Annotated in this window: 180 protein-coding genes, 6 tRNA genes, 1 other RNA gene, 2 pseudogenes and 1 riboswitch (1 of these 190 cut by a window edge); of the genes and pseudogenes, 65 read left to right on the top strand and 124 right to left on the bottom strand. The window is 62.7% G+C overall.

All coding sequences use genetic code 11. The features are described from left to right. Together HGEM_RS08055 and HGEM_RS08050 are read right to left on the bottom strand one after the other, a co-directional pair. Positions 1 to 117, bottom strand: partial view of a PTS sugar transporter subunit IIA gene (locus tag HGEM_RS08055; RefSeq protein WP_019128919.1) — the 5' end (the start) only. Its footprint begins 423 nt before the window's first position; 117 of the gene's 540 nt are visible here — the first part of the coding sequence; the start codon lies at positions 115 to 117; its stop codon lies beyond the left edge, outside the window. Between the two features lie 330 nt (positions 118 to 447). Further along, complete coding sequence (locus HGEM_RS08050; RefSeq protein WP_019128918.1) at positions 448 to 1,296, bottom strand: aldo/keto reductase; 849 nt, start codon at positions 1,294 to 1,296, stop codon at positions 448 to 450. 400 nt (positions 1,297 to 1,696) lie between these two features. Between HGEM_RS08050 and HGEM_RS08045 the strand changes: the two genes are divergently transcribed. After that, on the top strand, positions 1,697 to 2,341 hold the full coding sequence (locus tag HGEM_RS08045) for a tRNA (cytidine(34)-2'-O)-methyltransferase (RefSeq protein ID WP_019128917.1): 645 nt from the start codon (positions 1,697 to 1,699) through the stop codon (positions 2,339 to 2,341). 29 nt (positions 2,342 to 2,370) lie between these two features. Here HGEM_RS08045 and HGEM_RS08040 read toward each other — a convergent pair whose 3' ends face one another. The 4 genes from HGEM_RS08040 to HGEM_RS08025 form a co-directional block, all read right to left on the bottom strand. Next, entirely contained in the window at positions 2,371 to 2,709 is a 339-nt protein-coding gene (locus HGEM_RS08040; RefSeq protein WP_019128916.1) for a P-II family nitrogen regulator, read from the bottom strand. A 200-nt stretch (positions 2,710 to 2,909) separates the two neighbouring features. Further along, positions 2,910 to 4,187 carry an ammonium transporter gene (locus HGEM_RS08035; RefSeq protein WP_035101612.1) on the bottom strand — a complete coding sequence of 426 codons (1,278 nt, stop codon included), beginning with the start codon at positions 4,185 to 4,187 and terminating at the stop codon, positions 2,910 to 2,912. A gap of 645 nt (positions 4,188 to 4,832) precedes the next feature. Beyond that, on the bottom strand, positions 4,833 to 6,446 hold the full coding sequence (locus HGEM_RS08030) for a peptide chain release factor 3 (protein WP_019128914.1): 1,614 nt from the start codon (positions 6,444 to 6,446) through the stop codon (positions 4,833 to 4,835). 618 nt (positions 6,447 to 7,064) lie between these two features. Then, complete coding sequence (locus HGEM_RS08025) at positions 7,065 to 8,717, bottom strand: MFS transporter (RefSeq protein ID WP_019128913.1); 1,653 nt, start codon at positions 8,715 to 8,717, stop codon at positions 7,065 to 7,067. Between the two features lie 303 nt (positions 8,718 to 9,020). On the opposite strand from HGEM_RS08025, the gene HGEM_RS08020 reads away from it, so the two are divergent. Beyond that, positions 9,021 to 9,494, top strand: coding sequence for a universal stress protein (locus HGEM_RS08020; RefSeq protein WP_019128912.1), 474 nt, complete (start codon positions 9,021 to 9,023; stop codon positions 9,492 to 9,494). Between the two features lie 20 nt (positions 9,495 to 9,514). On the opposite strand, the gene nudC is transcribed toward HGEM_RS08020, so the two are convergent. Further along, on the bottom strand, positions 9,515 to 10,606 hold the full coding sequence (gene nudC, locus HGEM_RS08015; RefSeq protein WP_019128911.1) for an NAD(+) diphosphatase: 1,092 nt from the start codon (positions 10,604 to 10,606) through the stop codon (positions 9,515 to 9,517). 146 nt (positions 10,607 to 10,752) lie between these two features. Here nudC and HGEM_RS08010 point away from each other — a divergent pair. After that, positions 10,753 to 10,829 (top strand) — tRNA-Glu (locus HGEM_RS08010). 380 nt (positions 10,830 to 11,209) lie between these two features. Here the strand turns inward: HGEM_RS08010 and HGEM_RS08005 are convergent. Then, the gene (locus HGEM_RS08005) at positions 11,210 to 13,300 is read right to left on the bottom strand and encodes a glutamine synthetase III family protein (RefSeq protein ID WP_019128910.1); all 2,091 of its coding nucleotides are present in this window, start codon (positions 13,298 to 13,300) and stop codon (positions 11,210 to 11,212) included. Between the two features lie 489 nt (positions 13,301 to 13,789). Here HGEM_RS08005 and HGEM_RS08000 point away from each other — a divergent pair, with 489 nt between their 5' ends. From HGEM_RS08000 to HGEM_RS07975, 6 genes are all read left to right on the top strand, one after another. Continuing rightward, positions 13,790 to 14,665, top strand: coding sequence for a methylenetetrahydrofolate reductase (locus HGEM_RS08000; protein ID WP_019128909.1), 876 nt, complete (start codon positions 13,790 to 13,792; stop codon positions 14,663 to 14,665). A gap of 109 nt (positions 14,666 to 14,774) precedes the next feature. Further along, positions 14,775 to 15,503, top strand: coding sequence for a hypothetical protein (locus HGEM_RS07995; protein ID WP_019128908.1), 729 nt, complete (start codon positions 14,775 to 14,777; stop codon positions 15,501 to 15,503). 263 nt (positions 15,504 to 15,766) lie between these two features. Then, positions 15,767 to 18,403: a homocysteine S-methyltransferase family protein gene (locus tag HGEM_RS07990; RefSeq protein ID WP_019128907.1), complete on the top strand. Its 2,637-nt coding sequence runs from the start codon at positions 15,767 to 15,769 to the stop codon at positions 18,401 to 18,403. 310 nt (positions 18,404 to 18,713) lie between these two features. Continuing rightward, the gene (locus HGEM_RS07985; protein WP_035101607.1) at positions 18,714 to 19,529 is read left to right on the top strand and encodes a DNA/RNA non-specific endonuclease; all 816 of its coding nucleotides are present in this window, start codon (positions 18,714 to 18,716) and stop codon (positions 19,527 to 19,529) included. 313 nt (positions 19,530 to 19,842) lie between these two features. Further along, positions 19,843 to 21,207 (top strand): PFL family protein, encoded by a 1,365-nt coding sequence (locus HGEM_RS07980; RefSeq protein WP_019128905.1) that lies wholly within the window; start codon positions 19,843 to 19,845, stop codon positions 21,205 to 21,207. 283 nt (positions 21,208 to 21,490) lie between these two features. Next, positions 21,491 to 21,952 (top strand): hypothetical protein, encoded by a 462-nt coding sequence (locus HGEM_RS07975; protein ID WP_019128904.1) that lies wholly within the window; start codon positions 21,491 to 21,493, stop codon positions 21,950 to 21,952. 93 nt (positions 21,953 to 22,045) lie between these two features. Here the strand turns inward: HGEM_RS07975 and HGEM_RS07970 are convergent, their stop codons facing one another. Both HGEM_RS07970 and HGEM_RS07965 read right to left on the bottom strand, forming a co-directional pair. Beyond that, complete coding sequence (locus HGEM_RS07970) at positions 22,046 to 22,783, bottom strand: hypothetical protein (RefSeq protein WP_019128903.1); 738 nt, start codon at positions 22,781 to 22,783, stop codon at positions 22,046 to 22,048. Between the two features lie 447 nt (positions 22,784 to 23,230). Beyond that, on the bottom strand, positions 23,231 to 26,365 hold the full coding sequence (locus HGEM_RS07965; RefSeq protein ID WP_019128902.1) for a vitamin B12-dependent ribonucleotide reductase: 3,135 nt from the start codon (positions 26,363 to 26,365) through the stop codon (positions 23,231 to 23,233). A 514-nt stretch (positions 26,366 to 26,879) separates the two neighbouring features. On the opposite strand from HGEM_RS07965, the gene yhbY reads away from it, so the two are divergent. Beyond that, positions 26,880 to 27,179 (top strand): ribosome assembly RNA-binding protein YhbY, encoded by a 300-nt coding sequence (yhbY, locus tag HGEM_RS07960; protein ID WP_019128901.1) that lies wholly within the window; start codon positions 26,880 to 26,882, stop codon positions 27,177 to 27,179. 102 nt (positions 27,180 to 27,281) lie between these two features. Here yhbY and HGEM_RS07955 read toward each other — a convergent pair whose 3' ends face one another. From HGEM_RS07955 to rplM, 5 genes are all read right to left on the bottom strand, one after another. Next, positions 27,282 to 30,089, bottom strand: a complete 2,808-nt coding sequence (locus tag HGEM_RS07955; RefSeq protein ID WP_019128900.1) for an AfsR/SARP family transcriptional regulator — start codon at positions 30,087 to 30,089, stop codon at positions 27,282 to 27,284. Between the two features lie 989 nt (positions 30,090 to 31,078). Then, positions 31,079 to 31,810 (bottom strand): glucosamine-6-phosphate deaminase, encoded by a 732-nt coding sequence (nagB, locus tag HGEM_RS07950; RefSeq protein WP_019128899.1) that lies wholly within the window; start codon positions 31,808 to 31,810, stop codon positions 31,079 to 31,081. A 66-nt stretch (positions 31,811 to 31,876) separates the two neighbouring features. Next, a complete protein-coding gene (locus HGEM_RS07945) occupies positions 31,877 to 32,374 on the bottom strand; it encodes a PTS sugar transporter subunit IIA (protein WP_019128898.1) in 498 nt (165 codons plus the stop codon). 393 nt (positions 32,375 to 32,767) lie between these two features. Further along, a complete protein-coding gene (rpsI, locus tag HGEM_RS07940) occupies positions 32,768 to 33,163 on the bottom strand; it encodes a 30S ribosomal protein S9 (RefSeq protein WP_019128897.1) in 396 nt (131 codons plus the stop codon). A gap of 3 nt (positions 33,164 to 33,166) precedes the next feature. After that, the gene (gene rplM / locus HGEM_RS07935) at positions 33,167 to 33,610 is read right to left on the bottom strand and encodes a 50S ribosomal protein L13 (protein WP_019128896.1); all 444 of its coding nucleotides are present in this window, start codon (positions 33,608 to 33,610) and stop codon (positions 33,167 to 33,169) included. A 340-nt stretch (positions 33,611 to 33,950) separates the two neighbouring features. On the opposite strand from rplM, the gene HGEM_RS07930 reads away from it, so the two are divergent. Both HGEM_RS07930 and HGEM_RS09805 read left to right on the top strand, forming a co-directional pair. Beyond that, complete coding sequence (locus HGEM_RS07930) at positions 33,951 to 35,021, top strand: type IV toxin-antitoxin system AbiEi family antitoxin domain-containing protein (protein ID WP_019128895.1); 1,071 nt, start codon at positions 33,951 to 33,953, stop codon at positions 35,019 to 35,021. Between the two features lie 358 nt (positions 35,022 to 35,379). Continuing rightward, entirely contained in the window at positions 35,380 to 36,540 is a 1,161-nt protein-coding gene (locus HGEM_RS09805; protein ID WP_019128894.1) for a helix-turn-helix domain-containing protein, read from the top strand. Positions 36,541 to 36,942: 402 nt separating this feature from the next. Here HGEM_RS09805 and HGEM_RS07920 read toward each other — a convergent pair whose 3' ends face one another. Together HGEM_RS07920 and hisS are read right to left on the bottom strand one after the other, a co-directional pair. After that, on the bottom strand, positions 36,943 to 39,657 hold the full coding sequence (locus HGEM_RS07920; RefSeq protein WP_420834433.1) for a phosphoenolpyruvate carboxylase: 2,715 nt from the start codon (positions 39,655 to 39,657) through the stop codon (positions 36,943 to 36,945). Between the two features lie 247 nt (positions 39,658 to 39,904). Then, the gene (gene hisS, locus HGEM_RS07915; protein WP_019128892.1) at positions 39,905 to 41,218 is read right to left on the bottom strand and encodes a histidine--tRNA ligase; all 1,314 of its coding nucleotides are present in this window, start codon (positions 41,216 to 41,218) and stop codon (positions 39,905 to 39,907) included. 317 nt (positions 41,219 to 41,535) lie between these two features. Here hisS and HGEM_RS07910 point away from each other — a divergent pair, with 317 nt between their 5' ends. Continuing rightward, positions 41,536 to 42,618: a threonine aldolase family protein gene (locus HGEM_RS07910; protein ID WP_019128891.1), complete on the top strand. Its 1,083-nt coding sequence runs from the start codon at positions 41,536 to 41,538 to the stop codon at positions 42,616 to 42,618. 154 nt (positions 42,619 to 42,772) lie between these two features. On the opposite strand, the gene pyk is transcribed toward HGEM_RS07910, so the two are convergent. Both pyk and HGEM_RS07900 read right to left on the bottom strand, forming a co-directional pair. After that, positions 42,773 to 44,233 (bottom strand): pyruvate kinase, encoded by a 1,461-nt coding sequence (pyk, locus tag HGEM_RS07905; RefSeq protein ID WP_022349959.1) that lies wholly within the window; start codon positions 44,231 to 44,233, stop codon positions 42,773 to 42,775. A gap of 742 nt (positions 44,234 to 44,975) precedes the next feature. Then, positions 44,976 to 45,827, bottom strand: coding sequence for a class II fructose-bisphosphate aldolase (locus tag HGEM_RS07900; protein ID WP_019128889.1), 852 nt, complete (start codon positions 45,825 to 45,827; stop codon positions 44,976 to 44,978). Between the two features lie 940 nt (positions 45,828 to 46,767). Here HGEM_RS07900 and HGEM_RS07895 point away from each other — a divergent pair. The 4 genes from HGEM_RS07895 (at position 46,768) to HGEM_RS07880 (ending at position 51,616) form a co-directional block, all read left to right on the top strand. Further along, positions 46,768 to 48,729, top strand: a complete 1,962-nt coding sequence (locus HGEM_RS07895; protein ID WP_420834432.1) for a fructose-specific PTS transporter subunit EIIC — start codon at positions 46,768 to 46,770, stop codon at positions 48,727 to 48,729. Between the two features lie 72 nt (positions 48,730 to 48,801). Next, a complete protein-coding gene (locus HGEM_RS07890) occupies positions 48,802 to 49,722 on the top strand; it encodes a 1-phosphofructokinase family hexose kinase (RefSeq protein ID WP_019128887.1) in 921 nt (306 codons plus the stop codon). A 126-nt stretch (positions 49,723 to 49,848) separates the two neighbouring features. Then, positions 49,849 to 50,787: a DeoR/GlpR family DNA-binding transcription regulator gene (locus HGEM_RS07885; RefSeq protein ID WP_019128886.1), complete on the top strand. Its 939-nt coding sequence runs from the start codon at positions 49,849 to 49,851 to the stop codon at positions 50,785 to 50,787. Between the two features lie 22 nt (positions 50,788 to 50,809). Continuing rightward, positions 50,810 to 51,616, top strand: coding sequence for a DeoR/GlpR family DNA-binding transcription regulator (locus HGEM_RS07880; RefSeq protein ID WP_019128885.1), 807 nt, complete (start codon positions 50,810 to 50,812; stop codon positions 51,614 to 51,616). Positions 51,617 to 51,918: 302 nt separating this feature from the next. Here HGEM_RS07880 and HGEM_RS07875 read toward each other — a convergent pair whose 3' ends face one another. The 3 genes from HGEM_RS07875 to lacA all read right to left on the bottom strand — a co-directional run bounded on the left by HGEM_RS07875 (position 51,919) and on the right by lacA (position 54,111). After that, entirely contained in the window at positions 51,919 to 52,854 is a 936-nt protein-coding gene (locus HGEM_RS07875; RefSeq protein ID WP_019128884.1) for a hexose kinase, read from the bottom strand. Between the two features lie 260 nt (positions 52,855 to 53,114). Further along, the gene (gene lacB / locus HGEM_RS07870; RefSeq protein ID WP_019128883.1) at positions 53,115 to 53,633 is read right to left on the bottom strand and encodes a galactose-6-phosphate isomerase subunit LacB; all 519 of its coding nucleotides are present in this window, start codon (positions 53,631 to 53,633) and stop codon (positions 53,115 to 53,117) included. Positions 53,634 to 53,682: 49 nt separating this feature from the next. Then, complete coding sequence (gene lacA, locus HGEM_RS07865) at positions 53,683 to 54,111, bottom strand: galactose-6-phosphate isomerase subunit LacA (protein ID WP_019128882.1); 429 nt, start codon at positions 54,109 to 54,111, stop codon at positions 53,683 to 53,685. Between the two features lie 231 nt (positions 54,112 to 54,342). On the opposite strand from lacA, the gene HGEM_RS07860 reads away from it, so the two are divergent. Next, positions 54,343 to 55,656: a lactose/cellobiose PTS transporter subunit IIB gene (locus HGEM_RS07860; RefSeq protein ID WP_019128881.1), complete on the top strand. Its 1,314-nt coding sequence runs from the start codon at positions 54,343 to 54,345 to the stop codon at positions 55,654 to 55,656. Positions 55,657 to 55,732: 76 nt separating this feature from the next. Continuing rightward, the gene (gene lacG, locus HGEM_RS07855; RefSeq protein WP_019128880.1) at positions 55,733 to 57,169 is read left to right on the top strand and encodes a 6-phospho-beta-galactosidase; all 1,437 of its coding nucleotides are present in this window, start codon (positions 55,733 to 55,735) and stop codon (positions 57,167 to 57,169) included. A 129-nt stretch (positions 57,170 to 57,298) separates the two neighbouring features. Here the strand turns inward: lacG and HGEM_RS07850 are convergent, their stop codons facing one another. The 11 genes from HGEM_RS07850 to HGEM_RS07800 all read right to left on the bottom strand — a co-directional run bounded on the left by HGEM_RS07850 (position 57,299) and on the right by HGEM_RS07800 (position 68,313). Continuing rightward, a complete protein-coding gene (locus HGEM_RS07850; RefSeq protein ID WP_019128879.1) occupies positions 57,299 to 58,063 on the bottom strand; it encodes a DeoR/GlpR family DNA-binding transcription regulator in 765 nt (254 codons plus the stop codon). A gap of 422 nt (positions 58,064 to 58,485) precedes the next feature. Beyond that, positions 58,486 to 59,199, bottom strand: a complete 714-nt coding sequence (locus HGEM_RS07845; protein WP_019128878.1) for an SIS domain-containing protein — start codon at positions 59,197 to 59,199, stop codon at positions 58,486 to 58,488. 171 nt (positions 59,200 to 59,370) lie between these two features. After that, positions 59,371 to 60,537, bottom strand: a complete 1,167-nt coding sequence (gene nagA, locus HGEM_RS07840) for an N-acetylglucosamine-6-phosphate deacetylase (RefSeq protein ID WP_019128877.1) — start codon at positions 60,535 to 60,537, stop codon at positions 59,371 to 59,373. Positions 60,538 to 60,658: 121 nt separating this feature from the next. Beyond that, positions 60,659 to 61,825 (bottom strand): AgaS family sugar isomerase, encoded by a 1,167-nt coding sequence (locus HGEM_RS07835; protein WP_019128876.1) that lies wholly within the window; start codon positions 61,823 to 61,825, stop codon positions 60,659 to 60,661. Between the two features lie 66 nt (positions 61,826 to 61,891). Next, positions 61,892 to 62,611 (bottom strand): GntR family transcriptional regulator, encoded by a 720-nt coding sequence (locus HGEM_RS07830; protein WP_420834431.1) that lies wholly within the window; start codon positions 62,609 to 62,611, stop codon positions 61,892 to 61,894. Positions 62,612 to 62,706: 95 nt separating this feature from the next. Further along, the gene (locus HGEM_RS07825; protein ID WP_019128874.1) at positions 62,707 to 63,135 is read right to left on the bottom strand and encodes a PTS sugar transporter subunit IIA domain-containing protein; all 429 of its coding nucleotides are present in this window, start codon (positions 63,133 to 63,135) and stop codon (positions 62,707 to 62,709) included. 185 nt (positions 63,136 to 63,320) lie between these two features. After that, positions 63,321 to 63,983 (bottom strand): hypothetical protein, encoded by a 663-nt coding sequence (locus tag HGEM_RS07820; RefSeq protein WP_019128873.1) that lies wholly within the window; start codon positions 63,981 to 63,983, stop codon positions 63,321 to 63,323. Positions 63,984 to 64,220: 237 nt separating this feature from the next. Beyond that, complete coding sequence (locus HGEM_RS07815) at positions 64,221 to 65,072, bottom strand: PTS system mannose/fructose/sorbose family transporter subunit IID (RefSeq protein WP_035101601.1); 852 nt, start codon at positions 65,070 to 65,072, stop codon at positions 64,221 to 64,223. Continuing rightward, the gene (locus tag HGEM_RS07810; protein ID WP_019128871.1) at positions 65,053 to 65,943 is read right to left on the bottom strand and encodes a PTS mannose/fructose/sorbose/N-acetylgalactosamine transporter subunit IIC; all 891 of its coding nucleotides are present in this window, start codon (positions 65,941 to 65,943) and stop codon (positions 65,053 to 65,055) included. The genes HGEM_RS07815 and HGEM_RS07810 overlap by 20 nt, the downstream gene beginning before the upstream one ends. 101 nt (positions 65,944 to 66,044) lie before the next feature. Beyond that, positions 66,045 to 66,509, bottom strand: a complete 465-nt coding sequence (locus HGEM_RS07805) for a PTS sugar transporter subunit IIB (RefSeq protein ID WP_019128870.1) — start codon at positions 66,507 to 66,509, stop codon at positions 66,045 to 66,047. A gap of 1 nt (position 66,510) precedes the next feature. Further along, positions 66,511 to 68,313: a glycoside hydrolase family 35 protein gene (locus HGEM_RS07800; RefSeq protein ID WP_019128869.1), complete on the bottom strand. Its 1,803-nt coding sequence runs from the start codon at positions 68,311 to 68,313 to the stop codon at positions 66,511 to 66,513. 592 nt (positions 68,314 to 68,905) lie between these two features. Here HGEM_RS07800 and HGEM_RS07790 point away from each other — a divergent pair. The 4 genes from HGEM_RS07790 to HGEM_RS07775 all read left to right on the top strand — a co-directional run bounded on the left by HGEM_RS07790 (position 68,906) and on the right by HGEM_RS07775 (position 73,365). Then, complete coding sequence (locus tag HGEM_RS07790; protein ID WP_019128868.1) at positions 68,906 to 69,970, top strand: aldose epimerase family protein; 1,065 nt, start codon at positions 68,906 to 68,908, stop codon at positions 69,968 to 69,970. Positions 69,971 to 70,166: 196 nt separating this feature from the next. Next, positions 70,167 to 71,357, top strand: coding sequence for a galactokinase (locus tag HGEM_RS07785; protein ID WP_019128867.1), 1,191 nt, complete (start codon positions 70,167 to 70,169; stop codon positions 71,355 to 71,357). Beyond that, positions 71,348 to 73,030 carry a UDP-glucose--hexose-1-phosphate uridylyltransferase gene (locus HGEM_RS07780; protein WP_019128866.1) on the top strand — a complete coding sequence of 561 codons (1,683 nt, stop codon included), beginning with the start codon at positions 71,348 to 71,350 and terminating at the stop codon, positions 73,028 to 73,030. Before HGEM_RS07785 ends, HGEM_RS07780 begins: the two co-directional genes overlap by 10 nt. Before the next feature lie 259 nt (positions 73,031 to 73,289). Continuing rightward, positions 73,290 to 73,365, top strand: a tRNA-Thr gene (locus HGEM_RS07775). 313 nt (positions 73,366 to 73,678) lie between these two features. On the opposite strand, the gene HGEM_RS07770 is transcribed toward HGEM_RS07775, so the two are convergent. From HGEM_RS07770 to HGEM_RS07665, 22 genes are all read right to left on the bottom strand, one after another. Further along, entirely contained in the window at positions 73,679 to 74,851 is a 1,173-nt protein-coding gene (locus tag HGEM_RS07770; protein ID WP_019128865.1) for a hypothetical protein, read from the bottom strand. A 219-nt stretch (positions 74,852 to 75,070) separates the two neighbouring features. Beyond that, positions 75,071 to 76,153: an isocitrate/isopropylmalate dehydrogenase family protein gene (locus HGEM_RS07765; RefSeq protein WP_019128864.1), complete on the bottom strand. Its 1,083-nt coding sequence runs from the start codon at positions 76,151 to 76,153 to the stop codon at positions 75,071 to 75,073. Between the two features lie 3 nt (positions 76,154 to 76,156). Further along, entirely contained in the window at positions 76,157 to 76,849 is a 693-nt protein-coding gene (locus tag HGEM_RS07760) for a hypothetical protein (RefSeq protein ID WP_019128863.1), read from the bottom strand. A gap of 6 nt (positions 76,850 to 76,855) precedes the next feature. Next, positions 76,856 to 77,323 (bottom strand): hypothetical protein, encoded by a 468-nt coding sequence (locus tag HGEM_RS07755; RefSeq protein ID WP_019128862.1) that lies wholly within the window; start codon positions 77,321 to 77,323, stop codon positions 76,856 to 76,858. Positions 77,324 to 77,329: 6 nt separating this feature from the next. Next, positions 77,330 to 78,460 (bottom strand): NAD(P)-dependent oxidoreductase, encoded by a 1,131-nt coding sequence (locus HGEM_RS07750; RefSeq protein ID WP_019128861.1) that lies wholly within the window; start codon positions 78,458 to 78,460, stop codon positions 77,330 to 77,332. 91 nt (positions 78,461 to 78,551) lie between these two features. Continuing rightward, positions 78,552 to 79,502, bottom strand: a complete 951-nt coding sequence (locus HGEM_RS07745; RefSeq protein ID WP_019128860.1) for a DegV family protein — start codon at positions 79,500 to 79,502, stop codon at positions 78,552 to 78,554. Positions 79,503 to 79,577: 75 nt separating this feature from the next. Continuing rightward, positions 79,578 to 80,162, bottom strand: a complete 585-nt coding sequence (hpf, locus tag HGEM_RS07740; protein ID WP_019128859.1) for a ribosome hibernation-promoting factor, HPF/YfiA family — start codon at positions 80,160 to 80,162, stop codon at positions 79,578 to 79,580. 168 nt (positions 80,163 to 80,330) lie between these two features. Beyond that, positions 80,331 to 81,287 carry a substrate-binding periplasmic protein gene (locus HGEM_RS07735; RefSeq protein WP_019128858.1) on the bottom strand — a complete coding sequence of 319 codons (957 nt, stop codon included), beginning with the start codon at positions 81,285 to 81,287 and terminating at the stop codon, positions 80,331 to 80,333. 649 nt (positions 81,288 to 81,936) lie between these two features. Further along, positions 81,937 to 82,740 carry a ComF family protein gene (locus HGEM_RS07730; protein ID WP_035101594.1) on the bottom strand — a complete coding sequence of 268 codons (804 nt, stop codon included), beginning with the start codon at positions 82,738 to 82,740 and terminating at the stop codon, positions 81,937 to 81,939. An 89-nt stretch (positions 82,741 to 82,829) separates the two neighbouring features. Then, entirely contained in the window at positions 82,830 to 84,437 is a 1,608-nt protein-coding gene (locus HGEM_RS07725; protein WP_019128856.1) for a regulatory iron-sulfur-containing complex subunit RicT, read from the bottom strand. Continuing rightward, complete coding sequence (locus HGEM_RS07720; protein ID WP_035101592.1) at positions 84,425 to 85,567, bottom strand: DNA polymerase III subunit; 1,143 nt, start codon at positions 85,565 to 85,567, stop codon at positions 84,425 to 84,427. The genes HGEM_RS07725 and HGEM_RS07720 overlap by 13 nt, the downstream gene beginning before the upstream one ends. Positions 85,568 to 85,853: 286 nt before the next feature. Further along, the gene (gene tmk, locus HGEM_RS07715) at positions 85,854 to 86,711 is read right to left on the bottom strand and encodes a dTMP kinase (protein ID WP_019128854.1); all 858 of its coding nucleotides are present in this window, start codon (positions 86,709 to 86,711) and stop codon (positions 85,854 to 85,856) included. After that, positions 86,711 to 89,545, bottom strand: a complete 2,835-nt coding sequence (locus HGEM_RS07710; RefSeq protein ID WP_019128853.1) for a zinc ribbon domain-containing protein — start codon at positions 89,543 to 89,545, stop codon at positions 86,711 to 86,713. Before HGEM_RS07710 ends, tmk begins: the two co-directional genes overlap by 1 nt. Before the next feature lie 127 nt (positions 89,546 to 89,672). After that, positions 89,673 to 92,237: a DNA topoisomerase I gene (locus HGEM_RS07705; protein ID WP_019128852.1), complete on the bottom strand. Its 2,565-nt coding sequence runs from the start codon at positions 92,235 to 92,237 to the stop codon at positions 89,673 to 89,675. A gap of 582 nt (positions 92,238 to 92,819) precedes the next feature. Then, entirely contained in the window at positions 92,820 to 93,209 is a 390-nt protein-coding gene (locus tag HGEM_RS07700) for a DUF4097 family beta strand repeat-containing protein (protein WP_019128851.1), read from the bottom strand. A 2-nt stretch (positions 93,210 to 93,211) separates the two neighbouring features. Beyond that, the gene (locus HGEM_RS07695; RefSeq protein ID WP_019128850.1) at positions 93,212 to 93,826 is read right to left on the bottom strand and encodes a helix-turn-helix transcriptional regulator; all 615 of its coding nucleotides are present in this window, start codon (positions 93,824 to 93,826) and stop codon (positions 93,212 to 93,214) included. Positions 93,827 to 94,048: 222 nt separating this feature from the next. Continuing rightward, a complete protein-coding gene (hypB, locus tag HGEM_RS07690; RefSeq protein ID WP_019128849.1) occupies positions 94,049 to 94,738 on the bottom strand; it encodes a hydrogenase nickel incorporation protein HypB in 690 nt (229 codons plus the stop codon). Positions 94,739 to 94,793: 55 nt separating this feature from the next. Then, the gene (hypA, locus tag HGEM_RS07685; protein WP_019128848.1) at positions 94,794 to 95,141 is read right to left on the bottom strand and encodes a hydrogenase maturation nickel metallochaperone HypA; all 348 of its coding nucleotides are present in this window, start codon (positions 95,139 to 95,141) and stop codon (positions 94,794 to 94,796) included. 9 nt (positions 95,142 to 95,150) lie between these two features. Further along, a complete protein-coding gene (gene tatC / locus HGEM_RS07680) occupies positions 95,151 to 95,936 on the bottom strand; it encodes a twin-arginine translocase subunit TatC (protein WP_019128847.1) in 786 nt (261 codons plus the stop codon). Beyond that, positions 95,936 to 96,655, bottom strand: a complete 720-nt coding sequence (locus HGEM_RS07675; RefSeq protein ID WP_019128846.1) for a Sec-independent protein translocase subunit TatA/TatB — start codon at positions 96,653 to 96,655, stop codon at positions 95,936 to 95,938. Before HGEM_RS07675 ends, tatC begins: the two co-directional genes overlap by 1 nt. Before the next feature lie 129 nt (positions 96,656 to 96,784). Beyond that, complete coding sequence (locus tag HGEM_RS07670) at positions 96,785 to 97,099, bottom strand: STAS domain-containing protein (RefSeq protein WP_019128845.1); 315 nt, start codon at positions 97,097 to 97,099, stop codon at positions 96,785 to 96,787. Between the two features lie 184 nt (positions 97,100 to 97,283). Further along, positions 97,284 to 98,564 (bottom strand): aspartate aminotransferase type Ic, encoded by a 1,281-nt coding sequence (locus tag HGEM_RS07665; RefSeq protein WP_035101794.1) that lies wholly within the window; start codon positions 98,562 to 98,564, stop codon positions 97,284 to 97,286. Between the two features lie 291 nt (positions 98,565 to 98,855). Between HGEM_RS07665 and HGEM_RS07660 the strand changes: the two genes are divergently transcribed. Then, positions 98,856 to 99,110: a hypothetical protein gene (locus HGEM_RS07660; protein WP_019128843.1), complete on the top strand. Its 255-nt coding sequence runs from the start codon at positions 98,856 to 98,858 to the stop codon at positions 99,108 to 99,110. Positions 99,111 to 99,202: 92 nt separating this feature from the next. Continuing rightward, positions 99,203 to 99,619 (top strand): hypothetical protein, encoded by a 417-nt coding sequence (locus HGEM_RS07655; protein WP_019128842.1) that lies wholly within the window; start codon positions 99,203 to 99,205, stop codon positions 99,617 to 99,619. 123 nt (positions 99,620 to 99,742) lie between these two features. Here HGEM_RS07655 and nhaA read toward each other — a convergent pair whose 3' ends face one another. From nhaA to HGEM_RS07630, 4 genes are all read right to left on the bottom strand, one after another. Further along, on the bottom strand, positions 99,743 to 101,119 hold the full coding sequence (gene nhaA / locus HGEM_RS07650; RefSeq protein ID WP_019128841.1) for a Na+/H+ antiporter NhaA: 1,377 nt from the start codon (positions 101,117 to 101,119) through the stop codon (positions 99,743 to 99,745). 38 nt (positions 101,120 to 101,157) lie between these two features. Continuing rightward, the gene (locus tag HGEM_RS09800; RefSeq protein ID WP_019128840.1) at positions 101,158 to 102,270 is read right to left on the bottom strand and encodes a calcium/sodium antiporter; all 1,113 of its coding nucleotides are present in this window, start codon (positions 102,268 to 102,270) and stop codon (positions 101,158 to 101,160) included. 508 nt (positions 102,271 to 102,778) lie between these two features. Then, positions 102,779 to 103,720: a DHH family phosphoesterase gene (locus HGEM_RS07635; RefSeq protein WP_019128839.1), complete on the bottom strand. Its 942-nt coding sequence runs from the start codon at positions 103,718 to 103,720 to the stop codon at positions 102,779 to 102,781. Between the two features lie 110 nt (positions 103,721 to 103,830). After that, complete coding sequence (locus tag HGEM_RS07630) at positions 103,831 to 104,787, bottom strand: ROK family protein (RefSeq protein WP_019128838.1); 957 nt, start codon at positions 104,785 to 104,787, stop codon at positions 103,831 to 103,833. A gap of 309 nt (positions 104,788 to 105,096) precedes the next feature. Here HGEM_RS07630 and HGEM_RS07625 point away from each other — a divergent pair, with 309 nt between their 5' ends. After that, the gene (locus HGEM_RS07625; RefSeq protein ID WP_019128837.1) at positions 105,097 to 105,306 is read left to right on the top strand and encodes a hypothetical protein; all 210 of its coding nucleotides are present in this window, start codon (positions 105,097 to 105,099) and stop codon (positions 105,304 to 105,306) included. A gap of 187 nt (positions 105,307 to 105,493) precedes the next feature. Here the strand turns inward: HGEM_RS07625 and HGEM_RS07620 are convergent, their stop codons facing one another. The 3 genes from HGEM_RS07620 to HGEM_RS07610 all read right to left on the bottom strand — a co-directional run bounded on the left by HGEM_RS07620 (position 105,494) and on the right by HGEM_RS07610 (position 111,416). Continuing rightward, the gene (locus HGEM_RS07620) at positions 105,494 to 108,004 is read right to left on the bottom strand and encodes an ATP-dependent helicase (protein ID WP_019128836.1); all 2,511 of its coding nucleotides are present in this window, start codon (positions 108,002 to 108,004) and stop codon (positions 105,494 to 105,496) included. Positions 108,005 to 108,455: 451 nt separating this feature from the next. Further along, complete coding sequence (locus tag HGEM_RS07615) at positions 108,456 to 109,796, bottom strand: MFS transporter (protein WP_019128835.1); 1,341 nt, start codon at positions 109,794 to 109,796, stop codon at positions 108,456 to 108,458. A gap of 105 nt (positions 109,797 to 109,901) precedes the next feature. Further along, entirely contained in the window at positions 109,902 to 111,416 is a 1,515-nt protein-coding gene (locus HGEM_RS07610; protein WP_019128834.1) for a M20/M25/M40 family metallo-hydrolase, read from the bottom strand. Between the two features lie 690 nt (positions 111,417 to 112,106). Between HGEM_RS07610 and deoD the strand changes: the two genes are divergently transcribed. The 5 genes from deoD to HGEM_RS07585 all read left to right on the top strand — a co-directional run bounded on the left by deoD (position 112,107) and on the right by HGEM_RS07585 (position 116,627). Continuing rightward, the gene (deoD, locus tag HGEM_RS07605) at positions 112,107 to 112,829 is read left to right on the top strand and encodes a purine-nucleoside phosphorylase (RefSeq protein WP_019128833.1); all 723 of its coding nucleotides are present in this window, start codon (positions 112,107 to 112,109) and stop codon (positions 112,827 to 112,829) included. A gap of 66 nt (positions 112,830 to 112,895) precedes the next feature. Continuing rightward, positions 112,896 to 113,327 carry a cytidine deaminase gene (gene cdd / locus HGEM_RS07600; RefSeq protein ID WP_019128832.1) on the top strand — a complete coding sequence of 144 codons (432 nt, stop codon included), beginning with the start codon at positions 112,896 to 112,898 and terminating at the stop codon, positions 113,325 to 113,327. 41 nt (positions 113,328 to 113,368) lie between these two features. After that, entirely contained in the window at positions 113,369 to 114,697 is a 1,329-nt protein-coding gene (locus HGEM_RS07595) for a pyrimidine-nucleoside phosphorylase (protein ID WP_019128831.1), read from the top strand. Positions 114,698 to 114,756: 59 nt separating this feature from the next. Then, positions 114,757 to 115,428: a deoxyribose-phosphate aldolase gene (gene deoC, locus HGEM_RS07590; RefSeq protein ID WP_019128830.1), complete on the top strand. Its 672-nt coding sequence runs from the start codon at positions 114,757 to 114,759 to the stop codon at positions 115,426 to 115,428. Continuing rightward, the gene (locus tag HGEM_RS07585; RefSeq protein WP_019128829.1) at positions 115,425 to 116,627 is read left to right on the top strand and encodes a phosphopentomutase; all 1,203 of its coding nucleotides are present in this window, start codon (positions 115,425 to 115,427) and stop codon (positions 116,625 to 116,627) included. The genes deoC and HGEM_RS07585 overlap by 4 nt, the downstream gene beginning before the upstream one ends. A 153-nt stretch (positions 116,628 to 116,780) precedes the next feature. Here the strand turns inward: HGEM_RS07585 and HGEM_RS07580 are convergent, their stop codons facing one another. Further along, positions 116,781 to 117,740: an undecaprenyl-diphosphate phosphatase gene (locus tag HGEM_RS07580; protein WP_019128828.1), complete on the bottom strand. Its 960-nt coding sequence runs from the start codon at positions 117,738 to 117,740 to the stop codon at positions 116,781 to 116,783. A gap of 220 nt (positions 117,741 to 117,960) precedes the next feature. On the opposite strand from HGEM_RS07580, the gene HGEM_RS07575 reads away from it, so the two are divergent. Then, positions 117,961 to 118,401 carry a universal stress protein gene (locus tag HGEM_RS07575; protein WP_019128827.1) on the top strand — a complete coding sequence of 147 codons (441 nt, stop codon included), beginning with the start codon at positions 117,961 to 117,963 and terminating at the stop codon, positions 118,399 to 118,401. A 649-nt stretch (positions 118,402 to 119,050) separates the two neighbouring features. On the opposite strand, the gene HGEM_RS07570 is transcribed toward HGEM_RS07575, so the two are convergent. The 4 genes from HGEM_RS07570 to purH all read right to left on the bottom strand — a co-directional run bounded on the left by HGEM_RS07570 (position 119,051) and on the right by purH (position 123,589). Then, on the bottom strand, positions 119,051 to 120,136 hold the full coding sequence (locus HGEM_RS07570; RefSeq protein WP_019128826.1) for a sensor histidine kinase: 1,086 nt from the start codon (positions 120,134 to 120,136) through the stop codon (positions 119,051 to 119,053). A gap of 9 nt (positions 120,137 to 120,145) precedes the next feature. After that, positions 120,146 to 120,811, bottom strand: coding sequence for a response regulator transcription factor (locus HGEM_RS07565; protein ID WP_019128825.1), 666 nt, complete (start codon positions 120,809 to 120,811; stop codon positions 120,146 to 120,148). Positions 120,812 to 120,966: 155 nt separating this feature from the next. After that, the gene (locus HGEM_RS07560; protein ID WP_019128824.1) at positions 120,967 to 121,737 is read right to left on the bottom strand and encodes a hypothetical protein; all 771 of its coding nucleotides are present in this window, start codon (positions 121,735 to 121,737) and stop codon (positions 120,967 to 120,969) included. Positions 121,738 to 121,954: 217 nt separating this feature from the next. Continuing rightward, on the bottom strand, positions 121,955 to 123,589 hold the full coding sequence (purH, locus tag HGEM_RS07555; protein ID WP_019128823.1) for a bifunctional phosphoribosylaminoimidazolecarboxamide formyltransferase/IMP cyclohydrolase: 1,635 nt from the start codon (positions 123,587 to 123,589) through the stop codon (positions 121,955 to 121,957). A 235-nt stretch (positions 123,590 to 123,824) separates the two neighbouring features. Here purH and HGEM_RS07550 point away from each other — a divergent pair, with 235 nt between their 5' ends. Continuing rightward, complete coding sequence (locus tag HGEM_RS07550) at positions 123,825 to 124,475, top strand: GNAT family N-acetyltransferase (RefSeq protein ID WP_019128822.1); 651 nt, start codon at positions 123,825 to 123,827, stop codon at positions 124,473 to 124,475. 208 nt (positions 124,476 to 124,683) lie between these two features. Here the strand turns inward: HGEM_RS07550 and HGEM_RS07545 are convergent, their stop codons facing one another. Next, complete coding sequence (locus HGEM_RS07545; RefSeq protein ID WP_051008501.1) at positions 124,684 to 126,735, bottom strand: DUF2207 domain-containing protein; 2,052 nt, start codon at positions 126,733 to 126,735, stop codon at positions 124,684 to 124,686. A 298-nt stretch (positions 126,736 to 127,033) separates the two neighbouring features. Here HGEM_RS07545 and HGEM_RS07540 point away from each other — a divergent pair, with 298 nt between their 5' ends. The 3 genes from HGEM_RS07540 to HGEM_RS07530 all read left to right on the top strand — a co-directional run bounded on the left by HGEM_RS07540 (position 127,034) and on the right by HGEM_RS07530 (position 129,078). Further along, the gene (locus tag HGEM_RS07540) at positions 127,034 to 127,552 is read left to right on the top strand and encodes a ferritin (RefSeq protein WP_019128820.1); all 519 of its coding nucleotides are present in this window, start codon (positions 127,034 to 127,036) and stop codon (positions 127,550 to 127,552) included. 363 nt (positions 127,553 to 127,915) lie between these two features. Continuing rightward, entirely contained in the window at positions 127,916 to 128,878 is a 963-nt protein-coding gene (gene gluQRS, locus HGEM_RS07535; RefSeq protein WP_051008521.1) for a tRNA glutamyl-Q(34) synthetase GluQRS, read from the top strand. A gap of 109 nt (positions 128,879 to 128,987) precedes the next feature. After that, a tRNA-Ser gene (locus HGEM_RS07530) sits at positions 128,988 to 129,078 on the top strand. Between the two features lie 277 nt (positions 129,079 to 129,355). On the opposite strand, the gene HGEM_RS07525 is transcribed toward HGEM_RS07530, so the two are convergent. The 6 genes from HGEM_RS07525 to serS all read right to left on the bottom strand — a co-directional run bounded on the left by HGEM_RS07525 (position 129,356) and on the right by serS (position 137,026). After that, positions 129,356 to 131,767: a tetratricopeptide repeat protein gene (locus tag HGEM_RS07525; protein WP_019128818.1), complete on the bottom strand. Its 2,412-nt coding sequence runs from the start codon at positions 131,765 to 131,767 to the stop codon at positions 129,356 to 129,358. Between the two features lie 188 nt (positions 131,768 to 131,955). Then, positions 131,956 to 132,032 (bottom strand) — tRNA-Arg (locus HGEM_RS07520). 172 nt (positions 132,033 to 132,204) lie between these two features. Beyond that, positions 132,205 to 132,555: a hypothetical protein gene (locus HGEM_RS07515; protein WP_035101586.1), complete on the bottom strand. Its 351-nt coding sequence runs from the start codon at positions 132,553 to 132,555 to the stop codon at positions 132,205 to 132,207. A 333-nt stretch (positions 132,556 to 132,888) separates the two neighbouring features. Then, positions 132,889 to 134,433, bottom strand: coding sequence for a hypothetical protein (locus HGEM_RS07510; RefSeq protein WP_019128816.1), 1,545 nt, complete (start codon positions 134,431 to 134,433; stop codon positions 132,889 to 132,891). After that, positions 134,426 to 135,382 (bottom strand): ABC transporter ATP-binding protein, encoded by a 957-nt coding sequence (locus HGEM_RS07505; RefSeq protein WP_019128815.1) that lies wholly within the window; start codon positions 135,380 to 135,382, stop codon positions 134,426 to 134,428. The genes HGEM_RS07510 and HGEM_RS07505 overlap by 8 nt, the downstream gene beginning before the upstream one ends. A gap of 360 nt (positions 135,383 to 135,742) precedes the next feature. Next, positions 135,743 to 137,026 carry a serine--tRNA ligase gene (gene serS / locus HGEM_RS07500; RefSeq protein ID WP_019128814.1) on the bottom strand — a complete coding sequence of 428 codons (1,284 nt, stop codon included), beginning with the start codon at positions 137,024 to 137,026 and terminating at the stop codon, positions 135,743 to 135,745. Between the two features lie 203 nt (positions 137,027 to 137,229). Here serS and HGEM_RS10375 point away from each other — a divergent pair, with 203 nt between their 5' ends. From HGEM_RS10375 to HGEM_RS07490, 3 genes are all read left to right on the top strand, one after another. After that, complete coding sequence (locus HGEM_RS10375; RefSeq protein ID WP_019128813.1) at positions 137,230 to 137,397, top strand: DUF6724 family protein; 168 nt, start codon at positions 137,230 to 137,232, stop codon at positions 137,395 to 137,397. 197 nt (positions 137,398 to 137,594) lie between these two features. Continuing rightward, on the top strand, positions 137,595 to 138,812 hold the full coding sequence (locus tag HGEM_RS07495; protein ID WP_019128812.1) for a hypothetical protein: 1,218 nt from the start codon (positions 137,595 to 137,597) through the stop codon (positions 138,810 to 138,812). Between the two features lie 20 nt (positions 138,813 to 138,832). Continuing rightward, positions 138,833 to 139,372, top strand: coding sequence for a biotin transporter BioY (locus HGEM_RS07490; RefSeq protein WP_019128811.1), 540 nt, complete (start codon positions 138,833 to 138,835; stop codon positions 139,370 to 139,372). Positions 139,373 to 139,826: 454 nt separating this feature from the next. Here the strand turns inward: HGEM_RS07490 and HGEM_RS07485 are convergent, their stop codons facing one another. The 4 genes from HGEM_RS07485 to murB form a co-directional block, all read right to left on the bottom strand. Next, entirely contained in the window at positions 139,827 to 140,786 is a 960-nt protein-coding gene (locus HGEM_RS07485) for an SPFH domain-containing protein (protein WP_019128810.1), read from the bottom strand. A 241-nt stretch (positions 140,787 to 141,027) separates the two neighbouring features. Next, positions 141,028 to 141,819 carry a pyrroline-5-carboxylate reductase gene (gene proC, locus HGEM_RS07480; protein ID WP_035101766.1) on the bottom strand — a complete coding sequence of 264 codons (792 nt, stop codon included), beginning with the start codon at positions 141,817 to 141,819 and terminating at the stop codon, positions 141,028 to 141,030. 137 nt (positions 141,820 to 141,956) lie between these two features. Then, positions 141,957 to 143,216, bottom strand: coding sequence for a serine hydroxymethyltransferase (gene glyA, locus HGEM_RS07475; protein WP_019128808.1), 1,260 nt, complete (start codon positions 143,214 to 143,216; stop codon positions 141,957 to 141,959). A 558-nt stretch (positions 143,217 to 143,774) separates the two neighbouring features. Next, the gene (gene murB / locus HGEM_RS07470; protein WP_035101764.1) at positions 143,775 to 144,734 is read right to left on the bottom strand and encodes a UDP-N-acetylmuramate dehydrogenase; all 960 of its coding nucleotides are present in this window, start codon (positions 144,732 to 144,734) and stop codon (positions 143,775 to 143,777) included. 146 nt (positions 144,735 to 144,880) lie between these two features. Further along, a riboswitch (FMN riboswitch) is annotated at positions 144,881 to 145,058 on the top strand. Between the two features lie 8 nt (positions 145,059 to 145,066). Between murB and HGEM_RS07465 the strand changes: the two genes are divergently transcribed. The 3 genes from HGEM_RS07465 (at position 145,067) to HGEM_RS07455 (ending at position 148,568) form a co-directional block, all read left to right on the top strand. Then, a complete protein-coding gene (locus HGEM_RS07465; RefSeq protein ID WP_019128806.1) occupies positions 145,067 to 145,651 on the top strand; it encodes an ECF transporter S component in 585 nt (194 codons plus the stop codon). Positions 145,652 to 145,762: 111 nt separating this feature from the next. Beyond that, positions 145,763 to 147,781 carry an ABC transporter ATP-binding protein gene (locus HGEM_RS10255; protein WP_230197248.1) on the top strand — a complete coding sequence of 673 codons (2,019 nt, stop codon included), beginning with the start codon at positions 145,763 to 145,765 and terminating at the stop codon, positions 147,779 to 147,781. Further along, positions 147,765 to 148,568 (top strand): energy-coupling factor transporter transmembrane component T family protein, encoded by an 804-nt coding sequence (locus tag HGEM_RS07455; RefSeq protein WP_019128804.1) that lies wholly within the window; start codon positions 147,765 to 147,767, stop codon positions 148,566 to 148,568. The genes HGEM_RS10255 and HGEM_RS07455 overlap by 17 nt, the downstream gene beginning before the upstream one ends. Before the next feature lie 428 nt (positions 148,569 to 148,996). Here the strand turns inward: HGEM_RS07455 and HGEM_RS07450 are convergent, their stop codons facing one another. After that, positions 148,997 to 149,557: a cysteine hydrolase family protein gene (locus tag HGEM_RS07450; RefSeq protein WP_019128803.1), complete on the bottom strand. Its 561-nt coding sequence runs from the start codon at positions 149,555 to 149,557 to the stop codon at positions 148,997 to 148,999. Between the two features lie 142 nt (positions 149,558 to 149,699). Next, entirely contained in the window at positions 149,700 to 150,980 is a 1,281-nt protein-coding gene (locus tag HGEM_RS07445) for a 6-phospho-beta-glucosidase (protein ID WP_019128802.1), read from the bottom strand. Here HGEM_RS07445 and HGEM_RS10370 point away from each other — a divergent pair. Beyond that, entirely contained in the window at positions 150,891 to 151,361 is a 471-nt protein-coding gene (locus HGEM_RS10370; RefSeq protein WP_081580900.1) for a GntR family transcriptional regulator, read from the top strand. The two genes, HGEM_RS07445 and HGEM_RS10370, sit on opposite strands and share 90 nt — an antisense overlap. On the opposite strand, the gene HGEM_RS07435 is transcribed toward HGEM_RS10370, so the two are convergent. The 4 genes from HGEM_RS07435 to dnaK form a co-directional block, all read right to left on the bottom strand. Beyond that, positions 151,338 to 151,751: a heat shock protein transcriptional repressor HspR gene (locus HGEM_RS07435; protein ID WP_022348573.1), complete on the bottom strand. Its 414-nt coding sequence runs from the start codon at positions 151,749 to 151,751 to the stop codon at positions 151,338 to 151,340. The two genes, HGEM_RS10370 and HGEM_RS07435, sit on opposite strands and share 24 nt — an antisense overlap. 84 nt (positions 151,752 to 151,835) lie before the next feature. After that, positions 151,836 to 152,783, bottom strand: coding sequence for a DnaJ C-terminal domain-containing protein (locus HGEM_RS07430; protein ID WP_019128799.1), 948 nt, complete (start codon positions 152,781 to 152,783; stop codon positions 151,836 to 151,838). Between the two features lie 127 nt (positions 152,784 to 152,910). Beyond that, on the bottom strand, positions 152,911 to 153,780 hold the full coding sequence (locus HGEM_RS07425) for a nucleotide exchange factor GrpE (RefSeq protein ID WP_019128798.1): 870 nt from the start codon (positions 153,778 to 153,780) through the stop codon (positions 152,911 to 152,913). Then, on the bottom strand, positions 153,780 to 155,675 hold the full coding sequence (dnaK, locus tag HGEM_RS07420; protein WP_019128797.1) for a molecular chaperone DnaK: 1,896 nt from the start codon (positions 155,673 to 155,675) through the stop codon (positions 153,780 to 153,782). Before dnaK ends, HGEM_RS07425 begins: the two co-directional genes overlap by 1 nt. A 732-nt stretch (positions 155,676 to 156,407) precedes the next feature. On the opposite strand from dnaK, the gene HGEM_RS07415 reads away from it, so the two are divergent. After that, positions 156,408 to 156,593 carry a DUF362 domain-containing protein gene (locus HGEM_RS07415; protein ID WP_019128795.1) on the top strand — a complete coding sequence of 62 codons (186 nt, stop codon included), beginning with the start codon at positions 156,408 to 156,410 and terminating at the stop codon, positions 156,591 to 156,593. Positions 156,594 to 157,011: 418 nt separating this feature from the next. Here the strand turns inward: HGEM_RS07415 and HGEM_RS07410 are convergent, their stop codons facing one another. Next, positions 157,012 to 157,599 carry a hypothetical protein gene (locus tag HGEM_RS07410; protein ID WP_019128794.1) on the bottom strand — a complete coding sequence of 196 codons (588 nt, stop codon included), beginning with the start codon at positions 157,597 to 157,599 and terminating at the stop codon, positions 157,012 to 157,014. A gap of 365 nt (positions 157,600 to 157,964) precedes the next feature. Here HGEM_RS07410 and trxA point away from each other — a divergent pair, with 365 nt between their 5' ends. The 10 genes from trxA to HGEM_RS07360 all read left to right on the top strand — a co-directional run bounded on the left by trxA (position 157,965) and on the right by HGEM_RS07360 (position 168,015). Further along, on the top strand, positions 157,965 to 158,285 hold the full coding sequence (gene trxA / locus HGEM_RS07405; RefSeq protein ID WP_019128793.1) for a thioredoxin: 321 nt from the start codon (positions 157,965 to 157,967) through the stop codon (positions 158,283 to 158,285). A gap of 178 nt (positions 158,286 to 158,463) precedes the next feature. Then, the gene (locus tag HGEM_RS07400; protein ID WP_019128792.1) at positions 158,464 to 158,712 is read left to right on the top strand and encodes a hypothetical protein; all 249 of its coding nucleotides are present in this window, start codon (positions 158,464 to 158,466) and stop codon (positions 158,710 to 158,712) included. Positions 158,713 to 158,714: 2 nt separating this feature from the next. Next, on the top strand, positions 158,715 to 159,281 hold the full coding sequence (nikR, locus tag HGEM_RS07395; RefSeq protein ID WP_019128791.1) for a nickel-responsive transcriptional regulator NikR: 567 nt from the start codon (positions 158,715 to 158,717) through the stop codon (positions 159,279 to 159,281). Between the two features lie 12 nt (positions 159,282 to 159,293). Then, entirely contained in the window at positions 159,294 to 161,981 is a 2,688-nt protein-coding gene (locus HGEM_RS07390) for a carbamoyltransferase HypF (protein ID WP_019128790.1), read from the top strand. Between the two features lie 246 nt (positions 161,982 to 162,227). Then, on the top strand, positions 162,228 to 162,722 hold the full coding sequence (locus HGEM_RS07385) for a helix-turn-helix domain-containing protein (RefSeq protein WP_019128789.1): 495 nt from the start codon (positions 162,228 to 162,230) through the stop codon (positions 162,720 to 162,722). A gap of 26 nt (positions 162,723 to 162,748) precedes the next feature. After that, positions 162,749 to 164,020 carry a HipA domain-containing protein gene (locus HGEM_RS07380; protein WP_019128788.1) on the top strand — a complete coding sequence of 424 codons (1,272 nt, stop codon included), beginning with the start codon at positions 162,749 to 162,751 and terminating at the stop codon, positions 164,018 to 164,020. 220 nt (positions 164,021 to 164,240) lie between these two features. Next, on the top strand, positions 164,241 to 164,492 hold the full coding sequence (locus HGEM_RS07375) for a HypC/HybG/HupF family hydrogenase formation chaperone (RefSeq protein WP_019128787.1): 252 nt from the start codon (positions 164,241 to 164,243) through the stop codon (positions 164,490 to 164,492). After that, positions 164,489 to 165,682 carry a hydrogenase formation protein HypD gene (gene hypD, locus HGEM_RS07370; RefSeq protein WP_019128786.1) on the top strand — a complete coding sequence of 398 codons (1,194 nt, stop codon included), beginning with the start codon at positions 164,489 to 164,491 and terminating at the stop codon, positions 165,680 to 165,682. The genes HGEM_RS07375 and hypD overlap by 4 nt, the downstream gene beginning before the upstream one ends. 170 nt (positions 165,683 to 165,852) lie before the next feature. Further along, entirely contained in the window at positions 165,853 to 166,875 is a 1,023-nt protein-coding gene (gene hypE / locus HGEM_RS07365) for a hydrogenase expression/formation protein HypE (protein ID WP_019128785.1), read from the top strand. Between the two features lie 471 nt (positions 166,876 to 167,346). Further along, positions 167,347 to 168,015, top strand: a complete 669-nt coding sequence (locus HGEM_RS07360; RefSeq protein ID WP_035101747.1) for an HAD family hydrolase — start codon at positions 167,347 to 167,349, stop codon at positions 168,013 to 168,015. A 580-nt stretch (positions 168,016 to 168,595) separates the two neighbouring features. On the opposite strand, the gene HGEM_RS09795 is transcribed toward HGEM_RS07360, so the two are convergent. The 4 genes and pseudogenes from HGEM_RS09795 to pyrE all read right to left on the bottom strand — a co-directional run bounded on the left by HGEM_RS09795 (position 168,596) and on the right by pyrE (position 171,833). Beyond that, positions 168,596 to 170,110, bottom strand: a complete 1,515-nt coding sequence (locus tag HGEM_RS09795; RefSeq protein ID WP_230197247.1) for a DUF5105 domain-containing protein — start codon at positions 170,108 to 170,110, stop codon at positions 168,596 to 168,598. Positions 170,111 to 170,236: 126 nt separating this feature from the next. After that, positions 170,237 to 170,302 (bottom strand): annotated as a pseudogene (locus tag HGEM_RS10690) (zinc-ribbon domain-containing protein); the annotation flags it as partial. Positions 170,303 to 170,382: 80 nt separating this feature from the next. Further along, complete coding sequence (locus tag HGEM_RS07345; protein WP_019128781.1) at positions 170,383 to 170,937, bottom strand: DUF5105 domain-containing protein; 555 nt, start codon at positions 170,935 to 170,937, stop codon at positions 170,383 to 170,385. A 212-nt stretch (positions 170,938 to 171,149) separates the two neighbouring features. After that, positions 171,150 to 171,833 (bottom strand): orotate phosphoribosyltransferase, encoded by a 684-nt coding sequence (pyrE, locus tag HGEM_RS07340; RefSeq protein ID WP_019128780.1) that lies wholly within the window; start codon positions 171,831 to 171,833, stop codon positions 171,150 to 171,152. 227 nt (positions 171,834 to 172,060) lie between these two features. Between pyrE and HGEM_RS09790 the strand changes: the two genes are divergently transcribed. Beyond that, a complete protein-coding gene (locus HGEM_RS09790) occupies positions 172,061 to 174,319 on the top strand; it encodes an acyltransferase family protein (RefSeq protein ID WP_019128779.1) in 2,259 nt (752 codons plus the stop codon). 342 nt (positions 174,320 to 174,661) lie between these two features. On the opposite strand, the pseudogene HGEM_RS10065 reads toward HGEM_RS09790, so the two are convergent. The 16 genes and pseudogenes from HGEM_RS10065 to HGEM_RS07245 all read right to left on the bottom strand — a co-directional run. After that, positions 174,662 to 175,327: pseudogene (locus tag HGEM_RS10065) on the bottom strand (DeoR/GlpR family DNA-binding transcription regulator); the annotation flags it as partial. Positions 175,328 to 175,337: 10 nt separating this feature from the next. Then, positions 175,338 to 175,463 (bottom strand): hypothetical protein, encoded by a 126-nt coding sequence (locus tag HGEM_RS10610; RefSeq protein WP_019128777.1) that lies wholly within the window; start codon positions 175,461 to 175,463, stop codon positions 175,338 to 175,340. Between the two features lie 146 nt (positions 175,464 to 175,609). Continuing rightward, positions 175,610 to 177,316 carry a nucleoside/nucleotide kinase family protein gene (locus HGEM_RS10060; RefSeq protein WP_019128776.1) on the bottom strand — a complete coding sequence of 569 codons (1,707 nt, stop codon included), beginning with the start codon at positions 177,314 to 177,316 and terminating at the stop codon, positions 175,610 to 175,612. A gap of 517 nt (positions 177,317 to 177,833) precedes the next feature. Then, positions 177,834 to 179,078: an NRAMP family divalent metal transporter gene (locus tag HGEM_RS07305; RefSeq protein WP_035101577.1), complete on the bottom strand. Its 1,245-nt coding sequence runs from the start codon at positions 179,076 to 179,078 to the stop codon at positions 177,834 to 177,836. Between the two features lie 7 nt (positions 179,079 to 179,085). Then, positions 179,086 to 180,999: a magnesium transporter gene (locus tag HGEM_RS07300; protein ID WP_019128774.1), complete on the bottom strand. Its 1,914-nt coding sequence runs from the start codon at positions 180,997 to 180,999 to the stop codon at positions 179,086 to 179,088. Between the two features lie 320 nt (positions 181,000 to 181,319). Then, a complete protein-coding gene (locus HGEM_RS07295; protein WP_019128773.1) occupies positions 181,320 to 182,735 on the bottom strand; it encodes a polysaccharide deacetylase family protein in 1,416 nt (471 codons plus the stop codon). A gap of 371 nt (positions 182,736 to 183,106) precedes the next feature. Next, positions 183,107 to 184,114, bottom strand: coding sequence for a polysaccharide deacetylase family protein (locus tag HGEM_RS07290; protein WP_230197246.1), 1,008 nt, complete (start codon positions 184,112 to 184,114; stop codon positions 183,107 to 183,109). Positions 184,115 to 184,602: 488 nt separating this feature from the next. Continuing rightward, positions 184,603 to 185,376 (bottom strand): hypothetical protein, encoded by a 774-nt coding sequence (locus HGEM_RS07285; protein WP_019128770.1) that lies wholly within the window; start codon positions 185,374 to 185,376, stop codon positions 184,603 to 184,605. Beyond that, positions 185,376 to 185,759 (bottom strand): YtxH domain-containing protein, encoded by a 384-nt coding sequence (locus HGEM_RS07280; RefSeq protein ID WP_019128769.1) that lies wholly within the window; start codon positions 185,757 to 185,759, stop codon positions 185,376 to 185,378. The genes HGEM_RS07285 and HGEM_RS07280 overlap by 1 nt, the downstream gene beginning before the upstream one ends. 94 nt (positions 185,760 to 185,853) lie before the next feature. Continuing rightward, on the bottom strand, positions 185,854 to 186,510 hold the full coding sequence (locus HGEM_RS07275; RefSeq protein ID WP_019128768.1) for a cyanophycin synthetase family protein: 657 nt from the start codon (positions 186,508 to 186,510) through the stop codon (positions 185,854 to 185,856). A gap of 120 nt (positions 186,511 to 186,630) precedes the next feature. Then, complete coding sequence (locus HGEM_RS07270) at positions 186,631 to 187,989, bottom strand: hemolysin family protein (protein ID WP_019128767.1); 1,359 nt, start codon at positions 187,987 to 187,989, stop codon at positions 186,631 to 186,633. A 141-nt stretch (positions 187,990 to 188,130) separates the two neighbouring features. Next, positions 188,131 to 188,988: a PAQR family membrane homeostasis protein TrhA gene (trhA, locus tag HGEM_RS07265; protein WP_230197245.1), complete on the bottom strand. Its 858-nt coding sequence runs from the start codon at positions 188,986 to 188,988 to the stop codon at positions 188,131 to 188,133. Between the two features lie 278 nt (positions 188,989 to 189,266). After that, the gene (locus tag HGEM_RS07260; RefSeq protein WP_019128765.1) at positions 189,267 to 190,295 is read right to left on the bottom strand and encodes a hypothetical protein; all 1,029 of its coding nucleotides are present in this window, start codon (positions 190,293 to 190,295) and stop codon (positions 189,267 to 189,269) included. Positions 190,296 to 190,639: 344 nt separating this feature from the next. Next, complete coding sequence (locus tag HGEM_RS07255) at positions 190,640 to 191,833, bottom strand: DUF362 domain-containing protein (RefSeq protein ID WP_019128764.1); 1,194 nt, start codon at positions 191,831 to 191,833, stop codon at positions 190,640 to 190,642. 253 nt (positions 191,834 to 192,086) lie between these two features. After that, positions 192,087 to 192,611 (bottom strand): flavodoxin family protein BilS, encoded by a 525-nt coding sequence (bilS, locus tag HGEM_RS07250; protein WP_035101732.1) that lies wholly within the window; start codon positions 192,609 to 192,611, stop codon positions 192,087 to 192,089. 210 nt (positions 192,612 to 192,821) lie between these two features. Then, positions 192,822 to 193,577: a hypothetical protein gene (locus tag HGEM_RS07245; protein WP_154646831.1), complete on the bottom strand. Its 756-nt coding sequence runs from the start codon at positions 193,575 to 193,577 to the stop codon at positions 192,822 to 192,824. Between the two features lie 809 nt (positions 193,578 to 194,386). On the opposite strand from HGEM_RS07245, the gene HGEM_RS07240 reads away from it, so the two are divergent. Next, complete coding sequence (locus HGEM_RS07240) at positions 194,387 to 194,944, top strand: hypothetical protein (protein ID WP_019128761.1); 558 nt, start codon at positions 194,387 to 194,389, stop codon at positions 194,942 to 194,944. A gap of 445 nt (positions 194,945 to 195,389) precedes the next feature. Next, complete coding sequence (locus tag HGEM_RS09785) at positions 195,390 to 197,480, top strand: LuxR C-terminal-related transcriptional regulator (RefSeq protein ID WP_195891252.1); 2,091 nt, start codon at positions 195,390 to 195,392, stop codon at positions 197,478 to 197,480. Here HGEM_RS09785 and HGEM_RS07230 read toward each other — a convergent pair. From HGEM_RS07230 to tadA, 7 genes are all read right to left on the bottom strand, one after another. After that, a complete protein-coding gene (locus tag HGEM_RS07230; protein ID WP_019128758.1) occupies positions 197,459 to 198,184 on the bottom strand; it encodes an ABC-2 transporter permease in 726 nt (241 codons plus the stop codon). The two genes, HGEM_RS09785 and HGEM_RS07230, sit on opposite strands and share 22 nt — an antisense overlap. Beyond that, complete coding sequence (locus tag HGEM_RS07225) at positions 198,185 to 199,117, bottom strand: ABC transporter ATP-binding protein (RefSeq protein WP_019128757.1); 933 nt, start codon at positions 199,115 to 199,117, stop codon at positions 198,185 to 198,187. A 100-nt stretch (positions 199,118 to 199,217) separates the two neighbouring features. After that, complete coding sequence (locus tag HGEM_RS07220) at positions 199,218 to 199,595, bottom strand: GntR family transcriptional regulator (RefSeq protein ID WP_019128756.1); 378 nt, start codon at positions 199,593 to 199,595, stop codon at positions 199,218 to 199,220. Positions 199,596 to 199,953: 358 nt separating this feature from the next. After that, entirely contained in the window at positions 199,954 to 201,828 is a 1,875-nt protein-coding gene (locus tag HGEM_RS07215; protein WP_019128755.1) for an ABC transporter ATP-binding protein, read from the bottom strand. Beyond that, positions 201,821 to 203,755, bottom strand: a complete 1,935-nt coding sequence (locus tag HGEM_RS07210) for an ABC transporter ATP-binding protein (protein ID WP_019128754.1) — start codon at positions 203,753 to 203,755, stop codon at positions 201,821 to 201,823. The genes HGEM_RS07215 and HGEM_RS07210 overlap by 8 nt, the downstream gene beginning before the upstream one ends. Before the next feature lie 324 nt (positions 203,756 to 204,079). After that, positions 204,080 to 204,175, bottom strand: an RNA gene (gene ffs, locus HGEM_RS10055) — signal recognition particle sRNA small type. 194 nt (positions 204,176 to 204,369) lie between these two features. Then, positions 204,370 to 206,445, bottom strand: coding sequence for a tRNA adenosine(34) deaminase TadA (gene tadA, locus HGEM_RS07205; protein ID WP_019128753.1), 2,076 nt, complete (start codon positions 206,443 to 206,445; stop codon positions 204,370 to 204,372). A 54-nt stretch (positions 206,446 to 206,499) separates the two neighbouring features. On the opposite strand from tadA, the gene HGEM_RS07200 reads away from it, so the two are divergent. Further along, a tRNA-Ser gene (locus tag HGEM_RS07200) sits at positions 206,500 to 206,589 on the top strand. Positions 206,590 to 207,224: 635 nt separating this feature from the next. Here the strand turns inward: HGEM_RS07200 and HGEM_RS07195 are convergent. Further along, positions 207,225 to 208,271 carry a branched-chain amino acid aminotransferase gene (locus tag HGEM_RS07195; protein ID WP_019128752.1) on the bottom strand — a complete coding sequence of 349 codons (1,047 nt, stop codon included), beginning with the start codon at positions 208,269 to 208,271 and terminating at the stop codon, positions 207,225 to 207,227. Positions 208,272 to 208,741: 470 nt separating this feature from the next. Between HGEM_RS07195 and cysE the strand changes: the two genes are divergently transcribed. Beyond that, positions 208,742 to 209,476, top strand: a complete 735-nt coding sequence (cysE, locus tag HGEM_RS07190; RefSeq protein ID WP_019128751.1) for a serine O-acetyltransferase — start codon at positions 208,742 to 208,744, stop codon at positions 209,474 to 209,476. Positions 209,477 to 209,767: 291 nt separating this feature from the next. Here cysE and HGEM_RS07185 read toward each other — a convergent pair whose 3' ends face one another. Continuing rightward, on the bottom strand, positions 209,768 to 211,072 hold the full coding sequence (locus HGEM_RS07185; protein ID WP_230197244.1) for a coiled-coil domain-containing protein: 1,305 nt from the start codon (positions 211,070 to 211,072) through the stop codon (positions 209,768 to 209,770). Between the two features lie 204 nt (positions 211,073 to 211,276). On the opposite strand from HGEM_RS07185, the gene galE reads away from it, so the two are divergent. Together galE and HGEM_RS07175 are read left to right on the top strand one after the other, a co-directional pair. Continuing rightward, on the top strand, positions 211,277 to 212,338 hold the full coding sequence (gene galE / locus HGEM_RS07180) for a UDP-glucose 4-epimerase GalE (RefSeq protein ID WP_019128749.1): 1,062 nt from the start codon (positions 211,277 to 211,279) through the stop codon (positions 212,336 to 212,338). An 82-nt stretch (positions 212,339 to 212,420) separates the two neighbouring features. Beyond that, positions 212,421 to 213,434, top strand: coding sequence for a polyprenyl synthetase family protein (locus HGEM_RS07175; RefSeq protein WP_019128748.1), 1,014 nt, complete (start codon positions 212,421 to 212,423; stop codon positions 213,432 to 213,434). An 89-nt stretch (positions 213,435 to 213,523) separates the two neighbouring features. On the opposite strand, the gene HGEM_RS07170 is transcribed toward HGEM_RS07175, so the two are convergent. The 3 genes from HGEM_RS07170 to HGEM_RS07160 are packed head-to-tail and all read right to left on the bottom strand — an operon-like array spanning position 213,524 to position 216,857. Then, complete coding sequence (locus HGEM_RS07170; RefSeq protein WP_019128747.1) at positions 213,524 to 214,276, bottom strand: TVP38/TMEM64 family protein; 753 nt, start codon at positions 214,274 to 214,276, stop codon at positions 213,524 to 213,526. After that, on the bottom strand, positions 214,273 to 216,135 hold the full coding sequence (locus tag HGEM_RS07165) for a HAMP domain-containing sensor histidine kinase (protein WP_019128746.1): 1,863 nt from the start codon (positions 216,133 to 216,135) through the stop codon (positions 214,273 to 214,275). The genes HGEM_RS07170 and HGEM_RS07165 overlap by 4 nt, the downstream gene beginning before the upstream one ends. Beyond that, positions 216,132 to 216,857, bottom strand: a complete 726-nt coding sequence (locus HGEM_RS07160; RefSeq protein WP_019128745.1) for a response regulator transcription factor — start codon at positions 216,855 to 216,857, stop codon at positions 216,132 to 216,134. Before HGEM_RS07160 ends, HGEM_RS07165 begins: the two co-directional genes overlap by 4 nt. Positions 216,858 to 217,093: 236 nt before the next feature. On the opposite strand from HGEM_RS07160, the gene HGEM_RS07155 reads away from it, so the two are divergent. Beyond that, positions 217,094 to 217,996, top strand: coding sequence for a peptidoglycan-binding domain-containing protein (locus HGEM_RS07155; RefSeq protein WP_019128744.1), 903 nt, complete (start codon positions 217,094 to 217,096; stop codon positions 217,994 to 217,996). Between the two features lie 46 nt (positions 217,997 to 218,042). Further along, positions 218,043 to 218,116: transfer RNA gene (locus HGEM_RS07150), tRNA-Gln, on the top strand. A gap of 502 nt (positions 218,117 to 218,618) precedes the next feature. Here the strand turns inward: HGEM_RS07150 and larE are convergent. Next, entirely contained in the window at positions 218,619 to 219,533 is a 915-nt protein-coding gene (larE, locus tag HGEM_RS07145; RefSeq protein WP_019128743.1) for an ATP-dependent sacrificial sulfur transferase LarE, read from the bottom strand. Positions 219,534 to 219,764: 231 nt separating this feature from the next. Between larE and HGEM_RS07140 the strand changes: the two genes are divergently transcribed. Continuing rightward, positions 219,765 to 220,430 (top strand): HAD family hydrolase, encoded by a 666-nt coding sequence (locus tag HGEM_RS07140; protein ID WP_019128742.1) that lies wholly within the window; start codon positions 219,765 to 219,767, stop codon positions 220,428 to 220,430. A 20-nt stretch (positions 220,431 to 220,450) separates the two neighbouring features. On the opposite strand, the gene HGEM_RS07135 is transcribed toward HGEM_RS07140, so the two are convergent. Then, a complete protein-coding gene (locus HGEM_RS07135) occupies positions 220,451 to 221,788 on the bottom strand; it encodes a LacI family DNA-binding transcriptional regulator (protein WP_019128741.1) in 1,338 nt (445 codons plus the stop codon). Between the two features lie 170 nt (positions 221,789 to 221,958). Here HGEM_RS07135 and HGEM_RS07130 point away from each other — a divergent pair, with 170 nt between their 5' ends. Then, positions 221,959 to 222,744, top strand: a complete 786-nt coding sequence (locus tag HGEM_RS07130) for a type III pantothenate kinase (protein WP_019128740.1) — start codon at positions 221,959 to 221,961, stop codon at positions 222,742 to 222,744. 187 nt (positions 222,745 to 222,931) lie between these two features. On the opposite strand, the gene HGEM_RS07125 is transcribed toward HGEM_RS07130, so the two are convergent. The 5 genes from HGEM_RS07125 to HGEM_RS07105 form a co-directional block, all read right to left on the bottom strand. Next, positions 222,932 to 223,654 carry an NUDIX domain-containing protein gene (locus HGEM_RS07125; protein ID WP_019128739.1) on the bottom strand — a complete coding sequence of 241 codons (723 nt, stop codon included), beginning with the start codon at positions 223,652 to 223,654 and terminating at the stop codon, positions 222,932 to 222,934. Between the two features lie 244 nt (positions 223,655 to 223,898). Further along, positions 223,899 to 227,435, bottom strand: a complete 3,537-nt coding sequence (gene nifJ / locus HGEM_RS07120) for a pyruvate:ferredoxin (flavodoxin) oxidoreductase (RefSeq protein ID WP_019128738.1) — start codon at positions 227,433 to 227,435, stop codon at positions 223,899 to 223,901. A 676-nt stretch (positions 227,436 to 228,111) separates the two neighbouring features. After that, positions 228,112 to 228,708 (bottom strand): recombination mediator RecR, encoded by a 597-nt coding sequence (recR, locus tag HGEM_RS07115; RefSeq protein WP_019128737.1) that lies wholly within the window; start codon positions 228,706 to 228,708, stop codon positions 228,112 to 228,114. Between the two features lie 216 nt (positions 228,709 to 228,924). Then, complete coding sequence (locus HGEM_RS07110; RefSeq protein ID WP_019128736.1) at positions 228,925 to 229,245, bottom strand: YbaB/EbfC family nucleoid-associated protein; 321 nt, start codon at positions 229,243 to 229,245, stop codon at positions 228,925 to 228,927. Between the two features lie 89 nt (positions 229,246 to 229,334). Next, the coding region (locus HGEM_RS07105; RefSeq protein ID WP_035101567.1) for a hypothetical protein at positions 229,335 to 230,686 on the bottom strand (1,352 nt) is incomplete at its 5' end.

Here is a 230,686-nt window from a genome sequence, read left to right as displayed (position 1 = left end):
CCCCGAAACCGGGGCGCACAGCGCGAAGTCGGAAGCCTGCGCGGTGATCGCAGCGGGCGTGGCCGGGGCGGAAGGCTCAGCCGAAACGGCCTTCTTGAACTTATCGAAGAGTCCCATACAGTTCGCTCCTTTACAAAGGCTGGTCATTACCACCAGTTTACGAGCCTTCTACCCCGTCTTCCGCGAGGATTATCAGTTACGCCACCCGTGCGTCGTCTTTGCACGTCACCGTGGTCGCTACGGCAGAACCTCGGCACGACGCAGCTCAAATACCGCAACCATTTCTTAGAATGCAATGATACGGTTGCAGGTTCATACCGGATGAGGCAAAGCACGGGGGCGCGCTTCGGAACAAAATACGAAGCGCATCCGAACGGGATGCGGAGCAAACCGAAAGCGAGCGTGGGGCAACAATCTCACTGCCATCTCATGCAGCGCCGGAGCCCGCTACTCCTGCGCGTCGAAGTCGGGCTTGATAGCGAGGTAACCAGCAAGCGCTTCCTCGGTGGCCTCGTAGAATTTCTTCGTGCCGTCGAGCTTGGCGACCTCTGCCATCTCTTCGTCAGTGAGCTCGAAATCGAAGATGTCAGCGTTATCTGCGATGTGGGCGGGATTCTTGGAGCCCGGAATGATCGACGTACCCATCTGCACATGCCAGCGTAGAATGACCTGAGCCGGCGTCTTGCCGTACTTCTCAGCAAGCTTGGTGAAGAACGGCTCCTCCTGCAGGCCCTTGTCGCCATGGCCGAGCGGATACCAAGCCTCAATCACGATACCGTACTGGCTCAGGTACTCACGGAGGTCCGACTGGGCGAAGTACGGGTGGCACTCCACCGTCACGAGCTGCGGCTTAATCTCCGCATGATCGATGACCTCGGCAATCTTCCCCTGCGGGAAGTTGGAAAGGCCGAGCGCGCGAACCTTGCCCTCCTTATAGGCCTTCTCCATGGTCTTCCATGCAGCGAGGTAGTTGCCCACCGGCTGGTGGAGGATGAGCATGTCAACGTAATCCAAGCCCAGGCGATTGAGCGTGCCCTCGATGGCAGCGTCGCCGGCCTCGTAGACCGAGGGCCAAAGCTTGGTAGAAACGAAAAGCTTATCGCGCACAACACCGCTCTTGGCAATGGCGCGGCCCACAGCCTTCTCGTTCATGTAGGCGTTCGCAGTATCGATATGCTCGTAGCCGGCCTCAAGTGCCGCGAGCGACGCAGCCTCGGCCTCGGCCGGGCTCATAAGAAAGGTGCCCAGGCCCTCGACCGGCATTTTGACATCGTTGTTAAGCTTCAGATACTCCATGGTAGCCTCGCTTTCCGCCGTGCTCGCACGGCATCGTTGTGCTTCGCCACCATTGTGTCCGCAGCAGGCCGGCACACCGCCGTCTACCCCGATATGCCGCTATGCGCGCGACGCATACTCGCCCGGAAAACAAGCCTCAAGACATCCAATGCGGCCCCGCGACGCAAAACTCTCGCCAAAGGATCGAATTTTTGGCCACCATCCGAGTACAGCCGCAATTGCGCTCGAAAGAATGCCAGCTAGAGGGCCTGCGCACTTTCGTGATACTTGGACGTACGCGTAAAATTCGATCCTTTGGCGAGAGTTTTGCTTTGAAGCCTGAAGTGGGACACAATATCCTGGCGCCTTTGTTCCATCCTTGTCCCAACTCAGCACCTTTGTCCCCTGCGAGGAGGCCGCGATGTTCAACCTTGTGCTGTTCGAGCCGGAGATACCAGCCAATACGGGCAATATCGGCCGAACCTGCGTGGTCACGGGCACAAGGCTGCATCTCATCGAACCGCTCGGCTTCTCGCTCGACGAGCGCGCGCTCAAGCGGGCGGGCTTGGGATACTGGGGCAATCTCGACCTTGCGGTGTACCCGGACTGGAACGACTTCTGTCTCCGCAATGGACTGGCCGCGCGCGGTCCCGAACCCCGGCTGCACCTTCTAACCAAGAAAGCGCGCCGAACCCATGCGGAGTCCACGTACCGCGACGGAGATTATCTCGTTCTCGGAAAGGAGAGCTCAGGCATCCCCGAGGAGCTGCTCGCGCGCTATGCCGAGAGCTGCGAACGCATTCCGATGCTGCCTGACAAGGCGACGCTCGCCAACCGCGCCGCCTGGGAGCACCGCACCGGCGAGCTCGCCGAAGAGGGGTACGCTCCGGCGGAGCAAGCCGAACGCGGCCAAGCGGGCGGGCATGAGGCGCTTCGACGGCAAGACATCTGCGGCAACTTCATCGATCCCGCGGATTACCGCATCAGCGCGCTCAACCTTTCCAATGCAGCCGCCGTTGTCCTCTATGAGGCGCTCCGCCAAACTGACTTCCCCGGCATGGAATGATAAAACGAACCCGGTTCGTTTTATCATTTTTACAGGGCGTCCTCACCGCGCTCGCCGGTGCGAATACGAACAGCCTCCTCGACCGGGGTCACGAAAATCTTGCCGTCGCCGACCTCGCCCGTCTTAGCAACCGCGCAAATGATATCGATAAGCTCCTCGACTTCCCCATCTGCCACCACGAGGCACATCTTGACCTTGGGCACCATGTTGAGCAGCACCTCGGTACCGCGATAGAACTCCTTCCAGCCACGCTGGTTGCCGAAACCCTGCACCTCCGAAACCGCCATGCCATGCACGCCCGCGCTGGTGAGCGCATCCTTGAGCGGCTCGAGCATCTCGGGTCGAACGATTGCCGTTATTTGCTTCATGGAATCCTCCTGTTGAATACCTTCGCTCTCGCAGGATAGGTGGCGGTTGCCGAGGCTACGGCACCGGGCCGTCGTCCGCGTGGCAACGCCAGCCGCCCGGGCATTGCCCCCTTGCCTGCGCAACATTCCCGCCGCCGGCTCGAACGGGCGAGTCGTCTGTCCATGCGGCGCTGCCCGCTGCCCACTCTACCAGTGCGCCGCTACACATCCAGCCCCGTGTACGCCGGGTACGCGCTCTCACCGTGCTGAGCCACGTCAAGGCCGAGCGCCTCCTCGCCGCCGTCCACACGCAACCGCCCATGGAACACGGCTTTCACCACGATCGCGATGGCCACATCGAGCACGAGAACGGCCGCCACCGTAACGAGAATGCCCAGCACCTGGTCAGCAAGAAGCTCCGCATTGCCCGTGTAGATGAGCCCGCCGATTCCCGTCGGCGAAAGCTCCGGAACGCAAAAGATTCCGGTTAGAACACCGCCCAGGATACCGCCGATGCCATGACAACCAAACGCATCGAGCGCGTCATCGTAACCAAGCCGCGCCTTAAGATGCGAGATCGCAAAGAAGCACACCGGCGAAACGACGATCCCCATGACCACCGCAGCCCATGGCTCCACGTAGCCTGCCGCCGGCGTGACCACCACGAGGCCGGCGACGAGGCCCGTGCATGCGCCAACGAGCGTGCACTTTCCCGTTGCCAATCGGTCCACGACCATCCATGAGGCCATACCTGCCGCACTTGAGACCACGGTATTCAGCACTGCGAGCACCGCGATGTGATCCGCCGCGAACGCCGACCCGCCGTTGAAGCCGAACCATCCGAACCAGAGCAACCCCGCGCCGAGCGCAACGAACGGAACATTATGCGCGCGGTACGTCTTGAGACCGAAGCCCTTGCGGCCGCCGAGAAACAGGCAAAGGACAAGCCCCGTGAGGCCCGAGCTGATGTGAACCACGTCGCCTCCGGCAAAATCGAGCGCGCCGATGATACCCCCGATGAGGCTTTCCTCACCGCCCCACACCATGTGCGCGAGCGGCGCATAGACCACGACCGACCAGATGCCGATGAACAGCGCGATCGCTCCGAAGCGCATGCGCCCGGCCACTGACCCCGTCACGATGCCAGCCGTGATGAGCGCAAACGCCATCTGGAAAACGATGTCGAGAACCGTTGGGTAGAGGGTGCCGTCGGGCACGCTCTGGGCCTCCGCAAGGAGCAGCTCAACTGTTCCAGCGAGTCCTACCTGGTCGAAACCACCGATGATAGGATTGTCGCCGCTCCCGCCGTAGGCGAGCGACCAACCCACAAACACCCAGGTGAGCCCCGCGATGCCAATCACCATGAATGACATGAACATGGTGTTGATGACGTTCTTGCGCCGCGAGAGACCACCGTAGAAAAAGGCGAGCCCCGGCGTCATCAGGAGCACGAGCATCGTGCAGACGAGCATGAACGCGGTAGAGCCAGTGTCATACATGCGCATTCCCCCTTCGTATCGAGCGGGTCATGCACGGCTTCGTGGCTACACGGCCGCACGGCTACGTGGCTACACGGCCGTACGGCTACGTTGCTGCACGGCGCGCTCCACACGCCGCATGGCAACTCGCCACCTGATGGCACGCCGCGAATCCGATGGCCCGAACTCGCGATGAGCCACCACGCCGGCACGCAGGCCCGCTTCCGATGGAATGCGACTATGGTAAAAAGCTAAACGGTCGCCGCCCGGCAGATTCGCCTCGTTTACCGAGCTACAACGAGCCTGAAACATCGGCAACCGAACGGCAACGGGGCGGAAAGCACACGTACACGCAAGAGAAACCAGCCCGCAACGCGCCGGAAACGCGCGTGTACATAGCTATGAACGCCATGGAAAGTCTCTCCTGGCCCCGTCACGCCGCGCTCGCAAGAGGGAAAGTCGACAGTCCCCTGCTCGCCGTCCATGATCATGAGCTGGTGGCCTCCGGCGCGGGCGCCGGCTCCAGCAGACCGGACGCCCTGGGCGCGGGCCCCGGCTCCAGCAGACCGGACGCCCTGGGCGCGGGCACCGGCACTTGCGGATCAGACGCCTCCGGCGCGGGCGCCTGCAGACCAGACGCCCCCAACGCCGTCACAGGCGCAGGCGCTAGAACGAAACGTTGCCGAACTCGGAAAGCTCGAGCTCAGGGTTGTGATCGTGCGCCCAGTCAACGTTCCAGGGGCTCGTGAACAGCAGCAGCTTGCTGCCGCGCATGTCTTCCACGCGCAGGGTGTCGCGCGTAAGGTCGAGCGCCTTCACGTCCACCGAGCCAGGTTCGTTGGCTATCCAGCGAATATCGGTGTAGCCGAGCGGCTGGCGGCGCACCTCAACGTGGTACTCGCTCTTGAGCCGCTGCTCCAGCACGTCGAACTGAAGCACGCCCACCACACCCACGATTACGCTTTCCATGCCGGCGCCAATCTCACGGAATATCTGGACCGCACCCTCCTGTGCAAGCTCCTCCATTCCCTTCACGAACTGCTTGCGCTTCATGGTGTCCACCTGGCTGATGCGCGCAAAATGCTCCGGCGCGAAGGTAGGGATGCCCGCATACTGCACGCGGCGCTTACCGGCGCAGAGCGTGTCGCCAATAGAGAAGATGCCCGGATCGAAGAGGCCCACGATGTCGCCCGCGTACGCCTCGTCCACGATGGCGCGGTCGTCGGCCATCATGGCCGTGCCCGTGGCGAGCTTGAGCTTGCGCCCGCCCTGCATATGGAAAGCGTCCATACCGCGTTCGAACTTGCCCGAGCAGATGCGCAGGAAGGCGATGCGGTCGCGGTGGTTCTTGTCCATGTTGGCCTGGATCTTGAACACGAAGCCGGAGAACTCGTCCGACGCCGGGTCGACCAGCTCGCCCGTGAGCGCGTCCTTATGCGGGCTCGGTGCCGGCGCAAGCCTCAAGAAGTCTTTGAGGAACGGCTCTACGCCGAAGTTAGTGAGCGCCGAACCAAAGAAGACGGGGCTGAGCTTGCCCGCACGAACGGCCTCGAGGTCGAATTCGTCCGCCGCTCCATCAAGAAGCTCGATGTCGTCCATGAGATTACGGTGATTCTCGGCCCCGATGAGCTCATCGAGCGCTGGATCGCCCAGCTCGGCCTCAATCTCATCCACCTTCTTGGTGGCATTCGCGCGGCCGTCGCCCTCGAAAGCGAGCACATGGCGGCTCGCGCGCTCGAAGACGCCGCGGAAATTCTGGCCGCAGCCGATGGGCCAGTTCATGGGGTAGGTCGAGATGCCGAGCACCGTCTCGATCTCGTCCAGAAGATCGAACGGGTCGCGCGTCTCGCGGTCGAGCTTGTTCACGAACGTGAAGATGGGAATACCGCGCAGCGCGCAGACGCGAAAGAGCTTAACGGTCTGCGCCTCCACGCCCTTCGCGCCATCGATCACCATGACGGCGGCGTCGGCGGCCATGAGCGTACGGTACGTATCTTCCGAAAAGTCCTGGTGGCCGGGGGTGTCCAAGATATTCACGCAGCAGCCGTCGTAGGTGAACTGCAGCACCGACGAAGTCACCGAGATGCCGCGCTGCTTCTCGATCTCCATCCAGTCGGAGACCGCGTGCTTGGCACTGCTCTTCCCCTTTACCGAACCTGCCGCCTGGATGGTGCCGGTATAGAGGAGGAGCTTCTCGGTAAGTGTGGTCTTGCCCGCGTCCGGGTGCGAGATGATGGCGAAGGTGCGTCGCGAAGCGACCTCTTCGGCGATGCTTGGCATGGGTCTCCTCTGCGCAACGCGCCGGTCTGCCATGCGCTGACATGTGGCCGCCGACGCGCGAGGCGACGAGCGGCAGGTGCAAGCGCGAGCATGGCAAGCAGGACGTGCGTCTGTGCTCCGATGATGTGCGATTTCAACCGGACGTATTGTAACGCACTTCGCCCGCGCCCACGCCGTCTGCGCACCCCCTCCGATGCCGAAAGCGTACGCGTCCGAACCGCCGACTCCTCATCGATCTTCATTCTTGGGCAAGATTGTGTCGAAACTCGGCTTCTAGAGCCATCTTTTCGACACATTCTTGCCCGAGAATGAATTGCGCGCATGGGACCCCGACACACGGGACTACTTCGCCCGCGTCCGCTCGACACGGGTCGGATCGCGCATGCGGCTTGCGAGAGGGTGCGAGGGCCGGCGCACGCGCGAAGGCCGGCATGGACATGTGGCTCACGTGCGGGTGCGCGGGCCGGCGCACGCGCGACGACCGGCAGGGGCGTGCCGGCGCGGGCGCAGGGGCGGGCGAGCGCAAACGAACGAACCATCACGGGCGCTCGAACCGATGCGAGCACTCAAGCCGGATCGGTATGCGAGCGGCGGCTGCCAAACGGCAACCGTCGCGCATCAACGCCCGCGCTTCAAGACCGCGCCCACCACGAGCAGGGCCGCGCCCAACAGGACGAGCACGGCGAGCACGTCGAACGTAAACGAGAAGCCCGCAAGGAAGAGCTCCGGGCGCCCCTCCACATAGCCGGTCACCGCATGGCCTGCCAGGGAACTCATCTGCCCGTACAGCAGCACCGTGCCACCCGTCACGCCAGCCGACATACCCATGTAGCGCACGAGCGAGACGAGACTCCCCGCAAAGCCGAGGTCCTCTGTCTCAACCGACCCCATGACGAGCGCGTTGTTCGGCGACTGGAACAGTCCGGTGCCCGCCGCCATGGCCGCCATAAGCAACACGATAACGACGACGCCCGCATCGTCCGAAAGCCCGCCGACGAACCAGACGCCCGCTGCGTAGATCACAAGCCCCACGAGGCACGGCCAGAAGCTGCCGATACGGTCCGAGAGCGCACCGCCCAGCGGGCCCATGATGGCCATGCCGAGCGGAATCGCCGTGAGGATGAAGCCGGCAACATTCGACTCGTACCCACAGGCGTCCTGCAAAAAGAAGGGAAGCAGGTATTCGGTTGCGCCCACCGCAAGGAAGCAGAGGAACATCGCGGCAAGGTTGGCCGAAAAGACCGCGTTGCCGAAGAGGTCGAGGCGGACAAGCGGAGCCTCCACGCGGCGCTCTACCAACACGAACACCACGAGCAACGCAAGGCCCGCCGCAAGCAAGCCCATGAGGAGCGGCGTGGCGCCGTTCGCGAGGCTGGTAAGTGAGAAGAAGGTGAAGGTAATCGCCGGAGCGAGCAGTAGAGAACCCGCGGTATCGAAGCCCGTGCGCGCGGACCGGCCGGCCTCGGTGCGCGGCGCGTCGCGCGGCAAGGTCTTCAGGCCCACCAGAAATGCCACGATGCCCACCGGCACGTTGATGAGGAAAATCGATTCCCACGGATACACCGCCACAAGCATGCCGCCGATCGTGGGGCCGCACATGAGGCCGAGCGACACGAACGTCGAGGTTATACCGAGCGCGCGGCCTCGCTGGCTCGCAGGGAACACCTCGGTCACGATGCCCATGTTGTTCGCCGTCGCGCTCGCGGCGCCAAGCGCCTGCACCACGCGGGCGCCAATGAGCACGGGCAGCGTCGTTGCAAGGCCGCAGAGCGCCGAGCCCGCTGTAAAGAGCGCGACGCCAACCTGGAAGAAGCGCACCTTGCCGTAACGGTCGCCCAAGCGGCCGAACACGAGCACGGTTACGCAGCATGCGAGCAGGTAGATGCTCGAAACCCATTGGATATCGGCTGCCCCCACGCCGAGCTCGCGCTGCATCGCGGGCAGAGCAACGTTCACGATGCTGCTGTCGAGCGTAGACATGAAGGTCATGGCTACGACGGTGAAGAGCACGACCCATTTGCCAGCGGTCGGACGGGGCGCAGGCACGGCATGCGGCGTCGGCGCGGACTGCGACGCCTGTGCAGGGCGCGGTACACGCTCACCGCCCTGCTCCTGCGCGGAACGTGGCGACTCTGCAGGGTGCGACGCCTGCGCGGCACACGGCACCTGCACAGCGTCCGGTGCCTGCACAGCGCAGGGTGCCTGCGCGGCACACGTCTCCCGCCCGCTGCGGGCCACTTCGACAGATTGCCTGTTCTCAGCATGATTCATGCGCAAACCTCCCCAGGCAGACGCGGACACATCCACGCGCCTTGGAGCGCGCCTCCCCGGGGCATACAGCCCCAGGCGCTTATCGCGTGCGGGTGGCCGCCATTGACCGGCGACCGCACCGCGATCGGCCGCAGCATCATAGCACGGCAGCGCCAGCGAACAGCCTGCCTCACAGTAAAATCAACCGCCTGCGCGCTCGCCCCGCCCCACCCGCCGCTTGCGCAGCCCGCCGCCCTTCCACAGGGAAAACGCCCGCTGCCCGGGTATAACCAAGGAAAGGTCGTCATGCGGGAAGGAGCCGCCATGTTCTTCAAAAACGTCCTGGTGCCCTACGACGAATCTGAACACGCCCTGAGCGCGCTGCACATCGCGTTCGGCATGGTGGGAGGAGATCCCGAAGCTACGATTCACGTTGTCACGGTCGTAGCGGCAGGGCCGCTCGCCTCGCCCACGCTCAGCAGCGACGCCTTCGATGCGCCCGATAACCTAAGCGAGGAGCTCGAATCCGACGGCGTCATGGGGCCCGCGCTCCACCGCATGCGCACCGAAATCCAGCACGTGGTCGATGACGCGCGCGACGACGCCTCGTGCCAGATCGTGACGAGCGCGGCACTTTCAGGCTCTCCTGTGGAAGGCATCGCGGAATACGTGGACAACCACAACATCGACCTCGTGGTCATGGGGCGCCGTGGCCTTGGAGCCCTCCGCGGCATGCTCGGCAGCGTGAGCTTCGGCGTACTGCGCTCGGTCGACGTGCCGGTGCTTACGGTGAAGTAAGCAGCGTGCGCTCGCTCCGCTTACCCGATTTCCCCGCCGTACCAGTTCTCAATCATGTGCCGGGCGATGGACGCGCGGCCAGGCAGCTCGACCTCACCCGACGCGACGGCACGGGCAAGGTCCTCGCGCGTGAACCAGCGCGCCGCCGCAACCTCCTCATGGTCGACGGCGACCTCTGCGGTTCGAGCGTGGGCCCGGAAGCCCAACATGATTGACGCCGGGAAGGGCCAGGGCTGCGAACCGAGGTAGCACACCTCGTCGAGCCCCACGCCCACCTCTTCGTGCGCCTCGCGGCGCACCGCGTGCTCGAGGCTCTCGCCCGCCTCCACGAATCCGGCAGACACCGAGTAGAACCGCTCGCGCCACGCCGTGTTGTGCTGCAAGAGGATACGCTCCTCGTCATCGACGATGGCCGTGATCACCGCGGGCTCGATGCGCGGGAAGAGCAGGCGGTCCGCATCTGAGGGATTCGTGCAGGCCTGCGCCCAGCCGGCGAGCACGGGCCGCACTGGAGCGCCGCATGCTGGGCAGAACCGCTGCTGGCTATGCCATGCGCAGATCGCAACGGCACTCGTGGCCAGCCCAGCATCGCGCGTCGACGCGCAAGGCGCGAACGAGCGTAGCTCCACCCAATCAAAGTCGCGAAGCGCTCGCTGCGAAAAGGTGACAGCCGAGCGGCCGAGCTCGTGATCGGCACCGACGGCAGCATTACGAGGCTCATCGACCGCGCGCGTGATGTCGAGGGCGAGATACGGAACGGGCTGTGCAGATGGCCCCACCTCTCGATCGAGCCCAAGATATACAAAGAGCGCTCCCGGCCGATGCTCCTCGGATCGCACATCGGCGGCGCTAACCGTAGCTAGCCGCACCGTCCCAACGGGGGCCTCGGCATCCGGGCGGGGCGCAGCGGGATCGGCCGTGCAATCAAGCGCCGCCGGCGTCACCGACCCAAAGCGCTTGGGCACGGCGACGAGCCCGTTATCGACAATGACCACCCGCGTGCGGTCGCTTGCAAGCAACCGCCCGATGAGCCCCTCCTCGCTGCGCCGGTCGACATCGTAGTCAATGGTCGTCTGTGCAAGTAGCAACCGGTCCATAAATCCCGTCTCCATGTCTGCGCCTCCCCGTGGCGAGCCAGCTACATCTATGATACGCGCCTGCCGAATGCGCAGCTCGGCGCGATGAACGCGCGCGCCACGAAACCATCGTCAATCGACCTTGGCGGACGCGCAGCGCTCTGCTATACTCTACCGATGCTGTCCCCATCGTCTAGCGGCCTAGGACGTCGCCCTTTCAAGGCGAAGATCGCGGGTTCGAATCCCGCTGGGGGCACCATATGCAAGAAGTACGAACCCGCGAGGCCTTGAGCCCTGCGGGTTCGTTCGTTTGCGGAGCGTAGCTCATGGCCAGAAAGCGGATGCCGACGAGCCCTTTTCAACTTTTGGGCACTTGACCGAAGACTCGCCGAGTATACCCGGTCTAAGCGTTATCAAAACAGCAGGTCATCGGCTTGCCATGGTTCCGGCTACTCTGCCCATCGGCGTCCGAGTGCCCAAAAGTTGCAAGTGCCCCGCAACAGCGTCCCTTTTAGCCTTTCGGGCAGGGTAAACGCAGGAAGCCCCCGCTTCCTCCTGAGCGATTCCGCAGGAGCTCGGCAAAGCCGAGCTCCGAGGACCAGCGAAGGAGGAAGCGGGGGCTTCTTCCGGGAGTGCGCCCTACACGTAGAACAGGATGTCGTCGTAGGTCGGTACCGGCCAGTAATCGGCGGCAACGATCTCTTCCATGGCATCCACCGCGGCACGCAGCGTCTCCATGGCGGGATTCACCTCATGCGCGTAGCAATTCGCTTGCCCCTGCGCGTCGAGAAGCGCCTCGGCCTTCTGATGCACCGCGTCGAGCGCCTTGATGGACTCGTTGATCTCGGTGATGCCGTTGCACAGCTTGTTGAGCGTGTTCTGCTCGCACTGCATGGCTGCATCGGCGCCGGCAGCGCGAATGGTCTCCAGACCCTTGGCGACCTTGGTGGCGTAGGCGGTAATCGCCGGGCGGTACGTGCGGCGCGCCTCGCGAATCATCGTCGTGGCCTCGATGTTCATGAGCTTGTTGTACTTCTCGAGCTTCACCTCGTAGCGGCTGAACGCCTCGGTCTCGGAAAGCACGCCCATGCTCTGCCAAAGCGCAAGGTTCTTGGGAGCCACCATCGCGGACAGCGCGTCGGCCGTGGTGCGAAGATTCGCCAAGCCGCGGCGCTCGGCCTCGGCCTGCCATTCGTCGGAGTAGCCGTCGCCCGAGAAGAGGATGCGACGGTGCTCGATCAGCTTCTGCTTGCAGTACTCGAGTGCCTTCTCGGCGAAGTCGTCCTCAGGTGTGCCCTCGAGCGCGTCGGCGAATTCCTTCAGGGCCTCGGCAACGGCGGTATCGAGCACGAGGTTCGGGTCGGAGGGGTTAGCCTCGGAACCCACCGCACGGAACTCGAACTTGTTGCCCGTGAAGGCGAACGGCGAGGTGCGGTTGCGGTCGGTGTTGTCCTGCTGCAGGTTGGGCAGCACGTCGGCACCCAGGTCGAGCACGCCATGCGTGGCGTGGACGCTCGCCTTGCCGTCCATGATCTTCTGCACGACCTCGGTGAGCTGGTCGCCCAGGAAGATGGAGATAATCGCCGGCGGCGCCTCGTTCGCACCAAGGCGATGGTCGTTGCCGCAGCTCGCCACCGACATGCGCAGCAGGTCCTGGTACTTGTCGACCGCCTCGATGACCGCCGTGAGGAACACCACGAACTGCAGGTTCTCGAGCGGGGTGTCGCCCGGGTCGAGCAGGTTCTCGTCACCGGCGCTAATCGACCAGTTGTTGTGCTTGCCGGACCCGTTGATACCCTCGAACGGCTTCTCGTGCAACAGGCACGTGAGGTCGAAATTCGTGGCCACGAGCTTCATCTTCTCCATCACGAGCATGTTGTTGTCGATGCCCTCGTTGAGCTCGGTATACACGGGCGCGAGCTCGTGCTGGCACGGCGCGACCTCGTTGTGCTTGGTCTTCGCCGGGATGCCGAGCGCCCACAGCTCGTCATCGAGCGCCTTCATGTATTTGGAAACAGAGGGGCGGATAGCGCCGAAGTAATGCTCCTCGAGCTCCTGGCCCTTGCACGGCGGCGCACCGAAAAGCGTGCGGCCCGTAATAACGAGGTCGCGGCGCTTGCGGTAGGCGTCCTTCTTGATAAGGAAGTACTCCTGCTCGAGGCCCACGCTCGGCACCACGCGCTTCGGCGTCTTGCCGAAAAGCGCGAGCACGCGCTTGGCCTGCGTGTCGAGCACCTTCATGGAGCGCAGAAGCGGAGTCTTCTTGTCGAGCGCCTCACCGTTATAGCCGCAGAAAGCCGTGGGGATGCAGAGCACCTCGTCCTTGATGAAGGCAGGGCTCGTGGGATCCCATGCGGTGTAGCCGCGTGCCTCGAACGTAGCGCGGAGGCCGCCATTGGGGAAGCTCGACGCATCGGGCTCGCCCTGGATGAGCGCCTTGCCCGTGAATTTGGTGATGGCTGTGCCGTTGCCCGCCGGCTCGAGGAAGCTATCGTGCTTCTCGCTCGTGATGCCGGAAAGCGGCTGGAACCAGTGCGCGTAATGCGTCGCGCCGTGCTCGAGCGCCCACGTCTTCATGGCGTGCGCGACGGCATTCGCAACGTCCAGGTTGAGCGGCTCACCTTCCTCGATGGTTGCAAGGAGGGTCTTGTACACGTCTTTGGGGAGGTAATCCTGCATGACGCTTTCCGAGAACACCATGGTCCCGAAGCGATCGGTTAGGTCTGCCATCGAGGCTCCCTTCGTTCACGCGCCGCGCGCACATACCGCGGCAACAACTGCCTGCTGAACACAAAGCAGGGTAGTCGCGCCATGTTTCCGCGGCATTTCGGACGCGTTGCGGGCGCGATACCATTCCGAGAAGCTAGTGTAACAGCATGAGCGCCGCGGAGGCTCGTTACGGCACGCTACCGGGACGCGATAAAAATAATTTCTAAAATCAGCCTCACAGCAGTGCGCTCAGCTTCCATAATGCTAACAGTGCCCGTCGTCTCGGCGGCATGCCGGAAGCGCCGTCGTTGGCATGCCGGGCGCGCTGCCTGGGCGGCATGCCGGGTGCGCTGCTCCGGCGTTGTTTCGGCGGTACCGCGCAGCGCGCCAGCTTGGCAGCGCCACCTCGGCGGCGGCACCGTGCACCGGGGCCCGCTGACCTCGCGGCACCACACGGCGCATGACATTGTACAGGGCAACGATTCGAGCACCTCGACCGAAAGGCGAACCATGCACGTCGACGACATCTTTACCAAAGCCCACGCAGCAGGCAAGATCCCCGTTTCGTTCGAGATGTTCCCGCCCAAGGGGGAGCTCACCCTCGACAAGGCCCACGACGCGGCAAAGAAGCTGAGCGCCTACGGGCCAGACTTCATCAGTGTCACCTGCTCTGCCGGCGGGGGCGGTAATTTCGCCCAGACCGCCGCCATCGCCTCGATGCTCGAAAGCGAATTCAACGTCAACTCTGTGGCGCACCTTACCTGCATTTCGCTCACGCAGGAAGGGCTCAAGGAGCGCATCGCCCAGTACAAGGCCGCTGGTGTGGAGAACGTGCTCGCCCTTCGCGGCGATCGCCCCACGAAAGACAGCCCGCTCTACGGCGCCCCAAGCGACTTCTCGTTCGCGGCCCAGATCATCCCCGCGCTCATCGAGGCCGGATTCTGCGTGGGCGGCGCAGCGTATCCCGAAGGACATATTGAATGCGAGAGCCTCGAGACGAGCATCGAGCATCTTAAGCTCAAACAGGATGCAGGGGCGAGCTTCTTCGTTACCCAGCTCTTCTTTGATAACGAATACTGCTACCGGTTCCTGGACCTTGCCGAAAAGTCCGGCATCACGGTGCCCATCACCTGCGGAATCATGCCCTTTGTAAGCAAGCAGCAGATCACGCGCATGGTGCTCATGTGCGGGGCGTCGCTCCCCTCGCCCGTCATCAAGCTCCTGGCCAAATATGACGATGACCCGGCGAGCCTCGCGCAGGCGGGCATCGACTACGCATGCCGCCAGCTCCAAGACCTCAAGGAGCACGGCGTGGACGGCCTGCACGTCTATACCATGAACCGCCCCTCGGTCGCGTCCGCTGCGATGCAGGCGCTCGGCCGATAGCGCCGGAGCTATCGTGGCCGAACGCGAAACGGGGACAGGGCAAAGCGAAGCCGGACGGGCGCCCTTGCCGCTGGGCGTTCCACGCGTATGGCGGCCAGGGGCGAAAACGGTGCCGCTCGACCGCGACGAGATGCTCCGCTACCTTGGATATCACGGGCAAAAGATCGAGCCAGAGCTCGCCGAGCGCATCGATGCCGTCGCGGCCGATGCCGTGACCCGCATAGCTCCCGCTGGCATCTGGGCAGTCTTCCCCCGCGGAATGGCATACGACACCCCGGTGAAACGCGAACACCCGGTGTCTGCGAACCAAACCCCAGTTGCTGCGGGCCATATCGCGCTCGAGGGCACAGCGTTGGCGCTCACAGGGCGCGACATCTTCCGCCATCTCAAGGACGCACGATATGTCGCCGTTCTCGCCGTCACACTCGGCATGGCCTCCGAGCAGCGCCTACGCGTGTTGAGCAGCCAGAACCCACTCGAGGGAGCCGTCTTTGATGCAGCCTGCTCCGCCTTGGTGGAAAGCGCAGCCGATGCGCTCAACTGCGAGATTGAAGCCGCCGCCCAAGCCGCGGGCCTTTCCTGCAACACACGGTTTAGCCCCGGATACGGCGACCTTCCGCTCGCCGCTCAGCCCACGGTGCTCGCCACGCTCAACGCCACGCGACTCTGTGGCATCACCGCCACGCCAACCAACCTACTCATGCCCACCAAGAGCATCACGGCTTTCATCGGGCTCTTCGAAGGCGATCCGCACTCGTCGGATGCAGTGCGCTCTTGCGCGGGTTGTCGCGTGGCATCGGGATGTCCGTTCCGCGCTCGCGGCGCTCACTGCTGGTAGGCGCGGCACGCGCGCCAACACGCAAGGCGCTCACTGCTGGTAGGCGCTCACTGCCGGCAGGTGCGATGCCCGCTTCCAGCAGGCAAGGCGCTCACCGCTGGCAGGCGCGTTGCTTGCCGCCAGCACGCAAGGCGACACCCAGCAGCCTGGCACTCGTGGTTCGCAGCCTCCCCACGCCGCCACCAGATACCCGACACGCCTTCGCAGCCCTCGGCAGCGTGCAAGGTAGCGTACAATCTCGTGCATCTATCGAAAGGATTCGCATGACCGTCACCCCCGCCGCCCCGGCTACCCCTGCCTCCCCAGGCACCTCAACCACCCCCGCGCCGAGCGCATCCCTCGCCCCACTCACCGAGCGACTTGCCGCCGGCGAGACCTATCGCCCGCGCACGCTCGACACACTTCGCATCGCCGACAAGGACCTGCGCCTCGTCCTCGAGGGCCGGCGTCACCTGCTCTTCGACGGCGGTATGGGCACCATGCTGCAAGCTGCGGGCATGGCAGCGGGCGAGGTCCCCGAGCTCCTCAACCTCATGAACCCGGAGGTCATCACTCGCGTGCACGCCGCCTATGTTGAAGCAGGCAGCGAGGTGGTCACCACTAATACCTTCGGTGCCAACGCGCTCAAGCTCGGCGACGCAGCGTCGGTTGAGGAGGTCTTCACAGCTGCGGTGCAGGCGGCACGCGCCGCGCATCCGCGCTATGTCGCGGCAGACATCGGGCCCATCGGCGCGCTGCTGCGCCCCCTTGGAACGCTCTCGTTCGATGAGGCGTACGCGCTCTTCGCCCAACAGGCACGTGTAGCCGAGCAGGCAGGCGCCGACCTAATCGTCATCGAGACCATGACCGATCTCCTCGAGGTCAAAGCAGCCGTGCTCGCCGCCAAGGAGTGTACGAACCTGCCCATCATCGCCACGATGACCTTTGAGGCCGACGGCCGAACGTTCCTCGGCACCTCGCCAGAGATCGCCGCCGCATCGCTCGACGCGCTCGGGGTGGACGCCCTCGGCATTAATTGCTCGCTCGGACCGAAGGAAATCCGCCCGTTCGCGCAGCGCATGCTCGCTGTGACCAACAAGCCTCTAATCGTTCAGGCGAACGCCGGGCTCCCCCGCGTTGAAAATGGCCAGACCGTCTACGACATCACGCCTGAAGACTATGCAGAAGCAGTGGGCGACATAATCGCCGACGGTGCGGGCATCGTTGGAGGCTGCTGCGGCACCACCCCCGCCTACATCCGCCTTCTCGCCCAGAAGCTTGGCGGCCATAAGCCCGAGCCGCGACAGGCGACACACCCCTTCACCTGCACGAGCGCCCAAAAGCTCACCACGCTCGACGGCCGTCGCATCGCCGTCATCGGCGAGCGCATCAACCCGACGGGCAAGAAGAAGCTCCAGGCAGCGCTCCGCACCGGCGACCTCGCCTACATCGTCGGCCAGGGCATCAGCCAGCAGGAACAGGGCGCCGACGTGCTCGATGTGAACGTGGGCCTGCCCGAGATCGACGAGCCCGCCATGATGGTGCGCGCCTGCGAGGAGTTGCAGGGCTCGACCCTCCTCCCCCTCCAAATCGACTCGACCAGCCCCGTCGCCATCGAGGCTGCGGTGCGACGCTACCCAGGGAAACCCATCATCAACTCGGTAAACGGAAAGCGTGAGAGCATGGATGCGGTGCTTCCCATCGCGGCGCACTACGGCTGCGACATCGTAGCCCTCACGCTCGACGAGGCCGGCATCCCCGCGACGGCGGAAGCGCGCCTGCAAATTGCCGAGCGCATCGTGAAGGAAGCCGCCCGCTATGGAATCGGCCGCGAGCGGATTCTCGTAGATTGCCTCGTCATGACCGCCTCGACGAACCAGCACCAAGTGCTCGACATCCTTCGTGCCGTCGAGCTCTGCCGAGAGCATCTGGGCGTGCGCACCTCGCTTGGCGTCTCAAACGTGAGCTTCGGTCTGCCCGCGCGCGAGCTCCTGAACGCGACCTTCCTCGCCGCCGCGCTCGGCGCGGGGCTCGACGCCGCCATCATGAACCCCGGCTCGGATCGTTATATGGATGTGGTGCGCAGCTTCCGCGTGCTGAACTCCGAAGACGAGGGCTCGGCCGCATTCATCGAGCGCTACGCGGGCGCCCCCGACCCCTATAAGGTTGCCGATGGGCGCACCGAGGCTCCCCGCACTGGAGGTAGCGTCAACGCCATGGCGGCACCTGCCACGATGAACGCTGCCGCAGCGAGCACCACGGGCGGTAGCGCCGCTGAGCCCGGCGCCTCTTCAGCCGACGCGAACGACACCATTCGCCATCTCATCATCACTGGACGCAAGGGCGATATGCCAGCCGCCACGCGTACGGCACTTCAAAAATGTGACCCCATGAAGCTCATCAACGAATGTTTTATCCCTGCGCTCGATGAGGTTGGCGACCGATTCGACCGCGGAGCCTTCTTCCTTCCCCAGCTCATGGCCTCGGCGGAAGCGGCGCGTGCGGGCTTTGACACCATCCGCGCGGTCATGCCGGCCAGCGAGCTCGGCGACAAAGGCGGCATTGCGCTCGCCACCGTAAAGGGCGACATCCACGATATCGGCAAGAATATCGTTCGCATGTTGCTTGAAAACTATGGCTACGTGGTCTTCGACCTGGGACGCGATGTGGACCCACACGCGATACTCGATGCCGTGCGCGAGCGCGACCTCAAGCTCGTGGGGCTTTCCGCCCTCATGACCACCACAGTCGCCAATATGGAAAAGACGATCGAGCTTCTGCACCGCGAGGCGCCGGAAGTCAAGATCATCGTCGGAGGGGCCGTGCTCACCCCAGAATACGCCGAGCAGATTGGCGCGGACTTCTACGCCAAGGATGCCGCCGCGACGGCGCGCATCGTCGAAGACGTGCTCAAGGAGTGATGCCGGCTGCGCGCATTCTCGACGGCGCCCAAGGTCGATGCCAGCCTCACGCGCCGTTGAGAATGCGCGCAATGGGCGAAGCATGGCCCAAGCGCGGCAATAACGCGCGCAAGCAGGACCATGCTTCGCCCGTTTTTGCAAAACTCCTGTCAAAGGATCGTTTTTTCGCGGACAGCCTGAGTACACTGCCTACTCAGTGGCAAGAAACACCAGCTCACGAGGGCGCCCGATTTTCTGCTACTTGACCCTCAGCCCAAAATTCAATCCTTTGAGGCAAGTTTTGCTCCCACCCACTACCGAAGGAGAGATGATGCCCCGCTTGCCCAGCCGTTTTGCCCGATGGCTCGCCGCTATCGTCGCCGCGCTCGCCGCGCTGGGCGGCTACGCCGCCGTCGATGGGCCAAATCCGCTCGACGCGCTGCTCGCAGCATCGGGTTTTAGCGAGGCTACCGACACCAGGTCGCTTGAACAGGCCAATAATGGAATCGCGCAGCTAGGCGAAGCAGATCTCTCCTGGTCGGCTAACGACTACCCCGACTATTATCGCGTGCTCGGCACGGCGCAAGATGTTGATGAAGGCGCCGATCCGGGCATTGCCTACGGTGACCTCGACGCTCTTGGGCGAGCCACCTGGGCGGGCGGCTGGATCACGGGCGAGATGCGCGCCGCCGTGAGGGCTCAGGACCGCAATAACGCACCCGACCCTGCAGACCCTGTTGGCTGGCCGCGCATAAACCCCGAGGTCTCAATCGAGGGAATTGACGGAAGACGCACCTACCACGGACGCTTGTGGAACCGCAGCCATCTCGTCGCCTGGAGCCTGGGCGGTTCCATGGAAGCAGCGAATATCGTGCCCGGCACCCGCACTCAAAACATCGGTGACAATGTTTCGCCCGGTGGTATGGGCTACACCGAAGACCTCGCACGCACGTGGCTCGACCAAAACCCGCAAGGCATGCTCTGGTACGCTGCGACCCCCATCTATCAAGGTGACGAGACCATCCCCCGCGCCGTGGTCGTGGACATCAGGACCGACGACGGGAGCATCGATGAACGGGTGCTTGTCTACAACACCGCCAATGGTTGGGATATCGACTACGCCACTGGTGACGTGCAGGCTGCATAACCACAGGGCCCGCGGACCTCGTTCGCGCAAGGATGCCCCGCTCTCGCCCGCACGCCCTGCTCGCGGCCGTGCACGCCGCGCGAACGCACGCCCGTCCTTGCCTTCGCATGCCGCTCGCACCCGCGCCCCCGCTCTCGCCCGCACGCCCTGCTCGCGCGCCGCAGGCGCCCGCCCTCGCCTTCGCACGCCGATCGCCTGCGTGCCACGTTCGTACCATTCTCATGTTAACGTGCGGGTAACGCCGCGCTTCGACGCAGCCTAGCACTCGCCCACGGTAGAATAGACGGACGTGAAACGGCAGACAGGAGCTCCTATGGCTATCACCCCGGCAGAAATCGCCGAAACCCGCGGCATGGTCGCGGAGCAGCATCTGGACATTCGCACCGTGACCATGGGCATCTCGCTCATGGGCTGCGCCGATGAGGATCTGGGCCGCATGTGCACCAAGGTCTACGACCACGTGACGTCGACCGCCGAGCATCTGGTGGAAACGGCCGAGAGCCTCGAGCGCGAATACGGCATTCCCATCGTGAACAAGCGCGTCTCGGTTACCCCTGTGGCGCAAATCGCTGCGTGCTGCGCCGAAGAGGACCTCACCCCGCTCGCGCACGCGCTCGACCGCGCTGCCGAGACCCTCGGCATCGATTACCTTGGCGGATTCTCGGCTCTCGTGCAAAAGGGCATTGGCGACGCCGACCGACGGCTCATCCAAAGCATTCCCGAGGCCCTTGCCAACACGAGCCGCGTGTGCTCGAGCGTGAACGTGGCGAGTCTGCGCGCGGGCATCAACATGGACGCCGTGCTCATGGTGGCGCAGACGGTCCTCGATGCAGCGCGCCTCACCGCAGACGAGGATTCCGTGGGCGCCTCGAAGTTCGTGGTTTTCGCCAACATGGTCGAGGACTCCCCCTTCATGGCCGGCGCCGTGCACGGCTCCGGCGAGGCCGACGCCGTCATCAACGTGGGCGTCTCCGGCCCCGGCGTGATGGCCGCCGCGCTCGAGCAACTGCCCGAGACCGCCAACATGATGGAAGTGGCTGAAGAAATCAAGAAGACTGCATTTAAGATCACGCGCGCCGGCGAGCTTATGAGCCGCGAGGCTGCGCGGCGCCTGGGCGTGGAGAAGGGCATCGTAGACCTCTCGCTCGCCCCGACGCCCGCTATCGGCGACTCGGTGGCGCGCATTCTCGAGATCATCGGCGTGGGCACCTGCGGCGGCCCCGGCACCACCGCGGCGCTGGCGCTCCTCAACGACTGCGTGAAGAAGGGCGGCGTCATGGCCACCTCGAGCGTGGGCGGCCTTTCGGGCGCGTTCATCCCCGTGTCGGAAGATGCTGGCATGATCGAAGCAGTCGAGGCGGGCGCCCTGTCACTCGAAAAGCTCGAGGCTATGACCTGCGTGTGCTCGGTGGGCCTGGACATGATCGCCATCCCCGGAGACACGCCGATCGAGGCGATTGCGGGCATCATCGCCGACGAGATGGCTATCGGCGTGATCAACAACAAGACGACGGCCGTGCGCGTGATCCCTGCCATCGGCAAGGGCGTGGGTGACACGGTCGAGTACGGCGGTCTTTTTGGACGCGCTCCGGTCATGCAGGTGAACCCGCACGCCGGTACGGTCTTTGCGCACCGCGGCGGACGATTCCCGGCACCACTCAATTCGCTCAAGAACTAGGTTCCCGGCGGCCCCTCCGCCTTTTCTCCCGGGCTCGAGCAGTCCTCGCGTCTCGCAGCGCAGCTACGAGACGCTGCGGAACTCGCCCCGGAGAAAAGGCGGAGGGGCCTGCGCTGCGTACTTGCAGAGCAAAGGTCAGGTACGAGCGCATGGGGCGATGGGCGCTGCCGCGGGCTTGACCGGTGTGGGCTTTTTGGGAGCCTCGCACTAGATAGAGATCGATGCAGGCTGTTTGGGCATACGGAAATGCAAGACGTAAACGGGGCTGAGGAGGCGGAAGAATTTGAGAACGGTTACGCGGGCCATTGCCGGAACCTTATTGGGAATTGTGATCGTGCTGGGCGTGCTCTCAGCCGCGTGGAACTTTGCGCTCAAAGGCACGCCGCTCGAAGACATGATCGGCACCGGCGTTGCCAACGCCGCCCTCGACGCATCGGGCATCAAGGGTCAGATCGACAGCACGCTGCGCGAGAACGTTTCGGCTATCGCCTCGGCAACCGGCATGAGCGAGAGCCAGGTTACCTCCGCCATCGACCAGCTCAACATCGAATCGTGGAGCGTGACGACACTTCCCTCGAATGCATCCGCAACCGGAACGTTCAACACCACCTACCAAGGAGCCAGCGCAACGGTCACCACCTATGCCGACCCCTCATACGTCACAGTTGATGCCTTGGGCCAAGAGCTTACGCTCTCCGTTCCCGAAAGCGCCCAATCTTACGTCTCGCTCCTTGCCTACCTGTAGCTGCGAGTGATATTCGGCAGAGCAGATCGGTGACCGCTTCCACATACCCAACTTCCCTGCCGCCTGCCTCGCGAGCCAACCCCAGGGCACAGCCTACCCCTGCGGCAAATCGATAGCGTGCTGCTCGCCCGCGTCATCGGTGAGAATGAGCTGTGCATTCTTGATATCGATGGTCGAAATCGTGCCTGCGCCGCTGTAGTAATCCGTAGGGATCGACCCGTCGCTCGGAACGAAAGACTGCACGTAACATGAGCCGTCCGCATTTGACACCACATAAAACGTGCCGCGATGAATCGCGAAGCCGACCGGCTCTCCCGTGACCTCAAAAAGCGCCATGGGCTCATCCGTCGAGCCCACTCGCTGGCTGGCAAAGGAATACCCATCACCGGACGAGACGAGCGAGTAGGCCGAGCCATCGAGCTCTATCGTCCCGCCGTCCGTGGCGAGCACGAACACGTCCTCGGGCGTTGTACTCGCCGCGCTATCGTTTGCCGCAACCTCAGTACGAGGCTGCTCGTCCTGCAGCAAGGCGCCGACCACCGCGCTTCCCACCACAACGAGCAACGCCACCGCGAGCGCAATGCCAACGAACGCCGAGACGACTACGAGTGCGCGGCCCGATCTGCCCGCCCCAGGCGATGCTTTTGTGGCAACCGCATGCCCGGCCGCCTCTCGACGGAACCGCTCAGCCTGCCCGGCGTCGGATCGGGCGGCCCGGTGAGCCGCGTCAACGGCGTTGATAGGCGCCTGAGCAGCGCCGCTCGCATGGGCTCCAGCGGTGCGGCCGACAGACGCCGCAGACCGAGGAACCTCGCGCTCGGGCGCGCGCATATGGGCGCCTGCAGCGGATGCGGAACGGTGGATGCCTCCAGTTCGCACGGGGCGATGGGCACCGCGAGCGGCGGGTATGGAACGATAAGCGGCCTCAGAGCGCTGGACACCGCGAGCGGGAGGCACGGAGTGATGGGCTGCCTGGGACTGGGAGCCGCCCGCGGCAGGCGCGGAGCGATGAGCAGGCCGCCGAGAAGATGGTGCCTGATGAGGCTGAGAGGGCTTGGATTCTCGTGACATGGGAACTCCCTTGTCTCGCGTAACGAGCCCTCAGCTTACCATCGCGCGCCTCGAAGCCCCGGCTCCCCACCAAAAAGGTACGGATTGCAGCCAGACACCCTTGATCTCGGTGAACGACACCTCGCAGGCAGACGATACCGCGCGGACAGGCATCCGAATGGCAAGACGCACCCGGATGCCAAGACGCGTATGGGTTATCGAGCGGTATCAGCTGCACCCCGTCGTAGTACCGCAGTCCATGCACACCTTGCACGTTCCGTTCTGCACCATGCGGGAGCTACCGCAGGTCGGACAGGTGCTTCCGTCATACAGGCGCTCTCCGTGAAGGGCGGCGTCATGCACGGCTTCGTTCACAAAAGCCGCCGTATAGACATCGCCGGTATCGACAGCGCCCGTCTCCTCGGCAAGCTCCTGCTCCTTCACCGCCGTAAGACGCGAAAGCTCTTCCTCGGTAGCTACTGGCTCCTCGTCGGGATCGGGCTCGGCCACGCGCGGCACGGCCGCCGGCGGCGCGGGCGTGGCGCCAGCAATCTGGCTCCAGCCCTCAGGCTTCACCTGCACGCGCGTGTAGTCCCCCAACTCGATATCGATCACCTTGGAAATAAGGTCCGAGATGCTCGTCACGTACTTGATGTTCGGATGGCTCTGAACAAAGCCATAGGGCTCGTACATCTGACCGCGCAGCATCTTGGAGATGCTCTCCGGCGGAATGCCGTACTGCAGCATGACCGAGATGGTCTTCGAAAGCGAGTTCAGAAGGCCCATGATGGTCGTGCCCTCACGGTCGGTCGTTACGAAGAGCTCGGAGATCTTGCCCGCATCGTTTCGGTTCACCGTCGTGTAGATTTTCACACCGTCGATCTGCGCCAGATGCGTGCGCCCGTCGCGGATGCCCACGATGCGCTTACGCTGGGCAGGCTTCTGGGCGGTGGCGAGGAGCCCCTGTGCGTCGCGCGCATATGCGAGCAACGCCTCGTACGAGAGCTCGGCCAAATCCTTCTCGTCGGTGTCGTCGGCAAGCGTCGTGTTGAGCGGCTGCGCGTTCTTGGAGCCATCGCGATAGAGCGTGATGCCCTTGCAACCTGTCTGCCAGGCGAGCATGATGACGTCTTTGAAATCCTGCACCGTAGCCTCGCGCGGCAAGTTCACCGTCTTGGAAATGGCACCGGAGACGAGCGGCGTGAGCGCCGCCACCATGAGCACGTGCCCGCGCGGAGCGATGAAGCGCTCGCCCGAGCCGCAAACATTCGCCGTGTCGAACACGGGCAGGTGCTCGCGCTTGAGATGCGGCGCACCCTCAATCTTACCGTCAACGATCATGCCATTCTCATCCGTTGCCTGCACGTAGGCGAGAATGTCCTCCACCTCGTCTTCGGTGTAGCCCAGATGGCGCAGGGCATCGCCGATCACCGGGTTCGCGATGGTCATGAACCCGCCGCCCGAGAGCTTCTTGTACGCCATGTGGCTAAAGAACGGCTCGATGGAGGTGGCCCCGCAGTCCATAGCGAACGAGATGGTGCCCGTCGGTGCCATGACGCTCACCTGCGCGTTGCGATACCCGTAGCGCTCGCCGAGTTCCTCGGCAAACGTCCAGCTCTCGATGAGCGCCGAGGCGAGTTCCTCCTCGCCCGCAGCGGTGAGCAGGTCGAAGTCTACGATGGGCGGCTCGACGGTGAGGCCCTCGAAGGCATCGTTGCGGGCGCCCGCCACACGCGCGTGGTTTCGAATCACGCGCATCATATGGCGCTTGTTGATATCGAAGCAATCGAACGGCCCCACCTTGCGCGCCATGATGGCGGAAGCGGTGTAGCTGCGCCCGGTCAGCGTGCCCACAAGTGCCGAAGCAAGGGCGCGGGCGGCAGCAGAATCATAGGGCAGGCCCTTCGCCATGAGCAGGCTCGCGAGATTAGAGATGCCGAGGCCCGTGGCGCGGAAACGATAGGTTTTGCGCGCGATGTCCTTCGTGGGGAACTGGCCCCATGCGATGGACGCCTCGAGCGCGAGCTGGATCAAGTCGATTGCATGCTCGTACCCTTCGACATCGAAGCGGTCCGTCGCGGGATCGTAGAAACGGTAGACGTTGATCGATGCGAGATTGCAGCTCGAATCGTCAAGAAATGCGTACTCGCCGCACGGGTTCGTGGAGTTCAGGCGGTTGTAGCTCGCGCCCACCACACCGTCCTCGCCGCCCGGGCAGGTGTGCCATTCATTGAACGTATCGCTGAACTGCGGGGCCGGGTCGGCGCAACGCCACGCGCTCTCGTTAAACGTGTCCCAGATGTGCTTGACGGAAACCTCGTGATCGAACGATGGGTCCACGCGCCCCTTGAGCTCGTAGGTCACCTCAGGATTCTCCGGCAGCTCCATAACCTTCGCCATGAACTCGTTGTCGATGCGCAGCGAGTTATTGGAGTTCTGGCCCGAGACGGTGGAATAGGCCTCGCCGTTGATATCGCCGTCGTAACCCATCTTCATGAGGGCGAGGGCCTTGTCCTCCTCTTTCGCCTTCCACGTGATGAACTGCTCGATATCCGGGTGGTCGATGTCAAGGCAAACCATCTTTGCGGCCCGGCGCGTGGTACCGCCGCTCTTGATGGCGTCGGCATTGCGGTCGAGGCCGCGCAAGAAGCTCATGACGCCGCTCGAAACACCGCCTCCCGAGAGCCTCTCGCCCTCGGCGCGAAGCGCGCTGAAGTTGGAGCCGGTGCCCGACCCGCCCTTGAAGAGCTTGGTCTCCGTCACATATTCATCCGAGATTGAGTGCTCGCCCAACAGCTTGTCCTCGACGCTCACGATGAAGCACGCGCTCGCCTGGCTTCGGGTGTACTGGTCGATCGATTCGACGACCTCGCCGCTCTGAGGGTCTACGTAATACATCTCCTGAGGTTCGCCGGCTATGCCGTACGAGCGCTTGAGCCCGGTGTTGAACCACTGCGGGGAATTCGGGGCGAACCGCTGGTCCAAGATGAGGTAAACGAGCTCGTCGTACAGTATCTGCGATTGCTCGCCTTCCTCGATCATGCCTTCCTCTATGAGCGCGGCGACCCAGAAATCGACCATGCGATGCGCCACCTGGCGGAGCGACACCTCATGCTCGGTGCCGGGAACGCCGGCCCGGCGAAAATACTTGGACGCGATGATGTCCACCGCATTTTGGGAATAGCTCGCGGGAAACTCAAGATCGTGCATCTCGCAGAGCGTCTTGCCCGTTTTATAGTCCGTAAGAAGCACGTCGCGCTTCGACCAATCAAACAGGTCGTAGACGGTTTTCCCGACATTTTCGGGCCGCTCGAGATCGCATGTGAACCGGCGGCTTACGAGCTCGTCAATCGTGGTCGCCATGGATATGCCTCGCTTTCTTGAGGGCGCTTCGCGTTGCATGGAGTATTGCGCCGCGTGCGGACAGAATAGGAGCGACTCCGGCCCAAGAGCCGAAGCCGCGACAGCTGTATTCGATTCTATCAACATCCCGTCAACACGCATCCAATATCTTGTGTCATTCCGCGAACGGTATCACAATATATAGTTGCTGCCCTTGAGTGCATCCTGCGCAAACGACGGCGCAGGCAAATACGCACCGCGCACGCACCGAAAAGACGCAGGCAGAGACCGCGCCCTCCTTGTTCTCCGCACGTGCTCCTTCACACAAGATACGCGCTGCACCCCCGACGCCACACGGCGCCGGCCGGGAGATAGCTGCCGCCGGGCGAGGGCCCGCCCACGCGAAACGTGAAGGCCTCCCTGCTCAGAAGCTGTGAAGTCTCACATGCATCCTTGCCGTTGACTAGCTCTTTACGGTATCGTGTTCGGACTTATAGAACATGCATGCGAGCACACCCGGAAAGCGAGCAAAACCATGGCATTGACCGGCAAGAACATCAGGCAGCTGCGTAGCTTGGCGCACCATCTCAACCCCACCATCATCATCGGCAAGGGAGACGTGAACGACGGCACGGTCGAGCAGGCGAACGCCGCGCTCGAGGCACACGAGCTCATCAAATGCTCAGTGCTCGACACCTCGAGCCTCGACGTCCGCGAAGCCGCCAGCGAGCTCGCTGAGCGCTGCAGCGCTGAAGTCGTCCAGGTTATCGGCAGGAAGTTCTCGATCTACCGCGAAACTTCCCGAGATGACATCGAAAAGATCAAGCTCGACTAGCTCCACCGGCTAGACCTCGAGGCCCAGCCGGATTATGTTCGCCCAGACCCCGAGGCTAGGCCCCAAGGCCCAGCTGAACCGCGTGGACGAGTGTTATCGCCACTACATGATGCTGCGCAATCGATACCGCTCGATGATTTCACGGTAGAGCCGCTTCGTCTCCGGCTCCGGGCCTCCCTTCCCCTGCATCTCCAAGCTCTGCATGCGCGCGCCGTAGAGCTCCACGATATCCTTTCGCCGTCCCAGCTCGTCGTAAACGTGCATTGCGCTGCGCATCAAGTCTTCTCTCGTTGCGTCCTGTTGAAGACCAGCCTCCGCCATCCAAAGTGCCGATGTCAGGTCCTCCTCGGCGAGGGCAACATCTATTCCGCGAACCATGCAGTCGATGAACTTCGACTGCAACACGTGCTTCATCCTTTGGAAGTACGTCGTGACGCCGTCCGTGGGAACAAATAGCGGCCCTGTATAGAGTTGCTCGATGCGCAGGCAGAGCTCTATGGTCTTTGGAGCGCTGAGCTGCACATGGCCGAGCAGCACGATGCGCGCGAGCTTTTCGAAGAACTGCACATCTGAAGAAATGAACTCCGGATTGACGCCAATGCTTCCCCCTTGAAGCACGATGTACTGCGGCCCATCTTTCCCGTTCTCGCCGAGCGAATGCCGAAGCATCGATACCGTTGCGTAGAGGTTTTCGCGAGCGTGCTTGTAATCCATCTCGGGCCAGAACTCGTCATACAGCACCTGACGATCAACAAGCCCACCCTGTGCCAAGGCAAGGCGGGCCGCGAGCATGCCCGTCTTCTTGCGTTTCCAGATGTTTGACGTGATGATGTGCCCGTTGCGCTCAATCGAAAACCCTCCGAGCATGCGGAAGGTAATGTGCCCCACCGCCTCCTCCTGCTTGGCCGCGCGATCGGGCTCGTCGAACAATGGGGCGGACACCACGCCGACATCCAAGATGTAGTACGGAAGCATGGGGCGGGGCAGCATCCTTCGAAGCGCGTCCGCCTTCTCGCCCATCACCGAAAGCGCCAAACGTGCGAACAGCCTGAACGAGGGGGTGAACAGCGTGTCCTTCTGCAGCGAGCACCACGCTGTCAGCTCTGCATCGCAATGGGCTGCAGACAGGTAGAGCGCGCAAGCCCACGCATCCTCGGCATCCACGTCGCGCCGGTTAAGATCGATTGCGCCCGCTTCCTCGCGAATGGCGAGCTGCGATATGCTGCGCAGGCTCGCTACTCGCTCGAGAAAGAACGCTCCGCGTGCTAGAAACGGATGGCGGGCATCGGCCAGCCTTGCCGCCTGCTGCCCGCGGAACCGCGCGCTGCCCGCCTGATTGACCGTGAGATCCTGCCATCCCTCCATAATCGCGCTGAACAGCTGCAGTGACAGGTCGGACGTCCTCACCGCCAGCGTGTTGGCATCTACCACCGCTTGCTCGTCGACCAGCGGGGTGCCCGAAAGAAGCCTTCGGACCGAACACACGAGCCGCACGTGGTTCAAGATTGGCAGCAGGCGCTGCTCACGGAGCGGCTCGACGAGCGCCGCAAGTGCGACATCTCGCTCATCGATGCGACCGAGCACTCCAGTGAGCGCTTCCGCAAGCAGCACATCGCAGGTGAGCAGAAGATTCGGGATGTCAATCCCGCAGGCAACCGAATCCGAGGCGAGCGGAAAGGGCTTTCCAACTCGACGCTCCAGGAAGCGCTCGACCTCGCCCGTCCATGTTCCCTGCTCGATGAGGCCGCGAAAACAGCGCTCATGAAGGGCAAGCGCCTCTGCATCTTGGCAGGAACCCGGAGAAAGCGCTGCAAACCCCGATACCTCCGGAAGCCCGACGCCACGACAGGAGGACCAAAGAGACCCCAATGCGCGGGCCACTTCCCAATCATGCTGATCAATGCGCGAAGCAAGGCCCTCCGCCTGTATCGCAAACGTACCCGCCAGGGTGCGAGCAAGGCGCATATCGCCCGAGATGAGCGCCGCGCCATACACGGCAAGCTCGAGGTTGGGATCGGCATTCGTTTGCTCCTCCAAACCTTTCGACCCGCCGACAATCCTATTGATGAAGGGGGCCTGCCCTGAAAGCACAAATCGCATAGGATCGTGCGACAACACATGGAGAGCGTCGGTGGGCGATAGAAATCGGTCCAGAAGCTCAACCGCCCGGCCCGCTCTCCCTGCTCTCACTTGGATGCGCACGGCACGGCGCACAATCTGCGGCATGCCCTTCGCGATACGCTCTCCTATTGGCTGCAAAACGCCCTCGTCTGCCCCCATGCACGCGAAGCTGTTCGTTGTGGCATCGTATCCGAAAACCGGATAATCATGCACGAGCCGCTGCAGACACGACATATCCACCGGCGTTCCCGCCGCCGCAAAATCCCTCAGGGACCCACTTCCCACGAGGAGGAGCGTTTCCGCAAGTATTCTGATCGCGTCATCGGATCGCTCCAGCTCGTCGAGGACCGAACTGTACAGATTGCAGGTCGCTGTGGCAAGCGGTTGCCGCTCCTCCCCCATCGTATCGACCGTCGCCTGCAAGGCCGCCACCAGCGCCGGTACGCCCTGGGTGAGCTTATATACATCGAGCTTGCTGGAAATGGCGAGCACGCGCGACCACTCAGCGAACTCGCGCGGGCGCACCGCGAGCTGTTTGGCCGTGAGCTTCGCCGAATCTGAGAGCAACCGCACCGTTTCTCCAGCCAATGGCGTGCAGGCGATGGCAAACTCCACACCTTGCTCGCGCATGCCGCGCACATGGGCGACAAACTCCTTTGCCGCATCGCCCTCGAAAGCGGGAAGGTCGTCGATGGCAATGACCGGGTGCGGTACCTGCGCGCATTCACGTTCAATCGCATCGAGTTGAACAATCAACTCGTCGAGCATCGCCTCTCGCGCATCGACCACGCGAGCCGTTCCCCTACCGGGATCTCTGCGTACCTCGTCGGCAAACTGCAGCAGCAAGGCAGTCTTGCCGAATCCACTCGGGGCGCATAGCACGACGACCCCCGATCGTCGCACTGACCGGACCATCTCTCGAATGAACTGCGTCCTCGCAACCGTGAAACTCGGCCCCATGGGCAACGGCCACTGCGCGTCGTGAACGCGCCCGACCTCCGTCTCGCGCACGCGCCTACGACCCGTCTTGCTTGCTTTCGTTGAAGGCGCTGAACTCTTGCGTTTCTTTACCGTCGTGTTCATCCCCAACTCCTCATCCTTCCCTACAACACACGGTACCGGGACATGCGGCCACATACCGCGACGTGTCCCTGCAAACATCGCACCGATTTAGAATAGGATCAGATTTTGTTTAGGTGGGGGTACATTACTGTGTCAATAAATGGTTTTCGCGTTATAGCAGTTAATGGGCCGTGTAATGGTCCACCCGACATCTCGTACAACACAAATGACACATTCTAGGTCTCACACAAAACCGTCTACGTATTATGCGACCCCTCTCACAGAATTTTGATTGCACACTTGAACCAACTAGGAACACCTCTCTACATGCCGTGAGAACCCGTTCTTACCAGTATTTGTTCAGATTGCAGCCCGCTCTGGCGCGTCTCGGTTGAAAACCTAGAAGCTCTGTTGAAAACTGCATAGGATAGAGAATCATGCGCCGGCACTCATCCAACAGCAAAAGGCGCGGCCGCCATCCACGATGGAACAGCTAACCCTCGTGTCAAGCGGCTGCGCCTTGAATGAACCTACGCGACGTCCAAAAGCCTTTATCGAGCACGATCTCTTCTATGCTCTCTCATAAACCGTGCCCTGAATGAACTTTGGTGGTATCGAAAGCGGGACCCTCCATGCAAAGAAGGGGCGCTCCCCAGCGAAGAGAGCGCCCCTTTCCAATCAGGCGGAATGACCCCTATGAGCTTCTTTATTTCACCCTACTCGCAGAGCGAAAGCGCTTCCTTGTCGGCAACGAGGACCACGTTCGGATGCAGCTGCAGAATCGAGGCAGGGCACTGCGGCGTAACCGGGCCAAAGCACATATCGTGAACAGCCTGAGCCTTGGCCGCGCCGTTGGCGACCACGAGAATCATGCGGGCGTACATGATGGTCTGCACGCCCATGGTGTACGCCTGACGCGGCACGTCCTCCTCGCGCTCGAAGAGACGGCTGTTCGCCTTAATCGTGGACTCGGTGAGGTCGACGCAATGCGTGCCCTTAGAGAAGTGGTCATCGGGCTCGTTGAAGCCGATGTGGCCGTTGTTGCCAATTCCAAGAAGCTGAAGATCGGGGTAGCCCGCATCGGCAACCATCTTGTCGTACTCGGCGCAGGCCGCCTCGGCATCCGGATTGGCGCCATCGGGCACATGCGTGTTGTTCAGGTCGATGTTGATGTGATCGAAGAAGTTATCACGCATGAAATAGTGATAGCTCTGCGGGTCGTCGTGGCTCAAGCCGCGATACTCATCCAGGTTATAGGTACGAACCTGGGAAAAGTCGACGTCGCCCTTCTTGTACCAATCAATGAGCTGATGATACGCGCCAATGGGCGTGCTGCCCGTGGCAAGGCCCAGCACCGTATCCGGCTTCAGGATGACCTGAGCGGAGATGATGTTGGCCGCCTTGCGGCTCATGTCATCGTAGTCGCGCGCGCTGACGATCTTCAGCATACCGAACCCCTTTCACCTGGGTATGACTGCGAGCCCGATTGGCTCGACGTGCCTAGGTTCCGCGCGCTACCGTTCGCGCGCCGTGATGAGCTGTTCCAGCTCAGAAACCGTGTCCCCAACATTCCCCTTGATGCTGGAAAACTCGACGGAATTACATATCAGAATAGGTGCGGTAATATCGTACCCCTCTTTGCATATCGCGTCGCGGTCGAATTCAATGAGGACGTCGCCCTTCTTGACCGTATCGCCCACCGCAGCATGGACGGTGAAATGGCGGCCATCGAGCTTTTCGGTATCGAGCCCAACGTGGATGAGCACATCAAGCCCCTCGTTCGTATGGAGCGCGACGGCATGGCCCGTGGGGAAGATCGCCTGGATTTTTGAGTCAGAGGGTGCAACGACCTTACTGCCCGTTGGCTCGATCGCGACGCCATCGCCAAGCGAGCCCGAGGCAAACGTGGGGTCCTTGACGTCTGAGAGCGGGATCACCTTGCCGGCCAGAGGCGAAAGCAGCACGCTATCGCGCCCGTGCAGGCGAAGCGATTTCAAAAACGATTTGAGCATGATCCCCCTTGGAACAACCAATGAGCTCAGACGGAATTGAATCGGCACTATCGTACCGCAAATCGAATGGAGCGGGGAGCATTCGAACCCATCGAGTCGCCGCCCCGCCCTGAAGCGCTCGACGCTACCCTCACGCGGGCACCCTGCCAGCGCGGCCCCTCGCGCAGCCGCCCGCCGGCTCGGCCCTCGCGCAGCCGCGTGCCAGCGCAGCACGCCCTTTCACGCGCCATGGCCAACCCACGCACGGCCGCGCCGCCGCTCCATTCCACGCACGGGCGCGTCGCCGCTCCATCTCTCACACAACCGTCTGCCTGCGAGAACGCGCAAAGAAAAAGAGCCCACCGATCGAATCGGTGGGCTCCGCAAAGGAATCGGTATAACGCCGATAAGACCTTAGCGCTTGGAGAACTGCGGAGCGCGACGGGCCTTCTTGAGGCCGTACTTCTTGCGCTCGACCACGCGGGAGTCGCGGGTCAGGTAGCCAGCGCGCTTGAGGTCAGCACGGTAATCGCCGGCAGCGAGGAGCGCGCGGGCGATGCCCAGACGGAGCGCTCCGGCCTGGCCGGAGATGCCGCCGCCATCGCACAGCGCGATGACGTCGAAAGAACCCATGGTATCGGTCGCCTTGAAGGGGGCGAGGGCGCCATCGAGCAGCTGCTGACGGCCGAAGTACTCGGCAGCATCACGCTTGTTAACGGTCACCTTGCCGGTACCGGGAACGAGACGGACACGGGCCACGGCGTTCTTGCGGCGCCCGGTGCCCTGATAGACAACGGTGTTCTCAGCCATAGCTTATGCCTCCACCTCGATCTTGACGGGATTCTGCGCAGCGTGCGGATGCTCGGAGCCAGCATAGACCTTGAGCTTGGCGAGCTGCTTGCGACCAAGAGTGGTCTTGGGGAGCATGCCGCGAACAGCGCGCTCGATGACCTTCTCCGGGTGCTTCTCCATCGCCGTGCGGAAGCTCTCAGCCTTGAGGCCGCCGTTGTATCCGGTGTGGCGATAGTAGGTCTTGTGGTCGGCCTTGTTGCCGGTAAGCTGGACCTTATCGGCGTTGATGACCACCACGAAGTCGCCGCAGTCGGAATTGGGCGTGTACTGCGGCTTGTTCTTGCCGCGCAGGATCATGGCGATCTGCGTGGCCAGACGGCCGAGCACCTTGCCCTCAGCATCGATGAGGACCCAGTTGCGGGCGACCTCACCCTGCTTGGCGTAGTGAGTCGACTTTGAAATCACTTCGGACTCCTCCAATAAGACGTGTCGTAACAGAGATTCACGGGGCTCTGCAAATGACCGTAGAAGTATACCGCATCTAGCTGCAGGGTCAACGATTTTTCTCAGAGTCTTCGCATCCGGAAGGTGGCGGAATCCGGCCTTGTTCCAACAGAGCTTTTTGCGCACATGACCGTTCTATACCGATTCGGCGTTTTCTGTAGCTGAATTGTCGAACTTTTTATCGATTTTTCGTTCCTACTTTCTACAAATTATTCGATAATTCTGAGAGATGGGGCGCTGCGTTGCGCCATCGCACGCCGTTGTGGCGCTTTACGGCTTTCGGCTATGTGGGGAGGCCCGTATGAGCAGGGCTGTTGACCAAGAACTTGACCGGCTGTTTGCCGAGGCAGAGCGTTCCAAAACCTGCTTGGTTGCCCCAAGTGAGCGCACAGCCCGCCTGCTGAACCAACGGGCACGCGCAGGGCACGTGATACGGCCGCGCCGCTCGCTCTTTGCTCGCACGGCATACTGGAATGCGCTTCGCCCCGACGAGCAAGCGCTCCACATCGTACGCGGATTGCAGAAGCTGCATCCCTCGTGGACGTTTTGCCATGAATCCGCAGCTCTTGTGTGGGGGCTGCCGCTCACCTACCGCCGCATGGATGCGGTTCATGTCGTGAACACGCGCGCAATGCGACGATCTGGCGGCAACGCCATCTGGCACGTCATCGAGGGGGACAGCGAAACCGTCGTCGAGGGCGTGCGCGTCACCTCGCTCGAGCGGACGCTGTTTGACTGCCTCCGCTCAAGCACGTTTGTCGAGGGGCTCCCTCTCGCTGACCGAGGGCTTGCGCTTTTGAACAGCGGGCCGCAGCGTCTTCAGGACGCGTTCGCGCGCTTCGGCAAAGGGTGCGCCAACATCAGCCGCGCTATCGGCACCCTGAGCTATGCCAACGCGCGCAGCGAGAGCTGGGCGGAATCAGTAGCTCGAGCGCTCATGATTACCCAAGGATTCGCGCTACCGGACCTCCAGGTCGAGCTTCCGCGCCCGCTTGAATCCGATCGCTCGTATCGCGTCGATTTCTTCTGGCAGCATGCAAGCGGACGATCGGTTATCGGCGAGGTCGACGGCATGATCAAGTACACCCGAGATGCAGCGCGGCCCGGCCAAACGGCCATCCGCACGCTGGCCGACGAGCAACACCGCGAGGCGCAGCTCACCATGTACCGCATGCCGATACTCCGGCTCTCATACCAAGACCTCATCAACACCAAACGTTTCGTCGAGAAGCTCACTGCCTATGGGATTCCGCGCGATCCGCATGTCGCTGACGCCATCAAGCGTTTGGGAGCGAAATCTCCGCGCACTGCCCTCTTGTATCAGGAAATGAGGATTCCGAAAGAAATTATCGAACAATTTATCGCTTCCTGAATGCAATTATCGACAAACTTTACGACGATTTTCTTAGCAAAGAGCCCTAGGGCACGGGGCGCCTGGGTGCCTGGGTGCCGGCGACGTCTACTCCTGCAGGGTTGGGGCCGTGCACGGGGCGTCCGCGCACTTGGGTCCGGCGACGTCTACCGCCTGCAGGGTTGGGACCGATCACGGGGCGCCCGCGAGCCTGGGTGCCGGTTGCCGCGGCGGTCGCAGCTGGACGCGCACGCCGGCTACCGCACGGTTGACGAGCAAGCCGCAAAGGTCAACTATTACTCGCTTTACCTGCCGATTTATCCATCGCACAATGGTTGCAGGATGCATCTGGGTATCGTTTCCAAGCGAAAGGACCGCCATGGACAACCGTATAGGAGCTGTCGTTGCCCGCGAACGCAATGCGCTCGGCCTCACGCAGGAGGAACTCGCGCGCCGCTTAGGAGTAACCAAAGCAGCCGTCTCCAAGTGGGAACTTGGTCAGAGCATGCCCGACGCGGCGCTGCTACCAAGCATTGCGGCGCAATTCGCGCTCAGCATTGACGAGCTCTTTGATTGGCGAGCGCACCTCACCGACGCCGAAATCGAGACGTGCGCGCAAACTGCCCGCGAGAAGCTCGCTGCCGATGCGTCTCAAGGGGCGACGTACGTTCGAATGCGCGCACGCGAGCATCGTTCGTGTTGGAAATTGCTCGTTCGCTTGGCATCAGAGCTGCTGAGCGCTGCAAACCGCGTGGCGATCGGCATCTGCCAGGACGCGCCTGATGACGAGCAGGCACAAGAACGTGCGCGAGAGACGATGTGCACACTAGCTGAGGACGCACGCTCGCTTTGCGAACCGGTGCTTGATGGATGCAACGACGCGGAGCTCATGGCTGATGCCACACGCGTTTGCGCGGCGTCCTCCGTGCTCACCGGCAAACCCACCGAAGCGATTGCGCGGCTCACGCCACTCTACCAAGCGCAAACGCATCGCGTAGGAACAGAGCTCGCCTCCGCGCAGCTGGCCGCCGGCGAGCAGGAAGAAGCCGCAGCGACGCTCGCCGCATGCGTGACGGCATCCGCTTTAGAGCTGACCTCGCTTGCAGGGACCTTGTTAACGCGCGCAGCATCCGCGACCGAGGTCGCCGCATATGTCCATGCGATGGAAGCAATCGACCGCGCATTCGACCTCTCTCATCGCTCCGCACCAACGCTGCCTGCTATGCATATCGCCGCCGCAACGATCATGAACACGCTCGGCGATGATGCGGCGGCACTCGAGCTGCTCGAGCGAGCGGCAGGTGAGGTATGCGCACTCGGCAACGGGCGCATTCCAGAGAACCCGCTAGGAAACCGCGTCGCAAGCAACATGCTGCCCGCGATTACCGACGATGAGGCGCTCGCCCATATGCGCGAGAGCGCAAGCTACGCCCGCTACCCCGAGGCCGCTCGACACATGATTCTCGACGCGCGCCTCTGGGGAGCTCTCGCGCAGAGCCCCGAGCATGCGGCTCTCGCAAAACGACTCGATGCCGAGTGAAGGCCCTGATCACCTGATGCCGCCGCGATGCCACTCAGTGCTATCGCGAAAATTGTCGAATGAAATGGACGATTTTCAAAGTCAAAAGCAACAATTTGTACGACAATCATCGCGAGAAGCACAAACGCACTCCAGCAGTGACACTGCCTACCATCGCACTGCAAACTATCATGCTCCCAATCTAAGTCGCAGGCCGTAAGCGCAGGAGGGCGGACATATCGCGCTGGCGAAGTTTTGCAAGATGGGCGGGCATATCGCGCTGGCGAAGTTTTGCAAGATGGGCGGACATATCGCGCTGGCGCAGTTCCGCAGAACAAGGGCCCCAGAAGGGACCCTTGTTCGAGGACTGTTTGAGCACAGCACGATATGCCCGCCCCTCCGTCGGGATCGAGCGGCCTTCGCTTACCCCGTGTTCTGAAGCCCCGCAGAAACGCCGGTCACGGTCGAAAGGATGAGCGACAAGAGCTCCGCCTTCGCCTCCTCGGAGAGCTCTTCCTGCTGCTCACGCACCACGCGAAGCGCGCGCACCTGTGCGAGCGACAAGGCATCCACATAGGGGTTGCGCACGCGCACCGCCCGGCCAAGCACATGGCGATGCTCCAGCGGCCACGCGTCGCCCACGATGGCGAGCGTCCACTTTCGCGTGAGCTGCATCTCGTCGTACACCTTTTTCGCAAGGTCATCGCGGTCGCCGAGCGCCAGATACATCTTGGCGATACGCCCGTCGGTCTTCGCGATGGACATCTCGATGTTATCGATGAAGGTGCTGAAAAGCGGCCATTCACGGTATGCGCGCTGCAAAAGCTCAAGGTCGCCGAGCGACTCGCAAGCACTTCCCAACCCGTACCAAGCCGCCAGGTTGATGCGCGCCTGAGACCACGAGAACACCCACGGAATGGTGCGAAGATCGTCGAGGGACTGCGCCCCCAGGCCGCGCTTGGCCGGACGCGAGCCGATGGGCAGCAAGCCCACCTCGGTAAGCGGCGTCACGATAGAGAACCACGGCGCGAAGTCGTCGGTGTTCAGCAGGTCGAGGTACCGGTCATGCGAGACATCGTTCAGGCGTTCCGCCATCTCTGCATAGCGCTCGGTGGTCTCGGTGTTGGTCCGCTCCACGGAAGGCGCAGAGTTGAGCAGCGTCGCCGCGGCAACGCTCTCGATGTGGCGGCGGGCCAGAAGCGGGTTGCCGTAGCGCGCGAAGATGACCTCGCCTTGCTCCGTCACCTTGAAGTGGCAGTTAACCGAGCCCTTGGGCTGCGCGAGCACCGCTCGGTTGGCGGGACCGCCGCCGCGGCCCACGGCGCCGCCGCGGCCATGCATGAGCACGAGGTCGATATCATTCTTCTCCGCCCATTCGGCGATACGCGCCTGCGCGGAGTGAAGTGCGAGCGTAGCGGTCGTGGGGCCGGCGTCCTTCGACGAGTCCGAGTACCCGAGCATGACCTCCATCTTGCGATTGGTCTGCGCCAGGCGCTTCTGCACGGCAGGCAGCTCGAGCATCTCGTTCAGCACGTCGACGCAGCCCTCGAGGTCCTCGAGCTGTTCGAAGAGCGGAATCACGTCGAGCGCGGGCACGTCCTCCGGGTGAGCGAAGGCAAGCTGGGCGAGCTCGTATACGTCGGCCACGTGCTGGGCGCTCTTGGTGAAGCTGATGATGTAGCGATGCGCCATCTTCTCGCCGTAGCGCTTCTGGATGGAACCGATCGCGCGGAACGTATCGAGCACTTCGCGCGTCATGGGCGCAAGGTCGCCGTGGCGGCCGTGCTCGCGCAAATCGGCCAGCGCGCGCGTATGCACGAGCGAATGCTGACGGAACTCCATCTCGACCATATGGAAGCCGAAGGTCTCGACCTGCCAGATCAGCGTCTGCACCGGACCGTACGCCGCGCGGGGCGCGCCGGCATCGGCAAGCGAGCGCTGCACGATGCGCAGATCGGCCAGGAAGTCGTCGGCAGAGCGATACATGGTGTCGGCATTGCGACGCACCGTGGCGTCGAGGCGGTCGGCCATGACGAGCATCACGGCGCGATGCGGCTCGGACGCGCTGATAGCGTCGGCACGGCTCGTGAGCACCTCGCTCATCTCGACCTGATGGTTCCAGAGATTGAGCAGCTCGTCGGACGGCTTGGTGTAGCGTGCCTCGAGCGTGAGGTTGCGCCCCACGCGGCGGCACTTCTCGGCAAGCTTCTGAACCATATGCGTAGCGAACTTAGCTGCTACCTGCCGCGATACCTTAGCGGTGACGTTGGGATTGCCGTCGCGATCCGAACCGATCCAGCTACCGGGATGGAAGAACGCCGGGCACACCGGCGGCACCGAGCCGGCATACTCGCCCAGAACCCAGTCGTCGAAACGACGATATACCTCGGGAATGGTATCGAAGAGCGTGTTGTCGAAGATATCGATGATGGTATCGGCTTCCTCGACGGGCGTCGGCTTCTTCACCGCGATGGGGCTCGTGCGCACGAGAGCGTCGATCTCCTGCAAGAGATGCCGCTCGTTTTCCACGAGAGCAGAGCCGCCAAGGCGCGGATGCTCGCCCAGCAGCTGCGAAATGCGACGGATCTTGCCTTCGACGGCCTTGCGGCGCGCCTCGGTGGGATGCGCGGTAAAGACCGGATGAAACTCGAGCTTGGCCAAGAGCTGCGTCGCCGGACCGCCCCCCATCTCGCGCACGAGCTGGTCGTAGGCCACCGTGAGCTCATTCGACGAATCGATGGCAGAGTCGATGGAAACCTCGCGCTCGCGCTCAAGGAGCGTCTCCACGCGGTAGTTCTCTTCGGAGAGATTCGCCAGATGGAAGAACGACGTAAACGCGCGCACCACCATCTGCTTCTCGTCGATATCAAGGCTATCGAGCATAGCCACCGCATCGCGGAACGCGCAGGCGCTCTCGGTGTCCGCAGTGGGCACGCCCTCCCCGTCGGTGGTCTCGGCCGCAGCCATGCCGCCCGGGTCGCCCTCGTTGGCGCGGGTCACGTTGTTGAGCAGCTGATCAAAGGTGTCACAAAGCTTCGGACTGTAGTCGCGGAGCACCTGCCGCTCCAAGCGCATGAAAAGCGCCAGGTTATCGCGCAGGCTCTCGGGCAGCTCGATCTCAGCGTAGCTTCTGATCACGAGGTCGGTGTCGGCAGCGCCGAGCTTATGCTCCGCCACCTCGCCGCCTAGATAGCCGCCGTTGCTTACACTCTCCACGGTGCCTCCTTACTGGTCGGGAACATCCCACAATGGGCACGCCGCGTCACATTATAGGGAAGTTGCTCCGTTGCGGCCGCATACCGCCGAAGCGATAACGACTATTCATATCTCTGTTCATATCGCGAACCACGACTATGGCTGCAGCCCTAGAGCCGAGCCTTAGGGGCTACAAGCGCGCACGAACCTCTTCAACGAGCTCATCGCGCGCGACGAGCGCTTCGTCATGCGTTGCCATGTCGCGCAGGCGCACGACGCCCTGGGCAAGCTCATCGCCACCCACCACCGCAATGAGGCGCACGCCGAGCTTATCGGCCTGCTTGAACTGGCTCTTGAGGGAGCGGCCCTGATAGTTCGCCTCGGTTCGCACGCCCGCCTTGCGCAGCTCATGGGTGATGCCGAACACCTCACCGCGAAGCTCGTCGCCGGCGTTCGCCACGTACACGCAGGGCTCGAGCTCGTCGCCAAGCTCTACGCCGAACGCCTCGAGTGCGAGCATTGCCCGCTCGAAGCCCACCGCGAAGCCAACGCCCGGGGTCGGCTTGCCCCCCTCGAGCTCCACGAGCCCGTCGTAGCGCCCGCCGCCGCCGATGGAACCCACGCCTGCACCCGGCGCCTCCACCTCGAAGACCGTGCGCGTGTAGTAGTCCAGACCGCGCACAAGGGTCGGGTCCTCGATATAGGCGATGCCCGCCGCATCGAGGTAGCGTTTAACCTGCTCATAGTGGCCGCGGCATTCGTCGCAAAGCTCATCGCGCATGAGCGGGGCGTCTTTCATGATTTCGCGGCAATGGTCGTTCTTGCAATCGAAGGCGCGCAGCGGGTTGAGCTCTGCGCGCTCGCGGCATTCGTCACACATATCGTCCGCATGGTCGAGGATGAACTGACGCACCTTATCGCGGTATGCAGGCCGGCACGCCGGATCGCCCATCGAGTTGATGAGCAGGCGCAGCTTGGAAAGGTCGAAGCCCAGGCGCTGGTAGAACTCCATGAGCATGATGATGCACTCGGCATCCGCCGCCGGATCGGGCGCGCCGAGCCATTCGATACCTACCTGGTGGAACTGGCGCAGGCGCCCCTTCTGCGGGCGCTCGCCGCGAAACATCGCCTCGGCATAGTAGAGCTTGACGGGCGAGGCACCCTGCGGCACGAGGTTGTTCTCTACCACGGAGCGCACCACGCCGGCCGTGCCCTCGGGACGAAGAGCGAGGCGCTGCTTGGCCTTGAGCTTGGCATCCGTGCCCTCCGCGAGCGCGCGCTCAAGGTTGGCGCCCGAGAATACGCGGAACATCTCCTTGCGCACCACGTCGGTGGATTGCCCGATGCCGTGCACGAACACGTCAACCTGCTCGATGGCAGGCGTCTCCACCGGCTCGAAGCCGTACGGCCCGAACACCTCGGCAGCCACACGCTGCATGCGCTGCCATGCGCGCATCTCGCGCCCGATCAGGTCCTTGGTGCCCTCTGCTTTCTGTGCCTGCATGGCATGCCTTCCCATCGTCAATCGCCCTGCGCGGCGAGTCAATCTACCCGAGAAGCTCGCTCGCGCTACGGTCTCGTGCTATTCGGGCACTTATTATATGGGCGCGAGTTTTCCCTCGCAAACCGAGCCCGTCCGCAAGGGCAATCTCGACATAAGTTGGCAATGGGCCGCGATGGCGGAGTCGGAGTAAACTGTCGAGTTGACGGTGAAGGCGCGGCAACAGAACCGGAGGTGGCCCTCGATCCTGAAGCAGCCGCCTGCCCATTGCCGCGCCTTCAATCCGGCCGCACAAACCAACGCGTATGAAAGAGGCACCCATGCATCAATTCCGCAACGACTACAGCGAGGGCGCCGCGCCCGCGATTCTCGACGCGCTTGTGCGAACTAACCTCGAGCAGTGCGTGGGCTACGGAGCCGACGAGCATTGCTCCCGGGCAGCCGCGCTCATCCGCGCCGAAATCGGGCAACCAGATGCCTCCGTCACCTTCGTTCCCGGGGGCACGCCGGCAAACATCCTCGCCATCACGAGCCTGACCGAGGAGTTCGAGGGCCCGCTCTGTGCCGCCGATGCGCACCCCACCATTCACGAGACGGGCGCGATCGAGGCGCACGGACGGCGCCTCCTGGCCACGCGCGACCCCTTGGGCCGCCTAACCTGCTTAGGCATGGAGCCGCTTTGGGCCGCCAGCGTGGCAAACGGCGCCGCCACCACGCGCCCCGGCATGCTCTACTTCTCGCAGACGAGCGAGCTCGGATATGTGTATACGCGCGCCGAATTCGACGCGCTCTGTGATTGGGCCGCCGAGCGCGAGCTTGCTGTTTACGTGGACGGCGCACGCATGGCAAGCGGCTGCATGGCGGCGGGCACGGACCTCACCATTCAGCACATCGCTGAGCGAGCAGACGCGTTCACCTTGGGAGGAACGAAGAACGGCATGCTCTTCGGCGAAGCTCTCGTGGTGAGCCCGCGCACCGCGCGCGGACGCCGCGCCATCGAGCGGCTCCCCTACCTCACCAAGCGCGCGGGGCAGCTCACCGCAAAAGGGCGCGTGATGGGCGTGATGTACGAGGCGGCCTTTGACCCCGCAACGCGCGATGCGGCGGGCGAGGTGCTCTACTGGCAGCTCGCACGGCATGCGAACGCCTGCGCTGTCGAGCTCGCACGCGGCCTCGCAGACGCCGGTTATGAGCCGCTCCTTTCGACAACGGGCAACCAGCAGTTCTTCTGGGCCACGACGGGAGAAGCGGCGCGCCTTGCCGAGGGCCTCGGCTGCGAACCCATGGCGGCCGACGACCCCTCCGGTACCGGACGCGGGCTTGTCCGTTTCGTGACCAGCTGGGCAACCCCGCAGAACGCAGTCGCCGAGGCCGTTGCCTTCGCCCGCTCCGTGAAGGAATAGGGGCCGATCGAGGGCTCACCCCGAAGAAAAGATTGCAACAATATGCAAGACAGGGACCCGAAACCGAGTCCCTGTCTTGCATATTGTTGCAATCTGTTGCGTCAGGAGCGACTATGGCAGTCCGCATGCCTTCCCAGCCACAGCACCCGCGCGGCTACAGCACCTGCGCGACGTAGACCACGTTGGTGGACACCTGGCTGCCCGGCACGATCACGGGGATCGCGGGGTCGCCGGCGGTCACGACCACGAGGTCGTCCTTGTTCACGATGCCAGACTCCTTAGCCTCGACCATCGCGTTGTTCACCACGTACGCGATGCTCCCCACGGTGTGGCCGGAAAGCTTGGGCTCAACGCCCCAGTACACGGTCATCTTGCGCATGGCCCACTCGTTGGGCGTAGCCGCCTGGATGGGCAGCACCGGGCGGAAATTGGACACGAGGCGCGCGGAGCGGCCAGAGTTCGTCGGGGTGAGAATGGCCTTGGCGCCCACGTTGAACGCCGTGGTCACCGCGGAAAGACCCACGGCGGCATTCACGCGGTTGCGGCCGGGATCGATAAGGTCGAAATCGAACGGCTTGTGCTCGGGAATCGTCGCCTCGGTGGTGAGCGCGATGTTCGCCATCATCCGCACGGCCTCGAGCGGGTACTTGCCAGCGGCGGACTCGCCGGACAGCATAACCGCATCCGTGCCGTCGTTGATTGCGTTGGCAACGTCGGTAACCTCGGCGCGCGTGGGGCGCGGGTTGCGAATCATGGAATCGAGCATCTGCGTGGCCGTGATGACCGGCTTGCTCGCCGCGTTGCACTTAGCGATGATCTCTTTCTGGATGGTGGGGCACACCTCCGGCGCCACCTCTACGCCCAGGTCGCCGCGGGCGACCATGATGCCGTCGGACACCTTGAGGATCTCGTCGAAGTGATAGACCGCCAGCGCGCACTCAATCTTGGGGAAGATGTCCACGTGCTCGCCGCCGTTCTCACAGCAGAGATGGCGAATCTCGCGCACGCCATCGGCGTCGCGGATGAAGGAGGCAGCAATGAAGTCGATGCCCTCCTCCAAGCCGAAGAGGATATCCGAACGGTCCTGCTCGGTGATGCTCGGCAGCGAAAGCTTTGCGTTGGGCACGTTCACGCCCTTCTTCTCACCAAGCTCGCCACCGTTCTGAACGGTGCAAAGGATATCTTGGCCCTCGACGCTATCGACGGTGAGGCCGATGAGGCCGTCGTCGATGAGAATCGTGCTGCCCTCGTGCACCTCGCGCGGCAGCTCGAGGTGGTCGAGGTAGAAATGCTCGGCGGTGCCCTGGAGCTCCTCGGAGGTCTCGGCGGCAGTCACCGTGACCTGGCTGCCGGCAACAAGCGTGACCTTGGCATGGCCTTCAAGGAAGCCGGTGCGGATCTCGGGGCCCTTGGTGTCGAGCAGGATGCCCACGGGGATGTCGAGCTCGCGGGAGATGCGCTTCACGCGCTCCATGCGCTCATGGTGCTCTTCATGGCTGCCATGGCTGAAGTTGAAGCGGGCGACGTTCATGCCCGAAAGAATCATCTCGCGAAGGATGTTCTCGTCGTCACACGCCGGTCCCATGGTGCATACGATCTTGGTGCGCTTGTTCATGAATTCCTCCATCTGAGCCGTTCGTCATAGCCTACGGAGCGGCGCGGCGCTGGCCCGTTCCATTTGTCTATATAGTAGAGAATCGCACGTCGAAATGATATGACGCGACGCGCGCATTTTCTGCATCCCTCAGACCATAAAGCAAGAACCCCCCAGCATGGCGCGGGTCCTGCGAAGTTCTTGCCAAATGTTTGCCTGCTGCTTGCACGAAGGTTACGTTGGACGCCCATGGGCCACGTGTGCCCTGGAAGAACAGCCCCTCAGCTGGATGGAACCCTCCAACAGGACAAGACCAGCCGGGCGAAACCTTCCAGCTGGGCGAATCCAGCTGGGCGAAGTCTTCCAGCCGGGCGAACCCAGCCGGTCGAAGTCTTTCAGCTGGGCGAACCCCCAACCAGGCTATCCCCCACTAGACGGAAAAGTTTTCGGGCAGAAAATCGCTGAATTGAGCTATTAATAACCCCTCTTTTCGGCGAATTCCTGCCCGAAAATGCAATAGCGTGTGGGCGGATGGATGTACGAGAAGGTGCTCGGGTGGCGCTACTGCTGCGGCGCCGACCCCGTTGCCACTCCAGTTCTGTTGCTGCAACGAAGCCGTTACCACGGCACTCCCCTCCCCTATTTGAAACCTCTAAATGCAAGTGGCGCCGAAGGTTCCCAAGCCGTAATCCGCAGCGCGAAGCGCAAGGACATCGGCGTGGAACCTCCGGCGCCACCGTCGGAAGTTAGGAAGGCTTCGAGCTTACGCGCGACCCACGGAGCCCAGGTTCTCCATGCGGACCTTCACGATGTTCGTGATCTCGGCCATGCCCTGCTTGGCGGGCTTCTTCGGATCGAACACGCCGGGGTTCTCGGCCATGAAGGCCATGTAGCCCTTGGTGTAGGCCTGACGCAGCTCGGTGGCGTAGTTCACCTTGCAGATGCCGTTCTTCACAGCCTCGGCCACCTGCTCATCGGGCACACCGGAGGTGCCGTGCAGCACGAGCGGCACATCCACGGCAGCGCGGATGGCCTTCACGACCTCCTGCTCGATGTGTGGGGTCTCGGTGTAGACGCCGTGCGCGGTGCCCACGCCAATAGCGAGCGAGGTGCAGCCGGTGCGCTCGACGAACTCGCGCGCCTCCTCGGGGTCGGTGTAGGGGTTCTCGCCCTCGACCGCCGGACCGTCGTCCTCCTTGCCGCCGACTTTGCCGAGCTCAGCCTCAACTGGCACGCCCATGGCGGCACCGGCGCGGGCAACGCTCGCGGTAAGGGCGATGTTGTCTTCGAAGGACTCGTGGCTGCCGTCGATCATGACGGAGGTGTAGCCGGTGCGGAAGGCCTGCATGCAGCGGTCGTAGCCGTCACCATGGTCGAGGTGCAGCGCCACCGGCACATCGGTGCGGGCGGCAGCGGCGGCCACCATGCCGTAGAAGTAGTCGAGGCCGGCAGTCTTGATGGTACCAGGGGTGGTCTGCATGATAACGGGAGACTTGGTCTCCTCCGCGGCGGCGAGGACCGCCATCACGAACTCGAGGTTCTCGACATTGAAGGCACCCACAGCGTAGTGGTTCTTCTGCGCGTCGAGCAGCATCTCCTTAGTGGTAACGAGCATTGTGTCTCCTCTCCCTGCCAAAGGCAGCTAAACCTTGCGTTTATTGTACGCAGCACAAGGCAAGAGCAGAATCAGAATCCTTCGGGCGAGCTCGGCCAAAAGAGCAAATAAACACAAGGCCTGACTTGACCAACACGACTGTAACTGCGAGCTCTACATGCTTTTTGCATATAAAGGAAAGCATTATTGTTGCTTTTATTTTCCTTTTAAGCTTGAAAGGAAACACACTATCTGCATATTCATAGAATCGCCTGCCGATATTCCCAGCCGGACGGACGCCGCTCGCTCTCGGGAAACGCTGACTTTATCTTTGGGGCGATCGGGATTGCAGCTTTTGGGCACTTCGGGGCGGAGGGCCAGGGTATCCACGCCGCGGCCGGGAGGGCGCCGGCCGCCTGAGCTGCGCCTTTCCCTTCCCCTCGCTTTCCTCTACCCGCCTGCCGCGTCGGGAAGTGCCCAAAAGTTGAAACCTCGACGGGACGGATGCCTCCGACACCCGATAATCAGCATCTCCCTAGCGCACCGCCCTCCCCCGTCGGCGCGCGGCTCGTCCCGGCCAGCCACACCTCCCTCCCCGGCCTGCGCGCCGCTCTCCCGCCAGCGCGCCGCCCTCCCCGTCCAGCGCGCCACCACGCGTATTTACGTTTTTAATCATTTCGGCAAAATCGAAAGCATAAACGGTTCAAATTGACCGGTGAACTACAAACTTGCATTAGTTCTGCAGGTCAATAGATTCTTTCGAAATCTTTCGTATACCATTACCGCAAGAAGTCGCATCGTGTCTAAGCCGTGAGCCGGCCAAGCAATCGGCGCTGCGGTGCGAAATCGTGTTCCCATAGGGTTCGGCGCTCAGGCGCCGAGAATTCGAAAGGAGGGCTGCGTGGCACAGTACGACATCATCGCGGCCACCGGTTGCCCAACGGGCATCGCGCATACCTTCATGGCGAAGGAGGCGCTCGAGAAGGCAGCTGCCGAACGCGGGCTCACCATCAAGGTCGAGACCCACGGCCAGGTTGGCATCGAGAACGAGCTCACGCGCGGCGAAATCGCCTCGGCGCGCGCCGTCGTTGTCGCCGCCGACAAAGACGTTCAGGCTGAGCGCTTCGCTGGCAAGCCCATGGTTTCCGTGGGCGTCTCCAAGGCGCTCTCGGTCGAAGAGGCCGGCAAGCTCATCGACCGTGCGCTCGCCGCTAAAGGCGACGCCTCCGCAGTCGCCGCGGTGGCAGAGGACGATGATCTCGAAGAGAAGGAATCCATCGGCCACCAGATCTACAAGCACCTCATGAACGGCGTCAGCCACATGCTGGTCTTCGTGGTCGCAGGCGGCGTGCTCACCGCCATCTCGTTCCTGTGGGGCATCACGTCTTACGACTCCACCGCCTCGGATTACAACTCCTTCGCCGCCATGCTGAAGATCATCGGCGGCATCGCCATGAACCTCATGGTGCCCGTCCTCTCGGCATACATCGCCGAATCCATCGGCAAGCGCCCGGCACTCGTCCCCGGCTTCGTGGCCGGCATGATCGCCATCCAGGGCCTGCCCGTGAACGCCGAGACCGGCCTCATCGACGCCGGCGGCTCGGGCGTGGGCTTCGGCTTCCTCGGCGGCATCGTGGGCGGCTTCCTCTCCGGCTACACCATCGTGCTGCTCGAGAAGGTCTTCTCCAAGATCCCCGAGAGCCTGAACGGCCTCAAGGCGATCTTCCTCTATCCGCTGTGCTCCACTGCGATCGTGGGCCTCGTCATGCTCGGCATCTCCGGCCCCATGGCCGCCATCAACCAGGGCATGATGGACTTCTTGCAGGGTCTCTCTAGCTCCGGCCCCGTGGTTCTGGGCCTCGCCATTGGCTGCATGTGCGCCTTCGACATGGGTGGCCCGGTCAACAAGGCCGCTTACACCACCGGCACGCTGCTTCTGGGTACCGCCCTTGAAGCGGGCGTGGGCACCGAGACCTACAACTTCGGCACCAACTTCATGGCCGCCGTCTCCGCCGCGTGCATCGTTCCGCCGCTCATCACCACCTTCGCCGTCATCGTGGGCAAGAAGTACTTCAGCCAGGAAGACCACGACGCAGGTATCGTCAACCTCATCCTGGGCTGCACCCACATCACCGAGGGCGCCATTCCGTTCATGACCAAGAACATCATCCCGGTCATGCCCATCATGATGATCGGCTCCTCCATCGCATCCATCCTGACCATCTTCTTCAACGTTCACGATCCCGCGCCGCACGGCGGCTTCCTCGTGCTTCCGGTCGTCGAGAACGGCCCGCTGTGGGTGCTCGCCATCCTCATCGGCACCGTGGTGGGCGGCGTGCTCTTCACCGCGTTCAAGAAGTACGACTACGACAAGAACGCCAAGAAGGCCGCCGAGCAGCCGGTGCTCGAAACCGCCGGCACCGCGACCGCTGCCGTGAAGGCCGCACCCGCCGCACAGGCACCGCAGACCACCGACTTCGTGAAGCCCGAGCAGGTCTTCGTGGGCGAGTCCTTCGCCTCCCGCGACGAGCTCCTCACCTTTGTCTCGAAGAAGGCCGTGGAGCAGGGCATCGCCCAGGACGCCGACGAGCTCATGAGCGCGTTCATCGCCCGTGAGAACATGGGCACCACCGGCATGACGGACAACTTCGCCATTCCGCACGCCAAGTCGACCACGGTGACCAACGCCGCCGTGATGGCCATCAAGACCTCCGACATCGCTGGCTGGGAGACGCTCGACCAGAAGCCCGTCGAGGTTGCGATCGCGCTCCTCATCCCCGATATCGAGGCCGGCACCACGCACCTCAAGCTGCTCTCCAAGGTTGCCGAGGCACTCATGGACGACGAGTTCCGCTCCGCCGTCAAGGGAACCGATGACGCGGCGACCATCGCCAAGCTCATCAATGACCGCTTGAACGCCTAAACGCTCGCAAGGGGTATCATCGGGGAGTGAAGCCGCGTGCTTCGCTCCCCTTCCCCTCAAGAAAGGCCTTCCATGATTTACACGCTCACCACCAACCCCGCCATCGACATGAACATCACGTCGGACACGCTCTCGCACGACCACATCAATCGGACGCGCGACGCGGTCTACACGCCCAACGGCAAAGGCCTCAACGTCTCGTTCACGTTGAAGCACTACGGCGTCGACTCGACGATCCTGGGCTTCTTCGGTGGCTTCTCCGGCGAGTTCATCGTTCGCGAGGCGGGACGCATCTGCCCGGTCAAACCCATCGAGATCGATGGCATCACGCGCATCAACGTGTTCCTCTCCACACCGGAGGGCGAGTTCGTTATGCCGAACGCCGGAGCCCCGGTACCGCGCACCAAGCAGGAGGAGCTGCTCGAGCTGCTGCGCGGGCTCGACGATATGAGCTGCCTCATCGTGTCGGGCAGTCTCTCGCCCGAGATGGACCCGAGCTTCTATGACGAGGTCATCGACATTGTGCGAGAGAAGGGCGCCGAGTTCGTGCTCGACATCTCGCATGCGCATCTGCGCGAGCTCATCGAGAAGAAGCCGCTGCTTATCAAGCCGAACGACGACGAGCTTGCCGATATCTTCGGCGAGGCCATCGAGTCTCGCGCCGATGCCGTGGCCGCACTCGGACGCCTGCACGAGCACGGGGCGCAGAACGTGCTGCTCACCCTTGGCGGTGACGGCGCGTATTTCTCGAACGGAGAGCACGTGTGGCATGCAAGCGCCGCCAAGAAGGACTCGATCCTCTCTACGGCTTGCGCGGGAGACGCCACCCTCGCAAGCTTCCTGTCGCTGTGGCTCGCCGACCGCGGAGCCGTGGAGCCGGCGCTCACGCGCGCCATGGCAACCGGCGCCAACGTTACCATGTGCGCGGGTCTGGGAGACTTCGCCCGCGTTGACGAGCTTGCCAAGACCGTGCACGTCAAGCAGGTCGCGTAGAGGCGCAAACCTAAAGGCGCATTCGCAACCGCGCGCCCCGAGGCGCACGGACGAGATGCGGCGCAAGGGGATGGTATCATCTCGTTGCGCCGCATTTTTATGCAGCGACATTTGGAAAGGCACGTCATGGCAGACCAAACGACATCGACCCCATCGGCGCCGGCATCCGAGCGAGCCTCCGCGAACGCCGCAGCAACCACCGCAGCACCGGCGCAGGCTCCCGCTCCCAGCGCCGCGATGACGACATCCGAACAGGCCGCCGCGCAGGCAGATGCCCCCGACCGTCACATGCTTGCCAGCGAACGGCGCGGGCTCATCCTCAGCATGCTCCGCGACCACGGATCGGTGAGCGTGTCCGACGTTCGCGCGCGGTGCGGGGTTTCAGCAGTGACCATTCGCAACGACCTTGCCTACCTTGAAGACGAAGGTCGCCTGAAGCGCACCCACGGAGGCGCGGTGCCCGCGAGCGAATACATCGTTCCCGTCGTTTCGAAGCGCATCCACAAGAACGTGCGCGCCAAACAGGCCATAGCCCAAGCCGCTGCTGAGCGCGTGCGCGACGGCGAGATGATCCTTGTGGGCTCGGGGTCAACGACTCTGGAATTCGTGAAGGCTCTGACCGAGAAGCAGAACCTTACGATCGTTACGAACTCCTGCCACATCATCGAGTTTGCCGAGCAGCACATGCCCCAGGTAACGATCATCTCGACAGGTGGGCAGCTTGCGCGCACCTGGCGCCACTACACCGGCTCATTTCTCGCGGCAAGCCTCGCCGACGTCTATGTAGACCAGGTCTTTCTTGGTGCGGATGGCTTCGAGCCGAGCTTTGGCTTCCTTGCCGAATACGAGGAGACCGCACGCGCCAAGGTCGAGTTCATGCGCCACGCACGCAGCAAGATCATCCTCATGGACGCGACGAAGGTCGGCGCGAGCCAGTTGTTCCTGCGCTTCGCCAAGCCACACGACGTCGACTGCGTCATCATGGATTATGACCCTGAAGGCCTCGTTGCCTCTGCTTGCAACGATGGGGCACGGCCAGTGCAGGTCCTCGAGACGCTCGCGTAGCATCACATAGTTGGGAGCCGCCATGCTGGACACCGCGGAAAAGCCTGTCATTCGTACCCCCGAGGAGCGTCGGGCCGAGATACTCTCCCTGCTTGACCGCACCGCCTCGGTGCAGGTCTCCCAGCTTGCCGAGCGCTTCGGCGTCTCGCGCGTCACCGCCCGAGCGGATCTTGATGCGCTCGCCCGCGATGGCAAGCTCAGGCGCACGCACGGAGGAGCCATCTCGCTGTCTAAGACGCTCACCGTATCGGTCCAAGACAAGCGCGTTAACGTGAATGCCGAAGCAAAACGCGCCATCGCGCGAACCGCGGCCGCGTTCGTGCAAGATGGAGACTCGGTGCTCGTGGACTCGGGAACCACAGCGCTCGAATTCGTGAGGGCGCTCGCCGACCATACGGGCATCACCATCGTGACCGACGATTTCAGCATCGCCGACTATATCGACCGGTCCGCCCCGGCGCTCGATGTCATCATCTTGGGAGGGAGCCTGCGCAAGGGGCATCGTTACATCACGGGGCCGCTCACCCTACGCATGCTCGAGATGCTCAGGCCGGACAAAGCGTTCGTAACGCCCACCTCATACGTGCCCGGACGCGGTCTTATGACCAACAACCAGGAGATGGCCGAGCTCAAGCAGGCGTTCTTACACTGCGCGAACGAGACCTACGTGCTCATGGACGCCTCGAAGATCGACGCGCCGGGACTTTTGTGGTTCGGAACGCTTGAGGGCGTCGAAGCTATCGTGGTAGACGCCGATCCCCACGACCTCGTTGCGGCCGACGCCGAGGAAGCGGGGTGCGAGCTTATCGTGGCCCCAGCCGACCACTAGGCCGGCTAGCAGATTGCGACGGGAAGGCGGCCGCGCAACGCGGCTGCGTGCTGAGCGGGCAACGAGTACGGCATCTCGCCAGCACGCTATTCGTAGCCAAACGTTAACGGGCAGAATATCGCAGAATAGAGTTTTTTATAGCCCCTCTTTTCTGCGATTTCCTGCCCGAAAATCGATGGTGCCATTGGAAGGCGCCCGTAAATAGCCCGTGAACGCAGTGGCACCGCTGTGGGGCGCCCGCAAACGCGATGGCGCTGCGGCAAAGCGCCCGTGAATGCGCGGGTGCCGCGTCGCCGCGTTCGCTACAGCTCGGTGATCTGCACCGCGTTGTAGACCTCATCCCAACGCTCGATGACCAGGTGACCGGTCTTGGGATCCATGGCGTTGAGCTTACCGCAGGTGTTGCCGCAACGAAGGACCTCATCGTCACCAGCACCGCGCGCGAGCGCGTGAGCGAAGCCGGCGATGGTGGAATCGCCGGAACCGGTGGCATTGACCGCCGGGATATTCGGCATGACAACGCGATAGCCCTTCTCGCCATGGAAGGCAACGGCGCCTGCGCCGCCCATGGTCACCACGACCCAAGGGATGCCCGAGAAGCGCTCATCGGCCGCAAGGGCAGCCTGCAGGGCGGGCAGGTCGTCGGGCGTGAAGCTCGTGCCCAAAAGGCCGTTGATCTCGGTGAGGTTAGGCTTCACAAGCGTCGGCTTGACCTCGGCCTCAAGCGCCGCATCGAGCGAGGCGCCCGAGGTGTCGAGGAGCACCGGCTTACCCGCCTTGGCCACGACTGCGACCATCTTGGCATAGCAATCAGCCGGCACGCCCTTAGGCAGGCTACCGGAAATCGTTACGCAGTCGGCCTTCTCGACCAGCTCAGAGAAATGCGCCATGAAGGCGTCGAGCTCCTCCGAGGAGACGGTGGGGCCGCTCTCCAGGAACTCGGTCTGGTTCCCGTCGTGGAGCACCGCGATGCAGATGCGGCTCTCGCCCGCGATGGGCGTGAAGTCGTTCGGGATATGGTCGTCCGTCATGCGGTCGGCAAGAAACTCGCCCATATGGCCCCCGAGCAGGCCGGTGGCCAGCACCTCGTCGCCCAGCTGCACGAGTACGCGGCTCACGTTGAGGCCCTTGCCGCCCGCAGTCTTCTCGGGCACGACGCGGTTCACGTCGTCGATCACCAGGTGGTCGATGTGGTACGCCGTATCGATGGACGGGTTCATCGTTACCGTGAGAATCATGGCTCCTCCTTGAAGCAGGATGTAAGTATCCATATTGTAACCCCCGCCGCAGGGCCTCGCGACATGAGCAGTCCCGCTCGCTGAAATGCGAACGGGACTTCGTCGATGCTACCGCGAGGCAACCTTGGGAGATGGGGCGGTGCAAGACGACCGATCAGGGCTCGCTATCGATAGCCGCAAAACGTGACAGTTTAGCCTGGCACAACTGTCTCCCCCGGCGTGCATGAGACAGTTTAACCCGGTACAACTGTCTCATCTCGCTAGTCGTGATATTCGCCGCGGTCCCATTTCTCAAGGAACTCATCGAAGAAGTGCGGGTCGGCTTGCGCTTCGGGATCGGCCTGGTTGATAGCGTCGAGCTTCGCCACGAGCGCATCGTGCTCCGGCGTGGCCTCGTACTCTGCCTCGAGGAACGCGAGCATGACATCGGCCATGAGGAACTCGCCGGTAATCTTGCCGCCGAAACCGACCACGTTGGCGTTGAGGCAACGGCGGGCGTAGAGCGCGCTCGTCATGTCGCGGACGAGGGCGCAGCGGGCGCCCGGAACCTTGTTAACGGAGTTGGTGATGCCGATGCCCGTACCGCAGAGCACCACGCCCAGGTCGGCGCGGCCGGATGCCACGGCCTCGCCCACCGCCTTGCCGTAGATGGGATAGTGGGTGCGCGTGTGACTATAGGTGCCGAGGTCCAGCACCTCGTAGCCCGCCTCTTCGAGACGGTCGTGCAGGTAGGTCTTTTCGTCGGTAACGATATGGTCGCAGCCGAGTGCGATAATCATACTGAGTCCCCTCTCATGTAAAAAATCCTCTGTCCTAATTTCACGCTGGCTAAGCCATCTTGTTGAGCATGTCAACGCGAATCTGATGGCGTCCGGCGGCGTAATCGGCGGCGAGGAACTCGCGCGCGATCTTCGTGGCGACCTCGGGGCCGACGACCTTGGGGCCCATGCACACCATGCGGCAGTTGTTGTGCTCGCGCGTCATGTAGGCGGAGCGCTCGTCGGAGATGTTGGCGGCCACCATGCCCTTCACCCGGGTAGCGGCCATGTAGCTGCCCACGCCGTAGCCGTCGAAGGCGAAGCCGAGCGAATCCTCGTGCTCGAGCAGGTCGTGCGCGACCGCAAGCGCGGAATCGATGAAGTCTGCCGCAGGTTCCGTTGAATAGTCGACCACCTCGTGACCATCGGCGATAAGCACGTCTTTGATGATTTCCTTGAGGGACATGCCCTCGGCGTCGGATGCAATCACAACCCTCATGTGTCCTCCTTTGTGCGCGCTTGCCGCGCAACGTATGCTCTCGGGTGAATGCCATCACATAGATGCACCACGCTCTTCGTTGTTGTGCGATGAATCCTAAACGGCAATCATCCCGCGCTCATTTGAACATAAACGCACAATTTATTCAACAATTATTTGATTGAATTTGTTTGATTTGTTTGATATTACCACTTACCGCTCATTTTATACCGTTCACGGCAAGACATATGTTTGCTGCACAACATCACAATCCGCCTGCCGGAGCAGGTGCCGCCCAACATCTCGCAGACGTTCAAGGACCTCATCCCCTTCTCCGCCTCCATTGCGATTTTCTGGGCCTTTGACCAGGTGTTCCGTGCTGCGTTCGGCATTTGCTTCGCTCAGGGCGTCATCCAGGTGTTCCAGCCGCTGTTCACCGCCGCCGACGGCTATGTGGGCCTTGCCATCATCTACGGTGCTATGAGCCTCTACTGGTTCGTGGGCGTGCACGGCCCCTCCATCGTAGAGCCCGCCATCTCGGCCGCCCTGGTATCCAACCTCACGGCAAACTACGCTGCCTACCAGGCAGGCGAGCAGGCAACCTACATCCTCACGCAGTCCGCGCAGTACTTCGTGGTCTGCATGGGCGGCACCGGCGCCACGCTCGTGCTGTGCCTCATGTTCTGCTTCCTTGCCAAGTCTAAGGAAATGCGCGCCGTGGGCCGCGCCTCCATCGTCCCGGTATGTTTCGCGGTCAACGAGCCCTTCCTGTTCGGCGCGCCCATGGTGCTCAACCCCGTGTTCTTCGTACCGTTCATCGCGGCACCGGTACTCAACATCTGGCTTCTCAAGATCTTCGTCGACGTGCTGGACATGAACGGCTTCATGTACACGCTCCCCTGGACCACGCCCGCGCCCATCGGCATCATCATGGGCCTGGGCCTCCAGCCGCTCGCCTTCGTCTTCCTCATCGCGGTCCTCGCGCTCGATTTCGCGGCGTACTACCTGTTCTTCAAGGTCTACGACCGCCAGAAGTGCGAAGAGGAATCTGAGGTGCTGGAAGAGGAGCTCGCCGAGCGCGCCGCGCAGAAGGGCGCCGCTATGACCGCTGCCTTCCAGGGCGAGGTATCGGCCGAGAGCGTCGCCGCAGGCGCTGCAGCGAGCACGGTCGCCGGCGCAGCTGCCGCAAGCTCCTCCGCGGGTTCAACAAGCAGCACTCCGGTTCAGACAGGCGACCTCTCCTCGCTCAACGGCAAAGGCGTCCTCGTGCTCTGCCAGGGCGGTGGAACCTCCGGGCTTCTCGCCAACGCCCTCGCCAAGGCTGCCAAAGAGCACGGCATCGACCTCACCACGGGTGCAGAAGCGTACGGCAACCACATCGACATGATGCCCGATTTCGACCTCGTCGTGTTGGCACCGCAGGCTGCCTCCTACTACGACGACCTGAAGAAAGATGCCGATCGCATGGGCATCAAATGCTGCAGCTGCCGCGGCAAGCAATACATTGACCTCTCCCGCGATGGCGAGGCTGCCCTGAACTTCGTCCTCGACCAGCTCGCGCAGTAGCCGGGCGCACACACGTGATCGCGGGCGGCATCAGAGCTCGTAGCTTCATGCCGCCCGCGCCTAGAAAGGAACGACCATGACCTATTCCGATCCTATCGGCTCGCCAGGCCCTCAGTTCCCAGAAGGGTTCATCTTCGGCGGATCGACTGCTGCCTACCAGGTTGAGGGCGAGACCAGAACCCATGGAAAGGGCAAGGTCGCATGGGACGATTATCTCGCCGACCAGGGCCGATTCTCCCCCGACCCGGCAAGCGACTTCTACAACCGCTATGAACAGGACCTCGAGCTCTGCGAGCGATTCGGCATCAACGGCATTCGCGTCTCGATTGCTTGGACGCGCATCTTCCCCGAGGGCACCGGACAGGTGAACCCCGAGGGCGTGCAGTTCTACCACGACCTGTTCTCCGCTTGCCACTCCCGTGGCGTAGAGCCCTTTGTGACGCCTCATCACTTTGACACTCCGCTCCCGCTTTTTGAAGCTGGGGAATTCCTCAATCGCGACACCATCGACGCGTTTGCTGAATACGCGCGCTTTTGCTTTGAGGAATACGCCGGCGAGGTGACGTATTGGACCACGTTCAACGAGATCTGGGCCGACGCCACCAATCATTACATCGAAGGTACGTTCCCCGGTGGCGAAAAAGCCCAGCTGCACAAGTGCTTCCAATGCGAGCACAACATGATGCTCGCGCACGCACGCGCCGTGCTCGCCTTCAAGGAGGGTGGCTACCCGGGCAAGATCGGCGCCATCCAATCGCTTGAGTACAAGTACCCGCTCGACGAGAACGATCCCGCCGACATCGCCGCCGCCAAGAACGAGGACGTGCTGCAGAACCAGCTCCTGCTCGATGCCACCTTCCGCGGTGACTACGCGCCGGATACGCTGGAGATCGCCCAGCGCCTGGCAGCGGTTTCCGGCGGTGAGCTGGACATTCGCGAAGAGGACCTCGACATCATGCGCGCCGCGGCCAAGGTGAACGACTACCTGGGCGTGAACAACTATCAGTGCCGCTTCCTCAAGGCGTATGACGGCGAGAACGACCTGCACCACAATGGCACGGGCGAAAAGGGCATTGATCGCTTCCGCTTGGCCGGCGTGGGCAAGCGCGTCAACAAACCGGGCATTCCCACCACCGACTGGGACTGGATCATCTATCCCAAGGGACTCTTCGACCTGCTCGTGCGCATCAAGCTGCAATACCCCAACTACAAGCAGATTATCATCACCGAAAATGGCATGGGCTATAAAGACGCGCTCATCGACGGATTCGTAGACGACGCGCCGCGCATCGACTACGTGCGTCAACACCTTCGTTGGCTCCTCAAGGCCATGGAGCTCGGCGTAAACGTAGGCGGTTACTTCATGTGGAGCCTGCAGGACCAGTTCAGCTGGACCAATGGCTATAACAAGCGCTACGGATTCTTCTATGTTGACTATGAGACGCAGCGGCGCATCCCGAAGGCAAGCGCCTATTGGTTCAAAACGGTAGCAGAGACCAGGCGCATCGATTAGAACACCCACCTGCTCGCGTTGCCGAAATCCATGCCGACAACGGCACTCGCGCAACCTGTGGGCAACGTTGCACGCAGGCGCCCCGCTTGGAACCGCACGCGTTCCGGCGGGGCGCCTGTGTTCAGGGCGCTACCCGAGCACGCGCGTATGCTCCTCTACGGCGTTGCGCGCCTCTTGCGAAGCGTCGGGTTCCATGACCACGGCATCGAAATCGCTTAAACGGTAAAACGAGAAGAAGTCCCGCTTCCCCACCTTGCTGGAATCGGCAACGAGAATCCGCCTATCAGCCATATCAAGTGCTAACTGCTGAAGCTTGCCCTCTTCCATGTTAGAGGTAGTGACCGCATTACCCTGAATGCCGTTGGCCCCGATGAAGGCGATGTCGGTCCCCAAAGAAGAAACCATATCCTCGGCAACCGGCCCGACAAACGCCGACGTCCGGCGCCGATACATACCCCCTACCAAGCACAACTCAAATTCGGAACGACCTTCGAGCAGGTTGAACACCGAAAGCGAATTGGTGATGATGCGTAGCGGAATGCGCGGAAGCAGCGGCACCATCTGCTCGACCGTGGTACCCGTACCCAGATACACAGTCTCCCGCTCCTCGATCACGCTCGCGGCGATGTGAGCGATGGCGCGCTTTTCGTCCGCGTTGATGGAGCGCTTCTCGGAATGGGTGAATTCGCGGCGCAGCATGCTTCGCTCATCTGCTGACAGGCTTCTCGCTCCTCCGTGAACGCGAATAAGCTGGTCTTTGCGGGAAAGCTCTTCAAGGTCACGCCGAACCGTCATCTCTGACACACCGAGCTGTTCGGCAATGCCGTGAACCGAGATACTTCCGAGCTTCTCAACCACTCCGACGATGCGCTCCTGACGTTCCGCTTTGATCATGGCTTCTTGCCCTCTCGCCTATCTGATAGAGTGTGTTCGATTTTCTCACAGACGAACAAACAATACGAGTAACAAGACGCCCGGGCTGGATGCAACTCCAACCCGGGCGTCATCATGTAGGCGCGCGCATCCGCGCTGCAGCTTCTCCTAGGAAGATGGTAATCAGCACACCGACTCCGATGCCGAGATTTCAACTTTCGGGCACTTTCCTGGACGGGCCCCAAGTATATGCGGTGTCTGATCGAGGCTTCTAGCCGGTTTACCTGCCCCTCTTCCACAGACGATAGGGCTGTACTCGGGAGCACCTCTCATAAGTGCCCAAAAACTGTAAAACCGAACGCCCTCGGGTGGCGGGAAGCAGAAAATCAGCGTTTCCCTTGCACCGGCAACATCCGAATGAGAATGCTACTCGGGGGCTCTGCCTAGTACTCCGCCAGGCGGTCCTTGAACTGGTCGAGAAGCTTCTGGTTGAACTCCGGGCCACCGTCAACGTTGGCGCTCATGTAGAGCGGTGGCCGCACGCCGCGCTCGAGCAGGATGTCGAGCGACTCCATGACCGCGCAGTCAAGCAGCAGGCAGCCCGTATAGAGCGAGGTGCCGCCCACCTTGGTCGGGATGCCCTCCACCTCGAGCGCCGCGTCACCGAAGCTGCTCTTGTTGTCGAGCACCACATCGCCCAGCTCATAGAGGAGCTTTCCCGTCTTGCTACGCGACGTACCCGCAGCAGACACCTCGCGCGCGGTCACGACAATCACCTTGATGCCGGCCTCGCGCGCATGAAGCGCAAGCTCCACCGGCAACGGGTTCCTACCCGAATTCGAAATGAGCACCAGGCAATCCTCGGGGCGAACATCGAGCTTGAGCCAGAACTGGTCGCCCACGCCGTTGAGCATCTCGTAGATGCCGAGCGCCGGCTCGCGCACGATCTTCGTTTGAATGTAGCCGCCCGCTCGCCCGCAGATCTCGAGTGCGTTCGCGTGGCTATGGCCGGAGCCGAATGCGCGAATGATGCCACCGCGCTCGATGGTGTCGGCCATGATGACGGCCGCCTCGTGGATGGCCTCGTCCTGCCCCTCCGTCACCTCGTCCAAACGACGCAGAATCTCTGCCTTGAAACGCTCAGCTGTCTTGAGCATTCCCCTGCTCCCTTCACATTGGCACTAAACAGCGGCCCCGCCCATCGGTCATTTTGGGACGTGTTCAAAACGTCTCATTTGGGTCATTTGAGACACGTCCCAAAATGACGCAAAATGACGCAGAGCGAGGCCGCGATTCAAGTGTATTCACCCCGCGCGGGGCAGCTTACGCTATTCGGCGAGCGTGCCGCTCACGTAGGTGGCCGCAAGCGTCATGTCGGCGTTGAAGATGGTAAGGTCCGCCGCGCGACCCGGCTTGATGGAGCCGCACACGTGGTCGATCTTCGCGCTCCTCGCCGCAACCTCCGTCGCCATGCGGATGGCCTGCTCGGCTGTAACGATCTGCCAGTCGACCATGTTCTTCACGCCCTTGGCAAGCGTGAGAACCGAGCCCGCGATGGTGCCCGTCGAGCCGTCTTCGGCCTTGACGTAGCAGAGGCCGCCCTTCATGACGACAGGCATGCCGCCCGAGACGTACTCGCCCTCGGGCATGCCGCCGCAGATAAGGCAGTCGGTGATGAGCACCGTATGCTGCCAGCCCTTCGCATCGACAAGCGCCTTGATGGCGGCGGGCACCACGTGCTTGCCGTCGCAGATGATCTCCGCGTAGGTCTCGGGCGTCGTCATGGCGCAACCGGTCACACCCGGGTCGCGATGATGCAGGCCGCGCTGGCCGTTGTAGGTGTGAACGAAGCAGCTGGCACCGGCGTTCACCGCGGCGAGCGCCTCGTCATAGGTGGCGTCCGAATGCCCGATGGCCGTCACCACGCCGCGCGCATCGAGCGCCGCGATGTACTCGAGCGCGCCATCCTTCTCAGCCGCAAGCGCGCTCTTCACGATGCGGCCGCCGGCCTGCTCCTGCCAGCCATCGAAGACCTCGACCGTGGGATCGATGAGGAACTTGGGGTTCTGCGCGCCCACGTGCGCCGTGGTGAAGAACGGACCCTCGAGGAAGATGCCGCCGATGTGCGCGCCCGCGTAGTCCTCGCTGCGGGCCTCGTCGGCCTGCGCGATGGCGGCGCAAGCGCGGCCGATGTCCTCAACGGACTCGGTGAAGGTCGTGGGCAGCCACGTCGTCGTGCCCGACTTGGCGAGCGCTACGCTCGCGTCGTCGATAGCGGCGGGATCGCAATCGGTGGTCGCGTGGTTATGGAAGCCGTGGATATGCGTATCGACAAGGCCGGGGCCCACGATGGCGCCGGGATATTCGACGACCTCGCACGCCGGCTTCTCGGCCGTCCAACCCGCGAACTTCCCATCCTCGATGGTGAGGTAGCCACCCTGCATGGTGGCGCCCGGCAGTACGAACTTGGCTGCCGAGATGGCAAACGTACTCAAGAGAACTCCTCTCAACAACAGGCCTGTCCGGAGGGGCAGACGCTTCCGCACGCGGCACGCCCGCCCCGGCACCGCTGTCTCATCTATGAGACAGTTTCACCCGGCACAACTGTCTCATTAGCTAGGCGCTAAAAGGGTGGATGGTCACGCCCTTCACCACGCGGTTCACCGTACCGGTGGGGCTCGGCGTGTCGGGGGTGTTGCCCACGCGCACGGAGTTGATGAGCGATACCGTCTGGGCAACCATCACGAACGGCAGTGCCAGGTAGGCCTCCGGCAGCTCGCCATGGCCCTCGAAGGTGAAGGACTCACCCGCGAAACCGGTCTCACCAGCCTGCTGAATCGCGACGGTCTTCTGCGCGATCTCGTCGCCTGCAATCTCGTTCAAGATATCGAGATCGTACTGGCGGGTGTAGGCGTCGTTGTTCACGAACACGAACACGAGGGTCTTGTCGTCCACGAAGCTCTTGGGCCCATGGCGATAACCCATGGAGCTATCCCACGAGGTCGCAACGAGACCATGGGCGAGCTCGAGAATCTTGAGCTGCGCTTCCTGGGCAAGGCCCACGTAGGAGCCGGAACCCAGATAGGTCACACGGTTGAAGTCGCCGGCCAGGTACGCGGCGATCTCGTCCTCGCGAGCCACGACCTCGCGGCCCATCTCCGCCGCCTCGCGCACCCAAGCGAGCTTCTGCTCGCCGGAGGAAGTGTCGAAGATGAGGGCGGAGAGCAGCTCCATGCAGCTGTAGCTGCCGGTCATCGCGAAGCCCTTATCGTTCGCACGCGGGATGAGCAAGGTGAGCGAGTCCGGGTCGCCCGCGCTCTCCACGGCGAGCTTGCCTTCGGGTGCGCAGGTGATGTTCAGGAACTTGATGTTCTTGACGTAGCTCTTGGCAACCTGGACGGCGGCAAGGCTCTCGGGGCTGTTGCCGGAGCGAGCGAACGACACCAGAATCGTCGGGTCTTCGGGACGAAGGAAGTCGCGCGGCGCCGAGACGATATCGGTCGTAGCGATCGGCTTGAAATCGTACGCGTCGGTATCGCCTGCGTGACGCAGATAGGGCGCGACCGTATCGCCCACATAGTCGGACGTGCCGGCACCAGTGAAGATCACCGAGACACGACCCTCGGCCATGGCCTTGGCCGATGCGAGGAAGGCCTCGATGGCCTCTTTGTTATCGGCATAGATCTGGAAGGTGTCCTCCCAAAGATCGGGCTGCTGCATGATCTCGGCGGTCGTGATATCGGCACCGAGCTCCTTCAGCTCCTCGACGGTTTTAGTAAACATCTGCGTTTCCCCTTATCTATGGTCATCATCCGGGTCCATATGCCCGCGCCGCCCTAATCCCGCAGCCTACTCTCCCCGGTGGTGGTAGACCTTGTACTTGAACTGGTCGGCACGGGCAACCGAAAGCGTGTACTCCACGATCTCGTTGCTCATGTTGAATGTGGTGCGCACGAGGTCGAGCACGGGAGCCCCTTCGTTGATGCCGAGCAGATGGGCATCGGCCGTGCGCGCGATGCTCGCGAAGAACTCTTCCTCGGCAACGCGGATCTTCTCGTGAAAGTCGTGCTCGATAACCTCGTACAGCGGCTTGCTCTCCAACAGCGGGCGCTTGAGCGAAAGGAACTTGCGCATGGGCAGATAGCTGCGCTCCACCATCATGGGAATATCGTCCGCAGAGCGCAGGCGCTTGAGCTTGAAGAGCTTGTCGCCCTCTCGAACGCCCAGATGGTCGGCGAGGTTCGCATCTGCCTCAATCTCGCTGAACTCCAAGATTGTGGTGTGCGGCTCACGCCCCATCTCACGCATCTGATCGGTGAAGCTATAGGACTGCATGAGGTTCGTGGTTTGCGCAGAGCGATCGGCAACAAAGGTGCCGCGCCCGTGCTGGCGCACCACGAGCCCCAACAGCTCAAGTTCCTGCAGGGCCAAGCGCACGGTCGTACGCGACAGACCGTAGCGCTCCGAGAGCTCGCGCTCGGAAGGCATGAGGTCTCCCGGCCGGTACTCGTATTCGATCTTCTCGGAGAGAATATCGACCAGCTGATCATACAGCGGCTGGCGTCTCATGTTCACAGCCACGAAAGCCCCTCCTTTCCGCGTAAACGTCTCGGCATCCTCTCGGCCCTACATGGCGCTACCGCCCGAAGGGCGAGCGGTTCATCCTACATCTCGTCGTCTTCGTCGTCGCCCGCCGGCTCGAGCTTCTTGTGGCAAACGCCAGCCTGGCCAACGGTTACCGCCTGCTCTGCCATCTCCTCGAGCGTGGCGTTCGCAAAGCTGCGGGTCATGACAAGCTCGATGAGCATGGGGAGGTTGGTGCCAGCGACGACCTCGACGTTGTCGACATCCTGGGAGATGAGCATCGACTGGTTGAACGGGGTGCCACCGAGCAGGTCGCAGAACACGAGGACGCCCTCGCACTCTTCGCGCATCTCGGTGATGGCGGCACGAAGGTCCTCGCCGTAGGTCGCGGCCTGGGAGCCCTCGAAGGGCACGGCCTTGAACGCGGGCTGATCGCCGGCAACCATGTCGACAGCGCTCTTCACGCCGAGGGAGAAGTCACCGTGGCCGGTAAGAATGAAGCCGATCATCAAATACTCCTTTCAAAGGTGGACCGTTCGCTTGCGCTCGCGAGGCTCCGGTCCATCTACTGTTACCGCCTGCGAGTGGTAACTGGTTACTACCAGCTGTTCGAAAACTCGATGCTCGATTGCATGCGGACATCGAATTTCCAACAGGGCGCTCGGCCGTTTGAGCCGAGCACGGTGACGCCTTCCTAGGCGTCCTTCTTGTCCGCCGGCACGGTGCCGGCCTTTTCCCCACTGCCCGGTTGGGGCATGGGGAACTCGAATTCCTTTGCGAGGTCATCGAGCATCTGCTCGTATTTCTTTGCGCTCTTGGTATCGCCGGCATTGCGATACTGCTTCGCGATGAGCAGGTAGAGCTTGCTCTTCAGCGCAGGATCAGCGCTATCGAGCATGCCCTCCATGCGCTCGATATAGTCATGGCGCTTGCCGCACATGATATCGTAGGTGAGCTGGCAATCGGCCGCAACGGCCTGGTCGCAGCGCTGTTTGACATCGCTCAGCAGCTCCTTGGCGCGCTTTTTGTCGTCGATGGTGATGAAGTAGTTGAAACCCATGACGGTTACCTGCGCCTGACGCTTCTTGGAATTGCGCATACGAAGCATGAGCTCCATCATGCGCGTTGCCATCTCGCGCTCACCGCGCGCCTCGTGAACCATGAAGCGCAGCGTGTACTGCCTGAAGGTGGGCAAGAGGATACGAGCAAAAAAGGTATTGAGCGTCTTGAACGCATCATCATAGAGCCCAGCCGAATAAAGCGCCTGGATCTTCAGATCGAGATAATGGCGAAGAATGGTGCTCGCCAAGAAGTAGACGACCACGATGGCGATGAAGATGATGACTTCTGGTCTCACGAATAGAACCTTTCGACCGAGCTCGTATGACACGCGCAGTTGCGGGCATGCGCCCCGTGCGCGATACGCCGGCTCACGCCAGCACAGTCATATGATACGAAAAACGGGCGCGCACCTCCTGGGAGAACGTGGCGAAGCAAGGCTCCAGCCGTGAGGTGTGCACCCGTCTTATTCGCAATTCCCGAAGGGAACGGTGCCCGCCCGCAAGCGAACGGGCACCGAGCAAAGCAGAGAGGCTTAGCCCTTGGCGATCCAGCCGAGGCCGCCGAGGACGATGGCGACGATCAGGACGATGAAGATCGCCTTGGTCGAGGTCATGCCCTTCCTGCCGAGCAGCCAGTACACGGCGCCCACGAGGGCGGCGGGCACGAGCTTCGGGCAGATCATGTTGCAGATGTGCTGCAGGTCGACGGTCACGCCGCCCAGGTCGATCGGGGCGGAGATGACGATGCCGACGTTGGTGGACACGAGGGCGCCCACCATGAACACGCCCATGACGGTGGCGGCGTCGGTGATGGCGTTGAGCTGGTCGCTCATCGTGGTGACGAGCTTCATGCCCTGATCGTAGGCGATGTGGGTCTGCTTGCAGCGGAACCAGTCGACCACGATGTTCACGGCGATCCAGATGAAGATACCGAGCGGGTTGCCGGCGATGGCCATGTTAGCGGCCAGAGCACCGAAGATGGTGGGCAGCAGCGAGCCGAAAATGGAGTCGCCGATGGAGGCGAGCGGGCCCATGAGGCCGGTCTTCAGCGAAGCGACGGTCTCGAGGCTCTGCAGGCCTTCCTCTTCCTCGATCGCCAGGTCGATACCGGTGATGATCGTGTTGAGGAAGTTGGAGGTGTTGAAGAACGGAGCGCAGTGGGTGCGGGCAGCGGTCTTCAGGCCCTCGGTGTTGTCTCCGTAGATCTTACGGAGCTGCGGAAGAATGATCCACAGATAACCGGAGTGCTGCATACGCTCGTAGTTCCAGCCAGCCTGGAAACCGATGAGGTTGCGGCGGTTGATCTGCGCGAAGTCTTCCTTCGTGAGCTTATAGCCCGTGGTCCCGTTCGGGAGAAGCTTCTCATTAGAGCTCATCGTCGTCATCTCCCTCCACAGCGGCAGCCGCAGCGGGGGCAGCAGCCTGCGCCTTGTTCTGCACGTAGTAGATGTAGGCCAGCGCGAAGCCGATGAGCGCGATGGTCAGCATCGACAGGCTGTTGTAGTCGCCACCGTTGATGGCGGTCTCGGTCGCGGCAGCGGCGGTCGCCACGTCGCCGGCCACGCCCGCGACGTTCGTGAAGAGCGTGCCGAGGAGCGCGGCGATGACGAAGCCGAGGATGAGGTAGGCGATGTGCTTCTTGACCGGCAGGTAGCGGAGCAGGATGGCGAAGCCGACCGCGGGCAGCGCGCCGCCGGCGACGGTCAGGCCGGCGCCGAGCCAGGCGAAGTCGCCGTTGAGGGCCGCGGTGATGGCCTCGACGACCGGCTGGCCGAAGGCGAGGGCCAGGAAGACCGGGAGCATGCGGCTGAGCATCCAGGAGACGGCGCCGAGCCAGTAGTGCACGTTGTAGGCGCCCCAGTTCATCTTCTCGACGTCGGCGTCGCACATGTGACCGAAGAAGGTGTTGGCGAAGCGGCCGGCGATGTCGGTGTAGACCAGGATGGCCGCCACGGGCACGCCGAGGACGGCGAGCGCCTGCTCCGGGTCCATGCCGGAGCTCACGGCGAAGGCCGTGGCGATGAGCGTGCCGGAGTTGGCGTCGATGCGGGACGCGCCGCCGAAGGTGCCGACGCCGAGGATGGTGAGCTGCATGGAGCCGCCGATGTAGAGACCGGTAGCCATGTCGCCCATGATGAGGCCAGTGATGAAGCCGGAGAACACGGCGGAGCCGGCGCTGGAGTACCAGTGCAGCTCGTCCATGATCTGGAAGCCGGCGTACAGGGTGAGCAAGATAATCTGCCACCAAGCAATCATGGTTTTCCCCCTTCTAACATTTCTCGAAACAATACGTTCCTACGCTATGGACAGCCGCGCATCTCCCCTCGCGGCGTAGCGCCAAATTGGCGTCCGGGAAGTTAGACCGTGAACTTCTCCGGGGTGTTCTGCGGCGTGAGCTGCATAACCATGGGCACGCCCATGGCCTGGATCTCGGCGAATGCGTCGAGGTCGCCCTGGTCGCAGTTGATGTTGAGGCCGAACTTCTTGACGCTATCCATCGTGGTCATGTTGCCCACGATAATCTCGTCGAGCTTCACGCCGGCCTTGAGCAGGCGTAGATAGGTCTCGGGCTTCTTGGCCACGATGAACAGACGCTGAGCGTCATACTTGCCAGCGTTGATGTTGGCAGCGGCCTTCTCCACGGGAAGCACGGAGAGCTTGCAGGTGGCGGGAGTCGCCATGCGCAGCACCTGCTTCTGGGTGGCGTCCTCAGCCACCTGATCGTCGACGACCATGAAGCGGCTCACCTGACGGGCGTTGGCCCACAGGTTCGCAACCTGGCCGTGAATCAGACGGAAATCGATACGAGCGCCTACGATCATGTTACTCAACTCCTTCTTTCTCAAGATGCCTGATGAGGGGCTCTGAGCGCAGGGAGATCGTGCTCTCGTACACGCCCTCGGTTTCGAACAAAACGAGCTCGTTCACGCCGGCGCGCGTGAAGCCGTGGGGAACATAGAGCGTCATGATGGGGCCAACTTCCCAGAAGCGCCCGACGTTCACCCCGTTCACGAACGCACAGCCCTTACCGAAGCCCGTCGTGTCGATGAAAGTATCGGCGGGTTCATCGAGATTGAACTCGAAGCGGTGGAAGGCGGGCTGGCCCTCCTCGAACCCAGCGGAATAATCGATACCAGAGATGTCGGTGAGCGGCAGGCAGCGCTGCTCCCAACCGGTGATGAAGTGAAGGTCAACGCAGACGCCCGTGCGGATGCCCTTGTGCTGCGTATCGGCCAGCAGCTTGTGGCCGTAACCCACGCGCCCCATGTTCTCCATGAGGATGTCCAGGCGGTTCTGCTCGGCGGGAAGCACGCACTTGATGTCCTCGCCGATATGTTCCTGGTACTGCGTGGCAACACAGGTGCCCTCGACGTACACCTTGGCGCGGTCGCGGCCGTCGATCACGCGGATGCGCTCCTCGGCGTTCGGCGCGGTATCGCGCTCAATCTGCGTCGTGTAGAGGGTATAGCCATAGCTCTGGCCTAGGTCCTCCATGGGCTGCGGATACTGAGAGGTAACGGGTTCGGAGAGGGCGTCGAGCACGTTGAAGAGGCTCACGCGCTCCTTGCACTTGATGCTCTCGACGGCGACGGCCTCCTTGATGAGGGGCTCGCCGGTCCAAGCGCTCGGGAAGAGCTCGCGCACCACATCGCGAAGCAGATACCACTTCTCGGTGGGATTGCCCTCCTCGTTGAGCGGCGCATCATAATCGTACGAAGTCACCTGATGGATATCGTGCGTATGGCGCGCGGAGCAGGCGTTCATGAAGGCGAAGTTGGTGCCGCCATGGAACATGTAGAGGTTGATACCGTTACCAACCTGGAGGCACTCGCGCACGCAATCGGCGAGGTCCTGGGCATCGCGGCGAATCACGTTCTCGCCCCAGCGATTGAACCAGCCATCCCAGAATTCCATGCACATGAGGGGCCAGTTCTTGCCATGCTCCTCATGGAAGGCCTTGAGGGCAGCGAGGTTCTCCGCGGAACGCGAACCGAAGTTGCCGGTTGCGAGCACGTCGTCATCGATGAGGGTGCCCGCGCGCAGGCAACCGCGCCACGGGCCGTCGGAGGTGCAGAGCGGTACATTCACGCCGCGCTCGACCATGAGGTCGCGGATGGCGCGCAGGTAGTCCTTATCCTCGCAGTACGAGCCGTACTCGTTCTCGATCTGCATCATGATGATGTTGCCACCATGCGTGATCTGGCGCTCCACCAGGATGGGCATGAGGTGATCGTAGTAGCTCGCAACGTGTGCCAGGAAGGCGGGGTCGTTCGCACGGACGCGCATGGAGCGCTCGGGCAGCAGCCACGCGGGTAGGCCGCCCCACTCCCACTCGGCGCAGATGAAGGGGCTGGGACGCACGATGGCCCAAAGGCCAAGCTCGGCAGCCTCGTCGAGGAAGCGCGCGAGGTCCTTGATGCCGGCGAAATCGAATACACCGGGCTCGGGCTCGTGCATGTTCCACGGCACGTAGGTCTCAACCGTGTTGAAACCCATGGCCTTCAGGTTATAGAGGGAATGGTGCCAATCGGTGGGATGGACACGCGTGTAGTGGATCGAACCAGAGAGGATCGTGAAAGGTTCCCCATCAAGTAGGAACTCATTGCTGATCTCAAAGGTGTGCATGACCCTCCCAACGGCAAGCGAATCGACCAAGGCGCAGACCGGGCTTGATTCTTGCGGTCCCTTCGCCTTCACGGCACCCTGTCGGCGTGACAGATTGGTGCCTCAGGTAGACCAGTATAACCACATTCTCACCACAAAAATTGAAAACTTATGAAGCGCCTGCGAACGGTTGGTTTTTGCCCATGAGCGGTAAATCTTTATTTCCGCAGGTAAATTGGTATGAGAAAGGTGGTACTCATTTCTGATACAAGTGCATCGTATTTCGAGGTGGTTACAACCACTTAACCAGTATGTATACCAGTGGAAACGTGATTCTCAGCGCTCCACCCTCACCTCTCCATGACGCATAGTATGAAGCTTCCGTGAACGGTCGTCTTCGTCCGGCCAGCGGTCCCCAGAATCGCAACGCTTTCGAGACGCGTTTGAAACACACGCCCTTTCGCCCCCACTCCCCGCAAGACCGGCATTCTTCGGACTGCAAGCCGGTGCAGGTGCGCTATGCTACTCATGCGCACATACTCATATTGCATCCGTCGCATCGTTTGAGTGGCTGCATCGTAAAAGCGGTGGGCGGGGGTTGGAGGCTGTTGTCATGATCGAGTCGCAACCGTTCGGAACCCTTCCAACCGGAGATTCCGCAACGTTGTACCTATTGAGCAACGGCCAGATCACCGTGCGCGTGACCGACCTGGGAGCGACTATCATGGGCATCGATGCACCGGGGTCGCAAGGCGAACTCGCCGATATCGTGCTCGGCTACGATGATGCGGCGGCATATTATCCCAACACACCCTATTTCTTCGGTGCGACCGTTGGCCCGAGCGCCAACCGCGTTTTCCGCGGAGAGGTGCCCATCGACGGCACGGTTTACTACCTGCCGCGCAACGAGGGCAGCAACAACCTGCACACCGACCACGCCTGCGGGCTGCACGCGCTCATCTGGGACGCAGATGTTAACGAAGACACATGCGCGATAACGTTCACCCGCGCTGTCGACGACGGTGCCTACGGGCTTCCCGGAAACCGCACGTTCACGGTGCGCTACGCGCTCGACGGGATGCGACTCTTGGCCGACTACACCGCCACCACCGACACGGCGACGTTTTTCAACCTCACGAACCACACGTATTTCAATATGTCGGGAGCGGGCTCGGGCTCGGTCCACGGCCAGCAACTACAGATTGCCGCGGAACGCTATCTGCCCATCGACGCGACCTCGATACCCACCGGCGAGCTCCGGCCCGTTGAGGGCACACCCTTCGACTTCCGTGCACCCAAGCTCATTGGGAAGGATATCGCCGGCAACGACGAACAGCTCGCGCTCGCCCATGGCTATGACCACTGCTTCTGCATCGATGGCTATACGTCGAACGCCGCGGATGGAGGCTCTGCCCGCTTCGCGGTGCGCGCCCTGGACCCCGTGAGCGGACGCGGCATGGAGGTTTGGACCTCGCTTCCCGGCATGCAGCTCTATACCGGCAACTTCCTCGATGAAGATCACGGTAAAGGCGATTGCACGTACCGCGTGCAGGAGGGATTCGCGTTGGAACCGCAATTCTACCCTGCAACGCCCTCGCATCCGTCCTTCCCGCAAGCGATCTTCGATGAGGCGCACCCCTATCGCGCGCACAACGAATATCGCTTCTTCACTGCATAGCGGGGCGCACACGGTGCCCTGGTAGCGCACGCGGTACCGCGGCCGCGCGACCTCACGGCGCGCGCGGCACCGAGCCTCACGAGCAAGGCAACGGGCTCGCTTCGCCCACAGCCCGCCCCATGGCATCGACAAGCCGTCCCCTGTTATATGTATTCGCCACCATCGTTAGCATCAGCCTCAGGAAAGGGAGGAACCAATGTCTTCACCAACAACGCCGCTCGTAGACCGCTTTGCTGAGCACTTCGGCAACACCGGCAACCCCCTGCTTTCCGTGACCGTGCCCGCACGGTCCGAGATCGCTGGCAACCATACCGACCATGAGGGCGGCGACGTCATCGGCGGCGCGCTCGACGCGCGCATCGAAGCCGTCTGCGCGCTTAACGGCACCGGCACCGCCCGTATCGAGAGCGTAGGCTACGGCGGCTTCGAGATTGACCTCTCCGACCTCGCCGTACAGGCCTCCGAGCAGGAAACGACCGCCTCGCTCGCCCGCGGCATGGCCTCCGAGCTCGCCGCGACCGGGCGTACGCCCCAGGGCTTCGACCTCATCATGCAGAGCTCCATCCCCTCCGGCAGCGGCCTCTCGTCCTCCGCAGCCGTGGAGCTCGCCTTCGGTCGCGCGATGGAGGCGCTCTGGGAGGGCGCGGCGATCGATGCCGTGACGCTCGCCAAGATGGCCCAGCGCACCGAGAACAACTACTTCGGCAAGCCCTGCGGCCTGCTCGACCAGCTTGCGGAGGCACTCGGCGGCCTCGCCCACATGAGCTTCGCCGACCCCGAGACCCCTGCCACCGAAAAGCTCGCCTTCGACTTCGAAGACAAGGGCTATGCGCTCGTGCTGGTAAACGTGGGCAGCGACCACAGCGCCCTGACCGGCGAGTACGCCGCCGTCCCCGCCGAGATGAAGCAGATTGCCGCCGTCTTTGGCAAGGAGCGTCTGTGCGAGGTTGATCCTGCTGCCTTCGACAGCGAGGTCGTACGCCTGCGCCGCGAGCTGGGCGACCGCCCGGTGCTGCGCGCCCTGCACTATTGGCGCGAGAACGACCTCGTGCTCAAGCGCTGGAACGCCCTCCAGGCTGGTGATATCGACGCATTCCTGGAGCTCACGCGCGAGTCCGGAGCCAGCTCCGCCATGTTCCTACAGAACGTGTCTGTAGGAGGCGCGCCCGAGCAGTCCGCTATGGTCGCGCTGGGCCTTGCCGAGCGCCTGCTCGAGGGCCGCGGCGCCTGCCGCATCCACGGCGGCGGCTTCGGCGGCAGCATCCAGGCTTTCGTTCCCGTCGAGCGCGTTGACGCCTTCCTTGCCGGCATGGATAGCTGGTTCGGCGAGGGCGCTTCCCGTCATTACCGCATCGTGCCCGAAGGAGCTGCATACGCATGGCTGTAAACAATGCTCAGGCCGTCGCAGGCGAACAGACTACCGCGCAGGCCCCCTCGCTCGCTCAAGACATCGAAGCGCTCGTGCGCTATGCCGTAGCGAACGGGCTCTTGGCCCCCGAAGATGAGACGTGGGCCTATAACGCCGTGCTCGAGTGCGTGGGCGCCACCGGCCCAGGCGCTCCGCATGCGGCCGAGATGCTCGCCGACCAATACGCGCTTGCCCCCACGCGCGACCTTGCCGACCCCGAAGGCATCCTCGAGTTCGAGCTACCCGCAACCGATGGCTTCGATCTTGAGGCGGTCATCGAGCGCATCGCTGCCGCAGGCGTTGCGAACGGGCGCGAGGAAGATACGCCATCGGGCGCCGATCGCATCGCCACCCGCGTGATGGACCTTGTCATGCCGCGTCCCTCCGAGGTAAGCGCCACCTTCGCCGCGCTCTATGACGAAGACGGTGCCGAGGCAGCGACCGACTGGTTCTACCGCATGTGCTGCGACGCGCGCTATGTGCGCACGGCGGCCATTGCGAAAAACATCGGCTGGACCTCTCCCACGCAGTGGGGCGACCTGGAGATTACCATCAACCTCTCCAAGCCCGAGAAGGACCCGAAGGCCATCGCGGCGGCCGGCGCCGCCCCTGCGACGGGCGATGTCTATCCCGCCTGCCAGCTCTGCATGGAAAACGAAGGCTACCGCGGCCGCGGCGCGGGCGAGGCCAACGGCGCGCATCCCGCTCGCCAGAACCTGCGCATCGTGCCCATCACGCTCGGTGGCGAGCATTGGGGCCTGCAGTACAGCCCGTACGCGTACTTCAACGAGCACTGCATCGCCATGAGCGCCGAACACCGGCTCATGCACGTTGACCGCGAGAACATGGGGCGCTTGCTCGACTTCGTGGACCTGTTCCCCCACTACTTCGTGGGCTCGAACGCCGACCTCCCCATCGTGGGCGGCTCGATTCTCTCGCATGATCACTTCCAGGGCGGGCGGCACGTCTTCCCCATGATGAAAGCCCAGGTTGCTTCCACATTCTCTATGGACCGGTTCCCTCACGTTGAGTGCTCGGTTGTGCGCTGGCCGCTCAGCGTGCTCAAACTCGCGGCGCGCGACCGCGAGCAGTTGCTCGATGCTGCGGCGCACGTGCTCGATGTGTGGCGCGACTGGTCCGATGAGGCTGTAGGCGTAGTTGCGGAGAGCAACGGCGAGCGCCACAACACCATCACCCCCGTCGCATGCCGCGAGGGCGGGAACTACGTGCTCTACCTTGCGCTTCGCTGCAATGTCACCACCGACGAGCACCCGCTGGGCGTGTTCCACCCGCATGCGGAGTGGCACCACATCAAGAAGGAGAACATCGGCCTCATCGAGGTCATGGGCCTGGCGATTCTACCTCCCCGCTTGGTTGACGAGCTCGGGGCTGTGGAGCAGCACCTCGTTGAGCTTTCGGGGGAGCCCGCCGCGCTGGCCAAGGCGCTCGAGGCAGACGCCCTTTCCGCCCCGCACGCCGCATGGGCACTCGAGCTTGCTGAGGCCCACGGGCCGATAACCGCGGACACCGTGGAGGACGTCGTGCGCGCGGGCGTGGGCGAGGTCTTCGGCCATGTGCTCGAAGATGCCGGCGTCTACAAGTGGGACGACGAGGGTCGTGCGGCGCAGCAGCGCTTCATCGACGCGCTGTAAGCTGGCCTGTCGGCTGCGCAGGTGCGGCCGACCTTCCGCAACAGAGGATCTTCACTCGATTTCTTTCGGGCGCTTTTTCGCATTCTGTGCCGGTTTTTTCTCTCAGAGCTGCGTAAAAGCGCCCGAAGATTGCCGCGCCGGCACAATCCCGCTGCCGCTTTGTCCATAGCTTTTGGATTTCTATGCGAGCGACCTTGCGCTGTGGGCGGTTTCCACGTATTATTGTCGTTCGCAGGCGCTTTGCGCCGTGCATGTGGCCGCCAGCATAGCTCAGTTGGTAGAGCACCGCTCTCGTAAAGCGGGGGTCATCGGTTCGAGTCCGATTGCTGGCTCCATTGAATATTGCAGCCCGGGTAGGTAGCCTATCCGGGCTGTTTTGTTTTTATGGTGCTCAGATGACCCGCGCGTTGCCGGGCGACTTTTGGACATGTAATTCGTTCTCGGGCGTGATCTGGACGCTCAGACCCCTCAAAATGGCGAATTGTCGCCCGAAAACCCCGGCAATGTCCGGATTAGGCCCGGAAACGCAGGGCGCGCCCGAATCCCGCCCGGCAAGCAAACTCGGCAAACAAAAGGGACCGGAGCGACAACGGCTCCGGTCCCTCAAACTATCTTCCTATCGCAACAGACCGTACGCTGTAATGCTCACTACGCGTAAACGCCATAGAGACGGATATTCGCGTTGGCGAAGAGCCCGTTAGCGAAGTCTGTCCACGTGGTCGTATATCCCGACATCTGGTTGCTGTACTCCTGGTACGCCACATAGTACGCGGTAACAGCCTGCTCATAGGTAGCGGTATCGCCGGTAAAGGCATCGCCGAGCGCCACATAGTAGGAGCCGTCCGTAGACGCCCATGTGTTGTTCCCGGAATCCCACTCATCGCCCGCAAGGTCGATGATGTACTGGGCATATTCGGCCGATGACGTTGAGGTGTCGCCATTCTCAGGGGTGGTGGGCTCGGTCGGAGCCGTAGCGGTCGACGCCTCCGGAACAACCTGGCTGTAGAGTTTCTGAATGAGCGCGCGCTCGCGGACGATCTCTTTTGCCTGGTCCTCGGTGACGCCGTACTGGGTGGCGAGCGTCGCGTAGTCGGAGCTTCCCAGCATGGACTCGGCAAACTGGTCCATCTCGTCATCCGAGACCTCGATGCCGCGCGATTCCGCCTCGCTCACGAGGATATTGTTGCGGACCGTGGAGATGATGGTCTCGGCCGAGGGAACGCTGTACGTGCCGTCGCTGTTCTGCGCGGACTCGAGACTGTACTCGCTCTCGATGGCGCTGCGCACGGTGATATCGTGCGACGCCCCGTTGTAGGTATAGGACGCGATCACCGTGTCGAGCTGGTCCTCGCCCACCGTCGCCGTGCCGGTACCCGTGCCGCCGAACCCGCCGCTTCCGATCACGTAGCCGATCACCGCAGCAACCACGGCAACGATGATAAGGGCCGCCACGCCGCCGATCTTCACGCCACGCGGCACGTTGGCGAGCACGCCCGTATGAGCAGGCTCGTCATCGCCGGCATCGTGCAGCTCGTCGTCTCCGGGCTCGCCGTCGGCATCGTCACCATCGTCGCCGCCATCGCCACCGTCGCCCGAGGCGGGCTCGCGGCCGCCTTCGTCGTCAAGACCGTCGGCATCGATGCCTTCGACCTGGGCATCCTGCACCTCATCGTCACCAGATGCGATATCTTCTGCAGATGCACCAGAAACAAGCTCTACCGGGTTCTCAGGCAGATCATCCGGCACATCCGAGCGCTCGATAACCTCGATGCCCTCAATGACCTCGTGCTCCGATTCATCCTTCTTAAGAATCAAACCCATGAGTCCAACCTCTCTGATAACCAGCGAACAGCTCCATGGAGCCAGCAGCTTTTGCGCATGCGCGAAACGATATGGCACGCAGCAGCCCTACGAGAAACCACGCAGCATCCTGTTTAGGATACCGCCGTCGCCCGCCCTACGCGCCTTGGGCTTTACTTAACCCGATAATTGATAAACCCGGCCCGTGCGGTCGCTCGAGCCGGGTTCAATCGCCCATTCCTAAAGGTGCGCAATAACGGCGTCGGCGTATGCCTGCGTGCCCGCCGCCCCCTCGGTGCTTCCCGTGAGCGCACGGCGCACGTCTGCCGTCACCACAGCACCTTCGGCAAGCGTCGCGCGCACGGCAGCGCGAATCTGCTCGGCAGCCTCCGTTTCGCCCAGATGCTCGAGCATCATGGCCGCCGAGAGAATCTCAGCGGTGGGATTGGCGATGTCTTGCCCTGCGATATCCGGCGCCGAGCCATGCGTGGCCTCGAATATCGCACAAGAGGTACCGATGTTCGCACCGGGAGCCATGCCAAGCCCGCCAACGAGCCCCGCGCACAGATCGGACACGATGTCGCCGTAGAGGTTCGGCAGCACGAGCACGTCGAAATTCGACGGATCCTGCACGAGGCCCATGCACGCCGCGTCGACGATCTTGTCTTCGAAGGCGATGGAGGGATGCTCCGACGCAACCTCGCGCACCGTGCGCAGAAACAGGCCGTCGGTCGCCTTCATGATGTTCGCCTTATGGACTGCCGTGACCTTGCGCCTGCCGCAGCGCTCGGCATACTCAAACGCCGCCTCGGCGATGGCGCGCGAGCCCGCCTCGGAAATCGGCTTGATCGAGATGGCCGAGTCTGCCCTGAAGGGGCGCAGGCCCGCCTGGTCTACGAGGCCGGCGAGCGCAGCGACCTCGGGGGCGCCGGGATCGAATTCGATACCGGCATAGAGGTCCTCGGTATTCTCGCGGAAGATAACGAGGTCGACATCGTGGTAGCGCGAGCCGTCTCCAGGAAGCGAAAGGCACGGACGCACGCAGGCATAGAGGTTGAACGCATGGCGCAGGGCCACGTTGACGCTGCGAAAACCCGTGCCAATCGGTGTGGTGATGGGCCCCTTGATGGCTACGCCCACCTTGGACACCGCGTCCAGCACGCGCTGGGGCAGAGGCGTCCCATACTCGTCCATAACGCCCGCGCCAGCCTGCTCAACGTGCCAGGTAATGGAGGCGCCGGTCGCCTCGACCACGCGGCGCATCGCCTCGGTGATCTCGGGGCCAATGCCATCGCCGGGTATGAGCACCACGTCGTGCGCCATGGGCTACTCCTCCTCGTCCTCGACATCGTCCTTCTGGACGCGTGCCTTCTTCTTGGGCGCATCGAGCTTGAAGCGCTTGACGAGCATGTCGTAAATCTCGCGCGAGCGCGCCTTGAGATAGGCGCCCTTGCCGTTCTCGGCATCGAAATGCAGGCGCGCGGCGAGTTCCTCCGCAACATCGCCCGCGATCTTGCCCTCGGCGAAAACATACAGGTAGCCGAGCATGTCACGGTACTCAAGGTCGCCGTGATAGCACTGGATGGCCTCGTCTACGATCGGCCACACCTTCTTGGAGCGGCCGCGCTCGGTGGCACCCCACGTGCAGAGCATCTTGAATGCCGAGAGCCTGAGCGTCGCAGAGAGCTCGTCGAAAAGGGCGGTCTCGGCTCCCTCGTACGCTGCACCGATCTCCTTCGCGTGCTCGGGCACGAGCACGGTGAGCGCGTCGAGAATCTCCCAGCGCGTCTGCGCCTCGGGGCGATAGAGCGCGTCGATCATCTCGGAGATGTACGGGGCGAGCAGCTCGGGCTCATGCTGGGCGAGCAGTGCAGCAACGCGCGCGGAGAACTGGCGCGTGCGCCGGCTCGAGCTTCCCAGATCGTCGATAAGCGCTGCGAGCGCCGTGTTGTCCTTCTCGATGCGCGCCAGCGTGGCGAGCTCCTGCGGATCGAGTTCCTGCGCGGTGATATCTGCCATTCGAACCTACCTCTTCTTACGTGTGCCCTTGCGCGCGGCATGCCCTGAGCCCTGCGAGGCTCCTTGACCGGCATCGGATTCCTGCGCGACCGAAATCATATCCGGCGCCGCCTTTCCCTTGTGGCGGGCGCGCCGTGTAGCCTCGCCGCTCCCCCGAGCGGCGCGAGCGCGATGGCCCTTGTTGACGTTAAAGAACCGATCGAACTTCTTCCATGGACCGCTCGACTCGCCGAACCCCATCTTAAGGCCGGTGAAGCACCCTGCGAGGAACCCCAGCGGCGCCGAACACAGCAGCGGAATGAGGGTGAGAACCGCTGTCGCAACGATGCAGGCAACGAACGCGATGAGGTTGTACACCCAATACTCGCGCGAGGTCGCGGCTCTCTCCCCCGCATACGTGCCCACGGTAAACCCCAGGTAGATGCTGAAAATGAAGACGAGAACGAACGCGATGATGAAGGCGGGATCGGTCATGCGCGCCTACTTCCCATGGTGCCCATGGCAGCACTCATGGCCCTCGCCGTGATCGTGATGCCCGTGACCTTCGCCATGGCAGCACTCGTGATCGCCATCATGATGGTGCCCATGGCAGCACTCGTGCTCGCCTTCGCCGTGGTCGTGGCCGCAGCCGCACTCGTCGCCATGCTCATGGTCGTGGCCGCAGCCGCACTCGTCACCATGCTCGTGTGCATTCGTGTAGAGCGACCAATCGAGGCCGGCGGCAACCGCATCGCCCTCCTCCTGATAGAGAAGGGTAATTGCCTGCGTGCCCAGCTCGGCGCCACCGATAGCGTCGAGCATGTCGTAGAGGGCGTACGCGGTATCGGCACCGGGAAGGGCGATCTCCTTCTCCTCGGCCTCCTCGAGCGCCAAACGGATGTCCTTGATGAAGTGCTTCACCATGAAGCCCGGCTTCCAATCGCCGTCGAGCGCCTTGGGCGCAAGGGAGTCCATAGCGCCCGATGCTCCCGTGCCGGTCAAGATCATCTTACGGGCCTGCTCCAAGTCGAGGCCGCTCTGCTGCGCGAGCGAGAGCGCGTCTGCCATGCCAACCATGGAGGATGCAAGCGCGATCTGGTTGGCAAGCTTGGCCGACTGGCCCTTGCCCGCACCGCCGAAGCAGAAGATGCGCGCGGTGAAGGTCTCCAGCAGCGCACGGACCGGTTCGATGTCGCGCTCGGTCGCGCCCGCGATGGCCGTGAGCGTGCCGGCGATGGCACCGGACTCGCCGCCCGTCACAGGGCAGTCGAACGCCATGCGGTCGCTCACCGCTGCAGCCTCGGCGATATCGCGCGCAAGCGCGGGCGAGCTCGTGGTGAGGTCGATGAGAACGGCACCGGGCTTGGAGGCCGCGAGCAGGCCGTCGCTCGACAGGTAGAGCTCCTCGACATCCTCGGGATATCCCACCATCGTGAAGACGACATCCGCATCGCGCACCGCCTCTGCGGGCGAGGCTGCCCACACGGCGCCTCGCTCGACGAGCGGCTGCGCCTTGGCTTCGGTGCGGTTGTAGACCGTGAGCGGGTAGCCAGCATCCATGATGTGGCCCGCGATGGGCGCGCCCATGATGCCCGTTCCTATAAACGCGACGCGCTGCTTGGTTTCTGCCATGTTAATCTCTCCTATCAGATGACCCGTTTTGACCCCGTTCCAAAATGAGTCGTTTTGAACCCGTCCCAAAATGGATCAAATGGATCGTTCCTTACCCACGGACCTTCTTGGCGATACGGTCCGTGAGCGATGCCTTGTCGGCGCGGTTCTTCCCCCAGAAAATGACGGCAACCATACCCGGACCCACGTGCGCGCCGATGGTTGGGCCCACGGCACCCCGAATGATGGTGAGGTCGGCGCAGCCCGGCTCCTTGCGGATCGCCGACTCCAGCCAGTCGCCGTCTTTCTCGCAATCGGAGGTGACGATGGTCATGGGCAGGTTCGGATCGAGGACGTAGTTCTCCTTGAAGGCCTTCACGAGCGATTTGAGCGCTTTCTTGCGCCCACGGTTGACGCCGGTGAGGGTCAGCGAGCCGGAAAGATCGAACGACAGGTTTGCCTTGATATCGAGCTTGCTGGAAATCTGCGCCGCCGCCGGAGGAATGCGACCGCCCGCCGCAAGGGAGTCGAGGCTATCGAGGGTGAAGTAGCCGTGCACGTAGGTCTTGGACTCGTTCGCCCACTCGGCGAGCTGAGCGGCTGAGAGGCCCGCCGCGCGCTGGCGCACCGCCTCGAGCACCAAGAGCTCACCGCACGCACAGGGAAGCGCGTTGTCGACCACGTAGAGCTCGAAATCGGGGTACTTCTCGCGCACCTCGTCAGCCGCGATGCACGCGTGCTCGTAGCTCGAGGAGAGCGCAGAGGTGAAGGCGAGGTACACCGTCGGCGTCCCCTCTTCCGCGCACTCGGTGAAGTACTCGAGGTACCGACCGACCGAGATGGCCGCGGTCGATGCCTTCACGCCGCTGCGAATCTGGTCGTAGAACCACTTAGGCGTCATCGAGGTCCAGATGTCGTCGGCCTTCTCGACGCCGTCGAGAATATAGGGAAAGCCCAGGATATCGACATCGAGGGTCGCGGCGATCTCGGGGGTGAGGTCGCTGCAGGTGTCGACCGCAATACGGCAGCGGTTCTTGTACCCTTCGGACGCGGCAGTGCTCATCGACAAGCCTTTCTCAAAAAAGGCGGCTGCCCCGCATGGACAGCCGCCCGCCTTTACGCATGCAGTAGACGTATTTTACTCGTCTAAGCTCTCAATTTTCGGCTTGATGATGCCATATCCACCATTCTTACGGTGATACACCACATTGATGAGGCCCGTCGTGGCATTTTCGAACACATAGAAGTCGTGTCCGATGAGGTCGGTCTGCACGAGCGCTTCCTCTTCGGTCATAGGGGTGATGTCGATGACCTTCTCGCGCACGAGCAGATCGTCTTCCTCTTCGGGCAGAAGCAAGTCGGCAAGATCGTCGACGGGCGGCACCGGCGCAACCTCGGCTGCCGAGGGACCCTGCTGGCGGTTGTCGACCACCTTCGTCTTGAACTTGCGCAACTGGCGCGTGACCTTATCGGCCGCAAGGTCGATGGCGGCATACATATCCGCCCCGTGCTCGGCCACACGAATCACCGAGCCTCTCGCACGAACAGTGACCTCCACGATCGCAGGCTCGGGAATCGAGGGGTTCTTCTCGTAACGGAGAACGACGTCGGCCGTCATGGGCTCGATATCGAATACCTTGAGCGCCTCGCCGACTTTCTCTTCAACACGTGCACGCAGAGCATCAGTTACCGTGGTCTTACGTCCCGAGACCGTGATATCCATATGTGCTCCTATCTATCCGGGGACAGTACGTATGATGTTTGTACCCAATCGGAGCGCGGACATCACATGCGCCATTGAGGCTGCGGAACGCGCCGTTCATCGAAATGAGCGCAGCGCGCACGGGCACATACGCTAGACGCCGTACGGAATGCACGCTTGAACTCGGCGCTAATCGAGGCTGTTGATATCCTCCGTGATCGTTGGCTCGCCGTCCGAGGAGGCGGACTCATCATCGGACGCGCTCTCGCTCGTAGCCAGGGTGACGCCCGAGATGACCTCGCTCGAAAGGCTCAGCGGCACCGGGCCATACCATACTTGGTGAATCGCATCGAGCGTACCATCGGTCGCGAGGGCATCGAGCGCATTATTCACCTCATCGGCTAGGTCGGACGACGACGAGAGGTATGCGATGCCGTACGAGGTCGACGAGCTGATGGTGCCCGCGAAGAACACGCCTTCGTACGAACGGGCGAGGTAACCGCCCGCGGTGGCGTCGCACGCAACGTAATCGACCTCGCCCGCGGCAAGGGCCTCGAAGCACTCGTTCACATTGCTGTAGGTGCTAGACGCCACGACGCTCACGCGAGCGAGCGCCTCCTGCGAAGCGGAGCCGTCCTGCACGCCCACGCGGGCCGACGTGAGGTCGGACGCAGACACCGTCGTCGACGCCGCACTCGTGGAACCCGTATTGATGCCGAAGATCGCGGTCGCGTTTTGCAGGACCTCGCCCTCGGTCGAGATGTCGCCGGACTCGTCGCTGGCGGTGGCGCCTAGGTAGATATCGGCCTCGCCGCCCTCGAGCGCGCTCGAGGGCGAGGTGGCGTTCACGAAGGACACCTTGAGTCCCATGTTCTCGGCAAGCGCAGTCGCGACATCGATGTCGTAGCCTACGAGCTCGCCATCCGTGCCCGTGATGACCTGCGGAGCGTCGGACGTATCGAGAGCGACGGTGAGCGTGCCGGCCTGGACGAGCTCGGAATCGGCAATCGCCTGAGCGGGTGTCTCGTCTACCGCCTCATCGAGCGACGGCGTGGCAAGCGAGCAGCCCCCCAGACCAAACGCGAGCGCGAGGGCGGCAACCCCCGCCGCAGCCCGTGCAAGCCTCGACTTCAATCCATCCACCATCGCGCGATCCTCTTCATCCCACGCGCCGGAATCGGCGCCAACCCTATGAGCTCCGCTCGCCACGAAAGCAAGCGGTCCTTTTGCGATGTCCTCCAGCTGACCTGGTCTTTTCCCCCACACCTGCGCACTGGAACGTTTGCTCAGCCACCGCGATGGCATCACGACTTGTCCGCTCGCCCGCGGGGCGGAATTGCCCCTAGAAACGGACGGTGCGACTTACCTCTAGGACGCGCCATGATCGCACGCATGCGCACACGCGTGCTTACGTGGGTCCCTTTGACCGCGTCTGTCATGGACTAGGATGCGCGCGGCGCACCCGCAACCACAGCCTGGGAGGACGAGGGGAATTATACAACACGGGCGCTTAGCGTGGGGTTTCGCGGCACTAAACAGGGCTGCGATGCGAAGCCGGGCGCAGGGCAGGCGGGCAGGCGGAGCCGGGCTTGAGGCGTTGTCGGGCGAGATTTGGACATCATGGGCGTTGTCGGGCGAGATTTGGACGCTCAGAGCCTCCCAGATGGCAAATTATCGCCCGAAAACGAATCGAGTGTCCAAATGTCGCCCGACAACGCCGACAGTGTCCGTATGTCGCCCGAAGACGAGCGGAGCGTCCGGAATGCGCCCGAAAGCGGCGCAGCGCGGCGCGCTCTCACCAGACACGGGCAAATGCTAGAGCATCAACGCGCGCGGCGCCGGCCTGCAGCAAGCTTGCTCGGGCGGCACGCAACGTTGCACCGGTGGTGATGACGTCGTCAAGTAAAAGGAGGCGCTTGCCCGCAACCGGCTCGACCACCTCGTACAAACCCTGCGCCTGCTTTTGACGCTCCGCACGACCAAGAGCGCGCTGATCGCCCTTGCCGTGTTTAAGCAGCGCATCGAGCACCGGCTTTTCCGCCATGTACGCAAACGTCGAAGCGACGAGCTCCATATGGTCGAACCCTCGGCGCGAAAACGCCGCGGCCGTCACAGGCACGAACACGATGGCGTCGGCAGCGGAGAGCAGGCCTCCGTACCGTTCGGGCGCCGCAGCCTCAGCATGCTCGGCAGCATCCAGCATGAGCTCGGCGATGGGCTGGGCGAGACGCCGCTCGCCAGCATCTTTGTACGCTCGGACGATGCGCGGCACAGGGTCCTCGAATACCGTTGCCGCAAGCGTTCTCCCCAAAGGCTCACACGCAGGCGCGCAGGCATGCAAACCGGAAGGCGCGTCGGATGCCGCGAAGGCGCCATCGCCCGCGCATTCCGTGCAGAGCACATCGCCGAATGGCGCGCCGCAGCGCGTGCATGCATGCACCGGATCGATAGGCGTTATGCGCGCGATGCAACCGTCGCATAAGAGAGTACCGGGGCGCTCGCATCCGGCACAGCGCGTCGGCGAGATGACCTCGAGGGCGGCCTCGCGCATGCGTTGCCGCCATGTCGGCACGGCAGCCTCGCGGTGCGCATCTTCCATGGGCAGCACCCCCCCCTCGCCTCAAACGCTCTATGAAGAAGCCGGGCCGAAACCCCTCAATTGACGGATTCCGGCCCGGCTGGTTTCCGCTAGTCCTCAGACGCGGGAGGCTGTGAGCCCGGCGCCGAGCCCTTCGGCTTACGCGGCCTGCGGCGGCGACGCTTCTTGGGCGCCTGCCCCTCGCCATCCGCAGCGCCATCGCGGGCGGTGTCTGCCTTTGGCCGCTCCTGACCAGCAACACCGTTCCTGCGAGCTCCGCCGCCGTCACCGGGGCGCCGGCGCGACACCTTCACATCGCCGTCCGCAACCTGGCTGGCCACCGAGGGAACATCGGGCTTTTGCGGCGTCTGCTTCGCCGCGTCGCCCCGCGCCTCTGCTCGCGGCGCCGAAGCCGAACGATGACGACGGCGCGTGCGCCCTGCCCCTTGTCCGGAACTCTCAGAAGAAGCCTCCCCGGCATCCCGATGGCTCTCGCGCGCCGCGGCGCTCAGGAATGCGCTCTCGCGCTCCTCGCTCGAGAGATGCCTACGGCGACGGCGCGAACCTCCCTGGCCGGAACCGCTCTGGGCCTGCCCGGCAGCGCCCTGCCCGCCATCACCGGGGCGACGCGACGGCGCGGCCTTGGCGGAACGGGCGCCGCGTCCCTGCTTTTCGCCGCGCGACACCTGGCCAGCCTGGCCATCGCCGCGCTCTCCACGACGGCGACGGCGCGAGGTGCCGCCATCGATCACGATGCGGTCGGCGCTCGAAAGGCCATCGCCCACATCGAGGCCGTTCTCGCGGTCGAGCTCCATAAGCGCCAACGCGATATCAGGGCTCTCGAGCTTCTCGAGCACGCTGCGCGTCACGCAATCCGGACGGCACGCGCACCCCTGTTCCTCAGATTTCTTCTTAGCCGCATCGGAGCAGGTCATGTCGGCCAGGTCCACGCGGAACACCTTGCCGCTTTCCAGGCGCAGAATGAGCTGTTCACGCGGGGTATCGTATTCCTGGATGCGAGCCTTGCCGAGCGGTGTATCGATAACCGCCTTCTTCTTGGGAGCGCGGCCCTTGAAGTCCTTGTACGCTTCAAACTCATAGCGCAGGCAGCACATGAGGCGACCGCATACACCCGAGATCTTCGCCGAGTTAAGCGGAAGGTCCTGCTCCTTGGCCATACGGATGCTCACCGGCTCGAACTGGCCCCCGAAGCGCGCGCAGCAGAGCTCCTGCCCGCAATGCGCGATGCCTCCCACGAGGCGCGTCTCGTCGCGGACGCCGATTTGGCGCATGTCGACGCGTGTGTGGAAGCGCGCGGAAAGGTCCTTCACGAGCTGGCGGAAGTCCACGCGGTCCTCGGCGGCGAAGTAGAAGACGGCCTTCTCTCCCCCGAAGAGATACTCCACCCCCACCGGTTTCATGTCGAGGTCGTCCTGCTTCACAAGATCACGGAAACCGTGCATGGCCTCCTCGCCGCGGCGAGCGAGCTCATCGGCTCGGTCAAGGTCGGCATCGGTGGCTATGCGCAGCACCGGCTTGAGCGGCGCGCGGAGCGCCGATTCCTCCACCTCGAAGGGATCGGCGGTAACGAGGCCAATCTCCTGGCCGCGCTCGGTCGAGCAGATGGCGTAGTCTGCCTCGATGATGTCAAGACCTTGCGGATCGAACCACAGGTCTCGCGAGGCAAACGGGAATTTTACGGGAACTACGACGGGCATGAGAGGGCCTTCCTGATATCGAAGAGCATGACCTCGAGGGCCAGCTGAGGGGTAACGTTCCTGGCAATGGCGCGCTCAGCGGAAGAGACGGCGTCGAGCGCCTGAACGATTGCAGCCGGGTGCGCCGTCGCGGCGATCCTCTCGACGATCGAGCGGACGTCCGCGTTCACGATGCCGCCCGGCGCGCCTTCGAGCTCGATGAGCACGTCGCGCAGCAGCAAGCGGGCACAAGCCAGCACTTCCATGATACCCGAACGCTCGCGCGCGTTGAGCTCGCGCTTGTTGCGGTCTTCCAGATGCTTCAGCGCACCGCGGCTCAGGAAGTCCGCATCGCGCTCGAGCACGGCCTTTTGCGTCGACTGAACCTCGGCAAGCGGGGCTTTCACCGCAACGACGAGTGCCTTCGCCGACGCGAGAACGTCTGCCTCGTCGGCATGGGCAAGCGAGTCGATGGCGCGCAACATCTCGCGACGTGCCTGCTGGCGCTCGGCGCTCTTGAGAAACGCACGCGCCCGGGTGGGGCTTCCCGCGATGGCGACCGCCATACGGCAACGCTCCTGCGGCAGTCCCGTTGACCGTGCGACGAAGTTCGCCGCGTCCACTGGAGAGATCATGCGGAACGGAACGCATTGGCAGCGAGAGACGATCGTGGGCAAGATGGTCTCGCTCGAGGTGCCAAGCAGGATGAACGTGACGCCCTTAGGCGGCTCTTCGAGCGTTTTAAGCAGCGCGTTTGCCGAACTCGCCCGCAACTGCTCCGCGCGGTCGAGAATATACACCTTGCATGTGGCGCGGATGGGTGCGAGCAGCACGTCGTCGAGCAGGTCTCGAACCTGCGAGATGAGATAGCCCGTCGCGCTTTCGGGTGCGAAATAGTGCACGTCGGGATGCGTGTGCCGAGCCACGCGCACGCAGGCATCGCACGAACCGCAGCCGGAATCTTCGCAGATGAGGGCCTGTGCAAGCGCCCATGCGGCATCGAGCTTGCCCGATCCGGGAGAGCCGAGGAAGAGGTAGGCATGCGAGGTGCGGCCGGCCTCGACGGCACGCGCCAAGAAGTCGCGCACGCGCGGCTGCGTGTCGAGCTGCGCAAGCAGCGAGCGTTGGTTGTCCAGCACGGCGGCGGGCATGGCGGCTCCCCAGCTTGAAGACGTAACGGTCTGGCCCGCGATGCATCCGACGTGTTCTCCGACATCTCGGCTATCTGCGATGCGAGCCGTGTCGATTATCATACCCCGACCGGCCCGCTCACGTCTTGCCCGCGCTGCTCCCAGGAACGTGTCCTCCGGCACTACACAGCGCGTCTTCGGGCGGCTTTCCGCCATGCGGCACGTTCTCGGGCGATATCCGGACGCTGGGCGCGTCTTCGGGCGCCATTCGGACATTCCCGGCGTCTTCGAGCGGAATATCGCCACGTTATGCGCCCTCAATGTCCAAACCTCGCCCGAAAACACCCTCAGTGTCCAATTGTTGCCCGAGAACGAGGGCGCGAACGTCGGCATGGATTGCGTCGATACCGCGGCTGGCGTCGACAAGACGAACCCGCTCAGACTCTGCGGCAGCAATTGCGCGGAAGCCGGCCGCCACGCGCTCCTGGTAGGCAAGCCCCTTGGCTTCCATGCGGTCCTGGGCGCGGTCGCGCGCGGCTGCACGAGCAGCGGCCTTGGCTGGGTCGATATCGAAAACGAGCGTGAGATCCGGGTGGCATGCGCCAACGGCGAGCGCGTTAGCCCGCTGCACTGCACCGAGATCCATCCCGTTGGCATAGCCCTGGTAGGCGGTCGTGGAATCATAGAAGCGGTCGCACACCACGATGCGCCCCTGAGCAAGAGCGGGAGCAACCACCTCGTGAACGAGCTGAGCGCGCGCCGCCTCGTACAGCAGGAGCTCGCAGGTGTCGCTCATCGCTGCGTGCGCCGGATCGAGCAGGAGCTCGCGTATTTTCTCCGATATGGTCACGCCACCCGGCTCACGCAGGAGCAGCACGTCGTAGCCCGCGCGCTCGAGGTCCTCAGCCAGAAGCTTCGCCTGCGTGGATTTGCCGCACCCATCGATGCCCTCAAGCGTGATGAAGCGGGGCATGGCGGGCTGCTCCGGAAAACTCGCTGCTGCCGACGGTTCTGCAGCCAGCGATTCCGCTGCCAGCGGCCCTGCAGCCAGCGGCTCTGCTGCCGTCGGCTCCGCGGCCAGCGGCTCCACGCCCGCCGGCTCCCCGCTCGCGCAAAGGGCCTCAGCGACCGCAGGCCCGGTTGGCTCGACAATCTCCTCCGCCATTAATTCCCCCACTCAAACGAGCCGGCGTTGGTGCCCACGATCGAGTCATCGTCGAATGCATACACGTACACGAGTTGCACGCCGTCCGCGTAGCTACCGATCTCGTACGGCCACAGCGCCACGACGATACCGTTCTCGTCCGCGTAGAACCGTTCCTCATCGATGAGGGTGTTGAGCGATTCCTCATCGGTGCTCAGCGTGCCATTGGGCTGCGCGGCAATGTAATCGAGCACCGCGCTGACCGCAGCGCTCTTCAGCTCATCGAGCGAAACGCCCGTCGCCGTCTCGATCCCCACCTGCTGGCCCGTGTCCAAATCGTAGAACGTGCCCGTCACGCTCTCGGTGCCGTGCGCGCCGCCGGTAAAGCCGCTTCGATCGCTCCGCACGCACACAATCGTTCCCTCGTGGTACGTCACGGTATCGCGGTGCACCTGTATCTGCACCTCGCCCGATTCGAACGTCCACGATTGCGCGTTGGCGACGTCCTGGTCAAACGATTCCTTAAGTTGGGCATTCAGCGAATCGAGCGCCGGGGTCGTGGAGCCGTCTGCCAGCGTGAACTGCGGGTAGCACCACGTCGAGGTGGCCTCCCACTCCATCCCCTCCCCCTGTGAAGAGGTGTAGGTCACGTCCTCCTCGACGATCTCGTAATCGTAGGAGGCGTCCCCCTTGGCGGCATCGACGGCGTCGAGCGCATCGCCTGCTCCCTCCTGGAGCTCCGCGAACGTATCCTCCGTCGCCGCGCGCAGGTCCTCGCCGTAGAGCGTCTCACACTCATCGTCGTCCGTGGATTCCGCCTCGACGGCGTTGTTGAAGAGCGCGAGGTCGTAATGGGTCGTGTGGTCAAGGTCGTCCTCGAAGTCGTTCCACTCCTCCTCGGTAGCGCTCTCCCCGTCGAGCGTGTAGGTCACGGAATTCTCACCGGTGTCGTAATTGAAGAACGAATCGCGCACGGCGATCGCATCGAGCGTCTCGCTCACCTGCGAGAAGTAGCCCGTGTACTCGTCGATCAGACTCGCGTTATCGACCTGCATGTCGTACCACACGGCGCAGATCACCGGCAGGTCATTATACTCATAGAGATCGAGGAAGTACGCACCGCCATTCGTGTACGGAGCATTGCCCTCGTAAACTTGCACGAGTTCGCCGTCTTGGTAATCCCAAACCTCGACGGGGTAGACCTCGCCGGCACTCGCGGCGTCCGTGCCGATCTGCACAGCGTTATATGAGACGAGGAGCTCGTTCAAGCCGTCGTCATCGAAGTCGATGAGCTTCGCGAGGGCGAGCCCCGTCATGGCAGTCATCTGGCCGTCGTAGAGATTCGTCGTGCCCGCGGGGCCATAGGCATCGATGAGCTCTTGGCACTTCAGGTAGTAGTGCGCGTAGGCGAGCTGCTCCTCGGTGAACTCTGCCTCGTCCTGTGCGTCCTCGCCATCTTGGCTCTCACCGTCTGAAGCGGGCTCATCGGATTCAGGTGCGGGCGGCGTGACTACGACCTCCGAATCGGCGTCGGGGTTATCGTGCTCATAATGGATGGGAATGCGCTGGTCGCTCGAGCTATCATCCGAAGAATCCGAGGGCTCGATAACGAGGTAGTAGTCGCCATCCGCGATATCGTCGCCGAAGTCTTCCATGGTAAAGCCGTTGTTGCCCGTTACGCGAATCTGCGCCACGGCATCGGCGATGCCGTCGTCTGCGCTCGTGCGATCCTGGCGGTCAGCCGTGCGCTCGACAAGGCTCACGACATACGAGGTGAGCTCGTTGCCCTCGGCGTCGCGCGGGCGAATACGCGTAACCACCGAGCACTGCACCGGGTCCGTCTGGCCGTAGGTCACGGTTGGGCCTGCGGCATCCAGAAAACGCGGCACGACGAACACGCACAATGCAACGACGGCCGCAAGCGCCAGCACCGCTATGCCCGCGATGAGCGCCACGGGCTTTTTCTTACGCGGCTCCGCGCCGGGAGCCGTCGCCGGCTGCGGGCCGGGTGTCTCAGCGGAAGCCGTTTGTGTGGGCGTCGCCTGCTGCGGGGGCTGCCGCCACGATACCTGCAGAGGACCGGCGGCATCGCCGGATGCGGCCGGCGCGGGGCTCTGGCCCAGCAAGGTGGTCGGCTCGTCCTCGGGCAGCTCGGACCACAGGGCGTCCTCGGCGGCAGCGGCGTCGGCGGCGGCCACCGCGCGCTCCGCTTCGTCGGTATCGGGTGCGGGCGGGAGCACCGTCGTCTCATCCTCGCTGGCATCATCGTCGATAACGAATACGCTCGTCTCGTCCTCGCTGGCGGCATCAGCAGCCGCTTCATCGGCGGAGAGAACGGTCGTCGGCGCATCGTTTGGGCCCTCATGGTCGTCCGCGCCCAGCACGGTTGTCGGCGTATCGCTCGCGGCATCGGTATCGAGCGGCGACGCGGCGACCTCTGCCACCGGCTCTTTCGCTGGCATCGGAGCCTCCCCTTCGACCGCGGGCTTTGCGGCTGCGGCATCCTCGACGAGAGCGGCATCGGCTTGCGCGGCAGGCGTGACGAAATCAGCCGACGCGACCTGCCCGGCAGGCGTGACCGGCGCAGCAGACTCGATTGGCGCAGCCTGCGCGGCGGACGCGGTGGGCACGGCCTGCTCGGCCGGCGCAGCCTGGTTTGCAGGTGCGGCTCCCACAGCCGATGCAGCCTCCGTACCAGCCGCCGGCTCCTCCGCCGGTTGCACGGGCTCATCCGCCTGCTCTGCCTGCTGCTTCTCGAGTTCGCTCCGGGGAATCACCTTCGTCACCGGAGCGCCGCATTGCGTGCAAAACTTCACATCGTCCGGCAATTTGCTGCCGCAATTCGTGCAGAACATCGCACCCTCCCGCCGTTATTCGCAAGATACGTACATGATACGCGAACCACGGCACGGGGGGCCTTGGCGCAGCCGCACCAAAAGGGCCCCGATTGGCAGCACCGCTCCGGTGCTATGTGCAGCCCTGTTACTTGGTTGTTTTCTTCGCCGCCGTCTTCTTGGCACCCGGCTTGGCCGCGCTCTTGCGCGTACCGCCCTTGGCAGAACCGCCCTTGGCCGCGCCGCGTGCCCCGCGACCGCGCGCCGGCTTCTTCTCCTTGCCCGGGCAGTCCATGTTCACGCAGATACGCCATGGGCCGCGCGCCGTCTGAACCACGACGACGGGTGCACCGCAGTGCTCGCACACCTCGCCCGTGGCCTCAAGCTTGCCGCGCGCCGGCAGCGGATAGCTCACGCCACATTCGTCGTAGTTCGTGCAGCGGATGAATCGCTTGCCAGATCGCTCGCTCTTATGTGCGACCAGCTCTCCGTGGCGACCGGCCTCGGCGCATACGCGGCACTCCCCCACCACCAGATCGGGCTCGAAATTGGTGGGGCACTTGGGGTTCACGCAGACCTCATAGGCCTTCTGCCTGAACGGCTGGCACTTGATGCGCGGAGCACCGCACTCGGGACACACCGCCCCCTCGCCTTCGATCGGCGAGACCTTCACACCGCTCGGTACCGGATAGGTCACGTCGCACTCCGGCCAGCCCATGCACCCGATGAAGCTCCCGCGCGTCTTGGCGCTCGTCTTCATCACAAGGTCCTTGCCGCACTTGGGGCACGTGCCCACCTTCGCGTCGGCCGTCACCGCGTCGGCGATGGCCTCGCCCAGATCGTCCTTGTGCGCGATGAGCGTATCGAGCATGCCGGCGAGCAGCGCGCGCGAATGCTCGACCACGTGCTCTTGAGTGTCGGCGCCCGCGGCAACGTGCGTCATGTCGTCTTCGAGCTCCGAGGTCATCTCGGGCGTGGTGATGCGGGGAGCGAACTCGTGGAGCGCGTCCACGATGGCCATGCCGAGCTGGCTGGGCTCGATGGGATCGTTCTTGAGGTAGCGCACCTGGTAGAGGCGCTCGATGATGCTCGCACGGGTCGATTTGGTGCCAAGGCCGCGCTTCTCCATCTCCTGCACGAGCCGACCCTGGCTGTAGCGAGCGGGCGGCTCGGTCTGCTTGGCCTCGAGCTTGATATCAGAGACATCGATCGCGTCGCCCTCTGCAAGCGGCGGCAACTGCTCGTCGCGCTTGAGGCCGTACGGGTATGCCTCGCGGAAGCCTGCATCCACCAGGACATCGCCCGAAGCCGTAAAGGGCTCGCCCGACACATCGATGGAAAGCTTCGTGTTCTCGATGGTCGCCGGCCCCATAAGCGTGGCGAGGAAGCGCCTCGCGATAAGCATGTAGAGCTTCTTCTGCCCGCCGTCGAGCGTCTCGGGGTCGCCTTGGCCCGTGGGGTGGATGGGGGGATGGTCGGTGGTCTCGGTCTTGCCGCGCGTGGGCTTCATGGGGCCGGCAAGCACCTTCTGGCACACCGGGCGCAGCGCCGGGCTGTTAGACGAGAGGCCGCCCACGATGCCGGCGATGTCGAGCGTGCGTGGATAGACGGTGTTGTCTACGCGCGGATAGCTGATGAAGCCCGCCATGTAGAGGCTCTCGGCGATACGCATGGTACGCGCAGGGCTGATGCCCTCGGCAGCAGCGGCAGCCTGAAGGCTCGTGGTGTTGAAGGGCGTGGGCGGCTGTTGCTTGCGAGAGCGCTTTGATACAGCCGTGATGGTCCCCGTCGTTGCACCATCGACATGCGAGAACGCGGTCTCGGCAGCGGCCTTATCGGTAAAGCGCGCCGTGGCGTGGCTCATCTTGAACGCTGTCTCGGGCTTGCCCTGTGCTGCGCTGACACCCCGGATTTGCCAGTAATCCTCGGGCACGAAAGCCATGCGCTCGCGCTCGCGCTCTACCACGAGGGCAAGCGTGGGGGTCTGCACGCGACCGGCGCTGCGCACGTTGCCAAAACCCCCGAAGCGCGCGAGCGTGAGATAGCGGGTGAGCACCGCACCCCAGATGAGGTCGATGTATTGACGGCTCTCGCCCGCATCGGCAAGATCTTGATCCAAGCTCACCAGGTTATCGAAGGCCGCCGTGACCTCGCCCTTGATGAGGGCGGAATAACGGGCGCGACTCGTGGGAACATCGGGTGCCACCTCGCGCACGCAGTTGAGGGCATCCGAACCGATGAGCTCGCCCTCGCGGTCGAAGTCTGTGGCGATGATTACGTGATCGGCCTTTTTTGCAAGGTTTTTGAGCACACGGATAATCTCCTTCTCCGCGGGCTTTTTGATAATGGGCGCCCACGTGAGATACGGTAAGCTCTCGACCTTCCAGCCCTTGATGTTGATGCCGTTGGCAAGAAACGGCTTGCGCTTGGTGTCGTACGGCGGGCGCGCGAGCCCGTCGGGCACGTCGGCGGGGAGGACCTCCCCGTCTTCCGTTACGCTGTACCAGCCTTGCTTCTTATCGAAGAGAACCTCATCGGGGAAGTCGGGGGCAAGAATGTGGCCGGCGAGGCCCATGGAAACCCAATCCTCGCCCTGCACGGTAAAGCGGTACACCTGCGTGTTATATACCTTGTCGGTCTTTGGCTTTCCATCGGCCAGAAGCTGGGCGATCTTTTGGGCGGCGATGTTCTTCTCTGCGATGACGAGTTTCAAGGTCGGACCTCTTGTAGTTACGTGGTTGCGACGGCGCGGGCGCAGCGGAATACGCGGTGCGCGCACCGCACCTCGGTTTTGCCTGTTCTAGCGGGACAGTATACGCGAGTTGCCCTGAGTTTACGAAAACCTCACCGGCGAACGGCACTGAGAGCGCGCGGAGCTACCTGGCAGCAGCCTGCCCAATCAAGAGACGCCCTTCGAATACGGGCATGATTTCGATGAATCTCGTTTTTTACCCCCTCTCTTTTGCAAAACCTGCCCGTGGACGATGGAGGCACACCGAGAGAGCGCGCCCGTGGACGATAAGAGCGCGGCAAAAAAATCGCCCGTAAACAGGGAATTGAAACGGCAAAACCGCACACCGCACATGGTGCCATTCCCGCAGGAAATATTCGCAAGCTGTTCATACACAAGCCTTCGCAACGGGTACACTACCACTAGCGGCGGAGCCCGTACCACTTCTACGGGCGGCGCTACGGTTGTTGTGGGCTAGTTGCCGCTAGCCCACTTCATTTTTTCCGTCTCGTCATCCGCCATCGCGAATACTCTTTTCGGGCTCTGCCAGCTGCTGTTGCCAACCTACTTCACGCGCACGGAGCCACTGATGGAATCGGCCGTAATCTGCGCCGAACCATCACCGTTGACCACCCGCGCGCTGAGCGAGCCCGGCTCGTCACGTTCCGCCAACTCCCCAAGCTCGCACACGAACCCGCCCGACACGCGATCGCTCGTGAGCGTGAAGCCGGCGTCATCCGGAACGTCCAGCGTTATAGCGATGGGCTCATCGAGCACCGTGGTTTCCCCGTTGCCCGATCCGATGACCGGAAGATCGATAGAGGGCAGGCGGCTGGAAGATGTCCTCCGGGCAAGCGCAACCATGAGCGGGAACCCGATGAGCAGTGCAATCACAACAGCCGCCGCGATGACCTTGGCCTTCTCGGCTTTCGTGAGGCGATCGAAGCTCTTCATGCCTACCTCCTCCCTTCGTCTTCACCGTGCAGGCGCTCACGCTGCTCTGCGGCGTCCATGATGTTCGCGACCCAGCGATAGAGCGGGATGGTAAAGAACACCAAGAACGAGAAGGGCGCGGCTCCCATGATGGTGAGCACGAACCAGAGGGGAATCATGAGGATGCCGTACGGGAACGAACGCCACGCCCCTTTAGCGCGCCCGCGGCCCGTGCCCTCGGCAGCCTGCGCCACGCGCTCGCTCGCACGCGTGGCCGCCTGCGCTGCCTCGGCAGCCGCCCTGCTCGCCTCCGCCGCAGCGGTGGCCGCCTGTGTTGCCTGTTCTGCACGCGCGCGCTGCGCGCCGAGCTCTTCTTCCACGCGCACCTCGCTTGAACGTTCCGCGCGCTCGAAGGCAACGTCGTCCTCGATCTCTTCGTCCACCCGAAGCAGCTCATCAAGGCTCACGCCGTAAAGGCGCGCCAAGGCAATCAGGTTCTCGGTATCGGGCGAGCTCTCCGCGCGCTCCCACTTGGAAACGGCCTGCCGCGACAAGCCGAGTTCGCGCGCAAGCGACTCCTGGCTGTACCCCCTTGCGCGTCTGAGCTCCGCTAGACGCTGGGCTATCTTGACATTCATGGTTCTCCAACCTCGTGTTGCGAACGCCTGACCTTCCCGGCACCGGTACCGTTGACCCCACCGTACGAAAGACGGCGGTCGCACGCCAGAAAGTCTGGTAGGAATTTACGCAACTTTTAGTTGCGATGCCCCTGAACTGCCATTTTAGTTCTTTTCATACGGAAAGCAGCCTCGGCTAGCGCCGCCGCGTTGCGCCACGGCACACGCCTCCCTCGGGCAGGATCACGCCTGCGGCGTGCGCGCGGCCTCGATCTCTCCGGCAAGCCAGTCGCACCAAGCGTCCATGCCCTGCCCCCGCGTTGCGCTCACCTCGAACCGCGGCGCAGTTGGATTAAGGTCGTCGAGCGTCGAGCCGTAGGCATCGAAGTCAAAATCGAAGGCAGGGGCCACGTCGACCTTGTTAAGCAGCAATGCCCCCGCGTGCTGAAAGATGCCCGGGTACTTGAGCGGCTTGTCATCGCCCTCCGGTACCGAGAGGATCATGATGGAGAGGTTCTCGCCCAAATCGAAGTCGACCGGGCACACAAGATTTCCCACGTTCTCGATAAAAATCACGTCTATGGCATCGAGCCCCACAGCATCGTCGAACGCATCGACCGCTTGGCCGATCATGTTTCCCTCGAGATGGCAAAGGCCGCCCGTGTTGATCTGGATGGCGGGCATGCCGGCCTCTTTCATGCGCACGGCGTCCACGTCGGAGGCGATATCGCCCTCGATGACGGCGCAGCGCAGCCCGCGGGCCGCCAAGCGCTCGTTCGTGGCAAGAATGGTGCTTGTCTTACCCGATCCAGGACTCGAGAGCACGTTGACCACGTACGTACCCGTGCGCGCGAACCGATCACGCAGCTCGGTGGCGAGCCGCTCGTTGCGCGAGAGGATGGGCTGCTCCAAGGCAATCGTCTGCTCTGCCATATCATCGCTCCTTATCGAATGAGACAGTTGTACCGGGTCAAACTGTCTCATCTAGCTAGCTCTCAACCTCCATAGATACCAGATCGAGCTCACGGCCGCGCAGCAGGTGGGTATCGCGGCCGCCGCATACCGGACAACGGACATGGAAGCGATCGTGGTCGAACTCCTCGCCGCAAGCCAGGCACCGGCTCCGAGGGTGAACCTCCTCGACCTCAAGCTTGCAGCCACAGGTTACCGGATCTTCCTCGGTCAAAACCTCCCACGCAAAGTCGAGCGACTCGGGCACCACCTCGCGCAGGTCGCCTATGCGAAGCGAGACAGCCACCACCCGCGAAGCGCCTGCCTCGCGCGCGGCGGCTGTGACCGTTTCCAATATGCCCGAGACGATGCCCAGCTCGTGCATGGCGTCTCGCTACTCCTCGTCATCCTCGTCGGAGAAGAAGCCCACGCGGCTGCCCTTGAGCCCCGCCTTGCCCTCGCGCGCGATGATGACGAACCTCGTCACGAAGAGCGAAATCTCGTAGAGCGAGAGCAGCACCGCATACATGAAGATCATGGTGACGGGGTTGGCGTCCGGCGTGACCGTTGCCGCGATCACGGCCATGGCAACGTAGATGTAGCGCCAGGCCGCACGGAAGGTCACATACGGGACGATGTGGAACACGGCGAGGTAGAAGACGAAGAGCGGCAGCTCGAACGCCACGCCGAAACCGATCATGAGGAGCACCTCGATATTGAGGTAGTTCTCAAGATCCGCGAACGCCGTAGCGATGGAGTTCGTCTCGTTGATGAGCCATTCGAATCCGGGCGGCACGATGAAGAAGTAGCAGAACACCGCGCCCACGAAGAACAGAGCCGTAGCGATGAAAAGCGTCGGGACGACCCATTTGCGCTCGTTGGGCTTGAGCGCAGGGAGGAAGAACCCAAGGATCTGCCACAAAACCATGGGCACGCAGACCACGCAGGCGGTCTTGAGCGCGATGGAGAAGCGCAGCGAGAAACCGCCGAGCGCGCTCATGACATAGAACTCGCCGTCTACGAAGGGGGCGATCGGGTCGGTAAGCACGTCGATCACCGTAGGCGCGGCGAAGTAGAACACCACGGTCGCCACGATGATGGTTACGATCACGATGGTCAGACGACGCCGCAGCTCTCCCAGATGGTCGAGAAGCGGCATGCGTGCGGGTCCGACGGGCATTACTGCTCGCCTCCCTTCTCGGTCTCGGTCGATGCGGCGGAAGCCGCTGCGGGGGCGGGGGCGTCGCCCGCCGTGGGAGCCTCGTCGCTCGCCGCAGGGGCCTCGTCACCCGGGGCGTCCTCTGCCTCGGCAGCCCTATGCTTGCGCGGTCGGCGAGCATACAGGCTCGCGACGGTGTCCTGGGGGTCCTCTTCGGCCGCCGCGTCGGCAGACTGGCCGTCCGCCGCGCCGCTCTCGCCTGCCTCAGCGCGATCGCCCGAAGCATCGCCCGCAGGTTCGGCCGAAGATCCAGAAACCGCACCCTCAGCGCTGGCGCCCGACTCCTCGGTGGCAGCGGAACCCTCGGCATCCGCTGCCTCGGCCTCGCGAGCCGCCTTCTCGGCAGCTAGGCGGGCACGACGCTCCGCGAACGTCTCCTTCCGCGCCTCGGTGGCCTTAGCCGTCGCGAGGTCGGCGCTATCGCTGGCGGCAGGAGCGTCGGCATCGGCGTCCTCGTCGGCAGCTGCGGCCTTCTTCGACGTAGCGGGCGCGTTGGCGGCGGCCGCCATGGGGTCGATGACCTCGGACTGGACAACGGACGTCACCTTCTCCTGCGTCTCCCGGAACTGGCGGAGAGCACGCCCGATGGTACGGCCCATCTGCGGAAGCTTATCCGGCCCGAAGAGCAGGAAGGCGAAGACCACGATGATGATGAGCTCGGTCTGCCCGATTCCGAACACAAGAACCTCCTGGATTTCGATTCATAGCGGCGCATGGCAAGCTGGCGCCCCGCCATGCACGGCACCGCGGCGCATAACCGCAAAAGTATAGCGCCGCCCTCCCCAGGAAGGCGGCTCCGAACAAAGCCCTTACAGAGCGGTAATAGAAATCTCCGCGTCAACGCCGAGCAACTGGGCCACGCGCATGACCCCCGGCTGGGCGTTCACGACCGAGAAGCCGCGGCCGCGCTCAGCCGCATGATGCGCCGCGCCCACGAGCACGCCCACGCCGGTCGAGTCGATGTAGGCAACATGCTCAAAATCGAGCTGGATGGCCTCGGTGGGCTGCTCGAGCGCAAGATCGATCGCATCGCGCAGCTTGGAGGCGTTCGAGATGTCCACTTCGCCGGTAACGCCGATGGTATAGCGCTCGGGCGAAGCGTTCGTGGTGATGGTCAGATCCATGGTAGCTCCCAACGTTCTGGCGCATGCCAGGTCGAGTCAATGCATCCGCACGGATGGCCGCGGCTCGTGCCGCAGCATCCGTGCAGCATCTTTCATTGTACCGACGATACCGCGTGCCCGAGCCGCTGCAAGCGGAATATCAAATCTTTCGCATGCCGGACGGGCGAGCGGGAAGCCCCCGCCCCTACCGCTCCTCGAGAGCGAGCTGTGCAGAGACGAGCTTGGTCGCGAGCACGAGCACGTCGAGGGCGGCCTCGAGCTCATCTACGCTCGGGTACGTCGGAGCGATGCGGATGTTCGTATCGTGCGGGTCGTTGCCATATGGCCACGTGGCACCCGCCGGCGTGAGCTTTACGCCCAGTTCCGCACAGAGTGCCGCGATGCGCTTCGCCGAGCCCTCGGGGCCATCGAACGAGACGAAGTAGCCGCCGTTGGGGTGCGTCCACGTGGCGCAGCCCGTACCGCCGAGCCCCTCGGAGAGCTTGCGCTCCACCGCATCGAAGCGCGGGCGCAGGAACTCCGCGTGCTTGCGCATGTGCTCGTGAACGGCATCCAGATCGGACAGGAAACGCGTGTGCATGAGCTGGTTGAGCTTGTTCGCGCTGATGAGGCCCACCTTGAGGGTGTTGGCGACCTCCACCACGTTCGCAGGGCTGGACCCGAAGAACGCGATGCCCGCACCCGGGAAGGTGATTTTGGAGGTAGACGCCACGCCCAAGATGCGGTCCTCGTTACCCGCCTCGCGCGCGATGTCGAAGATATTCGCGAGCTCGTCGCCATCGTCGGTGAGATCGTGTACGGCATAGGCGTTGTCCCACACGATGCGGAAGTCCGGGGCCGCCTTGCACGTGGCCAGGCGACGCACCGTCTCCTCAGAGTAGGTGACGCCGGTGGGGTTGGAGTACTTGGGCACGCAGAACATGCCCTTGATGGAATCGTCCTCGGCCAGCAGGCGTTCGACCTCGTCCATGTCCGGACCCGTCTCGGTCATGCGCACGGGCACGTTCTCGATGCCGAGGTCCTGCGTGATGCCGAAGTGACGGTCGTAGCCGGGGGCGGGGCACAGGAACTTCACGTGATCGAGCTTGCTCCACGGCGTGTAGCCGGGCACGCCCTTCTCCCAATAATGGATGAGGATGGACTGCATGATGTTCAAGCTCGAGGAGCCCAGCACGATGGTCTGCTCGGGCGGCACGCCGATGAACTCTCCTGCCAGACGGCGAGCCGAGGGGATGCCCTCAAAGCAGCCGTAGTTGCTGCAATCGACGCCCTCGTCCATGAGGTCCGCATCGCTCGTCAGGATGTCGAGCATGGGGCGAGAGATGTTCACCTGCTCGGGGGACGGCTTGCCGCGCGCCATATCGAGCTTGAGCTCCTTGGCACGCGTCTCCTCGACCTCGCGCTCGAGCTCGGCAATTGCCGCCTTGAGTTCTGCGGTATCCATCTTCTGGTATGCGTTTTGCATGCGCTCCTCCACCCCGCGTCTCCCCGTTTGCCGGGTCGTGACGCATATTCGTTGCGTTATCCCGGGACAGTATACCGAGTTCTTGGAGGAACGCGCTGCTTGCCAGCGTATCGAAACACAATATCCGTTCCACCGCCAAAGAGGGAGCCAGCACCCCAGCCGTCCAACGCAGAGACGCATGCTCCGACGTTCTCGGGCGAGATCTGGACATCGCGGGCGCAGCCGTGCCGCATCTTGCGCGGCGCACGGCAAACGGGGAAAATGAGCCCACCAACGAATGAGGAGGATTCCATGGACATGGCGTCGTTTCGGGCAGAATCCTACGGCGAGCTGCAAAGCCTCGTCGACGGGCTCTATGCCACACGCACCGTCGTCGACCGGCTCGACCTCGTGATGCAAGCCGAGGTCCTCGACCTCGATGCCGACCTCCAGGAAATCGTCTCGCTGCTCCCTCCCGGCTCATACGAGCGCCAGCGGCTCTGCGACCAGCTCAATTCCGCAATCGCCGCTCACGGCTGGGGCGGCGTATACGGCACCGTGGAATAAGCAATCGCAGAGCCGGATTGTATGCCCGCCATCCCAAAGACGGATTGAACGCCCCGCCATCGCAGCGCGAGCTCTCCCACAGAAAGGCAGCCATGAACGACATCCAGCGCGAATACAACGAGGCCATCGAAGCCGCCGACGTGGCGTTGGCGCACCTGTACCGAGCCCAAGAGCTCCTCGGCTCCGCAGGAAACTGGGGCCTGTTCGACATCTTCGCCGGAGGAGCGATCAGCTCCTATATCAAGCGGAGCAAGATGCAGGAAGCGCAGACGGAAATCGATGCGGCCCGCGAGGCCCTGCGCATCTTCGTGAAAGAGCTGCATGACGTGGAAGGGGCCTCGGGCATCCAGATCGACACCGGCGGCTTCATGTCGTTCGCCGATATGTTCTTCGACAACGCGTTCCTCGATATGTACGTCCAGATGCAGATCAGCGAGGCCCGCCAGCAGGTGGCCGCGGCGATCCAGCAGGTCGAGGCCGTGCGCGAGGCGCTCAACGGCAGGCTATAGAGCCATAGCAGTCGTCAGCGCCACAGAGGCCGCCAGCGCCACGACGAGCCGAAGCGCCTCGCAAGCCTGAGCATCGGCGCGCAACGCCGCTATGGGCGCGCAGTGCTGCGCGCAGCACGACCGTCAGCGCCTCTCGCGACACGCAATGCTCATGTAGATGAGGCCGATGATTGCGGCCGATACCGAGCCGGCAAGGATGGCCGTCTTCGACGCGAGCAGCTCCGCCGGAATCTCCGTGAACGCCAGGCCCGCGATGAGAATGGACATCGTGAAGCCGATGCCGCCCAAAATGCCGATCCCCGCGATGTGCTTCCACTGCACGCCCTCGGGCAGCTGTGCGAGCCCGGTCTTCACCATGAGGAACGTCATGCCAAAGATGCCGATCGGCTTCCCGAGCAGCATGCCCAGGTACGTGCCCACCGCGACGGGATCCACCACGAGCGCGCCCATGTCGACGCCCACGAGCCGCACCTGAGCGTTCACGAACGCGAAGATGGGCAGGATGATGAAATTGACCGGCGTCGAGATGCGGTGCTCCAGGCGTTGAAGCGGCGGCGTCACGCGGTGCATGACGCGCTCAACGCCGTAGACGGCATGGGTGAAATCGTGCTGCCCCAGGATATGGGCTTCGTCGTCGAACGTATCGTCAAGCTCGGGCAGCTTTCCCTCGAGCCAGCCCACAAGCCCGCCGGCGTTGATGTCGGAACGGGCAGGGATGGTGAACGCCAAGATCACGCCGGCGAGCGTCGCATGGATTCCGGACTGGAAAAGACAGAACCACAGCACGAGACCGAGCGTCACGTACGGCGCGAGCCCGAAGTGCCGACGCCGGTTGAGCATCGCCAGCGCCAGCGTGACGGCAGCGGCTGCAAGAAGCCAGATCGCGCTCGGGGCATGCCCGTAGAAGAGCGCGATGGCAAGAATGGCAAGGAGGTCGTCTGCGATGGCGAGCGTTGAGAAGAACACCTTGATCGCTGGCGGCACACGGCTGCCCAGAAGCGAGAGCACGCCGAGCGCGAACGCGATGTCGGTCGCCATGGGAATGGCCCACCCGTAGATGGCGCCGCCGCGGTTGATGACCGCGTAGATGCACGCGGGAACCACCACGCCGCCCACGGCGGCAAGCATGGGCAGCATAGCCTGCCGGGGCCGGCGCAGCTCGCCCACGGTCATCTCGTATTTGAGCTCGATGCCCACGAGCAGGAAGAAAATCGCCATGAGAAAGTCGTTGACGAAAAGCTCGAAGGTGAGCGAGAACTCCCAGCCGCCTATGCCAAGGACGACCGAGCGCGCGAACCATTCGTGCAGCGGCTCGTAGAGCTCCGTGTTGGCGCACACCACCGCCGCAACCGCGGCCACGATCATGACCGCCGCCGCGATGGTTCCGTTTGAGGTGATGCGTTCGAGCACGCTCCTCCGCTCAAGGCGGCGACGCTGCCTGCTACTGATCAACGGCGCCTGCTTCGCCGCAGCGCCCTGCTTGCTCTTCTGCCCACTCATCGAGCGTCTCCTTCTCCTCAGTCTTGCCATCTACCGCGCTATCGCAGCAGGGAGGCAACGATATACGCCACATAGAGAAACGTGAACGCGATCCCGTCGATACGCCCTACACGGTTGCGCGGCCTATGGAAGGCGCACGCGAGCAGCGCGGCGGTGAAAACGATCTGCAGTATGAAATCGACATTGTACGCCGCATCGTAGGGAACCGCCGAGAACAGGGCCGGCGCGCCGATCACCAGCAGCACGTTCGCCACGTTCGAACCGATCACGTTGCCCACGGCAATCTCGGTATTGCCCTTGAGCGCAGCAACTACGCCGGTTACCAACTCTGGCAGGCACGTGCCGAGCGCCACGACTGTGATTCCGATGACGCGCTCGCTCACGCCGAGTCCGCTCGCCACGATTACCGAGTTGTCAACCACAAAGTCCGCTCCGAATTTGAGCAGCACGATGCTCACCGCGATGACGAGCGCATCGATCAGCAGATTCTGCTGCCTTAGCTTGACCGCTGCCGTACCAGTGGCCAATTCAGCAGCAGGCGCTGCAGCCGAACCCTGTGCGAACCCAGCAACCGAACCGGCAGCGGGCGCAACAGCGGCCATCGGGCCCTGCTCGAGCGCACCCGTTGAATCTGCGGCCGGCGTGGCGGCAAGTGCAAGCGGCTCGACATCGCTCATGTCCTCCGCACGCTTAGCCCGCGTGCCGACCACGGCAGAACGCACCATGAACGCTGCAAAGAAAGCAAGCATCGTCGCGCCTTCGACCACGGTAATCTGGCCCCCGGTATTGGCGAACACCAAGAGCAGCACCACCGAGGCGATACTCGCGGGAATTTCGAAACGTCGCGTGCTTCGGGCCAGCGGGATAGGCGAGATGAGCGACGAGATGCCCAAGATGAGCAGGATGTTTGCCAAGCAGCTGCCCACCACGTTGCCGAACACCATGTCGGCGTGACCGCCCGCACCAGACGTCACGCTCACCACCAGCTCGGGCAGCGACGTGCCCACGGCAACGATGGTCAGCCCGATAACGCGCTCGGGCATGCCGAAGCGCGCTGCGATGCTGCTCGCCGACTCCACGAGCTTATCGGCACCAACAACGAGCAGGACAAAACCTATTAGGATGAAAGCGAATTCAACGACATAGGGCATGAGGACCTCCCAACCGCCACGGGAACACGCGGCGGACGCAGCAGCGAGCAAGGGCTTGAGCTGGGGACGCAGGCGGGCCCGGCGCATGCGCCGAACACCAGTCGTCCCTATGCAACAATCGCCTTGCGCTCACCAGCCCTCATGGTCAAACGCAAGGAGCTGTTATGACCCGTCGCCATAGCATCCTCCATGCTCTCGTTCGTTGTAGGTAGCCGCCAGGGGCTCTCTGCCCGGCGCACGTTGCCCAAAAAAGGCGAGGCGCCGATCGGGCACCTCGCCGATATCGTTTCTATTGTCCCCGGAATACGGGCTTTTCCACAGCATCCGCCGCGTGAATCCACAGCACCTCCGCGATAGCGCCTCGAAAGGGCCTGCGCGGGCGCTCAGCCTGCCCCTCGAATTGCCTGATCGCATAATCGGGCGACCCGCACTCAATCCGTTCGACTGCGTCGCCGCGCGACGCGCGCCTTGGACCGCTCGGCTGCGTACCGAGAAGCGCTATCTCAGCTTAGTTGGCAGCGAGGATGGGTGCAGCCACCTGCTTCTTGCGGGAGAGGACGCCGGGGCACCAAACGCCGTCGGCCACGTCCTCGATCTTAAGGCCCTTCTGAGCGGCAGCCGTGTCGCCCTCCAGCAGCACCTGCGAGCCCTCCTCCATGATGTCGGTGATGCACAGCACGATGCCGTCGGCGCCCTTCTGGGCCTGGTAGGCGCGCATCGCCTCGCGGATCTCGGGGATCATGCCGAGGGCGCGGGTCTTATCGACCGTCTCGTACTGGCCGATGAGCAGCTGCTTGCCAGCAACCTCGAAGAGCTTGATGTCGTTGCCGACCATCTGCTCGGGCGTGAAGGAACCGGACGGGCGGGAGAGGAAGACCTCCATGCCGAACTTCACCGGGTCGACGCCCAGCTGCTCGCCGAGCTTGGCGGCGGTGGCACGGTCAACATCGGTGGTGGTGGGGCTCTTGAGCATGAGCGTGTCGGTCATCATGGCCGAGAGCAGAAGCTTGGCCTGCGTATCGGTGAGCTCCTGGCCCAGCACCTCGAAGAGCTTGGCCACGACGGTGCAGCTGGAGCCCCACGGCATGGCCACGATGGTCAGCGGTGCGGCAGTGGTGAAGTCGCCGAAGCGGTGATGGTCCACGACGCCCACGATCTGGGCGTTCGCCAAACCGGCAACACTCTGTCCGGGCTCGTTGTGGTCGGTGAGGATGACCTGCTGCGGGTCCTCGCCCTCTGCCGCGGGCTCGATGGCGTCGAGCAGCATCGGCTCGGGCAGGCCGGCGTCGGCGAGGAGCTTCGCGGACTCAGCCGGCAGCGGGCCGAGCGCGCGAGCCTCGTACGTGCACCCGTTGAACTCAACCTGGTTCAGCAGCTGAGCCAACACCACGGCGGACATAACGGCATCGTTATCGGGATTCTGGTGTCCGAAGACGAGAACCTTGCTCATGTGTATGCTTCCCTTCGCACAGGGCGGGGCAGATGCCCCGCGAGTTTCCCAGTTACTCCCTATCCTAGCACGCTATGCGCATCGCTCGCCCGGGCAGAGCGCAAGTTCACCTACGCTTCGGCGGCCTGCAACGCCACGTAGGCGGCGCCGTAGATGCCCGCATCGTTGCCGAGTGATGCGACCTCGATCGGAGTATCGGCATTCACGTTGATGGCGTGTGCGCGATACCGCTCAACGAGCGTCTCGAGGTAGACATCGGCAGAGGCCGACGCGCCGCCGCCCAAGAGGAAGAGCTCCGGGTCAACCACGTTGGCAATGAGCGAAAGCGCACGCCCCAGGTAATCGGCCATGGTGCGCATGGCGGCAAGCGCCACCTCATCACCCTCGCGGCACGCTTGGAACACGTCCTTGGAATCGCTCGGCCCGGTGAGCTCGGTGGGCTCGACACCGCGCGCCTCGCACTCAGCCAGATAATTGGAAACAACACCGGTTGCCGAGGCGTACTGCTCGAGATGGCCCTTGCCGCCGCAGCCGCAGGCACGCTCCTCGCTTGGGTTCATGCACAGGTGGCCGATCTCGCCACCCGCGCCAAAGGCTCCGGCAACGACCTTGCCATCGATGACCACGCCGCCGCCAACGCCCGTACCGATAGTCACGAACACGAGGCTCGTGCGCCCCTTCGCCGCGCCGGTCCAGAGTTCGCCCATCGCCGCAGCGTTCGCGTCGTTCACGAACTTCACCGCAGCTTGCGGGCAGAATGCGTGCAGCGCGGCCTCCAGGCCGGGCGCGTCGATCTGAATGTTCGCCTGCATGCGGATGATGCCATCGGCAGGAACGGGGCAGGGAATGGCAAGCCCGATGCCGAGCACCTCGGCCGTGGTCGCATCGGCCTCGGCAAGCACCTGGCCGATGCCATTCGTTACCGCGTTATAACCGGCCTCGTCCACGATGGGAGGTGTCGGCACGCTACCCTTGCCAACCAAGGTGCCGTCCTGCAAGAACAGGCCGACCTTGACGGACGTGCCGCCCACATCGAGGCCTACGTACAGTTTCCGGGACTCTGTCATGACGATTCCTTTCCGTGCGTTGAATCCGGCATCGGCGTCGCAAGACGTCGAGGTCTCGAGGCGCGGGCCGGCATGCTGCCTGCATGGGCGCACAGTATACGGCGGGACCCTATCGCCGCGCACCACACTTTGGCGAACAGCCCCCACGCATCGGTAGGCGCACGCCCCCACGCGCAATAAAATGCGGCACGACCTCATGTTGACAGTTGGTTTCATGTTGAATAACAGCCTGTGACATGTGCCAACGCGCGGTAATCCCCAGCCCAACACGGGAAAAGATAAGGTCATCTACAACCGTTGGGAGGCACCATGTCGAACGTCATGCCCCACGCAGAGTCCTTGAACATCAACGAGCTTATCCGCCTTGCCTTCGATGCGGAATCGCCCGATGAGGAGAGCACGGAGACTCAACCCGTGGATTCCGCCAAGGAGCAGCAAGACGAGCCCATCGACCTCAATGAGCTCTTTGAGCTCATCTATGCACCGGGTACTTCCCAAGACCACGCGACGGCGGCGTAGCAAAGCGCGGCAGCAGGGCGGCAGACAGCATCGCTCAGTTGGGACAGCTTCCCCTAATGGACCAGCGTCGCTTCGCTTGGCGAGCGTCGCCCCACCTGGCAAGGGTAGCCCCACCTGGCAAGCGTCGTCCCACGTGGCCAGTGTTGCTCGGATCGGCCCGTGGTTGCACTACTCCCCCAGCGGTGCCCTAGTCGACCTTCACAATGGGCGCAAAGCCCTTCATGAGCTTCTTGACCTGCCCGGTCTTCTCAAACTTAACTTCGATCATATCGCCCGAGGCGGTGATGACCGTGCCCGTGCCGAACGTCTTGTGCCGCACGGTGTCACCCGGCGCGAACACCTCCGCTGCTTTCGCCGCATCCGGACGGCGCTGCTCCACCTTGGGGGCAGGCGCCGCAGAGCGCTGGCGATGCGAGGTGCCGCTGCCGAACGTCGACGGCTTCCTTCCGGCGTCGGGGCTGATGCTGGTATGGCGCACCGCACCGCCGGTAGAACGCGTGTAAGAGCCAAAGACGCGCCCGCCGTACATGTCGGACCCCACGCCGGAACCGAAGGTGCCGCGCCGGTCGCCGCGCTTCTCCCAACCGGTGCCCTCGAACCCGGATGAGCCCACGCCGGAGAACTCGATATCCGCTGCGGGAATCTCGCCCACAAAGCGGCTGCGCGGATTGGCCTGCGTGGAACCGTACGTGCGGCGCGTGGCGGCATACGTGAGGAACAAGCGCTTGCGAGCGCGCGTGATGGCCACGTAGGCCAAGCGGCGCTCCTCCTCGAGCTTTGCAGGGTCGTCGGTGAAGCCGGCCACGTGCGGGAAGATGCCCTCTTCCAAACCGGCCACGAAGACCGCGGGGAACTCCAAGCCCTTTGCCGAATGCACGGTCATCATGGTGATGGCGCGCGTCTCACCCGCGAGCGCGTCGAGGTCGCTGCGGAGCGCAAGCCACTCGAGCAGCGCCGGGAGCGCCTTGCAGGCAAGGGCTCCATAGGTGCGGTCGATCTCATCGGCCGTCTGGGCCGCGGCGGCCGCAACGGGCGCAGGCGGCTGCGGAGCGGCGACCTCCTCTGCTCCTACGGTCAGCCCAGCCGCACGGAGCTCCTCAAGGCTCTCGAGCGTACCCTCGATATCGTCGTGACTCTCCTCGAACTCGGCCGCTACGCCCAGGAATTCCTGGATGTTCTCCACACGGCCTTCGGCCTCGGGCGTCCCCTCAGCACGAAGCGCCTGCATAAGGCCGCTCTGCTCCACAATGGCCTCGACCACGCGCTGCAGCTCACCGTCCATGCGGCGCCCCTCGCGCACAATCGCCACGAAGTCACCGAGCGCCGCGCGCACCTTCGCGGAAAAGCGCCCGGTCTCGGCGGTCGCGATCTCGCATGCCTGGAAGAAGCTGCATCGGTTCTCCCGCGCGAGCTCCTCGATCTTGGCGATAGAGGTCGACCCTATGCCGCGGCGCGGCGTGTTGATCACGCGCTTGACGCTCATCTCGTCGGCAGGGTTCACAATCATCTTGAGATACGCCATGACGTCGCGGATTTCCGCTCGGTCGAAGAAGCGCGTGCCGCCCACGATCTTGTACGGCACGCCGGCGCGCAGGAACATATCTTCGAGGATGCGCGACTGCGCGTTGGTGCGGTAGAACACGGCGATGTCGTCGTAGCTCATGCCGCCCGCGCGGAGCTTCTCGATCTCGCTTGCGATCCAACGGCCCTCGTCGCGCTCGTCGCTCGCCTGGTAGGCCTGGATCTTCTCGCCATCGCCCGCCGCCGTGAACAGGCGCTTCTCCTTGCGCTGGCTGTTGTGGCGCACCACTGCGTTGGCCGCGGAGAGAATGTGCCCCGTGGAACGGTAATTCTGCTCGAGCTTGACCACGTGCGCCGCAGGGAAATCTTGCTCGAAGTCGAGGATGTTTGAGATGTCCGCGCCGCGCCAGGAGTAGATGGACTGGTCGTCATCGCCCACGACCATAAGATTCTGATAGCGACCAGCCAAGAGGTTCGCGATCTCGTACTGCACGTGGTTCGTGTCCTGGTATTCGTCCACGCTGATGTAGCGAAAGCGCTCTTGGTACTTCTCGAGCACCTCCGGGCGCGTGCGCAAAAGCTCGAGCGCGCGCACGAGGAGGTCATCAAAATCCATGGCGTTTGCCGCGCGCAGGCGCCGTTCAAGTTCGAGGTAAACCTGTGCGGCCTTCTGCTCGGGCGGGGTCGATGCGCGCCGGCTGAACTCGTCGGGATCGACCATGGCGTTCTTCGCGGCGCTGATCTTCGAGCGGATCATATTGAGCGGATACTGCTTCTGCTCGATGCCGAGCGCCTGCATGATATCGCGCACCATGCGACGCGAGTCGTCGTCATCGTAGATGGTGAACTGCCCCGTATAGCCGAGCAGATCGGCGTCCTCGCGGAGCATGCGCACGCACATGGCGTGGAAGGTGCACACCCACATGCCGCGCGTGCCGTCGGGCAGGAGCGCCCCCAAGCGCTCGCGCATCTCGGCCGCTGCCTTGTTGGTGAAGGTGATGGCGAGGATGCGCCAAGGAGCTATGCCAAGGTCTGCCACGAGGTGTGCGATACGGTATGTGAGCACGCGCGTCTTGCCCGAGCCGGCACCAGCGAGTACGAGCAGCGGGCCTTCGGTAGTAAGGACCGCCTCCTTCTGGGCGGGGTTGAGCGAGTCGATGTCTACCGCGTAGGGCATGCGTTCCTCCGGCGTGTCGGCGATGATACGCGGGCGACGGCTGAGGCCGAAGCGATGGCCAATACCGAAATGGCAGCTACGGCCAAAGCGACAACCGAAGTCGCGCCCGTTCTGGAGCCAACATAGTATACCTGCCCGCCCGGACACGACGCGCCACCGCAAAACGCTCACTCGATATCACGCGGATTTGTCCTGCGCCCCAAGCCCAAGCGGATATGCCTCCAACTCACGTACGGGGGGGCAATCCGCTCGATTGGCTGGGCCGGCCCGACCCGATTTCAACTTTTGGGCACTTCAAGCGCGACCTCGTCAGTAAAGGGCGTTCCAGGCTGACAAAACCCCAGCTCACGCATGGCGCGAACTGGGGTCTACTTCGGGTGATGCGCTTGTAGTGCCCAAAAGTTGAATGCTCATTGCCAACACGTGGCGAATCTCTCATCTGCAAGCGCTCTTAGCGCTGTTCTTCGTACGCCTCCTCGCGGCGAGCAACCTCGTCGATCAGAATCGTATCGCCATGCTTCGACGCGACCACCGTAACCAGCATGAACACCGCCATGAGCGTGATGTAGGCGAAGAGCATGGTGGGGGCGGCGTCCATGACCACGCCCGAAAGGATTGGCGTCACCACCTGCGCCGCCATCGAAACCGTGTAGTAGTAGCCAGAATACCGCCCCACGCTGTTGGCATCGCAAAGCTCAAGCAGCATGGGATACACGCACAGATCTACGCCGCCAAGGGCAGCGCCCATGAACAGGAACACCACGTAGAATGCCGGCGAGAACCCCGGAGCAAGCCAGATGATCGCCGAGCCCGCCACCATCACGAACGACGTGATGACCGCCATGCGCTTGCGCCCGTATTTGAGCGACAGGTTGGCGATGGGCACATACGAGAGCAGTCCGCCCGCGATGGTCACGATGTTGATGATGGCATAGCTACCGCCCGCCATGCCAAAGAACATGTCGGCATAGCGCGAGATGTTCGTGGTCATGGCGTTGTAGCTCATGTAGTAGAAGAACGTCGCGGCCAAGATCATGGCGATGGAGAGGCGCACCGACGGGTCCTGGATGCGCTGCTTGCCGCCCGCCTCGGGCGAGTCGTCGGTGTCGATCTGGGCCTCCTCGATGCCCATCTCGAGGCTCTTCTCGTGCATGCGCTCAACAAGCTGGGGCTCGCGGATGCGCCAGAAGTACAGGAGCGCCGAGCCCAAGATGAACGCTGCCTGCAAGCCGAAGAGCGGCAGATAGTCCGGATGCTCGACGTCGGGCACGAGCAGCGTGATGGCCACGAGCATGACGCCTGTGCCCGCGTAACCGACGATCTTCTCGATGGAATCGGCCTTGGTACGAAGCGGGCGCGGCGTGATATCGGCAACCACCGCCACCGTCATGGTGCGATACGAGCAGATGGCAAGCAGCGTAAGCAGAATCATGGCAATAAGCAGCGGGAAGCTCCGCATGTTGTTCGCCACGGCGATGAGCGGCACCGCGATGGCCGCGACTACCGAGCCCGCCATGATGAACGGCGTGCGCCGGCCGAGCTTGCTCGCGCAACGGTCCGAAAGGATGCCGAAGAGCGGCAGCAGGAAGAGACCGAAGATGTTGTCGAGCGCCATGACCACGCCCGTTGCGGCGTTGTCCAAGTTAAACGTATTCGTGAGCATGAGCGGCACGATGCCGTCGAACACCTGCCAGAAGCTAATCATGCCCATAAAGGGCAGCGCGGCGAAGGCAACGCTCGCGTAATCGAGCTTTGAGGCGCGCTTCACCGCCGTCTTATCCTGTGATGCCATGGCTATCCCCTCTCCTTGGTGATACGTACCGGATGAATCACAGACACCCGGTGTCCACGAACCAAATGAAGCGCCAACACCCGGTGTCTGCGCTTCATTCTGGCGTCAGCTTTCGAGTTGGTCGAGATGGGCGAGGAACGAGACGTAGAACTCAATGCCCTTCTTGTACACGTCTACGCCAATGCGCTCGTTCGCCGTATGGATGAGCGACCGCGCCTCACCGGAATACACGAAGCCGCAGAAGCGGTATACGCGGTCGCAAATCGCATTGAACTCACGCGAATCGCTGCAGGAGCTCTGTACGTACGGCGCGAACCCGGCCGTCGGGTACACGCCCTTTACGCAGCGATGCAGATAATCGAAGGCCGGATCGTCGCCAAAGGGGCTCACCGGCGCGGGCTCGGTATAGGGAACCGAATCGTTGACCTCAACGGTCACCTGCGACGCCCCCACGCCCGACGCGGCCGCCTCGGCAAGCGCCTGGGTGCGGGCGCGCTCCGTGGCATCGGCAACGGTTTCGAAGGGGGCGATGCGCACGTTGAAGTTGGCGCGCGCCACGGGCGGCAGCACGTTGTGTGCCGGCGAGCCCTCAAGCTGCGTGAGCGCATAGGTTGAGCGAAGCATGGCAGCGGTCTCGGTGATTCCTGCCATAATCTTTGCCACCAGTGGGCGCGTAAGCCAGAGGTTCGAGAACACGACCTTGTAGAGAAGACTGCTGTGGCTCGCGAGCTCCGCGAGCATGGCATCGAGCGCCTCCGTGAAGCACGGCATGCCCGGGTTCGCGCCGATACGCTCGCATGCGCGCGCAAGCAGCCGCGGAGCATCGTTTGCCTGCGGCGTCGAGGCGTGCCCGCCATCCGCCGTGGCCGTCACCGTAAGGTCCACGTGACCCTTCTCAGACACGCCCACCATGGCGACCGGCACCTTCACGCCAAGCGGCGTATCGGTGGCGACCGCTCCGCCCTCGTCGAGCACCAGGTACGGATGGATATCGTGATCGCGCAGCCATGCGACAGCATCGCGCGCGGCCGGCCCGCTCGTCTCCTCGGCATTCGACGAGAAGTACCACACGTCGCGCGGAGGCACGTAGCCGCGCCCGATCAGATGCTCCGCCGCCTCGAAAAAGCCGCCCACGATGCACTTGGTATCCAGGGAACCGCGCGCCCAGATCTCGCCGTCGATGACCTCGGCTCCAAAAGGATCGTGCTCCCACGTTTGCCCCTCGACCGGCACCACGTCGTGATGCGCCATGAGCACGATGGGATCGAGCGATGCGTCCTCGCCCGGCCAGCGTAGGAGGATGCCGAACTCATCGATGCGGGTGAGCTCGCAGGCGGAAAACGTCTGCGGATACAAGCGCTGTAGCGTAGGGATCCAGCGCTCGAACGGCTCGCGGTCGACCAGCTCCGGATCGTCGCGCGAAACTGTGGGGATGCGCAGCAGCTCGCGGAAGCGATCAACCGCATCGTCTCCCGCGCGGTAACCGCCCGCATCGAGCGGACTCCCTTGCGGCCGTGCAGGCTTCATGCTCAAGGCGCGTGCCACGCATACGCCTGCAACCGACCCCGTAGCGATAGCGGCAAGCCCCGCCGCCGCCTTGATGATCGTGCCCTTGCCCATAGCCTCTTCCTCCTTCATCACGGCTGCCCGCACTCGCTGGCATCGGCGCGCTCGGATGCTGGTGCCGACCCGACACGAGCACCGGTGCGGCACCTTCCATGCGCTCGCACAGCCTCCTCCATGCGCCGGAGCGGCCTCCTCCATGCGCTCGCATAGCCTTCTCAAAGCTCAAGCCGATTATCTGCGATAAGGTCTCTGGCAATAAGGATAGCCCTATCTGCCGGCAAGATGGGCACGAGCCGCAAACGGAACGACGGCGCAACCAAGCGGCTGCCCTACCCAGCGCTTGTTGCTTTCGGGCGCGATTCGAACACGCGGCGCGTTGGCGGGCAACATCCGGGCGCTGGAAGGTTGTCGGGCGACATCCGGACACATCATGCGTTGTCGGGCGACTTTTGGACGCTCAAACGCCTCCGAGCGTCCGAATCTTGCCCGAGAACGCTCGCGATGTCCGAAAACCGCCCGAGAATCCCGCGGCGTCCGGACGCCGCCCGGCAAATGCAGCGCAATTACCACAACGCTATAGATACTCAGGAGAATGCCGCGATGAGCGCATCAAAAGACGCACGCCTGCCGCACGTGCGCGCGCATGCTTCCACGTTCCGAATAATTTCCTAACTTCGGAATGCCCCCTGCGAAGATACACTATCGTTACATAGATACTGCCATTCACGTACGAGGAGGGCCGCTATGCCACTCACCCCAACCCCGCATAACAGCGCCGTCGCGGGCGATATCGCCAAGACCGTACTCATGCCCGGCGACCCACTGCGCGCAAAGTACATCGCCGACACCTACCTCGACGATGTTCGCTGCGTGAACGAGGTGCGCAACATGCTCGCCTTTACGGGAACCTATCAGGGCAATCCCGTTACGGTAATGGGCCACGGCATGGGCATACCGAGCATCGGCATCTACTCGTACGAGCTCTTCAACTTCTATGATGTCGACACCATCATCCGTGTGGGCTCCGCCGGCGGCTACGCCGACGACCTGCAGCTGCGCGACGTGGTGGCCGCCCAGGGCGCATGCACCAACTCGCGGTACGCGCACCAGTTCAACCTCCCCGGCGACTTCGCGCCCATCGCAAGCTTTGACCTGCTGGAGCGCGCGGTTGCCGCCGCTCGCGCGCAGGGCGTGAACATTCGCGTGGGCAACGTGCTCTCGAGCGACACCTTCTACGAAGAGACCACCGATGCCGCGCTCGCGTGGAAGAAGATGGGCGTGCTCGCCGTTGAGATGGAGGCAGCCGCGCTCTACATGAACGCCGCACGCGCGGGCAAGAAGGCGCTGTGCCTGCTCACGATCTCCGACAAGCCGCTCACCGGCGAGGGGCTTCCGGCAGATGAGCGCCAGACGAGCTTCAACCAGATGATGGAAGTCGCCCTGGCCCTCACCACTCCCGAGGCGTAACGCTTCGCCCTACCCGCCGCGCGGCGCCCCTGAAAGCCCGAGCGGCTTCGCATGAAGGGGACCAGCATGACCGATTCCGAACTAGTTGCAGCAGCGCTCGAAGCCCGAGAGCGAGCGTATGCGCCGTATTCGCATTTTACGGTCGGGGCCGCACTGCTCTGCAGCGATGGCTCCGTCTACGGCGGATGCAATGTCGAGAACGCCGCCCATGCTCCGGGAACCTGCGCGGAGCGCACGGCGTTCCTCCGGGCGGTGTTCGACGGCCACCGCGACTTTACAGCAATCGCCATCGTGGGAGGCCCCGCGGGCAAGCCTCCCACCGCACCCTGCGCGCCATGCGGCGTGTGCCGCCAGGTGATGATGGAATTCTGCCAGCCGAACGCTTTCCGCATCATCCTCGCTGGCAACCCCGGCCAACCGAAGTCCTACACGCTGGACGAGCTGCTGCCCCTGGGCTTCGGCCCGGAAAACCTCGCCGGCAACCTGCCCGACTGCTGACCGAAACGCCCAAAACCCGCCGCGCGGAGAAGGAGCCTCCTATGCGCATGTACGACATCATCGAGCACAAGCGCGACGGCCGCGCGCTCTCCCCCGAGGAAATCAGCTACTTCGTCCAGGGCTATGTAGCAGGCGAGATTCCCGACTATCAGGCGTCGGCACTCCTCATGGCCATCTTCCTGTGCGGCATGGACGCGCGCGAGACAGCCGCGCTCACCCTCGCCATGGAGCATTCGGGCGATGTGGTGGACCTGAGCGGGCTCGAGGGCATCAAGGTCGACAAGCATTCCACCGGTGGCGTGGGCGATAAGACCTCGCTCGCCGTCGTGCCCATCGTCGCCGCGCTCGGCGTACCCGTCGCCAAGATGAGCGGGCGCGGGCTCGGCCACACGGGAGGCACCCTCGATAAACTCGAAAGCATCCCCGGCCTCACCACCGGCATCGACCGCGAGCTCTTCTTCCACATCGTGCGCGAGCATGGCGCGGCCATCATCGGGCAGACGGGAAACCTCGTTCCGGCCGACAAGCTCATCTACGCCCTGCGCGACGTCACGGCCACGGTCGATTCCATCCCGCTCATCGCATCGAGCATCATGAGCAAGAAGCTCGCTGCCGGCTCCGACCGCATCCTGCTCGACGTCAAAACCGGATCGGGCGCGTTCATGAAAGACCTCGATGCCGCCATCGACCTCGCCCGCGCCATGGTCTCAATCGGCGAGGAAGCCGGGCGCGAAACGGTGGCGCTCATCACCAACATGAACCGCCCGCTCGGGCGCGCCATCGGCAACGCGCTTGAGGTCATCGAGGTCGTCGAGACCCTGCGTGGCCACGGTCCCGAAGACCTCGCCCACGAATGCTGCGCCCTGGCTGCCGAGATGCTCGTCCTCGGTGAGCGTGCGTCCACGATCGACGAAGGCCGCACCCTGGCTGAGCAGGCCATTGCCAACGGCTCCGCCTTCCGCAAGCTCTGCGAGATAATCGCTGCCCAAGGAGGCGACGTCGGCTATCTCGAGGATACGAGCCGCTTCGGGAGGGATGCCATCGCCCATGAGGTCGAAGCGCCCTGCGACGGTTATCTCGGCGCAATCGACACGACCGCCGTGGGTACGGCGAGCGTTGAGCTTGGCGCCGGACGCGAGAAAAAGGACGATCCCATCGACCACCTTGCCGGTATCACGCTCCTCAAAAACCGAGGAGATGCGGTGCGAGCGGGCGAGGCGGTCGCTGTCCTGCACACCGCAGATGCGGAGCGCCTGTCTCGCGCGCTCCCCACGTTCCAGGCAGCCCTCACGTTCCAGGAGAACGAGCCCGAACCCGAACCGCTCTTCTTCGCCCGCGTGACCGCACGAGGCGTCGAGCGCTACGGCTGATTCACGCCGCTCGCCGCCATCTCGCGCTACCATAGCCTCACCCGAATGAAAGGACCGCAATGCACCTCACCCGCGCCTCGCTCGCCACATACATGGACCACACGCTGCTCAAACCGGAGGCAACGGCAGCCGATATCGACCGCATTGTAGCCGAGGCGCGGCAATTCGGCACCGCCTCGGTATGCGTGAACCCATACTGGGTCGCTCGGGTGGCAGCAGGGCTCGCAGGCAGCGGCGTTAAGACCTGCACGGTCATCGGCTTCCCGCTCGGAGCGACCTCCACGGCGTCCAAGGTTGCCGAGACGCGCGACGCCACCGCCCACGGCGCGCAGGAAATCGACATGGTCATCAACATCGGCGAGCTCAAGGCCGGCAACGATGATGCCGTTCGCTCCGACATCTCGGCAGTCGCCAACGCCGCGCATGAAGCGGGCGCGCTTCTCAAGGTGATCATCGAGACCTGCCTGCTCTCCAACGAGGAGAAGCGCCGCGCCTGCGAACTCTCCGTTGCCGGCGGCGCCGACTTCGTGAAAACCTCGACCGGCTTCTCCACGGGCGGGGCCACCACAGCCGACATCACTCTCATGCGAGAAACCGTTGGACCAGAGCTGGGCGTCAAGGCCTCCGGCGGCATCCGCACGCTCGAGGCAGCAATAGCCATGATCGAGGCCGGCGCAACCCGTTTGGGCGTCTCGGCCGCCGTCTCCATCCTCGAGGAGGTCAACGAATGAGATACCAGCGCATCCTCGTCATCGTCATCGATTCTATCGGCGTTGGGTTCGCCCCCGACGCTAACCGCTATAAGAGCGCTGGCGCCGACACCCTCGGGCATATGGCCGAATACTTCGAGCGAGAGCTGGGCCGCCCGCTCAACATCCCCACCATGGCGCAGCTCGGCGTGGCATATACGCACCCCGGAGGCCTTGCCGGCGTGCCTGCACCCCAGGCCCCGCGTGGCGCGCACGGCCGCATGCAGGTCATAAGCCTGGGCAACGATTCGCTCGACGGCCACTGGGAGATGATGTGCCTGCCCACTCGCTTCCATGTGGATTACTTCCCCGAAGGATTCCCCGAAGAGCTCCTCGACAAGCTCCGCGCCTTCTCCGGCCGCGGTATTCTCTGCAATAAACCGTACTCAGGCACGCAGGTCATCTACGATTATGGCGAGGAGCAGCTGCGCACGGGCGACCTCATCGTCTACACCTCGGGCGATTCCGTGCTGCAGATTGCGGCGCATGAGGACGTTATCCCGCTCGACGAGCTGTACCGCATCTGCGAGTACGCCCGCACGCTCATCAACGGACCCAAGATCACCATGGGGCGTGTAATCGCTCGGCCATACGTGGGAACCTGCAAGGAAGATTTCCAGCGCACGGCGAACCGTCACGATTACGGGCTTATGCCCACGGGCCCCACGGCGCTTACCATGCTTCAAGATGCCGGCTACGACGTCATCTCGGTTGGCAAGACATGGGATCTGTTCTGCGGCCAGGGGTTCGACCGAACCTACCACAACGAAAGCAACATGGACGGCATGGACCATGTGGACGAGGTCATGAGCCAGGACTGGCGAGGGCTGTGCTTCACCAACCTCGTGGACTTCGACGCCGTCTATGGCCATCGTCGCAACGCCCGAGGCGACGGGGAAGCGCTCGAGGCGTTCGACGAACGGCTTGCGCGCGTGATGGACGCCATGCGCCCGGACGACCTGCTCATGGTTACCGCGGACCACGGCAACGACCCCACATACACCGGCACCGACCACACCCGTGAGCTCGTGCCGCTGCTCGCATGGTCGCCCTCCATGGCGGCACATGGCACCGATCTGGGGCTCCGCTCCACGTGTTCGGATCTGGGGGCTACGGTTCTCGACAACTTCGGCGTCGCGGGCAACGGCGAAGGAGAGAGCTTCCTTAACCTCGTGAGCTAGCAAATAGTGAAAGCAATGATAAACCAGACCAGGTAGCTTTTATCATTTTCATAGCACACGGCCGGGCCGGGACGCTCTCAGCACGTCCCGGCCCGGCCGCCATCGAAACGACATGACAAATGACAAAACAGACCGGGTAGTTTTTATCACACGTTACACGAGACCGAACATCGGGCCAATAACGAAGAAGTACGCAAGCACGAGCGCGCCCAGCACGATGCGGTAGATGCCGAAGGCGGTAAAGGTATGGCGCCGCACGAATCCCATGAGCCACTTGATGGCAACGAGCGAAACCAGGAACGCTACGACGCAGCCAACGACCATGATGGAGATCTCGTTCATCCCGAACGTGCCTCCATCGAGAAACACGTACTTGCCGAGACGCAGGGCGCTTGCGCCGAACATGACCGGAATGGCCAGGAAGAACGTGAACTCCGCGGCAACAGAGCGCGTCGTACCCAGCAGCAAGCCGCCAATAATGGTCGATCCGGAGCGCGAGGTTCCCGGAATGAGCGAAAGCACCTGGAACACGCCGATGCCCAATGCGGTAGACCACGGCAGATCCTCGAGCCTCGTGATGGAGCCGAAGTCGCCGCCTTCCGTGGGCTCAGCATCTTCGGCCGGACGAGCGAAGTGAGCCCCTGCCGGGCGGCTACCCGGGCGCACGCCCTCAGCCGCCACGCGAACCTCGAGCTTATGAGCGCGCCACCGTTCGATCACGATGAACGCAACGCCGTAGACGATGAGAGCCGCGGCCACCACCGGAGCGTTGTAGAAATGCTCCTCCATGAAGTCGTCGAACAGGATGCCGATCACCGCGGCAGGAATGCACGCAACGATGATCTTCCCCCACAGCGTCCAGGTGGCGCGACGACCCTCCGGGCCTTTGCTCGGGCTAAACGGATTGAGCTGGTGGAAGAAGTACACGCACACCGCTAGGATGGCGCCCAGCTGGATAACGACCTGGAACATGCTCCAGAACTCTTTCGTCACGTTCAGGCTGATGAATTCATCAACGAGAATCATGTGACCCGTCGAAGAGATGGGCAACCACTCGGTGATGCCCTCGACCAGACCGAGAAACGCCGATTTGAGCAGCTCGATGATATCCAACGTATCCCCTTACCGTTCGCGAGCGCGTCAAGGTAGGCGCGCCGTAAAAGTGCATATGACTTCATGCCATTATCGGGCCGCTCGCGCGACGCAGGCGAAAAAAGCGCCGACGTTCACAGAATAATAAGGAGCCGTGCGCATGGGGCAGGGTATAACGGAAATCGAAGCAGCGCGCTCAGACCGAGCCGCTGCGCCGTGCTCGGCAAAAAGGAGGCACACGATGGTAGAAGAAGGCTATGGCAAGGTTTTCGTCGCACTCGACGGTACCGACCAGCAGGATTTTGTGCTCGCGCGCGCCATCAAGGTAGCTGCGAATAACGGAGCGAAGCTCTACATCGGGCATGTTATCGACTCGACAGCGCTCGAGTCTGCCGGCGCTTACCCCGTCGACCTGATCAACGGGCTCGAGTCTGCCTTCAGGGACTCCATCGCCGTTGCGGTCGAGGAGGCCAAGGCCAACCCGGATATCCCCAGCGTCGAGATCATGGTGCGCTCCGGCCGCATCCGCGAGACGCTCAAGGACGAAATGCTCGATGCGGTAAAGCCCGACCTCGTCATGTGCGGGGCCCGCGGGCTTTCCTCCATCAAGTACGCCCTCCTTGGGTCGATCTCGACGTTCCTGCTCAGGAGCTCTGACTGCGACATCCTCGTCGTGAAGTAGCGCTGCTCCTCATAGGCGGCGAGGCACTTGCTTCGCACTCAAACACTCCCGAAAGGCCCGGCTTTGCTGGGCCTTTCTTGGTAAAGCGAACAGGGGGCAAACGCTCTGTTGCCACCCCGCCGCCTTCGCAGCCGTTTGCTTGCATGGGCACTGCGTTCTCGGGCGGCATCCGGACATCCCGGGCATTCTCGGGTGAGATTGGGACGCCTGCTGCGTTCTCGGGCAGCATCCGGACGCCCCGGGCGTTCTCGGGCGACAATCGGACGCCCCACGGCGTTCTCGGGCGACAATCGGCTATCCCATGGGTTGTCGGGCAAGATCGGTACGCTCCGAGGCTCAAAACTGGCGAAATGTCGCCCGACAACCCCTCAGGTGTCCGGATGCTGCCCGAGAACGCATCGGATGTCCAAATGTCGCCCGACAACCACCCAGCGTCCACGCATTGCCCGGCAACACCATCGGCACCGGAGCAGAGCCATCTCAAGAGGGACCGTGGCACAGACGTTCATGCCAGTTTTGGGAACTTCTTTTTCACGCATCGGCAAACACCTAGGCATCAACGCAGCAAAACCCCAGGATTGCACGAGGGCATCATGCGCTTACCGGCACCAGACCAAATAGATATTCCCATTACTGGAACGAACGCATCTCAGGCGTTGGGGGCGCTAGAGGACTGCCCCCCCCGATCGACATATTGGAACTTATTCGTAGAAAACGAGAACGTGATCGCGAAGCCCTCACCCTCCACCGAATCGGCCAAGACCCCAACGCCCATCTTGTCGCACAACCGTTTTACCAGGTAAAGACCGATTCCCGTTGAGCGCTTGCCACTGCGGCCATTCTCGCCGGTAAAACCCTTGTCAAAAACACGGGGAAGGTCCGCCGCGCTTACCCCGCAACCGTTATCGCGCACGGTGAGCTCAACGCGCTCGCTCGCGTTCCCTCGGTCGCGCAGCACGCCGCTAAACTCAAGGCGCGGGTTGTCCCGTCGAGCATATTTGGCCGCGTTCTGAATCACCTGCCCGAAGATAAACTCAATCCACTTTTCATCGGTGAACACCTCGAAGTCGAGATCGTGCATCACCGGTGCCATATGCACGCCGATGAGCGTCGCTGCATTCGCCTTTACCGACGCGGCAACCAAGTCCCCCAGCCGATACTTTCGAATCAAGTAGTCGCGGTCAACGGTTTCGGAGCGAGCGTAGAAAAGCGCCTGCTCGATAAAGCCCTCAACGCGGCACAGCTCGTCGTCGAGCGCGCGCAGCTTATCGACCGATTCGACGTGATCAGCCTCGGCTCGCAGATTGTCGAGCATGAGGTGCGCAGCCGCGAGGGGAGATTTCGCCTCATGGACCCAGGTTTCGATATATTCCCGATACTCCGATGCCTGCCTGCGGTAAGCGTTCACCCCGTCGTTTGCTGCCTTCGAGATGGCGCTCAGGGCATCGTACGTGATGGCGCCCTCTAGGTAATCGGGACGCTCGACCACCTCGGACAGCCAGAGCGGCCGCTGTGCGTCGTCGGCGCACGAAACAAGGTCGTCGTAGAAGGGGCGCTTGCGCACCCAGTCTGCGGCGAGCGCGAGCGCCAAGCCCAGGCACGAGATGATGGAAACGAGCACGATGACCGCAAGCCCCGCGCCCGAAACAGCAAGGATGAACGCCGAGAGCGCGACCGCCGCAACGACAAGCGCGATGGTGGGCAGGCAGGAGCGGAGATAACCGAGCAGATTCATAGCATCCGCCTACACCGAGTATCCGCGGCCGCGATGCGTGGCCAGATAATCTTTGACGCCGATCTTCGCGAGCGTCGCCCGCAGGCGGTTGATATTGACCGTAAGCGTGTTGTCGTCGATGAACGCGTCCGAATCCCACAGGTCGCGCATGATGTCCTCGCGCGAGACGATGGTGCCCGCCCGCTGCATGAGCAGCGCGAGGATGCGCATCTCGTTCTTGGTGAGCTCGACCGTACCGCCCACCGCCGTTGCCGTGGAACGCGAGAGGTCAAGTGTGACGCCATGATGCTCGAGGATGCTGCGGTCGGCCGCGCCCGTCGCACGCCGCAGCAGCGCCTGGATGCGCGCCACGAGCACGCGGGAGCTATAGGGCTTGGGAATGAAGTCGTCTGCGCCCATGGTCATGCTCATGACCTCGTCGATCTCGGTTACGCGCGAGGTAAGCACGATGATGGGGACCTCCGAGACGGCGCGGAGCTCGCGGCAGACGAACTGGCCGTCGGTGCCGGGCAGCGTCAGGTCGAGCAGCACGAGATCGGGACCGGCGGCTTGAATGTCCTCGATAACGTTTTCGAAGGTCTCGCAAAACGCCGTCTCGAAGCCGTTGCGCTCAAGCACCTGCACGAGCTCGCCCCGGATGGAGGCATCGTCTTCGACTACATAGATGAGGGGCATGGGAGCACACCTTTCTGCAAGCACCTTCGCCCCGGCAGGATGCGGGAGCGGCTTTGTCCCATTATGCCCCAAGCGCGAACCCCAAGCACGGGCTCGCACCTCGAAAGGCCGAATTGCACCCGCCCGCCTTTCGTGCGCTCACGGACGCGGCCGCCTTAGCGAGCCCTGTCGCGCAGGGTCTCGAAAGCATCGCCGAAAAACGCTATATATGCCGTATCGCTGGAAGCATCACCGTGCGGCCCCATGTCTTCGGAAGCATCAGCGTCCACTGGCCGACAGCTTGAAACCTCGGCCGCCAACACCCCTTCTTGCGCACCACATGCATCGGATACAGCTCGAGAAGCCGAGGGCAGCGAACCCACTACAACTACACCGTGCTCATCGGAAACAAGGAAAGGCACACCCGCGCACCCAGACGCCACACGGCCAAGGTCGGGCTCGTAAGCAACGGCCAGGCCCTTGGTTTCGGCGAGTTGGCGCACGAAGGTCATGGCTCCGCACAGATGCTCCCCGGCGGGAGCCCCTATGGTGAGCGTTCCGGCGCACATCGCGCAGAGCACCTCGGGAGCGACGCCGGTTTCGGCCGCTTCGCCGCGAGCCTCCCTAGCGCGCGCCGCAAGAGCGCCTGCCGATGTATCGGCCAGCGGCTCGTACGCGCCCGAGCTCATGGCCGCCTGGCCCTCAACGTCTACGACGAGCATGAGCACGCCGTCGGCTGCAACCGTCACGTCTTCGGCGAGCGACCACTCAATATGCTGCTTGACCCATCCGAGCATGTTTGTCGTGAGCGGCTTTCCCGCCACGCTTCGCTGGGAGAGCGCACGCATATGCCGGTTGAGCAGGGGCACGTGCCGCCCTGCCAATCGCCATCGGCATACGAGCACCGGCTCTGCCAGACGGAATCCCTGTTCTGCGGTATCGCTCATACATCCTCGCATCGTTTCGTCATACACAATGAGACAAAGAAACCTGGCACAACTGTCTCATATCATATTGCCGAATGGCGCAAAGGAAAGGGCAAGGGCCCAGCATCTTTATCCCAAAGCCAGCGGGAATGAAGAAACCTGGCGCCCTTGCCCAAATCACCTCAATGAGTAGCCCCGAGGTCCAGATGCTAAATTGGGGGCTGCCCCATTTGGCATATTAGTGGCGGAAGTGGCGAGTGCCGGTGAAGATCATCGCGATGTCGTGATCGTCGCAGGCCTTAATGGACTCGTCGTCGCGCACCGAACCGCCCGGCTGGATGATCGCGGTAACGCCATGCTCCGCCAGCACGTCAACGTTGTCGCGGAACGGGAAGAAGGCGTCGCTCGCGGCGACGAAACCCGTAGGCTCGACGCCCATGCGCTCGCAGGCGTCCTCGGCGCGCTCGCAGGCGAGGAGCGCCGAATCCACGCGGTTGGGCTGGCCCGGCCCCATGCCGATGCCCGCCTGGTCCTTTGCCACAAGGATGGCGTTGGACTTCACAGTCTTCACCACGTTCCAGGCAAAGAGCAGGTCGCGCATCTCCTGGTCGGTCGGCTTACGCGAGGTGGGGCAGGTGAACTCGGACGGATCCTCATCGACCGTGTCCACGCACTGCACCAGCATACCGCCGTCGACGGAGCGCAGCTCGAGCTTGGCGTGGCCCTCGGCACCGCCGGTGGCGAGCACGCGCAGGTTCTGGCGGCGGCTCAGGCGCTCAAGCGCCTCGGGGGTATAGCTCGGCGCGATGAGCACCTCGACGAACTGCTTGTTCACGTCGGCGAAATGCTCGACGAGCGAAAGCGGCACCTCGCGGTTCACGGCGATAATGCCACCGAAGGCGCTCTTGGGGTCGCACGCAAACGCGCGATCGTATGCGGTCGTCACGTCACCGGCAACAGCGGAGCCGCAGGGATTCTGATGCTTCAAGATCACCACAGCGGGCTCGTCGAACTCGCGCACCGCGTTCCACGCCGCATCGGCATCGAGGAAGTTGTTGTACGAGAGCTCCTTGCCTTGGATCTGCTCAGCGCCCACCAACGGATTGGGCGAGCTGCCGAGCTGCTCGAAGTCGCTCCCAAAGCGGAAGACCGCTGCCGTCTGATGCGGGTTCTCGCCATAGCGCAGATCTTGCACCTTGGTAAGCTGCATACCGAACACGCTCGGGATATCGAACGGATCATCCGGGTCGATGGCCTCGTCCTGCAGCTCAAGATAGGTGTTGAGCCACATGGAGATGGCCGTGTCGTACGCAGCCGTACGCGTGTAAACCTTCGCTGCAAGGCGACGGCGCGTGTTCTTGGTGGTCGCGCCACCATGGACGTGCATCTCCTCGAGGATGGCATCATAATCTGCCGGATCACATACCACGGTCACGGAATCGTTGTTCTTCGCAGCCGAGCGAAGCATGCTGGGGCCGCCGATATCGATATGCTCGATGGCATCTTCGAAGGTCACGTCGGGCTGGGCGACGGTCTTCTCGAACTCGTACAGGTTCACGCAGACGAGGTCGATCATCTGGATGCCGTGCTCTTCCGCCTCGGCCATATGCTTCTTGGAATCGCGACGCGCGAGCAGGCCGCCGTGAACCTTGGGGTGCAGCGTCTTGACGCGCCCGTCCATCATCTCGGGGAACCCGGTGAACTCCTCGATTGGCGTAACGGGGATGCCCGCCTCCTCGAGAACCTTTGCCGTGCCTCCCGTCGAGATAACCTCGACGCCGAAGTTCTCGACGAGCGCATGCGCGAACTCGACGATGCCCGTTTTATCGGTCACCGAGATGAGCGCACGCTCGATCCTGCCTTCTGAACCCATTAGCCCTCCTTGCCGCAGCGCCGATTGCCCAGGCAACCATGCAACAGTAGATATCCCAATAATGTAGCGCAACGAGCGGACGTTAGCGTACTCATATGGCGTTGTTCTGAAGAAAATGCCGGGTAACCGGGCAGCGACACTACCTCTGACAGCAGGGTATGAATCAATATGCTGCGCCTTGACCCAGTATCCACTTCGCAACCGCAGGTCAGGGCAGGTAGAGAAGGAGCCACCCGTGGTCTCACACGTTCAATACCGGTCATTCATGAATGAGGATTTTGAAGATATCGCCGAGATGCTCCGCCGCATCTGGCACGACCGTTCCCGCAACGAGCTCTATAACACCCTCGAAGCGCGCTACGATTTAGCCCACTGTCTCTCCATTTCAACGTTTTCACTGGTAGCGGTGGCAAACGGCGAAGCCATGGGCATCGTGCTCGCTCGGGCTCCCCATGGTAGCCAGGCCCGCAATAGCGCCATCGACGCCGACGCATGGAAACGGCTTGGAAACAACCTGCGCCACGACATGGCACGAATCGATCCTGCGGCCGTTCGTGAATTCGATGCCGCGATCAAAGCCGAGCAACGTGCGAACGAAAAGCTGACCGCCGCCTGCTCCGTTGAGCAAGCGGGGCAGGTCACGCTCCTCGCCGTGAGCCACCGGGCCCGCGGCTTAGGGATAGGCAGAGTACTGCTCGATGCGGCATGCTCCTTCTGCCAAGATGCTGGCGCCGAACAGGCGTATCTCTTCACCGATACCGATTGCTCCTGGCAATTCTATGAGCGCCACGGCCTCAAGCGAGCCGCCGCGCACCAACCAGAACAAAGCGAACGGGCACTGCTCCCCAGCGAGATGTACCTCTATACCGCAGACCTCGCCCGTTAACCAGGCGCAGCGGATAGAGGGCAGAACAGGCAAGCGCGCTACGGGGCGCCAAGACCTCACGAGATATCGCCGCCTCGCAAGGCGCTAACACTTCGCGAAACGCCGCTGCCGCTGCAAGGCAGCGCTCTCGCAGGGTGCCGCCCCAGCAAAGCACCGTTCTCCGCCGAGCGCCGGAACCCCGCAGAGCACCGCCAGCCGCGTAACGCCGCTAGAACGAGCCGCCTCCGCCGCCGCCAACGCCGCCTCCGCCGCCGCCCGAAAATCCTCCGCCAAACCCCGATCCAGAACTATTCGCGCTGCTTGCAAGCGCCGCCGGGCTAATGGCGCTATTCGTATCTGCACGGTCAAGAGGGCTCGTATGGTGCCGCCCGTGCGGGATGTACCACCAATACATGGGGTAATATCCGCCGGCAACCACCGCTTCGGAGGGGATGAGCCGAGCAAGGTCCCTCACGAGCTCGGAGTCGAGCCCAAGCGCGACGGCATAGACCAAGATGTCGCCCCACTGCGCCGGATCGGAAGGGGCGGCGCAATCGCGCGCCTCATACTCTTTGAGCCACCGCACGAAAGCGTCGCAGCGAGCCCGGAGCTCAGCGCCCTCGGGTGTCAACCGTTTAAGCGTGCACCCCAGCACCATGCCGATAAGGGTGAGCACCACCGAGATGACCATAGGAATCCACAGCTCGCCAACGACGCCAACAACAAGAACGCCCACCAGAATCGCTCCGCCGGCAACCAGCGAGACCACCGATCCGGTCTTGCCGGTCGATGCGATGAGCCCGCGCTCGCTGAGCGCGGCATCCACCTCACCAGTGAAATCGTCCACGAGCTCTCGATAGCGCTCAGGATTATCGCCCGCGTAGTCGGACATCGAATCGAAGCTCACCGCGGGCCGGTTGGAACGGAAGAAGAGCCGCAGCGCCGCGCCATCGATACTCGCCTCCTCACGGCGAGCGGGATCGAGAAGCCTGAGACCATATGCCCGCGAAGGGGGCCGATCGCCATACTCGGGCTCGTCTTCCGCGATAGGACCGCCTTCGGCAGCAGGCGGTTGAGAACCGGGGCCGTCGATACCCACCGCACCCTCAGCGGTTAGCTTGATAAGCGTCGAAGCGAAGGCCCGTTCGTTCACGGTCCCTCCCTGATCGAACGCGGCGATGACCGCAGGATGATCATGGCTCGGAAGCTCGTCAAGGTACGTCTCGCCGAAATGGGGCACAGGCGAGCGATGGGTCGCCTTGACGACCGCGAGCACCAGTGCGAAGGCGCCCGATACGGCCACCATCACGATGCTTTGCACCATGCGCTCGGATCGTTGCCGCTCACGACGCTCATTGGCCTCCCGTGCCCATGCCTCCTCCTCGGAGACGATGGTCGAAAGCCGCTCTTCGCTGGACCCTGTTCCACTCGCAACCAATTCGGGCACCCACGCGAGGGGGAACGCGACCCGCGCCTCGGCATAGGTGCCACTCGATACGACCGGAACACTGTAGCGAACCTCGGGCACCGTTGCATCGGGTTCGACGGTGCCGTCGAGTGGGCCATGCCCCCATGCACGGAAGTTTTCTCCACGAACCGCCCGCTCCGCATCCTGCGAGCCGTTAGGGAAGGAGATGACGAGCATCACGTCCTGCGAGCTCTCCTCCCAATCGGGGCCGACAAACTGCCAGTACAGCTCTGCGGTATCGGCCCATGCCATCACCGCCCCTTGGAGCGTGTAGCTCACCGTGACCTGCTGCACGCCATCTTCGCTATGGGGCTCGTAGACCATAAGCTGGACCGTGCCATCGCTGCGCTCGACCGTATACACACCGCTATCGCCGAGCGAGGCGGAGGAGACTTGGCTAAAGGACGTCCCCCGCGCATCACCCTCTGCGCCAACGCGAACATCCGTCACGGTAATGCGCGAAAGACCGCCCTGCTCGTTATACGATTCCGGAATATTCCAGTAGACGCCGTTGCCGTCGTCGCTAAACTCGAATACCCGCGTCTCGGTCACGCGCACATCGCCCGAGGCCTGCACGTCGGCAGAAATGCGCACGTGAGGATAGCTGTCTGCAAAAGCCAGTGCTGGGAGCGCCAAAACGATCGCACAGATAATTGCGCACGCCGTCATAACAAGCGCTACCGCCTTGTGACCCTGCCCGGCCCCGCGCCGGCGCCCCCGGCAGGCCCAGCGCCCGCGGTCGGCTCCGCGCCCTTGACCGGCACCGTACCTCACGATAGTTTCGCGCTTCACCATGATGTTGACAGGTTCCATGGCACCGCCCCACATGTGTCCTATAGTTGGGCAAAGTATAGCAAGGCAACCGGACAGAAACGTCCCGTCTGCGGCGAGCGGGCAAGCGCTGGTGAGTTGGCATGTGCCGACAGGAGGCAGGTACGCACCGGCTACGGAGCGCTGCCATGCAGGCCAAGGCAACCGCAAAGCTCCCCAGGGGCCAAGATGTGTTGGAGTTGAGGGGAACCGCGGCGCGCGTATGGATTCGACCGTTTGGGTATATCTTACGCGACAGCATACGTACCCCTCCCCACAGGGCGAGCAGAAAGAGGCAGCCATGGCCATGAACGAGAGCGTCTCGTCGGTCCTCAACGAGCAGATCAACAAGGAGCTTTACTCCGCTTACCTGTACCTGACCTTCGCCGATTATTACGAGGATCGCGGCCTCAAGGGCTTTGCCAACTGGTACGAAATCCAGGCGAAGGAAGAGATGGACCATGCCATGGCCATCCGCCGGTACCTGCTCGACAACGACTTCACGCCCACCATGGAGGCCATCGCCAAGCCGGACAAGACGTTCCAGAACGATCTAGAGCCGCTTGAAGCGGGCCTGGAGCACGAGGAGTACGTGACGAGCCTCATCCATCACTGCTACGAGGTGGCTCATGAGGTCCACGATGTGCGCACGATGAAGTTCCTCGATTGGTTCGTATCCGAGCAGGGCGAAGAGGAGACCAACGCGCGCGACATGATCACGAACATGAAGCTCTTCGGCAGCGATCCCAAGGGCCTCTACGACCTTGATCGCGAGTACCAGGCACGCGTCTACACGCAGCTTACGGCGCTGCCGCTGTAGCGCACCCGGTTGCGCCCTTGCCCCGAACGCGACTCAAGGGGCAGGGCGTGCGAACCTGAACGAGCAGGAGCAGCTCGTTACCGCCAGCAGGCGCGCGCTCCGCGTGATATGCCATCGTCTGGCAGCTTTCATTGCCCCCCTTTTCCGAAGGGCCCCGCATCGCAAGGTGTGGGGCCCTTGTGGTTGCAGGAACATCGACGCCCCGTGAATGCGGGGAACACCAAATGCCAAGGGCGTTGCGACATGGAGCGTCACAGCCCTTATGGATGCGGAACTTCACGAACCTTGCGCGCTCATCTGCGCCCTTATGGCTTTGGAACGTCGCCTGCCCGCCCCCGCCCGCAGTCGCGTATACTCGTGCGCATGGATACCGAACACGGACAAAGCAAACTCGTCGGACGCTTCGCCCCGACTCCGTCGGGACGCATGCACCTCGGCAATATATATGCCTCGCTGCTCGCCTGGCTTTCCATCAGAAGCGCAAACGGAACGCTTCTCCTGCGCATCGAAGACCTAGACGAACGCACCCGCAGCGGCCCTTGGACGAGCCTACTGCTCGACGATTTGCGCTGGCTGGGGCTCTATTGGGAAGGCGAGCCCGTCTTTCAGCACGATCGAGAAGAGCTGTATCGCAATGCGGTGGAGCGCCTTGCTGCAGCCGGCCTCACCTACCCGTGCTTCTGCACCAGAGCCGAGCTCCACGCCGCGAGCGCGCCCCATGCGAGCGATGGGACCCCCGTGTACGCGGGAACGTGCAGGAATCTCACCCCTGCGGAAGTTGCCGCCCGAAGCGCCGTAAGGCCGCCCGCAACGCGCCTTCGAGTTCCCGTGTGCGAATCACCCGAAGGAACCATCTCGTTTACCGACCGCGTCTTCGGACGGCAACGGCAGACCCTCGCGCTGGAGTGCGGAGATTTCCTCATCAGGCGCAGCGACGGGGTCTTCGCCTATCAGCTTGCCGTTGTGGTTGACGATGCAGCGATGGGAGTGAACGAGATCGTTCGCGGATGTGACCTGCTGAGCTCTACGCCGCGGCAAATCTACCTTCAGCGTCTGCTCGGATACGATGAACCGAGGTATGGCCATATTCCTCTTCTGCTTGCGCCAGACGGAAGGCGTCTCGCCAAGCGCGACCACGATCTCGATATGGGAGAGCTTCGCCAGCGCTTCGGTACAGCCGAGCATCTTCTGGGATGGATTGCCCATCTGGCCGGAATCACCCCCGATGACAAGCCGCGTAGCGCTGAAGAGCTGGTCGCCTTCTTCTCATGGGATAAGCTACGGGAGCACCATGAGAATATCGTGATCAGGCGCGCAAGCCTCTAGACCGCCACACAGCACCCCTGCGCATTCCGTTTCTTGCGCAATTCTCAAGAGGCTGAAGTTCGTCCTTGTCTTCAGGCCTGAAGATACGCTAGTATAGTTAGCTGCTAACGGAGAGCTGACCGAGAGGCCGAAGGTGCTCGCCTGCTAAGCGAGTATTCCCCACAAGGGAATCTGGGGTTCGAATCCCCAGCTCTCCGCCAGCCGAATCGCAGAGCCCGTGTCCCTAGGGATACGGGCTTTTTGCTGCCGAATGCGGGGATTCGAACCCCGAGAGGGCGCGGAGCTGAGGAAACGCGGGGCGTTTTCCAGCGGAGCGCGCAAGGTGCCGCAGGCGCCGCAGCGGCGGGCGGCGCGAAGCATCGCCTCGAATCCCCAGCTCTCCGCCAGCCAAACAAGACAAGCCCGGTTTCCTTTGGGAGCCGGGCTTCTTGCTATCGAGCGCGCCGGGTCGAGCGCGCTGGAATATGGCTAAACTCGCTACGGCAGTAGCGACCGATGCACAGCACTGAGCTCGTCGCGCGCCGTGATGCGCCACATATGGTAGACGCAGCGGCTAGCAAGGTAGTGAAAGCCGTTATCTGTAAGAAGCACCGTCGCATCGGCAACCTGGCTTGCCGTCTCGGGGCTCGGAGGCACGGGAACACCCATCTGCTCGGCCCGAGCTGCCGCCTCGCGCAACGTCGGACGCTCCGAGCGGCCCATTTCCGCCAACAACTGCGAAAGCTCCTCATCGGCCATGGGAGTGACGTGTTCATCGCGCGGCACCAACCGATAGCACGCCATTGCCGTCTCATGATCCCCCAACACCCAATAGGCGAAAGCAACACGATAAAAGAGGTACGCAATGGAGCTTCGATCATAGGCAACGCGCAAGCCATTCTTGGCCACGTCGATAACCTCTTGGAAGCGCTCAAGCCGTGCAAGCACGTTCACCAGCATTGAATATGATTGCATCGAGGTCGTCGCCAGGTCGAGAAGCTTTCTAGCCTCGGGCAGCGCGCGCTCGAACGCCCCTGCGCCCATATACAGGTCGCAAAGTTCGTACCGAGCGAAGAACAGGGCATCGGGGGCACGGCTGATGCGCACGGAGCGGTCTTCTTCGAGCACGGGCAGAAGGATGCGCCCGAGATGGTTCTCGCAGAACCGCGTGATGATTGGTCGGTCGCTCATGAACTCCACAGCGGCGCACCGCGCCTCGAGCTCTTCGATGAGCTCCGTATAACCCCGCTCCGCGCGAGCAGGGTCAGACGGCGCAGATGCTCGCAGCTCGTTAAATCGGGCCATATATGGATCATCCGGTGCCTCCATGACCTCGAGCTCGTCAATCGAATCGGCGAGCAGCAAATCCTGTAGGGCACGGGGCAACGGACGCACGTCCTCACGTGGAGCCGCCTGCAGAGAAGCCGGAATATCCCGCTGCATGCGTTCGGGAGTAACCGAACGAGATAACCGCTCCGTTGCCGTTTCGCATGAAAGCGGGGCACCGTCGAGCTCACTTGCAAGCGGCATAAGGTGCGTTGTGAACTCCGTACGGTCGAACGCAACGGAAAGCGAGGCGTCGCGCAGGGCGTCCCACTTCTCTACCACACACCGCTTCATGCTCAAGCTCGACGAAAATGCTGCAGCAGCTAGCACCAGCACCATTCGATTGACGTACTCGGTGGCATATCGAGCCCGTTCATCGTTGTCGATGGGCACCCATGCACCCTCGAGCACATCGAATCGTGATGCCGGCATACTCGAAGCTTGAGGCACACCGAACCGAACGCGAAGCTCACGAGCGGCACTATCGAAGCGGTAATCGTACTCAAGGCGCACAATGAGCCCCAAGCGCTCGCACGAAGAGGCGAAGCGCGTCCGCACGTCCCATTCCCCTCCAGGCCGCGCGGCGATATGCCCCGGCTGAATCCATGCATTTGCAGAAATCGCATCATCCATCAGCCGCTTGACCCACGATGTAATACCGGAGAACGCCGCCTGGTCGTAAGCGGAACAAGCTTCTTCCGAGGGTGATGCGCTCGCTGCGCAATGCGCAAACCCCAGCATTCCCAGCACGCGATGCAGGCGGTTGATAGCCGCCTCAACCGCAAAGATGGCATCCGCTTCCCCCGCAGAAAAGGCCGTATGATCGAAGTTGATGTAATAGGCGTCCATGCGCTCGATATACGCGAGCGCAATCGAACTCCGCTGCATAAGCGTCCGGAGGAAATCGACATCAATCTCGCCGAAAACGCGGCGCGCAAAGCGCTCGATGCCCGAGGACCGATCGTGTTCGCCTATCTGATACACCACGGCATCGATGGCATCTGGAAGGGGCAGCCGGGAAAAGGCCCCCATGATGTCAACGGGCTCGTCGAGCGGATATGCCCTCATGTCGATAGAGATGGAAGGGCCTTTTCCTACATTCCGCCGCTCAGAATCAAACACGCAATACCGTAGGTACATCGATGCCATAAACGGACGATACGTTAGGCTGCGCGACGTGTTCCATGTCTCGGAGTCGCTCACCTCGCGCATGGTCCCTTTAAACGAGCCGCGATACTTGCTCAAGGGTTGTAGCGAAGCCCCTTCCCCGCGTATGAGCACCGTTCCAGAATACCCACGCTCATCGGGTGTAACGGCGAAATCTGGGCACGCCGCGGGCGCAAGCGTGATGGGCTGATCCACAGGAAACACCGCGCCCTGGTCATCGATGTAGGCAAGGAACGAGATGCTCCGCGCGTTGTTGAACTTCACGACATAGCACGATCCGTGCGCCGGCATGGGAAAGGAGCTCCACACGACCCCGTACGTCGTACCCTCTTCCTGCCCAGGAAGCGAAGGCAGATGCTGACGCTGTGCCAAGACAGAAAGCTTGTAAACCTGTGTCTCCGATGCTTGTTCTGCCATGGCAACCTCCTCGCCTCACGGCCACCAAGGCGCGTGGGCACGGATGCCTCCCAAGATGGCTTGTCATCTTTCATTGTGAGCATATGGAACACGAAGCGATGCGACGTTTTCGTATCAGGTCGGTTTAAGCCGCCGAACGTATGCGCTAACAGAAAAGGGCGCTCCGAGGAACGCCCTTCAATCTCAACTGGTGCGGCGTATAGGATTCGAACCTATGACGTTCTGATTCGTAGTCAGACCCTCTATCCAGCTGAGGTAACGCCGCAACGCGCTAACTATAATGGCATTCTCCCCCGGGTGCGTCAAGAGATTTTTTTAAAAAAGTTATCTCCTGCATGATGTTGCATTGTCAAAGTACGAAATTCGCTGGTAGATTACGCGGAACCCACAATGATGATTAGAATCGACGCATATTCGGCACGCGCCCACCCCCTTTTCTATCGAATGATGGGGCGCTCGGACACCTCATACGCCACCCCTAAGCGCCGCATGAGGGCACGGATGCGTATAGATGCGTCGTATCCGCTGTATGCCGCTGCAAGCAAGTTGCTAAGTTGCTGCACGTCCTCTGCATGGAGATACTCCAGCATGGGCGCAATGGCCCGCGGCGAAACGGTCACCTCTACTTCGTGCGGAGACTCCTCGAAGCACCACGCCGTAAGCTCGCCCTCGCTCATCTGGTGAATTACCAGCCCGCCCTCCTTCGTCGCCCTGCAGGAGATGCGCAGCGCTTCTTCATCTTCTTCGCTTTCGAACAGCAGAACCTCATCGTTGCCCCCGTGCCTCATAGCGTCCATCTCCTTTCTCCAGCTCCTTACCCTGGCTCCATTGTAAGGGTTGATAAGAACATTTGTTCGTGGAACTTTTGTTCGTATATTTGGGAGATGTCCGCACGGTGTGCTATAGGAAGACGGGCCTCCGGCACACCTCGAGCAATCGAAGAATCGCGTCGTCTCTTACTAGGCATGCCCGGCTAGGAAAAACTCTTCGAATGAGCTACCTATCTATTGCCTTTCGTACGTGGCCTCCTGCCAAATCAGCCCCTCAACGACAAGCAACCTAAAACCCCACAGCGATATCCAAGCTCATGGAGGCGATGGGCTGAGAAGCTCTCATCTAGGCTATTTCCCGTTTTCGAGCAGAGCGATGAATGCCAGATCCACAACAACAAGGCCGTATATCACGGCTATGGGGGCCCAGAGTGCCAGCAAGCCAGCAGCGGCGAGCAGCAACACGAGCCCAACCACGGAGGTTACGCCAACGCGTATGAAGGTCACTTCGACACCGTCAAGCGCTGCAACAAGCGAAAATCCCGTACCCAAGAGGACGGAAATGGCAACCTCCATCATCGTGAACGATCCCGGCGCACATGCATTCACCGAGAGCATGGTAATGAATGAGCACGCCTCGAGTATCCCAAGCGCCGGCAAGGCGTCGAGCACGGCGAGCACGAGGTTCGAAAGAGGAATCTGATCGCGAACGAGCGTTACTCGCATATCCTCACGAAACGCCAGAGAAAGCTCGCGCAAGAAAGATAGGGAGGCGAGCGCCATGAACATGCCGTATGCCCAAGCGACAATCACAACAGGCGAGGACGCGCGGGCAAGCGTCCATGCACTCAGCGGCACGATAAGCACGCCCATGGCAGCGATTCCCAGCAGGCTCTCGAACTGCCGCGCATGCGAAAGCGCAGCGCGCGTAATCGCCGCGGCGGGCCCACTCGCAAGACGAAACGTCGGACGCAAGCGACGACGCGCGATACGGTAACGACGGCGCAGCTCGCGATACTGGTCGGGAGCCTGGAACGCAAGGCGTCGCACGCCAAAAAGCGCGGCATCCGCTGCCCCCTCCTCGATCGCACAGGCCAGGTCGGCCCGATTTGCCCCGCACACAAGCGCAGCAGCGCTGCAAGCAACCGCAAGCGCAAAGACCCCCGCAGCCACCCCAGGAGCTGCAGCGTGCATACCATTTGCAGCGCTGAAGGCGTCGAGAGAAGCCCTCCATCCCGCGCCTGATACAGCGAACGCGGCACCTGCACACAGCAAAATCTCGAACGCAAGGACGCCTATGCTCCAAGCCGCTCGCCTGGGCCCGCGCTTTGCGAAAGCTAAGCGGGCATAGCCGGCGGCCCGCGCAATCAGAAGAGCCGCTGCAACGGCGCAAGCCACGGTGCTTGATAGCGCAAGCGCATGGAGCTGCATTCCAGCTGCGGCACAGCCGCTACACAAGAGCCAAACACCAAGCGAGGTTGCAAAGCTGAACGCGAGTGTCCGCGGCATCGCATCGATCAAGGCAACGAGCCCGACGGAGCGAACATAAGGGACCAGAAGCCATAAGTCCGGACTGATAAGGCGCAGCGGAGAACGCCAGAGCGCCGAGACCGTCGAGCGAACGAGCACAGCCAGGAGAGCGAACACGAGCAACGCTCCCGTTATGTCAAGCAGAATTGCCCCGCCAAACACATAGGCTTCCTCGACACTCGACACCGCAAACATCCAGGCGCTCGCCGTCCACGCCCCAAGCAGCACGAGGAGATATAGGTAGTACAGCTTGTCGATGAGATCGGCCTTGGACTCGATGTCCGCGCCAAACATGTAACCCCAATAAGCGCAGGCACTTCGTATGTGGCGAACCTTGAGCCACACCAACAGCGATATCTCATGCATGAGAGCCCCCATCGCTCACAGCAGTCGCGCAAGGCCCCGCAACTCCACCGGGGCGCGGCCCCGCGTCGCGCGTGCCTGGCTCCCCGTCGCAACCGTCCGGCCCCGCGCCGAGCTCGACCGGGCCTGCATCGTGCGCGCCCGGGCCTGAGGCTCCTCCCGCGACCACGCTGTCATGCGCGTCTACTTCACGCAGGCGGCCGTCGCGCAGGTCGTACACCACATCCGGAGCGACTCCAGGTAGTTCGTGATGGCAGCTCAAGAGCACGGCCGCCCCGTCGCGAGCCGCCTCTTGCACCAGCTTCCCCAAAAGCACCCGTGCATCGGGGTCGAGCGGCCCTGTTGGCTCATCCATGAGCACGAGCTTCGGCTTCATCATGAGTGCGATGACCAGCGCGAGCTTCTGCCGCATGCCGCGCGAAAACGCAGACGGATAGGCATTGCAGAACTCTGCAATGCCGAACGCTTCCAGCATGCGCTCCGCCCTATCCACCACCTCACGTTCCGCACGGTTTGCCCGCAGTACGAAGTCGATGTGCTCTCGCGCCGTCAGGTCCTCATAAAACGCGGGAACGTCGGCAACGAAAGCAATTTGCCAGCGGATGGAGCGAGACCGCCCCGTAAAACGCTCACCCATCACATCGATCTGGCCGGAGCGCGGGGACATCCATCCCGCCAGGCACTTGAGCAGCGTCGTCTTGCCCGCTCCGTTCGGACCGGTCAGATAACCAATCTCCCCAGCATAGAGGGCTAAATCAACCTGATCCCAAACGCGCTCGGAACCATACCCGAACGAGAGACCGTACGCATCGAGAACCGGGAGCTCGGCGCGTTGACCATCATCGGCACGTTGACCATAGTCGGCACGTGGGCCATCACCATGCTCCAAGGCCTCGGACCGGGCGCCCACGCCCTCCGCTTCGGCCGCCTTATCGCCCGCATCGACCACCATATTGGCTCCTCTCGACATCGTTGGCGCGATTATACTCGCCTATCGAGCAAAGAAGCGGGTTGTTCGCGTCGTCTCTCCCCGAGCGCAGAGCGAGCGCCCCATCAACCGCAACGGCTCAAAACAGAGCCTCGACCAGGGCGCATTGAGCGTCCCCATCTTAGCCGCGACGGCCTACTTCAACTTGGGCCCGACCCCGCGCGAGCGCGCCACCCATATGAGCGAGCCGCCCATACAAGAACCGGTAAACCATGTACCAGCGAATTCTTTAGCATGCGGCCCGCCCTAACGTGCAGAGCGGGCCGAAACCGAATCAACCTTGAGATGCAACGCGAGGCACAGAGCCCCTAGCCGAGCGCTTCCCTAGCGGATGACCTCCATGCCACCCATATACGGACGCAGCACCTCGGGCACCGTGATGGAGCCATCGGCATTCTGGTAGTTTTCCATGATGGCCGCCATCGTACGACCCGTGGGCAGGCCGGAGCCGTTCAGCGTATGCACGAAGCGCGTGCCCTTGAAGTTCTCGGGATCGCGATACTTGATGTTCGCGCGACGAGCCTGGAAGTCGCCGCAGTTGGAGCACGACGAAATCTCCTTGTAGCTGTTGTAGCTCGGCAGCCAAACCTCGATATCGTAGGTTTGGCGAGCGGAGAAGCCCAGGTCGCCCGTGCAAAGGCTGATCACACGGTACGGGAGCCCCAGCTGCTGCAAGATGTACTCCGCCTCGGCGGTCATGCTCTCGAGCTCGTCGTCAGACTGCTCGGGCGTCGCAAACTTGACCATCTCCACCTTGGTGAACTGGTGCTGGCGAATGATGCCGCGCGTATCGCGGCCGGCGCTGCCAGCCTCCTCACGGAAGCACGGGGTGCCCGCGGTGTAGCGCAAAGGCAGCTCTTTTGCGTCGAGCACCTCGCCGGCATGCAGGTTGGTGAGCGCGACCTCGGCCGTGGGAATGAGGAACTGGTCCTCGCCCGTGTGATAGGCGTCGTCCTCGAACTTGGGCAGCTGGCCCGTGCCGTACATAATCTCGCGGTTCACGATGACGGGCGGAATGAACTCCTTGAACCCGCGCTCGAGGTGCGTATTCAGGAAGAAGTTCTGGAGTGCGCGATCCAGGCGAGCGCCTGCGCCCGCGAGCACCGTGAAGCGCGCGCCCGACAGCTTCGAGCCACGATCGAAATCAAGGATGCCCAGATCGGTACCCAGATCCCAGTGCGGCTTGGCCTCGAAGCCCTCTGCGGCGAAGTCGCGCGGGGTGCCCCAGCGGCGACGCTCGGGGTTCTCGCTCTCATCCTTACCCACGGGAGTAGCGGGGCAGGGAATGTTGGGCAGGTGCGCCATGAAATCCGCCACTTCGGAATCGAGTGCGCTGCGACGGTTGGCAAGGCCTTCGATCCGCTCGTTCACGCGGCGCACAGCCTCTTTGGCCGCCTCTGCCTCGTCGCGCTTGCCCTCGCGCATGAGCTCGCCGATCTTTTTGGACTCGGCGTTGCGCGTGGCCTGCAGCTGCTCGACCTCGGCGATAACGGAACGACGCTCCTCGTCGAGCGCGAAGAAATGCTCACGGTCCCACGAGGTCTGGCGATTCGCCATCGCGGCATCCACCGCGTCGGGGTTCTCGCGTACGAATTTGATGTCGAGCATGATCCCTCCGGTTTCGTGCGTGCTCTATCGTGCTTCATGCCGTGCGACGCCAGCGCCATGCGTACCGGCTTGGTAAGCATTCGGCTTGAAACGCCCGGCCGTGCTTTGGCAAGTATATACTTATTGAACACCGTTCGTGGCGGGTTCGCACCCGAAACGAACGTAAGCACAGCATTCCAACCGATGATGCGAGAGAGCACAGCATGGATACCATCTTTTCGTTCCTGTTCGGTACGCGCGAGGGGCTCGCGGTACTGTTCTTCGGCGGCATCGTAATCGTTGCCATCGTCGCCTTCCTGCTTGAGAAGCGCACGAGCAAGCTCTATGTCGATCGCGGCCCCAAGCAGGATGACGACAGCAGCCTGTTCTAGCAGGCAGGATAGCGGCCCGTCCACGTAGCGGAGGCGGCCTGTTCTAGCAGGCCCCGGGCAGTGTCCGAGTAAGTCCATCTCGCGGCACCTCGCGCCCCGCTACGCCCGTCCGCCTGCCGAGCGGCCATCCTGTTCGCAAGCGGCAGGCAACGCGCCCTGGAATCACCAGACTCGATAACGGAAGGTTGGCTGAACTCATGGCTTGGAAACTTCATCCCTCCGACGAGCCTATGATTGACCCGTTCAACGCTCCAGATCCGGTCATGCCAACCGATGAGCCCTCCCTCGAGGCGCCGGATTCGAGCGATGGCTCCGAGCGCCTGCGCAAGCATGAGCTGCAGCGGCGCCTCGAACGGGCGCGTGCGGAGGCATCCCGTGGCCATCGCGCGCCCGAGCACCGGTCCTCCTCGTACACGCCGCCGACCGAATCCTCGCAGGGGCCCGTGGACGCCCCGGCACCCTCATCCGCAACGTCCTCGGCAGCGCAACGGACTGCACCTGATACAGCCGATGAATCCAGCTGGCTCGGCACGCCATCTTCTTCATCGAACCGGAAGCGTCGCTCCAGCCACCGCGATCGCCACGCCTGGCACCGCACCGCAGAGGCCCGTCGAGCCGCCGCGCGCCAAGCCAGCCCGGGCAACCGTGCCCACGCTCGCAGGCTCATGATTTACATCATCGTCATCGTTATCATCCTGAGCGGTGCCATCGGGCCTCTTTTCGTTGCCTGCAGCGCGGTAACCGGGGACTTGTTCGACCAGGTTTTCGATAGCGGCACCGCAAGCGATGCCGACATCTACGACGACTACGACGACTACGGCGATACCGATTCCCCAGATTACGAGATAACGGGAACGCTCGCGAGCGATGCCGAGGAGTCTGCGACGATGCTTACACAAGAACGGCTGGATTCCGCAATCGCAGGCACCAACGAAGAAACGCTCCAAATTGCAGAAGACGCCTTCACGCAAGCGTTCGAAACCTATTCGGGTCTCACGCCCGATGAGGCCGGCATCGATGCGCGCGCGGTAGCAGAGCGGGTGCTTGCAAACCTCTCGTACAACGACCTTATCGCTTACGCCTACACCGAAACCTCTGACGCAGGCTACGATATCGATTGCACGGTCTACTACAGCATCGAAACGCCGCAGATAGACGATATCGCCTACGATCTGCGCTGGAATACCCCGAGCTCCATCTGGGAGACGTATCGCGAGACCGGCACGCTGGACGAGGAGAGCCGAGAAGCCCTCGCCGCCGATCTGGAGAACATCCTGGCTGATCTGGGGTCTAACCGCACGGAATATTCAACCTACCTCGAGTTCACGGGTACGGCGCAACAAGATGGATCCGGTCTTGAACTTGAACTCGACCAAGATGTTTGGGAGAGCGAAATGGGCTGGATCATCGGCTAACTCAGAAAGGCTATAACTGCATGTCGACACTTCGTATCGCTCGCTGCGGACTCTCCATCTCCCTGCTCGCCGTCGCGTCCTCGATAAGCATTCCTCTGGGGCCTGTTCCCTTCACCCTGCAGACACTCGTGCTCGCCATGCTTCCCATCGCGCTCGGCGGCCGCGATGCCGTCGTCACCGTAGCCCTCTACCTCGTACTCGGCTCGCTCGGACTGCCCGTGTTCTCCGGATTTTCGGGCGGCATCGCATCGCTCGTTGGCCCTACGGGCGGCTTCCTCTGGGGGTTCCTCGTTGGAACGGCTTCCGCCGCCCTCATCCTCGGCATAGAGCGCATGCCTGAGCGGGCACGCGAGGCATTGGCTGTCACGTCGATGTTGCTCATCTCGTATCTACTTGGAACGCTTCAGCTCATGGTGCTCATGGGCCTTGACATCGTCGGGGCACTCGCCATTGCCGTCTTGCCGTTCATCGTGCCCGACATTGTCAAGCTCGTCGTTGGCGTGCAGGTAGGCCGCATCGTGCGCCGAGCGACCTCTCGCACACGCAACGCGCGGGCCTAGGCGCCAATGCGCACGGCCCTGCAGCTCTCAAGCCTAGCCCCGACCGATTTCGTTGCTCAGAACGCCTTGCCTCTATCGCTCCGATACCATTTTTCAACTTTTGGGCACTCGAAGGGGATGCGCCAAACTATCCGGCATTATGAACAGCACAAAACCGCAGTTCACAAACGTCCGCGCTGTTTTTCTACTGCGCCGCAGGCCGTTCTAGTGCCCAAAAGTTGCAAAGTTGATAGCCCACGGCAAGGAAGCCACCCCGGCACCACCGAAGATGGCGCTTCACAAGCCGGTTTCGACTGGACCTGCCAAACAGGCACCGCCGCGACCTCAAAGAAGCCGCAGCTCACAAAAGTGACTGCGGCTTCTGGCGTAACGGTGTAATCAGAATCGTTCTAGAGCGGAGCGGCTGCTTGAAGCACGCTCCGGCACTGCTGCCGTTTTAGTGCCGCGTGCTCCCCTAGTCCTTCTTTACGGGCGCGGGCGGAACGTTGCCGGCATCGTTTGTCTCCGCCGCCGCCACCATCTGCTCGAACATGCTTGCGCTCTCCTTGAAGTTGGAGGGAAGCACCACCGTTGAGCTCTTGCCGGTGCGCGCGAACTCGGTCATCATCTCGGTCCACTGCGTGTACATAAAGAGCAGGTTCGCCTCGTTGTTGGAGACGCCCGTCTCCTGGATGCTCTCGAGCGAATCCTTGATACCCACGGCAATCGCCTTGCGCTGGTTGGCAATGCCCTCGCCGGCCTTCTCCATGGCCTCGGCCTCGGCGCGCGCCTCGGTCACGCGGCGAATGCGATCGGCCTCGGCAAGGTCCTGCGCCGCCGCCTTAGTGCGCTGGGCGGCATTGATCTGGTTCATGGAATCCTCGACCTCGGCGGGCAGCGCGATGCGCGTGATGAGGGTCGAGACGAGCGTGAAGCCATAGGCGGCCATCTGCTCGGAAACCGTGGCATTCACGTCTTGGGCGATGTCGTCCTTCTTGGCGAAGACCTCATCGAGCGTATAGACGGGGATCGAGCTGCGCAGGGCATCGGTAATGAAGTCGCGCATCTGGGCGACCGGCTGCTGCAGCATGTAGTAGCTCTTGTAGACGCCGGAATCCGCCGGGCCCGCGCCCATCTCGTAGCTCACGTGGTACTGCGCCGAAACCTCGAGCCCGATGGTAACGTTATCCTCGGTCTTGGCATCGATATCGAATCCGTTCTTCATGGTGCGCAGGCTTACCGTCGCTGCCTTGCGGTCGATGAAGGGGATCTTCGCATGCAGGCCCGAGCCAACGATCTTGTTGAAGCGCCCGAGTCGCTCGATGATAACCGCGTGCTGCTGCTTGACCACGAACAGGGTGTCGGCAAGAAGCACCACAACGATGATAACAATGACGGCAAGACCGATAAAGCCGCCGATGAACTCTCCCAACATAGGCCCCTCCTTGAGCAAGCCGGTTGCATTGCGCCTAGCATATCAGGTTTGTGCACTACTGCGGGCACAACGCGGTAAAGACTCGGAAATGAAAGCCAAACGGTGCCGGGGGCCCTTGCAGCGAAGCCGGGCGGCGGCAGGCACCTGCGGCGAAGCCGAGCGGCACCGGGCCCTGCGGTCAAACCAGACGGCCCCAGCACCCCCGTGCGGAAAGCCGGACGGCGCCGCGCCCTATACTCCGCTAGCCCTCGATAGCGTCAATTGCCTTGATGAACGCCGAGCGCATGCCCGCAGCCTCAAGCGCCGCCACACCCTTGATGGTCGTGCCGCCGGGCGAGCACACGGCGTCCTTCATGGCGCCCGGATGCTGCCCGGTTGCAAGCTGCAGCTTCGCCGTTCCGGCAACCATCTGGCTTACCATCTCGTACGCCGTGGCGCGCGGGATGCCGTACTTCACCGCGGCGTCGCCGAGCGCCTCGATGACCATGGCGATGAACGCAGGCGAGCACCCACCGATCGTGCCCGCGATGGAGAGCAGGTGGCTATCGACCTCGACCACCGTTCCAAGCGCGCCGAGAAGCTCGTGTACGAGCAATGCCTCCTCGCCCGAAAGCGTCGTCTTGCGTTCGCAGGCAATCACACCCTCGCAGATGGCAACGGGGGTGTTGGGGACGGTCGAGATATGGTGCGTGCCCGGCAGGATGTGCTCGTAGCCCTTACTGTCCCAGCCAGCCGCGACCGAGATGATCGTCTTGTTAGCAAGCGCTCCGGCCAGCTCGGGCAGCACGTCTTCGATGAGGTACGGCTTGATGGCCACGACCACGACGTCAACGGCGCGCACGAGCTCCTCCCCCGACGCACACGCATGCATCCCGCGCGACTCCGTGCGCTCGCAGAGGGCCTCGTAGCGGTTCGCGCACGCATAGAGCCGATCGCCGGGAACAACTCCCGAAGCAATCCAACCATCCGCCATGGCGCTTGCCATGTTGCCGAACCCAATGAAACCGACTTTTACATCATCAGTTGCTGGCATGTTCTTCTCCATATCCCTTGTGGCGCAAAGGGCCTATCCCTCGCTCCCACTGAAACAACTACATTGAAACAACTATACCCGGTGCATTTGCTTCACGAGGCAACGCACTGGTCGACTTGCCTCGCATTTCTCCCCATTCATCGCATAACGAGCCCCGGGTAGAGCGGGTGACACTCGAGCAGTTCGGCGGTGCGGGCGCGAACCTCGGCCAAGGATGCCTCGTCCTCGGCATGGAAGACTGCGCGCGCGATGAGCTCGCCAATCTCGCGGAACTCCTCAGCCGTGAAGCCGCGCGTGGTAGCAGCAGCCGATCCCACGCGAATGCCGCTCGTTACGAAGGGCGAGCGCGGCTCACCCGGAATGGCGTTCTTGTTGACCGTAAGTCCCACGCTATCGAGCAGGCGCTCAGCGTCTTTGCCGGTAACGCTGGCCGGCGTAAGGTCCACAAGGCACAGGTGGTTATCCGTGCCGCCCGAAACGAGGCGCAGACCACCTGCCACGAGCCCCTCGCCCAGCGACGCCGCGTTCTCGACCACGTGGTCGATATACGCGTGGAATTCCGGCTGCAGCGCCTCGCCGAACGCGACCGCCTTGCCCGCAATCACGTGCATGAGCGGACCGCCCTGCGTTCCAGGAAACACCGCCTTGTCGATGGCACGCGCAAGCCCGCCATCGTTCGTGAGAATGAGGCCACCGCGCGGCCCGCGCAGCGTCTTATGGGTGGTCGAGGTCACCACGTCCGCATGGGGGAAGGGGCTTGGATGCGCGCCGGCGGCAACAAGGCCTGCGATATGCGCCATATCGACCATGAGCTTGGCGCCCACGCCGTGAGCAATCGCGGCCAACCGCTCAAAATCTATAGTGCGCGGATAGGCCGAGGCGCCACCCACGATGAGCTTCGGTCGCTCAGCGCGCGCCAGGCGCTCGAGGCCTTCGTAGTCGATGGTCTCGGTCGCGGGATCGAGCCCATAGGACAGGAAACGGTAGAGCCGTCCCGAGAAATTCGCCGGCGAGCCATGCGTGAGGTGCCCGCCCTGGTCGAGGCTCATGCCGATAACCGTATCGCCCGGCTCGATAAGCGCCATGTACGCAGCAAGGTTGGCGTTAGCACCAGAGTGAGGCTGCACGTTGGCAAAACTGCAGCTGAACAGCTCGCAAGCGCGTTCGCGGGCAAGGTTCTCGACAATATCGACCTTTTCACAGCCGCCGTAATAGCGCTTGCCCGGATAACCCTCGGCATACTTGTTGGTGAGCACGCTGCCCATGGCCTCCATGACAGCGGGAGAGACGATGTTCTCGGATGCGATGAGCTCGATGGTGCCCCGCTGACGGCCAAGCTCTTGTGCAAGGGCAGAGAACACCTCGGGGTCGGTCTGGGCGACGTGGTCATAGGTCATGGGAGGGCTCCCCTCGGGTAGGCGATGCGATGCCAGCAACGCATCCACCATAGCGCCGCCGCACGCGCAAGGCGAGTGTTATTCGGCCAACGCGCCCACGCAGCCAGAACGCATGAAAGACGCCTGGCCAGTTGCATCACTCTGAGGCCAGCAACGATGCGTTGTCGGCTTCCGGCCGTTTCGCCAGCGAGATGACACACGATTATTCGAGCCCTTGGCCAAAATAATACGATTGGTGGTTGCAGAAGCGGACCTGCACCTGGAAAACCGGGGCTCAATGCCCCTCATAGAGATCATCGCCGCCGCAAAACGGCCATGCCGGCACTCCTTTGCTTCGAGATGCCCCGAAACCTTGCCATCGAAAGGTCGACGCTTACCACCAGTCGTACGTTTTTGGCCATGAACTCCGTATGACACGAGCCTTGCGGCAACAACGGTGTCGCACCTCAGCCCAAGCGGCTCGTCGAAGTGCCCGAGGTTGCCGCGAAAGAGGAGGGAGCATGCCTCGCGTGCGGCTACCGACGATTGAGCGTCAAGATCGGGTGCCTCGATGAGCCGCTACCAGTCGCCGACGCGGTGAACTTCGGGCTCGAGCTCCACCCCAAACTGTGAGCGCACCTCATCTTGGATATGCTCGATAAGCGCGGAGACATCGGTTGCTGAGGCGCCCCCCGTGTTTACCACGAAACCGCAATGCTTCTCGGAGACCTGCGCCCCGCCCACGCGCGCGCCGCGCAGGCCCGCGTCCATGATGAGCTTGCCGGCGAAATACCCCTCGGGTCGCTTGAACGTGGAGCCCGCCGAGGGCATCTCGAGCGGCTGCTTCTCCTCGCGGCGGCGCTGGTAGTCGTCCATGCGTCCGCGAATAGACGCTTCCATATCCGGCATGAGGGCGAACGTTGCCTCGAGCACCACGAGGCCCTCGCTCGCCACGCGGCTCTTACGATAGCCAAATCCCAGCTCATCGCGGGTGAATGTCCTGACCACACCCTTCTCGCGGCTGCCGTCGGGAAGATCGCGGCCCGGCACGTAGGCCGTGAGCGACTCAATAAGCTCGCCCGTCGTGCCGTCGTAGGCGCCCGCATTCTGGTGGCAGGCGCCGCCGACGCTCGCGGGGATGCCCCAAAGCGGCTCAAGGCCCGAAAGGCCCGCTTCTGCCGCCGCAAGCGCTACATCGCGCAGGAGCGCGCCCGCCTGCGCCACCACGCGCGTGCCCTCGACGCGCACGTTGCTGTAATTCTTGCCGAGCAGCACCACCACGCCGCGGATGCCGCGGTCGCTCACGAGCAGGTCGGAGCCGTTGCCCACCACCGTCACGGGAACCCCGGCGATGGCGCACACATTAAGCGCACCAACCACGCCTTCGATGGCCCTCGGTTCAACGACCACATCGGCCGGCCCGCCGATCTTGAACGTCGTATGCGCGCTCATGGGCTCCGCGATGAGTACCGCATCCTCGCCCGCTGCCGCGCCTAAAGCGCAGATAATATCGTCGCTGACTTCGCTGTATTCGTGCATGTCAACCATCCATTCCAACGGAGCTCCATCCGGCATTTGCCGCCGCGCTTTCGTTTGCCATTCGTTGTGCTAACGCAATCTTAAAGAAAAATGTCAGCCTGCTGCAAACCTGTGACATTTCGCGCAAAACGGGTATAGTAGGCACCGCATAGTTTCAGGGTTGGGTGCAATTCCCTACCGGCGGTAACTGGCAGGTCGGCGTGAAGCCGGCCGGACTGCGCGTCTGCACAAGGCAGAGCGCGCCAGAAGCCCGCGACCCGCGCAAGCGGCTGACCTGGTGAGATTCCAGGGCCGACGGTACAGTCCGGATGGAAGAAACGGAGGCGACTGCCATGAGCAGCTCATCCACCACACACGTTAATACCAAGAAGATCGCCCTTGCGGCCCTTTTCACCGCCGCGTCGCTCGTGCTGAGCTTCGTGCAGATTCCCATCTTCCCGGCGGCGCCGTGGCTCATGTACGATCCCTCGGGTATCGTCTGCCTTATCGCGGCGCTCGCCTTCGGGCCCAAGCTGGGCGCTGCGGTCGCCATCATCTCGTGGGTGCCGCGCGTCTTCCTCGACCCGTTCGGCGCACCCATGGGCATGCTCTCGACCTGTGCGTTCATCATTCCCGCCGCACTCATCTACGCGCGCAGCCGCACGCGCACGAGTTCGCTTGCGGGCATGGTCGCAGGCGCGGCACTCTCCATCGTGGTCGCCTGCGTCGCGAACCTCTTCGTGACGCCGCTCTACGCAGGCGTGACCATGCAGGACGTGGTCTACATGATCGTGCCGATTCTCCTGCCCTTCAACACGCTCAAGATGGTTATCAACGTCGTGGCCGGCCAGATGCTGCTCGCACCCTGCATGAATGTGCTGGGGGAACAGGCCGGCTCTCCCGGGCACGGCGGCTCCACGCACACCTCGGCCGCGTAGACGCTCGGCGGGCGGCGCACTTCGGTGCCCCGCCCTCGGCGCCCCGAGATAGCGCACGTAGCGCGCGCATACGACCATTCCCTACCGTCCCTTTTGCTCAGGCGTTTCATCGTGCAGACTCACTCTTCAACAACCATCGCCGGATCCACTGCCGACCCCGAGGCCGACCCCATCATCGAGCTCCACAACGTGCACTTCTCGTATGCAGGAGCTGATGAAGAGGCCCTTCGCGGCGTCACGCTCAGCGTGACGGCGGGCGAGCATCTCTGCGTCCTCGGCAGCAACGGGTCGGGTAAATCAACGCTCGCGCAGCTCATTAATGCACTGCTCGCGCCCACGGACGGATCGGCTCGCGTGTGCGGCATCGATACCGCAGCGCAACCGGAGCGCACGCTTGAGCTGCGCCGCCAGGTCGCGATGGTGTTTCAGCACCCCGATGACCAGATGGTGACGAGCGTCGTTGCAGACGACGTTGCCTTTGGACCCGAGAACCTCGGCGTGCCGCAGCCGCGAATCGCCGCGCGCGTTGAGGAGGCGCTGGCGGCGGTGGACATGCTCGACTACGCCCAGGCAGACCCGGCCGACCTTTCGGGCGGTCAGCGTCAGCGCATCGCCATCGCGGGCGCGCTTGCCATGCATCCCCGCGTACTCGTGCTCGATGAACCGGCCGCCATGCTGGATGTTGCGGGCAGACGCGCCATTCAGCGCATCACACGCAACCTCAATGAGCGGGGCATCACCATCGTGCACATCACGCACTTTATGGACGATGCCCTGATTGCGGGGCGCGTTGTTGTCATGGACAGAGGGCGCATCGCCCTCGAGGGCACGCCGGAGGAGGTGTTTGCCCAGCGTGATGCCATTCTTTCGCTTGGACTTGAGCCGCCGTTTACCCTGCAGCTCGCCCACCGGCTGGAGGCCGTCCTGCCCGAACTCCCCGCAGCGAGCGATGCCGAAGAGCTCGCTCGCACGATTGCGTATGCTGCGACAGCGAACACGTCAACACGTTCAGGCGCACCTCGTCCGACGATGCCCACACGTTCGGGCGCGCATCGCACGGCAGCGCCCGCACGTTCGGGCGGAAATAGCTCATTTGGTTCCGATTTTCCACCTGAAAATTCGCACTTCACGCCCGAACGTGAGCAGGAGGCGCAGGCAGCAACCCCGAGCGCAGCTCAAACGGCAGCTATCGAGTTCCGTGACGTCACGTTTTCGTACGCAGATGAGCAAAACGCTCGTAAACGGCTCGGACTCCTCGCGCGCCTGCGAAAGCGCCGCGGCCGCCATGCAACCCCCCACGATCCGTGCGGGCCACTTGCCCTCGACAGCGTTTCGTTCACCGTCCCCGCTGGTAGCCTTACCGCACTCATCGGCCATACGGGCTCGGGCAAGTCGACCACCGTCGAGCTTGCGTGCGCGCTCAAAGTGCCCAACGTGGGGGCCGTGCGCGTTAACGGTATCGACACCGCCGACCTTTCGCGCCGCAGCGAGCTCAGATCGCAGGTGGGCTACGTGGCGCAACTGCCTGAGCGCCAGCTTTTTGCCCAAACCGTCTTTGACGACGTCGCATTTGGCCCCCGCAACCTCGCGCTTTCGGATGCCGAAGTATCCGATCGCGTCAACGAAGCGCTCGCGCTTGTTGGACTCGCCGCTACGCCCGAACTTCTCGGCCGCTCCCCCTTCGCGCTCTCCGGCGGGCAGCAACGCGCCGTCGCCATCGCCGGCGTGCTCGCCATGTGCACTCCCATCCTCGTGCTCGACGAGCCCATGGCGGGACTCGACCCCGCCGGCCAGCGCCGCATGCGCAAACTGATCGCACAGCTCAAGCATGATGGCCGGACCATCCTTGTCGTCACGCACAGCATGGACGACGTGGCCGAACTCGCAGACCACGTTGTTGCGCTCGAACACGGCCACCTCGCCGCAGTTGGCACGCCACGGCAGGTGTTCGCCCAAGCCGCCAAGCATGTGCCCGGCGTGCCCGCTGCACTCGCTTTCTCACAACGACTTGAGGAGCACGGAGTGACGCTGGGCAGCAATCCGCTCACCCTCGATGAGCTCGTAGATTGCCTCGCAAAGCACCTTGGCGGTGCTTTCCCCGAGGAGGTGCGCCATGGCCGTCCGCATTAGCATCGGCAGATATTATTCGGCGGATTCCCCCATCCACCGCCTCGACCCGCGCCTCAAGCTCATCGCCGCCATCATCTACATGGCGAGCTGCCTCTTTGTATCGAATGTTCCCACGCTGCTGCTCGCGGGCGCGCTCATTGTGCTCGCCATGGCACTTGCCCGGGTCCCGCTTGGCCGCGTTCTTTCGCAGATCAAGCCTGCCATGCACTTTCTCGTTATTACCTCCCTGTTCAACCTGTTCTTTGTTCACACCGGCACTGTGCTTGCAACCATTGGGCCGTTTTCGTTTACCACCGGAGGAGTTAGCTCGGCGGTTTTCTATACGCTGCGGTTTTTGTTGCTGCTGCTCATGGGGTCGCTGCTCATGCTCACCACGCAACCGATGGCCATCACCGACGCCGTCGAGCGCCTTTTCTCTCCGCTCGAGCGGCTCGGCGTACCGGTGAGCCAGGCAACGCTTATCCTCTCGATTGCACTGCGTTTTGTACCGGTGCTCAGCCAGGATGCTCAGAATATCGTCGTTGCGCAAACGGCCCGCGGGGCACAGCTCGAAGGCAAAGGGGCGCTCAGCTACGCACGGGCCTGCGTGCCCCTCTTGGTGCCCCTCTTTGCAAGCGCCGTGCGTCACGCCGACAACCTCGGTCGCGCTATGGACGCCCGCTGCTATACCGGCGGGCCGGAGCGCACGCACTACCACGTCATGCGCTTCGCCCGCCGCGACGCCGTTGCCGCCGCAGTTCTCGCGCTCTACCTTGTTGCGCTTGCCGCGGCAAGCCTCTTCGCCTAAGCACAACGGAAGGCGTAGGGTGGACTCCGCCGCCATTCAACCGAACCGCGTCCAACGGTCCGCCGTTTGCACGTTTCAGGCGTCACATGCGGCAGAAAAAGAAGTTCGAGGCTCGAATCAGTACCTTTATACCGACCCCTCGTAAAGACCCCTACGTTTCTGAAAAGAAACTGCAGGTCGCGCATGTTCAAGAGCTCCGTTTTCTCAAGCATCCACCCAAAAGATACTGATTCGAGCGTTGAACTATTCAAAACGAAAATATGCGGGCGCGCGGCGGCCCCATTTCCCGCCACGTGCCCGCGCTTTGCATCAATGGCCCCGTCCGTGCAGGCAGCCACACGCCAATGGCCCCACCGGCGAGAGCGAACTGCTTCTCGCTTCGCCGCCAGAACGGGCCGCCACAAGCTTAGCCCGCCGCGAGAGCGCCGCTACGCCCCGAGCGCCGCGACCAAATCCTGCGTCGAGCAGAGCTCGGAACCGTAGCATTTCTTGAAATGCTCAAGCGCGCCCTCCTGCGTGCCGCAAAGGAAGGTCTTGGTAGCATCCGCGACCACAATGGAGGCGTAGTTGTTGAAGTACGCATCAGCGAGCGTGTGAAGCACGCAGATGTTCGTATCGGCGCCCACCGCAATAACGGTTTTCGCGCCGAGCTCACGCAGCGTAAGGTCGAGGTCTGTCTGGAAGAAGCCCGAGTAGCGGCGCTTCGGAATCGTGATGTCGCCTTCGGCCTGTTCAACCTCGCGAATCACGCGTACCTCGCCCGCAACACCATGCTCGCCCCAGAGCTCGAGCTCTCGATCGATGCCTCGCACATGAGCATCGTTGCAATAGATCACCGGGATGCCTGCCCCGTGGCACGCTGAAACCACTGCGGCAACGTTGTCGCGATAGGCCTTGTCGTTGGCATCCGGATCATAGATGGAATCGTCTCCGACCGCCTCGATCGCATCGATGACCAGCAACGCCGTTGCAGTTTTGTCGATATTCATTCATGAACCCTTTCCTTCGGAATGCGAGGTCATGGTCCATGGTACCCGCTCCACGAGCATCTATGTTTGCTTGAACGGATGTTGAAACCTGATGGACCCAGGTTATGACGGGGCGAGCCCGCAAGCGACATCCCTCCGCCTTTCAGGCGCCAAACTTTTGTCCGAAAAACTGCGGCAGATATGCTTTGTGGGCTTCGAGCAGCCCATCAATCACCGCATTCGCAGCTGCGTCCGAATCGCACAGTGGATTGGCCACAAGCGCCGCCACAAGCAAATCGCGATTTCCCGTAACCGCCGCCTCGGCAACCAAACGCTCGAACGACTTGACTGTTTGAATGGTGCCATTGATGGCAGGCGAGAGCTCGCCGACGGTCAGGGGCTTGGGCCCATCGGCGGTAATCATGGCCGCGCACTCGATGGTGCTCTCCGCAGGCAGGCTGCTCACGGCGCCGCCATTGCGCACGTCGACATACTGGATGTCGCCACGGTCGTTCACGATGGAATCAATCAGGCTGCATGCGGCATCCGAATAATGCGCCCCACCGCGCTCCTCCAATCGCTTCGGCTTCTCGTGCAGCTCCGGATCACGATAAAGCTCGAACAGCTCTGCCTCCACCTGCTTGACCACCTCGGCGCGAACGCCATGAGCCCGGTAATCGGCCATGAGCTGCGCGAGCCCCTCACGCGTCGAGAAATAGTAGTTGAGGTAACTCACCGGCACAGCACGCAAGCCGCGCACGAGCGCCGACGACCAAGGAATCGCCATGATGTTCTTCATGGTGCCCAGCTCCTCAACCGGCAGCTCGCAGTAGCGATCAAGCACCTCGTCGAAGCAGCTCTTGCCGTCAATGAACACGTCCGTCACGAAGAAATGATGGTTGAGCCCCGAGAGCTCCATGCGTACGCGCGCCGGGTCTATGCCCATCCAGCGCGCGATGCCAAAGCGCATGGAGATGGGACAATTGCACAGGCCCACATAGCGCTGCCACGAGGTATAGCGCATCACCGCTTCGGACACGATGCCCACCGGGTTCGTGAAGTTGATGAGCAAGGCGTTGGGGCAGATCTCTTCCATGTCGCGGATGATGTCGAAAATGACCGGAATGGTGCGGAGCGCCTTGAACATTCCGCCCGCTCCGTTGGTCTCCTGGCCGATGAGCCCGTGCTTGAGGGCGATGCGCTCGTCGGCGATGCGCGCGTCCAGCTGCCCCACGCGAAACTGCGTAGTTACAAAGTCCGCGCCCGCAAAGGCCTCCCGCCGATCGAGCGCAAGGTGTACGTCCATGGGTATGCCCGCCGCTTCGACCATGCGCCGCGCCAATCCGCCCACGGTCTGCAGTTTTTCCTCGCCCTCCGGCACATCCACGAGCCAGATATCGCGCGTCACCTCAACATCCAACCAGATGATTTTGTCTACCACCATTGCCGCACGCGGTGCCTTGACGGGCTGCCCATCGTCATCGAGTACACCTATATGCCGCTCGACCTTGTACCAGGACTAAAGAAGAGCCAGCTATACCAATCGGTATATGCGTATCTTCGCGATGTGCTTGGCTATAAGATCTCGAGCTTCCACCACATCATCCGCGCGGTGGCAGCAACGGAAGAAGAAGCCGAACGACTCGAGGTTGCAGCCGGCTCTCCCCTGCTCGAGCTTGAGCAGGTTGGCTTTTTAGACGACGGCACGCCGTTCGAATATTCTGTCTCGCGCAATGTTGGCGACCGCAGCGAGCTGCGCGACATCAACGTGGTGTTATTATTCGCGCCATCCTCAGTGCGCCTAGATGCCGCCTCCGCCGAGTAGCCCTTTGAGGACCTGTTCGGGATCGGCCGAGCCGCCGCGCGGCACCAGCGCGGTAATCTTCTTCTGCATCTTAAGCTCGTGCAGCTGGTCCTCAAGCTCGCGAACGCGGCTGCGGAGCTTCTCGTTCTCGCGCTCGCGCTCCTCGGCACGCTCCTTCATATCGAGGATGCGCACCACGCCGGCGAGGTTGATGCCCTCGTCGGTAAGCTGGTTGATGAGCTCAAGCCGCTCGATATCCGCGCGCGAGTACAGGCGCGTGTTGCCGCCCGAGCGCTTAGGATTCACAAGCCCCTTGGATTCATAGACGCGCAGCGTCTGCGGGTGCATGCCCGTGAGCTCCGCCGCCACGCTGATCATGTACAGTGGCTTATCTCGATCGGACTGAGCCATCGCACTCAACTCCTCCGGGTCTTTGAATCCAATGCGTTGCGCGCGCCCCACAACAAGCTTCGGGGCACGCGCAACGTGTTCTAGCTACATCTTAGCGCGATACCGATCAACATTCGCACGGTAGTCGCGGTGGTCGGCGTCGCGCAGCTTCTCAAGCGCAGCGCGCTCATCGTCGCTCAGGCGATCGGGGGTGCGCACCTCGATCTTTACCAGCAGCGCACCGGTACGGCCGCGGCGCTTCACATCGGGTGCGCCCATCTCGCGGAAGCGGAAGGTCTTGCCCGACTGTGTGCCCGCCGGAATCTTCAGGCGCACCGTCCCGCCACCGGGCGTCGGCACCTCGATCTCGCATCCCAGCGCAGCCTCGTACACAGAGACGGGCAGCGTCATGGTAACGTCTGCGCCATCGCGCTTGAACAGCGGATGCTGCTCGACATGCGTGATCACTAGCAGGTCTCCACGCTCACCGCCGTTTGCCCCGTATTCGCCGCGGCGCTTCAAGCGAACGCGCCCACCGTCGACGGCGCCGGCAGGCACCGGCACGCTCACCGTCTGCCGCTCCCCGGTCGAGGGGATGCGATAGGTGATCGTTTGGGACGTGCCGCGGAACGCGTCTTCGGCCGATATATCGATGGTGACCGTAAGGTCTTCGCCCTTGCGCACGCGGTTCGCCGCGCGCCCACCCATGCCGCCGAAGCCCTGGCCCCAATCGCCACCAAAGGCACCGTCACCGTTGAAGATGCTGCTGAAGATGTCGCTCCAGCCCCCGGCGCCCGCGCCGCCGGTGTAGGTATACGCACCGCCCGCGCCGCCGCCCGGCATGCCGCCGAACATCAGCATCTGGTCGTACTCTTTGCGCTTCTTCTCATCGGACAGCGTCTCGTACGCCTCGCTGATCTCTTTAAACTTGTTCTCGTCGCCACCTGCATCTGGATGGTATTTCTGAGCGAGCTTGCGGAATGCGCTCTTGATTTCTTTCTCGGAGGCGTCGCGCTTCACCCCGAGCACATCGTAGAAGGTCTTCTGCGCCATGGCGCTTGCCCCCTTTCGTCATTCATCTTCCCAAACTTGATAAAACGAACCCGGTTCGTTTTATCATTTCCAGGCTTCATGGCTCTATCAAATCGGGCCCCGAAACTGTCGCTTCGGAGCCCGGTTACTACTCAGCAGCCTCGTCGGAAGCTGCGTCAGGTGCTTCCTCGCTCGCCTCGGGTTCCGGCGCGGGGCGTTTCTCGCCACCATAGGTGACCGTCACCATCGCCGCCCTGAGCACGCGGTCGGCCATGCGGTAACCTTTCTGGTACACGTCGTTGACCGTCTCGTCGTACTGCTCCGGATCCTCCACGCGGCCCACGGCCTGGTGCTCGAGCGGATTGAACGCCTCGCCCTTGGGGTCGATCGCCTCAACGCCCTCATGGCCAAACGCGTCGAGCATCTTGGCGCGCACGGCCTCCACACCATCGACGAACTGCGAGAACGCTTCGTCCATCTCCTGCGTGCGAGCATGGTCGATGGCACGCTCCATGTCGTCGAGCACGGGCAGCAGCGCCGTCACGAGCTTCTCGGTAGCACGGCTCTTCTCGGCCAAGCGCTCGCTCGCGGTACGGCGGCGGTAGTTATCCCAATCCGCCTGCAGGCGAGCCACGCGATCTTGCGCCTCGCGCACCTTGGCGTCGGCCGTTGTGGCCGTCTCCTCGGCAGCAGCAAGCTTCTTACGCACCTCGGCGAGCTCGTTTTGGGCCTGCTCGTACTTGAGCTTGAAGTCGTTCGCAGCGGCCTCTTCGCCAGCACGGATGGCAGCCTCGACCATTTCCTCCTCGGTCATTGCCTGCGATGCCGCAGCCTGCTCGGGAGTGTCATCGCGGTCGGCGGGCTCTGCCGAAGCGGCCTCGGCAGCGGTCTCATCGGATGCAGCCTGGGCCTTCGCGACCTCGTCATCTGCTTCTACGGGAATCTTCACGTCCCTCTCCTCAGAGTCATCGGAGGCGGCAGCAGCGGCCGCCTCCGTGCGAGCTTTCTTGGCGAACATTACTTGTCCTGATCGTCGTCGACAACCTCGTAATCGGCATCGACCACGTCATCATCGGAGCTGGCTGCCGCCGAGCCACCCGTTTCCTGCTGGGCATCGGCGTACACAATCTGCGCCAGCTTGTAGGCAACCTCCTGCAGCTTGTCGCCAGCGGCCTTGATGGCGTCCACATCGGTGCCCTCGAGCGCCTTCTTGGCTTCGGAGATGGCAGCCTCGGCCTCGCCCTTCACGTCCGCAGAGACCTTGTCGCCCAGGTCGGCGATGGTCTGCTCGGTGGAGTAGCAGAGGCTGTCGGTCTGGTTGCGGACCTCGACCTCCTCCTTCTGGCGCTTGTCTTCCTCGGCATGGGCCTCGGCGTCCTTGACCATGCGGTCGACTTCCTCGTCGGAAAGCGCGGTGGAGCCGGAGATGGTGATCTGCTGCTCCTTGCCGGTGCCCTTGTCCTTAGCCGAGACGGTCACGATGCCGTTGGCGTCGATGTCGAAGGTGACCTCGATCTGCGGCACGCCGCGGCGCGCGGCCGGGATGCCGGTGAGTTGGAACTTGCCGAGGCTCTTGTTGTCGCGCGCAAGCTCGCGCTCGCCCTGGAGGACGTTGATCTCGACGGACGTCTGGTTATCGGCGGCCGTGGAGTAGATCTCGGTCTTGGAGGTCGGGATCGTGGTGTTGCGGTCGATCATCTTGGTCATGATGCCGCCCATGGTCTCCACGCCAAGGCTCAGCGGGGTCACGTCGAGCAGCAGTATGCCCTGGACGTCGCCGGTGAGCACGCCGCCCTGAACAGCCGCGCCGTCGGCCACGACCTCGTCCGGGTTCACGGACATGTTGGGCTGCTTGCCGGTCATGTTCTTCACGAGCTCCTGAACAGCGGGCATACGCGTGGAGCCGCCGACCAGGATGACCTCGGTGAGGTCAGAGAGCTTGAGGTTCGCGTCGCGCAGAGCGTTGGTCACCGGCTGCTTGCAGCGCTCGAGCAGGTCGTGCGTGATGCGCTCGAACTCGCCGCGGGTGAGGTCGTAGTTGAGGTGCTTGGGGCCCGAAGCGTCCGCCGTGATGAACGGCAGGTTGATGTTGGTGGTCTGCGCGGCGGAGAGCTCCTTCTTGGCGTTCTCGGCGGCCTCCTTGAGGCGCTGGAGCGCCATGGGGTCCTGGCGCAGGTCGATGCCGTTGTCCTGCTTGAACTTGTCGGCCAGCCAGTCGATGACGCGCTGATCCCAGTCGTCGCCGCCCAGGTGGTTGTCGCCGTTGGTCGCGAGCACCTCGAAGACGCCGTCGGCGAGGTCGAGGATGGAGACGTCGAAGGTGCCGCCGCCCAGGTCGAAGACGAGGATGCGCTGGTCGGAGCCCTTCTTGTCGAGGCCATAGGCGAGGGCCGCGGCGGTCGGCTCGTTCACGATGCGCTTGACGTTGAGGCCAGCGATCTTGCCAGCGTCCTTGGTGGCCTGGCGCTGAGCGTCGTTGAAGTAGGCAGGCACGGTGATGACGGCGTCGGTCACGGTCTCGCCGAGGTACTTCTCGGCGTCGGCCTTCATCTTCTGCAGAATCATCGCGCTGATCTGCTCGGGCGTGTAATCCTGGCCGTCGATATCGGCGACGGCGCGGCCACCCTGGCCTTCCTTGACGCCGTACGGCACGGTCTTGATCTCGGACGAGACCTCGCTGTACTTACGGCCCATAAAGCGCTTAATGGAGAAGACGGTGTTCTTCGGGTTGGTGACCGCCTGGTTCTTAGCGGCCTTGCCCACGACGCGGTCGCCATCGGCGCGGAAGCCAACGACGGACGGGGTGGTGCGGTCGCCCTCGGCGTTTACGATGATCGTGGGCGATCCACCTTCGAGAACCGCCATCGCCGAGTTGGTGGTACCCAGGTCAATACCAAGAATCTTGTTGCCCATGAGTGTTCCTTTCCTTTTGAGCTGTCCCGCCGCATGCGAAACACGACTCTTTTGTTCGTTCGGTCTTTATCATATCCCGTTGATGCACAGGTTATACTCGGCGATTCACAAAATCTAAGTCAATACATATAAGATTTCTTATTACACGCAACGATAGGTAATCTCAGGGTAGGAGCGCCAAGCGATATGCAGCATTAGTCATGGGCACGTGGCGCCGGCACAAGGGCGGGTCCCTGCCCGTCCGCGCGCGTTGTCGAAAGCATCTGCGCAAATGGTTTGCGTGCAGCGCGTTCTATACCCGCCCGCATGCGCTGCCGGGCGGATTCTGGACAAGGCGGGGATTCTCGGGCGGGTTTCGGACACTGTGGGCATTGCCGGGCGGGTTCTGGACATGGGAGAGATTGTCGGGCGACATTTCACCATTCTGAACGCCCTGAGCGTCCGAATGTCGCCCGATAACGATTCCAATGTCCAGATATCGCCCGACAGCGCGAGGCGTGTCCGGATTCCGCCCGACAACGCGCGGCGTTTCCGGATTCCGCCCAGCATCGCTAGGCCTTCACGGGGCGCCCAGCGCGCACGCAAAAAGTTCCCCTCCCCTTACTCGGTGAACGGCAGAAAAAGACGGTCGGCGAGGGTTGCAATGAGACGGGCGCGCGGTATATTAAGCCACAAGAGTCTCGATGAACTTTCGCCAAACCACATCGAGCATCTATAAGAGGAGGAATCACTATGGCCCATCCCGTTATTGAAGCCGATGAGTGCATCGCTTGCGGCGTTTGCGTTGACGACTGCCCCCAGGGCGTTCTGGAGCTCCAGGACGTTGCTACCGTGACTGACGAGGATTCCTGCATCGCCTGCGGCGTGTGCGTGGAGAGCTGCCCCGCCGGTGCCATCACCGAGATCGCCGAGGACTAGCTTTTACCGCCTTATCGGCATACTCGAGCTATTCGCTCATGAAGACGGGCCCTTCGGGGCCCGTTTTTTGTTTGGCGGAGGAGCTCAGCGCGCAACTGTTCACGCTTGCGGCAATCGAGACACGATTGGTGGTACATGAGCTCGGTTGAAACCGACCTCGCAACGCATCACACCACCCAGAAGGCAGTATTTCCTGCGAATATTAGAGTCATCCCGCTGTTCAGGTGCCCGTTTCCACCGATGCAACGACTCCGAAACGCTCAACGAGCACCCTCTAGTACCACCAATCGTATGCATTTTGACACGAGGCCAAGAAGTTACAGAGAGGGAAGGTTGCCATCCAGCTGACAGCCCGAGCTTAGTGGCGCGCAAGCCGACATCACTTACTTAAATCACTTGCTTAACTTCATCCGCATGATTAGTACGGTGCACCGAGGGGCGAAAGCTGCTTGAGATAGGCCCACATGCGCTGCTTTGCCCGCCCATCGGCAAGCGCGGCCTCGAATCCATCGAGGGCAAGCACGCGCCTTCCAAGAACATGAGCGACGAGCCCCGGAGCGAGCATCGCCATGTCGAACTGCTCGATGCGAGCAAGCTCCTCGGCATATGCCTCGCGCATGAGCGACGCAGCGGTATCATCAAGCAGAACGACGGCCTCGGGATCAAGCGCCTCAAGCGCCTCGCGGAACAAGGCCGGGGGCAACGGCCGCCCCGAAGCTGCCTCAGGTGCAGCGCCTTCCCCTTCTGGCCCTGCGACGGCAGACAGCGCGCAGAACTCCTCCGGCGCGTATCCAAGGCGCTCGAGCGCAGCCGCTAACGCCGCGCCATCGGCACCGGCAAGCAGCTCCCCGCCAGCAAGCTCGTTAGCATTGAGCTCGCCCTTCACCAGGACTATGGCCGAGAACGCGTTCCCCCGCATGCGAACGCCGCGCGCGGCAAGCGCATCGAGCTCCTGCTGCGCCGCCGCAAGCAGCGCGTTCCTTCGATCGGCATTCGAGACAGCCATGGTTTCCCCCCCCTCGTTGGATGGGCGATACCTGAAAACGCGCGAAACAACGGCGCATCGTCGCCGCGTGTCCTCGCAAGCACACGGGTTTGCAGGCGCACGGGCGCGCACTGCGCCGCGAGCGCGTGGACACGCGTGTCACGAGCCGCATCGCTCGCGGGCGCGGGGCACACGGAGCAGGCGCTCAGCATCGCGCATCCTCATTGTAGCGGTGACAGCATCAACGTGAACGACCGCGCGCTGCGCCCAGCACGTGGGGGAGCAATAAAAGGCTGCTCCATCTGCAACGAGAACGCTAAGGTGGGTATAACCGCACTGTCTCGATTTATCCGCGCCTTTGAGCGCGCCTCACATAAGGAGGAACCATGGCAGCAATTACCGAGGTCAATGTCTCCAATTTTGACGCTCTGCTTGCTAACGACCTACCCGTTCTCATCGATTTCTGGGCACCGTGGTGCGGCCCGTGCCGCATGGTTTCGCCCATCGTCGACCAGCTTGCCGATGAGCTCGACGGCCGTCTCGTCATAGGCAAATGCAACGTGGACGAAAACCAGGACATCGCCATGAAATATGGCGTCATGTCCATCCCCACGCTCGTGATCCTCAAGGGCGGTCAGGAGGTCAACCGCATCGTGGGAGCTATGCCCAAGCCCGCCCTCACCGCCGAAATTGAGAAGAGCCTGTAACGACACGGCTCCATAGGCGAGCGATACGGACGCAACGATCCGGCTCCCTACGCGAGCAATACGGACGCAACGACAACGTAGTACACTGAAGCCCCGGGTTGCCGGGGCTTTTTCATACCGGGATTCGCACCTGATGCCAACGGCGAACTACGGTCGAACACGGCCTCAAGGAGGACCTATGCACGATGTGGGCATGAACATGAGCCAGCTCGCCATGAGCGTGAAGCAGGTTGACAATACGATCGAGCTCGCTCGGTCTTGGAGCCACGATTTGCTCCATGCAACCGAGACATACGACATGGAGCGCATCGGCTCCAAGCTGGCCCAGGCGATGCGGTCGCTCGATGAGGCGCGCGCCGCGCTCGAAGGCTACGAAGAGGCCATCGAAGCCGACCATAATTCGGTGGGCACCGTCCGGCTGGTGTAGCGATGGACGCCGCGCGCCCCGAGGGCCATACCGAGCGCTTTAACAACGCCGAACCTGCCGACCATACCCGCGCAAGCGCGTGTGATGATTTTGCAGGGCAGGCATGCTCATCAGATCAGGCGGGAGCAGCCGTGCACGCCAGCTCGGCCGATCTCGTCCGGTTCTCGGTCGCCGTGCCAGAAGACCTGCTCACCGCTTTTGACAAGCAGACTGCACGCCGCGGCACCGGAGCCAACCGCTCCGAGGCAATCCGCGACCTCATGCGCGCCGCGCTCGTTAAAGACGAGTTGAGGACACCAACGGCGCAGGTTATAGGATCGTTGACGATGATCTACGACCATCACACCGGCGATCTCACCCGACAGCTGGACGAGATTCAGCACGATTACACGGCCGAGATTGTCTCAACCATGCACGTGCACCTGGACCACCACAACTGCCTGGAAATCCTTGCGGTGCGCGGCCAAGGCGCACGCGTCTACGAGCTTGCCGATAAGCTTTTGGGCTTGCGCGGCGTACACCACGGCGAGCTCACCTGTGCCGCCACCGGTGCGAGCCTGGAGCGGTAGGACCGATCGCCGGTGAAGCACGTTCACATCCACATAACCGGAATCGTCCAGGGCGTGGGTATGCGTCCGTTCGTGTACCGAACGGCAATGGCGCACGGGATAAGCGGCTGGGTGCTCAACGCGGGCGACGGCGTGCACATCGAGGCATCGGCCGAGAACGCCCCCGCGCTCGACGCGTTCGTGCGCGCGCTGCGCGATGAGGCACCGGCGGCAGCACGGATTGATGGCATCGAGGTTGTTGAGCACGCGGGCAGCACGGACGACGCGGGGGCTGACACACCGCAGGGAGTGATGCCGGAAGACCCCTCACCTATCTTCCGCATCGTCGCATCGGATGATGAAACGGAGCGCACCACGCTCGTCTCGCCAGATATCGCCACCTGCCCCGATTGCCTGCGCGAACTCTTTGACCCCTCCGACCGGCGCTATCACTACCCATTCATCAATTGCACCAACTGCGGCCCGCGGTTCACCATCATTCGCTCGCTCCCCTACGACCGGCCCGCCACATCAATGGATGCATTCCCCATGTGCCCCGCATGCGCGGCAGAATACGCCGGCCCCGCCGACCGGCGCTTCCATGCGCAGCCCAATGCGTGTTTCTCCTGCGGCCCGCACATCACTTGGCGTGAAAAGGTCCAAACAGGCACCGATGCGTGGGAACGGCGCGACAGAATCACCCCCGCTGTGGGCACCACACGCCAGAAGAGCGATGCCATCATCGAACGCTGCGTCGAGATGCTGGCAGCCGGCGGCATCGTCGCCATCAAGGGGCTCGGTGGCTTCCATCTTGCCTGCGACGCGTCGAATGAGCATGCCGTGCGCGACCTGCGCCGGCGCAAGCGCCGGTCGAACAAACCGCTCGCCGTCATGGTCGGCGACATAGAAGGCGCCCGGGCGCTTTGCACGATCGACGAAGCTGAGGCGGAGCTGCTCACCGGATCCATCCGGCCCATCGTCCTGCTGCGCCGCCGCAAGCAAGACGAGCGCGACGGCGAATGGGGCTCTGAGCAGGGCAAAGGCGGCAGCGACCACAGCCCAAAAGGTGACGGGAGCGACCGCTCCAATAGCAGCGAGAGCAGTCGTCCCTCGCTTGCGCCATCCGTCGCCTTCGATCTGCCCGAGCTCGGCATCATGCTCCCGTACACTCCGCTCCAGCACCTGCTGCTCGCCGCCTGCACTGCGCGTGGCGTGCATGCACTTGTCATGACCAGCGGAAACGTAAGCAAGGAACCCATCGAAACCGATGACGGGCTTGCTTGGGCGCACTTGGTCGAAGGCGGCCTCGCCGACGCGCTGCTCGGCAACAATCGCGCCATTCTCACCCGGTACGACGACTCAGTCATACGCGTTATCGACGGCCAGGCAATGCCCGTGCGCCGCGCGCGCGGATACGCTCCGCAGCCGCTCGACCTCCCTCCTTGCGCGCCCAACGAAGAAGCGCAGCAGAGCGATGGCCCGCGTAGCGACATCCCGTGCATCCTCGCCTGCGGCCCCGAGCAAAAAGCGACCATCGCCCTCACGCGCGAACAGCCCGACGGCAGCGCACTGTGCTTCGTGTCCCAGCACATCGGCGATGTTGAGAATGGTGAGACGTTCGACGCCTGGCACGAGGCGCGCCATCGCATGTCGAACCTTTTCGAACTTGAACCCCATGCGCTCGCCTGCGATCTTCATCCAACCTACCTCTCGAGCCAATGGGCGCGCGCCGAAGCATCTGCGGATGGGCGCCCGCTCATCGAAGTGCAGCACCACCATGCACACATCGCGTCGGTAATTGCGGAGATGGCCGCGCGCGGCATCATCGGCCCCGCGGAGCAGGTGCTTGGCATTGCACTCGACGGCACGGGAGCGGGAACAGACGGCACCGTATGGGGCGGCGAGGTCATGATTGCGAGCCTGAGCGGTTTCACGCGAATGGCGCACCTAAAACCCTGGCGACTCCCGGCCGGAATGGCATCCGTGCGCGACGCGCGGCGCAATGCGTTCTCGCTGCTGCACTCCTGCGAGCTGCTCGACCATCCGGGAGCGCGCATGCTTGTCGAGGGCCTCAGTGAAGCCGAACGCGCGGTTACCGCCACCATGATCGAGCGAGGGCTCAACAGCCCGCTGACCTCCAGCATGGGCCGCCTGCTCGATGCCATGGCGGCCATGCTCGGCATCTGCCTGAACGCTACGTACGAGGGCGAGCCAGCCATCATGCTCGAAGCCGCGGCGTGGCGAGCGCTTGGCACTGATGACGCGCGGCGCGCCCACGATAGGGCGGATGGCTTCGGCTATCGCTTTAGCATGCACGAACAGCCGGTTTCCGCGCCGGATGAGCAGACTCGGCAACGCAGGAGTCGCGTTGGCGAACATGCCATCGACCAGGTTATTGAGCTTGACCCGACACCGATGGCGCGCGCCGCGCTTGACGACCTCATGGCAGGGCGCCCCGTCGAAGCCATCGCTGCTGACGTGCACTTCGCCGTTGCGCAAGCTGTTTGCGATGCCTCCATCCAGATTGCGCGCCGTTCCGGCATTCGCAATGTTGCGCTTTCAGGCGGTGTTTTCATGAACCGACTGCTCTTGGGCGAGGCACTGCAGCGGTTGCGGGCAGAAGGCCTGCGCCCGCTTGCCCCCAGCGCGGTGCCGGTAAACGATGGCTGCATCGCCTTCGGGCAAGCTGCCGTCGCCCGTGCGCGGCTCTGCGAACGGTAGCGTCGCGCCCGCGCGCGGTCCCGAAAACCGCAACGTAGCACGTGAGAGCTACCTTGATGAAACGCAGACACCGGGTGTCTGCGTTTCACGCAAAGGCATCGGCCCAGCCTTTCCGACTCGAGCCTCGAACTAACTGAAAGCCTGCGAAGCTAAGATAATATGCAGACTTTTGCAGTTTCTGCCGTATGCAAACTTTTGCAGATATACTGAATGCACAACGTTTTACGTCACTGGAGGCGAACGAGCATGGCGAACCACACTACAGAGCACGGGACCGAGGACGGCCGCATCATCAAGCCGGTCAGCATTCCCCGGCAGGTGGGGCTGTACGCACGTCGCGAACGCGAGGCGCAGGGCCTCACGCGCAAACAGCTCGCAAAGGCCGCCGGTGTCTCCGAGCGCCTGCTCGCATCTCTCGAGCTCGGCGATGCCCCCGGCATCCGCCTCGACAAGCTGCTCGCCGTCTACGACGCACTCGGACTTGAACTCTTCACCATCGGCGAACATATCAGGGAAGAGCGCCCGTGGGAGCACAACGAAGGCTCTGCTGCCTCCGATAGCACCGACACCGCACCAGCGACCCGCACCACCGCGCAACGCCGCCGGCGCGGCGCGCGTGCAACAACTCGCACTAAACGGACCGAAAGCTCTCCAGAGCTCAGGCTATCTGATTTTCAGAGTGCATATGACAGGCTAATCGCCAACATCTTCCACGACAACAGCGGAGCCACAGCAAGGTAATTCCGCCGCACCACGCAGGAGGTATCATGGCAGAACTCTCTCTGCGCACCATCATCTGCGGGACCCCCGCTGGGACGCTCTGGCAGGATGCACAGGGCCTCGTCCATTTCAAATATGACGAGGGCTACCACGGCGCACCGCTCTCGCTTGCGTTGCCCATCTGCAACCGCACATACCACCAACAAGCATTGCTGCCATTCCTGTTTGGCCTCCTCCCCGATAGCGAGCATCAGCTCAAGGCCATTGCCCGCGACTTTGGCATCATCCCCAACAATCCCGTCACCATGCTCGACTGCATCGGCCTTGATTGCCAAGGCGGTGTGCAATTCTGCCGAGAGGAGCGCGTTGATGACGTACTCGCCCGCACAGGCGAATACCGCCCGCTGACCGACCATGAAATTGCGCTGCGCCTCAAAGCGATACGCTCGGATGACGAGGCGACATGGGTTGGCGAGGAGGAAAGCTGGTCGCTCGGAGGGAACCAAGGTAAATTCGCTTTGGGGCTGCGCGATGGCGCGTGGTGCTCCTGCATCGGCTCGGCCCCCACAACGCACATCTTCAAAAACGGTGTCGTGGGCTTTAAGCTACAAACACTGAACGAATTCGTCTGTATGAAGACCGCCGAACGAGCGGGTGTGCCCACGGCACATGTCGACTACCGGCTCTTCGAAGACGAACCGGCGCTCATCATCGAACGCTACGACCGCACTATCGGAGAAGACGGGACAATCCTGCGCGCACATCAAGAAGATCTTTGCCAGGCACTTGGGGTCATGCCGTTCCAGAAATACACCGCAGACGGCGGGCCTGCTGTTCACGACGTTCTCACCCTTTTGGGAACTACCCCGGCAGCGCGTCTTAACATGCTGCTATTCACGTTGATGCTGTTCTTTAATTATCTTATCGGGGGCACCGACGCTCACGCGAAGAACTATTCGCTACTACTTGGGACAGAACATAACGTCGCACTTGCCCGCATGTACGACGTGGCCTCGGGCTTTGCCTATGACCGGCTGCGGCGGCACGGGCGGCTCGCCATGGCGATTGGCGGGGAGAATCGTTTCGGGCGCGTGGGTTCCAGCTCGCTAGAGCGCTATGCGCAGTCAGGACCGTTCGAGCAGTTCGGCCTCGGGGTTGCGAGTTGCCGGGCCCTCATGACGGACCTCGCCCAGGAGATACCCACCAGTCTCGCCGAGATCTTTGACGAGTATGCGGCCATCCCCGGCATGGACGAACTGCGAGAGCGCCTTGAGCCGCCCATCATCGAGAACTGCGAGCGCACGCTTGAGCTGCTGTAGCGATGCGCGGCGAATGAAACGCAGACACCCGGTGTCTACGATTCACTCAAAGCCTCGAACACCGAGCTCGACTCATCGCGGGCCCCGTGTTCGGCCTCGCGCAAGAAACTCCCACGGCCTCGCCGCATCAAACCAGCCCCGCATTTGCCCGCGGGCGAACGCGGCGGTACCATCTACCCGAACGAGCTCCCACCCACTATCTCGACCAAAGGGGCAATCTATGTGCCTTGCCATTCCGGGATCCATCGTAGCCATCGAGGGAACCAACGCCACCATTGACATGCTCGGCGTGCAGCGCCGCATCTCCATCTCGCTCACGCCGCAGGCCCAGGTGGGCGACTATGTACTCGTGCACGCCGGCTTCGCTATCGAGGTTATCGACGCCGAAGAGGCCCGCCGCACCATCGAACTCGTGCGCGAGCTTGATGAGCTCACCGAAGAGGACCTCGCCGGCGCCGAGGCATCCGCATGATGGGGCATGACCACACGAACGCGCAGAGCGCCGGCGCTTCCATCGACACCACGGCGCGCCGGCACTCCGCCGCCGCAGCCACCGCCGCCGCGAACAGCGCTCAGCACGACATGGACCTCTCGTCCTTCCGCGATCCCAAGCTCGCGCGTGAACTCATCGACCGCATACACCGGCTTGTAGGCAACCGCCGTATCAACCTCATGGAAGTATGCGGTACGCATACCGTGAGCATCGGGCGCTACGGATTTCGCTCGATTATGCCCGAGGGCCTGCGATTGCTTTCTGGCCCCGGCTGCCCCGTCTGCGTGACCGCGAACCGCGATATCGACCATGCCATCGCGCTCGCCCGCAGCGAGGGAATCACGGTAGCCACCTTCGGCGATATGATGCGCGTGCCCGGCAGCACCTCGTCGCTCGCCGCAGAGAAATCCGCCGGGCGCGACGTTCGCATTGTCTACTCCCCTCTCGACGCGCTCGAACTCGCAACCGAGCTGCCCGATCGCAACGTCGTCTTCATGGGCGTGGGCTTCGAAACCACGACTCCCGCCATCGCTGCCTGCATCCTCGAGGCAGCGTCCCGCGGGATTGGGAACTTTTCCGTGTTCTGCGTGCACAAAACCACGCCGCCCGCGCTTCGCGCCATCGCAAACGATCCCGAAACCACAATCGACGGCTTCATATTGCCGGGCCATGTCTGCACCATCACGGGGCTTGCGCCGTTCCAGTTCATAGCACGCGAGTTCAACATTCCCGGCGTGGTGACGGGGTTCGAGCCAGTCGATATCCTCACCGGCATCGATCGCCTCGTCGAGATGATCATTTCCGGCACGCCCGCCGTGGAAAACGCCTACCCCCGAAGCGTGCGCGACGCAGGAAACCCCGTGGCGCGAAGCATCGCGGAGAAGGTTTTCGAACCGTGCAGCGCAACATGGCGGGGCATGGGAGAAATTGCACATTCAGGCCTGCGCATTCGCGAGGATTATGCGCGCTACGATGCGCGACGCAGGTTCGCCGTCGAGGTCGAGCCCACCCGGGAACCGCATGGGTGCCGCTGCGGCGACGTGCTCCGTGGCGTCATCGCGCCCACCCAGTGCCCGCTCTTCGGGCGCGCCTGCACGCCGGAACATCCCGTTGGGCCCTGCATGGTTTCGAGCGAAGGCAGCTGCGCGGCGTACTTCCGGTATCGCTAGCGCGGCGCGGTGCATAGCGTCCAAGCGGTTCGCCAGCACCGGACTTCTGCAAACCGTTTGAATCGTCAACGCCGGGTGTTGGCGAACCACTGGCGAACCACTGGCAAGCCGCGTTCGACTACACTCATCTCGAAAACGACCAAGCACTCTGGCCATCGAAAGAAGGCATCATGATTTCGGACTCCACCGTACAGCTCGGACACGGATCCGGCGGGCAGATGATGAAGCGCCTCATCGATGAGGTCTTCCTCGACGCATTCGAGGCGCCCGAGCTTCACGCGGGCAACGACGCCGGCGTAGCCGCGCTGCCCGGCACGGGGCGCATCGCGCTCTCGACCGACACCTTCGTGGTGACACCGCATTTCTTCCCCGGCGGCGATATCGGCCGGCTCGCGGTGTGCGGCACGGTAAACGATGTTGCCACCTCGGGTGCGCGGGTGCGCTATCTCTCCTGCGGATTCATCCTGGAAGAGGGATTTCCTCTCGACGACTTGCGCCGCATTTGCCAAAGCATGGCCGAGACCGCGCGCGAGGCGGGCGTGGCGATCATTACCGGCGACACCAAGGTCGTGAATCATGGAAGCGCAGACGGCGTCTACATCAACACGGCGGGCGTGGGCGAGGTTCCCGAGGGCAGCTCGCTTTCTGGCGCTGCGTGCCAGCCGGGCGATGTCGTTCTTGTCTCTGGCACGCTTGGCGACCACGGCATCGCCGTGATGAGCCAGCGCGAGGGCCTCGCCTTCTCTACCACCATAGAAAGCGACGCAGCACCGCTTAACCACCTCATCGCCGCGGTGCTCGACGCCGCGCCCCATGTGCGCTGCTTCCGCGATCCCACGCGAGGGGGTCTTGCGAGCACGCTTAACGAGTTCGCCGCCGCAAGCAATGTCGAGATCGAGGTGGACGAAGAGGCCATTCCGGTTAAGCCCGAAGTTCAGGCAGCGTGTGAGATGCTTGGATACGACCCGCTGCAGGTGGCAAACGAAGGCAAGATCGTTGCCGTCGTACCCGCTGACGAGGCTACCGTGGCGCTCGAAGCCATGCGGGCGAACCGCTATGGAGCCGATGCCGCCATCATCGGCCGCGTGCGCGATGCCGGAGAGAGCGGCCCGCGCGTGCGCGTTCGTACCCCTTGGGGATCAACGCGGATTCTCGACATGCTCGTAGGCGAACAACTGCCGCGCATCTGCTAACGGCTGGAGCCGGGGCCGTCGTGGTCGCATCGGGCGAGAATCTGACGCCGGCACCTGCGCCACGTTGGCGGGCGGCTTTGGACACTTGCCTGGCATGCCATCCGCGTTTTCGGGCGGCTTTCGGACATGCGCGGGGGGGCCGTCGGCGTTGCCGGGCGAGATTCGTACGCTCGCGACATTCCGCCTGTGCCGCCGGGCAACTTTCGGACGCCGCAACCGTTGTCGGGCGACTTTCGTACGCTCAGGGGCCCTCCGATGGCGAAATGTCGCCCGACAAGCCCGGCAGCGTCCAGATATCGCCCGACAAGCCCGGCAGCGTCCAGATATCGCCCGACAAGCCCGGCAGCGTCCAGATATCGCCCGGCAACACGCGAGATGTCCGGATCTCGCCCGAGAATGAAACTGCGCGGTGAGCAACGATTACCCCGTGGTAGGATGGTCGCGGCTTATTCGCGCAACCTGGGGAGCACCATGGCCTTTTCCCATGTCATCTTCGACCTAGACGGAACGATCCTCAACACCATCGAAGACCTCGCCCGTGCATGCAACCATGTATGCGAGCAGCATGGGTGGCCCACGTTCTCCATCGACTCCTACCGCTATAAGGTTGGCAACGGCATGCTCAAGCTGGTCGAACGCTTCATGCCAGCAGAATATGCGGGAGACGAGCGCATGTTCAGCCAGGCGTTCGCCGAATTCCGCTCATACTATGACGAGCACAAGGAAGACCACACCGCTCCCTACCCCGGCATCTCAACCATGCTCGATGCCCTACGCGAGGAAGGCGTCACGCTCGCCGTGCTCACCAATAAAGACCATGCCGCCGCGGCACCGCTCGTGCAGCGATACTTCGGAGACCGGTTCTCCCTCGTTCAAGGTTGCACCGCAGCGTTTCCTCCCAAACCCGCGGCACCCGTCACCCTGCATGTTCTGGCTCAGCTTGGCGTAAAGCCCTCCAACGTGCTCTATGTGGGCGACAGCAACGTCGATGTTCAGACTGGGCACAACGCGGGGCTCGCCGTAGCGGGGGTAACCTGGGGCTTTCGCGGACGCGCTGAGCTTGAAGCCGAGGGAGCCGATTTCATTGCCGAACAGCCCGAAGACATCGTGAGCATCGTTCGCGGTGCCTGCATTCACTAGGGAAAAGCTGATTATTAGGCATCAGGGCCAACCGTCCGATCGAGGTTTCAACTTTGGGACACTTCCTCGTGCGGCGGTCGGGTAGAGGCAAGAGAGGGAAAGGGGGAAAGCGCGGCTCAGGCGGCCGGTGGCTTCCCGACCACGACGCGACTACTCGGGCCCTCCGCCCTCAAGTGCCCAAAAGCTGAAATCCCGATGGGTTGGATGCCTCCGGTGCCCGATAATCGGCGCTCCCCGAGAGAAACACCTGCCGCCATCTCCTCGCGAAGGCAAGGCGGACTTTTCGGCTTTGATTCGATGCCGCGCAATCACGCCGAAAAATGGGGATCAACTGGGCTCCCACCTGCGGATTCACTCGCGCCCCTACCCGAGAGAGCAGCCTGAAACCGAGCCGAAGCTGCATGCTTCGGCCGCGATACGGCAAGGGGCCGGGAATCACCCCGGCCCCTATCGCGTTTTATGTCGGCATGCTATCGAGCATCAGCGCGTTTCCATGCATCGACACGTTACAGTTCGTCGTCGCGTTGCCGTGCACAAGCGCCTCATCGCACATCGGCACCTCGCCAGCGCCGCCTTCAGGCTACACGCCCATGGTGCCCATCAGGTCGTCCTCGGACGCCGTGTCCATCCACCAAACACCCGAGCTATCCTGCGTAAACGTGAGCTCGACCTGGTGTTCTGCGGCCTCTGCCTCACGCGTTACCTCAAGGAAGATCTGGCCGCCCTGCTTATAGAGGTCGTCCTCGCTCGTGATGGTCGACGGATCAACCGTGCTCGCCCACTCGGTAAACCTATTCTGGAACTCGGTGCTAATCTCATCCATCGACTTCGACGTGATGGTCACATCCACCGTGGCAACGTCGCCGTCCACCGTAACGTCACCGACCTCGTAGTTGAAGCCATCAAGGAACGCCTCTGCGAACTCCTCGGCAGTGATGCCCAGCTGGTCGAGATCGCTGCCCGCGCCCGCCTCGAGGCCCAAGATGAACTCGTCGTTGATGGAGTCAACGTCACCGAAGTACCAGTACACATCCGAGAGGATGAGCTCCTCGTCGGTGGGAAGGTACGCGTCGAAGACGGCCTGCTGGAGATCGATGCTATCGACCGACCACTCCGAGCCACTGCGCTGGTAGGTCACCGAGAGCTCAGACTCCTGCTCTTCGCCGGCGTCGTCGGTCTCGCCCATGTACTCCTCGACATACGAGATGAGCGGCATGTGGGTGATAGTCGCGGTTGCCGTCGCGGTCTCGCCATCTTCGGCGATGGTAATGTCGCCGACCTCGAAGGACGTTTCGTCGAGCCACGAGGTATATGCCTCGTCATCCGGATAGCAGTAAGCACCCAGACCGGAAAGGACGCTATCGGCCTCGGAAAGCAGACGATCGCCCTCGCCTGCCTCGGGATCCTCATAGAAGCTCAGATGTTCCTCGAGATCCGCGGCGATGATTTCTTCCGGGCTCGTCGAGAAGAACGTCGTGTAGACGAAGTACCCCGCCACGCAGAGCACCGCGACAACGGCGAGCACGGCAACCGCGATCCCCACCGTCTTGCCCGTAGAGCGCTTCTTCTTCGGCTGCTCGTTGAACAGATCGGGCGCGGGAGCAGCTTCTGCCGCAGGAGCACCGGCCTGAGCATCCACTGGCCCCGGCACGGGACCGGGCATGGCGCCCGAAGCGGGAGCCGGCCCCGGTGCAACCTGCGTCTCACCGGCGGAAACTCCCGGCACCGCTGCATCCGGCTGCTGCGCCGACCACGGAACAGGCTGTGGCTGAACATCCGAGGCCCCCTGCTGCCACGCTGGAACCTGCTGGGTCGCAGCCGTATCCGGCGAAGAGGCCGGTTCCACCTGCGGCGAATTGTCAACGGGAGGCGCTGCCGGGGGCTCGGGCTGGAATGGCGCCGGAGCTTCAGGCGCCGGCTCAGAGGGAGCGGGCACGGGCTCAGGCATGGGCGAGGGCGCAGCGGCGGGAGCCTCGCCAGCGCCATCATCTGCCGCCAAGCAGGTCGTCGGCATATCGTCTACCGCCGGGCCATCCTGCGGGGCAACCACCACAGGCTCGGAGGGCTCTGGGGCGGGCGGCTCAGCTTGAGGCACGGGTGGCTCAGCAGGCGGAACGGGCGGGATAGGCGGCTCGGCTTGAGGTGCTATCGGCTCCGGCTGCTCGGAAACCGAAGGCCCAGCAGGAGCCGGGGCTGGCGCCGGGGACGCCTGAACGACCGGCTTTCCGCAATTCGTGCAGAAGGCCGACCCTTCCGCGATTTCGTGGCCGCAGTTCGTGCAAAACATAGGCTCTCGTCTCCCTACCTTCTCTTTTCAAGTACGCCCCGCATACACGGGGCGTACAGATATCCATATGTGCGAAGCGGCTATGAGATAACAGCGTTCGTGAGCTCGCTCTCGGACGCCGCGTCCATCTCCCAATCCCCATCGGAATTGCGCGTATACGTGACCTCGTAGGTGTTCTCCTTGGCCTCGGCGTTGCGCGTGGCGTCGAGCAGCATCTGGCCACCCTGCTTGTAGAGGTCGTCCTCGCTGGTGATGGTCGAAGGATCGAGGCTATATGCCCAATCGGTGAAGTCGCTCTGGAACGTGGTCATGATGTCGCCGAACGACTTGATGGTCAGCGTGACCTCTGCCGTCGCGGTGTCGCCATCAACGGTAATCTCGCCGATCTCGTACGCAAACCCCTCGAGATACGCCTCGGTAAACTCGTCCTCGGTGATGCCGAGCATGTCGAGCTCATCGCCGGCAGATTCCTCAAGACCCGATGCGAATTCCTCCGCAGCGTTCTCCGGATCGCCGAAGTAGCTCTCCAGGTCCGCACGGATAAGATCCTCGGCGGAGGCGCCGCCGCAGGCACTGAGCGCGAGCGCGAACACGAACGCAACAAGCATCGGGATGAAAGCGAATCTCTTTTTCATGTGAGCCCCCTAGCAGATCGGAATCCCGTACGGCCCTCCGGCGGGATTCGGTCGTCAGTAGTCGCAACATACCACGAAACAACGCTGCTACGGGTAATACAATGGCGAACAATCGGTAAGCGTTCCGAAGATTGACGCTTACGGCGTGCCTTCGAATGCAAATTGTTGCACGCCCGCCGCAAGCGCGCTCGCATTATTCCCAAAGCCTCCTGTTACGCCTTCACGCCATACTGCTCGTAATACGCGTCGAGCGCGGCCTTGATCTTGTCGTCGATCACCACGCGCCCCTCGACCTCATGGTTATAGAGCACCTCGCTGACCTCGGCCATATTCACGATGCTCGCCACCGGGAAGCCGTACTTCTCTTGGATCTCCTGCTGAGCGGTCACGACCCCGCCCTTGCCGACCTCCATGCGGTTGAGGCTCACGATGAGTCCCTTGACCTCAACATCGGCTGCCGCCATGAGCTTGGGGTAGGTCTCGTCGATCGATTTGCCCGAAGTGGTAACGTCCTCGACCATGACTACGCGGTCTCCGTCCTTGAGCTCGTAGCCGAGCATGCCGCCCTTGTCCGCGCCGTGGTCCTTGACCTCCTTGCGGTCGGAGCAGTACTTGACCTCCTTGCCATAGAGGTCGTTGAGCGCGATGGCCGTCACCACCGAAAGCGGAATGCCCTTGTAGGCAGGGCCGAAGACCACATCGAAGTCCAGGCCGAAGTTATCGTGAATCGCACGTGCGTAGTACTCACCTAGGCACTTGAGCTGTTCGCCCGTCACATAGGCGCCCGCATTCATGAAGAAGGGCGACTTGCGTCCGCTCTTGAGCGTGAACTCGCCGAATTTGAGCACGTTGGACTCGACCATGAACTTGATGAACTCTTGCTTGTAGGCCTCCATAGGGCGTTCCTTTCTCACGTTGCCCGCCTCGTACCCGAGCTCCGGGGCAAACGGCCCGCGGGACCCAACAGCAGGTGCTATGCGCATAAGCTTAGCAGAGCGCCATCCTCAACGTTCGTTCTATGAGCTCGAAGACCATTGACCCATGGGTGTGCAACAGGCTATACAATAATAACCCCTTCGAACGCACGCCGTCATCGGCTTTGAATATATGACGAGGTTACCTTATGAGTAAGCAGCAGACGAGCCTCCCCGTGCGCGGCGCCGAGAAGCGGGCCGCAAGCCGCCCCACGCCGAGCGCCGAGCAAGCGCCCGCAGGCCGTCTTACGCCCGACACGGAACGCCGCTCGCGCTACATCCCCGCCCTCGACGGCATCCGCACGCTCGCTGTCGTCGCCGTCGTGCTCTACCACCTTAACCTCACCTGGGCGCAAGGCGGCTTCCTGGGCGTCACGATCTTCTTCGTGCTTTCGGGATACCTCATCACCCGCCTGCTTCTTGCGGAATTCGAACAGACCGACCGAATCGACCTCAAGCGGTTCTGGGTGCGGCGCGTGCGGCGCCTTGTACCCGCAACGATCACGCTTGTTGTCGTTGTTGCCGTTCTGTGCACGATCTTCAACCACGTGATGCTCACCAAGATGCGGCCCGATATTTTGCCGTCGCTTTTCTTCTTCAATAACTGGTGGCAGATCGCGCAGAATGTCTCGTATTTCGACGCACTCGGCGATCCCTCGCCGCTCACGCACTTCTGGTCGCTCGCTATCGAGGAGCAGTTCTACGTCGTGTGGCCGGTGCTCCTGCTCATCATGCTGAAGCTGCGCGTCAAGCGCCCGTGGATGCGCCGCATTGTGGTGGCGCTCGCCGCCGTATCGGCCGTCGCCATGGCGGTGCTCTACGACCCCGCCGCCGACCCGAGCCGCGTCTATTACGGCACCGATACCCGCGCGTTCTCCATGCTGCTGGGCGCATGGTTGGCGTTCATCCCCGAGAGCTCCATGAGCCCGGCCAAGCTCTTGCAAACCATCGGCCTTGGCAAGCTGCTTCCCCAAAGGGCCACGTCGAAAACGCAGGGACAAGGTGCCGAGAATTCCGCCTCAGACGCTGATGGGAAAGCCAGCGAGCCGGAGCGCCCCGGCGATGAAAAGGCTGGCATAACGGCGGGCTCTACTGGAAAGCAAATCGGCGGGCAGCAGCGCCTCGCTAGCAACCAAGCCAATACGCCAGCCCACCACGCGGTGCGCGCGATTGATGCGATCGGCATCCTCGCCTTGGCGGGCCTCGTGATCATGACCGTTGCCTGCAACGGATACACGCCCTTCATGTACCGGGGTGGCACCGTCCTGTGCTCCATCCTGGGCCTCGCGGTCATCGCGGCGAGTGTCCAGCCCAGGGGCATCCTTGCGCGTGCCCTCTCCGCCGGGCCGCTTGTCTGGCTGGGCAAGCGCTCGTATAGCATCTACCTGTGGCATTACCCGCTGCTTGCGCTCATGAACCCCGTTTCCAACATAGCCGCAGTGCCTTGGTGGATGCATCTTGTCCAGCTTGCCATCGTGCTCCTAGCAGCCGAGCTATCCTACCGATTCATCGAGACGCCCTTCCGCCATGGCGTGCTCGGGGCAACCGTACGCAAGATTCGCGACGGCAAGGCTACGATACCCGCCATCGCGAAGAGCCATCTTGTTCCCACCGCCATAGCAGGCGCAATCGTACTCGTAGCGGTGGGCGGCATCGCCTTCGTCCCGAACACGTCCGCGCTGAGCAAGGAGGGCGCAGAGCTCATCCAGCAGACCGGCGAAGACAGCACGGAAGAAGAGCCTGCGCAGCAGGGTGCAGGCAGCGATGCTCAACAAGCAGGAGACGCGACCGATGCCGACGAAGACGGCTTCCCCGACAACGCCTACGACATCCTTATGATCGGCGACTCGGTTTCGCTTCGCACCGTCGACACCTTCAACAACACCTTTACCCATGGGCACATCGACGCGGCGAAGAACCGCCAATTCGCCGCAGGCAAGGGCATCTTCTCGGACTATGCGCAGCAGAATCTTGCCGGTAGGATCGTCGTCTTCGCTCTGGGCACAAACGGCCCGGTGACCGACGACGCCATCGACAGCCTTATGGAGGTCGTCGGCCCCGACCGCATCTGCGTGTTCATCACCACGCGCAGCCCGCGCCAATGGGTGCAATCGACCAACGACGCCCTCAAGCGCGCCGCCGAGCGCTACGAAAACGTTCGGGTGATCGACTGGTACGCCTATAGCGAGGGAAGAAACGATCTTTTCGACGGCGACGGCACGCATCTCTCGAGCACCGGGGCCCAAGAGTACATCGCGCTCGTGAACAACGAGGTCAAGAACGACCTTCCCTTCCATTTTGAGGGTGCGACGCGCGACACGACGGTACAAGCGGTGATTGCCCAAGCACAGAAGACGTGCGAGCAAGCCGGAGCCGTGGTGTTCGGCTCGCACAGCGACGCCTCGTAGCCGGGCGCCGCGCAGCTTAATCTCGCGTGCCTGTGCCAGGCGCCGCGCAGCATAAACCCGCGTCACCGCACCGGAGGCCATGCGCGCTCGATGTTCGACGCTGTTCACGCCTGTCATCTGCGATTGCGCGCGGCCCCATGTCGTGCGCCGGCATGCCGGCCGCATCCACTGCGCGAAGTGCGTCCCCGCCGGACTCGCACCCCATGACCCCGCCGACCTGCCAACGAGCTCGTTCTTCCCGTGGCCAACCTGGCGTGAGGACCGGCTCAAAATCAACCGCGTGGAGGCATGGGCTGCCTCGATGGCTGCGCCAACCGTGCCGTCCGGATCTTCGTCCATGACGATTGCGTCGAAATCGTCTAGCGATGCGAAGCTCATAAAGCTTGGCTGCCGTACCTTGCTGGCATCCATCAACATGATGTGCGTCTTTGAATGGAGCAGCATACCGCGCTTTATCTCTGCATTCCCCATAAACTCTGTCGAGAACCCCTGCCGTGCGTCGAACGACTCGGTACCCATGATGGCCTTGTCCAGCGAAAGGCTATCGAGAATTCCGCTTGCGATGGGCCCGGTGATGTACCGATGGCTTTTGCGAAGTGCCCCGCCCAGCACCATGATATCGGCATGCGGCAGGTTGGCATCGGCGAAGGACGCGATCGAGAGGTCGTTCGTCACAATGGTGACATGGGACGTGCCCTGCAGCGCGCGAACAAACTCCAGCGTCGTCGTCCCCGAATCGATGAACAGCGAATCCCCTTCGTCGATAAACCGTTGAGCCGCCGCAGCGATGGCGCGCTTCGCCTCTACGTTGAGGTTCATTCGTTGGTCGGGGTAGGAAACGGAAATGGAACGCGTGATGGAGACGGCACCGCCATGTGTGCGGCGCAGCTTGCCCGCGCGCTCGAGCTGCGCCAGGTCCGCCCGAGCCGTAACCGCCGAGATACCAAAGCGGTCGCAGATATCGGAAACCTGCAGCGAGCTTCGGTCGTTCACCTCGTCGACAATCATCGCGCGGCGCTCATCCGCCGAAATCCTCAGCGCTTCCTTCGTGCTCGTCTTCCACATGGCCAACCTCCCATGCCGCGATGCAACCGCCGCGCCCTCCGCCGGCAGCGTCCATCGTCTCGTGCTCCGCTGGCAGCATCTTTGCCTCATTATGACACGCGCAAGGCACGGTCCCGGCTTCGCCTAAGCACGAGCCGGATGAACGGACCCTTTGCGGGTGGCTTTTGGACACGCCATGCATTGTTGGGCGAAATCCGGACACCGCGAGGCCCTGCACTCCCGACCCTACACGAGGCCAAAGGCCTCCAACGCGGTGGCAACGCCGTCGTCCCCCACGGGATCGGTCACGTAGTCCGCGCTCGCGCGGACGGCAGGCAGCGCGTTACCCATGGCCACGGCTACATCAACAGCGGAAAGCATGCTCCAATCGTTCTCCGAGTCGCCGAAGCCGTACACCGTGCCTATCCGCACGCCGCGTTCGCGCAGCGCAGACCACACGGAGCGCATGCCGTCGAACTTGGTAATCCCCGGCACGGTCACCTCATACAGACCATCGCCGATATTGCACACCGAACAACGCTCGGTGATAGCGGGCGCCATTGTGGTCAGACGCTCAATATGCTCGCTATCAAACACCACTTTGCCCACATCGATTCCGGCTAGCACACCCCGCAGCTCCTCGATGCCCACACGCTCAGAAAACTCCCCGAATGTATCGAACAGGGAGAACACGCCCGGCCAGGCAAGCACCACACCCCGACTTGAGCTCTCAAAATACGCCGGAACGCGCGCTCGTTCGCAACACGAAACCAGCAGCTCAACGACATCGGAAGGCATCCCAACATCGCGAACGACCTCACCGTCGAGCTCCACGTGCCCGCCCGCCAACGTGACCATGCCGGCAAACGGCAACGTCTTGAGTGCCGGCGGCACATTGCACAACGGCCGGCCCGTGCAGAGCACGGCGAGGTTGCCGCGCGCCACAAAGTTCTCGAGCGCGAGTCCTACAGCATCGGTGGGAGCAGCGTCGATATCCGCCTCGCCTTCCCTTGCCCACGTCAGCGTGCCGTCGATATCGAAGAAAGCAAGGGCTGGGGTCGCCTCGAGCCGCCGCATGCGCCCGGACGAATCGAGCGTTATCGTTATATCGGCTGGGCAGCGGTGCGCAAGGATGCGCCGCACGTTCTTTCCGTCGCTTTGCTCGAAAAACCGCTCCGCCTCTGTGCGCGAGAGACCGCCGCGCACCTTGCGCGCAACAAGCCGCTCGCGAAGCATCGCCTCGTCCGCCTCGACGAATATCGAGAGATCGCACAGCTCGGCGAGGTCTCGCCACGGGCCCTCATCGAGCAACAAATAGTTACCCTCAACGATCACGATCGGCGCGCTAACGATGGGACCATCCGCCACCACGTCATGCACCACGCGGCTATACGCCGGCCAGCGCACCGGATCGCTCGAGACGCGCGTCTCATGCAACGCACGCGCAAACCCCTCGACATCAAACGTCTCCGGAGCTCCCTTGATGCTCCGAAGCGACACCGACTTACCGTCCGGGCAATCAAGCGTATGGCGATCGAGATACGTATTCGTGTGATGAAACCCGTCCATGCCGACCGCCTGCACGCGCGGCATACCGGGCTGGCTCTGCGCGAGCCGCTCAAGCACCGCCGCCAGCGTCGACTTCCCCGCACCGGGAGGAGCGGCCAGGAAAACAATGGTCCGCGCAGCGGCTGGGTCAGGCCCCTTCGCGTTGCTAGAGAAGAGCTGTTGATGAGAGCCAGCAGCAGAGCGCGACGAGCTCCCTGCCTCGAACGCCGAGGCCGCTGGATGCGAAGCAGCCATGCGCGCCGACCGCTCGCGCTCGAGGCGGGCCGCTTCATCAAGCAAGGAAAGGAGCACACGCTCGACATCTGCCGTGCGATAGCTCGCTGCCACCAGCTGGTCGTTAACCTCGACATCAAACGTCTCTTGACTGGCCTCTATCTGCACCATCGCCTCCGGCTTCTCGTAACACGCCTCATACTGCACTACATGCAATAACGCTAACAATGCTACTGTACCGCCCCATGGTTATCGGCGACACACTGACCCATCTCAGCAGATATCGTAAGTCTGCGCGGTAGACATTGGAGGACTCTGCAACGTTCTCAGGATAGATGCGGGCCCGTTTTTATTCTTGGGCGAGATGCGACGATGTAGCGTTAACGGGCGGGTTTCGAACGGCTTCGGGGTTGCCGCCGGGCGAGATTCGGACGCCATGGCATTAACGGGCGGGTTTCGGACACGCAGCGCGTTGTCGGGCTGGATCCGGACACCGGCAGCGCTTCCGGGCGTAAATCGGACGCGCAGTGCATTGTCGGGCGACATCTGGACGCTCAGGAGCCTCCGAGCGTCCAGATGTCGCCCGAAAACGTGTTGACTGTCCGAATATCGCCCGAGAATCTCAGCGCCCGAAAGTCGCCGAGCAACATCCGCTAGAGCTCCGGCGCCCACCGGATGAATACAGCTGCTAAAACCCCAACGCCTGCAACACGAACATCACCACCGTGAGCACCGTTATGAGCGCGATGGTGGCCACGGTGAGGATGTTCCATATGCGTCCGTTCCGGCAATCGCCCATGATATGGGCGTCGCGTGCAATGAGCACCAAGAACACGAGAAGCACCGGCAGCAGCACGCCATTGATAACCTGGGCGCTCATCATGATGTCGAAAAGATCGACCCCGGGAAGAATTACCAGCAGCGCCGAAAGCATGATGATGCCCGTGATGATTCCTCGGTACGTCGGAGCCTCTTCCCACGTGCGATCGGCGCCGCGCTCCCATCCAAATGCCTCGCAAATCGCGCTTGACGTCACGCCCGGCAGAACGCAAGCAGCCAGGAAACTCGCGGCCACAAGACCGGCGCCAAAGAGAATCGTCGACCACTGGCCGGCGATGGGCTCGAGCGCAAGCGCTGCATCGGCCGCATCGCCCACCTCGATGCCCGCGGGATGGAGCACCGTCGCGGTCGTCACGATGATGAACCACGCGATGGCGCACGCGATGACCGAGCCCGACACCGTATCGACGCGCTGCAGCACGATTCCATCTTCGCGCACGTTCTTATCGACCACGTTGTTCTGCGCAAGGAAAATCATCCACGGCGCGATAGTGGTACCAATGGTCGCCACGAGAAGCGACACATAGTCTGGGTCCCCCATGACCTGCGGCGTCACCGTCGCGCGCGCCACGGACACCCAATCCGGCCCCACCATGAACGCCGCCACCACATACGTTAGGAACACGCAGCTCACCAAGAGCAGGATCTTCTCGATGCGAGCGAAGCTCCCGCTCATAGTGATGAGCCAAATCACAAGCGCCGTGAGCGGCACCGAGATTGTCGTCGGAACGCCGAAGAGCGCAAGACCGCTCGCGATACCCGCAAATTCAGATATCGTCACCGCGGTATTGGCAATCAGAAGCGCTCCCATCGCAAGGGCAGAAAGGCGCACGCCGAACTTTTCGCGGATGAGCGAGGCGAAGCCCTTGCCCGTCACGCATCCGCAGCGTGCCGCCGTCTCTTGCACCACGATGAGCAAGAGCGCCATAACCGGCAGTATCCAGAGCGTTCCGTATCCAAAGGATGCGCCCGCACTTGAATAGGTGGCGATACCTCCCGCGTCGTTTCCCGCAAGCGCGGCGAGCAGCCCCGGCCCCATGGCCGCGAGCACCGCGGTGAGCGTGAGTTTACTACCCGGTTCCCTCCCCTGCATGGCGCGCCTACCAGCACACCGCGAGCAGCATGAGAAGCGTCACCGCCACCGAATACGCCACGCAGGACGCAAGCACCGCAGAGACGCCGAGCGCGGTGCCCGAGGTGTTGAGGTCGCGCTCATCGCGCCAAAACAGCAGCTTGAGGTAGCCGACTGCAGCCAGGCAGCAGCAGAGCACCACGGCTGCCGCGCAGGCAAAGCTTATCGAGACCGCCTGCACCTGCAGCACCTCGGCAGGAACCTGACCTGAGCTTCCCACTCCGGGGGCGAAGCTCGGATCGCTCGCCATCGCGATGACTTCGTCCGGATACGCCGCACCGAGCACGAGCTGGCCGCAAAGGTAGATGAGCGCCGCCAGGACCACGCCGAGCCCCGCCGTCTGCAGGAAAAAGCCCAGATACGGCTTGCCGCCATCCTCCGGCTCGTCATACTCCAGGAAGTAGTTGCGCACGAACGACACCACACGGTCCGCCGCGAGCAGCACCACCGGCATCGCGCACATGGGGTAGATCACGTATGCGCTCGCACCGCCTGCCGCATCGAGCACCGCAGCGATAACGCCCGAGGCAATCGCCCATACGAGCACCCAATATTGTCGCCGCGCGAACCACGTAAGCATGTGCGGCGCCTCGCCCGAACCGCTCTCGCTCGCTCCCACGCCGGCAATCTGCAGGTCCTCCTCATGCTCCTCGGCGATGACATCGAGCGCGTCATCGACAGTCACGATACCGAGCACATGGCGGTTCTCATCGCATACCGGAACGGCGACGAGGTCGTATTTGGCCATCTCGTCTGCAACGTCTTCCTGGTCGACATCGGGCGCGACCCACACCACGTCACGGTACGCGAGGTCCGAAAGCCGAGCGTCGCGGTCGGCGACAATCAGGGTGCGCAGGGACAATACGCCGGTGAGCGCGCCCGCCGGGTCGAGCGTATACACGTAGTAGATGCTTTCGAAATCGTCATCGAGCTCGCGAATGGCGTCGATGGCGCACGCCGCGGTCTCGGTCGCCGGCAGCGCGACGAATTCGCTCGTCATGATACGGCCCGCGGTGTGCTCTTCGTAACCCAGAAGGTTGCGGATGGCGCGCTCTTCCTTCACGCCCATGAGCCGCAGGAGCTTCTCGGCCTTCTCGTAATCGAGCTCCTCGATGAGGTCGGCAGCGTCGTCGGGGTCCATGAGGGCGAGCATAGACGATGCATCGCGGTCGCTCATGCCCTCGAGCACCTCGGCCACGAGCTCGTCATCGTCGAACTCGCTGATCGCCTCGGCCGCCTGCGCGGTATCGAGCTGCGCGAACACCTGGCCGCGCAAACGGGGGTCGAGCTGCTCGATGATATCGGCGATATCGGCCGGATGCAGCTCGTCGAGCGTCTTATGAGACACGGAGAGCTTGATGGTCTGGGTGCTGCGTTCGAGCAGGTCCATGTACGACCACGCGATGATGTGCTCCTCGAGCGGCTTGCCGACCGCGCGGGCGATGCGCGCCGCCACGTGCTCAAGGGCGGGATGCACTGCGCGCAGCAGGCCCCGCATGCCCACCTCGGCTCCGAGCAGACGCAGCTGATTCTCGCCCGAACTCGAAAGCTTCAGGTCGTTTACGCGCACGACCTTAAGGCCCTGCGTATCGACGATCTGCTTGTTGAGGATATCGCGCGCCAGCAGCAGCTCATCGGGCTGCAGGAAGGAGAAGCGAACGTCGGTATCGCACGCCTTGAGATGCACACCGGATTCGTCCACATGGTCCACGTACTTACGCCAGCTAATCATGAACGGCGTCTTGCCCGGTCCCTGGAACGCGAGCGAGGTGACATGGGGGAAGACCTCGCCCGTAGCGATGCCGAGGTCGTTCACAACACCAAGCTTATTGCCGTTCACATCCAGAACGGGCAGCTTGAGCATCTCGGAGAGATAGTTCATGGTGCTCCTTCATCCCGACGGCCAGAGAGCTCCGGCCGCAGAGGCTATGCGTGCGCGGCTCGCCGCCATAGGCAGCACGCCGGGTTCTCACCCCTTGCGCGCGCTTAGAGCACCCGCAGGGGTCAGCAACTGTGAGGTCGAGGTTTCGATTTCACCTGACGCCTTTCTCGTAACCTATCTTCGTGCTGCGAGGCACCGCTCGGCCGTTTGACTCGCACCGGCAATGGAGCGCAGCTCACCTACTATAGCAGATGCCTCTGCTACGCGTAATTACAACCGAAATGTGAATCGTAGACACCCGGTGTCTGCGATTCACGTCGTTATACCTCGGGCAGAGCGGCGTCCTCTGGCATCCTCACGGTACCGTTCACCACGTCTTCGGGGATGCTGCCATCGAGCTTCATGAGCTCGCTCACCGTTACCAGCTCATAGCCCTGCGCCCGAAGACTGTCGATAATGCCAGGCAAAGCCTCCACCGTCTGCTCGCGGTTACCGCCGCCATCGTGCATGAGGATGATCGAGCCATTGTGCACGCCCTTCAATGCCGCAGCTTCGATGGCGCTCGCACCCGGACGCTCCCAGTCGAGCGTATCGATGTTCCAGAGCACGTTGCACGAGATAAGGTCGCCCGAACGAGCCCACTCAACATCCGTGAAGGCGCCGTACGGAGCACGGATCATCTGCACGTCTTTGCCCGACGCATCCTTGAGCGCAGAAGCGGCGTTCGAGATTTCGGAACGCAGCGTCTCGCGGTCTGCCTTGGGCAGGTTCTGGTGCGCCATGGTATGGCTCGCTAGCTCTTGGCCTGCGTCGACGATAGCCTTGGAGCCAGCCGGGTTGCCCTGTGCCTGCGCTCCCAAGTTGAAAAACGTTGCCTTCGCGTCCTTCTCCTCCAAGATTTCGAGAATCTGAGGCGTGTACTTGCTCGGACCGTCATCGAAAGTCAGCGCAACGTACTTGCCGCCCTCGGGGCTCAGGTTTACCGAAGACACCACCATGTCCTGGGGCTCCTCGAGCACCTCGACATCGACTGTCTCGTCCGAGGTCTCGCCCGTCTTGACGCGCTTTTTGCCGGCCTTTCCCCATTGAGAGACGTACTGCACCGCGCCGCCGGATTCCTTCTGGATGCCCGGGGCCATGGTGACCGTCTCCTCCTTCGACGGCTCCTCGGCATCGGTGCCGTTGGAGACGGTGAACTCGTCGCCTTCCTGCACGCGCGCTTGCTCGACCTCATCGGGTGTGAGCGTCTCGCCGGCCCGGCTTACCGTGCTCGGATTGCCGCCATCCTGAGAAAGCACGTTACCGCCTACGGAAAGCAGCCGCCCCGGCACCGCGCCGAACTGGTCGTTATCTTCGAGCACGGCGCTGAGCGGCGTTCCCACCCGCACCGAAACCTCTGTCCCGTTGACCGTCACGGTCACGCTGCGCAGGCAGAAATACCATCCGCCCACCGCAGCAATCACAACCACACAAGCAAGCACCACGGCCAGCGCCTTCATATTCGGTGGACGGCGAGGGCGGTTCATACGCGCCCTGAGAGCCTCGGCGCGGGCAGCGCGCTCCGTTGCCGAGAACCGGCGGCTCGCGTTGTTCGCATAAACGATATGGCTCGCGCCCGAGGCCTGTCCGCTGCGATGCCCCGCACCCGGATGCGAGGCATGCACATGATGCCCCTTGCCCGAGCCGTAATGTAGGTTGGTCGCTTTTCCAACCTGTACGTGATCGCGCTTGCCCATGGCCCCAAACTCCCACCGCCCGGTACCCCCGTACCGCACGGCATCAAACCTCGCTGCGCGAAAGGACCGTCTTCTCGATCGCGCATCCTGCCACGCATTGCATTACCTGCTTCAATCACACCAAGTCTAGCGTGGAGCGCTCGCGGCGGCAGGCACATCGCGCGAACATTAACCATTGCTTAAGGGAACCATTAAAGAACGCTTATACAGTTCTATTAAGTATCTACAACGTGTCCACAGCGCACCGCCCGAAAGCCCGCGGCGCAGGCAGCGCAACGCCCGCACGCGGGGTCACCACGGCGCGCTGCCCACGCACTCACGGCGCAGCCATACGCCAGGCCCTCACGACGCACCGCCCGCGCGCCTGTACGCTACGCGCTAGACCCCTCATCGTCGGTCGGCACCGTGGGCAGCACGGCGTCTTCGGGCATCGAGACCTTGGAGATATCGAGCTCCTCGGCGAGGTCCTCGTCCGTCGCCACGAGCTCGCTCAGCGTCACGATGGTGAAGCCATCCGCCTGCAAACGATCGATAAGCGTACCGAGTGCCTCGGCCGTCTGGGCTCCCGTGGCCTCACTGTCGGTAAGAAGAACGATGTTGCCGCTGCGAACCGATCCGGTAACGTTGCTCACCACGGTGTCCGCACCGGGCAGCAGCCAGTCGCCGGAGTCGATGTTCCACGACACCACCGCGCTCACAAGGTCCATGCTCTCGGCCCAGTTTTCGGTCGAAAATGCCGCGTAGGGAGCGCGCAGCAGGCTCGTCGTTGTGCCCGTCGCGTCCTTGATGGCGGCGAAGCCGTTCGTAAGCTGCGACCTCAGGTCTTCGCCCGAAAGCGCGCTGAGGCGCGTGTCGGTGTAGGCATTCGAACCGAGTTCGTGGCCCGCCTCGGCTATGGCGCGTGCTGCCGACGGATTTTGCGCGACCGTCTCCCCTTGCAGGAAGAAGGTTGCATGCACGCCCTTCTCCTCAAGCACGTCGAGAATCTCCTGAGTATGTGAGCTTGGCCCCTCATCAAAAGTAAGCGCGACGTATTTTCCGTCGCCATCGGGCGACACAGAGCGGTACACGACTTCGCAGTTCTGGACCTCTTGCACCACGCCGCGGTCCTGGACGATCCCCGACTGCTTGCCCGTCCAGACCTCAGAGCGCCCGGGGGTGCCCCACGTGCGCACGAAGCCGATGGCGCCCGTCCCCTCGACGGTGATCGTGGGGGCGATTTCGGTTGCCTCTACATCATGTTCCTCGTAGACGTCAGCGCCGTCGGCGACCTCGACCGTCTCTCCGCCGGCCAGGTGCACGGAATCGAGGTCACCCATCGCAACGTCCTCGCCGTCAAGCGTGACGGCGTAACGGTCGCCGCCACCTCGCTCGAGCACGCTATCGTCTACGGCAAGCAGGTCGCCCGCATCGCACGACTCGTCGAGCCCCTCGTTTTCGATGAGCTGGGTTAGGGTAGCGTTGATGTGAATGCTGGTTTCGGAGCCGTTGAGCGTTACCGTAACGCTGCGGTTGAGGTACCAGATAACACTTGCAACGAAAAAAGCAGGGCACAGCCAACGATCATGAAGGCATAGGTGCGCCGTGTGCTGTTGCGCCTGTTGTTCTGGGAGCGGCGAGGACCGCGCGCGGAATTGCCACCGCGGCGCTTATGGCCGGCACTACCGAAGCCTTGAGAATGGTTGAGGTACGTTGCCCCCGGCCTGCGCGCAGAGCGCGCCCTGCCACGGGGCAGCTGATAGCCCGTCGTTTTCTGATTGCGCCGCGGTTGCGGTCGCTTGGGCGGGTAGGAAGTAGTGTGATTAAGCAATGGTTTCCTCCCCATGAGCACAGACGCGCGAGTTCTCGAGCGTCCACCGATTTGGTGTTACGAGGAGCGCTTTCCCTTGGCCGACGACGAGCTCGCAGACCCCGATGCCTTTTTGAACTCGTCCTTGAACGCCGAGAACATGCCGCGCGTCTTGCCGAGCTGCTTGCCCAGCGCGCGCGACCCCTTCTCGACCGCAACGGAGCCCTTCTCGTCAATAACCTTGGCCCCCTGCTTGACCCTCACGCCGATCTTTGCGCTCGCCTCGCCTGCCTTCGCCGCAGCGCCACCCGAAAGCTCAAGAGTTGCCGCCTCGTCATCCACGATCATCGCGCCATCGCGATAGCCCTTGAGATAGCGCACGGGCATCTCGATCGTGCCGAGCAGCGCGGCGGCTGCCGCACCGCCCGTGAGCGTGAAACTCGTGACCGCGCCCGTCTTAGGGTTGAACGCGGCGTCCGAGCAATAGCCGAGCTTGGTTCCCTGAACGGTCACCACGTCCATGCCGGTCCAGATGATGCAGGTGTCGAGGTCGATGCCTAGACGCTTGGCAGCGGCGACATCATAGGAACCCTTCGCGTCGTCCACCGCGATAACGCCTTCATATACGCGAACGGCATCGCGCGCAACGAACCGGTCGGGCTGTTTGATCATCCCCGCCACGTCGGGCGGGGAGACCATAAAGCCAACCACGCTCCTGCCATCGGCAGTGAACACGGGGAAGTGCACCTTTCCCAAGCGCTTAGGGTCACGCGGGGTACCATCCTTGCGCGTACGCTTGGCCTCGGGCGGGATGCGGTAGATTTTTACGCCTTGGAAATCCTTGGTGCGCATTACGCCTCGGCGGAAGCCTCGTCAGCGTCGACGCCGGGAGCGACCTCAACCTCGACTTCGACCGTGGGCATCGAAGTAGCGCCCGCGATGGCGTCGTTCAGGGTCTCGCGAAGCTGATCCATGCGCTCGCGGGCCAGATCGACCTTGGCGCGCAGCTCATCGGTCTTCGCGTCGACCATGGGACCGAAGTCGCTCACGGCCGCACGAGCCTGCTCGCTGCCCTGCTCGTACATATCACGAGCGCTATCCCAAGCGTCGTTGGCCATATCGGCGGCCATGGCACGGGTCTCGGCGCCGGAACGCGGGGCGACGAGAATGCCGATGATGGTGCCGGCAGCGGCGCCAATCGTGGCGCCGGCGATGAAGCTGAAGGCCTTACCCATACGTGTCTTCCCTTCTTATTGACTCCGTCACGTGGACTTCGTGTTCGCCTATTATACCCGCCGAGCGCGCGGCCCGGCAGGGCATCCGTAAACGTTACGCTTCGCTATCCTGCGCGGCATCGCCGGGCGCTGCGGCGAAGGATGCATCCTCTTCTGCGCCTGCGGCATCGGCACTGGCCTCAACCTGCTGGCCTTCGCCCGCCTCGAGCTCGGCGTCGGATTCTGCCTCGGCCTCGATGCCTTCTGCAGCCGCGCCATCATCCGGCTCGCTCTCGCCGCGCAGGCTCAGCACGAGCTGGCGCAACGCCTCAACCGTACCAGCGAAATCCGGCGCCGTCACATCTGGATGCAAAAACGCCCATTCCATCATGAACGAAGCCGAAGACAGCGCGCCGATGGTCAGCGCGTCATCGGGGCAGGAAAGCTCGATCTCAAAGAGCCGCGGGTCCTCTGCGACCGAACGCGTACGGCCGCTGGAAATATCACCGGCAAGGCCCGTCTCGTTCATGATCTCGACGGTAAGGTGCTCGAGCAGATGCGCGAGCTCCGTGTCGCCCATGCAGTCTTGGAACTTCTCGCCCGCGTCGCCGAAGCACGCGTGCTGCGCGATCGCCGGGGCGAGGTAGTACACGCGCGCCGTGGCCTCGATATCTTCCGAGGTCATGAGCGGCATACCAGGGTTCACGAGCACCCTGGCGCGGGCCTTCGTGTCATCGACCGTGATCTTCATGATGTTGAACAGGCTCGCCATAGCTCTCCGATCCTCTGCCGCAGGTGTCTTGCGCGGCGGGTTGTTCTTCCTGTCATCGTACCGCATCAGGTGCATCGGGTGAGAGAACGCACCGTGATAAAACGAACCCGGTTCGTTTTATCACGCTTCGCTTTCGGCATCCTCCGAGGTGTCGCTGCCCTCGGCAGCCTCCTCCGCTGCCGCAGGCTCGGGCTCCTCTGGCGCGATCACGCGAATGAGCGAGATACGGCGTCCGCGCATAGACTGAACCTTGAAACGGTACCCATCGACCTCGAATACCTCGCCGATATCCGGCACTCCGTCGCAGACATCCATAATCCAGCCGGCGATGGTCTCGTACTCATCGCTCTCCTCGATGGGCCAACCGAGCTCTTCTGCATCGTCGCAGCTAAAGCGACCATCTACGAGCCACTCGCGACGAGAAAGGCGCGTGAGGTACTTGTTGTCGGGGTCGAACTCGTCCTCAATCTCGCCGACGATCTCTTCCACGATGTCCTCGATGGTGATGATGCCGGCCGTTCCGCCATACTCGTCCACCACGACCACGATCTGGTCGTGCGCGGTCTGCATCTCGGAAAGGAGCGGGAGGATGTCCTTGGTGTCCGGAACGAACGTCACGTCGCGCAGATGCGCGCCCACCGGCTCGCTGCCGCTGCCGCCGAGCGCGATGCCCACAAGATCCTTGATGTGCGCGATACCCACCACGTTGTCGGCGTCTTCACGATACACCGGCACGCGCGAGAAACCCGTACGGCGCATGAGCTCCATGACCTCGTTCACCGTGTCGGTGTCCTCGGCCATCTGCACGTCAACGCGAGGCACCATGACCTCGCGCGCGACTGCGTCGCCCAGGTCGAAAATCTCGTGAATCATGCGCTTTTCCTCGTCGAGCAGGGTGTCCTGCTCCGAGACCATGTATTTGATCTCTTCCTCCGAGACGTTCTGGCGGTCGTCGGCGCTCTTGATGCCCAGAAGCGCGCTGATGCCGTTCGCGCTTGCCTGCGTGAGCCACACGAGGGGCTTCGCAAGCTTGCGGAACGTACCGATGGGCCCCGCAACCGCCTTGGCCATGCCCTCAGCGTCCGAAAGACCGATGCGCTTGGGCACGAGCTCGCCGATCACGATGGAAAGATACGACACGATAAGCGTGATGACGATCGGCGAGGCCACCGGCGCCACTGCGGTAAGGGGCGCGATACCGAACGATTCCACCCACGCGGTAAGCGGTTCGGAAAGCGTGTTGGACGAGACGGTTGCGGAGAAGAAGCCAACGAGCGTGATGGCGACCTGGATGGTGGCCAAAAAGTCCGTGGAGTCGGTTGCGAGGTCGAGTGCGCGCGCGGCGCGCTTGTCGCCCTCCTCGGCGTCATGCTCGAGCGTGGCGCGCTTCGCGGTGGTAAGCGCCATCTCGGACATCGAAAAGTAACCGTTGAGCAGCGTGAGCAAGAGGGTAGCAACGATGGAAATAAATATGCCCATAGGGACGAGTTCGAACCTCCTCGGTTGGGTACGGAATGCGGTGATGCCGGCGCGGAGCCATATGCCATGCGCTCACATTGAACGCGGCTGGTGCGCGCTGCGCGACGCGGCAGGCGGCGGGGCGAGGTGCCGCCGGAAAGGTCAGATCACGAAGAGGATCACCGCCATAAAGATGAAAATGCTTCCCGCGAGCACCCACAGGTGCCACACGCTGTGCATGTAGGGAATCTTCTTCATAAGGTAGAAGGCCGTACCAATGGTGTAGCACAGGCCGCCCACCACCAGCAGCGCGAGCGCCACCGGGTCGAGCGCCTGCAAGAGCTGCGGCAAACGGAACACCACGAGCCAGCCCATGATGAGATAGATGAGAATGGTCACCCAACGAGGTTGACGCTGGCGGCCGATGATCTCGAACGACACGCCAGCGAACGCGAGCGCCCACACCACGACGAACAGCACGATGCCGCCATACGGCGCGAGCGTGATAAGGCAAGACGGCGTATAGCTACCAGCGATGAGCAGGTAGATGCTGCTGTGGTCGATAATACGGAAAATGCGCTTGGCCGCGGGCACCTGGATGGCGTGGTAGAGCGTGGAAGCCAGGTACTCTAGGATGAGCGTCACGCCGAAGACGATTGCCGAGATGATGTGCGTTGAATCGGCTCCGCCGAGGGCCGCCTTCACGATGAGCAACACGAGCCCGGCGATGGCAAGCAGCACGCCAATGCCGTGCGTGATGGAATTGGCGATCTCTTCGCCGAGCGTGTAGAGAGGCTGCCCGGCCGAGGAGCCGTCCTTGTTGTCCTGAGCATACTTGGGGCACGACCGACGACGCTTGCGACACGTGGCGCAAGGATCCGGGAGCGCCGTTGGAGGCACTGCAGAGCCACACGCCGCGCCGCCACTCACCGATGCCGAAGAGCTCGGATCAGCTACATCAACGATTTCCGCCGCAGCCGTTGTCGACTGCGGCCGGGGACTGTCACTCGAATCTGCCATACGGGCGGTACATCCTCCATAGATAGGGTCTGCATAACTATAGCAGAATGCGGGAGGCACATATCCCTCGGGAAGACTCTCGACACCCTCCTCCGGCAGACCGCGCCCTGCAAGCATTACCGACAAAGCGTCGCATAACTCGACGGTAAGGCCGAAAATCGGGCTTCACCCCAGAGTTATGCGACGCTTTCGACGTATCCTTGCGCACCGTCAACTCCGCTGCACTGTCAACTCCGCTGCACCGTCAACTCCGCTGCATTTTCAACTCCGCCGCACTGTCAACTCCCGTTGCACCATCTGCGCGTGACAAAGCGGCGGAGTTGCTCCTGCGCCTGCTGAAACTTCGCAGAAGAAGGCACTTTGATGCCAATCGATGCTGCGATCCCGTTCATCGCCCGATGCATATCCAGCTGCCGAGAAAACTGCACACTCGTGAGTACCTTGATGTCGTATCCCATAAGGGAAAGCACGTTCATGCGCTCGGCATCGTGTCCACGACGAGCCTTTTCGCTATGTTCATCCCCGTCGTATTCCACGCCCACACCACGCACCGGTGCGAACAGGTCGATTTCGTAATATGGGGCTGACGTGTACCGGGAATAATCCGGCGGCACACCAACGCGATGATTCAGCACAATATGGCGATACCCGAGACCGCCCATCGATTTTGGGCAGGAAACCATCATTGCCTGCGCCGTCTCCATGGGCGAGCGCGCGCCGTCGCGCACCGAGTTGAGAGCTCGCAGCGCATGCGCGGTGCCTCGCACGCCCCGATAGCGCTCGAGCTGACAGCGTAGCTCGTCCCGCGTCAAGCACACAGGTCGCTCCGCGTAGTCTCCATCGAGGGGAAGGAAATAGGCTCCGCAAAGTTCATACGCCCACTCGATGAGCTCCATGCTGCCCATCCAAGCCCCCGCTTGCGCGAAGCACAGTGCATCCGACACCGCCACGAGGCCTCTCGCCACCGGGAACACGTCGTTCTCTCCAATCGCACGGCCGAGTGCATGGCAGGCCATGCCGCGCGTCCGCACACGATCTTCCGCAAAGGGGACCATCACGTCGAGCCGAACGAGGTCCCGGTCGGGGATTCCCCAAGTCGATAACGCGCTCCGGATGCGCTGCACGATGGCCGATGCCTTGAGGCCGGATGCCGAGAGGCCGATATCGGGCAGATCGCTCTCCTCGACATACGGGGCCACGCCATAGCGCTCGCCGTTTGCCCGCGCTGCTGCACGCAGACGTTCAAAATGCTCCGTTCTCCGGATAAGCGCCGCCGTTCGATGGGAGAGAACTACCGGGATGTCCATGGTCGCCTCCTTGCCCCATGCACGCCGCGCCTCGCATTGACGACACGCCCAACCGCGGGCATACCAAAGGCTGCGGACGCACTCCAAACGTTGCTGTGCAGTTCTGTACAGCATAGTCAAAAAAGCGTCGCATAACTCGACGACGAAGCCCGAATTTCGGCCCCATCATTGAGTTATGCGACGCTTTGAGGAACAGGCGGATGACAAGGTAGGCGCGAAGGCGAACCGGATGGACGGGCGGCCCCACTTCGACGCGCAGCCCCGCCCGGTGCACACGTGGAGCACGGCCCCAGATAGGCCGAGATGTCCGAACGGTCTGACCCTCGCCTACTTCTCCTCTTCGCCTACTTCACCTCTATGAGCTCATAGCGGCTCGTACCCAAGCCGATCTTCTCGGCGTGCTCGATCATGCTCCGCCAATTGGTGTCGGGGTGCGTCATGTTGAAGTGATCGTGCTCGCAGCGTTCGGGCACGCCGTCGCCCGCCTCGAGCTTGGCGCGCATGTCCGTGAGCTCGGTATTGGGGAGCGCGGGCGCCGCAAGCGCCATATCGATTGCAGCCTGGTCGATCGCCACGGGGTCAAAACTCGCGAACATGCCCAGATCAGGCACGATGGGGGTATCGTTCTCTGGATGGCAATCGCAGTTGGGGCTGATGTCCATGGCGATGGAGATGTGGAAGTTCGGACGATCCTGCACCACGGCCTGCGTGTACTCGGCGATCTTGCAGTTGAGTACATCGACGGCAGCGTCGTACCCGGGGGCGATGGCATCTTGGTTGCACGCGCCGATGCAGCGCCCGCAGCCCACGCAGCGGTCATGGTCGATCGATGCAACGGGCACCGTGCGCGTGGTGCCGTTCGCCAGCTCGCGCTCGCGCGTGCCCTCGAAGCTGATCGCGCCGTGTGCGCAGATGCGCTCGCACGCGCGGCATCCAACACACAGCTCGGTGGTAACGCTCGGCTTTCCTGCGGCGTGCTGCTCCATCTTGCCGGCACGACTGCCGCCGCCCATGCCGAGGTTCTTCATGCATCCACCAAAGCCGGCCTGCTCATGACCCTTAAAATGCGTAAGGCTGATAACGATGTCCGCATCCATGAGCGCGCGGCCGATCTTCGCCTCTTGCACATACTCACCGTTCTTCACCGGAACGGGCACTTCGTCGGTACCCTTGAGGCCGTCGGCGATAATCACCTGGCAGCCCGTCGCATAGGGCGTGAAGCCGTTTTGGTACGCGCAGTCGATGTGCTCGAGCGCGTTTTTGCGACTGCCCACGTAGAGCGTGTTGCAGTCCGTAAGAAACGGCTTGCCGCCGAGTTCCTTCACCACGTCGGCCACGGCGCGCGCATAGTTGGGGCGCAGGAAGCTCAGGTTGCCAAGCTCGCCAAAATGCAGCTTGATGGCGACGAACTTGTTCTCGAAGTCAATCTGGTCGATGCCCGCACGGCGGATGAGCCGCTTCAATTTGTCGAGCTGGCTCTCGCGCCCATACGAGCGCAAGTTGGTGAAATAAACCTTGGCCGGCGTGGTTTCTGCCATATGCATTCCTTCCATATGTCCCCTCCGCTGAAAGCTCCGTGCGTTTATTATCGCCGAAGTGAGACCGTTGGGGCGAGGCGCGCGCCGTAAAACCAGCCCATGCAATCAACGAAGTCTAGGACTAGAACCATGCGAAAGACGGGGCGTCGGCAGATTACGCCTCGGGGCGCCGCAAGCATGGCAGCATCCCCCGGCACCGGTGTCGCGAATGAGACAGTTTCACCCGGCACAAGTGTCTCACCTAACACATGCGTCACACGCCGAGTGCGCGCTGAGCAGCAGCCGTGATTCGCGCGACATCCTCCTCGGTCGGATGTGCGAGCGCCGCGTCGAAGTTGTCGATCATCGCCTGGATGCGGGCGTCGCCGGGATTCTCGGCAAGCATCGCCTCGTAGCGCTTGCGCACGCCAGCGCCCATCTTCCCCTGGCACATCGCCGTACCAAGGATTTCCGCATCGGCAGGGAGGTGCTTTTGCACGTTACCCAGGATGCGCTCGAAATATTCGGGGCTGCCCCCGAACCCCGCCGTGCCGAACAGGAACACGCGCTTGCCGGACAAACGCTCCAAAAACGTCGCCATCTCGGGGGCGCAATCGCCCTTATCGGTCCAAAAGCCTGCAAGCACCACGTCGGCAGCACGGGTCTCGTCTTCACTCACCGCGGCGACATCCGCGACACCGGGCACCTCGCATCCAGCGCTGCGCAGCTCGCGCTCCAGATGCTCCGCCACCATGCGGGTATTTCCGCCCGCGCTACTCACCACAATAAGACACCTCATGCTTGCTCCCGTCTTCGTTCCTATAACCTCATCCTTTGTACCCATTATGGCGCGACATACGATGAGCGGGTTGCCATGTAGGCCATTCGCCCGCATCTTCCACGCCCCCTTTAGCGTTGAAGTCCTCATTCTGGTCCATTTTTGAGGCATAAGCATACAAAAATGAGGGCTTCAACGTAAAGAAGCCAGTGAATCCACTTGCAATGGGGCTCAATCAGACACCTCGCCCTCCCCCACTTGACCTTCTTCCAGCCCGGCCTTCTGCAACATGAGCTTCAGCTCTTTCGGTCTCGGCAGGGGCATCGATGCAAAGAACAGCGCGCTCCCCGGAGCGGATTTCGCCAGTCTCCGCACCTTCTCAGCAGCTGCATCGCTTTGCGGAATACCATACGCCTTGAGCTTCCTATAGAACTGCTGGGGATGCACGATGTCATCGACCGATATCCTCATCAGCGGCATGCCATACATCGTGAGCTCGGATTCGCGGTGCTGCTCGTCCGCGAGCACGCGCGCGGTGGAACGTCCCGCGAGCATCGACGGGTTCCAATACTTCTCGTTGCCATCCACCTCACCAATCACTTTGCTGCCATCTGAGCGCGTAAAGAGCATGTCGACGTAATAGACATGTCCGGGACTGAACGGCTGGTCAAACGGCGCCTGTAACTTCGGCAACGCAAAGCCCTGCATGATGATGAGTGCACGAGCCGCAGATTCCGCCCAGCTCTCGCTGCGCGCATCCGCATATCCCATGATTCCGACGGCACGCCGCCCTCCCTTGCGCCTGTACGACAGGCGCTTGAGCTCGCCACGAAACTCGCGACGCTGTTCCGGGGCATACATGCGTAGCGACCGGTCGGCTATGGCAAGCCCGTCGACAAAGGTAGCAGCGCGCAGGCAATCGAACACCGTGCGCGGAAGCGTCGTCACCCGCACACCGCGGACCATCTGGATGGATTCGTCGCGCAACGCGTGGGCCGTGATTGACTGGCCTGCGGGCTGCCGATGCGATCCGGTAATGACATGGATCGGCGTGAGGTTGCGATACGAAATGGGTAGGCCCCATACCAGCCCTGCGGACTGAGCGCAGAACACCCATGAGGGATGAGCCTGCTGGAGGCCTCGTATGATATGCAGCGCTTGGTCGTCGGGACGCAACGCGTGCCAATACGGCGCGCGGGCGTACAAAGACCGATGCGGGCACACGGCGCTCCCGTCGCGCATCCTCCGCTCAAGCGATTTGCGAAGGCAACGCTCGGTAACGTACAGGCAGGTTCCGGAATCTTCGGCGGCGGAAAACAGACGGGCCAGCTCTTGATCAACCGCACGCGACATGTGAAACCTCCGTGGATCGCATTAAAGTCCTCAATTTGGTACATTTTCAGCCGAGAAAGACCAAACTGAGGACTTCAACTATTCAAGAAGACGGATGTGATGGCTTCCCCTGGCACGACTGTCACGCACGCGGGACAAAGGTGGCAGGCGCCAGCGACCCACGTCAGAACGGCGGAACCTTACAGCTCGCACCCCTCGTAGAGCCAGAACGGGACGGCGACACTCCGTTGACCCCTCATAGACTCTGTATCCATTTGACGATTCACGAACTGCCAGCGTGTCTCGACGCATGAAACAAGCAATGCGCAGCCGTTCACCGCCCATATTGCCCCATTCACGCAATATCATCTATTTGCACTACAGACATATGGCATCTCGCGGGGCATGCTTGTCATGTGAAGGATCCCTTTCATGCATCAGAACCTCAACGCGAGGAGATAACCATGGACCAGTCGAATCAACGGGCCAACATAAGCCGTCGCGGATTCTTGGCCTCCCTTGCTTCCGCAACATTTATTGCGGCCTTCCCCAGCATCGCAAATGCTCAGACAATGGCTTCTGCTAATGTGTCGAACGACACCAGCAAGGGCGAGCAAGCAAAAGCGCTTTGGGAAGAAGCAGTCAGGAAGGCGAAACAAGAAGGAGCCGAGGTGCATGAAAACCTGATACCAGGTCCTCAGGCGCTCACCCGAGCGCTCAAGACTGGCGTCGCAACAATGTCATGCGTCATCAAGCTCGCTCCAACACAGGTCGACGCCGTCGCCACATATAACACATCAGGAAATAACATTACGACTGTTCAAAATGCCTGGATTCAAGCGAATCCCGGATCAGTATCGAACCTTACCTATAGCTACACCAAGCTCGATCAGGGGCAGACGCTGTGCGTTAGCTACTCTTGTCAGATCAAGCCTCTTACGCAAATTGCGACTGCCTGTCACTTCTACGCAGAGTTTTACAGTAATGGAAGCGGCTGGATGAACGGAGGTCCCGTCTCATAGCAAACTGAACGCTCGACGATGAAAGCAGTCGGCATTGTATGATGGGGAGAACGCCATGTTGCCAACAATCACACAGCTTACTGGGATACTTCTAGGATTACTGTATTGGTTTATGCCCCGCCTCATCATGCTCGCACTTCTCTACCTCGTCATCCGCAAGGCGGTGAGAGACGCTTTGCGCACCTCCCAAGACCAAACGGAGCGCGATTGACATCTAAGCCGGGACAACATGGAATACGTCGCCGGCACATACCGAAGGACGTCAAAGCGCGTACTTCACCGCCTTGCACCATATGCAGTTACGACCTGGTCGTTTCATATTGTTCGGTGCATACTGCCCCCATTTAGCGAGAGCATAGGGTCACTGCATGGACCCTATGCTCTCATTGGAGCGATTGCAGCCGTTCTTTTGCTCTTTGTCCTGCGCGCACACAGGGCGCAGAGCATGTTGAACAGCATGCGAAGCAAACTTGCCCTTCCTTGCCCTTTGAAGCACCCATACACCCTCATGCTCGTCTGTTCGGCATCAATCATGCATCTAGCACCGCCCCTTTCCCTGCTGCTCGCGGTTCTTGCCCTATGCCGCCGATGGGAACCTCAACGGGTGCGAATCATCCCCGGGCTTGCAGCTTTCACGCTCTATGCAATCGCTCCACAAGCCCTGCTTATGGGCGGCGCAATCGTCCTTCTTCTCAGCCAGCATTCAGCGCAGCCTCATCGCGACGCGCGAACATGCATACCTGGGCCCATTGACTCAGCGCGTCTCTTTGAGTTCCTGTCGCTCGGCCTTGCATGTGCTCTCTGTTCGAACACTTCAAGCTTCGTACCCTCTATTTCACTTTCCCACACCAAGGAGTACAGCGACGTCGCGTTTTCTACGTGTCTGCTGCTTGCACTCATCACCTCAAGCATCTCCCGTGCCCTGCGCGCAAAGGCAGGGGAAACGGCAACCCCGCTCTTTTTCCTCCTGCTTGCCCTCGTTCAAGCCGCATTGGGATACAGCATTCCCGAACTCGGGCTCATCATCGGCTTTCTTTCCATTTTCTTTTTGGTCTCGCCATCGCGCCATGCTTGCGATGGCTCTCAAGCTCGCAACAATTCCAGCGATAGCAAAAACGGCCGCAATCTCATCTCTGACAAAGCTCAGTTCATGCCGCTTCTACTTACCGCGCTCGCCATAAGACTGTTCCACAACGCTGCGGCGGCCCCAATCAATGACCCATACTTCGGCTTGCTCCAGCTTGGACTCGTAGCTTGCGCCGGAGCATGCGCCATCATCGCTTCACGCTCTCGACTCATTAAGCACAGCTCCTTTTTGATAAGCAAACCGAGCGCTTCACCAGACAGTGAAGCGAATGCTTCGGCGGTCAGCATGCTTCTAAAGTCTCACGGCCTATCCCAACAGGAGTTGAACGTAGCGCAACAGCTGATTTGCGGCAAAGCGTTCTCAGACATAGCGCAGCGCCTTAGAATCTCTAAATCTGCCGTGTCGACATACGCGGCTCGCCTATATCGCAAGCTTGGAGTCTCCTCAAAAGACATGTTCCTCGAGCTCTATGCAGATGCCAAATTCACATGCGATCACACGGCAAAAGCGACAACGGGAAAAGCCAAACAACCTATGATGCTTCTTACCGCCGCAAAGCTCCAACGGTCTTCTGGCGTTGCTGCAGGATTAACGCTGCTGGTCCTTTTGTATGTAGCTGCAGACATTCTATGCTCGGCATTTTCCGCTGTACTCGCTTCAACGTGGCCCCTTGCTTGGAAGATCGCCATTTCGCTTGCTCTGACGTATGCATGCGGCGTGCCCCTATTTCCAGAACCGCGAAAAGGGCGGCGCTCCTTAACACTGGCAATACCCGTGTTTATGTTCCTCGTAGTCCTTATGCTCGGGCTCTCTCGCCATACGGCGGACTTGCTTGCCGCTCAGCAGTATGATCCCTCCCGATCGGCTGCATTCGCGCTCCTCAATAGCGCGCACCTCGCTCTCGACGGATGCCTAATCGTTGCCCTCTCCTTTGCATTCAGGATATTCATCACAAACGTGCATAGAAAAAGAATCGTCTTCGTTGCCGTAACGCTCTTTTCCTACGCTCTGCTGAGGCACATCGGCATTCCCGTCCAATTCGTCATGCTGGGCGTCTCCGCCTCAGTTTTCCTCGATGCAATTACCTGCAAGCCGAACCATCCTGAAGAATGCTCGAACGCGCTGGGGCGAGCCGCCGGCCGAGACGCCGGGCATAACGCCGACTGTCCCTCGCAGCAAACGTGGCGTTCGACTCTTGAAAACGAGTTAACGTGCCGAGAGCGGGAAGTGGTCATGCAGGCGTTGCACGGATACACTACGAACCATATTGCAGAGATCTTGGGGATCAGCGTGCATACCGTCCGAACCCATCTACAGCACGCCTACAAAAAGCTTGGGATCCATTCGCGAAAAGAACTGATGCAGGCAGCTGCGGTCCTTCTTGTGCAAGCGGAAAAGGAGAATTCTGAGAGCGAGGATGCTCGCGCCTACAGCTCGCGCCCTTCGTAGAGCTTGAGCGAGACGGCGGCAGAGATACCAAGCACCACGACCGTGAACGCGAGGAAGATCGCAAAGCACGTCGCCACGCCAACGGGCGTCTCGATGAACCCCAGAAGCGAGGCGAGGTTGCCGAAGCTCATCGATCCGTTGTCCAAGATGCCGGTGCCGTTGATGATGAGCATGGGCCCCACGAAGAGCAGCACGGTGATCATGGGCAGCCATTGCGTGGTCTTGTTCTGTCCGAACTTGAAGTAGATGGGCGTCTCGATCGATGCGATGAGCGAGCCGAGCGCCATGCAAAACGCGGTAGAGAAAACCGCTCCCAGGAACATGCCCTCGTCAAACGCGATGGCATCCGAAAGGCCGAACGGAAGCTCAACGGCACTCCCCAAAGCCAGGATGAGCAGGCAGGCAGCCCAGCCCGCCGCCATGCCCAGGAACCCGAGCGTCACGATGACGCCGTAGCGGCCGAGCACCACATCGCGGCGGCTCACCGGCATGGTCAGCCGGAAGGCGCCCCAGTTGCTCTGCTCGTCGTAAGCGCTCGCCGACATGCAGCCCATCATGAAGAACATCGTGGTGAGAATCGCCGGCGCGGCCACGATCGAACCCATGCCCGCCGAAACGAATATCGAGACGAAAAAGCCAACGCCCATGAGCTGCTTGATGTAATCGCGGAAAATCGTCATTTCCATAAGGTACGCGCGCTTCATTTACCGCACACCACCTTTCAGGGTAAGGGAGAGATAGTCGTCGATGGACATCCGGTCGCACGGAACGTTGGGGAAGTTCTCGGCGAAGACAAAGCGATCGGGAACGAGCAGGTCGATGCCATAGTCGTTCTTGCGATAACGCAGCTGGCCCTCGGGGATGATGCCGCTTGCGCAGATGCGCTCGAACTCCGCCACGCGGCAGCGGGCGATACCCATCTCGTCGGTGATTTCGTCTTTAGCCAAGTCGAAGATGATCCGCCCGCCGTCGATGCCCAGCACCCGGTCCGCGATGCGCTCGAGGTCGGAGGTAATGTGGCTCGACATGAGGATGGCGCGCCCAGGCATGGCGACGAAATCGAGCAATCGGTCGAGGAGCTCGTCACGAGCCATGGGGTCGAGGCCCGCGGTCGCCTCGTCTAGGATGAGTACGCGCGCATCGTGGCTGAGCGCACAGGCGAGGCTGAGCTTCATGCCCATGCCGCGTGAGAGCTCCTTCACCTGCTTGGTAGCAGCAAGATCGAAATCGTGCGTGAGCTGCTCGAACATGCGAGGATTCCATGAGGCGTACGCATGGGAGAATACGCGCCCCACATCGGCGACGCGAAGGTGCCCGGGCATGGAAATCGTGTCGAAAACCACACCGATGCGCTCCTTCGTCCCGGCGTGCACGGGGCGGGAGAGCTCGCTCGACGGGACGCCGAGGATGGATCCCTCGCCTCCATCGAGCTTGACGAGGCCCAGCAGTGCCTTGATGGTAGTCGACTTGCCGGCGCCGTTCTTGCCAACGAAGCCAACGACCTCGCCCTCGCCCACAGAGAGGCTTACGTTATCGAGCGAAAAACCGTCATAGTGCTTGATGATTCCGCGCGCCTCGATGAGCGGGACGTCCTGCGCGGCACCCGGGACCTGCCCCCGGCTTTCGACAATCGTCATCGTACTGTCCTTTCGGTTGACCCTGGGACCGAGGTGTTAAATCGGTCAAATTGGGACTGTCCCGTTTTGACTCACCGTATTTGGCATTTCGGCCCCGCCATCAGTCCCCGTCTTCGAGCTGCAAGGTGAACATCTCGGTAAGCTCGGTCTTCGAGAGGCCCATGGCGCGGCCGGCATCGACCGCCTGCCCCATGAGCTCCTCCACCTGACGCAGCTGCTCCTCGCGGATGAGCTCCGCGTTGCCTCCGGCGACGAAGCTTCCTTTTCCTTGGACCGTCTCAATGAAGCCATCGGCCTCAAGGTCGGCGTAGGCGCGCTTCGTGGTGATGGCGCTCACCCGCAGGCTGTTGGCCAGCGCGCGAATGCTCGGGAGCTGTTCGCCCTCGGCAAGCTCTCCAGAGAGGATCATGGCCTTGATTTGACCCGTGATCTGCTCGTAGATGGGCTTGCTGCTCGCGTTGGAGATGATGAGTTCCACGAATCCGAATCCTTTCCGTTACCTGGATGGCGAGCGTGAAACCTCGACGCCGCGCATCCGCAGCGCCCAACGGGGCGTCCCCCGCCAGGCAACAGGCTTGCCTGACGTCTCGGTAAGCCTGTTTGGGTATAGTGTGTATACCCGTTAAGTACAGTATATACACACCTATATACAATGCAAGAAGTTTTTGGATGAAACGCAGACACCCGGTGTCTACGATTCATCACGCGCGAAAATGAATCGCGAACACCGGGTGTCTACGATTCATTTGACGCGCGGACACCGGGTGTTGGCGCCTCACGCCCCGCCAACGTGACAGTTTCCCTTGGCACCGCTGTCGCGCAGCGAGCCACCTCGCTTAAGCGTGGGTGAACTGCGAGGTATAGAGCTCGGCATAGGCACCGCCCGCGGCAAGCAGCTCGTCGTGCGTCCCGCGCTCGATAATCTCCCCATCGCGCATTACCAGAATGCAATCGGCATTGCGAATGGTGCTCAACCGGTGCGCGACGATAAAGCTCGTCCGCCCCTTCATGAGCTCGTCGAACGCGCGCTGCACCTGAAGCTCGGTGCGGGTGTCGATGCTCGAGGTGGCTTCGTCGAGCAGGAGGATGGCCGGATCGGTGAGCATCACGCGCGCGATGCACAGCAGCTGGCGCTGGCCTTGGCTAAAGGTGCCGCCATCTTCGGGGATCACCGTGTCGTAGCCCTGAGGCAGAGCGCGGATGAACGAATCGGCTCGCGCTCGCTCCGCCGCCGCAACGACCTCCTCGCGCGTCGCATCGGGCTTGCCGTACGCGATGTTGTCGTGCGCCGTGCCCTCGAAGAGCCACGACTCCTGCAGCACCATGCCGAAGGCGCGCCGGAGGCTATCGCGCGCGATGCGCGCGGTATCTGCGCCATCCACGCGAATTTCACCAGCATCCACATCGTAGAAGCGCAGCAGCAGGTTGATGAGGGTCGTCTTGCCGCAACCGGTGGGCCCCACCAGGGCGAACCGCTGGCCAGGCTCAGCGTGCACGCAGATGTCCCGCAGAAGCGGGCGGGTGGGAACATAGGAGAAGTCCACGTGCGAAAGCTCCACCGACCCCCGGGGCTCATCCAGCTCGACGGCATCCGGCGCATCGGGCTCTTCTTCAGGCGCGTCCATGAGCGCGAAGAGGCGTCGCGCCGAGGCGAAGGCGGCCTGAATCTGCGTGATTACGCCGGTGATCTCGTTGAACGGCTTCGTGTACTGATTGGCATACGAGAGGAAAGTCTGCACCCCGCCCACCGTGAGCGCCGCCGGCCATCCAGTGATGACGCAGATACACCCCATGACCGCAACGATGGCGTAGATCACGTTGTTCACGGCGCGCGTTCCCGGATTGGACAGCGAGCTCAGGAACTGCGCGCGCTCACCGGCAACATAGAGCTCTTGGTTGAGGGCGTCGAACCCCTCGAGCACCTCGTCGCCGTAGGCGAACACGTCGACGAGCTTCTGGCACCCCACAAACTCCTCGACATACCCACCGAGCTGCCCCTGGATGCGCTGCTGATCGACGAAGCTCGAGTTGGAGAACCGCGCGATTGCAGAGGCCACGAGCACCGAGAGCGGCGTCACGAGCACCACAACCACCGCCATGGGAACCGAGATGGAAAGCATGAACGCAAGCGTCCCCGCGATCGTTACCGCCCCGGTGAAGAACTGAGTGAGCCCCTGGAGCAAGCCGTCGCCAACTTGATCGGCGTCGTTGACCACGCGACTCATGAGGTCGCCGTGCGCATGGCCGTCGATGAACGAGATGGGCATGCGGCTGAGCTTGTCGTTCGCCTGGGTGCGCAAATCGCGCACGGTCTCGTAGGCGAGGCGATTCACGCAGTACCCCTGCACCCACTGGAAGGCGGCCGCGCCCACAATGACCGCGATGAGCTGCAAGAGGAGGGGTGCGAGCGCACTAAAGTCCACCCGGCCTGCCGCGATGATGCAGTCGATTCCGCGCCCCACAAGAATGGGCACATAGAGCTGGAGCACGACCGAGATGGCCGAGGCGGCAAACGACAGCAAGAACGAGCCCAGGTGCGGGCGAATGCACCCGATGAGCCGGCCGAGCACCTGGCCTGTAGAGAGCGCGCTCTTGAGCGAATCGTCCCGGCCGCCCGGCGCGTCGGGGCCGCCCGAGGCGCCACCGGCACCGCTCGAGATACTCGAGGCAACCGTCGCCACCGAGCCCACCGCACCGTACGGATTAGCCATGGCGCACCTCCTCATGACGTGAGACAGTTGTGCCGGGTGAAACTGTCTCATGAGACAGTTGTGCCGGGGGAAACTGTCTCATCCCGGGTGAAACTGTCTCATCCTCGACGCCTTGGGAGGCGCAGATCTCTTGGTAGATGGCGCAGGTACGAACAAGCTCGTCATGCGTGCCGAGCCCCACCACGTTGCCGCGGCGCATGACACAGATGAGGTCCGCGGCGCGCACGCTGGCAACGCGTTGCGAGACCACCACAACGGCCGGGGGCAGCTCCCCAGACGCAGCAGCGTCGCGCCCGTACGACGCAAGCGCCACGCGCAGGGCGGCGTCGGTCTTATAGTCGAGCGCGGAGGCCGAGTCGTCCAGAATCAGCAGCTTAGGCGCCCCAACGAGCGCTCGTGCGATAGTAAGGCGCTGGCGCTGGCCGCCGGAGAAATTCTTGCCGCCTGCCTCAACCGGAGCATCGAGACCGTCGGCCAGCGCGCGAACGAACTCCGCCGCTTGCGCAAGCTCGAGAGCACGCCAAAGATCATCGTCCGTGGCCTTAGCATCGCGCCAGATGAGGTTGGAGCGGATGGTTCCCGAAACAAGCATAGCCTGCTGGGGCACCATGCCCACGACCTGCCTAAGCTGCTTGAGCTGCCACGCGCGCACATCGCGGCCAAGCACCTCGACCGCCCCTTCCGTCGCGTCGTAGAGCCGCGGAATGAGCGAGACGAGCGTCGACTTGCCCGACCCCGTTCCGCCAATCACGCCGAGCGTCTGTCCCGGCATGAGTGTGAGCGTCGCATCGTGCACGGCGTCCGCAGCCGCACCGGGGTAAGCAAAAGAGACGTTACGCAGGGCAAGCGTGGGAACCCGTTTCGACGCGCCCGCCTGCTTCGCCGCGTCCGGCAGCCCCCCGCCATCCGCCTGCTCCGCCGCGTCCGGCAGGCCCGCCGAGCCCCACAGCTCTACGGGCTCGGCGCCCTCGTCGGTCACGCTCGGCTGGCACGCGAGCACCTCGTTCACGCGCGCGGCCGAGGCGCTCGCCTTGGTAAACACCACCACGAGATTCGCCACGTATACGATAGAAAGCAGCGCCTGGGTCATGTAACTCACAAAGGCCACGACCTGACCCTGCGTGAGCCCGCCGATGTTCACCTGGATGCCACCCGCCCAAAGGATGGCGCAAACAGCGAGGTACATCACCAAAAAAGTCACAGGGTTGAGCACCGAGGAGAGCCGGCCGGCCGCAATGGCGGTAGCAGCTTGATCTTGGGCTGCATCGGCGAGGCGCCGCCGTTCGTGCCCCTCTCTAACAAAGGCGCGCACCACGCGAACGCCCGACAACCCCTCGCGCACGATGAGCGCGATGCGGTCGAGCTTTGCCTGCATACTGCGGTAATACGGAATGCATGCCTTCATGACAAACCAGAAGAGACCGCCCACCACGGCCATCGACACGACGAAGATGAGCCCGAGCCGCACGTCGATAGCGAGCGCAGCGACAAGCGAGCCCACGGCCAGAAACGGCCAGCGCATGAGCTGCCGTATGCCGAGCGCGATGGCAAGCTGAACCTGGTTGACGTCGTTGGTGATGCGCGTGGTGAGCGAAGGCGTACCAAAGCGGTCGAGGTCAGCATGCGAAAGCGCGTTGATGTGCTCGTACAGGCTGTGGCGGATGCTCGTGCCCATGCCCTGCGACGCGCGCGAGGCCATCTTCTGGCAGGCGAGGGCGAAGAGGATGGCCACGGCGGCCATCGCGAGAAGGATTCCGCCGCCTGTGAGTACGGGCTGCACGCTGCGCGTGCCCACGCCCGCGTCGATCATATAGGCCACAATGATGGGCGTGAACAGGTCGAACACGACTTCGATGAGCTTGCAGAGCGGACCGAGAACAAGGTTCGCGCGGTACGAGCCACCGAAGCGTTTGAGGAGCTTGAACATAGACCGCCTTCGGTCAGGCAATGGATTGCTCAAGCCATGATAGGACAAGCGGGTTGAGCTCGCAAAACGAAACGGCATGAACTAGTGGGTGCAACAAGGAATTAAGAGACGCATGCCGGAGCGGGGCAGAGCGCGGAGGGTCTAGCAAGTGCGCTCTCTATCTAGCAGCGCGCTCCTCGCCCGGCGGGCGCAATCCTTACCCGGCAGCGCGCTCCTCGCTCGGCGGACGCACCCCCACCTAGTAAGCACCCCTCTCTCGGCGGGCGTGCTCCCTGCCTGGCAATGCGCTCCTTATACACGTTCCTTATACAAAAAGCGCCCGTGCGCTCGATGGATCCGGGTGCCCGGCAGAGGCTCCTTATGGCTGCTTCCTCCCGGACCTGACCAGGTTCGGAACATATCGTCACCCGAACCCATCGAGCGCGCTAGGCGCTTGGTCTATGGTACCCGCTTCCACCGCCGCCGTCTAGGAAAACATCGATTAACCCCAACAGAAAAAAACCGCGACACGCCCGCCTCTGCATACTTGGAATTAACGGCGCTCATAGCGGCATGTATGGAGTTTCCAGCAGCACCCCCTCGCCCAGCGCTCGGAAAACAAGGAGCTGCCGACCTTATAGCAGATACGCGCGGATGGCAGCCTCGCCGGCGGTGCGGAGGTTGGCGCGCGTCTGGCTGGGGTCGAGAGCATGGGAGAGATCCATCGGCCTACGCACGATGGGCAGAACGAGGTCAACTCCTTGCTCGTACACGGCGTCAAGATCATCGGCTCGGCCACCCACCACAGCAACCACGGGCACGCCGGCGGCCCGGGCGCGGCGCGCCACGCCGAGCGGTGCCTTGCCGCCCGCCGTCTGGCCGTCCATCATTCCCTCGCCGGTTACCACTACATCGCAGTCGCGCAGCGCCTCATCGAACCCGGCGCGATCAAGCACCGCATCAATCCCAGGCGTGAGCGCGCCCCCAAGCGCGAGCACCGCCGCACCCAAACCGCCCGCTGCACCCGCTCCGGGTACACCGGCCAGCGAGCGGAAGCGCGGGGTAGCCACCGCGCGACACGCCGCATCGAGCAGCGCCCCGTAGCGGACCATCCAGCGGTCGTAAGTATCGAGCGCGTCGGGGTCTTGGGCCAGCCCCTTCTGCGGGCCAAAAACGCGCAGGGCGCCTCGCGATCCCACCAGCGGATTCGTCACATCCGAAAGCGCGATAAGGCGCGCGGGTCCGAGCGCCAGCACCGCCGGCGCCAGATCGATAGAAGCGACCTGCTCAAGTCCCGCGAGACCCGTTGGGATGTCCCGACCGTCCGCATCGAGCAGCCGCGCGCCGAGCGCCTGCAGAAATCCCGCACCACCGTCGTTGGTCGCGCTCCCTCCGAGGCCGAGATAGATGGTTTGCGCGCCGGACGCAATCGCGTCGAGCACCAGCTCACCCACGCCGTAGGTCGTGGCCGCGAGCGCAGCTTGGGAAGTTCGGTCAGAGCTACCGAGGCCCGCGACGACCGCCATCTCGATGAACGCTTCATGGGAAGTGCCGACGGAGCACTCGGTGCCGTGCCCGCTCTCCTCGTGTACTGCGGAGAATACGTCGCTCGCTTCTGCTGAACGCACGGATTCCGAATCTGCAGCGGAGCCGGCAATCGCTGCTGAAGACACGTTCCCTGCAGCATCGGACAGCAAGTATTCAGCGGAAATAACGTGCTCGAACGCGTCGTGCGCCTGCGCCGCGCGCCTCGTCGTTCCACCCGATGCCGCGAGCGCCTCCCCCGTCCCTTCTCCTCCGTCTCCGATAGGCATAGCCGTCACCCGCGCATTCGGGCACGCATGGAGAATGCCCTCAGTCACCCATGCTTCTGCCTGAGCGCTCGTGGCGGAACCTTTAAAGGAGTCGATTGCCAGGAGCACACGGGGAGAGGGACCCAACAAAGTGGCAGCGCGCGCACCGTCCGTGGCACGGGAAGCGGAGCCCGGCTGGGCAGCGGCACGCGCGCCGTCCGCGGCAAGGCCGGTCACGCCGCCCGCAGCTGTAGCACGCACACCGTCCGCGGCAAGGCAGCCCTCGCTGCCCGCAGCCGCAGCATGAGCGCCTTCGGCACACAACGCCGTCGCAGCCACCGCATCTCGCCCGCAGCGCTGGGTCAGCATAGAGCCGTTTCGAGAACGCAATGCCTCGTCTCGTTTCGAGTCGTGCGCGTCGTTCGCACGCCCCTCACCCCGAAGCTCGGCAAAAAAAGCCTTGAGCACACCTGCGCACTCGTTGGAAAGCACCCCCGCCGTCACCGCAAACGCATGGTTGAGCCGTCGGTCGGCATTCAGCTGGTAAAGCGACCCAAGCGCGCCTGCCTTGGGGTCGGCCGCGCCGTAAACGCAGCGGGTCACACGCGCGTTCACCATAAGACCCGCACACATAACGCAGGGCTCGAGGGTCACATACACCGTGCAGCCCGTGAGCCGCCAGCGTCCGAGCGCGCGGGCTGCCGCGACCATCGCCGAGAACTCCGCATGCGCAGAGGGGTCTTCGTCCAGCTCACGACGGTTGTGCGCCCGGGCGATAATCTCGCCTTCGTAGACCACAACAGCCCCGATGGGTACCTCGCCTTCCGCCGCTGCCGCATGCGCCTCGACCAGTGCCTCGCGCATGAAGCGCTCGTCCGGCCCGCCCAGAGACATGTCGATATTCCGCTCGTCGCCCACGGCCGCCCCTCTTTCTCACGCCGGTCGGTATTCGATGCTATCATTACCTACCACGGAGAGATGGCAGAGCGGTTGAATGCGGCGGTCTTGAAAACCGTTGGGCGCGTGAGCGTCTCGAGGGTTCGAATCCCTCTCTCTCCGCCATGGTGAATACCAAGCCTGCGTTCTTTTTGGACGCGGGCTTTTTTCTGCAGCGGGTGAGGGATTCGAACCCTGTGAAGGTGCGGAGCTGAGGAAAGGCGGAGCGTTTTCCAGCGAAGCACGCAAGGCCGCGCGAGCGGCCGCAGCGGACGGCGGCGCGAAGCGGTGCCTCGGGCCCCTCTCTCTCCGCCATAGACGCTCGAAGCCCGTGCCGGTCACCCAGCCCGGGCTTTTTCTGTAACGAGCGAGAGATTCAAACCCGCACAGCGCCTCACCCAAAACGTGTACACGAGCGTCAAAATCTGGCCGAAAAACGGCGATTCGTGACGCTCGTGTACATGTTTTGCGCAGCAGGGGGGGTGCACTGATATGTGCTCGAAGCATATAAGCCCGAAGTGCGGGCGAAGCGGTGCGCCACACGCGCCCCATGCACGCGAGCGAGCGCAGCGGCGCACGCACCACGCGAATGCACGCGAGCGAGCGAAGTGATGCTCGCCCAAGCCCGCCGCAGCCCCTACTCAGCCCCAGAAAGGCCGTAAACGCAGGAGGCCCCGCTTTCTCTTGTTCCGTAATCCGCAGCGCGCAGCGCGAGGACATCGGAACAAGGGGAAGCGGGGCCTCCGCCGGGAATGAACGACCTATGCGACCTTAACGATCCAGCCCTCAGGGCCTTCGATCTCGCCGGCCTGGATGCCAGTGAGCGTCTCGCGCAGCTTCTGCATGACCGGGCCCACGTGCTCCATGCCGCCCTCGCCGAAGACGATCTCCTCGTCGCCGTTCACGACCTTGCCCACCGGGCTGATGACCGCCGCCGTGCCGCACATGCCGCACTCGACGAACGCACCCGCCTGGACCTCGGCGAACTCGACCGGTCGCTCCACCACGGTCATGCCGAGCATGTCGCGCGCCACCTGCACCAGGCTGCGGCGCGTGATGGACGGCAGAATGGAGTTGGTGTGGCTCTGTGGCACCACGAGCGTGCCGTCCTGATCAACGAAGAGGAAGTTGGCACCGCCGGACTCCTCAACATAGGTGCGAGTCATGGGGTCGAGGAACATGTTGTCGGCAAAGCCCTCGGCATGTGCCTGAACGCTGGGATACAAGCTCATGGCGTAGTTGAGGCCGGCCTTGATGGCGCCGGTGCCGTGCGGTGCGGCGCGGTCGTACTCGGGCACCTTGAGCGCAACGGGCTTCACGCCGCCGGAATAGTACGGGCCCACGGGCGTCACGAGGATGCGGAACTGGTACTCGTCCGCCGGCGCCACGCCGATGACCTCGCCCGTTGCCACCATGAACGGACGAACGTAGAGCGTAGCGCCCGAGCCGAACGGCGGCACCCACGCCTCGTTGGCCTTGACGACCATCTTAACGGCCTCGATGAACTTGTCCTCCGGGAAGGGCGGCATCACGATGCGGCGGGCGGAGTCGGCCATGCGGGAGGCGTTGAGGTCCGGGCGGAAGCAGACGATGTCGCCGTCTTTGGTGGTATAGGCCTTGAGACCCTCGAAGACCTCCTGGCAGTAATGGAAGATGCCCGCGCACTCGGAGAGCGTGAGGCTGTGATCGGTGGTGAGGCCGCCCTCCTCCCAAGCGCCGTCCTTGTAGTTGCAGACGTAGCTGTAGTCCGTGGGCTGATAGGCGAAGCCGAGGCTACCCCAGTCGATATCCTTCTTCTCTGCTGCCATGGGTGCTCCCCTCGTATCGAAACGTTGAACCGTGCGCAAACGCAGAGCGCAATCGCGTGCCCTTTATGGTACTCCGTTCACACGCGTCACCGAAAGGTTTCTTGCTTATGAGCGATTTGTTAACGGATGGCGCAGCGAGGAACGCGGGCCTGGGGGGGTGATTTGTTAACGGATAACGCAACGAGGGGCGCGGGTCCGGGGACCATTTGTTAACAGACGCCGCGGCAAGAGAGCATGCACCCTAGGAAACGCTCGGCTTTTGGAGAAACACTTCCCCTCGCATGAGGTCACCTCGTGAAGGGCGCGAGCTCTGTTTCTTAATCCTAGTAATTCGCTATACTTAACCGAAAACACTCGGGCGCCCAGGCTTCGCGCCGCCCGCCCCGAGCCGCCGGCCGAACATGGGACAGGCTCTGCCACAGTCGCCCCATCTCGCCCGCACGCCCGCCATCATGCCAAAAGGGGCAGCTATGAGCTTTATCGACACCATTCGCGAAGATATCGGCACCGTCAAGACGCACGACCCCGCCGCCCAAAGCGACTTCGTGATCTTCCTCTCCTACCCCGGCCTCCACGCCAAATGGATGCACACGCCCGAGCACTGGCTGTGGAACCACGGGGCACGCGGCCCCGCGCGCGTGCTGAGCCAGGTCACGCGCTTTTTCACCGGCGTCGAGATCCATCCCGCCGCGCAGCTGGGGCGCCGATTCTTCATCGACCACGCCATGGGCGTCGTCATCGGCGAGACCACGGTCGTCGGTGACGACTGCGTGCTCTACCAGGGCGTCACGCTCGGCGGAACGGGCAAGGAATGCGGCAAGCGCCACCCGACGCTTGGCAACAACGTCACGGTGGGCGCCGGCGCCAAGGTGCTCGGCAACATCCAGATCGGCGACAACGTCAAGGTGGGCGGCAATTCCGTCGTGGTAAAAGACGTGCCCGAGAACTGCACCGTCGTAGGCATTCCCGGGCGCGTGGTGCGGCGCAACGGCTGCCGCATCGTCGAGGAGACCTATAACCGCGACAAGCACCGCGAAAGCATGCCCGACCCGGTCGAGGAGCAGTCGCGCCTGAACCGCGAGGGCATTCGCAAGAACCATCAGCGCATCGGCGACCTTGAAAAGCAGGTAGCCGACATGGAACGCCAGCTCTCCGAGCTTACCGAGCTTGTCAATCAGTTCGTTCAGCAACAGCAGAAGAGATAGAGACGGTCGGGCCGGTTCCCATCCGACATGAAAATGACCCGGCTGGGACGCAGTAAAAAGTTCGAGGCTCGAGTCGGAAGATTTTTCGCGACCCGCCGAGTAAGCGCCTCGCTCACATTGGCGCGACCTGCGGTTTTGGTAACGCGTAAGCGGGGTCTACTCGGCTTGTCCGCAAAAACCTTCCGACTCGAGCCTCGAACTTCTCCGCCACGTTCAAAAACGCCCAAAACAGCAGGGGTCGGCCCCAAGGCCAACCCCAAAACCCGCGAAAATCCCTACGAGGAGCTCTTGCTAGTTGCGCTCAGCGAGGTTGATGCCGTTCGCCCAACCCCAGCGAGGCGTCACCGTCGTGCCGTAGAAGCTGATCCAGTAGTCGAGGTCTTGCGTCTCGATGTTGCCCACGTTATGCATGACCCTGTTATCGCCGATGTAGATGCCTATGTGCCCGTAGATGCGCCCGGCCGAGGTATGGCTGTGCGTTGACACGGCAATGAGCATGCCTACCTGCAGATTCGCCTTACTCGAACTGGTGCACCAGGCGTTATACATATCGTTCGCATTGCCCCGCACGCGGCTAAAGCCCGCGTTTTGCATCACCTGAGAGACCCACAGCGCGCAATAGCCGCTACCCGGAGACGGCGTGTAGTAGCACGAGTTGACGACGCGCTTCTGCGCCCCGCTCGCCGCGCTGTAATCCTGACCGCTTCCGCGCTCGGGCAGAACCGGAGGATTGGGGTTCTGCGACGCCGCGGCCTCCTGGCGCCTGCGCTCCTCCTCGGCCTCGGCCTCCGCGGCGGCGAGAATCTCCGCATCGCGCTGAGCGATGAGGTCTTTGACCTCGCTATCGAGGTTGTTCAGAAGCTCCTGCGTCTCCTGCTGCTTGGCCTGCATCTGCGATAGCTGCTCGGCCTGCTGGGTCTTGAGCTCCTCGAGCTGGGCCTTCTGCTCCTCGAGCTGGGCCTTCTGCTCCTCGAGCTGCGACTGAATCTGCTCAATCTGCGCGATGACGGCGCGGTCCTGCTCGTTTACCTTCTCGAGGTAGTACGCGTTCGAGATAAGGTCGTCGAGCGTCGTAGCCGAGAGCAGCACCGAGAGCGCCTCGTTGCCGCCCGTTTTGTAGTTCGTCGCGACACGGTCGGAAAGCAGCGCCTGGTTCTCTTCCAGTTCTGCCTGCTTCTCCTCAATTTGCTGCTCGGTATCTACGATCTGCTGCTCGACATCCTCGATCTGGCTGAGCGTCTCATCTTGCTGCTTGCTGAGCTCCTGATACTGGGTCGAGATTTCGTCGAGCTGCGCCTGGACCTCGTCGTACTTCGCCTGCGCATCGCTCAAGGCGTCGAGCGTCTCCTGCGTGGCCTGGGGCTTAGCGAACGCGCGCACCGGATTGGCGAAGAGCGTCGCCGCGCCCGCCATGGCGAGCATGGCCTTGAGAGCGGAGCGCCGCGAGACAGCAGCCGCTTCGCCGCGTGCCGCACGGCCTCCATCGCCTGATGCAGGGATGTCCGTCGCCTGACAATGGCCACTCTGAGCGGTGGTTGATAGATGAAGTTGCGCCCCGTCTGCGCAAGACGAGGATGCGTGATCGTGGTGTGACATACGTGCTCCGATGTAAGTGTGTTTATATGTCGCCCTCCGCATAAGGATAGCGCATTCCGTCGCGCTCCGGGGCCCGAGTGGGATATTCATCGCTCCTCCCATGCGTCGCAACTCGCCCTTCATGCAACGGCTATACTTTTGGAAGCACATCGCGCACCAAAGCAGGGGCAGCGCGTTCAGGCAAACCCAACGTGAGGAGCTTTCATGGCACAGACACTTGCACCCCAGGATACCTGCGTTCTCGTTACCGGCGGAGCTGGGTTCATCGGCTCCCACACCGTGGTCGAGCTGCTTCAGCGCAACTACAAGGTGGTCGTGGTCGACAACTTCTACAACGCGAGCCCCGTTGCCCTCGACCGCGTGCGCGAGATCGTTGGGCCCCAGGCCGCCGAAAACCTTGTCTTCTACGAGGCAGACGTGAATGATCGCGATGCCCTCACCAAGATCTTCGACGCCGAGCAGCCCTCCCGTGTCATCCACTTTGCCGGCTACAAGGCCGTGGGTGAAAGCGTGCAGAAGCCCATCGAGTACTACCAGAACAACATCGGCAACACGCTCACCCTTGTTGATGTCATGCGCGAGCACGGCTGCAAGGACATCATCTTCTCAAGCTCGTCGACCGTCTACGGCGACCCGGACAACCCGCCCGTGACCGAGCAGGACCCCAAGAAGCCCGCCACCAACCCCTACGGCTGGACCAAGTGGATGATCGAGCAGATCCTCATGGACCTGCACACCGCCGATCCGGAGTGGAACGTCGTGCTGCTGCGCTACTTCAACCCCATCGGAGCGCACCCCTCGGGTCTCATCGGCGAGGATCCCAAGGGCATCCCCAACAACCTCGTGCCCTACGTGGCGCAGGTGGCCGTGGGCAAGCGCCCGTTCGTGCAGGTCTTCGGTGACGACTACCCCACGCCCGATGGCACCGGCGTGCGCGACTACATCCATGTGGTCGACCTCGCCTGCGGCCATGTCGCAGCGCTTGAATGGATGAACGGCCGCTCCGAGGTGGGCATCTTCAACCTGGGCACGGGTACCGGATCCTCCGTGCTGGACGTGATCCACGCCTTCGAGAAGGCCTGTGGCAAGGAGCTGCCGTACCAGATCTGCCCGCGCCGCGCCGGCGACATTGCAGCCAACTGGTGCGATGCCACCAAGGCTGAGCAGGAGATGGGCTGGAAGGCGCAGTACAACATCGACGACATGTGCCGCGACTCCTGGAACTGGCAGTCCAAGAACCCCGATGGCTTCGCCACCGCCCAATAAGTCATTTAGGGACGGGGTTGTTTTGGCTCAATGAGTCAAAACAACCCCGTCCCATTTTGCACCACGAATGAAAGCTTGCACTATGGCCAACGCCTTCGCCGCATACCTCGCCGAGCACCACCATGATCTGGACGCGTATCTAGATTCGTTCTTTACGGAACAAACCCAGCATGCGGACCTTGAGCGCTACCTGTACGCACCGCTCGCCGCCTTTTCCGCAAACGGCGGCAAGCGGCACCGCCCTCTCATCTGCATGCTCGCGGCACGCGCCGTGGGCGGTGATCCCGCTCGCGCCCGAAGCGCCGCGGCAGCGATCGAGCACTTCCAGAGCGCGGCCCTCATTCACGACGACATCGCCGACAAAGGCCAGCTGCGGCGCGGCAAGCCTTGCATGTACCTCACGGAAGGCGTGGGCCGCGCCATTAACTGCGGCGACTACGACATCACGCTCTCCACCGACGCCGTGCTCCGCGACGAAGCGCTCGACGCCCCCCTCAAGCTCCGCGTACTCGGCGAGCTGACCGCCATGATGCAGCGAACCGTCGAAGGGCAGGCGCTCGACCTGGGCTGGGTGCAAAACGAGCGCTTCGACCTCACGGTTCAGGATTACCTCACCATGGCAACGCTCAAGACCGCGCATTACAGCGGCGCCGTGCCGCTCGCGGTGGGAGCGATGGTGGGTGGAGGAAGCGAGCAACAGGTAGAAGCCTTGCGCAGCTTTGGCTTGGCCACCGGTCTGGCTTTCCAGATCCAAGACGACCTTTTGAACCTTGTGGGGGATGCGGGCGACAAGGATTTCCGCAACGACATCACCGAGGGCAAGCGGACCCTTGTAGCCGTTCATGCCTTGGAGCACGCCGAATCCGAGACCCGGCGTGAGCTTGTTGAAATCTTGCGCAGCGGCACCCAAGACGCCGCCCTACTCGAACGCGCTGTGAAAATCTTCGACGAGACGGGCTCGATCGCCTTTGCCCACGACTATGCCCTCCGCCTGACCGAACGCGCCAAGGAGGAGCTCTCTGGCATCGAGCTCGAAAACGACTGCCGCGAGCTGCTCCTTTCCATGGCTGATTTCTTTGTCGAACGCCTCAGCTAGCGCGTGGGTCGCGTGGGGGGGTGTCGATGCCTCACGCGACCCACGCGACGGAGGATGAATCGTGCACACCCGGTGTCTGCGTTTCATGCTTAGCGCAGGCGCCGGCTCACGAGAACGCCCGCAAGCGCTAGCACCACGGCGACTGCCAGCGAGATGCCCGTAACCAGATAATTGCCCGAGCCAAAGGACGATGCCGCAACCGTCGACGTGACGATCGAGGGGATGCGACCCACCGTGGTGATGAGCAGGACCGGAAGAAACCGCGCTCGGGTAAGACCGGCGAAGTACGTGAGGAAATCCTTGGGTGTACCCGGAATCAGGAAAACGATGAACATAACGAGCTCGAGCCGGCGCTCGTCACGCAGCCACGAGAAGCGGTCGAGCATCGAGCGGTCGAAGAAAAGCCCCACGATGCGCCAACCCCAGCGATGGACGGCCCAGTATACCAGGCTTGTTGCGAGCGCACTCGCCACCAGGCAAAGCGCCGTGCCCTCCCAGAAACCGAAGGCATAGCCGCTCGCGAGCTCGATGGGCTCACCCGGAAGGAACGCGAGCACCACCTGAATCATATTGATACCGATCATCGCAAGGCGGCTCAGCACGCCCCATTGGTCCACGAAGGCGCGCACCGCTCGGGCATCCATGAGCCACGCGACGGCACCGGGCACGCAGCGCCAGCAGGCAATGCCGAGCAACGCACCCATAACAACCAGCACCGCAATCGCGATGACCCGTTTGCGCCGAAGAGCCGCAGGGGCTCCCGCCTCAAACCCCGCTGCCGCGCGAGCGGATCCAGGCGCCTGCGGGATGCCCGGCGCACGATTCTCCACCTGCTCCATCATCGGTTCTCCTCGTTCGTATCCACTGCGAACGTAGCCGTCACACAGGCACCGCCGCCCTCAAGATTTCCCAGCTCAACCGCACCACCGTGCAAGCGCGCGAGCGTGCGCGCGATATTGAGCCCCAGGCCGAAATGCTCGGCCGATTTGGCCTCGCTGTAGAAAGGGTCGCACCCGTGGTGCAGCGCCTCCGCCGTGAACCCGCGGCCATCGTCCGTGACCACAAGCTCCAGGCACACGTCGCCGCGCGCTCCCGCAGCGAGCGAGCCCTGCTTGGGCTGCAGCAAATCAACGCTCACCGCCACCTTCGATCGCGCATGGTCGCAGGCATTGCCCAGCAGATTGCCCAGCACCTCCTCAACCAACTGCATATCGATGGAGAGGAGCTCGGGGCACGGCTCGGCAGCGTGCTCGGCATCCGGCACGGCGGCGTGCTCGAGACACGGCCCAGCGGCGTGCTCGACACCCACGCCGGCGGCACTCCCGGCATCCGGCGCGGCGGCACCCCCGTCACCCGCCCCGGCGGCGCGCATGCCGTCGCCCAACGAGAAGAGCAGTTTGCAGCCGTTCCCGCGCGTGGCGACATAGCCCGCCGCTTGGCGCTCGAGAACGCAGGCAACATCGGATGGGGCGCATGCCGACCGCATGACCTCGCGATCTTCCAGCTTGGTAACACGGCTCATGAGCTGCGCGTAAGATTCCAGGCGATCGGCTTGGCCGGAAAGCGTGTCGAGCGTCTTGCGCACGTCCTCCCCACTTCCCGCACGGTCGGCCTTTATGCGCGCCATTTCGAGCGTTCCCTTGAGCACCGTCACCGGCGTGCGCAGATCGTGGGCGAACGCGGCGTTAAGACGCCTGCGGTCCTCGGCCGTGCGCCATAGCTCGCGCTGGGTGGCGAGCAGCGAAGACCGCATGCCCTCCATCGCCGCTCCGAGGCGCCCCAGCTCGCGCCCGCGCACAGCACCAATCTGAAAGTCGAGGTCCTGCCGTGCAATGCGGTCGGCCGCCGCCTCCAGCACGGAAAGCGGGCCCCCGATGTGACGCCGATAAAACCGGCGGAACAGCAGCACCGCAAGGCCTCCAAAGGCAACGATGGGCACCCCCACGCCCGCCACCAGCCGCAGCGTCCAGTCAATCCAGGTGAGGTAACTCGCCTCGTCGAGCGACACGTAGTAAGCGACATTCGAGAGCACGACATCTTCGCCGAGATTCGTGTTCGCGAACTCCTCAACCGTTTGCAAGCGCTCGGCACGCTCGCGTGCGTCGTACGCGGGAAGGTCGCTCACGCTCACCGTGGCCTCAGGATCGTATGGAGTGCCATCGGTCTGAAGGTAATCGTCCTCGGTATAGTTTCCGCCCCAATCGGACACACGGTACGAGGGATCGCTGCGAAGAAGCTCCATCGTCGCGTCCACAACCTGCATGTCGCGATTCCAGCCTCCGGCCACGACACCCGCGGACGAATAGTTCTGCGCCGAGTTGGTGAACGCAACGAACACGACCTGCTCGTAGAAATCCTGCAGGTATACGGGCGTCGCTCGCAACAGCTCATTGGTCTGCGCGTCGTAGATGTACGGCCCCGCGTTCACCTCGACATGCTCCGACCGGTGCTCCTCCGACACCCGGTAGTACACCTCCATGAGCGCGTCGATAGCAATGAGCGTCACCACGCTGGCCGCCACGAGCCACACGAGCGCATACACGAAAAACGCCCGCATGATCGAGGGGTTGCGCCACCAAGCCCGCAGCCGGTCGCGCAGGCGGCGAAGACGGCCTCCGCGCTGCGAATCACCGGCGGCAGAAGCCGTTGCCTGCTCTGCATGGCACTGTTCCCGCAGCCTATCGTCGTGTTTTCCGCTCATCGCGCAGCCCACCTATAGCCAACGCCCCACACCGTCTCGATGACTTCGCCATCCACTCCAGCCTCCGCAAACTTCTTGCGTACTCGACGAACATGTTCGCGAACGATGGATGGGTCGCCCGTTGCGCCCCACCCCCATACCTGCTCGTAGATGTGCACGCGGTCATACACGCGCCCTGGGTTCTTGCTCAGCAGCGCGATGATGTCGAACTCCGTGCGCGTGAGGTCAAGCGAGATGCGAGCATCCCGGGCCGAGACCTCGACCGTACGCTCTGCATAATCGATCGTGAGGTCATGGAAGATGCGAGCGCTCTGCGGCCTCGACGCGTCGCGCCGCGCCTCACGCGCCAGATGCGCACGCACGCGGCCGCCCAGCACCTCGAGCGAGAACGGCTTAAGCACGTAATCGTCGGCGCCGGCAGCGAACCCGTCGAGCTGGTCGACGTCCTCCACGCGCGCCGTAAGGAAAATGATCGGGCAGCTAAGGTGCTCGCGAATACGGCGGCAGAGCTCGAACCCGTCCATGCCGGGCATGTTCACGTCGAGCAAGGCGAGGTCGATCCCGGCGTGCTCCTCCGTCAAGCTGCGATTGACCGCACGAAGCGCCTCTTCGGCGCTTTGCGCGCACACGGTTTCATACCCTTCCATGCGGAAGAACTCCTCAAGCATCTGCACGATTGAAAGCTCATCGTCCACGATAAGCAGTCGCTGCTCTTGCCCCATTCCCATCAACCCCATGTCGGACCCAATACATCCCTGGCGCGACACCGCCCTGCCAAGGTATTCGCTATCATCATGCCAAGTAAATGTCGACAATCCATCTACCATTCCGATGTTTTTCAGGCGGAAGCACGCTCGCGGGCAGCGATGCGCGCAACTTGATAGACTATACAAAGAAGATGAACCAACGAAACCACGCCGCAGCGCCGGCGCAGGGCAAGCATATAGAAAGAAGCAGCATGGAAGCAATCACCTCGGGTATGCAGGGACCGGCCGTCGAAGACGTGCAGGCGCGCCTCACCCGCTTGGGCTACACCATCGATGCCGCAGAGCTTGAGGCTCAAGAGTTCGGCCCCGCCACCGCAAAAGCGGTTCAGGAGTTCCGCGCGAACATGCAACTCGATGCGGGAGATACCGTGGACACCGCGTGCTGGAGCGCCCTCGTCGACGCCTCGTACGCGCTCGGCGACCGCACCCTCTACCTGCGCCTGCCCAACTTCCATGGAGCCGATGTTATGGAGCTCCAGCACGCGCTCAACACCCTGGGCTTCTCGTGCGGGCGCGCAGACGGCTCGTTCGGCCCGCACACCGAGGCTGCCCTCCAGCAATTCCAGGAAAACGTTGGGCTCTTTGCCGACGGCATGGCCTTCCAGGACACCTTCAACTACATTCACCGGCTGCGCCACGTGTGGGAGGGCAAACCGCCCGTCGTGGACGCCGAGGAGCGCACCGGTTTCGCGCGCGCAGCGAGCGTGCTCGAGCGCAACCGAATCGCCGTCATGGGCGTGGATCCCATCGCGCGCAATGTCGCGTCGCGCATGTGGAACATCGCCACTGCGACAACGGACGGCAGCGGCATGCAGCTGTGCGACAGCGAAGCGCCCGACGACGTCGATATGATTTTCGAGCTCGCGAGCTCGGAGCTTCCCGAAGATGCCGCACCGCGCGCGACCATCGTGCTGGCAGACTGCCCCAATGTATCGCGGCGCATTCGCACCGCACTCGCTGCTTCCACCACGCGGCCAACGCTCATTCGATTTGAGCTTACGGGGATCACGAGATACGGATCGTTCACCTCAAGCGATGCACAGGCGCTTGCCGTGCAACTCCTCGACGGCGTTTGCGATGCGTTGAGCGATTAGGTACACTGAGTGGGCCGAGCGCGCCTTTGGAGCGTCGGCTATGCTTTGGGGCATCGTCCAGCGGCAGGACCCCGGTTTTTGGTGCCGGTTACGGGGGTTCGAATCCCTCTGCCCCAGCCACGCAATACGCGCAGTTCAAAGTATCTAACATGCTTTGAACTGCTTTTTTATCTCGCTCATGCGAAACAACAATGCGAAATACTTGCGGCAAGCGTTTGGATTTGCCAACAGGCCCAGCTTCTATCGAGAGCCGCCACAGCCCAATTTCCGCCACGGGGCCCGTTGATGCCGCGCACGGGCATCCGTCCGGGCCGGCGCATGCGCCCCAAAGCCCAAAACATGGCCGCCCCGCAGTCCTGTATCCAAATTTGCGCTAAATCGGTCATGTATACTGGAATTCAAGGGTGCGATTTTACCACCGTGCAGGTAGACGGCCTCTCGCACCCCGCACTACCTGGACGGCCACGAATATTGACCATCGTTTCCCAGATAAAAAGACCGACTTAGCGCAAATTTGACTACCCAAATCACGCCAATTAGCCGAAGCATGCTTTTCTATACATTTCGGGATTTTGTTGCCTGCGCTTATGTCGCGTCCTATTCATCAAGATTCGAGAGCGGCTCACCTGTTCATGCTCCCTTTGCTGTAAAGCACAACGTAAGGGTTCACTTCGCCGTCAACACAGCCTGCAAGATGGGCGCGCATCTCCTCTGGAAGCGCAACGTGCCGCACGCCCTCCTCGCTCGGCGCGCCTTCCCCATGCCATGCGCCCTTCTCGTGCGGTGCACTCGATCCGCTACTGGCATCTGCGGGATCTCCCGCCGATGCAAGCACGCGTAAATCCTCGGACGAAGCTTCAACCTGCAAGGACCCCTCAATCAAGCGTGCCCGAACCTGATGAAGCCCATGCTCATGCAGATAGTCCTCGCAAGCGCGCACGGCGGCGAGCTTCCGCTCCGTAAGCGGCTCGCCGCACGGGATGCGCGTCGCCAAGCATGCGCCGGCTGGCATACCCCACACCGGGATGCCCCATTCACGCAGCAACGCACGCTCCTCATCCTTGTGCCAGCCAGTCTCTAGAAGCGGGGAACGCACCCCAAGCTCCTCGAGGGCGCGCATGCCAGGCCGATAATCGCCCGCATCGTCCGCGTTGCTGCCGTCCACGGCCACCTCGATGCCGCGCGCCCGCGCCTCGGCCAAGATTGCCGAAAACCCAGCCCGCTTACAGTAATAGCAACGGTTCTCGTCGTTTCGAACAACGTTTTCCAAAGAGAAGGGATCGAGGGGAACCGCGATAAGCGGCAGCCCGAACGCCGACTGGCCAGATTCTGCAGCCCGCTCAACCGACACCAGCTCAGGCGTTGCCGAAAACGGAGTCTCGATATGCATGAGCACCGCTCGACTCGGCACCGCTCGCGCGCAAACCGCAGCCAAAAAGGTGCTGTCGACACCCCCGGAATATCCGACGGCAACCGATTTCCAAGAATCAAGCAGCTCTTCGAGCGCCTGCAGCTTTTCCCGCGCTTCGCGTTCCACAGCATCCTCCGACTTCTTCGCGGTTTCCGGTCCCTCTTGTACCCATCGCAGGCCGGCTCTGGCACAATAATGTGGTCATCTCGTCGATGGTCCGTCGGCCCGTCACATCGGCTCGCCCATGTAATCGATGCTGACCCGCCACACGACCGTAGCAGCACGCTCGCGCTGCCGCCGCTGGCCTAGCCAAACATTCGCAGCGACGGAGCATGAACCTTCATGAAGGGAACCCCTATGATTAAAGCGGTGCTTTTCGATCTTGACGGCACCCTCGTTGACACCGAGCTGCTCAGTGCGCGCGCATGGCTGGCATCTGGCGAACGCTTGGGGCTCGATGTGAGCGAAGAGCTGATCAAAAGCTTCGTAGGACGCACGGCCGATGCCGTTACCAGCATGCTCATCGAGCACCTGGGAATTACCGAAGCAACTGCCCACGAGCTCTTTTCGCTCCATCGGAGCATCAAAGACGAACTCATGGAAAACGAGCTCGCAGCCAAGCCCTTTGCCGCGAAGGCTCTCTCCGTGCTCAAGAATTATGGCTTCGCGCTGGGACTCGCCACTTCGTCGTATCGTCCGGTTGCGGAACGCGAGCTCGAACCGTTCGGCATGCAGGCGTATTTTGACAGCATCACCTGTGGCGATGAGGTTGAGCACGGCAAACCGGCCCCCGATATCTACCTGCTCGCTGCCGAACGCCTCGGCATGCGGCCCGAGGAGTGCGCAGTCGTCGAGGACTCCCCCAACGGGGTTCGTGCGGGAGCCGCAGCTGGAATGTCGGTCTTCTTGGTGCCGGATACGATTGAGCCCACGCCCGAGATTCGCTCGATGTGCGTCGATGTGCTCGGCTCGCTCGACGAGCTCGCGGGCGCGATTAGGCTGCGCAACGAAGAGATTGCGTAACGCCAAACCCGCAAAAACCGCTAAAGATACGAGCCCATGTCGAGCTCGGCAAACGCGCGGACCGCTCCGAGCCCGGAAAGCTCCGACCTATGCGCCGCCCCCTGCCCGACCGTGCTCGCTCGCTCCAGCAAAAAGGGCCGAACGAGCTCATGCTTGGCCTCGCCGCGCAGCATGGCGGAGGGCCTCACCGCAACCCGGCTTGTGCCACTCCGTACTCCATCAGCGCTGGGGGCGCCGCCCGAACCTTGGGCGCCCCGCGCACCCTCCGTGCCGCGGATACCACCCACGCCCTGGATGCCACTCACTCCCCGGGCGCCACCCGCGCCATGGACTGCCGCCGCACCGCGGGCACTCTCCCCGCCATTCCGGATACCGATCACGCTGCCCTGAGCCCCGACCGCACCGCTCCGGCCATTCTTCTCTTCAATAGCCGCGATTTGGCCCACAAGCATTTGGACCCCTTTGCGGCCAATCTCGTATCCAGCAGGCGAACAGGTGGTCAGCGGCACCGCCCCTCCCCAGGCAAGGGGATTTCCATCGCACCCTGCTACCATGATGTTGCCCGGCACATCGCACCCTGCTGCCTGGACACCCTGGATGGCTCCCGCCGCGATGGCATCTGCCAGGCCTATGATCGCATCCGGCCGCTCGCGGCTCGCACGCTTCGCAAGCCTCTCGCCCAACCGGGCACCATCAGTAGATCCGCAACGGCTTCCCTCATCAAGCACTTCGAACAAGCATTCAGGATGCTCGGCACCAACGGATTGAATGCCCGCAAGGCGCTCGGCAAGCGGTGGCAGCGAAGCAGATCCGATCACCGCAACCCTGCGCGCCCCGCACGCGACGACATGCTCTGCAACCAAGCGTCCCTGAGCGCGATAGTCTGCCGAGACCGAGAGCACCTCGCGCGGCGCACCCAGGGCACCTAGGTACACCACCGGCACCGAAGGCGCATGCTGAGGTTGAGACACCCGATACGCCGACGGCTGCACCAGCACGCCAGCAAGCTGCATACCAGTACAAAATCGCAGATAGCGTCTTTCCACCTCTGCGTTTTCGTTTGAATTCATGATGACAAGGTCGAGGCCCGCGCGCTCGGCTTCGTTGCGGGCACCGCTTGCTATCTGCACGCTGCAACCATGGTTGAGGCGCGGCAAGACGAGCCCGATCACCGCGTTGGACCCCCCGGCCAGCAGGCGGGCGCTTTGGTTGGGTAGGTAGCCCAGGCGCTCGATGGCCTCTTCGATCAGCCGACGCGTCTCGGGGCGCACGCGCTCTGGGTGGTTGATCGCATTCGATACCGTTCCCAGCGAGACGCCCGCCTCGCGCGCCACGTCGCTGATGTTAACTCGCGCCATCTTGCTCCCGTTACTTTCCCACATCGTGTATTGCCGAGTTCGGCATGGTATCCCAGTATAGCAACTCTTTGAAACGCTTTAATGGCGGGCGGCGCCTTGGTATACAATGATGGCGCACGCATACCGTCACCAAGCTCCAAGCTCGTGACGAAACGATCGTAGGGAGGCCCATGCTCCTCGCCATAGATATGGGAAACACGCAAACGGCGCTCGGCCTCTTCGACGCCGACGAGCTCGTGCGCTCTTGGCGCATGCCAACCGACCGCACGTTTACTGCAGACGAAATCCATGTTCGCCTGCTCGGCTACCTGCGCATATACGGCCTTACCCTTGAATGCGTAGACGAAATCGCCTTCGCCGGCGTGGTCCCGCAGCTCACCCGCGAATGGCGCGCCTTCGCTCAACGCATCGCGGCGAGAAGCATCGCCGTGGGAGCGGACACCGCCGCCGTTACATGCATCCACGCGCCACATCCCGAGGAGGTGGGCGCCGACCGTATCGCCAACGCCGTGGCCGCCGAAAAGCTCTACGGAGCGCCGTCGATCGTGGTCGACTTCGGCACGGCGACCAATATCGACGTGGTCGATTCCGACGGCTACTACATCGGCGGTGCAATCGCCCCGGGACTGCGCATCTCGATGGATGCCCTCGTTGCTCGAGCCGCCCGAATCGCAAGCATCCCGCTGGAGACGCCGCCCCACGCCATCGGCCGCACCACTGAAGAGGCCGTGCAGAGCGGCGCCGTACTCGGAACGGCAGCTATGGTCGAGGGGCTTGTTGGCCGTATCCGGGCCGAGCTGGCGGCGCCCGAAGCCCGCGTCATCGCGACCGGAGGGCTTGCGAACATCGTGGCAGATTCAACCAACGTATTCGATGTTGTCGACGGGCAGCTCACCCTCAAAGGCATCTGCGAGATAGCTCGGCGCATGCGCGACCGCGTACCGCACTCGACGTAAAACGGCCTGCGCTTCTAGTCTGCTCGGGCAGACAGGCGCGTGCCGCCAAATATACCCAGTTTTTCAGACTCCCACGCCAGGGAGCAATCCAACATCCATCGATACCTGCGGTATTGCGAGCATAAGGGCCGCGCCCATTGGACACGGCCCTCAGAAATCGGGGCTAAGCGACACGGCTCCCCCAGCGTCACGCAACGGAGCCCTCGTCTCCCTGCATGGCGTCGTCCGCAGCAAGCCGATGTGCCATGACATCGCAGGCAAGCGCGCCCACCACCGTTTTAGCATCCTCGATTTTGCCATCGAGCACGGCATCCACGAGCTCCTGCACATCGACCAGCTCGACGTTCAGGAATTCGTCCTCGTCGGGTTGGGCTCCCTCAAACGAAAGCTGGGTGGCAAGGTAGATATGGATGAGCTCATCGGTAAATCCACCCGAGGTGGCGATGGTGGTGAGGTAGGCGATGCGCCCCGCCACAAAGCCGGTCTCCTCCTTGAGCTCGCGCTTCGCGCAGTCGAGCGGCTCCTCGCCGGGGTCCATCTTGCCTGCGGGAATCTCCACCGTCACGCGGTCGAGCGCCGTGCGATACTGGCGCACGAGCGCGATCTTTCCGTTCTCCGTGAGGGCAACGATGGCTACGGCCCCGCAATGACGCACCACGTCGCGCACGGAGCAGCGCCCGTTCGGAAGTTTGACCTCCATGCGTTCAACGTCGAAGATCTTACCGCTCCACATGGTCTCTTGCGTCAAGATTTGCTCATGCAGCTCGGCGTCGTGCTCGCCTTCGTCGCCGGGAACCAGATGGCCGCCGTCTTCGGCAGCGGGCACCTCCCCTGGCATCGCGTCCGCATAAGCATCTTCCAGGTTGTCCGTAGTTGAGGTATCGACCATTTTTTCTTCGATCTCTGCCATGTGTCTCCCCTTCGCTCAGCGCGCGTGCAGTGCGCAGTCACGTCAGTTGTACCCAACAACGCATCACGCTACGCCGGCGCAGAGCCTTCTGGATACCCGCCGCATACAAGAAGAGAAAGGGCCCCGGAAACATGTCCGAAGCCCTTGATGAATCACAGACACCGGGTGTCTGCGATTCATCCAAACGAAAGGAGGCCCCGAGGGAATCCCCCGGGGCCTCCTATAAGGAGCTAGGACTCAGGCCTTAGACCTCAGCGTAGACATCCTTGAGCTTCAGCAGGTGCTGATAGCGGGCCATTGCGGCTTCCTCGTTCTCCTTGAAGAGCACCTCGGCGCGCTCGGGGAACGAACGGGTGAGCGAAGCATAGCGGGCCTCGTTCATCAGGAACTCCTGATAACCGCCCTTCGGCTCCTTGGAGTCGAGGGTGAACTTCTTGCCCACCTCGGCGGCGGGGTTGAAGCGGAAGAGGTTCCAGTAGCCGCACTCCACGGCCTTCTTCATCTCGGCCTGGCAGTTCTGCATGCCACCCTTCTTGATGGAGTGCATCTCGCAGGGGCTGTAGCCGATGATGAGGGACGGGCCGTCGTAGGCCTCGGCCTCCTGGATGGCCTTAAGCGTCTGAGCGGGGTTGGCGCCCATGGCAACCTGGGCCACGTACACATAGCCATAGCTCATCGCGATCTCGGCAAGGCTCTTCTTCTTGGTGGTCTTGCCGGCCGCGTCGAACTGGGCCACCTGGCCGAGGTTCGAAGCCTTAGAGGCCTGGCCACCGGTGTTGGAGTACACCTCGGTGTCGAACACGAAGACGTTGACGTCGTTGTTGCTGGCGAGCACGTGATCGAGGCCGCCGAAGCCGATGTCATACGCCCAGCCGTCGCCACCGAAGATCCAGAAGCTCTTCTTGGTGAGGAAGGACTTGTCGGCGAGGATCGCCTTGGCCTTGTCGCAGCCGCAAGCCTCGAGGGCCGCGATGTAGGCAGCAGCGGTGGTCTTGGATGCCTCGGCGTCCTTGCGAGCGTCGATCCAGGCCTTACCGGCAGCCTTCACGTCCTCGGGCGTACCCTCGGCAGCGATGAGCTCCTCGGTCAGCACCACGAGCTTGTTCTGAACGGCCTCGTAACCGAGCGCCATGCCCAGGCCGTGCTCGGCGTTGTCCTCGAAGAGGCTGTTGTTCCACGCCGGACCATGACCGTCCTTGTTGACCGTGTACGGCGAACGGCCAGCCGGGTTGCCCCAAATGGAGGAGCAGCCGGTGGCGTTGGAGATGAACATGCGGTCGCCGCAAACCTGGGTGACGAGGCGCGCATAGGCGGTCTCGGCGCAGCCGGCGCAGGAGCCGGAGAACTCAAGCAGCGGCTGCTTGAACTGGCTGCCCTTGACGTTTGCAGCCTCGAGCACGGGCTTCGGCGAGACCTCGGCCACGCAGTAATCGAAGGTCTTCTGCTCCTCGAGTTCCTGCTCCTGCGGCACCATGGTGAGGGCGCCCTTCGGGCAGACCTTGGCGCAGTTGGTGCAGCCCATGCAGTCGAGCGGGCTGATGGCCATGGTGAACTTGAGGCCGGTGTCCTTCGGCATCTTGATGTCGAGCGTGCGCATGCCCTCGGGCGCGTTCGCGATCTCTTCCTCGGTCAGGCCGAACGGGCGGATCGTGGCGTGCGGGCACACATACGAGCACTGGTTGCACTGGATGCACTTGTCGGCGTCCCAATGCGGCACCATGACGGCAACGCCGCGCTTCTCGTACGCAGAGGCGCCCTGCTCGAACTGGCCGTCGGCATGATCGACGAACGCGGAGACGGGGAGCTCGTCGCCCTCCATGCGGTTGATGGGCTCCATGATGTTCTTGACCTGCTTGACGAGCTCGGGACGGCCCTTGAGCTCGGCGGCGGGAGCCTCGTCGGCGGCATCGGCCCACTCGGCGGGAACCTCATGCTTCACGAAGGCGGTGGCGCCGGCATCGATGGCCTTCCAGTTAGCCTCGACGACGTCCTGGCCCTTCTTGGCGTAGGACTTCTCGGCAGCGTCCTTCATGTACTTGATGGCATCCTCCTGCGGGAGCACGCCGGCGAGCGTGAAGAACGCGGACTGGAGGATGGTGTTGGTGCGCTTGCCCATGCCCACCTGAACCGCCAGGTCGATGGCGTTGATGGTGTAGAGCTGCACGTTGTTCTTGGCGATATAGCGCTTCTCAGCCGCAGAGAGGTGCTTCGAGAGCTCGTCGAAGTCCCACTGGCAGTTGATCATGAGCGTACCGCCGGGCTTCACACCCTGGGCAATCTTGAAGTGCTTCGTGATGTAGCTGGGGTTGTGGCACGCCACGAAGTCGGCCTTGGTGATGTAGTACGGGCTCTTGATGGGCTGATCGCCGAAGCGCAGGTGGCTGATGGTCACGCCGCCCGTCTTCTTGGAGTCGTACTGGAAGTAGGCCTGAACGTACTTGTCGGTGTGGTCGCCGATGATCTTAATCGAGTTCTTGTTGGCGCCCACGGTACCGTCGCCGCCAAGGCCCCAGAACTTGCACTCGATGGTGCCCTCGGCCGCGGTGTTGGGCGCGTCGGCGTCCATGGGGAGGGAGAGGTTGGTGACGTCGTCGACGATGCCGATGGTGAACTCGCGCTTGGGCTCGTCGGCCTTGAGCTCCTCGTAGACCGAGAACGCAGCCGCGGGCGGCTCGTCCTTGGAACCGAGGCCGTAACGGCCGCCGACAACCTTGATGCCGGTCTTGCCGGACTCATAGAGCGCAGAGACGACGTCCTCGTAGAGCGGCTCGCCGATGGAACCGGCCTCCTTGGTGCGGTCGAGCACGGCGATCTTCTTGACGGTCTCGGGCAGCGCAGCGATGAAGTGCTCGATGGACCACGGACGATACAGACGGACCTTGACCAGGCCGACCTTCTCGCCATGGGCGTTGAGGTAGTCGATGACCTCCTCGAGGGTATCGCAGAAGGAGCCCATGCAGACCACGACGCGGTCCGCATCCGGCGCGCCATAGTAGTCGAAGAGGTGATAGTTGGTGCCGAGCTTCTCGTTCACCTGGTTCATGTAGTCCTCGACCACCGCGGGCAGCTCGTCGTAGGTCGTGTTGCAGGCCTCACGATGCTGGAAGAAGACGTCGCCGTCCTCGTGGGTGCCGCGGTTGTGCGGGTGCTCCGGGTTGAGGGCGTGGTCGCGGAACGCCTGGACGGCGTCCATGTCGCACATCTCGGCCAGATCGTCGAAGTCCCACACGGCGACCTTCTGGATCTCATGCGAGGTGCGGAAGCCGTCGAAGAAGTTCAGGAACGGCACGCGGCCCTTGATGGCGGAAAGGTGCGCCACGGCGGCGAGGTCCATGACCTCCTGGACGTTGGTCTCGGCGAGCATGGCGAAGCCGGTCTGGCGGCAAGCCATCACGTCGGAGTGATCGCCGAAGATGTTGAGCGCGTGGGAGGCAACCGTACGCGCGGAGACGTGGAACACGCCCGGCAGGTGCTCGCCAGCGATCTTGTACATGTTCGGGATCATGAGCAGCAGGCCCTGGGAAGCCGTGTAGGTGGTGGTCAGCGCACCGGCGCAGAGCGAGCCGTGGACGGTGCCCGCGGCGCCCGCCTCGGACTCCATCTCGATGACCTTCACCGGGGTTCCGAAGATGTTCTTCATCCCCTGGGCTGCCCACTGGTCGACATGGTCGGCCATGGGGCTGGACGGCGTGATGGGGTAAATCCCCGCAACTTCGGTGAACGCATACGATACGTATGCGGCGGCCTCGTTGCCGTCCATGGACTTGAACTTGCGCGCCATATACCCTCTCCTCTCATAGGTATACAGGTTCCCGGTGCCTGGTGCGCCGGGGCTTTTCCGCATTTCTTGGAAAATCGCTGGCATGAGGCCGTGTCTGCGCAATTGGCGCGGCCGCGTGCGTCGGGCTTCGGCGATGAGGGGAAGCCGTCTGCTGGCGAAAATCCACATGCGTCGTTATTGTACCGCGTTCGGCGCGACCGTAATCGTGAATCTGAATAGGTGAGGTGATTTGGAGGGGGCTGCGTCCATCGCGGCAAATCCGGAGTTATCCCCCATCCAACGGGCCAGTTCCGAAGCCACCCCGGTCAGCGCTGCAAATCTGGAGTTATCCCCAACTCAACGTTGCAGATTTGGAGTTACACGGGGCCGAGATTCGCCGAGCGCGGCATAATTGGAGTTACCGTCACCGGCATGCCCTCCGAGTGCAGCAAATCTGGAATTATGCATAGCGAGCGCAGCATATATGGAGCTAAGGTCACCTACAGAGGCCAATAACTCCATATATGCTTCGCTCGCTGCCCTTAACTTCAAATCTGCAACGGTGAACAGAATGTAACTCCAAATATTCAGCGATGGAAAATCGCCGTGCAGGAAATCACGCTCTGAGGTGCCACAAATGAGGAGGGAGCACGCCTTGCGCGCGGCGGCCGACGAATGAGTGGCAAGGCGGAGTGCCTCAGAGCGCGCGGCGGGCTTCGATGGCGCGGCCGAGGGTCAGCTCATCCGCGTATTCAAGGTCGCCGCCCACGGGCAGGCCGCTCGCCAAACGGCTCACCGTCACGCCCAGCGGCTTGATGGTGCGTGCGAGGTAGCTCGCGGTGGTCTCTCCCTCGATGTTGGGGTTCGTAGCGATGATGACCTCTTGGATGTCTTCCTCGCCCAGGCGCATAAGCAACTCGCGAATATGCAGCTGCTCCGGACCGATCTTGTCCATGGGGCTGATCACGCCGCCGAGCACGTGGTACAAGCCGTGGTAGCTGCCCGTGCGCTCGATGGCGGTCACATCACGCGGCTCGCCAACCACGCAGATGCGCGTGCGATCGCGCATGCCGTCCATGCAGATGGGGCACTCGTCGGCCGTGGCGTAGTTAAAGCAACGGCTGCAGAAGTGCACGTGCTCTTTCACATCGAGGATAGCCTGCGCCAAACGGCGCGCCTCCTCGGCGTCGGCTTCGAGCAGGTGGTAGGCGATGCGCTGGGCACTCTTGGGCCCGATGCCCGGCAAACGCCCCAGCTCATCGAGCAAGCGCTGCAAATCTTGGTTGCTCGCCATGGCATCCTTCCTCATCAGCTTCCACGAGCGACATTCGGTGTTACGGGGTCACACGCACCGTGTGCAAACACATTCGCGACGGATATCAACGGTTATTTTGCAATGAACCCAGTAGGACGGTGTCCTTGGCAAAGGAATATGCAGGTAGAACGCTTGTGCCGTTTCGCGCTACTCGACGAGTCCAAAAACAACCGTTGATTTCCGAATCGAGTGGACTTAGAACGGCATGCCGGGAATGTTGAGGCCTCCGGTAACGGCGCCCATCTGGCGGTTCGCAAGCTCGCCGACGCCGCGCAGGGCCTCGTTCACAGCTGCCATAACCATGTCCTCGAGCATCTCGACGTCTTCGGGGTCGATGGCCTCCGGGTCGATCTTGAGCGAAGTGACCTGCATGTCACCGCTCACGGTGACCTTGACCATGCCGCCGCCGGCCGACGCATCGACCGTGGACTGCGCGATGGTCTCCTGTGCGGCGGCGAGCTGCTCCTGCATCTTACGAGCCTGCTTCATCATTTGCTGCATGTTCATCTGAGCCATGGGAACTCCTTTGATTGCGGTGCGGCGCGCATCTGGCAAACCGGACGCGCCGCAAATTTGACGTTGGCATCGTACCATGAACGAGCGCGCTACTCCGCGCCGCCCACCTGCGTCACCTTTACTCCGTCACCGAATACGCTGCCCAGTACCGACGCAATATCGTCAGCGTCTTCGCCGCCCATGGAGACGGAGGGAGCCGGCATTGCAGGGGCCAAATCAGAGGCTGAGGGCGCAGAGCCGGAAGGTCCGCCGGCTGCCGGCATCGGGGACGCGGCTGGTGTAGCCCAGGGAACAGATGATTGGGCGGCAGGCTGAGCGACATCGGAAGAAGATGTCTTCGGCTGCGAAGACGACGAGGCCGCAGCCGCTTGCGCTGAGGGCGCCGCAGCAGCAGCGACCTGTGACACGCCAGCCGTGGAGGCTGCGGAAGAAACCGTCGTAGAAGCTGCAACCGCAGAGGTTGCAGAAGAGCTAGCCGCAGGAGCGGGAGACGGTGATGCGGCGGCATCGAGATTCGCACCGGGCATATCGAACGGGGGCAGGTCGTCGTCATATGCCATGGCGGCAGCATCGTCGTAGGGCACCTGGTCGTCATCCCATGCAGGGGTCTCGGAGGCCGGTGCCTGGGCGGGTTTTGTGAAAGCAGGGCCCGGTGCCTGGGCGGGCTCCGAGGGAGCGTGATCTAGCTTGCACTCGGGCACCGAGGGGGCTGGCTCAGGCGCTGGACCAAACTCCGCTGGGGCAGGAGCCCACGGAGCAGAATCTGGCGACAGCCCGTATGCGGGTTCCTGGGCGGCCGGCGTGACTGCGGGTTTTTTGGCCACCGGCTCGGACGCATTGGGCGATGCCGAAGCAGCAGGAGAGGAGTGGGTCGCCAGGGCTGACGATTCCGCCGCAACCTGGGGCCCCTCCGGCGCCTCTGCGACCTGGCCCCCCTTCGGCGCCGTGGCCTCGGGCCGTGCAGCCGATGCAGGTGCCTCCGGCACAGAAGCAGCAGGAGCTGAAGGCTGTGGGGCGGAAGTTTTCGGTGCAGCGGCAGAACCATCCATCACGTAGTGCACCGCACGGTTACCAAAAACAGCGCACACCTGCGGAAGCACGACCTCTTGCGTGTCCGGCCGGCCGAGCATCGTGATCGCAAAGCCCGAGCCGGGAGGGAAGCTCACCGTAAGCGCGGACCCGTCGTCGGATTGCGCGCGGGAGCTCTGCAGAAGCGCGCCTCTCGAAGGCTGGGCCGCGGTAACGCGCTTCACCACATCGCTCCACTTGCGCTGCAGCTCGCCCGCATCGGTCACCGCGGGCGTGGGGGCCGCAGCCGACGCAGCGACCTCGGCCGCAGACGGGCGCGAGGAAGCGGCTGGGGCGGCGGCGGCCGAAGGGCGCGAGGGAGCTGCCGCTGCGGTCGGGGCGGCCTGTCCCGCTGCGCTCGCCGGGCGAACAG

It is taken from the genome of Enorma massiliensis phI, assembly GCF_000311845.1.
Taxonomy (GTDB): domain Bacteria; phylum Actinomycetota; class Coriobacteriia; order Coriobacteriales; family Coriobacteriaceae; genus Enorma; species Enorma massiliensis.
The sequence above is the reverse complement of the archived record's forward strand: the minus strand, read 5'-3'. Positions and strand labels throughout refer to the sequence as shown.

What these genes read in the sequence shown, in the direction of transcription:
- HGEM_RS08050 (WP_019128918.1), bottom strand. Translation starts at nt 1,296, where the DNA reads ATGGAGTATCTGAAGCTTAACAACGATGTCAAAATGCCGGTCGAGGGC.
- HGEM_RS08045 (WP_019128917.1), top strand. Translation starts at nt 1,697, where the DNA reads ATGTTCAACCTTGTGCTGTTCGAGCCGGAGATACCAGCCAATACGGGC.
- HGEM_RS08040 (WP_019128916.1), bottom strand. Translation starts at nt 2,709, where the DNA reads ATGAAGCAAATAACGGCAATCGTTCGACCCGAGATGCTCGAGCCGCTC.
- HGEM_RS08035 (WP_035101612.1), bottom strand. Translation starts at nt 4,187, where the DNA reads ATGTATGACACTGGCTCTACCGCGTTCATGCTCGTCTGCACGATGCTC.
- HGEM_RS08030 (WP_019128914.1), bottom strand. Translation starts at nt 6,446, where the DNA reads ATGCCAAGCATCGCCGAAGAGGTCGCTTCGCGACGCACCTTCGCCATC.
- HGEM_RS08025 (WP_019128913.1), bottom strand. Translation starts at nt 8,717, where the DNA reads ATGAATCATGCTGAGAACAGGCAATCTGTCGAAGTGGCCCGCAGCGGG.
- HGEM_RS08020 (WP_019128912.1), top strand. Translation starts at nt 9,021, where the DNA reads ATGTTCTTCAAAAACGTCCTGGTGCCCTACGACGAATCTGAACACGCC.
- nudC (WP_019128911.1), bottom strand. Translation starts at nt 10,606, where the DNA reads ATGGAGACGGGATTTATGGACCGGTTGCTACTTGCACAGACGACCATT.
- HGEM_RS08005 (WP_019128910.1), bottom strand. Translation starts at nt 13,300, where the DNA reads ATGGCAGACCTAACCGATCGCTTCGGGACCATGGTGTTCTCGGAAAGC.
- HGEM_RS08000 (WP_019128909.1), top strand. Translation starts at nt 13,790, where the DNA reads ATGCACGTCGACGACATCTTTACCAAAGCCCACGCAGCAGGCAAGATC.
- HGEM_RS07990 (WP_019128907.1), top strand. Translation starts at nt 15,767, where the DNA reads ATGACCGTCACCCCCGCCGCCCCGGCTACCCCTGCCTCCCCAGGCACC.
- HGEM_RS07985 (WP_035101607.1), top strand. Translation starts at nt 18,714, where the DNA reads ATGCCCCGCTTGCCCAGCCGTTTTGCCCGATGGCTCGCCGCTATCGTC.
- HGEM_RS07980 (WP_019128905.1), top strand. Translation starts at nt 19,843, where the DNA reads ATGGCTATCACCCCGGCAGAAATCGCCGAAACCCGCGGCATGGTCGCG.
- HGEM_RS07970 (WP_019128903.1), bottom strand. Translation starts at nt 22,783, where the DNA reads ATGCGCGCGCCCGAGCGCGAGGTTCCTCGGTCTGCGGCGTCTGTCGGC.
- HGEM_RS07965 (WP_019128902.1), bottom strand. Translation starts at nt 26,365, where the DNA reads ATGGCGACCACGATTGACGAGCTCGTAAGCCGCCGGTTCACATGCGAT.
- yhbY (WP_019128901.1), top strand. Translation starts at nt 26,880, where the DNA reads ATGGCATTGACCGGCAAGAACATCAGGCAGCTGCGTAGCTTGGCGCAC.
- nagB (WP_019128899.1), bottom strand. Translation starts at nt 31,810, where the DNA reads ATGCTGAAGATCGTCAGCGCGCGCGACTACGATGACATGAGCCGCAAG.
- HGEM_RS07945 (WP_019128898.1), bottom strand. Translation starts at nt 32,374, where the DNA reads ATGCTCAAATCGTTTTTGAAATCGCTTCGCCTGCACGGGCGCGATAGC.
- rpsI (WP_019128897.1), bottom strand. Translation starts at nt 33,163, where the DNA reads ATGGCTGAGAACACCGTTGTCTATCAGGGCACCGGGCGCCGCAAGAAC.
- HGEM_RS07930 (WP_019128895.1), top strand. Translation starts at nt 33,951, where the DNA reads ATGAGCAGGGCTGTTGACCAAGAACTTGACCGGCTGTTTGCCGAGGCA.
- HGEM_RS09805 (WP_019128894.1), top strand. Translation starts at nt 35,380, where the DNA reads ATGGACAACCGTATAGGAGCTGTCGTTGCCCGCGAACGCAATGCGCTC.
- hisS (WP_019128892.1), bottom strand. Translation starts at nt 41,218, where the DNA reads ATGCAGGCACAGAAAGCAGAGGGCACCAAGGACCTGATCGGGCGCGAG.
- HGEM_RS07910 (WP_019128891.1), top strand. Translation starts at nt 41,536, where the DNA reads ATGCATCAATTCCGCAACGACTACAGCGAGGGCGCCGCGCCCGCGATT.
- pyk (WP_022349959.1), bottom strand. Translation starts at nt 44,233, where the DNA reads ATGAACAAGCGCACCAAGATCGTATGCACCATGGGACCGGCGTGTGAC.
- HGEM_RS07900 (WP_019128889.1), bottom strand. Translation starts at nt 45,827, where the DNA reads ATGCTCGTTACCACTAAGGAGATGCTGCTCGACGCGCAGAAGAACCAC.
- HGEM_RS07895 (WP_420834432.1), top strand. Translation starts at nt 46,768, where the DNA reads ATGGCGAAGGAGGCGCTCGAGAAGGCAGCTGCCGAACGCGGGCTCACC.
- HGEM_RS07890 (WP_019128887.1), top strand. Translation starts at nt 48,802, where the DNA reads ATGATTTACACGCTCACCACCAACCCCGCCATCGACATGAACATCACG.
- HGEM_RS07885 (WP_019128886.1), top strand. Translation starts at nt 49,849, where the DNA reads ATGGCAGACCAAACGACATCGACCCCATCGGCGCCGGCATCCGAGCGA.
- HGEM_RS07880 (WP_019128885.1), top strand. Translation starts at nt 50,810, where the DNA reads ATGCTGGACACCGCGGAAAAGCCTGTCATTCGTACCCCCGAGGAGCGT.
- HGEM_RS07875 (WP_019128884.1), bottom strand. Translation starts at nt 52,854, where the DNA reads ATGATTCTCACGGTAACGATGAACCCGTCCATCGATACGGCGTACCAC.
- lacB (WP_019128883.1), bottom strand. Translation starts at nt 53,633, where the DNA reads ATGATTATCGCACTCGGCTGCGACCATATCGTTACCGACGAAAAGACC.
- lacA (WP_019128882.1), bottom strand. Translation starts at nt 54,111, where the DNA reads ATGAGGGTTGTGATTGCATCCGACGCCGAGGGCATGTCCCTCAAGGAA.
- lacG (WP_019128880.1), top strand. Translation starts at nt 55,733, where the DNA reads ATGACCTATTCCGATCCTATCGGCTCGCCAGGCCCTCAGTTCCCAGAA.
- HGEM_RS07850 (WP_019128879.1), bottom strand. Translation starts at nt 58,063, where the DNA reads ATGATCAAAGCGGAACGTCAGGAGCGCATCGTCGGAGTGGTTGAGAAG.
- HGEM_RS07845 (WP_019128878.1), bottom strand. Translation starts at nt 59,199, where the DNA reads ATGCTCAAGACAGCTGAGCGTTTCAAGGCAGAGATTCTGCGTCGTTTG.
- HGEM_RS07835 (WP_019128876.1), bottom strand. Translation starts at nt 61,825, where the DNA reads ATGTTTACTAAAACCGTCGAGGAGCTGAAGGAGCTCGGTGCCGATATC.
- HGEM_RS07830 (WP_420834431.1), bottom strand. Translation starts at nt 62,611, where the DNA reads ATGAGACGCCAGCCGCTGTATGATCAGCTGGTCGATATTCTCTCCGAG.
- HGEM_RS07825 (WP_019128874.1), bottom strand. Translation starts at nt 63,135, where the DNA reads ATGATCGGCTTCATTCTTACCGGCCACGGTGACTTCTCCCTCGGCGTG.
- HGEM_RS07815 (WP_035101601.1), bottom strand. Translation starts at nt 65,072, where the DNA reads ATGACGACGATGAGCTCTAATGAGAAGCTTCTCCCGAACGGGACCACG.
- HGEM_RS07810 (WP_019128871.1), bottom strand. Translation starts at nt 65,943, where the DNA reads ATGATTGCTTGGTGGCAGATTATCTTGCTCACCCTGTACGCCGGCTTC.
- HGEM_RS07805 (WP_019128870.1), bottom strand. Translation starts at nt 66,509, where the DNA reads ATGATCGTAGGCGCTCGTATCGATTTCCGTCTGATTCACGGCCAGGTT.
- HGEM_RS07800 (WP_019128869.1), bottom strand. Translation starts at nt 68,313, where the DNA reads ATGCACACCTTTGAGATCAGCAATGAGTTCCTACTTGATGGGGAACCT.
- HGEM_RS07790 (WP_019128868.1), top strand. Translation starts at nt 68,906, where the DNA reads ATGATCGAGTCGCAACCGTTCGGAACCCTTCCAACCGGAGATTCCGCA.
- HGEM_RS07785 (WP_019128867.1), top strand. Translation starts at nt 70,167, where the DNA reads ATGTCTTCACCAACAACGCCGCTCGTAGACCGCTTTGCTGAGCACTTC.
- HGEM_RS07780 (WP_019128866.1), top strand. Translation starts at nt 71,348, where the DNA reads ATGGCTGTAAACAATGCTCAGGCCGTCGCAGGCGAACAGACTACCGCG.
- HGEM_RS07770 (WP_019128865.1), bottom strand. Translation starts at nt 74,851, where the DNA reads ATGGGTTTGATTCTTAAGAAGGATGAATCGGAGCACGAGGTCATTGAG.
- HGEM_RS07765 (WP_019128864.1), bottom strand. Translation starts at nt 76,153, where the DNA reads ATGGCGCACGACGTGGTGCTCATACCCGGCGATGGCATTGGCCCCGAG.
- HGEM_RS07760 (WP_019128863.1), bottom strand. Translation starts at nt 76,849, where the DNA reads ATGGCAGATATCACCGCGCAGGAACTCGATCCGCAGGAGCTCGCCACG.
- HGEM_RS07755 (WP_019128862.1), bottom strand. Translation starts at nt 77,323, where the DNA reads ATGACCGATCCCGCCTTCATCATCGCGTTCGTTCTCGTCTTCATTTTC.
- HGEM_RS07750 (WP_019128861.1), bottom strand. Translation starts at nt 78,460, where the DNA reads ATGGCAGAAACCAAGCAGCGCGTCGCGTTTATAGGAACGGGCATCATG.
- HGEM_RS07745 (WP_019128860.1), bottom strand. Translation starts at nt 79,502, where the DNA reads ATGAGCACTGCCGCGTCCGAAGGGTACAAGAACCGCTGCCGTATTGCG.
- hpf (WP_019128859.1), bottom strand. Translation starts at nt 80,162, where the DNA reads ATGGATATCACGGTCTCGGGACGTAAGACCACGGTAACTGATGCTCTG.
- HGEM_RS07735 (WP_019128858.1), bottom strand. Translation starts at nt 81,287, where the DNA reads ATGGTGGATGGATTGAAGTCGAGGCTTGCACGGGCTGCGGCGGGGGTT.
- HGEM_RS07730 (WP_035101594.1), bottom strand. Translation starts at nt 82,740, where the DNA reads ATGGAAGATGCGCACCGCGAGGCTGCCGTGCCGACATGGCGGCAACGC.
- HGEM_RS07725 (WP_019128856.1), bottom strand. Translation starts at nt 84,437, where the DNA reads ATGCCCGTCGTAGTTCCCGTAAAATTCCCGTTTGCCTCGCGAGACCTG.
- HGEM_RS07720 (WP_035101592.1), bottom strand. Translation starts at nt 85,567, where the DNA reads ATGCCCGCCGCCGTGCTGGACAACCAACGCTCGCTGCTTGCGCAGCTC.
- tmk (WP_019128854.1), bottom strand. Translation starts at nt 86,711, where the DNA reads ATGGCGGAGGAGATTGTCGAGCCAACCGGGCCTGCGGTCGCTGAGGCC.
- HGEM_RS07710 (WP_019128853.1), bottom strand. Translation starts at nt 89,545, where the DNA reads ATGTTCTGCACGAATTGCGGCAGCAAATTGCCGGACGATGTGAAGTTT.
- HGEM_RS07700 (WP_019128851.1), bottom strand. Translation starts at nt 93,209, where the DNA reads ATGAAGAGCTTCGATCGCCTCACGAAAGCCGAGAAGGCCAAGGTCATC.
- HGEM_RS07695 (WP_019128850.1), bottom strand. Translation starts at nt 93,826, where the DNA reads ATGAATGTCAAGATAGCCCAGCGTCTAGCGGAGCTCAGACGCGCAAGG.
- hypB (WP_019128849.1), bottom strand. Translation starts at nt 94,738, where the DNA reads ATGGCAGAGCAGACGATTGCCTTGGAGCAGCCCATCCTCTCGCGCAAC.
- hypA (WP_019128848.1), bottom strand. Translation starts at nt 95,141, where the DNA reads ATGCACGAGCTGGGCATCGTCTCGGGCATATTGGAAACGGTCACAGCC.
- tatC (WP_019128847.1), bottom strand. Translation starts at nt 95,936, where the DNA reads ATGCCCGTCGGACCCGCACGCATGCCGCTTCTCGACCATCTGGGAGAG.
- HGEM_RS07670 (WP_019128845.1), bottom strand. Translation starts at nt 97,099, where the DNA reads ATGGATCTGACCATCACCACGAACGCTTCGCCCGAGCGCTATACCATC.
- HGEM_RS07665 (WP_035101794.1), bottom strand. Translation starts at nt 98,564, where the DNA reads ATGCAAAACGCATACCAGAAGATGGATACCGCAGAACTCAAGGCGGCA.
- HGEM_RS07660 (WP_019128843.1), top strand. Translation starts at nt 98,856, where the DNA reads ATGGACATGGCGTCGTTTCGGGCAGAATCCTACGGCGAGCTGCAAAGC.
- HGEM_RS07655 (WP_019128842.1), top strand. Translation starts at nt 99,203, where the DNA reads ATGAACGACATCCAGCGCGAATACAACGAGGCCATCGAAGCCGCCGAC.
- nhaA (WP_019128841.1), bottom strand. Translation starts at nt 101,119, where the DNA reads ATGAGTGGGCAGAAGAGCAAGCAGGGCGCTGCGGCGAAGCAGGCGCCG.
- HGEM_RS09800 (WP_019128840.1), bottom strand. Translation starts at nt 102,270, where the DNA reads ATGCCCTATGTCGTTGAATTCGCTTTCATCCTAATAGGTTTTGTCCTG.
- HGEM_RS07635 (WP_019128839.1), bottom strand. Translation starts at nt 103,720, where the DNA reads ATGAGCAAGGTTCTCGTCTTCGGACACCAGAATCCCGATAACGATGCC.
- HGEM_RS07630 (WP_019128838.1), bottom strand. Translation starts at nt 104,787, where the DNA reads ATGACAGAGTCCCGGAAACTGTACGTAGGCCTCGATGTGGGCGGCACG.
- HGEM_RS07625 (WP_019128837.1), top strand. Translation starts at nt 105,097, where the DNA reads ATGTCGAACGTCATGCCCCACGCAGAGTCCTTGAACATCAACGAGCTT.
- HGEM_RS07620 (WP_019128836.1), bottom strand. Translation starts at nt 108,004, where the DNA reads ATGCCCTACGCGGTAGACATCGACTCGCTCAACCCCGCCCAGAAGGAG.
- HGEM_RS07615 (WP_019128835.1), bottom strand. Translation starts at nt 109,796, where the DNA reads ATGGCATCACAGGATAAGACGGCGGTGAAGCGCGCCTCAAAGCTCGAT.
- HGEM_RS07610 (WP_019128834.1), bottom strand. Translation starts at nt 111,416, where the DNA reads ATGGGCAAGGGCACGATCATCAAGGCGGCGGCGGGGCTTGCCGCTATC.
- deoD (WP_019128833.1), top strand. Translation starts at nt 112,107, where the DNA reads ATGCCACTCACCCCAACCCCGCATAACAGCGCCGTCGCGGGCGATATC.
- cdd (WP_019128832.1), top strand. Translation starts at nt 112,896, where the DNA reads ATGACCGATTCCGAACTAGTTGCAGCAGCGCTCGAAGCCCGAGAGCGA.
- HGEM_RS07595 (WP_019128831.1), top strand. Translation starts at nt 113,369, where the DNA reads ATGCGCATGTACGACATCATCGAGCACAAGCGCGACGGCCGCGCGCTC.
- deoC (WP_019128830.1), top strand. Translation starts at nt 114,757, where the DNA reads ATGCACCTCACCCGCGCCTCGCTCGCCACATACATGGACCACACGCTG.
- HGEM_RS07585 (WP_019128829.1), top strand. Translation starts at nt 115,425, where the DNA reads ATGAGATACCAGCGCATCCTCGTCATCGTCATCGATTCTATCGGCGTT.
- HGEM_RS07575 (WP_019128827.1), top strand. Translation starts at nt 117,961, where the DNA reads ATGGTAGAAGAAGGCTATGGCAAGGTTTTCGTCGCACTCGACGGTACC.
- HGEM_RS07570 (WP_019128826.1), bottom strand. Translation starts at nt 120,136, where the DNA reads ATGAATCTGCTCGGTTATCTCCGCTCCTGCCTGCCCACCATCGCGCTT.
- HGEM_RS07565 (WP_019128825.1), bottom strand. Translation starts at nt 120,811, where the DNA reads ATGCCCCTCATCTATGTAGTCGAAGACGATGCCTCCATCCGGGGCGAG.
- HGEM_RS07560 (WP_019128824.1), bottom strand. Translation starts at nt 121,737, where the DNA reads ATGAGCGATACCGCAGAACAGGGATTCCGTCTGGCAGAGCCGGTGCTC.
- purH (WP_019128823.1), bottom strand. Translation starts at nt 123,589, where the DNA reads ATGGGTTCAGAAGGCAGGATCGAGCGTGCGCTCATCTCGGTGACCGAT.
- HGEM_RS07545 (WP_051008501.1), bottom strand. Translation starts at nt 126,735, where the DNA reads ATGGAACCTGTCAACATCATGGTGAAGCGCGAAACTATCGTGAGGTAC.
- HGEM_RS07540 (WP_019128820.1), top strand. Translation starts at nt 127,034, where the DNA reads ATGGCCATGAACGAGAGCGTCTCGTCGGTCCTCAACGAGCAGATCAAC.
- gluQRS (WP_051008521.1), top strand. Translation starts at nt 127,916, where the DNA reads ATGGATACCGAACACGGACAAAGCAAACTCGTCGGACGCTTCGCCCCG.
- HGEM_RS07525 (WP_019128818.1), bottom strand. Translation starts at nt 131,767, where the DNA reads ATGGCAGAACAAGCATCGGAGACACAGGTTTACAAGCTTTCTGTCTTG.
- HGEM_RS07515 (WP_035101586.1), bottom strand. Translation starts at nt 132,555, where the DNA reads ATGAGGCACGGGGGCAACGATGAGGTTCTGCTGTTCGAAAGCGAAGAA.
- HGEM_RS07510 (WP_019128816.1), bottom strand. Translation starts at nt 134,433, where the DNA reads ATGCATGAGATATCGCTGTTGGTGTGGCTCAAGGTTCGCCACATACGA.
- HGEM_RS07505 (WP_019128815.1), bottom strand. Translation starts at nt 135,382, where the DNA reads ATGGTGGTCGATGCGGGCGATAAGGCGGCCGAAGCGGAGGGCGTGGGC.
- serS (WP_019128814.1), bottom strand. Translation starts at nt 137,026, where the DNA reads ATGCTCGACATCAAATTCGTACGCGAGAACCCCGACGCGGTGGATGCC.
- HGEM_RS10375 (WP_019128813.1), top strand. Translation starts at nt 137,230, where the DNA reads ATGGATACCATCTTTTCGTTCCTGTTCGGTACGCGCGAGGGGCTCGCG.
- HGEM_RS07495 (WP_019128812.1), top strand. Translation starts at nt 137,595, where the DNA reads ATGGCTTGGAAACTTCATCCCTCCGACGAGCCTATGATTGACCCGTTC.
- HGEM_RS07490 (WP_019128811.1), top strand. Translation starts at nt 138,833, where the DNA reads ATGTCGACACTTCGTATCGCTCGCTGCGGACTCTCCATCTCCCTGCTC.
- HGEM_RS07485 (WP_019128810.1), bottom strand. Translation starts at nt 140,786, where the DNA reads ATGTTGGGAGAGTTCATCGGCGGCTTTATCGGTCTTGCCGTCATTGTT.
- proC (WP_035101766.1), bottom strand. Translation starts at nt 141,819, where the DNA reads ATGCCAGCAACTGATGATGTAAAAGTCGGTTTCATTGGGTTCGGCAAC.
- glyA (WP_019128808.1), bottom strand. Translation starts at nt 143,216, where the DNA reads ATGACCTATGACCACGTCGCCCAGACCGACCCCGAGGTGTTCTCTGCC.
- murB (WP_035101764.1), bottom strand. Translation starts at nt 144,734, where the DNA reads ATGCACGAATACAGCGAAGTCAGCGACGATATTATCTGCGCTTTAGGC.
- HGEM_RS07465 (WP_019128806.1), top strand. Translation starts at nt 145,067, where the DNA reads ATGAGCAGCTCATCCACCACACACGTTAATACCAAGAAGATCGCCCTT.
- HGEM_RS07455 (WP_019128804.1), top strand. Translation starts at nt 147,765, where the DNA reads ATGGCCGTCCGCATTAGCATCGGCAGATATTATTCGGCGGATTCCCCC.
- HGEM_RS07450 (WP_019128803.1), bottom strand. Translation starts at nt 149,557, where the DNA reads ATGAATATCGACAAAACTGCAACGGCGTTGCTGGTCATCGATGCGATC.
- HGEM_RS07445 (WP_019128802.1), bottom strand. Translation starts at nt 150,980, where the DNA reads ATGGTGGTAGACAAAATCATCTGGTTGGATGTTGAGGTGACGCGCGAT.
- HGEM_RS07435 (WP_022348573.1), bottom strand. Translation starts at nt 151,751, where the DNA reads ATGGCTCAGTCCGATCGAGATAAGCCACTGTACATGATCAGCGTGGCG.
- HGEM_RS07430 (WP_019128799.1), bottom strand. Translation starts at nt 152,783, where the DNA reads ATGGCGCAGAAGACCTTCTACGATGTGCTCGGGGTGAAGCGCGACGCC.
- HGEM_RS07425 (WP_019128798.1), bottom strand. Translation starts at nt 153,780, where the DNA reads ATGTTCGCCAAGAAAGCTCGCACGGAGGCGGCCGCTGCTGCCGCCTCC.
- dnaK (WP_019128797.1), bottom strand. Translation starts at nt 155,675, where the DNA reads ATGGGCAACAAGATTCTTGGTATTGACCTGGGTACCACCAACTCGGCG.
- HGEM_RS07415 (WP_019128795.1), top strand. Translation starts at nt 156,408, where the DNA reads ATGGCCCATCCCGTTATTGAAGCCGATGAGTGCATCGCTTGCGGCGTT.
- HGEM_RS07410 (WP_019128794.1), bottom strand. Translation starts at nt 157,599, where the DNA reads ATGGCTGTCTCGAATGCCGATCGAAGGAACGCGCTGCTTGCGGCGGCG.
- trxA (WP_019128793.1), top strand. Translation starts at nt 157,965, where the DNA reads ATGGCAGCAATTACCGAGGTCAATGTCTCCAATTTTGACGCTCTGCTT.
- HGEM_RS07400 (WP_019128792.1), top strand. Translation starts at nt 158,464, where the DNA reads ATGCACGATGTGGGCATGAACATGAGCCAGCTCGCCATGAGCGTGAAG.
- nikR (WP_019128791.1), top strand. Translation starts at nt 158,715, where the DNA reads ATGGACGCCGCGCGCCCCGAGGGCCATACCGAGCGCTTTAACAACGCC.
- HGEM_RS07385 (WP_019128789.1), top strand. Translation starts at nt 162,228, where the DNA reads ATGGCGAACCACACTACAGAGCACGGGACCGAGGACGGCCGCATCATC.
- HGEM_RS07380 (WP_019128788.1), top strand. Translation starts at nt 162,749, where the DNA reads ATGGCAGAACTCTCTCTGCGCACCATCATCTGCGGGACCCCCGCTGGG.
- HGEM_RS07375 (WP_019128787.1), top strand. Translation starts at nt 164,241, where the DNA reads ATGTGCCTTGCCATTCCGGGATCCATCGTAGCCATCGAGGGAACCAAC.
- hypD (WP_019128786.1), top strand. Translation starts at nt 164,489, where the DNA reads ATGATGGGGCATGACCACACGAACGCGCAGAGCGCCGGCGCTTCCATC.
- hypE (WP_019128785.1), top strand. Translation starts at nt 165,853, where the DNA reads ATGATTTCGGACTCCACCGTACAGCTCGGACACGGATCCGGCGGGCAG.
- HGEM_RS07360 (WP_035101747.1), top strand. Translation starts at nt 167,347, where the DNA reads ATGGCCTTTTCCCATGTCATCTTCGACCTAGACGGAACGATCCTCAAC.
- HGEM_RS07345 (WP_019128781.1), bottom strand. Translation starts at nt 170,937, where the DNA reads ATGAAAAAGAGATTCGCTTTCATCCCGATGCTTGTTGCGTTCGTGTTC.
- pyrE (WP_019128780.1), bottom strand. Translation starts at nt 171,833, where the DNA reads ATGGAGGCCTACAAGCAAGAGTTCATCAAGTTCATGGTCGAGTCCAAC.
- HGEM_RS09790 (WP_019128779.1), top strand. Translation starts at nt 172,061, where the DNA reads ATGAGTAAGCAGCAGACGAGCCTCCCCGTGCGCGGCGCCGAGAAGCGG.
- HGEM_RS10610 (WP_019128777.1), bottom strand. Translation starts at nt 175,463, where the DNA reads ATGCTGCCAGCGGAGCACGAGACGATGGACGCTGCCGGCGGAGGGCGC.
- HGEM_RS10060 (WP_019128776.1), bottom strand. Translation starts at nt 177,316, where the DNA reads ATGGTGCAGATAGAGGCCAGTCAAGAGACGTTTGATGTCGAGGTTAAC.
- HGEM_RS07305 (WP_035101577.1), bottom strand. Translation starts at nt 179,078, where the DNA reads ATGCAGGGGAGGGAACCGGGTAGTAAACTCACGCTCACCGCGGTGCTC.
- HGEM_RS07300 (WP_019128774.1), bottom strand. Translation starts at nt 180,999, where the DNA reads ATGAACTATCTCTCCGAGATGCTCAAGCTGCCCGTTCTGGATGTGAAC.
- HGEM_RS07295 (WP_019128773.1), bottom strand. Translation starts at nt 182,735, where the DNA reads ATGGGCAAGCGCGATCACGTACAGGTTGGAAAAGCGACCAACCTACAT.
- HGEM_RS07285 (WP_019128770.1), bottom strand. Translation starts at nt 185,376, where the DNA reads ATGCGCACCAAGGATTTCCAAGGCGTAAAAATCTACCGCATCCCGCCC.
- HGEM_RS07280 (WP_019128769.1), bottom strand. Translation starts at nt 185,759, where the DNA reads ATGGGTAAGGCCTTCAGCTTCATCGCCGGCGCCACGATTGGCGCCGCT.
- HGEM_RS07275 (WP_019128768.1), bottom strand. Translation starts at nt 186,510, where the DNA reads ATGGCGAGCCTGTTCAACATCATGAAGATCACGGTCGATGACACGAAG.
- HGEM_RS07270 (WP_019128767.1), bottom strand. Translation starts at nt 187,989, where the DNA reads ATGGGCATATTTATTTCCATCGTTGCTACCCTCTTGCTCACGCTGCTC.
- trhA (WP_230197245.1), bottom strand. Translation starts at nt 188,988, where the DNA reads ATGGCAGATTCGAGTGACAGTCCCCGGCCGCAGTCGACAACGGCTGCG.
- HGEM_RS07260 (WP_019128765.1), bottom strand. Translation starts at nt 190,295, where the DNA reads ATGGACATCCCGGTAGTTCTCTCCCATCGAACGGCGGCGCTTATCCGG.
- HGEM_RS07255 (WP_019128764.1), bottom strand. Translation starts at nt 191,833, where the DNA reads ATGGCAGAAACCACGCCGGCCAAGGTTTATTTCACCAACTTGCGCTCG.
- bilS (WP_035101732.1), bottom strand. Translation starts at nt 192,611, where the DNA reads ATGAGGTGTCTTATTGTGGTGAGTAGCGCGGGCGGAAATACCCGCATG.
- HGEM_RS07240 (WP_019128761.1), top strand. Translation starts at nt 194,387, where the DNA reads ATGGACCAGTCGAATCAACGGGCCAACATAAGCCGTCGCGGATTCTTG.
- HGEM_RS09785 (WP_195891252.1), top strand. Translation starts at nt 195,390, where the DNA reads ATGTTGAACAGCATGCGAAGCAAACTTGCCCTTCCTTGCCCTTTGAAG.
- HGEM_RS07230 (WP_019128758.1), bottom strand. Translation starts at nt 198,184, where the DNA reads ATGAAGCGCGCGTACCTTATGGAAATGACGATTTTCCGCGATTACATC.
- HGEM_RS07225 (WP_019128757.1), bottom strand. Translation starts at nt 199,117, where the DNA reads ATGACGATTGTCGAAAGCCGGGGGCAGGTCCCGGGTGCCGCGCAGGAC.
- HGEM_RS07215 (WP_019128755.1), bottom strand. Translation starts at nt 201,828, where the DNA reads ATGGCTAATCCGTACGGTGCGGTGGGCTCGGTGGCGACGGTTGCCTCG.
- HGEM_RS07210 (WP_019128754.1), bottom strand. Translation starts at nt 203,755, where the DNA reads ATGTTCAAGCTCCTCAAACGCTTCGGTGGCTCGTACCGCGCGAACCTT.
- HGEM_RS07195 (WP_019128752.1), bottom strand. Translation starts at nt 208,271, where the DNA reads ATGGCAGCAGAGAAGAAGGATATCGACTGGGGTAGCCTCGGCTTCGCC.
- cysE (WP_019128751.1), top strand. Translation starts at nt 208,742, where the DNA reads ATGAGCTTTATCGACACCATTCGCGAAGATATCGGCACCGTCAAGACG.
- HGEM_RS07185 (WP_230197244.1), bottom strand. Translation starts at nt 211,072, where the DNA reads ATGTCACACCACGATCACGCATCCTCGTCTTGCGCAGACGGGGCGCAA.
- galE (WP_019128749.1), top strand. Translation starts at nt 211,277, where the DNA reads ATGGCACAGACACTTGCACCCCAGGATACCTGCGTTCTCGTTACCGGC.
- HGEM_RS07175 (WP_019128748.1), top strand. Translation starts at nt 212,421, where the DNA reads ATGGCCAACGCCTTCGCCGCATACCTCGCCGAGCACCACCATGATCTG.
- HGEM_RS07170 (WP_019128747.1), bottom strand. Translation starts at nt 214,276, where the DNA reads ATGATGGAGCAGGTGGAGAATCGTGCGCCGGGCATCCCGCAGGCGCCT.
- HGEM_RS07165 (WP_019128746.1), bottom strand. Translation starts at nt 216,135, where the DNA reads ATGAGCGGAAAACACGACGATAGGCTGCGGGAACAGTGCCATGCAGAG.
- HGEM_RS07160 (WP_019128745.1), bottom strand. Translation starts at nt 216,857, where the DNA reads ATGGGGCAAGAGCAGCGACTGCTTATCGTGGACGATGAGCTTTCAATC.
- HGEM_RS07155 (WP_019128744.1), top strand. Translation starts at nt 217,094, where the DNA reads ATGGAAGCAATCACCTCGGGTATGCAGGGACCGGCCGTCGAAGACGTG.
- HGEM_RS07140 (WP_019128742.1), top strand. Translation starts at nt 219,765, where the DNA reads ATGATTAAAGCGGTGCTTTTCGATCTTGACGGCACCCTCGTTGACACC.
- HGEM_RS07135 (WP_019128741.1), bottom strand. Translation starts at nt 221,788, where the DNA reads ATGGCGCGAGTTAACATCAGCGACGTGGCGCGCGAGGCGGGCGTCTCG.
- HGEM_RS07130 (WP_019128740.1), top strand. Translation starts at nt 221,959, where the DNA reads ATGCTCCTCGCCATAGATATGGGAAACACGCAAACGGCGCTCGGCCTC.
- HGEM_RS07125 (WP_019128739.1), bottom strand. Translation starts at nt 223,654, where the DNA reads ATGGCAGAGATCGAAGAAAAAATGGTCGATACCTCAACTACGGACAAC.
- nifJ (WP_019128738.1), bottom strand. Translation starts at nt 227,435, where the DNA reads ATGGCGCGCAAGTTCAAGTCCATGGACGGCAACGAGGCCGCCGCATAC.
- recR (WP_019128737.1), bottom strand. Translation starts at nt 228,708, where the DNA reads ATGGCGAGCAACCAAGATTTGCAGCGCTTGCTCGATGAGCTGGGGCGT.
- HGEM_RS07110 (WP_019128736.1), bottom strand. Translation starts at nt 229,245, where the DNA reads ATGGCTCAGATGAACATGCAGCAAATGATGAAGCAGGCTCGTAAGATG.